The organism is Vreelandella neptunia (assembly GCF_034479615.1).
GTDB lineage: Bacteria > Pseudomonadota > Gammaproteobacteria > Pseudomonadales > Halomonadaceae > Vreelandella > Vreelandella neptunia.
Genome location: NZ_CP140255.1, coordinates 3,667,943 through 3,898,628 on the forward strand (window position 1 = coordinate 3,667,943; position 230,686 = coordinate 3,898,628).

The 230,686-nt window shown below is 55.7% G+C and carries 201 protein-coding genes, 3 rRNA genes and 1 pseudogene (2 of these 205 cut by a window edge); 77 read left to right on the top strand and 128 right to left on the bottom strand.

Going from position 1 to position 230,686, the window contains the following annotated elements; translation table 11 throughout:
* From hisB to SR894_RS17115, 5 genes are all read left to right on the top strand, one after another.
* Nucleotides 1-262, top strand: the 3' end of a protein-coding gene (gene hisB / locus SR894_RS17095) for an imidazoleglycerol-phosphate dehydratase HisB (RefSeq protein ID WP_009288591.1). 332 nt of this gene lie to the left of the window's left edge; only the last 262 of its 594 coding nucleotides appear in the window; the start codon falls outside the window, past its left edge; its stop codon occupies nt 260-262.
* Nucleotides 263-338: 76 nt separating this feature from the next.
* Nucleotides 339-980, top strand: coding sequence for an imidazole glycerol phosphate synthase subunit HisH (gene hisH / locus SR894_RS17100; protein WP_223288920.1), 642 nt, complete (start codon nt 339-341; stop codon nt 978-980).
* 11 nt (nt 981-991) lie between these two features.
* Nucleotides 992-1,738, top strand: a complete 747-nt coding sequence (gene hisA, locus SR894_RS17105) for a 1-(5-phosphoribosyl)-5-[(5-phosphoribosylamino)methylideneamino]imidazole-4-carboxamide isomerase (RefSeq protein ID WP_223288919.1) — start codon at nt 992-994, stop codon at nt 1,736-1,738.
* On the top strand, nt 1,735-2,508 hold the full coding sequence (hisF, locus tag SR894_RS17110) for an imidazole glycerol phosphate synthase subunit HisF (RefSeq protein WP_008957631.1): 774 nt from the start codon (nt 1,735-1,737) through the stop codon (nt 2,506-2,508). Before hisA ends, hisF begins: the two co-directional genes overlap by 4 nt.
* 27 nt (nt 2,509-2,535) lie before the next feature.
* Entirely contained in the window at nt 2,536-3,036 is a 501-nt protein-coding gene (locus SR894_RS17115; RefSeq protein WP_223288918.1) for a hypothetical protein, read from the top strand.
* A 326-nt stretch (nt 3,037-3,362) separates the two neighbouring features.
* Here SR894_RS17115 and SR894_RS17120 read toward each other — a convergent pair whose 3' ends face one another.
* The gene (locus SR894_RS17120) at nt 3,363-3,965 is read right to left on the bottom strand and encodes a YjaG family protein (protein ID WP_223288917.1); all 603 of its coding nucleotides are present in this window, start codon (nt 3,963-3,965) and stop codon (nt 3,363-3,365) included.
* A 123-nt stretch (nt 3,966-4,088) separates the two neighbouring features.
* On the opposite strand from SR894_RS17120, the gene SR894_RS17125 reads away from it, so the two are divergent.
* On the top strand, nt 4,089-4,778 hold the full coding sequence (locus tag SR894_RS17125) for a type 1 glutamine amidotransferase (protein WP_223288916.1): 690 nt from the start codon (nt 4,089-4,091) through the stop codon (nt 4,776-4,778).
* A gap of 27 nt (nt 4,779-4,805) precedes the next feature.
* On the opposite strand, the gene mnmH is transcribed toward SR894_RS17125, so the two are convergent.
* The 4 genes from mnmH to SR894_RS17145 form a co-directional block, all read right to left on the bottom strand.
* Complete coding sequence (mnmH, locus tag SR894_RS17130) at nt 4,806-5,906, bottom strand: tRNA 2-selenouridine(34) synthase MnmH (protein WP_223288915.1); 1,101 nt, start codon at nt 5,904-5,906, stop codon at nt 4,806-4,808.
* Nucleotides 5,903-6,940 (bottom strand): selenide, water dikinase SelD, encoded by a 1,038-nt coding sequence (gene selD, locus SR894_RS17135; RefSeq protein WP_223288914.1) that lies wholly within the window; start codon nt 6,938-6,940, stop codon nt 5,903-5,905. Before selD ends, mnmH begins: the two co-directional genes overlap by 4 nt.
* A gap of 57 nt (nt 6,941-6,997) precedes the next feature.
* Nucleotides 6,998-8,368 (bottom strand): DNA repair protein RadA, encoded by a 1,371-nt coding sequence (gene radA / locus SR894_RS17140; protein ID WP_053857190.1) that lies wholly within the window; start codon nt 8,366-8,368, stop codon nt 6,998-7,000.
* A gap of 167 nt (nt 8,369-8,535) precedes the next feature.
* Nucleotides 8,536-8,982, bottom strand: a complete 447-nt coding sequence (locus SR894_RS17145) for a copper resistance protein NlpE N-terminal domain-containing protein (protein ID WP_133732045.1) — start codon at nt 8,980-8,982, stop codon at nt 8,536-8,538.
* Between the two features lie 166 nt (nt 8,983-9,148).
* Here SR894_RS17145 and hisC point away from each other — a divergent pair, with 166 nt between their 5' ends.
* Nucleotides 9,149-10,210, top strand: coding sequence for a histidinol-phosphate transaminase (gene hisC, locus SR894_RS17150; RefSeq protein WP_223288913.1), 1,062 nt, complete (start codon nt 9,149-9,151; stop codon nt 10,208-10,210).
* 219 nt (nt 10,211-10,429) lie between these two features.
* On the opposite strand, the gene rrf is transcribed toward hisC, so the two are convergent.
* From rrf to rluD, 9 genes are all read right to left on the bottom strand, one after another.
* A 5S ribosomal RNA gene (gene rrf / locus SR894_RS17155) occupies nt 10,430-10,545 on the bottom strand.
* A gap of 151 nt (nt 10,546-10,696) precedes the next feature.
* Nucleotides 10,697-13,596, bottom strand: a 23S ribosomal RNA gene (locus tag SR894_RS17160).
* Nucleotides 13,597-13,841: 245 nt separating this feature from the next.
* Nucleotides 13,842-15,374: ribosomal RNA gene (locus SR894_RS17165) — 16S ribosomal RNA — on the bottom strand.
* Together the 16S, 23S and 5S rRNA genes form the textbook arrangement of a ribosomal RNA operon.
* Nucleotides 15,375-15,891: 517 nt before the next feature.
* The gene (pssA, locus tag SR894_RS17170) at nt 15,892-16,794 is read right to left on the bottom strand and encodes a CDP-diacylglycerol--serine O-phosphatidyltransferase (RefSeq protein ID WP_133733174.1); all 903 of its coding nucleotides are present in this window, start codon (nt 16,792-16,794) and stop codon (nt 15,892-15,894) included.
* Nucleotides 16,795-16,995: 201 nt separating this feature from the next.
* The gene (gene ilvN, locus SR894_RS17175; RefSeq protein ID WP_009287561.1) at nt 16,996-17,487 is read right to left on the bottom strand and encodes an acetolactate synthase small subunit; all 492 of its coding nucleotides are present in this window, start codon (nt 17,485-17,487) and stop codon (nt 16,996-16,998) included.
* On the bottom strand, nt 17,487-19,211 hold the full coding sequence (locus tag SR894_RS17180; protein ID WP_133733175.1) for an acetolactate synthase 3 large subunit: 1,725 nt from the start codon (nt 19,209-19,211) through the stop codon (nt 17,487-17,489). Before SR894_RS17180 ends, ilvN begins: the two co-directional genes overlap by 1 nt.
* A gap of 475 nt (nt 19,212-19,686) precedes the next feature.
* Complete coding sequence (clpB, locus tag SR894_RS17185; protein ID WP_133733176.1) at nt 19,687-22,284, bottom strand: ATP-dependent chaperone ClpB; 2,598 nt, start codon at nt 22,282-22,284, stop codon at nt 19,687-19,689.
* A gap of 166 nt (nt 22,285-22,450) precedes the next feature.
* Nucleotides 22,451-23,206 (bottom strand): peptidoglycan editing factor PgeF, encoded by a 756-nt coding sequence (gene pgeF, locus SR894_RS17190; protein ID WP_223288707.1) that lies wholly within the window; start codon nt 23,204-23,206, stop codon nt 22,451-22,453.
* Nucleotides 23,203-24,162: a 23S rRNA pseudouridine(1911/1915/1917) synthase RluD gene (gene rluD / locus SR894_RS17195; RefSeq protein ID WP_133733178.1), complete on the bottom strand. Its 960-nt coding sequence runs from the start codon at nt 24,160-24,162 to the stop codon at nt 23,203-23,205. Before rluD ends, pgeF begins: the two co-directional genes overlap by 4 nt.
* Nucleotides 24,163-24,378: 216 nt before the next feature.
* Here rluD and SR894_RS17200 point away from each other — a divergent pair, with 216 nt between their 5' ends.
* Both SR894_RS17200 and SR894_RS17205 read left to right on the top strand, forming a co-directional pair.
* Nucleotides 24,379-25,194, top strand: a complete 816-nt coding sequence (locus tag SR894_RS17200) for an outer membrane protein assembly factor BamD (RefSeq protein WP_223288706.1) — start codon at nt 24,379-24,381, stop codon at nt 25,192-25,194.
* A gap of 235 nt (nt 25,195-25,429) precedes the next feature.
* The gene (locus SR894_RS17205) at nt 25,430-27,133 is read left to right on the top strand and encodes a methyl-accepting chemotaxis protein (RefSeq protein WP_223288705.1); all 1,704 of its coding nucleotides are present in this window, start codon (nt 25,430-25,432) and stop codon (nt 27,131-27,133) included.
* A 141-nt stretch (nt 27,134-27,274) separates the two neighbouring features.
* Here SR894_RS17205 and SR894_RS17210 read toward each other — a convergent pair whose 3' ends face one another.
* Nucleotides 27,275-28,909 (bottom strand): NAD+ synthase, encoded by a 1,635-nt coding sequence (locus SR894_RS17210; RefSeq protein WP_223288704.1) that lies wholly within the window; start codon nt 28,907-28,909, stop codon nt 27,275-27,277.
* Between the two features lie 143 nt (nt 28,910-29,052).
* Between SR894_RS17210 and SR894_RS17215 the strand changes: the two genes are divergently transcribed.
* Nucleotides 29,053-29,325 carry a PP0621 family protein gene (locus SR894_RS17215; RefSeq protein ID WP_039859573.1) on the top strand — a complete coding sequence of 91 codons (273 nt, stop codon included), beginning with the start codon at nt 29,053-29,055 and terminating at the stop codon, nt 29,323-29,325.
* Between the two features lie 13 nt (nt 29,326-29,338).
* On the opposite strand, the gene thiO is transcribed toward SR894_RS17215, so the two are convergent.
* Nucleotides 29,339-30,442, bottom strand: coding sequence for a glycine oxidase ThiO (gene thiO, locus SR894_RS17220; protein WP_223288703.1), 1,104 nt, complete (start codon nt 30,440-30,442; stop codon nt 29,339-29,341).
* Between the two features lie 134 nt (nt 30,443-30,576).
* Between thiO and SR894_RS17225 the strand changes: the two genes are divergently transcribed.
* Complete coding sequence (locus tag SR894_RS17225; protein WP_223288702.1) at nt 30,577-31,104, top strand: GspH/FimT family pseudopilin; 528 nt, start codon at nt 30,577-30,579, stop codon at nt 31,102-31,104.
* 29 nt (nt 31,105-31,133) lie between these two features.
* On the opposite strand, the gene trxB is transcribed toward SR894_RS17225, so the two are convergent.
* A complete protein-coding gene (gene trxB, locus SR894_RS17230) occupies nt 31,134-32,087 on the bottom strand; it encodes a thioredoxin-disulfide reductase (RefSeq protein ID WP_223288701.1) in 954 nt (317 codons plus the stop codon).
* Between the two features lie 271 nt (nt 32,088-32,358).
* Here trxB and acnA point away from each other — a divergent pair, with 271 nt between their 5' ends.
* Complete coding sequence (gene acnA / locus SR894_RS17235) at nt 32,359-35,091, top strand: aconitate hydratase AcnA (RefSeq protein WP_223288700.1); 2,733 nt, start codon at nt 32,359-32,361, stop codon at nt 35,089-35,091.
* 64 nt (nt 35,092-35,155) lie between these two features.
* On the opposite strand, the gene SR894_RS17240 is transcribed toward acnA, so the two are convergent.
* The 17 genes from SR894_RS17240 to tssB all read right to left on the bottom strand — a co-directional run bounded on the left by SR894_RS17240 (nt 35,156) and on the right by tssB (nt 58,595).
* On the bottom strand, nt 35,156-36,835 hold the full coding sequence (locus SR894_RS17240) for an NAD-dependent malic enzyme (protein WP_246638225.1): 1,680 nt from the start codon (nt 36,833-36,835) through the stop codon (nt 35,156-35,158).
* Nucleotides 36,836-37,062: 227 nt separating this feature from the next.
* On the bottom strand, nt 37,063-38,274 hold the full coding sequence (locus SR894_RS17245) for a YeeE/YedE family protein (RefSeq protein ID WP_223288698.1): 1,212 nt from the start codon (nt 38,272-38,274) through the stop codon (nt 37,063-37,065).
* A gap of 195 nt (nt 38,275-38,469) precedes the next feature.
* Complete coding sequence (locus tag SR894_RS17250; protein WP_246638224.1) at nt 38,470-39,087, bottom strand: GNAT family N-acetyltransferase; 618 nt, start codon at nt 39,085-39,087, stop codon at nt 38,470-38,472.
* The gene (gene tssM, locus SR894_RS17255; protein WP_246638223.1) at nt 39,071-42,601 is read right to left on the bottom strand and encodes a type VI secretion system membrane subunit TssM; all 3,531 of its coding nucleotides are present in this window, start codon (nt 42,599-42,601) and stop codon (nt 39,071-39,073) included. Before tssM ends, SR894_RS17250 begins: the two co-directional genes overlap by 17 nt.
* Nucleotides 42,602-42,778: 177 nt before the next feature.
* On the bottom strand, nt 42,779-44,242 hold the full coding sequence (gene tssA / locus SR894_RS17260; protein WP_223288695.1) for a type VI secretion system protein TssA: 1,464 nt from the start codon (nt 44,240-44,242) through the stop codon (nt 42,779-42,781).
* Nucleotides 44,243-44,260: 18 nt separating this feature from the next.
* Nucleotides 44,261-44,854 carry a type VI secretion system-associated protein VasI gene (gene vasI / locus SR894_RS17265; RefSeq protein ID WP_246638222.1) on the bottom strand — a complete coding sequence of 198 codons (594 nt, stop codon included), beginning with the start codon at nt 44,852-44,854 and terminating at the stop codon, nt 44,261-44,263.
* A 62-nt stretch (nt 44,855-44,916) separates the two neighbouring features.
* Nucleotides 44,917-46,500, bottom strand: a complete 1,584-nt coding sequence (locus tag SR894_RS17270) for a sigma-54 interaction domain-containing protein (RefSeq protein ID WP_223288693.1) — start codon at nt 46,498-46,500, stop codon at nt 44,917-44,919.
* A 4-nt stretch (nt 46,501-46,504) separates the two neighbouring features.
* Nucleotides 46,505-49,126: a type VI secretion system ATPase TssH gene (gene tssH / locus SR894_RS17275; protein WP_223288692.1), complete on the bottom strand. Its 2,622-nt coding sequence runs from the start codon at nt 49,124-49,126 to the stop codon at nt 46,505-46,507.
* Between the two features lie 8 nt (nt 49,127-49,134).
* On the bottom strand, nt 49,135-49,980 hold the full coding sequence (gene icmH, locus SR894_RS17280) for a type IVB secretion system protein IcmH/DotU (RefSeq protein WP_246638221.1): 846 nt from the start codon (nt 49,978-49,980) through the stop codon (nt 49,135-49,137).
* A gap of 3 nt (nt 49,981-49,983) precedes the next feature.
* Entirely contained in the window at nt 49,984-51,318 is a 1,335-nt protein-coding gene (gene tssK, locus SR894_RS17285) for a type VI secretion system baseplate subunit TssK (RefSeq protein ID WP_133733196.1), read from the bottom strand.
* A complete protein-coding gene (gene tssJ / locus SR894_RS17290; protein ID WP_133733197.1) occupies nt 51,318-51,857 on the bottom strand; it encodes a type VI secretion system lipoprotein TssJ in 540 nt (179 codons plus the stop codon). The genes tssK and tssJ overlap by 1 nt, the downstream gene beginning before the upstream one ends.
* Nucleotides 51,854-53,335, bottom strand: a complete 1,482-nt coding sequence (gene tagH, locus SR894_RS17295) for a type VI secretion system-associated FHA domain protein TagH (RefSeq protein WP_133733198.1) — start codon at nt 53,333-53,335, stop codon at nt 51,854-51,856. Before tagH ends, tssJ begins: the two co-directional genes overlap by 4 nt.
* Nucleotides 53,336-53,338: 3 nt before the next feature.
* Nucleotides 53,339-54,358 (bottom strand): type VI secretion system baseplate subunit TssG, encoded by a 1,020-nt coding sequence (gene tssG, locus SR894_RS17300; protein WP_223288691.1) that lies wholly within the window; start codon nt 54,356-54,358, stop codon nt 53,339-53,341.
* Nucleotides 54,322-56,085, bottom strand: coding sequence for a type VI secretion system baseplate subunit TssF (tssF, locus tag SR894_RS17305; protein ID WP_223288690.1), 1,764 nt, complete (start codon nt 56,083-56,085; stop codon nt 54,322-54,324). Before tssF ends, tssG begins: the two co-directional genes overlap by 37 nt.
* An 18-nt stretch (nt 56,086-56,103) precedes the next feature.
* Nucleotides 56,104-56,535, bottom strand: a complete 432-nt coding sequence (gene tssE / locus SR894_RS17310) for a type VI secretion system baseplate subunit TssE (RefSeq protein ID WP_022521991.1) — start codon at nt 56,533-56,535, stop codon at nt 56,104-56,106.
* Between the two features lie 15 nt (nt 56,536-56,550).
* Nucleotides 56,551-58,032, bottom strand: coding sequence for a type VI secretion system contractile sheath large subunit (gene tssC, locus SR894_RS17315; RefSeq protein ID WP_133733201.1), 1,482 nt, complete (start codon nt 58,030-58,032; stop codon nt 56,551-56,553).
* A gap of 53 nt (nt 58,033-58,085) precedes the next feature.
* The gene (gene tssB / locus SR894_RS17320) at nt 58,086-58,595 is read right to left on the bottom strand and encodes a type VI secretion system contractile sheath small subunit (protein WP_223288689.1); all 510 of its coding nucleotides are present in this window, start codon (nt 58,593-58,595) and stop codon (nt 58,086-58,088) included.
* A 643-nt stretch (nt 58,596-59,238) separates the two neighbouring features.
* Here tssB and SR894_RS17325 point away from each other — a divergent pair.
* Nucleotides 59,239-59,757, top strand: a complete 519-nt coding sequence (locus SR894_RS17325; protein WP_133733203.1) for an Hcp family type VI secretion system effector — start codon at nt 59,239-59,241, stop codon at nt 59,755-59,757.
* 136 nt (nt 59,758-59,893) lie between these two features.
* Here the strand turns inward: SR894_RS17325 and SR894_RS17330 are convergent, their stop codons facing one another.
* The 13 genes from SR894_RS17330 to rpsT form a co-directional block, all read right to left on the bottom strand.
* Nucleotides 59,894-60,916 carry a tryptophan--tRNA ligase gene (locus tag SR894_RS17330; protein ID WP_133733204.1) on the bottom strand — a complete coding sequence of 341 codons (1,023 nt, stop codon included), beginning with the start codon at nt 60,914-60,916 and terminating at the stop codon, nt 59,894-59,896.
* Nucleotides 60,917-60,996: 80 nt separating this feature from the next.
* A complete protein-coding gene (locus SR894_RS17335) occupies nt 60,997-63,417 on the bottom strand; it encodes a pilus assembly PilX family protein (RefSeq protein WP_223288688.1) in 2,421 nt (806 codons plus the stop codon).
* Nucleotides 63,418-63,480: 63 nt separating this feature from the next.
* Entirely contained in the window at nt 63,481-63,957 is a 477-nt protein-coding gene (locus SR894_RS17340) for a PilW family protein (RefSeq protein ID WP_133733206.1), read from the bottom strand.
* Nucleotides 63,954-64,394 (bottom strand): type IV pilus modification protein PilV, encoded by a 441-nt coding sequence (gene pilV / locus SR894_RS17345; protein ID WP_133733207.1) that lies wholly within the window; start codon nt 64,392-64,394, stop codon nt 63,954-63,956. The genes SR894_RS17340 and pilV overlap by 4 nt, the downstream gene beginning before the upstream one ends.
* Nucleotides 64,391-64,963, bottom strand: coding sequence for a pilus assembly FimT family protein (locus tag SR894_RS17350; protein ID WP_244286599.1), 573 nt, complete (start codon nt 64,961-64,963; stop codon nt 64,391-64,393). Before SR894_RS17350 ends, pilV begins: the two co-directional genes overlap by 4 nt.
* 4 nt (nt 64,964-64,967) lie before the next feature.
* Nucleotides 64,968-65,378, bottom strand: a complete 411-nt coding sequence (locus SR894_RS17355; protein WP_244286600.1) for a type IV pilin protein — start codon at nt 65,376-65,378, stop codon at nt 64,968-64,970.
* A gap of 81 nt (nt 65,379-65,459) precedes the next feature.
* Nucleotides 65,460-66,437, bottom strand: coding sequence for a 4-hydroxy-3-methylbut-2-enyl diphosphate reductase (gene ispH, locus SR894_RS17360; protein WP_208862727.1), 978 nt, complete (start codon nt 66,435-66,437; stop codon nt 65,460-65,462).
* A gap of 38 nt (nt 66,438-66,475) precedes the next feature.
* Nucleotides 66,476-66,922 (bottom strand): FKBP-type peptidyl-prolyl cis-trans isomerase, encoded by a 447-nt coding sequence (gene fkpB, locus SR894_RS17365; protein WP_133733211.1) that lies wholly within the window; start codon nt 66,920-66,922, stop codon nt 66,476-66,478.
* 19 nt (nt 66,923-66,941) lie between these two features.
* On the bottom strand, nt 66,942-67,439 hold the full coding sequence (gene lspA / locus SR894_RS17370) for a signal peptidase II (RefSeq protein ID WP_223288710.1): 498 nt from the start codon (nt 67,437-67,439) through the stop codon (nt 66,942-66,944).
* Between the two features lie 55 nt (nt 67,440-67,494).
* On the bottom strand, nt 67,495-70,359 hold the full coding sequence (ileS, locus tag SR894_RS17375) for an isoleucine--tRNA ligase (RefSeq protein ID WP_133733212.1): 2,865 nt from the start codon (nt 70,357-70,359) through the stop codon (nt 67,495-67,497).
* Nucleotides 70,343-71,425, bottom strand: a complete 1,083-nt coding sequence (gene ribF / locus SR894_RS17380) for a bifunctional riboflavin kinase/FAD synthetase (protein ID WP_133733213.1) — start codon at nt 71,423-71,425, stop codon at nt 70,343-70,345. Before ribF ends, ileS begins: the two co-directional genes overlap by 17 nt.
* 66 nt (nt 71,426-71,491) lie before the next feature.
* The gene (gene murJ / locus SR894_RS17385) at nt 71,492-73,075 is read right to left on the bottom strand and encodes a murein biosynthesis integral membrane protein MurJ (RefSeq protein ID WP_166650426.1); all 1,584 of its coding nucleotides are present in this window, start codon (nt 73,073-73,075) and stop codon (nt 71,492-71,494) included.
* 110 nt (nt 73,076-73,185) lie between these two features.
* The gene (gene rpsT, locus SR894_RS17390) at nt 73,186-73,452 is read right to left on the bottom strand and encodes a 30S ribosomal protein S20 (RefSeq protein ID WP_008959243.1); all 267 of its coding nucleotides are present in this window, start codon (nt 73,450-73,452) and stop codon (nt 73,186-73,188) included.
* A 295-nt stretch (nt 73,453-73,747) separates the two neighbouring features.
* Between rpsT and SR894_RS17395 the strand changes: the two genes are divergently transcribed.
* Entirely contained in the window at nt 73,748-75,724 is a 1,977-nt protein-coding gene (locus SR894_RS17395; protein ID WP_223288687.1) for a sensor domain-containing diguanylate cyclase, read from the top strand.
* On the opposite strand, the gene cysQ is transcribed toward SR894_RS17395, so the two are convergent.
* The 9 genes from cysQ to SR894_RS17440 all read right to left on the bottom strand — a co-directional run bounded on the left by cysQ (nt 75,711) and on the right by SR894_RS17440 (nt 89,153).
* Nucleotides 75,711-76,514 carry a 3'(2'),5'-bisphosphate nucleotidase CysQ gene (gene cysQ, locus SR894_RS17400; RefSeq protein WP_223288686.1) on the bottom strand — a complete coding sequence of 268 codons (804 nt, stop codon included), beginning with the start codon at nt 76,512-76,514 and terminating at the stop codon, nt 75,711-75,713. The genes SR894_RS17395 and cysQ overlap by 14 nt on opposite strands.
* 29 nt (nt 76,515-76,543) lie before the next feature.
* Nucleotides 76,544-77,299, bottom strand: coding sequence for an amino acid ABC transporter ATP-binding protein (locus tag SR894_RS17405; RefSeq protein ID WP_223288685.1), 756 nt, complete (start codon nt 77,297-77,299; stop codon nt 76,544-76,546).
* Entirely contained in the window at nt 77,296-77,964 is a 669-nt protein-coding gene (locus SR894_RS17410) for an amino acid ABC transporter permease (RefSeq protein WP_022521971.1), read from the bottom strand. The genes SR894_RS17405 and SR894_RS17410 overlap by 4 nt, the downstream gene beginning before the upstream one ends.
* A gap of 68 nt (nt 77,965-78,032) precedes the next feature.
* Nucleotides 78,033-78,803: an amino acid ABC transporter substrate-binding protein gene (locus tag SR894_RS17415; protein ID WP_223288684.1), complete on the bottom strand. Its 771-nt coding sequence runs from the start codon at nt 78,801-78,803 to the stop codon at nt 78,033-78,035.
* A gap of 695 nt (nt 78,804-79,498) precedes the next feature.
* Complete coding sequence (locus SR894_RS17420; RefSeq protein WP_223288683.1) at nt 79,499-82,936, bottom strand: O-linked N-acetylglucosamine transferase, SPINDLY family protein; 3,438 nt, start codon at nt 82,934-82,936, stop codon at nt 79,499-79,501.
* A 184-nt stretch (nt 82,937-83,120) separates the two neighbouring features.
* Nucleotides 83,121-84,314, bottom strand: a complete 1,194-nt coding sequence (locus SR894_RS17425; RefSeq protein WP_223288682.1) for a FliC/FljB family flagellin — start codon at nt 84,312-84,314, stop codon at nt 83,121-83,123.
* Between the two features lie 419 nt (nt 84,315-84,733).
* Nucleotides 84,734-86,125 carry a flagellar filament capping protein FliD gene (fliD, locus tag SR894_RS17430; protein WP_223288681.1) on the bottom strand — a complete coding sequence of 464 codons (1,392 nt, stop codon included), beginning with the start codon at nt 86,123-86,125 and terminating at the stop codon, nt 84,734-84,736.
* A gap of 208 nt (nt 86,126-86,333) precedes the next feature.
* The gene (gene fliD / locus SR894_RS17435) at nt 86,334-87,695 is read right to left on the bottom strand and encodes a flagellar filament capping protein FliD (RefSeq protein WP_223288680.1); all 1,362 of its coding nucleotides are present in this window, start codon (nt 87,693-87,695) and stop codon (nt 86,334-86,336) included.
* A gap of 129 nt (nt 87,696-87,824) precedes the next feature.
* A complete protein-coding gene (locus SR894_RS17440) occupies nt 87,825-89,153 on the bottom strand; it encodes a UDP-glucose dehydrogenase family protein (RefSeq protein WP_155706051.1) in 1,329 nt (442 codons plus the stop codon).
* A 172-nt stretch (nt 89,154-89,325) separates the two neighbouring features.
* Between SR894_RS17440 and SR894_RS17445 the strand changes: the two genes are divergently transcribed.
* Entirely contained in the window at nt 89,326-89,667 is a 342-nt protein-coding gene (locus SR894_RS17445; protein ID WP_133733231.1) for a hypothetical protein, read from the top strand.
* Between the two features lie 638 nt (nt 89,668-90,305).
* Here the strand turns inward: SR894_RS17445 and SR894_RS17450 are convergent.
* From SR894_RS17450 to SR894_RS17460, 3 genes are read right to left on the bottom strand one after another with little or no spacing between them, the layout of a single operon-like run.
* The gene (locus tag SR894_RS17450) at nt 90,306-90,650 is read right to left on the bottom strand and encodes a HipA domain-containing protein (RefSeq protein WP_244286602.1); all 345 of its coding nucleotides are present in this window, start codon (nt 90,648-90,650) and stop codon (nt 90,306-90,308) included.
* Nucleotides 90,622-90,870 carry a HipA N-terminal domain-containing protein gene (locus SR894_RS17455; RefSeq protein ID WP_244286601.1) on the bottom strand — a complete coding sequence of 83 codons (249 nt, stop codon included), beginning with the start codon at nt 90,868-90,870 and terminating at the stop codon, nt 90,622-90,624. Before SR894_RS17455 ends, SR894_RS17450 begins: the two co-directional genes overlap by 29 nt.
* Nucleotides 90,867-91,163, bottom strand: a complete 297-nt coding sequence (locus tag SR894_RS17460) for a helix-turn-helix domain-containing protein (RefSeq protein WP_133733232.1) — start codon at nt 91,161-91,163, stop codon at nt 90,867-90,869. The genes SR894_RS17455 and SR894_RS17460 overlap by 4 nt, the downstream gene beginning before the upstream one ends.
* 206 nt (nt 91,164-91,369) lie before the next feature.
* On the opposite strand from SR894_RS17460, the gene SR894_RS17465 reads away from it, so the two are divergent.
* Nucleotides 91,370-92,392, top strand: a complete 1,023-nt coding sequence (locus tag SR894_RS17465; protein WP_133733233.1) for a serine hydrolase domain-containing protein — start codon at nt 91,370-91,372, stop codon at nt 92,390-92,392.
* An 11-nt stretch (nt 92,393-92,403) separates the two neighbouring features.
* On the opposite strand, the gene SR894_RS17470 is transcribed toward SR894_RS17465, so the two are convergent.
* The 16 genes from SR894_RS17470 to SR894_RS17545 all read right to left on the bottom strand — a co-directional run bounded on the left by SR894_RS17470 (nt 92,404) and on the right by SR894_RS17545 (nt 107,145).
* Nucleotides 92,404-92,964 (bottom strand): YqhA family protein, encoded by a 561-nt coding sequence (locus SR894_RS17470; protein WP_133733234.1) that lies wholly within the window; start codon nt 92,962-92,964, stop codon nt 92,404-92,406.
* Nucleotides 92,965-92,995: 31 nt separating this feature from the next.
* Nucleotides 92,996-93,589: an exopolysaccharide biosynthesis protein gene (locus SR894_RS17475; RefSeq protein ID WP_133733235.1), complete on the bottom strand. Its 594-nt coding sequence runs from the start codon at nt 93,587-93,589 to the stop codon at nt 92,996-92,998.
* Entirely contained in the window at nt 93,582-94,046 is a 465-nt protein-coding gene (locus SR894_RS17480) for a tellurite resistance TerB family protein (protein WP_133733236.1), read from the bottom strand. The genes SR894_RS17475 and SR894_RS17480 overlap by 8 nt, the downstream gene beginning before the upstream one ends.
* Before the next feature lie 36 nt (nt 94,047-94,082).
* Complete coding sequence (locus SR894_RS17485; RefSeq protein WP_133733237.1) at nt 94,083-95,096, bottom strand: nucleoid-associated protein; 1,014 nt, start codon at nt 95,094-95,096, stop codon at nt 94,083-94,085.
* 32 nt (nt 95,097-95,128) lie between these two features.
* Nucleotides 95,129-95,890: an ABC transporter permease gene (locus SR894_RS17490; protein WP_133733238.1), complete on the bottom strand. Its 762-nt coding sequence runs from the start codon at nt 95,888-95,890 to the stop codon at nt 95,129-95,131.
* Nucleotides 95,887-96,822, bottom strand: coding sequence for an ABC transporter ATP-binding protein (locus tag SR894_RS17495; RefSeq protein WP_133733239.1), 936 nt, complete (start codon nt 96,820-96,822; stop codon nt 95,887-95,889). The genes SR894_RS17490 and SR894_RS17495 overlap by 4 nt, the downstream gene beginning before the upstream one ends.
* Nucleotides 96,823-96,905: 83 nt before the next feature.
* Nucleotides 96,906-97,208: a peptidylprolyl isomerase gene (locus SR894_RS17500; protein ID WP_422822663.1), complete on the bottom strand. Its 303-nt coding sequence runs from the start codon at nt 97,206-97,208 to the stop codon at nt 96,906-96,908.
* 54 nt (nt 97,209-97,262) lie between these two features.
* Complete coding sequence (locus SR894_RS17505) at nt 97,263-98,363, bottom strand: serine hydrolase (protein WP_223288709.1); 1,101 nt, start codon at nt 98,361-98,363, stop codon at nt 97,263-97,265.
* Between the two features lie 56 nt (nt 98,364-98,419).
* Nucleotides 98,420-99,544, bottom strand: a complete 1,125-nt coding sequence (locus SR894_RS17510) for a heparan-alpha-glucosaminide N-acetyltransferase domain-containing protein (RefSeq protein WP_223288678.1) — start codon at nt 99,542-99,544, stop codon at nt 98,420-98,422.
* A 188-nt stretch (nt 99,545-99,732) separates the two neighbouring features.
* On the bottom strand, nt 99,733-100,026 hold the full coding sequence (locus SR894_RS17515; protein WP_166650429.1) for a hypothetical protein: 294 nt from the start codon (nt 100,024-100,026) through the stop codon (nt 99,733-99,735).
* Between the two features lie 331 nt (nt 100,027-100,357).
* Complete coding sequence (locus SR894_RS17520; RefSeq protein ID WP_223288677.1) at nt 100,358-101,128, bottom strand: SDR family NAD(P)-dependent oxidoreductase; 771 nt, start codon at nt 101,126-101,128, stop codon at nt 100,358-100,360.
* 43 nt (nt 101,129-101,171) lie between these two features.
* Nucleotides 101,172-102,335, bottom strand: a complete 1,164-nt coding sequence (locus tag SR894_RS17525) for a Gfo/Idh/MocA family protein (protein WP_223288676.1) — start codon at nt 102,333-102,335, stop codon at nt 101,172-101,174.
* A gap of 44 nt (nt 102,336-102,379) precedes the next feature.
* Nucleotides 102,380-103,432 (bottom strand): sugar phosphate isomerase/epimerase family protein, encoded by a 1,053-nt coding sequence (locus tag SR894_RS17530; RefSeq protein ID WP_223288675.1) that lies wholly within the window; start codon nt 103,430-103,432, stop codon nt 102,380-102,382.
* A gap of 102 nt (nt 103,433-103,534) precedes the next feature.
* On the bottom strand, nt 103,535-104,488 hold the full coding sequence (locus tag SR894_RS17535) for an ABC transporter substrate-binding protein (RefSeq protein ID WP_223288674.1): 954 nt from the start codon (nt 104,486-104,488) through the stop codon (nt 103,535-103,537).
* Nucleotides 104,489-104,615: 127 nt separating this feature from the next.
* Nucleotides 104,616-105,641: an ABC transporter permease gene (locus tag SR894_RS17540; protein ID WP_227405837.1), complete on the bottom strand. Its 1,026-nt coding sequence runs from the start codon at nt 105,639-105,641 to the stop codon at nt 104,616-104,618.
* On the bottom strand, nt 105,634-107,145 hold the full coding sequence (locus SR894_RS17545) for a sugar ABC transporter ATP-binding protein (RefSeq protein WP_223288673.1): 1,512 nt from the start codon (nt 107,143-107,145) through the stop codon (nt 105,634-105,636). Before SR894_RS17545 ends, SR894_RS17540 begins: the two co-directional genes overlap by 8 nt.
* 212 nt (nt 107,146-107,357) lie before the next feature.
* Here SR894_RS17545 and SR894_RS17550 point away from each other — a divergent pair.
* A pseudogene (locus SR894_RS17550) lies at nt 107,358-108,470 on the top strand (ROK family protein); the annotation flags it as partial.
* Between the two features lie 70 nt (nt 108,471-108,540).
* Nucleotides 108,541-108,612 carry a hypothetical protein gene (locus SR894_RS22985; protein ID WP_422822662.1) on the top strand — a complete coding sequence of 24 codons (72 nt, stop codon included), beginning with the start codon at nt 108,541-108,543 and terminating at the stop codon, nt 108,610-108,612.
* Between the two features lie 14 nt (nt 108,613-108,626).
* Here the strand turns inward: SR894_RS22985 and SR894_RS17555 are convergent, their stop codons facing one another.
* From SR894_RS17555 to SR894_RS17575, 5 genes are all read right to left on the bottom strand, one after another.
* Entirely contained in the window at nt 108,627-110,372 is a 1,746-nt protein-coding gene (locus SR894_RS17555) for an IlvD/Edd family dehydratase (protein ID WP_223288672.1), read from the bottom strand.
* Between the two features lie 63 nt (nt 110,373-110,435).
* A complete protein-coding gene (araH, locus tag SR894_RS17560; RefSeq protein WP_223288671.1) occupies nt 110,436-111,452 on the bottom strand; it encodes an L-arabinose ABC transporter permease AraH in 1,017 nt (338 codons plus the stop codon).
* 55 nt (nt 111,453-111,507) lie between these two features.
* Entirely contained in the window at nt 111,508-113,001 is a 1,494-nt protein-coding gene (gene araG, locus SR894_RS17565; RefSeq protein WP_133733730.1) for an L-arabinose ABC transporter ATP-binding protein AraG, read from the bottom strand.
* A gap of 46 nt (nt 113,002-113,047) precedes the next feature.
* Nucleotides 113,048-114,043 carry an arabinose ABC transporter substrate-binding protein gene (locus SR894_RS17570; RefSeq protein WP_133733731.1) on the bottom strand — a complete coding sequence of 332 codons (996 nt, stop codon included), beginning with the start codon at nt 114,041-114,043 and terminating at the stop codon, nt 113,048-113,050.
* 106 nt (nt 114,044-114,149) lie between these two features.
* Entirely contained in the window at nt 114,150-115,361 is a 1,212-nt protein-coding gene (locus SR894_RS17575) for an aldose epimerase family protein (RefSeq protein ID WP_223288670.1), read from the bottom strand.
* Nucleotides 115,362-115,531: 170 nt separating this feature from the next.
* Between SR894_RS17575 and SR894_RS17580 the strand changes: the two genes are divergently transcribed.
* The gene (locus SR894_RS17580) at nt 115,532-116,473 is read left to right on the top strand and encodes a LysR substrate-binding domain-containing protein (RefSeq protein ID WP_133733733.1); all 942 of its coding nucleotides are present in this window, start codon (nt 115,532-115,534) and stop codon (nt 116,471-116,473) included.
* Here SR894_RS17580 and SR894_RS17585 read toward each other — a convergent pair.
* Nucleotides 116,470-118,215: an IlvD/Edd family dehydratase gene (locus SR894_RS17585; RefSeq protein ID WP_223288669.1), complete on the bottom strand. Its 1,746-nt coding sequence runs from the start codon at nt 118,213-118,215 to the stop codon at nt 116,470-116,472. The genes SR894_RS17580 and SR894_RS17585 overlap by 4 nt on opposite strands.
* Before the next feature lie 237 nt (nt 118,216-118,452).
* Between SR894_RS17585 and SR894_RS17590 the strand changes: the two genes are divergently transcribed.
* The 5 genes from SR894_RS17590 (at nt 118,453) to SR894_RS17610 (ending at nt 124,088) form a co-directional block, all read left to right on the top strand.
* On the top strand, nt 118,453-119,472 hold the full coding sequence (locus SR894_RS17590) for a TRAP transporter substrate-binding protein (RefSeq protein WP_133733252.1): 1,020 nt from the start codon (nt 118,453-118,455) through the stop codon (nt 119,470-119,472).
* Nucleotides 119,473-119,555: 83 nt separating this feature from the next.
* Nucleotides 119,556-120,161: a TRAP transporter small permease subunit gene (locus tag SR894_RS17595; RefSeq protein ID WP_133733253.1), complete on the top strand. Its 606-nt coding sequence runs from the start codon at nt 119,556-119,558 to the stop codon at nt 120,159-120,161.
* On the top strand, nt 120,161-121,462 hold the full coding sequence (locus tag SR894_RS17600; protein ID WP_133733254.1) for a TRAP transporter large permease: 1,302 nt from the start codon (nt 120,161-120,163) through the stop codon (nt 121,460-121,462). The genes SR894_RS17595 and SR894_RS17600 overlap by 1 nt, the downstream gene beginning before the upstream one ends.
* A 33-nt stretch (nt 121,463-121,495) precedes the next feature.
* Nucleotides 121,496-122,482 (top strand): AraD1 family protein, encoded by a 987-nt coding sequence (gene araD1, locus SR894_RS17605; RefSeq protein WP_223288668.1) that lies wholly within the window; start codon nt 121,496-121,498, stop codon nt 122,480-122,482.
* A gap of 31 nt (nt 122,483-122,513) precedes the next feature.
* Nucleotides 122,514-124,088, top strand: a complete 1,575-nt coding sequence (locus SR894_RS17610; RefSeq protein ID WP_223288667.1) for an aldehyde dehydrogenase (NADP(+)) — start codon at nt 122,514-122,516, stop codon at nt 124,086-124,088.
* Nucleotides 124,089-124,094: 6 nt separating this feature from the next.
* On the opposite strand, the gene SR894_RS17615 is transcribed toward SR894_RS17610, so the two are convergent.
* Genes SR894_RS17615 through SR894_RS17630 form a run of 4 tightly spaced genes read right to left on the bottom strand, consistent with a single transcriptional unit; the run spans nt 124,095 to nt 128,622 of the window.
* The gene (locus SR894_RS17615; RefSeq protein ID WP_223288666.1) at nt 124,095-125,021 is read right to left on the bottom strand and encodes a Gfo/Idh/MocA family protein; all 927 of its coding nucleotides are present in this window, start codon (nt 125,019-125,021) and stop codon (nt 124,095-124,097) included.
* A 35-nt stretch (nt 125,022-125,056) separates the two neighbouring features.
* The gene (locus SR894_RS17620) at nt 125,057-125,827 is read right to left on the bottom strand and encodes a FadR/GntR family transcriptional regulator (RefSeq protein ID WP_223288665.1); all 771 of its coding nucleotides are present in this window, start codon (nt 125,825-125,827) and stop codon (nt 125,057-125,059) included.
* A 31-nt stretch (nt 125,828-125,858) separates the two neighbouring features.
* The gene (locus tag SR894_RS17625; protein ID WP_223288664.1) at nt 125,859-126,803 is read right to left on the bottom strand and encodes a DMT family transporter; all 945 of its coding nucleotides are present in this window, start codon (nt 126,801-126,803) and stop codon (nt 125,859-125,861) included.
* A 16-nt stretch (nt 126,804-126,819) separates the two neighbouring features.
* A complete protein-coding gene (locus SR894_RS17630) occupies nt 126,820-128,622 on the bottom strand; it encodes an IlvD/Edd family dehydratase (RefSeq protein ID WP_223288663.1) in 1,803 nt (600 codons plus the stop codon).
* 324 nt (nt 128,623-128,946) lie between these two features.
* Here SR894_RS17630 and SR894_RS17635 point away from each other — a divergent pair, with 324 nt between their 5' ends.
* The 5 genes from SR894_RS17635 (at nt 128,947) to SR894_RS17655 (ending at nt 134,756) form a co-directional block, all read left to right on the top strand.
* Nucleotides 128,947-130,023 carry a TRAP transporter substrate-binding protein gene (locus tag SR894_RS17635; RefSeq protein WP_223288662.1) on the top strand — a complete coding sequence of 359 codons (1,077 nt, stop codon included), beginning with the start codon at nt 128,947-128,949 and terminating at the stop codon, nt 130,021-130,023.
* A gap of 302 nt (nt 130,024-130,325) precedes the next feature.
* Nucleotides 130,326-131,075 (top strand): SDR family oxidoreductase, encoded by a 750-nt coding sequence (locus tag SR894_RS17640; protein WP_133733262.1) that lies wholly within the window; start codon nt 130,326-130,328, stop codon nt 131,073-131,075.
* 125 nt (nt 131,076-131,200) lie between these two features.
* Nucleotides 131,201-132,052, top strand: a complete 852-nt coding sequence (locus SR894_RS17645; RefSeq protein ID WP_223288661.1) for a fumarylacetoacetate hydrolase family protein — start codon at nt 131,201-131,203, stop codon at nt 132,050-132,052.
* Nucleotides 132,053-132,066: 14 nt separating this feature from the next.
* Nucleotides 132,067-133,122 carry a zinc-binding alcohol dehydrogenase family protein gene (locus tag SR894_RS17650; RefSeq protein ID WP_223288660.1) on the top strand — a complete coding sequence of 352 codons (1,056 nt, stop codon included), beginning with the start codon at nt 132,067-132,069 and terminating at the stop codon, nt 133,120-133,122.
* Nucleotides 133,119-134,756, top strand: coding sequence for a UxaA family hydrolase (locus SR894_RS17655; RefSeq protein ID WP_223288659.1), 1,638 nt, complete (start codon nt 133,119-133,121; stop codon nt 134,754-134,756). Before SR894_RS17650 ends, SR894_RS17655 begins: the two co-directional genes overlap by 4 nt.
* A 160-nt stretch (nt 134,757-134,916) precedes the next feature.
* Here the strand turns inward: SR894_RS17655 and nanR are convergent, their stop codons facing one another.
* The 8 genes from nanR to SR894_RS17695 form a co-directional block, all read right to left on the bottom strand.
* Nucleotides 134,917-135,642, bottom strand: coding sequence for a transcriptional regulator NanR (gene nanR / locus SR894_RS17660; RefSeq protein WP_133733265.1), 726 nt, complete (start codon nt 135,640-135,642; stop codon nt 134,917-134,919).
* A gap of 64 nt (nt 135,643-135,706) precedes the next feature.
* Nucleotides 135,707-136,783 carry an Ldh family oxidoreductase gene (locus SR894_RS17665; protein ID WP_223288658.1) on the bottom strand — a complete coding sequence of 359 codons (1,077 nt, stop codon included), beginning with the start codon at nt 136,781-136,783 and terminating at the stop codon, nt 135,707-135,709.
* A 62-nt stretch (nt 136,784-136,845) separates the two neighbouring features.
* Nucleotides 136,846-138,225, bottom strand: coding sequence for a TRAP transporter large permease (locus SR894_RS17670; RefSeq protein WP_223288657.1), 1,380 nt, complete (start codon nt 138,223-138,225; stop codon nt 136,846-136,848).
* 36 nt (nt 138,226-138,261) lie between these two features.
* Nucleotides 138,262-138,795, bottom strand: a complete 534-nt coding sequence (locus tag SR894_RS17675) for a TRAP transporter small permease (RefSeq protein WP_133733268.1) — start codon at nt 138,793-138,795, stop codon at nt 138,262-138,264.
* 109 nt (nt 138,796-138,904) lie between these two features.
* On the bottom strand, nt 138,905-139,906 hold the full coding sequence (locus SR894_RS17680; RefSeq protein WP_133733269.1) for a sialic acid TRAP transporter substrate-binding protein SiaP: 1,002 nt from the start codon (nt 139,904-139,906) through the stop codon (nt 138,905-138,907).
* A 208-nt stretch (nt 139,907-140,114) separates the two neighbouring features.
* The gene (locus tag SR894_RS17685) at nt 140,115-141,305 is read right to left on the bottom strand and encodes a four-carbon acid sugar kinase family protein (RefSeq protein WP_223288656.1); all 1,191 of its coding nucleotides are present in this window, start codon (nt 141,303-141,305) and stop codon (nt 140,115-140,117) included.
* A complete protein-coding gene (pdxA, locus tag SR894_RS17690; protein ID WP_223288655.1) occupies nt 141,302-142,303 on the bottom strand; it encodes a 4-hydroxythreonine-4-phosphate dehydrogenase PdxA in 1,002 nt (333 codons plus the stop codon). The genes SR894_RS17685 and pdxA overlap by 4 nt, the downstream gene beginning before the upstream one ends.
* Entirely contained in the window at nt 142,300-143,064 is a 765-nt protein-coding gene (locus SR894_RS17695) for an SDR family NAD(P)-dependent oxidoreductase (protein ID WP_223288654.1), read from the bottom strand. Before SR894_RS17695 ends, pdxA begins: the two co-directional genes overlap by 4 nt.
* 236 nt (nt 143,065-143,300) lie before the next feature.
* On the opposite strand from SR894_RS17695, the gene SR894_RS17700 reads away from it, so the two are divergent.
* From SR894_RS17700 to SR894_RS17710, 3 genes are read left to right on the top strand one after another with little or no spacing between them, the layout of a single operon-like run.
* Nucleotides 143,301-144,464 carry a fumarylacetoacetate hydrolase family protein gene (locus SR894_RS17700; RefSeq protein ID WP_133733273.1) on the top strand — a complete coding sequence of 388 codons (1,164 nt, stop codon included), beginning with the start codon at nt 143,301-143,303 and terminating at the stop codon, nt 144,462-144,464.
* A 46-nt stretch (nt 144,465-144,510) separates the two neighbouring features.
* Complete coding sequence (locus SR894_RS17705; RefSeq protein WP_133733274.1) at nt 144,511-145,812, top strand: L-fuconate dehydratase; 1,302 nt, start codon at nt 144,511-144,513, stop codon at nt 145,810-145,812.
* Nucleotides 145,812-147,233: an FAD-binding oxidoreductase gene (locus SR894_RS17710; protein WP_133733275.1), complete on the top strand. Its 1,422-nt coding sequence runs from the start codon at nt 145,812-145,814 to the stop codon at nt 147,231-147,233. Before SR894_RS17705 ends, SR894_RS17710 begins: the two co-directional genes overlap by 1 nt.
* Before the next feature lie 74 nt (nt 147,234-147,307).
* On the opposite strand, the gene SR894_RS17715 is transcribed toward SR894_RS17710, so the two are convergent.
* From SR894_RS17715 to SR894_RS17730, 4 genes are all read right to left on the bottom strand, one after another.
* Nucleotides 147,308-148,603: a TRAP transporter large permease gene (locus SR894_RS17715; RefSeq protein ID WP_223288653.1), complete on the bottom strand. Its 1,296-nt coding sequence runs from the start codon at nt 148,601-148,603 to the stop codon at nt 147,308-147,310.
* Nucleotides 148,600-149,142 carry a TRAP transporter small permease gene (locus SR894_RS17720; RefSeq protein WP_133733277.1) on the bottom strand — a complete coding sequence of 181 codons (543 nt, stop codon included), beginning with the start codon at nt 149,140-149,142 and terminating at the stop codon, nt 148,600-148,602. Before SR894_RS17720 ends, SR894_RS17715 begins: the two co-directional genes overlap by 4 nt.
* Before the next feature lie 125 nt (nt 149,143-149,267).
* A complete protein-coding gene (locus SR894_RS17725) occupies nt 149,268-150,248 on the bottom strand; it encodes a TRAP transporter substrate-binding protein (RefSeq protein WP_133733278.1) in 981 nt (326 codons plus the stop codon).
* Between the two features lie 309 nt (nt 150,249-150,557).
* A complete protein-coding gene (locus tag SR894_RS17730) occupies nt 150,558-151,457 on the bottom strand; it encodes a LysR family transcriptional regulator (protein WP_133733279.1) in 900 nt (299 codons plus the stop codon).
* Between the two features lie 149 nt (nt 151,458-151,606).
* Between SR894_RS17730 and SR894_RS17735 the strand changes: the two genes are divergently transcribed.
* Together SR894_RS17735 and SR894_RS17740 are read left to right on the top strand one after the other, a co-directional pair.
* On the top strand, nt 151,607-152,812 hold the full coding sequence (locus tag SR894_RS17735) for a CaiB/BaiF CoA transferase family protein (RefSeq protein ID WP_223288652.1): 1,206 nt from the start codon (nt 151,607-151,609) through the stop codon (nt 152,810-152,812).
* A gap of 10 nt (nt 152,813-152,822) precedes the next feature.
* A complete protein-coding gene (locus SR894_RS17740; protein WP_223288651.1) occupies nt 152,823-153,764 on the top strand; it encodes a hydroxymethylglutaryl-CoA lyase in 942 nt (313 codons plus the stop codon).
* On the opposite strand, the gene SR894_RS17745 is transcribed toward SR894_RS17740, so the two are convergent.
* The 6 genes from SR894_RS17745 to speB form a co-directional block, all read right to left on the bottom strand.
* Entirely contained in the window at nt 153,761-155,233 is a 1,473-nt protein-coding gene (locus tag SR894_RS17745) for an aldehyde dehydrogenase family protein (protein WP_133733282.1), read from the bottom strand. The two genes, SR894_RS17740 and SR894_RS17745, sit on opposite strands and share 4 nt — an antisense overlap.
* A gap of 13 nt (nt 155,234-155,246) precedes the next feature.
* Nucleotides 155,247-155,981, bottom strand: a complete 735-nt coding sequence (locus SR894_RS17750) for an MBL fold metallo-hydrolase (RefSeq protein ID WP_223288650.1) — start codon at nt 155,979-155,981, stop codon at nt 155,247-155,249.
* Complete coding sequence (locus SR894_RS17755; RefSeq protein ID WP_223288649.1) at nt 155,978-157,288, bottom strand: purine-cytosine permease family protein; 1,311 nt, start codon at nt 157,286-157,288, stop codon at nt 155,978-155,980. The genes SR894_RS17750 and SR894_RS17755 overlap by 4 nt, the downstream gene beginning before the upstream one ends.
* Complete coding sequence (locus SR894_RS17760; RefSeq protein ID WP_246638218.1) at nt 157,278-158,951, bottom strand: 5-guanidino-2-oxopentanoate decarboxylase; 1,674 nt, start codon at nt 158,949-158,951, stop codon at nt 157,278-157,280. The genes SR894_RS17755 and SR894_RS17760 overlap by 11 nt, the downstream gene beginning before the upstream one ends.
* A gap of 10 nt (nt 158,952-158,961) precedes the next feature.
* Nucleotides 158,962-160,344 carry a YjiH family protein gene (locus SR894_RS17765; protein ID WP_223288648.1) on the bottom strand — a complete coding sequence of 461 codons (1,383 nt, stop codon included), beginning with the start codon at nt 160,342-160,344 and terminating at the stop codon, nt 158,962-158,964.
* Nucleotides 160,345-160,460: 116 nt separating this feature from the next.
* On the bottom strand, nt 160,461-161,411 hold the full coding sequence (speB, locus tag SR894_RS17770; protein ID WP_133733287.1) for an agmatinase: 951 nt from the start codon (nt 161,409-161,411) through the stop codon (nt 160,461-160,463).
* A gap of 225 nt (nt 161,412-161,636) precedes the next feature.
* Between speB and SR894_RS17775 the strand changes: the two genes are divergently transcribed.
* The 8 genes from SR894_RS17775 (at nt 161,637) to SR894_RS17810 (ending at nt 170,532) form a co-directional block, all read left to right on the top strand.
* Nucleotides 161,637-163,055: a sigma-54 interaction domain-containing protein gene (locus SR894_RS17775; protein ID WP_223288647.1), complete on the top strand. Its 1,419-nt coding sequence runs from the start codon at nt 161,637-161,639 to the stop codon at nt 163,053-163,055.
* Between the two features lie 113 nt (nt 163,056-163,168).
* Nucleotides 163,169-164,299, top strand: a complete 1,131-nt coding sequence (locus tag SR894_RS17780) for an ABC transporter ATP-binding protein (protein ID WP_223288646.1) — start codon at nt 163,169-163,171, stop codon at nt 164,297-164,299.
* Nucleotides 164,300-164,328: 29 nt separating this feature from the next.
* Nucleotides 164,329-165,609 (top strand): ABC transporter substrate-binding protein, encoded by a 1,281-nt coding sequence (locus SR894_RS17785; protein WP_133733290.1) that lies wholly within the window; start codon nt 164,329-164,331, stop codon nt 165,607-165,609.
* A 63-nt stretch (nt 165,610-165,672) separates the two neighbouring features.
* On the top strand, nt 165,673-166,557 hold the full coding sequence (locus tag SR894_RS17790) for a carbohydrate ABC transporter permease (protein WP_223288645.1): 885 nt from the start codon (nt 165,673-165,675) through the stop codon (nt 166,555-166,557).
* Complete coding sequence (locus SR894_RS17795; protein WP_223288644.1) at nt 166,554-167,396, top strand: carbohydrate ABC transporter permease; 843 nt, start codon at nt 166,554-166,556, stop codon at nt 167,394-167,396. Before SR894_RS17790 ends, SR894_RS17795 begins: the two co-directional genes overlap by 4 nt.
* Nucleotides 167,397-167,460: 64 nt before the next feature.
* Nucleotides 167,461-169,287, top strand: coding sequence for a DNA helicase RecQ (gene recQ, locus SR894_RS17800; RefSeq protein WP_223288643.1), 1,827 nt, complete (start codon nt 167,461-167,463; stop codon nt 169,285-169,287).
* Nucleotides 169,288-169,453: 166 nt separating this feature from the next.
* Entirely contained in the window at nt 169,454-169,855 is a 402-nt protein-coding gene (locus SR894_RS17805; protein ID WP_133733294.1) for an MbcA/ParS/Xre antitoxin family protein, read from the top strand.
* Nucleotides 169,852-170,532 (top strand): RES family NAD+ phosphorylase, encoded by a 681-nt coding sequence (locus SR894_RS17810; RefSeq protein WP_223288642.1) that lies wholly within the window; start codon nt 169,852-169,854, stop codon nt 170,530-170,532. Before SR894_RS17805 ends, SR894_RS17810 begins: the two co-directional genes overlap by 4 nt.
* A 3-nt stretch (nt 170,533-170,535) precedes the next feature.
* Here the strand turns inward: SR894_RS17810 and mtnA are convergent, their stop codons facing one another.
* A complete protein-coding gene (gene mtnA / locus SR894_RS17815; protein WP_223288641.1) occupies nt 170,536-171,573 on the bottom strand; it encodes an S-methyl-5-thioribose-1-phosphate isomerase in 1,038 nt (345 codons plus the stop codon).
* Between the two features lie 111 nt (nt 171,574-171,684).
* Between mtnA and mtnB the strand changes: the two genes are divergently transcribed.
* From mtnB to SR894_RS17830, 3 genes are read left to right on the top strand one after another with little or no spacing between them, the layout of a single operon-like run.
* Nucleotides 171,685-172,272: a methylthioribulose 1-phosphate dehydratase gene (gene mtnB, locus SR894_RS17820; RefSeq protein ID WP_223288640.1), complete on the top strand. Its 588-nt coding sequence runs from the start codon at nt 171,685-171,687 to the stop codon at nt 172,270-172,272.
* A gap of 28 nt (nt 172,273-172,300) precedes the next feature.
* Nucleotides 172,301-172,987 (top strand): acireductone synthase, encoded by a 687-nt coding sequence (gene mtnC, locus SR894_RS17825; protein ID WP_223288639.1) that lies wholly within the window; start codon nt 172,301-172,303, stop codon nt 172,985-172,987.
* 11 nt (nt 172,988-172,998) lie between these two features.
* Nucleotides 172,999-173,547, top strand: coding sequence for a 1,2-dihydroxy-3-keto-5-methylthiopentene dioxygenase (locus tag SR894_RS17830; protein ID WP_223288638.1), 549 nt, complete (start codon nt 172,999-173,001; stop codon nt 173,545-173,547).
* A gap of 80 nt (nt 173,548-173,627) precedes the next feature.
* On the opposite strand, the gene mtnK is transcribed toward SR894_RS17830, so the two are convergent.
* The gene (mtnK, locus tag SR894_RS17835) at nt 173,628-174,890 is read right to left on the bottom strand and encodes an S-methyl-5-thioribose kinase (RefSeq protein WP_223288637.1); all 1,263 of its coding nucleotides are present in this window, start codon (nt 174,888-174,890) and stop codon (nt 173,628-173,630) included.
* Nucleotides 174,891-174,942: 52 nt separating this feature from the next.
* Complete coding sequence (locus SR894_RS17840; protein WP_223288636.1) at nt 174,943-176,190, bottom strand: GGDEF domain-containing protein; 1,248 nt, start codon at nt 176,188-176,190, stop codon at nt 174,943-174,945.
* 191 nt (nt 176,191-176,381) lie between these two features.
* Between SR894_RS17840 and SR894_RS17845 the strand changes: the two genes are divergently transcribed.
* Entirely contained in the window at nt 176,382-176,669 is a 288-nt protein-coding gene (locus SR894_RS17845; protein WP_322535443.1) for a YrhK family protein, read from the top strand.
* A 110-nt stretch (nt 176,670-176,779) separates the two neighbouring features.
* Here the strand turns inward: SR894_RS17845 and SR894_RS17850 are convergent, their stop codons facing one another.
* Complete coding sequence (locus SR894_RS17850) at nt 176,780-177,046, bottom strand: DksA/TraR family C4-type zinc finger protein (RefSeq protein WP_035580731.1); 267 nt, start codon at nt 177,044-177,046, stop codon at nt 176,780-176,782.
* Nucleotides 177,047-177,269: 223 nt separating this feature from the next.
* Complete coding sequence (locus SR894_RS17855; protein ID WP_035538847.1) at nt 177,270-178,022, bottom strand: DeoR/GlpR family DNA-binding transcription regulator; 753 nt, start codon at nt 178,020-178,022, stop codon at nt 177,270-177,272.
* 134 nt (nt 178,023-178,156) lie between these two features.
* Here SR894_RS17855 and SR894_RS17860 point away from each other — a divergent pair, with 134 nt between their 5' ends.
* Genes SR894_RS17860 through SR894_RS17880 form a run of 5 tightly spaced genes read left to right on the top strand, consistent with a single transcriptional unit; the run spans nt 178,157 to nt 183,480 of the window.
* Nucleotides 178,157-179,161: an ABC transporter substrate-binding protein gene (locus tag SR894_RS17860; protein WP_223288634.1), complete on the top strand. Its 1,005-nt coding sequence runs from the start codon at nt 178,157-178,159 to the stop codon at nt 179,159-179,161.
* Between the two features lie 2 nt (nt 179,162-179,163).
* Entirely contained in the window at nt 179,164-180,894 is a 1,731-nt protein-coding gene (locus tag SR894_RS17865) for an ABC transporter permease (RefSeq protein WP_223288633.1), read from the top strand.
* Nucleotides 180,882-181,958 carry an ABC transporter ATP-binding protein gene (locus SR894_RS17870; RefSeq protein ID WP_133733307.1) on the top strand — a complete coding sequence of 359 codons (1,077 nt, stop codon included), beginning with the start codon at nt 180,882-180,884 and terminating at the stop codon, nt 181,956-181,958. The genes SR894_RS17865 and SR894_RS17870 overlap by 13 nt, the downstream gene beginning before the upstream one ends.
* Nucleotides 181,955-183,046: an MBL fold metallo-hydrolase gene (locus tag SR894_RS17875; protein WP_223288632.1), complete on the top strand. Its 1,092-nt coding sequence runs from the start codon at nt 181,955-181,957 to the stop codon at nt 183,044-183,046. The genes SR894_RS17870 and SR894_RS17875 overlap by 4 nt, the downstream gene beginning before the upstream one ends.
* Nucleotides 183,034-183,480, top strand: a complete 447-nt coding sequence (locus tag SR894_RS17880; RefSeq protein WP_133733309.1) for a phosphatase domain-containing protein — start codon at nt 183,034-183,036, stop codon at nt 183,478-183,480. The genes SR894_RS17875 and SR894_RS17880 overlap by 13 nt, the downstream gene beginning before the upstream one ends.
* Here the strand turns inward: SR894_RS17880 and SR894_RS17885 are convergent.
* From SR894_RS17885 to SR894_RS17895, 3 genes are all read right to left on the bottom strand, one after another.
* Nucleotides 183,477-184,640, bottom strand: coding sequence for an MFS transporter (locus SR894_RS17885; RefSeq protein WP_223288631.1), 1,164 nt, complete (start codon nt 184,638-184,640; stop codon nt 183,477-183,479). The two genes, SR894_RS17880 and SR894_RS17885, sit on opposite strands and share 4 nt — an antisense overlap.
* Entirely contained in the window at nt 184,631-185,638 is a 1,008-nt protein-coding gene (locus SR894_RS17890) for a GlxA family transcriptional regulator (protein WP_223288630.1), read from the bottom strand. The genes SR894_RS17885 and SR894_RS17890 overlap by 10 nt, the downstream gene beginning before the upstream one ends.
* Nucleotides 185,639-185,758: 120 nt before the next feature.
* The gene (locus SR894_RS17895) at nt 185,759-186,442 is read right to left on the bottom strand and encodes a GntR family transcriptional regulator (protein WP_133733312.1); all 684 of its coding nucleotides are present in this window, start codon (nt 186,440-186,442) and stop codon (nt 185,759-185,761) included.
* A 156-nt stretch (nt 186,443-186,598) separates the two neighbouring features.
* Here SR894_RS17895 and dctP (SR894_RS17900) point away from each other — a divergent pair, with 156 nt between their 5' ends.
* The 19 genes from dctP (SR894_RS17900) (at nt 186,599) to SR894_RS17990 (ending at nt 207,277) form a co-directional block, all read left to right on the top strand.
* Entirely contained in the window at nt 186,599-187,594 is a 996-nt protein-coding gene (dctP, locus tag SR894_RS17900) for a TRAP transporter substrate-binding protein DctP (RefSeq protein WP_133733313.1), read from the top strand.
* A 100-nt stretch (nt 187,595-187,694) separates the two neighbouring features.
* Nucleotides 187,695-188,216, top strand: coding sequence for a TRAP transporter small permease subunit (locus SR894_RS17905; protein ID WP_133733314.1), 522 nt, complete (start codon nt 187,695-187,697; stop codon nt 188,214-188,216).
* A gap of 2 nt (nt 188,217-188,218) precedes the next feature.
* On the top strand, nt 188,219-189,553 hold the full coding sequence (locus SR894_RS17910) for a TRAP transporter large permease (RefSeq protein WP_133733315.1): 1,335 nt from the start codon (nt 188,219-188,221) through the stop codon (nt 189,551-189,553).
* An 11-nt stretch (nt 189,554-189,564) separates the two neighbouring features.
* Nucleotides 189,565-190,932 (top strand): malonyl-CoA decarboxylase, encoded by a 1,368-nt coding sequence (locus SR894_RS17915; RefSeq protein ID WP_223288629.1) that lies wholly within the window; start codon nt 189,565-189,567, stop codon nt 190,930-190,932.
* Nucleotides 190,929-192,467 (top strand): malonate--CoA ligase, encoded by a 1,539-nt coding sequence (locus SR894_RS17920; protein ID WP_133733317.1) that lies wholly within the window; start codon nt 190,929-190,931, stop codon nt 192,465-192,467. The genes SR894_RS17915 and SR894_RS17920 overlap by 4 nt, the downstream gene beginning before the upstream one ends.
* 133 nt (nt 192,468-192,600) lie before the next feature.
* The gene (locus SR894_RS17925) at nt 192,601-193,059 is read left to right on the top strand and encodes a DUF2170 family protein (protein WP_227405878.1); all 459 of its coding nucleotides are present in this window, start codon (nt 192,601-192,603) and stop codon (nt 193,057-193,059) included.
* 117 nt (nt 193,060-193,176) lie between these two features.
* Nucleotides 193,177-193,872: a PspA/IM30 family protein gene (locus tag SR894_RS17930; protein WP_133733319.1), complete on the top strand. Its 696-nt coding sequence runs from the start codon at nt 193,177-193,179 to the stop codon at nt 193,870-193,872.
* A 45-nt stretch (nt 193,873-193,917) separates the two neighbouring features.
* Complete coding sequence (locus SR894_RS17935) at nt 193,918-194,640, top strand: DUF2491 family protein (protein ID WP_223288628.1); 723 nt, start codon at nt 193,918-193,920, stop codon at nt 194,638-194,640.
* 323 nt (nt 194,641-194,963) lie between these two features.
* On the top strand, nt 194,964-195,377 hold the full coding sequence (locus SR894_RS17940) for a DUF350 domain-containing protein (RefSeq protein ID WP_007112741.1): 414 nt from the start codon (nt 194,964-194,966) through the stop codon (nt 195,375-195,377).
* Nucleotides 195,378-195,403: 26 nt separating this feature from the next.
* Nucleotides 195,404-196,012 carry a DUF1190 domain-containing protein gene (locus SR894_RS17945; RefSeq protein ID WP_133733321.1) on the top strand — a complete coding sequence of 203 codons (609 nt, stop codon included), beginning with the start codon at nt 195,404-195,406 and terminating at the stop codon, nt 196,010-196,012.
* Between the two features lie 19 nt (nt 196,013-196,031).
* On the top strand, nt 196,032-197,198 hold the full coding sequence (locus tag SR894_RS17950; protein ID WP_133733322.1) for a glutathionylspermidine synthase family protein: 1,167 nt from the start codon (nt 196,032-196,034) through the stop codon (nt 197,196-197,198).
* 166 nt (nt 197,199-197,364) lie between these two features.
* Nucleotides 197,365-199,419, top strand: a complete 2,055-nt coding sequence (locus SR894_RS17955; protein ID WP_223288627.1) for a methyl-accepting chemotaxis protein — start codon at nt 197,365-197,367, stop codon at nt 199,417-199,419.
* 12 nt (nt 199,420-199,431) lie between these two features.
* Entirely contained in the window at nt 199,432-200,499 is a 1,068-nt protein-coding gene (gene cheB / locus SR894_RS17960) for a chemotaxis-specific protein-glutamate methyltransferase CheB (protein ID WP_223288626.1), read from the top strand.
* A complete protein-coding gene (locus SR894_RS17965) occupies nt 200,496-201,977 on the top strand; it encodes a CheR family methyltransferase (RefSeq protein ID WP_223288625.1) in 1,482 nt (493 codons plus the stop codon). Before cheB ends, SR894_RS17965 begins: the two co-directional genes overlap by 4 nt.
* A 1-nt stretch (nt 201,978) precedes the next feature.
* Nucleotides 201,979-204,099 (top strand): hybrid sensor histidine kinase/response regulator, encoded by a 2,121-nt coding sequence (locus SR894_RS17970; RefSeq protein ID WP_223288624.1) that lies wholly within the window; start codon nt 201,979-201,981, stop codon nt 204,097-204,099.
* Nucleotides 204,100-204,153: 54 nt separating this feature from the next.
* Complete coding sequence (locus SR894_RS17975; RefSeq protein ID WP_133733327.1) at nt 204,154-204,516, top strand: response regulator; 363 nt, start codon at nt 204,154-204,156, stop codon at nt 204,514-204,516.
* 74 nt (nt 204,517-204,590) lie between these two features.
* Complete coding sequence (locus SR894_RS17980) at nt 204,591-206,273, top strand: diguanylate cyclase (RefSeq protein WP_133733328.1); 1,683 nt, start codon at nt 204,591-204,593, stop codon at nt 206,271-206,273.
* A complete protein-coding gene (locus SR894_RS17985) occupies nt 206,263-206,823 on the top strand; it encodes a chemotaxis protein CheW (protein WP_133733329.1) in 561 nt (186 codons plus the stop codon). The genes SR894_RS17980 and SR894_RS17985 overlap by 11 nt, the downstream gene beginning before the upstream one ends.
* Before the next feature lies 1 nt (nt 206,824).
* The gene (locus SR894_RS17990; protein WP_133733330.1) at nt 206,825-207,277 is read left to right on the top strand and encodes a hypothetical protein; all 453 of its coding nucleotides are present in this window, start codon (nt 206,825-206,827) and stop codon (nt 207,275-207,277) included.
* Here SR894_RS17990 and SR894_RS17995 read toward each other — a convergent pair.
* The 3 genes from SR894_RS17995 to SR894_RS18005 form a co-directional block, all read right to left on the bottom strand.
* Nucleotides 207,252-208,457 carry a molybdopterin molybdotransferase MoeA gene (locus SR894_RS17995; RefSeq protein WP_223288623.1) on the bottom strand — a complete coding sequence of 402 codons (1,206 nt, stop codon included), beginning with the start codon at nt 208,455-208,457 and terminating at the stop codon, nt 207,252-207,254. The two genes, SR894_RS17990 and SR894_RS17995, sit on opposite strands and share 26 nt — an antisense overlap.
* A 204-nt stretch (nt 208,458-208,661) precedes the next feature.
* The gene (locus SR894_RS18000; RefSeq protein WP_280070435.1) at nt 208,662-209,939 is read right to left on the bottom strand and encodes a hydroxymethylglutaryl-CoA reductase, degradative; all 1,278 of its coding nucleotides are present in this window, start codon (nt 209,937-209,939) and stop codon (nt 208,662-208,664) included.
* Between the two features lie 8 nt (nt 209,940-209,947).
* Nucleotides 209,948-210,319, bottom strand: coding sequence for a TRAP transporter large permease subunit (locus SR894_RS18005; protein ID WP_246638217.1), 372 nt, complete (start codon nt 210,317-210,319; stop codon nt 209,948-209,950).
* 65 nt (nt 210,320-210,384) lie between these two features.
* Here SR894_RS18005 and SR894_RS18010 point away from each other — a divergent pair.
* Nucleotides 210,385-211,565, top strand: a protein-coding gene (locus SR894_RS18010) for an IS3 family transposase (protein ID WP_322535447.1) whose coding sequence is annotated in 2 segments (ribosomal slippage) — nt 210,385-210,709 and nt 210,709-211,565 — 1,182 coding nt in all. Because the reading frame shifts where the segments join, the coding sequence is not laid out codon by codon here.
* 15 nt (nt 211,566-211,580) lie between these two features.
* Here SR894_RS18010 and SR894_RS18015 read toward each other — a convergent pair.
* The 3 genes from SR894_RS18015 to dctP (SR894_RS18025) all read right to left on the bottom strand — a co-directional run bounded on the left by SR894_RS18015 (nt 211,581) and on the right by dctP (SR894_RS18025) (nt 214,180).
* Complete coding sequence (locus SR894_RS18015; RefSeq protein WP_246638301.1) at nt 211,581-212,543, bottom strand: TRAP transporter large permease; 963 nt, start codon at nt 212,541-212,543, stop codon at nt 211,581-211,583.
* On the bottom strand, nt 212,540-213,052 hold the full coding sequence (locus SR894_RS18020; RefSeq protein WP_223289102.1) for a TRAP transporter small permease subunit: 513 nt from the start codon (nt 213,050-213,052) through the stop codon (nt 212,540-212,542). The genes SR894_RS18015 and SR894_RS18020 overlap by 4 nt, the downstream gene beginning before the upstream one ends.
* 72 nt (nt 213,053-213,124) lie before the next feature.
* Nucleotides 213,125-214,180, bottom strand: coding sequence for a TRAP transporter substrate-binding protein DctP (gene dctP, locus SR894_RS18025; RefSeq protein ID WP_273193677.1), 1,056 nt, complete (start codon nt 214,178-214,180; stop codon nt 213,125-213,127).
* A gap of 187 nt (nt 214,181-214,367) precedes the next feature.
* Between dctP (SR894_RS18025) and SR894_RS18030 the strand changes: the two genes are divergently transcribed.
* Nucleotides 214,368-215,750 (top strand): aminotransferase-like domain-containing protein, encoded by a 1,383-nt coding sequence (locus SR894_RS18030; protein ID WP_246638302.1) that lies wholly within the window; start codon nt 214,368-214,370, stop codon nt 215,748-215,750.
* A gap of 131 nt (nt 215,751-215,881) precedes the next feature.
* Here SR894_RS18030 and moaB read toward each other — a convergent pair whose 3' ends face one another.
* The 10 genes from moaB to SR894_RS18080 all read right to left on the bottom strand — a co-directional run bounded on the left by moaB (nt 215,882) and on the right by SR894_RS18080 (nt 225,413).
* Entirely contained in the window at nt 215,882-216,403 is a 522-nt protein-coding gene (gene moaB / locus SR894_RS18035; RefSeq protein WP_223289105.1) for a molybdenum cofactor biosynthesis protein B, read from the bottom strand.
* Nucleotides 216,404-216,408: 5 nt separating this feature from the next.
* On the bottom strand, nt 216,409-216,741 hold the full coding sequence (locus tag SR894_RS18040; protein ID WP_223289106.1) for a DUF1244 domain-containing protein: 333 nt from the start codon (nt 216,739-216,741) through the stop codon (nt 216,409-216,411).
* A gap of 103 nt (nt 216,742-216,844) precedes the next feature.
* Nucleotides 216,845-217,945, bottom strand: coding sequence for a formate dehydrogenase subunit gamma (locus SR894_RS18045; RefSeq protein WP_223289107.1), 1,101 nt, complete (start codon nt 217,943-217,945; stop codon nt 216,845-216,847).
* Nucleotides 217,946-217,956: 11 nt separating this feature from the next.
* Nucleotides 217,957-218,571: a formate dehydrogenase FDH3 subunit beta gene (gene fdh3B, locus SR894_RS18050; protein ID WP_035580821.1), complete on the bottom strand. Its 615-nt coding sequence runs from the start codon at nt 218,569-218,571 to the stop codon at nt 217,957-217,959.
* 64 nt (nt 218,572-218,635) lie between these two features.
* Nucleotides 218,636-221,488: a molybdopterin-dependent oxidoreductase gene (locus SR894_RS18055; protein WP_223289108.1), complete on the bottom strand. Its 2,853-nt coding sequence runs from the start codon at nt 221,486-221,488 to the stop codon at nt 218,636-218,638.
* Nucleotides 221,489-221,512: 24 nt separating this feature from the next.
* Entirely contained in the window at nt 221,513-221,713 is a 201-nt protein-coding gene (locus SR894_RS18060; RefSeq protein ID WP_022521831.1) for a twin-arginine translocation signal domain-containing protein, read from the bottom strand.
* A gap of 84 nt (nt 221,714-221,797) precedes the next feature.
* A complete protein-coding gene (locus SR894_RS18065) occupies nt 221,798-222,412 on the bottom strand; it encodes a TorD/DmsD family molecular chaperone (RefSeq protein WP_133731366.1) in 615 nt (204 codons plus the stop codon).
* A gap of 4 nt (nt 222,413-222,416) precedes the next feature.
* Complete coding sequence (locus SR894_RS18070; RefSeq protein WP_133731367.1) at nt 222,417-224,144, bottom strand: 4Fe-4S dicluster domain-containing protein; 1,728 nt, start codon at nt 224,142-224,144, stop codon at nt 222,417-222,419.
* 199 nt (nt 224,145-224,343) lie between these two features.
* Nucleotides 224,344-224,976, bottom strand: coding sequence for a DUF3306 domain-containing protein (locus tag SR894_RS18075; RefSeq protein ID WP_133731368.1), 633 nt, complete (start codon nt 224,974-224,976; stop codon nt 224,344-224,346).
* Nucleotides 224,973-225,413, bottom strand: coding sequence for a DUF3305 domain-containing protein (locus tag SR894_RS18080; protein ID WP_133731369.1), 441 nt, complete (start codon nt 225,411-225,413; stop codon nt 224,973-224,975). The genes SR894_RS18075 and SR894_RS18080 overlap by 4 nt, the downstream gene beginning before the upstream one ends.
* 212 nt (nt 225,414-225,625) lie before the next feature.
* Between SR894_RS18080 and SR894_RS18085 the strand changes: the two genes are divergently transcribed.
* Genes SR894_RS18085 through SR894_RS18105 form a run of 5 tightly spaced genes read left to right on the top strand, consistent with a single transcriptional unit; the run spans nt 225,626 to nt 230,467 of the window.
* Nucleotides 225,626-226,501, top strand: a complete 876-nt coding sequence (locus SR894_RS18085) for a formate dehydrogenase accessory sulfurtransferase FdhD (protein ID WP_133731370.1) — start codon at nt 225,626-225,628, stop codon at nt 226,499-226,501.
* Nucleotides 226,498-227,124, top strand: coding sequence for a molybdenum cofactor guanylyltransferase MobA (gene mobA / locus SR894_RS18090; RefSeq protein WP_133731371.1), 627 nt, complete (start codon nt 226,498-226,500; stop codon nt 227,122-227,124). Before SR894_RS18085 ends, mobA begins: the two co-directional genes overlap by 4 nt.
* Nucleotides 227,121-228,392 (top strand): molybdopterin molybdotransferase MoeA, encoded by a 1,272-nt coding sequence (moeA, locus tag SR894_RS18095; RefSeq protein ID WP_133731372.1) that lies wholly within the window; start codon nt 227,121-227,123, stop codon nt 228,390-228,392. Before mobA ends, moeA begins: the two co-directional genes overlap by 4 nt.
* On the top strand, nt 228,389-229,441 hold the full coding sequence (moaA, locus tag SR894_RS18100) for a GTP 3',8-cyclase MoaA (protein ID WP_244286522.1): 1,053 nt from the start codon (nt 228,389-228,391) through the stop codon (nt 229,439-229,441). The genes moeA and moaA overlap by 4 nt, the downstream gene beginning before the upstream one ends.
* 36 nt (nt 229,442-229,477) lie before the next feature.
* On the top strand, nt 229,478-230,467 hold the full coding sequence (locus SR894_RS18105; protein ID WP_290280914.1) for a CobW family GTP-binding protein: 990 nt from the start codon (nt 229,478-229,480) through the stop codon (nt 230,465-230,467).
* On the opposite strand, the gene SR894_RS18110 is transcribed toward SR894_RS18105, so the two are convergent.
* Nucleotides 230,464-230,686: the 3' end of a bifunctional diguanylate cyclase/phosphodiesterase gene (locus SR894_RS18110; protein WP_223289110.1), read on the bottom strand. It continues 2,486 nt past the right edge of the window; the window shows 223 of its 2,709 coding nt (coding positions 2,487-2,709); its start codon lies beyond the right edge, outside the window; its stop codon occupies nt 230,464-230,466. The two genes, SR894_RS18105 and SR894_RS18110, sit on opposite strands and share 4 nt — an antisense overlap.

A 230,686-nucleotide genomic window follows, 5' to 3' on the forward strand; every position in this document is an offset into this window, starting at 1 on the left:
TTCTGGTCGACCTGGCCTGTTTATGAATGTTGAATTCACCCGCGACACTATCGGTAGCCTGGACACTCAGTTGTTCTGGGAGTTTTTCCAGGGCTTTGTCAATCACGCCCGCGTGACGCTGCATATCGACAACATCAAAGGCTTTAATGCTCACCATCAGGCGGAAACGATCTTCAAGGCCTTTGGCAGAGCACTCCGCATGGCCGTGATGGAAGATCCGCGTATGGCAGGCCAAATGCCTTCCACCAAAGGGAGCTTGTAATGCTGCGCTACATGACGGGCTGTATGACCGGCTATGCCGCTCGCCTCTTTTTGTCTACCTCCACAAGGAGCGCTTCATGACCATTGCTGTAATCGACTATGGAATGGGCAATCTTCATTCTGTAGCCAAAGCGCTGGAGCATGTGACCCATGAGAATGTCGTCATTACCCGCGACCCGCGCCGTATACTCGGCGCAACGCGTTTAGTGCTGCCTGGCCAAGGGGCCATTCGCGACTGCGTTGGCGAACTCGAGCGCACCGAGTTACGCGGGTTGGTAGAGGATATCTTAACCCGCCAGGCTAAACCGCTGCTGGGTATCTGCGTGGGCCAGCAGATGCTACTGGAGCGCAGCGAAGAGAATGGCGGCGTAGAGTGCCTGGGTTTCTTTAAAGGCAGTGTAGATCGTTTTCCTGGCGATATGCGCGACGCCCACGAGCAGCGCTTGAAAGTACCGCACATGGGCTGGAACGTGGTAGAGCAGCACCATGAACACCCTCTCTGGGCAGGTATTGATAATCGCGAACACTTTTACTTCGTGCATAGCTACTACGTTAATGCCGATGAAGATGCACAAATATTTGGTACGACCCAATACGGCAAGGTAAGCGCCCACGTTGCCATTGGCCGTGACGCGACCTTCGCGGTGCAGTTTCACCCGGAAAAAAGCTCCCGTGCGGGCCTTCGCCTGCTTGAAAACTTTGTTACCTGGACGCCCTGAGAGGATTTTGTATGTTGGTAATTCCCGCTATTGATCTCAAAGACGGCCAGTGTGTCCGGTTGAAGCAGGGTCGCATGGAAGACGCAACTTCTTACGGCGATGATCCGGTGGCCATGGCGGCGCGCTGGGTAGAAGCTGGCGCCCGTCGCCTGCACCTGGTGGATTTGAACGGCGCCTTTGAAGGCAAACCGGTGAACGGTGACGCTGTCACCGCTATCGCCCGAGCCTACCCCAACCTGCCGATTCAAATCGGTGGCGGCATTCGCAGTGCGGAAACCATCGAGCACTACTTAAGCGCCGGTGTCTCGTACGTCATTATCGGCACCAAAGCAGTGAAAGAGCCCGCTTTTGTGGGCGAGATGTGCCGCGCTTTTCCCGGCCATGTGATCGTTGGACTTGATGCCAAAGATGGCTATGTCGCCACCGATGGCTGGGCCGAAGTCTCCACGGTAAAAGCCACTGAGCTGGCCAAGCGTTTCGCCAACGACGGTGTCTCTAGCATCGTCTATACCGACATTGCCCGCGACGGCATGATGCAAGGCGTCAACGTCGAAGCCACCGCTGCGCTTGCTCGCGAAGGCGGTTTGCCGGTGATTGCCTCCGGTGGTGTGACCAACCTGGACGACATCAAAGCACTCTGCAAGGTTGCTAACAGCGGTATCCTGGGCGCTATTACCGGTCGGGCAATTTACGAAGGTAGCTTGGATGTTGCCGAAGCTCAGCGGCTGAGCGACCAACTGACGGGGGGCGGTTCATGAGCCTTACCAAGCGCATTATCCCCTGCCTGGACGTAGACGCCGGGCGCGTAGTCAAAGGCGTTAATTTTGTCGGCATTCGCGATGCCGGTGATCCGGTGGAGATTGCCCAGCGCTATAACCAGCAGGGCGCCGATGAAATCACCTTTCTCGACATTACCGCTAGCCACGAAGACCGCGACACCACGGTAGAGATGGTCGAGCGCATTGCTGGCGAAGTGTTTATTCCGCTGACCGTCGGCGGCGGCATTCGCAGCTGTGACGACATTCGCACCATGCTGAACGCCGGAGCAGACAAGGTCTCGATCAATACCGCAGCGGTCACTAACCCAGAGTTTGTGCGCGAAGCCGCCGAGCGTTTTGGTAGCCAGTGCATTGTGGTGGCGATTGACGCTAAACGGGTTTCCAAAGAGGGTGAAACGCCCCGTTGGGAGATTTTCACCCACGGCGGCCGTCGCCCAACGGGCCTGGATGCCGTTGAGTGGGCGAAGAAGATGGTTGAGTTCGGGGCGGGCGAGCTACTGCTCACCAGCATGGATCGCGACGGCACCAAGATTGGCTTTGACCTGGGCGTAACCCACGCGATTTCCGAAGCGGTGAGCGTTCCAGTGATCGCCTCAGGCGGTGTGGGCAACCTGGATCACCTGGTGGATGGCGTCCTCAAAGGTGGTGCCGATGCGGTGCTGGCCGCCAGTATTTTCCATTTTGGCGAGTACACCATTCCTGAAGCTAAGCGCTATATGGCCGAACGCGGTATCGAAATGCGGCTTTAAATGCCCTTTATCGACCAGGAACTTCGAATGTTTCATTCACACCCATGGTGGGGATGGCTAGCAGGCATGCTATTCAGCATGCCTGCTACAGCGTTCTCTGATTGGCCTCCGTCGTTGGAGTGGGATCATACCCTGGTGCAAACCAGTCTTTATACCCGCCACTTCAGCCCCGAGCCGGAACACACTAACCAGCAAGACCTGGTTAGCATTGAACTGCATAATCCGAATCACTGGTTAGCGGGCGGGGCTTGGTTCAAAAACTCTTTTGATCAACCCTCTTGGTACTTCTATGCAGGGCGGGAGTTCCCTCTTTGGCAAACCGATCAGGGGATAAACGTGCGCGCCAAACTAACCGGTGGACTCTTGCGCGGCTACCAGGGTGAGTATCGCGACAAAATCCCGCTTAATCACTTGGAAATCGCCCCGGCAGCTCTGCCTAGTCTCGGCATACAATGGGGTCAGTTTGAATCAGACCTGATCATTTTCGGCGCTGCAGGCATGATGATAACCGCAGGAGTGCGCTTTTAGGGTTATTCGTCATCTAATGTGGATTTAATATTAATCGACCATTTTGAGTCTCATAATTCTGACTGTAACCACTAAGCCAACTATCTGTTGTGGGAGGGCGCTTCAGCGATGGTTCGACACTTCGACGAAGGGCGCCGTAGGCACTTCGGTATTATCGGATTGGAAGCATAAGCAATCGCGAGCTGAAGCTCCCTCCCACGGGTGCCATTATCAGTTTGACAGCCTAAACGGTCGCGAGCTTAAGCTACCTCCCACAGGTCAACTGGCAGACTGTCAGACTGTCAGAAATAATTCCATACCGAATGGCGAAGAGCCGCTTTTAGTCGCTACTCCTCAGCGTCGTCTAGCGATAAACCCAGATTGCTGATGCCACCATTGCGACCTAATTCACGCACCTCTTTCAGCGACGCCTTATCCAGCGGTTCGCTGACGGCTTCCAAGACGGCATCCTGAAAATCGTTTTCGTCGTCCATCAACGGATGGTCGCGAATAATCAGCGCTAGCTTCTGCGCGTCCACCTCGCCTTCAGTGAGTTCTATAAAGGCGCGTACGCCCGCTCGGGAGGTGCGACTCACATCCAGCACGGCCTCTGGGGAGTCGCCTTGCAGGGTGTCCAGCAGCGCTGAGACCGACACCACTGCATCCAGGGCGCGCCGGGCACCAAAGCTATCATCCTCTTCCGGCGGCTCACACTCGGCTAACTTTTCCGCTTGGCGGGCAAAGTCGATACTGGCATTAGGCACATTAAGCCGCTCCCAGACCAAACTCAGCACGGTACCTAGCGTATGGCTATCACCCTGGCCGGTGGTTTGCTCATAAAGCATATAGTTAGGCAGCAAACGCTCACACAACGCCGCCATAAAGGCTTGCTGGGCAGGTAGCGGGAGTTCTTGTAACCGTTGGTAAAAGCCCTGGGGTTTAGACACCATACTGATTTCCTGGATCGCTTGACGTGGGATATTGGTGAAAAGTAGCGGGTACGTTATCGTCTCTCTACGCTTGGGGCGGTTCCCCAGCGCTTTAATGATTGTACGGCCGGCGAGGAGATTACCATGCATATTCATCTGCTACAGCACGGCCCTGACCATGGCCCCGCCCGGTTAACCGATTGGCTAACCAGTATGGGTCATAGTTACACCGTTTTTCATCTCTACGCAGGCGAGCTAACCCCCCGCCCAAATGAGTCTGATGCACTGATTATACTGGATGGCCCAGAGGAGCTACTCAGCCAACCACCGGCGTGGTTTAAAGCCGAAGATAAACTCATCAACCGCTATCTGGATGGCCAAAAACCGCTGCTGGGTATTGGCGTAGGCGCCCATTGGATAGCCCAGGCGCTGGGCTCAGTGGTGGCACCTGGCACTTATACTGAAACAGGCTGGCATACGGTCACCCTAGCGCCGGAGAGCTCGCTGGATTTACCCGAAACATTCACCGCATTTATGTGGCATCGCTATGTCTTCAGTTTACCCGACGATGCGCTGCCCCTAGGCGGTAGCGAAGCAGCACCGCTGCAAGGGTTTGCCTGGGACAGAGGTCGTGTCATCGGCCTGCTGTGCCACCTGGAAGCCACCGCGGTTAGCGTAAAACAGCTGCTGGGCACCGCCGAGTGGCCCGGTGCGTCACCTTCCGCTACCCGCTATGTTCAGGATGCGAGCCAAATATTAGCAGACCCCAACCGCTTTATTCATCTCGCGCCGCAGCTCGACCGACTGATGACCCAGTGGCTTAAAGCAGCGTAACCGTAGCAAGAGCAAACTATAAAGCCGTCAGTGGCTCCACTGCCTGGCGGCCTCTAGGCAGCTGTCCCAATCGCCCACATGAATCTCTGGCGGCGCAGCGGCGCGCTGCTTCTCTAAGTGGTGCCGGTAAAGCGGGTCATAGTACTCGGTGAGCAGCGGCGCGAGCCAGGCTTCATGGGCTTGGGGATTGCCTTGGGTATGCTCTTTGAAAGCCAACGCCTGCAGCCGCTGCAAGCGCTGAAGCCGCGCGTTGCCCAAGCGCTTTCCTAGCCGGATAAGCGCATTACTTAACTGCGCCTGCATTAATTGCCAGCCTTGGTAGGCACCATGGCGAACGGTATAGGCCTGCTCCAGGTCGATAATATAGTCCTGCTGAATCTGAGCAAGGCGCCAATCCAGCGGCATTTCGATACGCACCCGCGGCGCTTGCTGCTGCGCCCGCCAGAAGCTCAAGGGAATATTGGCGTTGCCAATCTGACGGGACTCATCTTCGATGACCAGCCCTTCCGTCAGCCCGATTAACCTTTTGGCCAGTGCATGCTCGAAGTTGATTTGGGTAGCAGGCTCTTCGGGCCTGCGCCCAAAGGCAGAGCCTTTGTGGTGCGCATAGGCCTCTAGATCGACGCCGTTATCGAGCTGATTAATCAGCGCTGTTTTTGCACACCCGGTCAGCCCCGCGACCACCAACATCGGCTGGAGCGCTGCCGCATCAATACGCGCACAGAGCGCTTGGCGCATGGCTTTCCAGCCCCCCTCCAGCCGAGGCCTTGAGATACCGACTTCTGCCAGCCACTGCTGCGCAATTTGCGAGCGCAGTCCACCGCGAAAGCAGTAAATCAATGCATCTGGGTATTTGGCTAAGTACCTCTGCCACGCTGCGATCCGAGCCTGCTTGACCTCGCCACTGACTAAACGCTCGCCCAGCTCAATCGCCGCGGCTTGACCATGCTTCTTATAAGCAATGCCCACCTGATGACGCTCGTCATCGACCATCAAGGGCAGATTGACGGCACCGGGCAGCGCGCCCTGGGCAAACTCTACCGGGGCACGCACATCTATTAGTGGCCGCTCTTCTCTGAGTAAACTCAATACCGCCGGTGTGGTGGCTGGGTTTGTGGCCAATGTCACCCGACCACCTCAACGGAGACTTTACCCTGGCGCGCCTTCATGACGCCAAATGAGCGCAATGAAAGCCCGAACTCGCGGCCAATACGCTCAACGTCATCCTCCCAGGCAGGGTCAACGCTTAGCAGTAAACCACCGGAGGTTTGCGGATCACACAGCCACTGCCAGTGGGCATCATCCATGGCCGGCAGGCTCTCTCCCAGCGCATCACGATTGCGCAGTGTACCGCCAGGCACGGCGCCTTGGCGGCGGTAGGACTCTGCCTCAGCCAGACGAGGCAACTTACGGAAATCAATCTGGGCCATGACGTTACTGGCTTGGCACATTTCAGCAAGGTGGCCCGCCAATCCAAAACCAGTGACATCAGTCATGGCGTTCACCCCTTTTACATTGGCAAGCTTCACACCAATGTTATTGGGCTTGAGCATGGTTTCACGAGCAAGACCATGGTGGCCCATTTCCAACAAGCCACGTTTCTCTGCCGTGGTTAGCATACCCACACCTAACGGCTTGGTTAAAAACAGTAAATCACCGGCCTTGGCGGTGCTGTTTAGCTTGAGCTTATCCAGGTCGACTAAACCATTTACAGCGAGCCCGAAAATCGGCTCGGGCGCATCAATGGAATGACCTCCCGCCAGGGCAACGCCTAATTCGCGGCACACCGCCTGGGCGCCGGCCATTACGTCCCCCGCCACTTCAGCGCTGAGTTTATCCAGCGGCCAGCCGAGAATACCTAACGCCATCACCGGCGTGCCGCCCATGGCGTATACATCGCTGATGGCATTGGTCGCCGCGATACGCCCAAAATCGAAGGGGTCGTCGACAATGGGCATAAAGAAATCCGTGGTGGCAATCATGCCGCGGCCATCGCCCAGATCGTAGACGGCCGCGTCTTCGCGTCCTTGATTGCCGACGATAAGCCGCTTATGGCCCGCCGCTGGCCCCGCCTTGGCAAGAATGCCATCCAGCACGTCCGGGGCGATTTTGCAGCCACAGCCCGCGCCGTGGCTATATTGGGTCAAGCGAATCGAACTCATCGTGTCTCTCCTTGGCACTTGGGGGAATATCATCAGTTTAACCCAGTATCGTTCAGGCTACAGGGCATCCAGCGCATCGCTGAGCTTATCCACGGCAATCACCTCCATACCCTTAGGCGCCTGCTTGGGTGCGTTAGCGCGCGGCACAATGGCACGTAGAAAGCCATGCTTGGCTGCTTCAGCAATGCGTTCTTGGCCGCTGGGCACCGGACGTATCTCGCCCGATAGCCCCACCTCACCGAATACCACTAGCTCTTTGGGTAGCGCGCGATTTTGCAGGCTAGAAACCACCGCTAGCAGTACTGCCAGGTCGGCGCTGGTTTCGAGCACTTTGACACCGCCGACGACGTTCAAAAACACATCCTGGTCGCCGGTAAATAACCCACCGTGGCGATTAAGTACCGCCAGCAGCATGGCTAAACGGTTTTGATCCACGCCAACCGCTACCCGACGAGGGTTACCCAGCGCGGACTCATCCACCAGCGCCTGTACCTCGACCAGAATCGGCCGTGTGCCTTCCCACACCACCATGACTAAACTACCTGGCGCCTGCTCCTCCTGGCGAGAAAGAAAAATCGCACTGGGGTTTTTAACTTCTTTAAGGCCCTGTTCAAGCATAGCGAAGACGCCTAGCTCGTTGACGGCACCAAAGCGGTTTTTCTGCCCTCGCAGGGTACGAAAGCGTGAGTCGGCGCCGCCCTCCAATAGCAGCGAGGCATCAATCATATGCTCAAGCACTTTAGGGCCCGCCAGCGAACCGTCCTTAGTGACGTGCCCCACCAGCAGCAAAACCGTATTAGTCTTTTTGGCGAAGCGCGTTAGCGCCGCGGCTGACTCGCGCACCTGGGCAACGCCACCGGGTGCAGAACTGATATCTTCCAGATGCATGGTTTGGATGGAGTCAATCACCAGAATCTCTGGCTTCTCCCGCTCAGACACCGCCAAGATAGTTTCCACGCTGGTCTCGGCCAACATTTTCAAGCCATTGGTAGGCAACTGTAGGCGGTGCGCACGCATCGCTACCTGGGAGAGCGACTCCTCACCGGTTACATAGAGGATACGCCGCTGCTGGGCCAACTTGCAGGCCGTTTGCAGCAGCAGGGTCGATTTACCCGCGCCAGGATTGCCACCCAAAAGCACCGCCGAGCCGGGCACAAGCCCACCGCCCAGCACGCGATCAAACTCTGCGAAAGTGGAGCTCATGCGGGGTACTTCGCTAAGATCCACATTGCCCAGGTCGATCACTTCGCGTGACAGATCACCCGCGTAACCAGATCGACCGGGGGCTGCGCCGCCGCCAGGGCGAGCGCTCGCCAAGTGCACTTCACTAAGCGTGTTCCACTCTTGGCAACTGCTACATTGCCCCTGCCACTTACGGTATTCGGCGCCGCACTCGGTGCATACAAAGGCGCTTTTGGCTTTTGCCACTGCCATTACACTCCTACTGTTATTGTCACTAAGTGGCAACGTTCGCTGGGCTGCCGCTAGCATTCAATGTCGTTAAGCACTTTTGACCGTTACCTACTCTGTATTCATTAATGCCAGCAAACACAAAAGGCGGCCTGAGGCCGCCTTTTGTACTACTGGCTAACGCCTTATTGGCGCTTTAGCTGCAGCATTTCACCGTTTTCAAAGCGGCGACGCTCTGGATCAATCAACTCCAACGTGCTCTCATCAATACGCATGAAGTAGTAGATTTGACCATCGCCATCTGGCGTTAGTTCGTAAACAGTGGCGTCCGGATCGGAAGGCGTACCGGTTAGCACTTCCCAGTTACCCGCATAGTTTTCATCCGGCGGTGTTTGAGGATGGTTACGGTAAGAAGCGTTCAGAGTGAAGGTGCGCTCTTCAGCCGCGCCCATCTCTTCACCCACCATCGTGACGTCCAGATCAATACCATCACAGTTACGGCAAGGTAGTGAACCTTGATAATTTTGCTGTGCGGTAGCCGCCTCTTCTTGCTGTTGCTCCATGGGGCTGCTTGCACAGCCAGCCAACAGTGCCAACATGGCCGAACCGGCCAGCAAACTCTTAAGTTGCATAGAGTGTCTCCTTAATCTCGTGTTGGACATCACATTTGTTTATGCGCAGTTGTGACAGCATAACCGTTACAAGGTGCGACGCACACCCCTAGCGATGCGAATGCTTGCGCTTCGTTAACCTTCAAGCGACCATGGTGTACCTTGCTAGGATAATCAGGTTACCCACATGAGCCAATACTGGAGTCCGGCCGTTCGCGAACTTACGCCTTACGTGCCCGGCGAGCAGCCCCGCGAGCAGCTTGTTAAGCTCAATACCAATGAAAACCCATACCCTCCTGCGCCAGGCGTTGGTGAGGCGCTGCGCGACTATGCAACAGACCATCTGCGCTTATACCCTGACCCTACCTCTAAAGCGTTGCGCGAAGCTCTTGCAGAGACGTTTAAGGTATCAAGCAGCCAAGTGTTTGTAGGTAATGGTTCAGACGAGGTTCTCGCGTTTGCCTTTCAAGCTTTCTTTTGCCATCAAGCGCCGCTTGATGTGCCTGAAATAACCTATAGTTTTTACCCTGTTTACGCCAACCTCTATGGCGTAGAGCTGCGCAAACATCCACTCAATAAGCAGTGGGAAGTCGATATTGATGCTCTTACAAAGGGCGCTGAGCGTAGCGGCGTTATCTTTGCCAATCCTAATGCGCCAACTGGCCATGCACACTCGCTTTCGGCGATAGAGACGCTGCTAAAGCGCGTCACGGATCGTGTCGTGCTGGTGGATGAGGCGTATGTCGATTTCGGCGCTGAAAGTGCCGTTTCGCTGGTTAATCGCTATCCTAACCTGCTTGTCACCGGTACGTTTTCTAAATCACGCAGCTTGGCAGGCTTGCGCCTGGGCTATGCGGTGGGCTCAGAGGAGTTGATTGATGGCTTACTGCGGGTAAAAGACTCTTTTAACTCTTATCCAGTGGATAGCCTGGCAAGCTTAGTAGGCATCGCCGCACTCAAAGATGTCGAGCATTTTGAAGCCTGTCGCGAGCGTGTTATTACCACTCGCGAACGCACCCGCCAGCGCCTTGTAGGGTTGGGATTTGAAGTGCTGCCCTCTAAGGCTAACTTTGTGCTTGCCCAGCACCCTGACTACGAAGGCGCGCAGCTATTTGCTAGCCTACGTGAGCGAGGCATTCTGGTGCGCCATTTTAATACCTCAGACCTTAACAACTTCCTCCGTATCACCATCGGCACCGATGATGAGATGGATAGCCTGATTGAGGCGCTGGAGACGATCTGCGGTTAAGCGTTATTGCCTTCTGCAAGCACTCGCAAGCAGAAGGCTGCTCCCCATTCGCGCGCTAAAGCGCCCTCCCACAACCCACTCTTAACACTGTGGCTTTGATTCAGCAGCGCCTTTAGTGCGGTGGTATTGTAGGAGGGAGCTTCAGCTCGCGACAGTTTTAGTTTTACCCATAAAAAAATCCCCCAAGGCATCAGCCCTGGGGGATTTTTCATAATAAGTGCCTGACAATGACCTACTCTCGCATGGGGAGACCCCACACTACCATCGGCGCTAAGCGGTTTCACTTCTGAGTTCGGCAAGGGATCAGGTGGTTCACGCGTGCTATGGTCGTCAGGCGTAACTGTTAATGTACATCATGCTGACTGTTTTTAACTAAATTGTGAGCGTCTTATCGCCTGCCGCCCTGGCAGTCTGTTGCCTGGGCCACACGCTGCGTATCCGGCATTCATTCACGTCATCATCACGACCAGACCCCTTGGGTGTTATAGGGTCAAGCCTCACGGGCCATTAGTACACGTTAGCTCAACGCCTTGCAGCGCTTCCACACCGTGCCTATCAACCAGCTGGTCTCGCTGGGCCCTTCAGGAGGCTCTAGGCCTCAGGGATGTCTCATCTTGAAGGGGGCTTCCCGCTTAGATGCTTTCAGCGGTTATCCCGTCCGACCATAGCTACCCGGCAATGCCACTGGCGTGACAACCGGAACACCAGAGGGTCGTCCACTCCGGTCCTCTCGTACTAGGAGCAGCCCTTCTCAAACATCCAACGCCCACGGCAGATAGGGACCGAACTGTCTCACGACGTTCTAAACCCAGCTCGCGTACCACTTTAAATGGCGAACAGCCATACCCTTGGGACCGACTTCAGCCCCAGGATGTGATGAGCCGACATCGAGGTGCCAAACACCGCCGTCGATGTGAACTCTTGGGCGGTATCAGCCTGTTATCCCCGGAGTACCTTTTATCCGTTGAGCGATGGCCCTTCCATACAGAACCACCGGATCACTAGAACCTGCTTTCGCACCTGCTCGACGTGTCTGTCTCGCAGTCAAGCACCCTTATGCTCTTGCACTCAATGCACGATGTCCGACCGTGCTGAGGGTACCTTCGTGCTCCTCCGTTACTCTTTAGGAGGAGACCGCCCCAGTCAAACTACCCACCACACACTGTCCTCGATCCGGATAACGGACCTGAGTGAGAACGCCAATGATGCCAGGCTGGTATTTCAAGGTTGGCTCCGCCCGAACTGGCGTCCGAGTTTCAAAGCCTCCCAGCTATCCTACACAGGCAACATCAGCGTCCAGTGTGAAGCTATAGTAAAGGTTCACGGGGTCTTTCCGTCTAGCCGCGGGTACACCGCATCTTCACGGCGATTTCAATTTCACTGAGTCTCGGGTGGAGACAGCGTGGCCATCATTACGCCATTCGTGCAGGTCGGAACTTACCCGACAAGGAATTTCGCTACCTTAGGACCGTTATAGTTACGGCCGCCGTTTACCGGGGCTTCAATCAAGAGCTTCGCCTTGCGGCTAACACCATCATTTAACCTTCCGGCACCGGGCAGGCGTCACACCCTATACGTCCGCTTGCGCGTTAGCAGAGTGCTGTGTTTTTAATAAACAGTTGCAGCCACCTGGTATCTTCGACCGGTTCGGGCTTAGAGAGCAAGTCTCATCACCCTACGCCGGCGTGCCTTCTCCCGAAGTTACGGCACCATTTTGCCTAGTTCCTTCACCCGAGTTCTCTCAAGCGCCTTGGGATTCTCACCCTGACCACCTGTGTCGGTTTGGGGTACGGTCGCACATGATCTGAAGCTTAGAGGCTTTTCCTGGAAGCGTGGCATCAGTGACTTCCTGACCGTGGTCAGTTCATCTCGTGTCTCGGCCTTAAAGGATCCCGGATTTACCTAAGATCCAAGCCTACTCACTTTCACCAGGACAACCAACGCCTGGCTCACCTAGCCTTCTTCGTCCCCCCATCGCAACCATGTCCGGTACGGGAATATTGACCCGTTTCCCATCGACTACGCCTTTCGGCCTCGCCTTAGGGGCCGACTCACTCTGCTCCGATTAGCGTCGAACAGAAACCCTTGGTCTTCCGGCGAGGGAGTTTTTCACTCCCTTTATCGTTACTCATGTCAGCATTCGCACTCGTGATACCTCCAGCGAACTTCTCAATTCACCTTCATTGGCTTACACGACGCTCCTCTACCGCGAATCCATATCGAAATATGGACTCACCCGTAGCTTCGGTACCTGGTTTAGCCCCGTTACATCTTCCGCGCAGGCCGACTCGACTAGTGAGCTATTACGCTTTCTTTAAAGGATGGCTGCTTCTAAGCCAACCTCCTAGCTGTCTGAGCCTTCCCACATCGTTTCCCACTTAACCAGGATTTCGGGACCTTAGCTGACGGTCTGGGTTGTTTCCCTTTTCACGACGGACGTTAGCACCCGCCGTGTGTCTCCCACGCTCTACTCACCGGTATTCGGAGTTTGCCTCGGGTTGGTAAGTCGGGATGACCCCCTAGCCGAAACAGTGCTCTACCCCCGGCGGTAATACGTGAGGCGCTACCTAAATAGCTTTCGAGGAGAACCAGCTATCTCCGAGCTTGATTAGCCTTTCACTCCGATCCACAAGTCATCCAAATCTTTTTCAACAGATCCTGGTTCGGGCCTCCAGTTGATGTTACTCAACCTTCACCCTGCTCATGGATAGATCGCTCGGTTTCGGGTCTATATCCAGCGACTGTGTCGCCCAGTTAAGACTCGGTTTCCCTACGGCTCCCCTATACGGTTAACCTCGCCACTGAATATAAGTCGCTGACCCATTATACAAAAGGTACGCAGTCACAGAACAAGTCTGCTCCTACTGCTTGTACGCACACGGTTTCAGGATCTATTTCACTCCCCTCTCCGGGGTTCTTTTCGCCTTTCCCTCACGGTACTGGTTCACTATCGGTCAGTCAGGAGTATTTAGCCTTGGAGGATGGTCCCCCCGTCTTCAGTCAAGGTTTCTCGTGCCCCGACCTACTCGATTTCACATGATCAGATTTTCGACTACGGGGCTATCACCCGCTACGGCCAGACTTCCCAATCTGTTCGCCTAATCATTCACATGCTTAAGGGCTGGTCCCCGTTCGCTCGCCGCTACTAGGGGAATCTCGGTTGATTTCTTTTCCTCAGGGTACTTAGATGTTTCAGTTCCCCTGGTTCGCCTCTTACACCTATGTATTCAGTGTAAGATACTGACCTTATGGCCAGTGGGTTTCCCCATTCAGAAATGTCCGGGTCACAGGTTGTTGCCACCTCACCGAACCTTATCGCAGGCTACCACGTCTTTCATCGCCTCTGACTGCCTAGGCATCCACCGTGTGCGCTTAATTGCTTGACCCTATAACCCGAAGGAGTCTGGGGTTCGCAATAATCACGTTTCATTTTGCCGGATACGCTTGCGCGTATCACAATTTAAGACCACTTCTTACGAAGTGTTCTTGTCAGCATGATATACATTGTTAAAGAGCGACTGCTATAAGCAGTGATAAGGCAACGCTGGAGGCGTCTGGCTTATCACTGCTCATCAACAGCTATCTGATCAGGTAATTCATTGTGGACGCTTACCGACTGTGACGCATCGGTTAAGGAGGTGATCCAGCCGCAGGTTCCCCTACGGCTACCTTGTTACGACTTCACCCCAGTCATGAACCACACCGTGGTGATCGCCCTCTTGCGTTAGGCTAACCACTTCTGGTGCAGTCCACTCCCATGGTGTGACGGGCGGTGTGTACAAGGCCCGGGAACGTATTCACCGTGACATTCTGATTCACGATTACTAGCGATTCCGACTTCACGGAGTCGAGTTGCAGACTCCGATCCGGACTGAGACCGGCTTTAAGGGATTCGCTGACTCTCGCGAGCTCGCAGCCCTTTGTACCGGCCATTGTAGCACGTGTGTAGCCCTACCCGTAAGGGCCATGATGACTTGACGTCGTCCCCACCTTCCTCCGGTTTGTCACCGGCAGTCTCCTTAGAGTTCCCACCATTACGTGCTGGCAAATAAGGACAAGGGTTGCGCTCGTTACGGGACTTAACCCAACATTTCACAACACGAGCTGACGACAGCCATGCAGCACCTGTCTTACAGTTCCCGAAGGCACACCAGAATCTCTTCCGGCTTCTGTAGATGTCAAGGGTAGGTAAGGTTCTTCGCGTTGCATCGAATTAAACCACATGCTCCACCGCTTGTGCGGGCCCCCGTCAATTCATTTGAGTTTTAACCTTGCGGCCGTACTCCCCAGGCGGTCGACTTATCGCGTTAACTTCGCCACAAAGTGCTCTAGGCACCCAACGGCTGGTCGACATCGTTTACGGCGTGGACTACCAGGGTATCTAATCCTGTTTGCTACCCACGCTTTCGCACCTCAGTGTCAGTGTCAGTCCAGAAGGCCGCCTTCGCCACTGGTATTCCTCCCGATCTCTACGCATTTCACCGCTACACCGGGAATTCTACCTTCCTCTCCTGCACTCTAGCCTGACAGTTCCGGATGCCGTTCCCAGGTTGAGCCCGGGGCTTTCACAACCGGCTTATCAAGCCACCTACGCGCGCTTTACGCCCAGTAATTCCGATTAACGCTTGCACCCTCCGTATTACCGCGGCTGCTGGCACGGAGTTAGCCGGTGCTTCTTCTGCGAGTGATGTCTTTCCTACCGGGTATTAACCGACAGGCGTTCTTCCTCGCTGAAAGTGCTTTACAACCCGAGGGCCTTCTTCACACACGCGGCATGGCTGGATCAGGGTTGCCCCCATTGTCCAATATTCCCCACTGCTGCCTCCCGTAGGAGTTCGGGCCGTGTCTCAGTCCCGATGTGGCTGATCATCCTCTCAGACCAGCTACGGATCGTTGCCTTGGTGAGCCATTACCTCACCAACTAGCTAATCCGACATAGGCTCATCCAATAGCGGGAGCCAAAGCCCCCTTTCTCCCGTAGGACGTATGCGGTATTAGCCTGGGTTTCCCCAGGTTATCCCCCACTACCGGGCAGATTCCTATGCATTACTCACCCGTCCGCCGCTCGTCAGCATCTAGCAAGCTAGATCTGTTACCGCTCGACTTGCATGTGTTAGGCCTGCCGCCAGCGTTCAATCTGAGCCATGATCAAACTCTTCAGTTTAAGATCTATGCGGTTCTTACCTGCCACCCTAAAGCGACAGAAGCGAACCAAACTTGGCTCAAGGTTCAAACGAATTCATTCAAAACAGATTCCAAAGGACGAATCCTTTAAAACCTTATTGCTTGAGTCGCTTGCCTTGATATTGGGTGATTTGTCACCAACATCAGCAAGCGCCCACATGAATTACCTGATCAAATTGTTAAAGAGCTGTTTCGCTGCGGTGGCTAACTTACTGAGCCACTTGACTTACCGTTGAACCGGCTTGCCTCAGCGAGGAAGGCGTATTCTACGCATTTCCTGGTGTTTGTCAAGGGCGTTGTTTTCGATGCAAACCTGACCACATCCAAAACCGCTGGCTTTCGTAAAAGCACTAACTACCTGACAAACCGAAGCTTTTACACTTCATTCACCGCTGGTGATGCTTGGCGTCCCCGGCAGCGGATGCGTACTTTACGGATTCGCTGCCGGGTTGGCAAGGGCTGTTTTGAAATAACTTTCAAAAAAATGGAGAAAAGTACTAGCTGCTAGCTTTAGCCTTACGCATAACGGCTAATACAGGGCCTGACGCCACGTAGGTACCAAACAGCAATAGCAGCATCACCGAAGGCTCGACCGAGATCAACACAAACGCCAGCACTATGGCTAGCAGCACAACAAAAGGTACCGGCTTTTTAAAATCGAGATCTTTGAAGCTGTAGTAACGGATATTACTCACCATCAGCACACCCGCCGCAGCTACCACGACTAACATCAACAGCTTGAAACCAAAGGCATCCGCATCAAAGCTATGGAAGGTCCACACACTGGCCGCTACTAGCGCGGCTGCAGAAGGGCTTGGCAAACCGATAAACCACTTTTTATCGACGCTACCAATCTGCACATTAAAGCGCGCAAGTCGCAGTGCCGCGCAGGCAACGTAGAGAAAAGCCACTACCCATCCCGTCTTACCAATGTCTTGAAGAATCCAGGTAAAGGCAACTAAAGCGGGCGCCATGCCAAAGGAGATCATGTCAGCTAGGCTATCGTACTCAGCGCCGAATTCACTTTGCGTGTTAGTCATACGGGCAACACGGCCATCCAGGCCATCCAGCACCATGGCAATAAAGATCGCAACGGCAGCCGAGGTAAACTCACCATTAATGCCAGCAACCACTGCAAAGAAGCCGGCAAAAAGTGCCGAAGTGGTAAATAGGTTGGGCAGTAAATAGATACCTCGACGACGAATCTTTTTACCGTCCTCTACCGCCTCTTCTACCACTTCGGTTTCGCGCAAGAAGGCAGCCGCCAAATCTTCGTTGCCTACTTCTGACTGATGGGCACTATCTGGCTGCTCAGCTTTATCAGGCTGATCCGAGCCCGACGGGCCTGGCTTTGACTGATCGGAGCTTGAATGCTCTTGATCGCGAGCGTCCTGTGTCATAGGTTTCATCCATTAAAAGTGAAGTCACGGGAACAGTAGTCGCTTTCATTCTACACGGTGAGTGCCACTCAGCCAGCCAATTGCTGGATTGATGTTCTGCATCAGCGAGCTCTGACAGGCTAATAACTAAAAAGCGCCGCTCCGGGAAAGAAGCGACGCTTATGCTTAAGTGCTGACTGTAAAGGCTACGTACTTTCGTGTTTAGAGCGACAACACCTTATCGCCTCGTGCAATACCCGAGACCCCAGTGCGGGCGACCTCAAGAATGCCCACTGGTGCCATGGCCTGAAGGAAAGCATCGAGCTTGCCCGCATCGCCAGTGATCTGCACGGTATACAGGCTGGGCGTTACGTCGACGATCTGCGCGCGGAAGATATCCACCGTGCGCTTCACTTCATCGCGTGCCGCGCCTAGCGCTTTCACTTTTACCAGCATCAGTTCGCGCTCGATGTGGTTGCCTTCGGTGAGATCCACCAGCTTGACCACATCAATCAGCTTATTGAGATGCTTGGTGATCTGCTCGATCACCCGGTCATCGCCTATGGTGGTGACCGTTAAGCGCGACAGCGACGGGTCTTCAGTCGGCGCAACGTTTAGCGTTTCGATGTTGAAGTTACGCTGGGAGAACAACCCGACTACACGTGACAGCGCACCCGGTTCGTTTTCTAACAGAATCGAGATGATATGACGCATCAGGTACGCTCCGTTTTAGACAGCAGCATGTCGCGCATGGCACCTAACGGCACCTGCATCGGATAGACGTGCTCAAAAGGGTCGACCTTCACGTCAAGAAAGACCAGTTCGTGCTTATCAGCAAAGGCACGCTCCAGCGCAGGCTCCAACTCATCAAGCGTATTGACGGTAATAGCGGTAAACCCATACGCCTCAATCAGCATATGGAAGTCCGGCAACGACTCCATATAGGAGTGCGCGTGACGCGACTTATAGTTCAAGTCCTGCCACTGGCGCACCATACCCAACGACGCGTTGTTAAGGTTGACGATCTTAACGCCTACACCGTATTGCTTACAGGTAGAGAGCTCCTGCATCATCATTTGGAAGCTGCCTTCACCGGTGACGCACACTACGTCATCATCCGGGTAGTTCTGCTTGATACCCATGGCGGCGGGAAAGCCAAAGCCCATGGTGCCCAAACCACCTGAGGTGATCAGTCGGTTGGGTTTATCAAACTTGTAGTACTGCGCCGCGAACATCTGGTGCTGACCAACATCGGTAGTCACGTAGGCTTCGCCTCGGGTTACCCGACAAAGCGCTTCAATAACTTCCTGTGGCTTAAGCGCTTCACCCTCCTTGGAAGGCTCATAAAGCTTGCCTTCACGGTCGGCACGCCAGCCATCTATCTTCTCCCACCACTCAGTCAGTGCTTCAGGATGGGCAATTTTATGTCCCTGCACCAAACTGATCATCTCGTTGATAACGCTGGATGCCGGGCCCACGATCGGCACATCGGCACGCACCGTTTTTGAGATCGAACTTGGGTCAACGTCAACGTGGATGATTTTAGCGGTCGGGCAAAACTTCGACGTGCTGTTGGTCACGCGGTCATCAAAGCGCGCGCCAATGGCAATAATCAGGTCGGCGTGGTGCATGGCCATGTTTGACTCATAGGAGCCGTGCATGCCCAGCCAGCCCAAGCACTGCCGGTCACTTTGTGGATACGCACCAATGCCCATCAGCGTGGTGGTGATCGGGTAGCCCAGCTGCTTGACCAGATCAGTCAAGCCTTCGCTGGCTTTGCCCGTGACCACGCCGCCACCGGTATAGAACACCGGACGCTTGGCTTTGAGTATCATCTCAACGGCTTTTTTGATCTGCCCCGTGTGGCCACGCGTGACGGGGTTGTACGAGCGCATCTTGACCTTTTTCGGATAGATGTACTCATAACGCTCGGTGGGAGCCGTCATATCTTTCGGGATATCGACTACCACCGGGCCCGGACGGCCTGTGGCGGCTAAATAGAACGCCTTTTTGAGCACTTCCGGTATTTCAGACGGGTGGCGAATCGAGAAGCTGTGCTTCACGATGGGTCGCGTCACGCCAACGATATCGGTTTCCTGGAAGGCGTCTTCACCGATCAGGTGGCTCGCCACCTGGCCACACAGCACTACCATGGGGATAGAGTCCATGTAGGCGGTGGCGATGCCGGTGACGGCATTGGTGGCACCGGGGCCTGAGGTAACCAGTACGCAGCCGGGCTTGCCCGAGGCGCGGGCATAGCCATCGGCGGCGTGGGTAGCCGCTTGTTCGTGACGCACTAGAATGTGCTTCACTTTGTCCTGGCGGAAGAGTGCATCGTAAATATGCAGCGCTGCACCGCCGGGGTAACCATAAATGTATTCGATGCCCTCATCTTGCAAGAAGCGGGCGATCATATCTGCGCCGGAAAGCAGTTCCACTGTATTTCTCCCCTGGAGGTCTCGAGTGCGATCCGTACCCACATGGGCACGGTGTCGAGTGCGACGGTATGCCGCTGTCGGCCCTTGCCGACACCTGATGCCAAACCCTGGCAGGAGGCCCGGTTAGGGCCTGCACTCTTATCGGGAGCGTGTGAATTATGTCGACATAAATCACACGCTCCCTTTCACGGCAGTTCGCCGTGTCGGGGCGTTGGCCAGGTTGAGCGGTTAGCCCAAGCCCGGAAGTCCTTCGGCGGGTAGAGGCTTTCGCCTACCCTTCGCGCGGGAATAAGGGGTTGCCCGTTGAGTCCGCGCCCGCAAATCAGGAACCGACAAGATTCCATTAGCGCCCTCAGCCTGTCAACCTCCGATCAGTCCAAACGCAACAAAGGTCGCAAGAAGCCATTAAAAAAGCCCCGCTAGCTTTGCTAACGGAGCTTTTTACCTATTCAATTGCGCAAATTGGCGGCATCAATTACGAGCTAAACACCAACTTACCCTCTTCTGCATTGATATGGATGGTATCACCAGGGGCAAATTTGCCACCCAGCAGATCTTGCGCCAGCGGGTTCTCGATACGGCTCTGAATCGCCCGTTTGAGTGGCCGCGCCCCATAGACAGGGTCAAAGCCTACGACCGCCAATTGCGCCATCGCTTCTGGGCTAACCTCAAGTTTCAGGTCGTGTTCGGCGAGGCGCACTTTTAAGCGCTCAAGCTGGATACCGGCAATCGCCTGAATCTGCTCTTGGCCCAGGGCGTGGAACACCACCACTTCATCGATACGGTTGATCAGCTCAGGCCGGAAGTGGTTACCCACCACCTCCATGACCATATTTTTCATCGACTCATAGTCGCTGTCTTTATCAGCACTGACGTCACCGCCCATGCGCTGGATAATGTCAGAGCCCATATTCGAGGTCATCACGATCACGGTGTTGCGGAAATCCACCGTGCGCCCCTGGCCGTCGGTTAAGCGGCCATCTTCCAATACCTGCAGCAGGATGTTGAAGACATCCGGGTGGGCTTTCTCCACCTCATCAAGCAGAAGCACCGAGTAAGGCTTGCGGCGCACGGCCTCGGTCAGGTAACCACCCTCTTCGTAGCCTACGTAGCCCGGGGGCGCACCGATCAAGCGAGCCACGGAGTGCTTCTCCATAAACTCGGACATATCGATACGCACCATTGCCTCTTCGGTATCGAACAGGAAGTTGGCCAGTGACTTACACAGCTCGGTTTTACCCACCCCGGTGGGGCCGAGGAACAGAAACGAACCGTTGGGGCGATTGGGGTCAGAGAGCCCCGCCCGCGAACGACGTACGGCGTTCGCCACTGCCTCTACGGCCTCGTTTTGACCTATCACACGCTGATGCAGCGCCTCCTCCATGCGCAGGAGCTTATCGCGCTCGCCCTCGAGCATTTTAGAAACAGGAATACCCGTCCAGCGGGAGACGACTTCGGCGATCTCCTCTTCTGTGACGTTAGAGCGCAGCAGCTGATGGCTTGAGGTATCCGCTTCACCTTCGCCGCTTTCGGCAATCTTCTTCTCTAGCTCTGGAATTTTGCCGTACTGAATTTCCGACATCCGACCCAAGTCGCCCTGACGACGAGCCTGTTCAAGGTCAATGCGTGCCTGCTCAAGCTCAGCTTTAAACTGAGCAGCCCCTTGAATACTGGCTTTCTCGGCTTTCCATATCTCATCAAGGTCAGCGTATTCGCGCTCTAGCTCATGGATCTGGGTATTAAGTGCCTCCAAGCGTTTTTTGGTGGCCTCGTCGGTTTCTTTCTTAAGCGCTTCACGCTCCATTTTGAGCTGGATCAGGCGCCGATCAAGGCGATCCATCGCCTCTGGCTTGGAGTCAAGCTCCATACGAATCCGCGAGGCGGCCTCATCGATTAGATCGATAGCTTTGTCGGGCAGTTGGCGATCGGTGATGTAGCGGGTCGAGAGCTTGGCTGCGGCAATAATCGCCGAGTCGGTAATATCCACGCCGTGGTGCACTTCGTAGCGCTCTTTCAGGCCACGCAGGATCGCCACGGTGTCCTCTTCGGAAGGCTCATCAACCAGCACTTTCTGGAAGCGGCGCTCTAGTGCCGCATCTTTCTCAATGTACTTGCGGTACTCATCAAGGGTGGTCGCCCCCACGCAGTGCAGCTCGCCGCGGGCCAGGGCGGGTTTGAGCATATTGCCTGCATCCATGGCGCCTTCGGCTTTGCCTGCGCCGACCATGGTGTGCAGCTCGTCAATAAACAGGATCACCCGGCCTTCTTCCTGGGAAAGCTCCTTGAGTACCGCTTTCAAGCGCTCTTCAAACTCGCCACGGAATTTGGCACCCGCCAATAGCGAGCCCATATCCAGCGAAAGCACGCGCTTCTCTTTTAAGCCTTCCGGCACTTCGCCGTTAACGATGCGCTGGGCCAGTCCTTCGACAATGGCGGTTTTACCCACCCCCGGCTCGCCGATTAACACCGGGTTATTCTTGGTGCGCCGCTGCAGTACTTGAATGGTGCGGCGAATTTCGTCGTCGCGGCCGATCACCGGGTCGAGCTTGCCGTCCAGCGCGCGCTGGGTTAGATCCATGGTGTATTTATTGAGCGCTTCACGCTGATCTTCGGCGTTAGCATCGTCCACGGTAGCACCACCGCGAAGACTGTTAATGGCAGCCTCAAGGGATTTACGGTTAATCCCCGCATCTTTAAGCAGCTTGGTAATCGCTGAATTCATTTCCAGCGCAGCCAATAGAACGAGCTCACTGGCAATAAACTGATCGCCGCGCTTCTGCGCTTCGCGATCGGTTAAGTTAAAAAGCTTGATGAAATCCCGCGATGGCTGCACTTCGCCGTCGAACTGCCCCACCTTAGGTAGGTTATCCAACTGCTGCACCAGCCCATCGCGCAGACGCGAAGGATTGCCCTCGGCTTTTTCAATCAGGGCTTTAATACCGGTGTCTTTGGTGTCTAGCAGGGCCAACAGCAAGTGTGCTGGGTCTAGCTGATTATGACCGCGGCCAACGGCCAGCGACTGCGCTTCGGCAATCGCGCTTTGGAGCTTGGCGGTAAATTTATCAAAACGCATGGAATTCCTCCTGGGGTAGCCGTGCGTTTGGACGCACCGCGTGACCCGATAACGTGTCATTAGACGTGCTAAATAACTATTAGCTTGACAAGTTAAATGGCGTCAGTTCCAGGCTTTTCAAGAGGTGGCGGTGTGAACCGCTGGCTTATGGACGCTTTAATTCACATTAATTGATCCAGATCACACTTGCCATGCGCCCTGTCTTACCACCATCGCGGCGGTAGGAGTAGAAGCGCGACTCGCAGGCGGTGCAGAAGTGGCCGCCGCTAATGTGATTGACGCCCAGTGCCTCTAACCGAAAGCGCGCCAGCCGGTATAAGTCGGCCATGTAATGCCCAAGCCGGTAAGGGCTATGGTCAAAGGCATCAGCGGTATCCGGGTGAACGGCAACAAAAGCGCCGTAAACTTCCGGGCCAACCTCAAATTGAGCGTTGGAGATAGCCGGCCCTAACCACACCAGAATATCGTCTGGATCAGTGTTCATCGCGGCAATGGTTGCTTCCAGCACACCGCCCGCCAAACCGCGCCAACCGGCATGGGCAACCGCCACCTGGGTACCCGCTCGATTGCAGAACATCACCGGCAGGCAGTCTGCCGTCAGCACTACACAGGCGTACTCATTGGAGGGCGCAAGGGCGGCATCCGCGTCGGCAGCCTCGGACTGATAAAACTGCTGCACACGGGCGCCGTGGGTCTGGTTCAGCCACAGCAGAGGCCGCTCATCGCCAATTTCCTTTTGCAGCAAACGGCGGCACAACGCGACATGATCAGCATTATCGCCGACATGGGAAGCGGGGTTAAAGGCAGCGAAATCACCCTGGCTAGGCCCCGATTCACGGGTCGTCACAAAGGCACGCACATTGGTCGGCGCTGGCCAGTCGGGCACTAAAAGCGTTGGCCGTAAATTAATGGCATCGCTCATCGCATAGTCTCATTATCTTCGCGCAGGTAGTCCAACAACATTAACAAATCATCAGGGAGGTCTGCCTGAAAAGTTAATGTTTCGCCACTTACCGGGTGCTTGAAAATCAACTTACGCGCGTGAAGGGCCTGACGAGGAAACTCACGCAGGATCTCCTTCAGAGGCTCAGCGGCGCCAGGCGGTAACTTGGCACGACCGCCGTACATGGGGTCGCCAATTAACGGATAGCGGGCATGGGCCATATGCACGCGAATTTGGTGGGTGCGTCCCGTTTCCAGCTTACAGCGCACGTGGGTGTGGGCACGAAAGCGCTCAACCACGCGAAAATGAGTAATAGCAGGTTTACCCGAGGCCGTCACGGCCTGGCGTTTACGGTCTTTCGGGTGACGACCAATGGGCGCGTCAATGGTACTACCCGAGACAGGCTTACCAATCACCACGGCGTCGTACTGGCGTGACACGCTGCGCGCCTGTAGTTGTTCAACCAGGGCCGTCTGGGCGGGCAGCGTTTTCGCTACCATCATTAAACCAGTCGTATCTTTATCCAAACGGTGAACAATACCTGCCCGAGGCACTTCGGCAAGCGACGGCTGGTGATGCAGCAACGCATTTAATAGCGTGCCATCCGGGTTGCCTGCGGCAGGATGCACCACCATACCGGCAGCTTTGTTGATCACCATCACCGTATCGTCTTCGTAAACGATATCCAGCGCAATGTCCTGGGCTTCAAAGCGCGTATCGTCTTCGATGGTCGCCTGAAGCGCCAGCACTTCATGGCCATGCAGCTTGGCTTTCGGTTTGGCTTGAGCGCCATCCACCGTCAACTCACCAGCGTTAATCCACGCTTTTAAGCGTTCACGGGAGTAATCACTGAACAACTCAGCCGCCGCTTGGTCTAAACGCGCGCCGGCTAGCGTAGCGGGCACGCGCTGCGTGTCTTCAACTATTCGAGACATGAAAAACCTCTTTAAGACGCAAAAACCCCCAGCAAGGCGAAAAAATCAGCCCCGACATGGAAAAATAAGCTGTGACGACACCCGACGAAACGTCGCTAAACCTGCGTTTTGAGCCGAGGTGTTTTATAGTGGGCGGACTGCGACCTATTCTACCATTTCTACTTATGGCCATCGTCGCTTTTTGGTGATCGAGGCTTGTTTGCAACGAGGATGATGATGCGCGTTATTTCAGCTGCCAACCGCTTTGGTGCTCTAGCCCTAAGCCTTGCCCTTCTAGCGGGCTGTGCGAGTAACGATACAAGTGAAGAAGAGGACGATGAATTTGCTGGGGTTCAGGAGCGTGAGCTCTATGAACTGGCCCGCACAGCCCTAGACAGCAACCGCTACCCAATTGCGATAGAACGCTTGGAAGCTCTCGATACCCGCTACCCGTTTGGTGCCCATGCCGAGCAAGCCCAGCTTGAGCTGATCTATGCCTACTATGAAAACAGCGATTGGGAAGAAGCTCGCGCAGCAGCCAGCCGATTTATTCGCCTTCACCCCGACCACCCTCAAGTGGACTACGCCTATTACCTGCGTGGCCTCTCTGCTTGGCAAGCGGGCCGTTTTAGCTTAGAGCGGCTGCGCCTGATCGATATTTCCAAGCGCGACTTGGGTGCTTCCCGTGATGCTTACAATGACTTCCGCGAACTGATTCAGCGCTACCCCCAGAGTGAATACGCCGCCGATGCTCAGCAGCGCATTGTCTATCTGCGTGAGCTAATGGCTCGCCATGAGCTCCATGTCGCCGATTACTACCTGCGCCGCGGCGCATATCTAGCAGCGGTTGAACGCGGCCGCTGGGTAATCGAAAACTACCCAGAGTCGAACGCTACCCGGGATGCCTTGGCCACCATGGTGGAAGGCTATCAAGGCTTAGACATGGATGATCGCGCCAATGAAGTCCTCGCCGTACTGCGAGAAAACGCGCCTGATCACGAGCAGTTGCAGGGTAGTCGCTTTGTTCCTAAGCATCTAGGCCAAAATGATTAAACCATTGCGAGCTATCATTCGCTGAAAGCTATACAACATATACCTAGAAAACCACGCCACGGCGTGGTTTTTTTATTCAAAAATCAATAAGAGACTGATTCTAAAAGAGAAAACAAAAATCAACTAAAAATACTATACATGTAGTCACTATTTCCTATACAAAAACTATACAGAAATATATGATGAGCTCGTCTAGCATAATAAAGTGCCTTAACGGCACCTAAGGGAGCACTCAATGCCACTTCTTAACGCCCGTTCCAGCAACACCAAAATTAGTACGCGTTTAACGCTCGGTTTTGCTGCCCTGCTTGGGTTGCTGATTCTGTTAACCGCTGTCGGAATTTACCAGGTCAATCAAATTGACCGCGACTTATCGACAATCAACGACGTCAACGGAACCAAGCAACGCTTTGCAGTGGACTGGCGAGGCAGTGTACACGACCGCGCTATCGTGCTTCGTGACATTGTGATCACCGCCGGGAATGGCAACCTCAGCTCCTTAGAGAGTGAAATGGAACTTCTGCGTAGCGCTTACAGCACAGCCACGACAGGCATGGAGCAAGTGTCCAACGAATACGCTGGCACTGCTCAAGAGCAGACTATTATTAACAGTATCAATGACCAAGCCATACTGACACGGGAACTGACAGAGCAAGTAATAGCCGCCCGTCAAGCAGACGAGTATGCAGAGGCGCAAACGCTGCTACTTGAACAGGCAGGGCCCGCTTACACCGAGTGGCTTAACCGCATAAATCAATTTATCAATCTTCAGCAGCAGTTGAACGACGCTACTACAGCGACAGCCCGCGACACCGCCTCCGGCTTTCAAATGCAGATGCTGGGTCTAACACTCTTTGCGTTGCTGGTAGGCGGTTTGATCGCGGTGTTTCTATCCCGCCAACTGCTACGTGAATTGGGTGCCGAGCCCTACGAAGTCAAAGCCTTCGCAGAAGCCATTGGTCGCGGCGAATTAACCAGTCAGGGGCAGCTCAAGAAGGGTGATACCCGCAGTATTATGGCGTCGCAGGTTGCCATGGCACATCAGCTACAAACCATTGTGACCCAGGTACGCGCTTCTGCAGAAGCGGTAGCCAGCAACAGTGAGCAAATTGCTGAGGGTAATAACGACCTCTCTTCGCGTACTGAACAGCAGGCCAGCGCGCTCGCGGAGACGGCCTCGGCAATGGAAGAGCTCAACAGCACCGTAAAACTTAACGCTGAGAATTCCGAACAGGCAAGCCAGGAAGCCTCTAGTGCATCAAACACCGCCAAGCAAGGCGGCGAAGCGGTGAATCAGGTCGTTGCTACCATGAACGATCTCAATAAGAGCTCTCAGGAAATCGCCGGCATTATCTCTACTATTGATGCGATTGCTTTCCAAACCAATATTCTGGCGCTCAATGCCTCGGTAGAAGCCGCCCGTGCTGGTGAACATGGCCGAGGTTTCGCGGTAGTCGCCGAGGAAGTGCGTCGACTAGCACAGCGCAGCGCCGAGGCCGCGCGAGAGATTAACACCCTGATTTCCAGCAACCTTGAGCGGGTTAACCACGGCAACGAGCGCGCCGAAGAAGCCAGCAAATCGACCGAACAGATCGTCGCGGCTATCGAGCGTGTAACCAGCATCATGAAAGAGATCAGCCACGCCAGCGCTGAGCAGAGCACCGGCGTGCAAGAAGTGGGTAGAGCAGTGACCGAGATGGATCAGGTCACCCAACAGAACGCTGCGCTAGTCCATGAAAGCGCCACCGCAGCTAACAGCCTGCGTCAAAACGCTCACTCTCTGCTGCATACCATGGAAGTCTTCAAATTGCCGAACGCTCTCGCAAAAACACAGCCGTCGCATGCCGCACTGGCACCTGCACGTAGCCATTCTGCTAACACGCCCGCACTCCCCGCCGTTAAACGTCAGCAGGCAGCACCTGAGTGGGAAAGTTTCTAAATTAAAATACCCAGAGCCTGGGCTGCAGTGGTGGGCAATTAAACAAAAGGAAAACTCCCCTTCTCAGGGGAGTTTTTGTCATAGAGATCGCTCAAAGCCTGCTGAGGAAGCGTTTGCTAGCGGTGTTAAGGAGTACCCCACTTACTCGCCGGGCTGCCAGCCGTTGACGATCGGATAACGGCGGTCGCGACCAAAGCCCCGCGGCGTCACCCTCACACCAATGGGCGCCTGGCGGCGCTTATACTCACAGCGGTCAACCAGTTTCACTACTTTATAAACGTCTTCAGCGTCAAAGCCACCGGCGATGATCGCTTCAGCGCTCATGTCGCCTTCGATATAGCTTAATAGGATTGCATCGAGCACGTCGTAATCAGGCAGCGAGTCGCTATCCTGTTGATCCGGCGCCAGCTCCGCGCTGGGTGGGCGCTCAATGACCCGTTCGGGGATCGCGGGTGATTGCGTATTACGCCAGCGGGCCAAGCGATACACCCAGGTTTTATACACGTCTTTAATGGCATTAAAACCGCCCACCATATCGCCATACAGCGTGGCGTAGCCCACCGCCATTTCGCTCTTGTTACCGGTCGTCAGTACCATCAAGCCTTTTTTATTGGAGATCGCCATCAGCAGCACGCCGCGACAGCGGGACTGCAGGTTCTCTTCGGTGGTATCTCGCTCAGTTCCTGCGAAGCTCTCTGCCAGCGTGCCCATAAAGGCTTCTACCATGGGCTCGATCGGCATGATCTCGTAATGCACGCCGAGCATTTTGGCCTGCTCTGCAGCGTCCTGCTTGGAGATATCCGCAGTGTAGTGGTAAGGCATCATCACCGCCTGCACCCGCTGTGGGCCCAGGGCATCAACAGCAATGGCCAAAGAGAGCGCCGAGTCGATACCGCCGGAAAGCCCTAACACTACGCCTTCAAAACCGCTCTTGTTGACGTAATCGCGCAGCCCGGTGACTAACGCGCAATATAGGCTCTCTTCCGGTTCTACCTCGGGGTCAATCTCTCCGGCTTGGGGTTCCCAGACCCTCGCGCTGGTTTGTAAAAACTGAACTGGCATCAGGCCCGCCTGCCAATACGGCGCCAGCACCTGCAACTCACCGCTGGTGTTAACGCAGCAAGAGCCGCCATCAAACACCAGCTCATCCTGACCACCGATAGTGTTCACATACACAATCGGACGATTGACGTCTTGGGCGTGCTGCTCCAATAAGCTCAGTCGCTCAGTGGGTTTATCCTGGTGATAGGGCGAGGCGTTCAAGGTGATCAGCACTTCAGCCCCCGCTTCCTTGGCAGCTCTAACCGGCGCACCATCCCATAGATCCTCGCAGATCACGATGCCAAGCTTGGCGCCTTTATGCTCATACACCAGTGTTTCAGTGCCGGGCGTAAAATAGCGCTGCTCGTCAAACACTTGGTAGTTAGGCAACGCCTGCTTGGCGTATTCAGCTTCCCACTGACCGTTGTATAGCAGGCCCGCCAAGTTGTAACAGCGGCCTTCACGCACGCCGGGATAGCCAATGATCACCAGCACATCACTGGCGACCTTCGATGCCATTAGCGCGCGAGCTTCACGCAGGCGGGTTTCCATTGAGGGGCGCAGCAGCAGATCTTCCGGCGGATAGCCCGACAGAAAAAGCTCTGGAAAGACAACAATATCCGCCCCATGCTCAATCCGCGCTTCGCGCACTGCTTCAATCGCGCGTGCGGCATTGCCGGGAATATCCCCGACCAGAGGATCGAGTTGGGCCATTACCAGCGTTAAGTCTTGCATGGGCGTCAAAATCTCTTGAGAATCTTTAAAATAGGGTTACACCGACATAGTCGTATTGTCCCGCAAGGGCCGCCAACTGGCAAAGGCTGCGGGTCTATCCTAACGCCTTGTGCCTAGATTCCCACTTTGGGAGACACAAAAGGATGAACCTCTTGATCATTCGGCTGATTATCTTCGCCGTTATATTCTATGCCGGTTTAAAGCTATACGGCATTTACCGGCAACGTAAGCTTGAGCATGAAGCGCAGCATAAAAAAGTCAACCGCCACGAGGGTGGCAAAATGGTGCGCTGCCGCTGGTGTGAGGTACACGTTCCTGAAGACGAAGCACTGCGTGACCAGGAACAGTGGTTCTGCTCCAGCGCCCATCGCGACCGCTTCCTGCAGGAGCAGCAGGACAAGGACGGCACACCTTAAACTTGTACTGGTCTTAAGCTTGTATTAGCCGCCCTGGCGTAGGCTGGTAAGGCGCGGGGTCAATCAGTGGCGCGCGCCCCAGCAGCTGATCCACCAGTAAATGGGTCGAGGCAGGCGCCAACACCAAGCCGTTGCGATAGTGCCCGGCATTGACGAAAACATTTGGCCATTCAGACAGCGCGCCGATAAAGGGGAGGCCCGTTGGTGATCCAGGCCGCAGACCGGCCCACTGGTGCGCTACCGGGCACGTTGCCAAAGCGGGCAGGATAGCTTCAGCACTCTGCTTTAGCGACGCCAATGCCGCCGTATCGGTGCGCTTGTCAAAGCCCACCTCTTCCAGCGTAGAACCAACCAATAGCAGTCCATCTGCACGCGGAATAATATAGCGCCCATTTTTTAACACCACGCGCTGCACCAACCCTTTGGGTGCTTGGTAAGCAATCATTTGACCTTTAACGGGTCTTACCGGCAACTGCACATTCAACTGCGACAAAAGCTGTGCGGCCCAGGCACCGCCGCAAACAATAATGCGTTCAGCCGTTAACGGCCCTTGCGACGTCACCACGCCTTCCACTTGGCTACCGTGCAGGATAAAGCCACTGACCTCACACTGCTCTTTCAGCGTTACCTGGGGCATCGCGGCTAACCGCGCCTTCAACGCCTTGGCTAACCGCGGATTGCGCACGCTACCCAGTGTCGGCATCCACAGTGCGCTGTCGTTAGCCATTGCCACACCAGGCTCTTTTTCGTGAACAAAGTCTGCCCCTACCCGCTCTAGTGGCTTACCTAGCTGACGCGCCCATCCCAGCGCTTTGTCGTCATCATCCACATTTAGGTAGAGCAGCCCTTTTTGGCGATATTCGGGGTCAATACCGGTCTCTTCCAATAAGCGCAGAGCCAAAGAGGGGTAAACACCTTCCGACCAGCGGGAAAGTTGCGATACCGCAGTATCGTATCGCCAGGGATAGAGCGGCGAAACGATACCACCGCCCGCCCAGGATGCCTCTTTACCGCACTCACCACGATCGACCAGCGTGACCTGCTGCCCCGCATCGGCTAGCTGCAGCGCCGTCATCATACCGATCACGCCACCGCCAATAATTAAGAAATCTCTCACAACATTGTCCGTTTTGGCTTACATAAAAAAAGCGTAGCGTCGCCTAGGATGACCTATTAACGACGTTGTGTTCGCAGCTGGTAAAGGAGAGTGAGCATAGCGCGGGCGATAACAAGGTCAAGTAAGGAGAGACGATGAGCCGTTTTCACGTCAAGACGCACACCACACCTGAAAGCGGGTTTACGCTGTTTGAGCTACTGGTCACGCTGCTGCTGGTGGGTATTATCGCCGCCTGGGGGCTGCCCAATTTTCAAGCACTGGGGAAGCGTGCTGCACAGACCAGCGAGATTAATCGATTCCAGAGTGCGTTTTCGTTAGCGCGCAATACGGCGATTAGCCAACGCCGCCAGTTGACGCTTTGCCCCGCCTCTGCAAACCACAAGGCCTGCGCTAATGACTGGAGTGGAGAACTAATGATCGTGCGAGGCAATAAAACCGAGAGCATCACTGAAGACGATATTTTGCGTATTGTCCCCGCGCAACAAGGTACGCAAGTGTCTTACAACCGGGGCTGGTCGCGTATCCGTTACAGCCCGTTAGGCTATACCAGCGGTTACAACGGCAGTTTTGCTATTTGTTCAGGCAGCGGCGCCAAAGGTAAGAAACTGGTACTTAGCCAATTGGGCCGCTTGCGTGTTGATGGAGCGCCTATTGATTGCTAAGGCCTGTTGACGCTCCACGCGACTGAGGTTTACCCGGCAATACCGTCTAAATAGCGCTCGGCATCCAGCGCTGCCATGCAGCCACTGCCCGCCGAGGTAATCGCTTGGCGGTAAATGTGATCCATTACATCGCCGCAGGCAAACACACCCGGTACGCTGGTCGCGGTTGCATTTCCTTCAAGACCTGAATGCACTTTGATATAGCCGCCGTTCATGTCCAGCTGACCTGCAAAGATCCCCGTGTTGGGACTATGGCCAATGGCAATAAATAGCCCAGGCGCATGGATCTCTTTGCTTGAACCATCTTTAGTGGATTTAACCCGCACTCCCGTAACGCCGGAGTTATCGCCGATCACTTCTTCGACTTCCTGGAACCACTCAAGGGCGATTTTACCCGCCTCAGCTTTCTCGAACAGCTTATCTTGGAGAATTTTTTCCGCCCGCAGCGTGTCACGGCGGTGTACCAAAGTCACTTTGGAAGCGATGTTAGAGAGATAAAGAGCTTCTTCCACAGCGGTATTACCACCGCCCACCACAATGACTTCCTGGTTGCGGTAGAAAAAGCCATCGCAGGTAGCGCAGGCTGATACCCCTTGGCCCATGAACTGTTGTTCTGTGGGGAGGCCAAGGTAACGCGCACTGGCACCGGTAGCCACGATCAACGCATCGCAGGTATAAATGCCGCTATCACCTTTTAAGGTAAAGGGCTTCTCACCTAAGCTAACCTCATTGATGTGATCAAACAGCACCTCTGTATTGAAACGTTCGGCGTGCTGCTTCATACGCTCCATCAACTCCGGCCCTTGTACGCCTTCAGCGTCGCCGGGCCAGTTATCCACATCGGTTGTGGTGGTCAATTGGCCACCCGCCTGAATACCGGTAATCAGCAGCGGCTTCAGGTTGGCCCGTGCGGCATAGACAGCAGCCGTATAGCCCGCAGGGCCGGATCCAAGAATAATTAAACGCTCATGACGAGTTTCCATGACACCACCTTGTAAATATCTGACTGATAGCTTTGTCGCTAGCTGTGTTAATAGCTTTGAAAAAATTAGCCACAGAGTCTGCCTGAAATGGTGTCAAGTACAAGCTATTGCAAGGTTTCGTCTACGCTATTAGGCGAAGAAACCTTGAAAGCCCTAGTGTAAAGACCCATGTGTTATTACTAAATCAACGCCATACTGGGGGAAACCCATACTAAAGAAAGATCGTGACCGTCCCGCTGAGCTCAGCGCTCAGCAACCAGAGGAGAGAGATATGAGCAAGATACCCGATACGCTAAGCACCCTAGAGGTTGGCAGTAAAACGTATCACTACTACAGCCTGCCCCAAGCGGCCGATACCCTGGGCAACATTGACCGGCTACCCAAGACGCTCAAGATTCTACTCGAAAACCAGCTGCGCTTCGCCGATGACGAAAGCGTAGATCAAGAAGATATGCAGGCCCTGGTCGACTGGCAGGCCGAGGGCAAATCCAGCCGCGAAATCGGCTACCGCCCGGCACGGGTACTCATGCAGGACTTTACCGGCGTGCCCGGCGTGGTGGATTTAGCCTCCATGCGGGCCGCGGTTGAAAGCCTGGGCGAAGACCCGGCGAAAATTAATCCCCTTTCCCCCGTCGATCTTGTGATCGACCACTCGGTAATGGTCGATAAGTTCGGCAACCCGGCTGCATTTCAAGAGAATGTCGATATCGAAATGCAGCGCAACCGCGAGCGCTACGAGTTTCTGCGCTGGGGCCAGCAGGCGTTTGACAACTTTAGCGTTGTGCCCCCCGGTACCGGCATCTGCCACCAGGTCAACCTAGAGTACCTAGGCAGAACGGTATGGACTAAGGACGAAGACGGTAAGACCTTTGCCTACCCCGACACCCTCGTCGGCACCGACTCCCACACCACCATGATCAACGGCCTGGGCGTGCTTGGTTGGGGCGTGGGCGGCATTGAAGCCGAAGCAGCCATGCTCGGGCAGCCGGTGTCGATGCTGATCCCCGAAGTGATTGGCTTTAAATTAACCGGCAAGCTTCGCGAAGGTATCACCGCCACGGATCTAGTACTCACCGTTACCGAAATGCTGCGTAAAAAAGGGGTAGTGGGTAAATTTGTCGAGTTTTACGGCGACGGTTTGAAAGATCTGCCGCTAGCGGATCGCGCCACTATCGCCAATATGGCCCCTGAGTATGGTGCTACGTGTGGTTTCTTCCCGGTCGATGATGAAACGCTGAACTATATGCGCTTAACAGGGCGTGAAGATGAGCAAGTCGCGCTGGTGGAAGCCTACAGCAAAGCCCAAGGGCTATGGCGTGAACCCAGCGATGAGCCGATCTTTACCGACGCCCTGGAACTGGACATGACCGAGGTAGAGGCCAGCTTAGCGGGCCCCAAACGCCCTCAGGATCGCGTGGCGCTGAAAGACATGGCGGCGGCCTTTGATAAGTTCATGCAAGAAGACGTCAACGCGGATGCCAGCGCAAAGGGGAAACTCTCCTCTGAAGGGGGCCAAACCGCCGTGGGGGTGGCGCGCAGCTTCGAACATGACACCAGCCAGGCCGTTAAGCTTGATGACCATGATTTCAGCCTTGACCCAGGGGCGGTAGTGATTGCAGCGATTACCTCGTGCACTAACACCTCTAACCCCAGCGTAATGATGGCCGCCGGGCTGCTGGCGCGCAAAGCGCGTGAAAAGGGGTTAACCACCAAGCCCTGGGTGAAAACCTCCTTAGCACCGGGTTCCAAAGTGGTCACCGATTATCTGGAAGCCGCTGAATTAAACGATGACTTGGATGCACTGGGCTTCAACCTGGTCGGCTACGGTTGCACCACCTGTATCGGTAACTCCGGCCCGCTGCCCGATGAGATCGAAAAAGCGATCAACAGCGGCGACCTCGCCGTAGCCTCTGTGCTCTCCGGTAACCGTAACTTTGAAGGCCGCGTACACCCGTTGGTCAAAACCAACTGGCTGGCTTCACCACCCCTGGTGGTGGCTTACGCCCTGGCCGGCAATGTCCAGCTTGACCTTACCCAGGAGCCACTGGGCAACGACAGTAACGGCGACCCGGTCTACCTCAAAGATATCTGGCCCAGCCAGGCAGAGATTGCCAGCGCCGTTGAGCAGGTCAACACCGCCATGTTCCGTAAAGAGTACGGCGCAGTGTTTGAGGGTGACGACGTCTGGAAAGCCATCGACGTGTCAGAGAGTAAGGTCTATCAGTGGCCTGAATCCACCTACATTCAGCACCCGCCCTTCTTTGAAGGCATGGGCCGCGAACCGGATGCCATTGAAGATGTGCACAGCGCCCGTGTACTTGCCATGTTGGGTGATTCGGTGACCACCGACCATATCTCCCCTGCCGGTGCCATCAAGCCTGACAGCCCCGCCGGGCGATATCTGCAAGAACACGGCGTTAAGCCGGTGGACTTCAACTCCTACGGCTCTCGCCGGGGTAACCATGAAGTCATGATGCGTGGCACCTTCGCCAACGTGCGGATCAAGAATGAGATGCTCGATGGCGTGGTCGGCGGTGAAACACGCCACGTACCCAGCGGTGAGCAGATGGCTATTTACGATGCGGCCATGAAGTACAAAGAGGAAGGCAAACCGTTGGTAGTCATCGCCGGTAAAGAGTACGGCACCGGCTCTTCAAGGGATTGGGCGGCCAAAGGTACCCGTTTGCTGGGTGTCCGCGCGGTGATCGCCGAATCCTTCGAGCGTATTCACCGCTCTAACCTGATCGGCATGGGCGTTGTACCACTGCAGTTTGCCGAAGGCGAAAGCCGTAAAACGCTGGGATTAACCGGGGATGAGGAGATTTCGATTGCCGGCTTAAGCGACCTGACGCCAGGTGGCACGGTCAAAATCGTGATCAAAAATGCCGACGGGGAACGTAGCGTTGATGCCAAGTGCCGAATTGATACGGTAAACGAGCTGGCTTACTACCGTCACGGTGGTATCCTTCACTACGTGTTGCGCAAGATGATCGGCGCAGCCTAAAGGGTAAAACCTACCAATGCTTGCATGCCCCCACCTCGGTGGGGGCTTTTTTTTAGCCAAACACTTAAAACGCGCGGCGGCGATAGGTGCGGTAATCCGGAGTCCAGGACGCTTTTTCGATTAGCTCGCGCAGCGTTGTACCACTGGTTTTTAACGCCACCCCGTTCTGCTGTGCCTGAGCAGCGACTTCAAAGGCAATCGACTTGCTGATATCGCGAATACGCGACAGCGGCGGCAGCAAAGCACCCTTGCCCTCTTTAACCAGCGGCGCTTCACGGGCCAGCGCCCGTGAGGCACTCATCAGCATCTCGTCGGTGACTCGATTAGCACTGGCAGCAATCACGCCCAATCCAATGCCCGGGAAGATATAGGCATTGTTGCACTGGGCAATCGGATAAGTGCGACCGTTGTAAACCACCGGCGCAAAGGGGCTACCGGTCGCTACCAAGGCTTGGCCGTCGGTCCAGCGAATAACATCCTCTGGCACGGCCTCTGCCTGGGAAGTAGGATTAGACAGCGGCATGATGACCGGGTGTTCACAGCCCGCATGCATGGTGCGCACCACCTGCTCGGTAAAGATACCGCGCTGGCCGCAAACGCCGATCAATACCGTCGGTTTGATTTGCGCGATCGTCTCTTCCAGGCCTTGGCCATTCCACCCGGCGACTAGCGAAGGGTCGTGGGCTAACCGGCGCTGGAAGTCGCGCTGCCACTCTTGATCGCTGGTCATCAAGCCGTCGCGATCAACAATATAAATACGCGACCGTGCTTCGCTTTCAGTCAAACCTTCAGCTTCCATAGAAACAACCACCTGCTCGGCAATCCCACAGCCCGCCGAACCACCGCCTACAAACACAACACGCTGCTGGGCAATGGTCTCTTCCCGGGCCTGACAAGCGGCCATCAAGGTACCGACCACCACAGAGGCGGTGCCCTGCACATCGTCATTGAAGCAGCAAAGCTCGTTGCGGTAGCGCTCTAACAGCGGTACCGCATTGGCCTGGGCAAAGTCCTCAAACTGCAGTAGCACGTTCGGCCAGCGGCGCTTCACAGCAGCGATAAATTCCGCCATGAACGCATCGTACTCTTCCTGCCCTACCCGCTCATGCCGCCAGCCCATATACATGGGGTCGTCCAGCAGCGCTTTGTTGTTAGTGCCCACATCAATCATGATCGGCAGCGTGTAGGCGGGGCTAATGCCGCCACAGGCGGTATATAGTGCCAGTTTACCAATCGGGATACCCATGCCCCCGATCCCCTGGTCGCCAAGGCCAAGAATACGCTCACCGTCCGTCACTACGATCACTTTGACGTTATCTTTAGTGGCGCTGCGCAGGATATCATCCATATGTTCGCGGTCAGGGTAGCTAATAAACAGGCCGCGGTGGTTACGGTAAATATTGGAAAATTCCTGACACGCCTGCCCTACCGTGGGGGTATAAATAATCGGCAGCATCTCTTCAAGGTGCTGAGATACGAGACGGAAATAGAGCGTTTCGTTGTCATCTTGAATGGCGCGAAGATGTATATGCTTCTCAAGGCTGCTATGGCACTGCTGGTACTGGCGATAGGCACGCTCAAGCTGATCTTCAATGGTTTCCACCTTTTGCGGCAGCAAACCAATCAGGTTAAACGCCAAGCGCTCCTGCTGAGTAAACGCGCTGCCTTTGTTCAATAGCGGCATTTCGAGCAAAGAAGGACCGGCGTAAGGAAGGTATAGGGGGCGTCTACTCTGGGTAGTCATAAGCACTCTCTTTTTTATGTCAATCACTGCTGCAATGCAGCAACATCGGGCGTTTGCGGCGTTTGAGCGTAATGTAACATGCTCCTGCGACAAAGGTGGAAGAGAGCGACCATGTTGACATAAAAACGCCTCAATTTAGGGCGACTAAACCGAGGCGTAATGACACTATTAACTATTCCCTTACCGATGCCATTAGCTAAGTTATCAGCTATATCATCAACGACGCCTTAGCACGTTTTAGCGGTAGGTTTGCGGCCCTCTACGCCAGCAAAAAAGAACGGCCTCAGCTTAACGCCAAACATGTTGCCGGCAAACGCTGCTACCAACCATACCCAACCGTGGAGGCTGCCAGAGGCAATGCCGCTGAAGTAAGCACCAATATTGCAGCCAAACGCCAAACGCGCGCCATAACCCAGCAAGATGCCGCCAATAACTGCGGCCAAGATAGATTTCAGCGGAATCCTGAAGTTAGGCGCAAAGCGCCCCGCCAAGCTTGCAGCAGCCAGCGCGCCCAACATAATGCCGACGTTCATTACCGTGGTGATATCGCTCCATACGCTGGCTTCAAGAGCCGCGGCGTTACCTGGGGACTGCCAATAGCCCCACTGGCTGACATCGCCGCCCACCAGCTCAAAGCCTTTAGCCCCCCACAGCGCAAACGCAGAGGTAATTCCCCAAGGGCGGCCCGCCAATGCCAAGGTGGCAAAGTTGAGCAGCGCCAACGCCACCGCGCCCGCCACTAACGGCCAAGGCCCAGTCAACCAGCGCTCATAGCCATGCTTATCGACCATAGGCGCCTGCTCTAACTGACCATGGCGACGCTTCTCCATCACCCAGGTAAACGCCGCAATAGCAGCAAACAGCACCAGGCTAATGGCGATCCCGCCACTGACCCCGGCGACATTAACCAGCGATACCGGTTGAAAGGCCGGTAAGCTCTGCCACCAGGCAAAATGCGCGCTGCCAATCACCGAGCCGACAATAAAGAACACCAACGTGATCAGCATGCGTGCGTTACCACCGCCCGCAGTAAACAGCGTGCCGGAGGCACAGCCGCCGCCCAACTGCATGCCCACACCGAACAGGAACGCCCCCACAAGCACGGAGATACCAATAGGCGCCACAAAGCCCGACACTTCGTTGCCAAACAGGGAGCCCGCCCCCAAGGCAGGGAAAAACAGCACCACTGCAATGGCCAGCATCACCATTTGGGCACGCAGGCCGCGCCCGCGTCGCTCAGTAATGAATACCCGCCACGCTGAGGTAAAACCAAACGCAGCGTGATACAGCACCATGCCAAACAGCCCGCCGACGATCATCAGCAGGCCAATATTAGCGTCAAAGACAACCCCAATAAGCAACGCACCCAGCACAATCGCCGCTGTGGCTATCAGCGGTACGCGATAGCTCTGCGGCACAGCAGCAGTCGTTGTAGACATACACTCACCTTTTGCAATGCCAAAAGCGCCTGTTAACAAACAGGCGCTTTTGGTAGACGTGGACAATAGTTATAAGCCTAACGATAGCTGTAGAATGCGGGAAATTCTTTATTGAAAGGTGGTTATATCATTATGGCATAAATAATATTAAAACTGCTCCCAGACCGGTACCATCAGCCACTATGAGAATCCTTTTCACTGTCTCACATCCCACTGAGCGGGCGCTTCGTAGCTCGCTACCTCAAAAGCATCAACGTACATGCGCTGAAATCCCGCCGCTTCCAGGCTTTGAATCGCCGTGTGGCACGCCAGCGGTAGCCGCGTTTGTAGCGGCACACCGCTTAAGCTCAGCCGGGCAGCGGTCAGCAGGCGTGCACCATGGCCGCTGCCTTTCCATTCTTCGCTGATAAAGAAGAAGCGCAGCTGCCAGGCGGCTTCGTCATCGGGTCGGCACGCCAGCACCATCCCCAGCGGCGGGCCATCCCCATGGCGCAGGGCGAGTAAACGCCCCTGCCAGTGCTCAACGTGCTCTTGCTCGCGCTGCAACCACACCTGGCGATGCAGGGTAAATTCCAGCGCGCGACGCAGCGTATCCAGGTAGGCCTTGTCACGCAGTACCCAGGGCGAATGCCCTTTTGCATCGGCACGCTGGACGGCTTCGATAAAACTATCGATATCCCCTTCGCGGGCGTTTTCAAGTGCACGCGAAGATGCTTGGCCATTAACATTAGGGCCGCTATCCGCATGGCCACCTGGGTGGCCATGGGTCGCGCTAGGTGAGGGAGAGAGCCACTGCTTAAGTTTCGTCAGCATAGGGGCCTCGTTCTGCATAGAGTGCTGACGGTAGCTGGAAGCCTGCGGCGGGCGAACGGGTAAAGGGATTGGGGGCGCTATCGGTAAATAGGCGATAACGCATAGCGCCCCCGTCAACGTTGAAACGTAGCTCTAACTCACGCTCATTAACGCTGGTGATGTTGGCCTCTTCCAACAGCCGGAACCAGGCCCAGGCGCCATCGCGGGTCATACTCCGCGGCGAGCGGTTTACCTGGCTGGGCACCATGGTAATGCGGCTATCAGTGCCGCCACGCAGCGTATTAGGCCAAATCATCGATACCCGGCTGCTGGCACTATGGGTGTACTCGATGAGCTGGCCATCGGCGCTGATCACACTGCGCCGCTTGTCGGGGCTTAAGCTGATCGGCTCAAGAGAGAACTCGACGTCTAGCGCACCATCAGGGCCAAAGTAGGCACGGCGAATTTGTTCCGCCTGTGACACGGCGGCAAACACGTTTTCACGCAGTAGCGAATTGCCCTGGGTATCCACCAGTTGCTCAGGCGCACCTTCGATAAAGGGCTGCAAGTTATCCTGATAGAAGTTGTCGAGGATGCCTTCAGGGGCAAAGAAGGCTTCAAAGTCGCTTAGCGAAGCATCCCGGCTTGCACTGGGCACCAGCGGATAGCGCCCGGCTAAACGCTCTTGATAGGGCGCCACTACCTCATCTATCCAGATATTTTCCAGGTGACTGATAGCGCTTGCCATGATGAGCTGCCAGCTTTGATCCGCCAGGCTTTTCAGCATGCCCGCCACCGGCTCGGGAGAGCTGTCAGCGATACGTTGCAGGCGATAAATGGGATCATCGCCGCGCAGCGATAAGCGGTCACGCGCACCGATGAAAGCAGCACGCCCTGGGTCGCTGGCCTCTTCTATATCGAGCAGGTAATCGCGCAACTCCGTCACCGCCGATTTGATCTCCTCCAACGAGGAGGGGTCACCCTCTTGGGCGTTGGAGAGCTTGTTAATCGCGGTAAACTGCTGCTCGATATCGTGAGCAAGCTGATAGCGCGGTGAACGCTGGAGCGCTTCACGGGCTTCCTCGTCATCTTCAGGCAGTTCTGGATAGAGACGGGTATTATGCTCGACCGCTGCTAACAGACGGTCTAGCGGGCGCTCGGCGCTGACCAGCGCGTCGGCGACCACCGCCGCCTGGTGGATGTCCGGCAGGGGCACAAGCTGGGTGTTGCGCAGGGCATCACGCCAACTCACGCGATAGTCACTGACATAATAGTCACGCAAGGCGTCTTGCAACTGCTGACGGTCAGCGTTACTGAAGTTGATGTCTTCGCGCTGATCCAAGACCCACAGGTCAATAAGCGCTAGCTCGGTTGCCCTATCAAGCTGTTGCAGGAAGTGATTTTCGAAGCCACCCCGGGTAACCAGATACGGCAGCTGCACATACGAGGGCTCATCGTTACGCGCCATAAACACCGTGTTGAACATCGACCCCACCTGACGGCGCAAATCGAGAGGGTCTCCGCGACGGCTACTGTCAGCTTTCATGGTGGCGTAGACCCGCTCATCCATCGGCAGGCGTGATAGGTCGTCAATCGCGGCGACTAAGCTGCCGCGTAGTGGCGCCATGGCATATTCAGCGCGCCGATGACCAGCGGCGACCCGGCTTTCCAAATCGCTGTGCTGCAGGGCGTAATCTAAATGCACCAGTAAGCGATCCTGGATTTCACCACGCTGAGGAAAGTCGCCTTGCCAACGTTGAGCCATATAGTCGTGTACACGTTCGGGCTGGCGGCCGCTGGCGTCAGACATCATGCGCAAGATGCGCAGCAGCGCCAGCTTGGCGTTACTGCCCTCCTCTTCGCGATTCATATCATCCATGATGCCCACCATCAACGCCGGTAGGAATTGGTACTCCAACATGGCGAGGTAAGCATTCTCTAACTGGCCACCAATAATGTGGCCTTGATAAAGCCCCATATCAGCCAGGAACGGCGTGTGCGTTCGGTAGCCCTCGAAAGTTTGCATCGCATCGCGCAGGCGATCCAACGGCGCCAGCATTTCGTAGCCCGTTGGGTCGTCGCTCTGAAACTCTTCGGGGTGAGTGGCCAGGAAGGTTTCCGCCCGATGCTCGACGGTGGAAAGCGAGGCCGCGTTTTTCTGATAGAAATGACTCCACCCACCTATCATTACCGCACTCACTAACATGCACGCAACAAGACACGCCTGGCGAGTGCGCTGGCGGCGGCGGGCTACTTTGGCGTTATCACCGGCCAGCCCCGCTTCTGGATAAATGACTTTCTCAAACAGTTCTTCAGTGAAGTACAGGGCGCTGCGCGTCGCACGGTGCGCAGGCTGAACACTTTCGGACATGCCATAACGGCGGGCCGCTGCATCAACGAAAGGATCTTCAGGCACCCCCTGCTGATAAACCGAGGTGAAATACGTGCCGCGTACAATCGCCGCGGTGGAAAAGCGGTCGCTGGAGAGCGCCTCGTTGAGGAAACCGAGCAGCACATCGCGCAGCCCTGCTAGCTGGCGCACAAAGCGAAATACCGATTCCCGTTCTTCCCGGTCGCGGCACTCTGCCAGCATGGTGGGCATTGCGCGGTTAAGGCGCTCCAGCATATTGTCGTAAGCGGCGGCGAACTCTTCTTCCCACTTTCCCGGTGTATCGATGGATTTAGCCGAGAAGGTAAAGCCTAACGGCGCTCGCCGGGCAGCACGGGAGTAATGGCGGAAGAAATCGTCAAAACCGTGCAGCAAATCCATTTTACTGAAGGTGACGTAAACCGGTAACCGGCTGCCGTGGCGCTCCATCAACTCGCGTAGACGGCTGCGTAACAGCGTCGCGTACGCTTTACGAACGGCTACCTGGGCGTGGCTAAGACGGGCTAGATCCAACACAAGCACAACGCCGTCCAGCGGGCGGCGAGGTCGGTTACGCTCTAGCCACTCAGTAAAGTGATCCCATAGGCGGCTATTCAGTTCGACAGGCTCGCCCGTTTCCAGTGCGCCTTGAGTCAATAACTCGCCATCAGGGTCGATGAGTATCGCTTTATCGCCAATCCACCAGTCAAAACCAAAGCGGTTTTTCTTGCTGCTGATGCCAGAGGCTTTCATGACATTGGACAGCGCGAAATTTTGCCCCGAGCGATTGACCAAGCTGGTTTTGCCCGCGTTTTCGACCCCCATGACCAAATACCAGGGAAGACGATAGCGGCTGCTGTCCCCACCGCCAACGCTATCAATGATTTCGGATAGCACGCTGTTCAGCGAGGTTTCCTGCTGGTCGATACTTTCCTGGATGGGGTCCGACTGCAGCGACTCCCTATCCTGCGCGAGCTCATCGGCTTCGCGCAGTCGACGGGAAAGCCGAACGCCCCAAATCACCGCCACTAACGTTACCAGCGCCAAGGTGGCCAGTAACCGATTGACCCAGGGGCCTAATGGGTAGCTGTCTCGCACTTCCCAGCTAGGCCCTAACCACCAGATAGCCACTAACAGAAGCACGATGCCCACAGCCCACATGGCCATGGAAAACCGCCCCAGTCCTTTGACTCTGTTAGCCTGCGCCTTGGCGCGATTATGCGTGCTCTGTGCACGTGAAAAGCCGGGCACCCAGCGGCTCAGCCTTGATTTCAATGTTCCCCACATGAGCCTTTAATCCTCGTCCCTAGTGATAAAGTCGATCATCGTTGCCATACCCTGAGGTCATGTCCTAAGCGATGCCTGAAGCCGCGAAACCAGCGCTGGTTCCCACTGCTCTAAATCAAGTTCACTAACAGTTTGGTGCAGCGTGCTGTAGTGCTGCTGGGCGAGTGTTTCTAGCCCCGCCTCCTGCAGCAAATCAGCGCTGGCCAAGCGCCAGTACGTGCTCTCGCGCAAGGAGCGTGCCGACGCTAACCCCTGGTCAAGCACCTGCAAGGCAGGCCCTAACCCTTCACTCCCTATATATCCACGCGCTTCCTCTAACCCCGCGTGCCATGCTTCACCGCCACCGGCGCCGTCATTTGCGCCGCTGCCCGCGCCGCTATACAGCCACTGCTGCGTTTCCTTATCTAAAAAAGGCGAGCCATCGTTAAACGTTAACGACTCAATACCGGGGAGCCTTTCCACGAACCGCACCGACTCATCGCGAATAGCCTCAGCGCAGCGCGGCCGCCCTAGGCGCTTGGCCAGCTCGGCACTCAAGCGGTGTCCTTCTAGCCAGTAGGGGCTGACCGCAACGCTTTTCTCTATGCGCTGCCAAAGCGCTTCGTCACCGCCCCGGGAAAGCGCCTCTCGATAATCCGCTACCCGATCAGCAGCCACGGGGGCTAACTCGGTACGCCCCCCTTCCCGTGCAGCAGGTAACGCCTGGATGGCGCTCCAGATGGCATAGCGACGCAAGCGGTATGCCAGCGGCTCGCCCGGGTTTTGCTCGTTTAGAAAATCGGCCATTTTGAGCAGAGACTGGCGGTTGGCGCGCTCATTGCCCGCCTCCAGACGCAGTTCGGGGACTTTTGCCCCACCGGGCTGCTCAACCTTTTCAGCACCGTTGGAGGAAGAAGACGCGGCCGTCCGTGCATCGCTACCGGAAGCGTCGCCGCCTTGAGAAGCCGATGCAGCACGGTTTTGATTAGGCTGCTTTTCATCCAGCAGGCGCATCAGCTCGTCAAGTGAGTCAGCGGGTAACTGCTTGTCCGCGGCTAACGTTTGCAGTTTTTCCAACGATTGGCGGCAGGCCAGAAACTCATCCTCGGCATTGTGGAAGTCGAGGCCTGCGGCAAGCTTCAGCGTGCGTTGGGTAAATTGCTGGAACAGCCTGGGCCGCAACTTAGCCCCACGTGCGCCATTGAAGGGGTATGCCAACGCCCACCAGGCTTCAAGGCAGCCGGTCAGCAGCCTTAGGGAAAGCGCGAAACGCACGCCATTGCCTTCATGCTGCAGGCAGTGCAGCAAGTGTCCCAACACCTTTAGGTCTTTGCCTTTGTGGCTGAGCATAGTGATTGCTAATGCTTCTGCCGTATCCCAATCGACGTCTTGGTGCTGCAATGAACCGACTTTCATCATTTCAGCTTCAAGACGCAGGTAGTCGGCGCTGTCCTCCAGCACGACGCCGATCTCCTCGCCTTGCTCATTGGCGGGCAGAGGCGCTAGCAGGGGTTCAAGGTGGCTATCCGCCGTTATACGCATCACGAACTCCTCTACCCACTACCAGCGACAGGCGCTGCGAAGCGGTTGAATTTGCTGACGCAGTCCTGATACATCAAAACGCAGCCCGTCCAGTGCCGCTGCGTCGCTACTCAACACAAGCTCGTTGGCGCTCAATAATTGCCGCAGCGTTTCAATGGCGGGCAGGCCGCGCCCACCGCTTACCACGTGGCCGTCATCACGCACTCGCCACTGTTGAGAGACATCACGCCCATCCGCGACGACCCGCAACGACACGCGGGGGGTATCCAAGGCATTGGGCAGGTGCACCTGGAAACGGGTAATTAGCTTCTCGCAGGCCAGTACCAAAACAGGCCGTGGAGGCGTTGTGCCCCGTGCGGGCACCGTCATTAATACCTGGCTTCCCTCAGCGCTGACTATCAGGCCAAAGTCATCGGGATTGCGTTTCTCCTCTTGGCTGACCACTGCGTGCCAAAGTGGCGGCAGTTCAGCGCTATCACTCGGTGTGCTCTGCTCGTCCAGGAACAGATTGTCGTAGCATCCCAGGCGATCCAAACGCGAGCTTTCTTGGCCGCACTGATGCGCCTGTTCCAATACAGCTGCGCTATCCTCTGCTTGTAGTGCGCTGCTCATGCTTAATAGCCAAAGGCAAATCAATAGCCTGTGCTGCCATCGGCAACTTACGAATGTCACGTTCATTTAGCATCCAGTTCTAGCAATTGGCATTTATGGGAGAGCGTTCGCTTGGGTATTCCCAGGCTCTCTGCTGCAAGGGCACGATTCCCGCCGTAGTAAAGCAATCGCTGGCTAATCAGTTGCGCTTCATAATCGCGAACCGCTTGGCGCAGATCATGGATCTTACTCAGCGTGGCGCTGGTTTCTGGTGTCGCTGAATCAGCACCACTGGCGGTATCGCTGGGCAGGAGCAAGGCTTCAATATCACCACCGGCAGGGGTCATGGCGCAGGCATAATCGATCAAGTTTTTGAGCTCGCGCACGTTGCCGGGGTAATCACGCTCTTTTAGCTGCCGCAACGCGGCAGGTGTGATGCCCATCTCACTGCGTTCTTCCCGGGCACAGAAATCAGCAACAAAGTGCTCGGCCAGAAAGGCGATGTCTTCACGCCGTGCCGACAGTGAAGGCAGTGAAAGCGGGAATTGGCCTAAGCGATAGTAGAGGTCAGCGCGAAACCGCTGCTGTTTGATCTGCTCGCGTAGCGGCTGGTGGGTAGCCGCTATCAGACGCAGGTCTGCACAGCGTTCTTCATTCGACCCTAGGGGCCGATAACGGCCGCTCTCCAGTACCCTGAGCAGTTTGGCTTGCAGCGCTAGCGGCATATCGCCGATTTCATCCAGAAACAGCGTACCGCCATCGGCTTGGGCGATGAGCCCTTCCCTGGCCTGGTCAGCGCCTGAAAACGCCCCTTTAGAGTGGCCGAACAGCTCCGACTCCAGCAGCGACTCGGGAATCGCGGCACAGTTAATCGCCATAAACGGCGCCTTGGCGCGTGCCGAGAAACGGTGAATCGCTCTCGCCACGACGTCTTTGCCGGTGCCGGTTTCGCCCTGCAGTAGCACCGCTAAATTGGTTTCGGCCGCACGAATCACCTGCTGCCGAAGCTCTTGCATGGCAATGGAGTTACCCAGCAAATCACTCGCCAGCTTGGCCGCTAACCCCTGGCGCCGGGTGTTGTCGTTGAGCTTGGCTAACGAGTCACGCAATACTGCTGATTTCTGTCGCTCTCCCTGACTACTTGCCAGGCGCGACCACAACCGGCACAACAGGGCCTCAAAAGCGACAAAATCGCTACACTCCATAAGTTTCGTCAAGGTTGCCGCTTCTGTGACGAAGGCCAGCACGCCTAGCCACTCACGGGAACTGTCCTGGAGTCGTAACGGCCTCACGTGTAGCCGCAAATCACCGCTAAGGGAGGCTATTTGGGCTTGAAAACCGGGATGATCAAGCCGGGTACGCGCCTCCCCCACGCCCAGTGTCACCGGTTTACCGGTGCGGATGGCATGGGCGTAGGGGTGACTAAACTCATCACAGTTGAAGCGCGCCTCACTATTATCACGGCCCACCCAGCGACCGCTGCTGTCTAGATAGAGGCACTCTACCCACGCCAGACCCAGGCTATTACCCAGCAGTTGGCGGCTGCGTAAACGCAGCTCCCGTGGAGTGGTACTTTCAACCAGCGCAAGCGCCATGGGCATAGCCGCCAGCCCGGCTAAAGGCTGTGCATCGCTAGCGGAGCGCTGGTCAAGAGCCTTTACCTGCATGGCGCTATGCCACCTCCGCAGTAAAGACGCCGCTGTCGGCATCCGTGCCCAGCACTACCCGGCTGACGTTCTCGCGCCGCGCCATACGCTCAAGCAGGGCACGGGAAAGCGGCGGCAGCAGTTCACCATCGATCACCGACTCCAGCATCCGCGCGCCGTTTTCACTCCGCGTCGCACGTTTGCAAATTGCCTCGGCCAGGCTGTCATCCAGCACCACTTCGGCATGGCGATGGCGCTCACGGATGCGTGTTGCCAAGGTATCCAGCTTGGCCTTGACGATGTCGCGCAGGGTATCGCCGTTCAGCGGCAAGTAAGGCACTACTTCCATACGCGCTAATAGCGCCGGTTTGAAGAACTCAGCCAGCACCGGGTAGAGCGCGGCATCCAGCGCCGCGGGGTCATCGCCATAGCTAACGATGGCTTCGTAGCCCAGGTTAGAGGTCAGGAAAAACAGCACGTTTTTGCAATCGATCACGCGCCCTTCCCCGTCGGCCAGTTCGCCTTTATCAAACGCTTGGTAGAAGAGGTTAAGCACATCGGGATGGGCTTTTTCGACTTCGTCCAGCAGCACCACCGAGTAAGGGCGCTGGCGGATCGCTTCGGTGAGTAGCCCGCCTTCCCCAAACCCTACATACCCCGGCGGCGAACCAATCAGACGTGAAACCGTGTGCTTCTCTTGGTATTCCGACATATTGATCGTGGTAAGAAACTGACGACCGCCATACAGCTGGTCGGCGATTTGCACCACGGTTTCGGTTTTACCCACGCCGCTGGGGCCTACCAGCAGAAATGCGCCCAATGGCCGCCCCGGGCGGCGCAGATCCGCACGCGCGGTTAGCAAGTGGCGATGGATACGCTCAATGGCACTGCCCTGCCCCTGGATTAGCGCATCCAGATGGGTCGGCAGTTCGGTGAGCCGGGTTAGCTCGTCGCTGGTCATGCGCTCGACCGGCACACCGGTCCAATCGCCAATCACCTGAGCAATTTGCGCCTCTTCAACGCTAGGATTAACCAGTGCAAACGTCTCTTGCAGCTGGGCCAACTGCTGCTCCCGTTCGGCGAGTTCTTGATGAACGCCCTCGGGAAGTTGATCAACGGCATCGCCCTCCGTTGCCTCTAGCAGCTGGCGATGTAGCGCCACAATGGCATCGACGCATTCGCGCTGCGCTTGCCAGGCGGCTTCCAGGCTTGCCAACTCCTCTTCCAGCTTGGCTAAACGTTCGGTTAAGTCGTGGTGGCGCTCGCTATCGGGTTCACGCCCCAGCAGACGTTCACGCTCGACCTGGTCACGCTCACGTAGCGCGGCGATATGCTCACTCTGTAAGTGGCTTAGCTTACGGGGCGGGGTATCCAGGGCCTGCGCCAATCGGGTACAGGCGGTATCCAACACATCAATGGCCTTATCGGGCAGTTGCCGACCGGCCAGGTAACGGGCAGAAAGCGCAGCAGCAGCACGCAGGCCGCTGTCGCCGATCAGCACGCCATGGGCGCGCTCATACACATCCCGCAAACCGCGCAGGATGACCAGCGCTTGCTCAACGCTTGGCTCGGAAAGCGCAATGGGCTGGAAACGCCGCGAGAGTGCCGGGTCTTTTTCAAAGTACTTTTTGTACTCACGCCAGGTAGTAGCGGCGATAGTACGCAGTTCCCCACGGGCCAGGGCAGGCTTGAGCAAGTTGGCCGCGTCACCGCCGCCTTCCTGGTTACCAGCACCGATCAGCGTGTGCGCTTCATCTATAAATAACAGCGTAGGGCGCGGAGCATTTTTGACTTCGTCAATCACCGCTTTCAGGCGCTTCTCAAACTCGCCTTTCACCGCGGCACCGGCTTGCAGCGCACCTAGGTCAAGGGTCAGCAGCTCAACATCTGCCAGCGCAGCGGGTACCTGCCCAGCCACAATGCGTGCCGCTAAACCTTCTACCACTGCACTTTTACCCACCCCGGCATCGCCAATTACAATGGGGTTGTTTTTGCGCCGACGCCCCAGGATATCGAGCATTTGGTCGATTTCCGGGTCACGCCCAAGGACAGGGTCAAGCTCACCATTGCGCGCCTGTTCGGTCAGCGAGGTAGCAAAACGGGCAAGCGCACTGTCATCGCCAGCAGGCTGGGCAGTTTGGCGTTGTTTAGCGTCGGCACCGTCCCGAGGCGCTTCGGCTGAATCGGCCGTAAGACGCTCCAAGTGGCGGCGTAGGTTTTCGCGATTGATCTCTTCCAGCAGCGCCGTGCTCTTCGGCCCTAAGTAACGCGGGGCGTTGTGCAGTAGCGCCGTGAAAAGCACGCCGCTGCGAAGCGCTTGATGTCCGTACTCGGTGGCCGCTAGTAACCACGCGTCCTGCAGCAGCTCTACTAATAACGGCGAAAAGCTGGGTGTCGATACCTCAAGGTCACGCGGCGGACGGCTCTCCTCAGCCATTCTTGCGCGCAGCTCCTCGACATCAATATCAAGCGTTTCCAACAGTAAGCGCACATCACATAGCGGCTGGTCGACCAGCGCCAGCAGCAGGTGACCGGTGGTCACCTCCGGTGCTTGCTGCTCTGCGCACAGCACGGCGGCCTGCTCGAGGCCATGACGAGAAATTCCATTCAGTCGACTAATAAGCGCCGGTAGCTCTACCCTAAGCATGCTATCTCCTAACGATAAATCTGATCGAGTAAAGCTCTGACTTGCTCAGCCTGCTGATCCAGCGACCAAGAAAGCCCCAAATAAATACCCACCAACGTAACGCCGAACAGAGCAAAGATGGCCCACAGCGGTAACCCCTCATGCATTCCTTTGCCACGCCCTTTCACCACATGCCTAAGTGGCTGGGTCAGCATCTCGTCTGGCGGCTCATCAAGTGACGCCAGTTGATCGCCAAGCGCGCGTACAATTTGTTCGTACTCTTCACGACCGTGGGTTTTTACCCGGTAGCGCCCCTCAAACCCAAGGCACAGGCACAAATAGATAAAGGCCAGCATGTCGCGATAGCGATGAGGCTCTTGCTGCAGCCGCGCGAGGATAGAGAAGACTTTTTCGCCCCCCCAGGTTTCATTATGAAACCTCGCCAGCAGTGAGTGCTCGGCCCACACGCTCTGGCGACCCCAGGGCATGCCCATCACGGTTTCATCGATAAACGAGCAAAGCACATAGCGGAAGGCGAGCAGTGTCGGGCGGTCATACCCCTGCTCGGTTAGTTCAATTTCGATGGAGGCAATTTCGTCCACCACCTGGCGATATAAGCGCTCGATATCATCAGCGCCGTCCACCTGACGGACGCGCACCGCCATGCCCAGCAGGCTGCTCGAGGCATCGACCAGCGGGTTTAAGTTGTGCCCGCGCAGTCGAAACCAGTAGTCCTCGTCAGCATTCAGGTGCTGGGCATGGCTATGCACCAACTGCTCAACGCCGCTGTCTTTTATATGATCTTCATGGCGAACCGGCCCACCCATCGGGTAGTCGTTTTTGGCGTCATCTTGATGCGTGGCAATATCTTGCATGGCTTAACTCCTGATCGCCCAAAACTGCATCTCCAACCCGGGAAATTCGCCCGCCACGTGGAAGGCAAAACCGCTTGCGCCATCCAGCATTCCCCAGGCTTCGCTTTGTCGGCTGAGTTGGAAGTAGGTATAGCCCGCGTGATAAGGCAGTTCGCGGGGGGCCACTGGAAGTGGATCCAAAGGCACACCCGGTAATTGCAGGCTAATAAGGTCGCGAATACGCTCGACGCTGGCCACTTTGGTTTGCTGTAGAAACTGCTTACGCAGGCGCTCGTTAGGCATATCGGCGCGCACTGCCAAAATGAATTCGGCTGTTTCGAACAGGCTGGTATCCGAAAGCGGCGCCACCAGTAAGCCAAATTTCCGTGCCTGTATCTGAATGGCGATAGCGCGGGGTTCAAGCACGGTGGAGAGAGCTTGGCGCATCATCTGCATCAAGGGCCGGAATCCACGCTCGGGATGCTCATGGTCATAAGCAGGGCACTCAGGCGGCAAACGCGACTCATCGGTAAACGTCACCAACTCACTAGCGATTTCATACATGGTGTCGTAGAGCCGCTCCGGGTGAACTTGCCCCAAGCGTGACAGATGCTGAAACCGTGGCTGGGCGCGGTTCAGTAGTTGTAACAGCATGAAATCGGTCACGTCGGCAACGCCTGCCTGATTAGGCGTCGACAGCCGCTGAGCAATATTGCGCGCCCGCTCCCGCATCAAACCGGCCATCTCACCCACAAACCGCTGCAGGCTTGGCGCTGCTTGCACGTTCATTAAGGTGGGGATGAATTGCTCATCCAGTACCAAGCTACCGTCGGGGCGGCGCTCTAGAATGCGCGTAACGGCCAAGCAGGCATAACCACTGCGGTCTTCTTGCTCTAATAACAAGCGCGGTGAAACGCGCGCCACGTCCAGGTCGGCCATATCACCGTCGCGGGAGTGCAGGTCACGCACGCTGCGCGGCGAAAGGCGATAACGTGCGGGCAGTTCGTCATCGGGCCAGCGCACTTCCCCGACGCTATCCGTGGCTAGCGGCAAGCCTAAATACACCACCTGGTTAGTAATGCCCGCATCAACAACTTCCAGCGCAGAGGGCTCTAAATCATCCTCAGGCAATTGGAAGGCAACGCCATCAGGCATGACACCGCTCGCCCGGCTAATCGCAATCCGGCCAAAGCTTAAAAACTCTTTGTTCAACTCCAGGGTCAAAAATCCGTACAGATAGTGACTAACCCCTTTAAGCCGCGTATCAATCAACCCTTCGAGGCTGCGCTGCTGCTGTTGAAAGTGCTGCGGCTTGATAAATAGCCCTTCACTCCATACCACGCGATTGCGACTGGCCATCACTCTTCCTTCCTTAGTTCTACTTCACTGTTGCGCAGATGAACCAGCAAGTGATAATTCTCTGAACTGGCTTTCACTTTGACGACTTTCTTCCACTCCGCCTCGTTTGGCTCAGCGTAGAACGCAATCAAACCGATGTAGCGCGTGTCCTCTTCAATGGCGAAGGGTTCGTAGAATTTCCACTGGCCAGGTAGCAAGGTGAAGTCGTCATGGGCCAGATAGTTCGTGCCCAATGCCGCCTCCATATCCTCCCTTAACTGATCCATGTCAGCTGCCATTAGCATGGAGTCATCTTTAAGCTGCAAAATTTGAAAGCGCAGCGGCGTCCCCTCGCCATCGATGTTCGGGTTCACATCGGGCTCTGCGACCATGCTTAGATCTACCAGCGTGGGCTGATCTTCCGGATAGCCCACCGGTATCGAGGGGTCTAGCATGACTTCCCAGGCTTTACCGGCTGCTTCACGGGTCGAGGCACAGCCCGTGATTGACAGCAGCACTAAAAGCAACCCAACAAGCCCGAGGCTCTTGGCCTTGCTCATGCGTCCTCCCGCTGCTGGCGACGAACAGATTGGTCATACGCCTGCTCGAAGACTTCCCAGAACAGTTTTTGGAAACCTAGCTGGCGGCCTGAGTTAAGCTCGTGGTAGTAATGGCGGTACATTTCCCAGGCCCAGCCGTTTTCATCTTCAATGCGGGTTCCTGCCCCCCGATATGCATGGAAACGTTTGAGCAGCGCTTCAGGTGAAAAGGCGTCCAAAATAGCGGTTAGGGCGTACTCGATGGCTTCCTCAACTGCCGCTTGGTGATGGCCTTGATGACGAAGGCACTCCCCCACCGCTTCCGGCGCCGAAAGGTGAACCGGGCTACGCTGGGCCGAAAACATTGTCTCGACAGTGGCCTCGTAAGCCTGGCCAAGGCGCAGGGGGTTATCTTCGATAGGCTGTAAACGACGATCGCGGAGAGGGTATTTGCTATCGTTTTGGGTTTGCTGCAGTGCACGTAAGCCATTAATAGCAGCCCGTAACGTATGGCCCGCTTCTTCAAGAAACGCCTGCTGCTCTTCGCTATCACGGAAGGGAATGTCGATATCCAACCCTCTTAATAGCGGGTCGGCCCCCACATGGCCAAGGGAACGGCCACTAGGCTTTTGCCAGCGATCCTCTAACTGCTCGCCAACGGAACGTTCGAGGTCATCTATTGCCCGCTCATCCATGCTACTGCTCCTCTCTGTCTGGTTGCCTGCTGTATAGCCGTTTGGCGAATGACTGCTTGGTGAATAGCCGCTTGTTGAATAACCGCTTGGTGAATAGCTGTCCGGTGAATGGCTGCCTGGCTTGCGTTTGATCGCTGGCATGCGAACAGCGCCTTCGCGCCGCTCTTGCTGGTCACGCCCCACACTTCCTTCCACGCGCCGCTCGGAACCCAGCAATTCGGGCATCTCTTCAACGGATTCGGAAAGCTGAGCATTGGCAGAACGAGGGTCGAGAGCAGCCATTGGGTCTTCATGCCCCACTCCACGCACTACCCCGCCAAGTGCCTCCATGGGATCTTCTTTTTTGGCGGCTTCCGCACGTAGCGGCTGGTCTTCTTGAACCAACGGACGGCCATACGCATCTACAGCTTCCTGCTCTTCATTGACTAACGAAGCCAGAGGTTGAGCGCCGGGTTGAGTACTCTGCCGGTCACCTAAATGCACCTTTAGGCGGTACTCGCCGACTAGCACTTCATCGCCCTCGCTCAAAGCGACCTTGCGGTTTCGGCCAATCGGTAGAGTGGCGCGATTGATAAAGGTGTGCCCGCTGCTATCAATCAGGCAGAATTTGCCGTCAATTTTGCTCACTTGGGCATGCTGCGGGCGAATGCGGCCGGCGTGATCTTGCAATAACCAGTCATCATCGGTTGAGCAGCCCAGGGTGCCGCCGATTTCATGAAAGACATGACTGCTTGTTGAACGGCCTTCTAGGCGCTCACTATTGGCAATGACCAGCGTTACAGCGGAAATTGGGTTGGCGTTCATTGTTTAACCTGTCATCTGAATACGCACTCGGCGGCGTTTTGAGGCGCTGCCGGACTCGGGATTAACAAAGGTGGTCCAGCCGAGCTGGCAGGTGCCAGCATCGCCTAACTGCATCGGTTTTACGGCGCTGGGTAACAGCTCTAGCTCGAGGTCGTAGGCCAACGGCTCGCGTAGCACAAATTCAACCAAGGTGCGCAATGGAGCATGCTCCCTGCCATCGGGTAGGAAGTCGCGAAAACGCTCCAAGGTAAGGCCAAATAAACCCAGCACGAATTTGCCGTTAACATCAGCAACGCGCTCACCGGCCACTACATCGCTGCCTAAGGTCATTGCTGCCATACCGCTTCGGCTGCGTTGATCCATCGGAATCTGAACCCAGCGATGTACCCACTCTTCAATCTGCACATCATCAAGGTCAAAGCAGTGCCCGACGATGCTGCAGACGACCTCGGGTGAACGCGAACGGCCTGCCAGCAAACCGGCATAAGCCAGCATCTTGCTCCAGTTGATAGGCGTCTCAACGCGCAGGTCACTGTCCGCCAATCCCACCAAAGCAAAAATGGCCGCCGAAAATCCATCGCTAGCGCCATCCTGATAGCGGATGTAGTGGCGATATTTACGCCAACTGCGGTGCACTAACGCCAGTAAGCGGTTATTGAAAAAATCCAGGAAATCGCCTGCAACACCGTCGTGGTGGGCGGCCTCATGCGCTAATGTTTCAAGGTAATAGCTGGGCAACGGCGACTGAGAGCCCTGCAGGCCCAAGAAGCTAACTTCCAGCTCATAATGGCCCTCAGGCTGAAAAGCCAGTGAGAGCACATCACTGCTGGGAAAGCCTAGTGACGCGGAGGCGCTGTAGCGCACACGCTCAAAAGCGGGCGCGCCTCGCTGGCCACACTCAAGGTCATCGCCGTGATGACGATGCAGAAGCTCTACTAGTTGATAAAAATCGTAACGCCGCGCCTTTGCCATCAAAGGGGCAAGCGCTACATCAGAGGCTGTTGCCCCGACTGTAAGGTCCATTTGTAGCGCTCGTGATTTTGACGGTTAATAACATGCAGCTCATGAAACGAGTTGATACTGGCGTACAGAGAGAAGAACCGCGCCAGCACACTGCCAAATAAATACAGACTCCCTTCGTCGCCAAAGGCATCTTGATCTAGCGTCATTACCGAACGCAGACCACGAATGGGCAGTCCTTTTTTCAGCCGATCAATGGGTTGGGTTTCAATGCTAACAATGCCTGCCAGTCGCTTTTGAGCCACTCGCTCGGCCTGCCTATCGACTAAGGCACGGAAATCGTAAGCACGCAGCACAGAACACAGCGCATCACGCTCCAGTAGCGATAAGTAGTTAAGCGATAGATTAGAAATCAGTGTCCATAGCAAACTGCCGTCCAGCGTGGGGCGCAACACTGGCGTGGGGCGGGTGATATTGCGAAACATGGCATAAGAGGGGCTCTCTTCCGTTGAGTAGCAAATATCGCCTACTGTCAATCGCTCAGGCAGCTCACGGTTACTACACGTCAATCCGAGCGAGACGGTTTCGGACATACCTATGTAGCTGCGCTCATCGCCACGCACAAAGGAGATGTCGTGATCAAACCCGTCCCCACGCAAGCTGTCGCGCACGCGTAGCCGGTAATAGGAGGCATCGTTGCCACGGTCTCTCTTGACCTGGTGTTGAAAGCTTTCAAAAGGCACATATTCACGCGGCGTACCACGCCCCTTACCGTTCTCGCTCTCTAACCAGCCCTCGACCTTATCGACGCTAAAAATTTCATAGTGTCCGGGAGATCGACTATTGGGATGAATGCGGTATTCACTGCGCTCACCGCTAACATCGACAGGTTCTGCATCATGAGAGAACAGGTTGATCGCCGGCGAGCAATACAAAGCAAAATGCTCGTCTTTCACCCTCGCGTCGGTCGGTAAGGTACGCTCAAACTCTAGGCGCAAAATAATCTTGTCTGCGGAAATGGCAGGCAAGTGTTGGTTCAGAGCGGTTACATCAAAGAAGTGGAAAGCTTCAGGAAAACACAGATATTCCTGCAGTATCCGATACCCTTGATACACATTCCGCGGGTAGGGTAGGAGCGCATGGTGACGGTCAAATCCCACCGGCTGCAGCAACTGCTTGGGCAGGGGCAACCGCTTACCATCAATTTCCAGCTCCACACGGGCTAAGTAATGGCTCATCCACAGGTAAAGCGTGCGCGCTGTATAAGCGTCTCCCCCCAGGTGCAAACGCAATGTATCAATCCCCATCGCGCTGAGGGGCTGATCGCTATGTACATCAAGCGCCAACTCAACAATCGAGGCATCGCGTGTATGGCGTGCCTCAACCCCCGCATGCTCCAGCGGATAGAGCGTCACGTCATGACAAGTGCGGAACATGCAGGTAGTGCCGTCCACTGGCTTACTGGCTAATTCCGTACCCCGCTCCAGGAGCTGGTGGGTACTCAGCGCATGCCACGTAGGGGTAAATTGCACCACCGTCATGCTAGGCACCGGGCGCAAATAGTTCGGCCATAGCATGCTGATCAGCGAATGGGTAAGTTCAGGGAACTCATCCTCCACTTTTTCACGCATGCGGCCGGTTAGAAAGGCAAAGCCTTCTAGTAGACGTTCAACATCAGGATCGGTACTACGCTCAGACAAGAAGCGACTCAGGCCGGGGTTGCCCTCCGCAAATTCTCGCCCTTGGCGCTTCAGAAAATTGAGCTCGTCCCGGTAATAGCGATTTAGCATTCGGGCCTCGCAAGCCTATCAGTTAAGACACTGATAGCGCTTATTATTGAGCAATAAGTCGATCGTGGCGTGGGCGTTATCTCGCCCTAACGCTACGGTGGCATGTACTTGAAAATGCAGTTGTAAGGGGTCGCCATTATTGGGTAATGACTCAACTTCAACGTGCTGAACCCGCGGCTCAAAGCGTTCGATGCATTGCCGAATGGCGCGCTGGATATTCAGCTCTAAATCCAGCACTCCGATCGTTGCATCATTGAAGTCCAGCAACCCCAACTCAGGCTCACAGGCGCTATTGCCCGGATGACTGTTGAGCAACTCCACTAAGTGGCGTTTGATCGACTCAACAGTTTCCGCCAGCCTTTCATCCTCCCCATGCGCTAACGGCTGTTCAGGCATCGCAAGACGCTCAAACAGACGGCTACCTAGCAGGCTGCCATGGTTAATAGCCATGATGGAGAGGTTCCCTTATTCCTTGTCGAGACGTCCGACTAACGACAGCTCAAAGTTGGCACCCATGTACTTAAAGTGCGGGCGCACCGACATAGATACCTGGTACCAACCCGGATCGCCTTCGACATCCGACACCTGAATAGAGGCGGCACGCAGCGGGCGGCGGCTGCGTACATCGGAGGGCGGGTTCTCTTGGTCGGCCACGTATTGGCGAATCCAGGTATTCAGCTCACGTTCAAGGTCTTGACGCTCTTTCCACGACCCGATCTGCTCACGCTGGAGCACTTTAATGTAGTGAGCCAGACGGTTGATGATGAACATATACGGCAGTTGAGTACCCAGCTTATAGTTGGTCTCAGCGTCTTTGCCTTCGGGCGTGTTCGGAAATACCTTGGGCTTTTGTACGGAGTTTGCCGAGAAGAAAGCAGCGTTATCACTGCCCTTACGCATCGTTAACGAAATAAAGCCCTCTTCGGCCATCTCGAACTCGCGGCGATCCGTCACCAGCACCTCGGTGGGGATTTTAGCCTGCAGCTGGCCTAGCGCTTCGTAGGTATGGACAGGCAAGTTTTCAACCGCACCGCCGCTTTGGGGGCCAATAATGTTCGGGCACCAGCGGTATTTTGCAAAGCTGTCGGTCAAGCGCTCGGCCAGCAGGTACGCCGTATTACCCCAAAGATAATGGTCGTGATCTTCGCTGACGGTTTCACGATAGTTAAATGTCTTGATGGGGTTTTCGACCGGGTCGTAGGGCATCCGCAGCAAGAAACGAGGCGCCGTCAGACCTAAATAGCGCGCGTCTTCTGACTCGCGCAGACTACGCCAGCGCGCGTACTTGGGCCCTTCAAAGATGGCTTTAAAATCTTTGATATTGGGCAGCTCTTCAAAGCTATCGATGCCGAAGAAGGAAGGCGCCACCGCTGACAGGAACGGCGCATGGGCCATCGCCCCTACAGCAGCCGTGTGCTGCAACAGTTTCATATCCGGGGTCGAGGGGGTGAAATCATAATGCCCGATAATCCCTGCTACCGGCTCACCGCCAAACTGACCATACCCACCTGCGTAAACGTGTTGGTAGAGCCCGCTTTGGGTAATTTCCGGGGCAAACTCAAAGTCATCCAGCAGTTCTTCTTTGGTGGCGTGAAGCACATCAAGTTTAATATTTTCGCGGAAATCGGTGCGATCAACCAACAGCTTCAAGCCACGCCATGCAGACTCCAGCTGCTGAAAGCTATTGTCGTGAAGAATCTCATCAACTTGACGACTAATTTTCCGGTCAAGCTCAACGATCATGCTATCTACAACGGCTTTATTAACCTGCGGGGCAGCGTTCTCGCCGCTTAACAGTTCGGAAATAAAAGCGGCAACGCCTTGCTTGGCAACGTCGTAGCCTTCATCCGCTGGCGCCATACGCGTCTGCGCCATCACTTGATCAAGTAAAGAAACCTCTTCCTGGGTTTCCACCGTTTGGCTTTTCTTTTGCGCCGTATCACTCATAGAGATGCCTCGAATACAATCCGGTTACTGGACTAGCACGAAAATAGCGATGCTTATTCGTTACGATTAGGGTCAGAATCAAGCAGCTCTAGCTCCGCCAACAGTTGCTGACGCGTTTCGTCACTTTCGAGTAGTTTCTGCAAACGATCACGAAAAGCAGGTACGTTGCCCAGTGGCCCCTTCAAGGCCACCAACGCCTCCCTTAATTCGACTAGCTTACGCAGCTCAGGCACCTGTCGAGCGATACTGTCGGGCGCAAAATCATGGAGAGATTTGAATTCCAAATTGACGGCCAAATCGCTTGCTTCACCCTCTTCTTGCAACCGATTGGGAACCGCAGCCTGCAAACCAAGGTTCGCCTCGCGCATAACAGACTGGAAGTTGTTCTTATCAACAGAAACGGCTTCGCGCTCTTCAATGGAGGTCTCTTCCTCTCCACCTTTGAAGTCACCGACCACCAATAATTTTAACGGCAGTTCCGTCTCGGCCTGCTGATCACCTGTAGCGGGTACATATTTAATATTGATGCGCTCTTTCGGCGCGACCGTTCCTTGCTTAGCCATGGTTTTCGCCCGTAAAAATTAGAACATTTTCAATTCAAAGAAGAATGCTTATTAATCGCGGGAAGTTACCGGATTTACGCCGAAAGTACCAAATAGCCATAAGCAGGCATTGCGACAATCTGAGGAAAGAAGATTTTCAAGATGGCGTTTTTTAACACCATTTTCGCGGACTTTAGAAGCAAAACAAAACAGACTAATTAAAACTAGCCTTTGAGCGCCGCATTTGTAAGAGATCTCTTACAAAAACTGTCACTAATTTCTTACAAAACGACGAGCAAAATTCATACAAGAAAGGTGCTTAAATGGGCAGTACCGTCTTTTTTTTGCGGCAAAAATATTGCTCCGATGGCTCTATTTCTGCTTAAAATTCCAAGAAAGGCTTTAGCCATAAAGCAAGGTAACGGTAGATGCAACCCAGCGTTACTAAGCGCATATAGATGTAACAAGTAAGCAAGCAAGTTCTTGCCCTGCCAGGCAATATCTTGCCCAGCACAGGCAACTCTTTGCCCCACAGAAAGAAGCGCCCCACCGTAAAAACCATAAATTATTGATATATAAAAAATTTAATAAAATTGGCCCTGAAGCTGCTCTATTGTTTGAGTCCACGTGACATTTCTTTAATTTTTCAGTCAAGGAGCAGACCATGCCAACACCATGTTATATCAGCATCGAAGGCCAAACTCAGGGCAACATCACCGCCGGCGCTTTTACCCCTGACTCCGTAGGTAACATCTACGTTGAGGGTCATGAAGACCAGATGCTGGTGCAGGAATTCAAGCATGTCGTTACCGTACCCACTGACCCACAGTCTGGTCAGCCGTCCGGCCAACGTGCTCACAAGCCCTTTATCTTTACCGTTGCCTTGAACAAAGCAGTACCGCTGATGTACAACGCCCTAGCGTCTGGCGAAATGCTGCCTAATGTTGAGCTGAAATGGTACCGCACCTCTGTTGAAGGTAAGCAGGAGCATTTCTTCACCACCACGCTGACCGATGCCACTATCGTTGACATCAACCTGCGTATGCCTCACGCCCAGGACATCCAAAAATCTGAATTCACCCAGTTGATGGACGTGTCACTGGCTTACCGTAAGATTGATTGGGAACACACTGTTGCCGGCACCTCTGGTTCCGACGACTGGCGCGCCCCGATCGAAGGCTAAGCTGTTGTTCTTGGCCTAGCCCAGGTCTGAAAAAAGGCCTGAAACAAGCGAAGCCCCTTCCAACCGGAAGGGGCTTCGTCGTTTCTGCTTCTCGTGACAGGCATTTTGCTATGGGTATTGCAGCGAGACTTAGGGATTAAACAAACCGCCCCAAGCCAACGGCCGCACGTAAACGATCCATCGTTACAGCGGCTTCTTCACGGGCTCGCTCAGCGCCTTTCTGCAGTACCGCCTCAATATGGGCGGGGTCTTCCATCAGTGCGTTATAGCGTTCACGCGGCGCGCTCAAGTGGGCGTTCAAGTACTCAAACACTTGATCCTTAGCTGCACCCCAACCAATACCGTTTACGTACTGCTCACGCAGGCTAGCGGTCTCTTCAGACGTCGCAAAGGCGGAGTAGATTTGAAACAGCGTGCAGGTGTCTGGATCTTTCGGCTCACCGGGTTCCAGCGAGTTGGTTTTAATCTTACGTACCAGCTTTTGCAGCTTCTTCTCAGTCACAAACAACGGAATGGTATTGTCGTAGCTTTTGGACATCTTGCGCCCATCCAACCCATTCAGTAGCTGTATTTTGTCGTCTACCACAGCCTCAGGGAGGGTAAAGTGCTGACCTTTGTAGAGGTGGTTGAAACGCCCGGCGATATCGCGAGCCATCTCGATATGCTGAATCTGATCGCGCCCTACCGGCACCTTGTTGGCGTTAAACATTAAAATATCCGCGGCCATCAGCACAGGGTAACCAAAAAGGCCCATCGTAATGCCTTTATCAGGATCTTGGTTTTCCGCCTCTTCGTTCTCTGCAACCGCTGCTTTGTAGGCATGGGCGCGATTCATCAAGCCTTTGGCACAAACGCAGGAGAGCATCCAAGTCAGCTCTGGGATTTCTGAAATGTCCGACTGGCGGTAGAAAATCGCATTATCGGTATCCAGCCCCATTGCCAGCCAAGTAGCAGCAATTTCCAGCCGCGACGCCTGCACCCGCTTCGGGTCTGGACACTTAATCAGCGCATGATAGTCGGCCATGAAATAGAACGACTGAACGGTTGGATCCTGGCTTGCCTCAATGGCGGGCTTGATCGCCCCAACGTAGTTACCTAAATGTGGCGTACCGGTCGTAGTAATGCCGGTGAGAACCCGGGTTTTGGCGGTCTGGCTCATGGTTTTCATGACTCTTAGTTTACAGGCTCTTAAACAAGTACCGGTATGATAACGCGCGCTTGGTCGTGTGGCGAATGACATCATTGCCAGTCAATTAGCGACCATGTAAAGAGGCCATCGCTAGGAATTTCAGACAAATTGCAGCCCCCCCAACGCTCCTGCTCCTCTTCATCTAACAAGTTAAAAGCCGTACGCAATGCTTGCTCATCGAAGTTGAAGTCATTGCTTCCTCCACCACGGAATTCAATATTAGCGGGGGAGAACTCCATGCTACCCGCATCATAAGGAGCCACTAACAACGCACCATTCAAATCACGGCCACCACCGCCTTTTTGCGTGTAATTGCCTAATACAATTAGTAGCCCATCAAAAGCTGGATTTCCGCCTCCATCGTAGTTGCCGTTCACGACCAAAATACCTGCGCCGGAAAGATTATTGGTATCAACATCACCATTTATGAAAGTAATTTTTTCATTCCCGACACTGCCGAAAACCGCATTATTTTTACCCACGTCATTGAGAGTTATATCGGCTCTTCTTCTTAATAAATCGATAAAATCAGCAAATTTTTCAGCACTTTCGCCACGATCAAATACACCTTTTGGAATGCCCTCTCGGACATTTCCATCAGCAGTGTTAGCATTTGCAAATTTCTCTGCATCGCCAGTAGCAACAGTAATATCAGGCACTTCGCCTGCACCAATAAACTTTGCTCGCGAAGACGGTAAGCTCAAACGGCTCACAGGACTGACGACCGTTAAAGGAGAAATATCTGCAAAACTGCACCACTGTTCATTGCCGGCTTCACCAGCGATGGCTACATCTGCGTAAGCACGGTCATAATGTATCGAAGCGCCTCCACTCACATTTAGCGTGTTTGAAAAAACGCGCCCCATTAGCCGTGCCGATCCTGCAATACGCACTTCTCCAAAGGGCGCTAATAGTTCACCATACATATCACCCGCGGATGACATATCAATAGCACTTTCACTACCTTCGTGGAGCGATACAAATGAGAAAGCTGAAACTAGACGCCCCCCCACATCAACGACTGGCTCAAAATCGCTCATATCAAAAACATTAGACCCTTTTAAAGAAAACGTGCCTTTCGATATAACTTGGAGAGACGCCCCCTCACGTAAAGTAATCGCATCAGAACTTCCCCATAAAGCTATGTCTACGCCTGACTCTGCAACAATAACGGTTGGTCTTTCGACAACCATTCCATTACCACCTATATTTAGCTGAGCAACATGAAAAGCTTCAAATCCATTAATATTCTTTGACTCACCGAGTACAGCCGTACTTGTTGGCCCATCATAGTTGAAAGCGTTAACATCGGTCGGATTCGTATTAAAATGATATGCCTCATAAAGCTGCTCCACACCATAGTCTGGGCAGGGGTCATTTTCTTTGACAACGGTTAACTCATCACTTAAGAAATCAGCAAAATTAACCTCAGGGTCACGGCTACTTACTTGCCCTGAAATCCTATTATCTATTTCTGAATAAACCTCAGGGGATGTTGCATCTCCGCCAATGGCATAGGATGTGCCGGCCCTAGTACTACCATCGGCTTGCAGAGCGCTCACCTCTCCCCAATTGCCTAATACTTGAATTCGACTGTTTGCAGAAACATCACCATCAACTCGGGTTCCCACATGAAAGACAATATTATTTTCCGAATACAGGCTGCCTGTTATTAACGCATTGTTACCTCGAAGTGATATATCGCCTTTCACATACACATCACCATCGATGGGCATTGTGTTAGTTACTTCCATTCGACCTGCAGAATAAATATCACCGGTTACACCCGGTACAGCCCCCATATTAAATAGTAAATTGCTGTTCTCATGGACAGCTATGAGTGAAGCCTTCTCGCCACTATTATTTCCTACACCGTAGGCGCCTGCTTGAGAATCAAAACCATCAATTACCACACCGCTCCCCCCTGTCAGGTTGGCGCCATGGCAGGTAATCACACCATCTCTGAACAGTCCGGCACCGTTGGCCCCTTCAACATCATAACGATAGACAATAGAAGATTCACCGGAGGCGCTATTGCGCAAACCACGATCTAAAGAAGTAATTGTTATAGTTTGGGCCTGCTCGTTTACCTCAAAAATTATATCCAAATCACCGAGAAGTTTATCGACTTCAATTTTCCGCTCTTCTTCTTCCATATCTTTATAATTATCAGGAAGCAAACCATTAACAAACTCTCTAAGCGTACCATTTTGTATCAGCTCATTTACACTTGGCGGCTCCCCACTATCCAAAAGGCTTTTAAGAGCTCTTTCACGGGCATCCTTATTTCCATCACTTGCTAATGCGGCTAGTACATTATCCGATGTCATATACGCTTGTGTTGAGGCTCGGTAGTTTCCCGCCAAACGCTCATCAATCAACGCGCTCTGCATACTTGACATACCTAGCAGGAGTGCACCTGAAAGAAACACCATCACTATTACTAATGCAGCGCCTTGTTGTTCTTTCATCGTCAGCTCCCTATTTATAGCATTAAGACGATTATGCCGCCTGGCCTTGCTTTCAATAAAAAATCACTCATCGAAGGCGTTAAATAGTAAGGAGCGATGTACCACATGAAAAATAATCGCCCCTCCATTGTTTTCTAGTGGTAATGCCACTCGATAAAGCGGCGATCCATTCACCACTTGCTCACCTAAAACATGCTCATCCTCAGCGCATTGGTTTGCTAAATCATCGTCTGGTAGGTCTTTGAGAAAGCTGACTAACGGCTGACCGCCCTCGTTTTGATCTGCAACCGTGCAATTACAACGTTCCTGGTCTAGCTCACAGCGGAGAGTATAACGCCCTGATCCATTTTGGCGTATCTCGCTGGTAATTCGCTGAGCGATAAAGATCAAGTTTTCTTGCTTTCGACTTATTTTGTCGACGGTTTGAAAGGTTTGAAAAGTTGTTAAAAAAAGTTGCCCAGCCCCTAAGATAATAACCGTACCTATCGTCATCGCTACCATCAACTCTACTAACGTAAAGCCCTGTTGATGTTGTCTCATAGCGAATTCTCAATCCTGGGAAGAAGAAAAAAATAATCGAATTGATCGATAATGTCATCACCTAAGGCCACATTCACATTGATACGACAGCCATCACTTCCACCGCTAGTGCCGTCATTTTTAATACTGCTTTGAGATGAAGAAGATCCACGCAATGGGTTAGCGTTGCTGCTTTGAAACCAATAATCCTTCCACTCTGCTTGCACCACAGAGGCATCAATATCTTCACAAGTTTCGCCGGGATTTAGTGTAGCCAGCTGTGCCCAAAGCCGTTCCTGTGCATCCACAGCCGCCACGCTTGCCACCGAACGCTGGTAGCCTGCATTTGCGCTTTGCAGCGCTTTAAGCTGCATGGCGGCAACGCCGATCAGGCCAATCGAGAGAACCAACAGTGCGATTAGCGCTTCTATTAAGCTAAAGCCACGCTGAGAGCTCATGACTCACTCTCCTTCCTACGAATGCTGCCCGTTGCACGAATCACCAGCGTTACAGGAGTAATTGATGCACTTTCCCCACTGGTATTTAACGTCATCTCGCAGGGTGAGTCAGGGCAGTTGGCAATGTCGGCGTCGCCCAAACTTTGAAAGGTAAGCGAGAACGCCTGGGTCGGCGAGGCTATATTAGCGGACTGCCCTACTCTTAGTATCTCACCCTCACTGCCTCCACCGGTTTGTACCACCCAATAGCAGCCTCCCGAGTAACGGTAACGAATACTCGCTTCACTGTTTTCACCTAAATCTTCCTCGACTTCATTATTTCTACAGGATTCAGGGCGGCGGTTTGAATTGGGCACATCGGGTGGTGAAAAGATGACCGTCATATCGCTGCGTTGCTTTATCGCCTCGCTACGGGCAAAGCTCAAAACAGAGATCATTTCATTGACGTCGCTGGCTAGCTGCTGACGGGTAAGAAAGCCTGTAAAAGCGGGAACCGCCATAACAGCGATGATCGTTACTATAATCAGCGTGACCAACAACTCAATCAAGGTAAAGCCGCGTTGAAGCATAAGCCTACCAGCACTCATCAGGTGATTGCGTTCCTTGAGCATCCAGAGTCAATGGCTCGTCACAACCATCGTCTTGTCCACTCCTAGTCGTGGCCGTTAGCGTATAACCGCCATTTTGATCGCCGGTGGCTACCTCAATGGTATAGTGCTTCTCTGGCGAAGTAGTCGGCACATTATCGCAATTGGCGTAGGAGTATGCGCGTGTGTTGCAGCGCTCAAGCTCTGAAGCAGCTCGCATTAGACCCGCATGGGCGTCGGTTCGAACTGATTTTTGCACGTAGCGGGTATAGCTGGGGTAGGCAATAGAAGCGACGATACCGATGATCACCAGCACAATCATCAATTCAATGAGGGTGAAGCCGCGCTGACCATTCAATAAAGAACGGCCAGTGAAAAGATTAGAGACATAAGACACGCGGCTTCGCTCCCGTATTAGTTGGCTCATACTGTTTCAGTATGTCGCAAACCAATACGCTTTGCATTACGAAGCGTGCGATCAGCTGCTGGCGATGACCTTTTCACGCAGCTCTTTCGGCATAGAGAAGGTAATAGTCTCTTCGCGGCCCTGTAGCTCTTCAGGTAATGCGGCGCCCATGGTTTGCAGCTTGGCAACCACACCTTTCACCAATACTTCGGGAGCACTGGCACCAGCTGTTACTCCGACGCGCGCTACATTCTCAAGCCATTGAGGATCGATTTGATCAGCGTTATCGATCAAGTAGGCGGGCGTACCCATACGCTCAGAAAGCTCACGCAAGCGGTTAGAGTTAGAGCTATTGGGGCTGCCCACTACCAGCAATAGATCGCTCTGGGTCGCTAGCTCACGCACCGCATCTTGTCGGTTCTGCGTTGCGTAACAAATATCGTCATTGCGTGGCCCCTGAATCTCGGCAAACTTACCACGCAAGGCGTCAATTACCTTGGCGGTGTCATCCATCGACAGCGTCGTTTGGGTCACGAAGGCCAGCTTCGAGGGATCATTCACCTCCAGCTTAGCAACGTCTTTTTCATCCTCTACCAAATAGATACGCCCACCGTGGGAGGTGTCATAACGCCCCATGGTGCCTTCGACTTCCGGGTGGCCTTCATGGCCGATGAGAATGCACTCCTGGCCACGCTTGGCATAGCGCAAAACTTCCAGGTGCACTTTAGTGACCAGCGGACAGGTGGCATCGAAAACCTTCAACCCCCGCCGCTCAGCATCGGCTTGCACCGCGCGGGAGACGCCGTGGGCGGAGAAGATAACGATGACATCGTCTGGCACTTCATCCAGTTCTTCAACAAACACCGCTCCGCGGGCACGCAGCGTTTCAACCACAAAGCGGTTGTGCACGACCTCATGGCGTACGTAAATCGGCGGGCCAAACACATCCAGTGCGCGGTTGACGATATCGATGGCGCGATCCACACCGGCGCAAAAACCACGCGGATTGGCCAATTTAATCTGAATGGGCTGTGCTTGCGTCGATTGCATAGTATCGCCTTGATGCGTAAGCGGCATCGCTTAGTGAATTAATGCGTTGTCACCGGTTTAACGTCGAGTACTTCGACCTCAAACGTTAGGGTACGCCCTGCCAGAGGGTGATTGAAGTCCACCTCGATACGATCACCGTCAATGGTTTTGACCACACCTGGCAATTCCGTTCCCGCTTTATCGGCAAACGACATCACCATACCAATTTCCGGGGCTTCATCGCCAAAATCTGCCCGCTTCAGGGTCTGAATATTTTGCGGGTTGTGCTGGCCGAACGCATGCTCAGGGGTTATCTGAAAGGTAGCATCCTGACCTGCGGCCATGCCTTTGATAGGATGCTCAAAACCGGGGGGCAGGTTTCCGTCGCCAAACTCGAAGGTGGCCGGTGCTTTGTCTTTGGTGGAGTCCACCAAGGTGCCATCTTCCAGCTTTAAGGTGAAGTGCAGCGTCACTTCCATGCCGTCATCGATCAAATAGTCGCTCATTGCAGTTCTCAACGTTCGATTAATGGGAAGTCTTGGCCGCTTTTTTGCGCCGCCGCTCGCCCATAATGGATTCCCAGATTAAAGCGACCGCCCCCAGGGTAATCGCTATATCCGCCACGTTAAACGCCGGGTAGTACCACCCAGCGACGTGAAACGATAAAAAGTCGACCACATAGCCATGCACCAGGCGGTCATAAAGATTGCCTAGCGCCCCACCAATAATCAGCGGCAGAGCTATCGCCAATAGCTTTTCATCGTTTTTGATGCGCGAAAGCCACACCGTCAGCGCCACGCTTGCACCTATGGCAATCAATGCAAAGAACCAGCGCTGCCAGCCGGGATGCGTGGCTAAAAAGCTGAACGCCGCGCCAGTGTTGTGTAGCAGCGTCAGGTTAAAAAACGGCAGTACATCGACCGGCTGAGCGTAGCCCAACTGACTACTGGCCACGTATTTAGTGGCCAAATCTAACACGATCACTGCCACTGCTAGCCATAGCCAGCGCAGCGGCCGCTGCATCGTCGGCCGCGCGCTTGCATCAGACGTGTTTGTATCGCTCGGCGCGTTTTTATCGTTAGGCATAGTAGCGAATCTCACCGCTGCCTTCGGGGAGATTGCTGATACAGCGACCACATAGATCCGGATGATCAGCATGAGTACCGACATCTGGGCGGTGATGCCAGCAGCGCTCGCACTTGGTGTTATCGCTGGCTTTGACGGCGACTTTCAGGCCATCAAGTTCCGTCGCCTCAGCGTCACCTACCTCACTAGCATCAGAGAGAGGCTTGAGAGTGACTTCACTGGTCAAGATGACAAAGCGCAGCTCGTCGCCCAATTTAGCCAGAGTCGCCTGCAGGTCATCGCTGACATACAGCGTGACTTCAGCTGCCAAGCTGCCTTTAATGACTTTGGCATTTCGGGCATCTTCAAGACACTTGTTGACCGAGTGCTTGACTTCCAGCACTTGCTCCCAGAAAGCACGACCCAGTTCAGCGTTGTCGTTCAGGCTGCCAAGGTTAGTGTAGTAAGTCTCCAGCAGCACGCTGTCGCCGCGCTTACCGGGGATGTTTTCGTGAATCTCCTCAGCGGTAAAGGAGAGAATCGGCGCAATCCAACGACTCAGCGCTTCCACCACGTGATAGAGCGCGGTTTGTGCACTGCGACGCGCCAACGAATCGGTTTGCGTGGTGTACTGGCGATCCTTAATCACATCCAGGTAGAAGCCACCCAGCTCACGGGCGCAGAAACCATGCACCTGTTGGTAAACATCCAGGAAGCGGTACTCTTCGTAGGCTTTTTCGATCCGCGCCTGCAATTGGTGGGCACGATCCACCACCCACTGATCCAGCGCCAGCATATCGCCAAACGCTACCTGGTTTTGCTCAGGCTCAAACCCGTTAAGGTTCGAAAGCAGGAAGCGAGCAGTGTTGCGAATCCGACGGTACACATCGGAAGTACGCTTCAAAATCTCGTCCGAGACGGCCATTTCGCCAGAGTAGTCGGTTGAAGCGACCCATAGGCGCAGAATATCGCCGCCCAGCTTGTCCATCACTTCCTGGGGCGCGACTACGTTGCCCAGCGACTTGGACTGCTTGCGGCCCTGGGAGTCGACGGTAAAGCCGTGGGTCAGCAACTGACGATACGGCGGATGGCCGTCAATCGCCGAGCCGGTGAGCAGTGACGAGTGGAACCAACCGCGGTGCTGATCGGAACCTTCCAGGTATAGATCCGCCCGCGGGCCGTTTTCGTGGCCATGGGGGTGCGAACCGCGCAGTACGTGACGGTGAGTGGTGCCAGAGTCGAACCAAACATCAAGCGTGTCAGTGACTTTGTCGTAATCCGCCGCTTCCGCACCCAGCAGCTCTGCCGGATCGAGTTTGAACCAGGCATCGATGCCTTCCTGTTCAACGCGTTTGGCCGCCTCTTCCATCAACCCAACGGTGCGCGGATGCAGCTCACCGGTTTGCTTATGAAGAAAGAATGGAATCGGCACGCCCCAGTTGCGCTGGCGGGAGATACACCAATCAGGGCGGTTAGCAATCATGCTGTGCAGACGCGCTTGGCCCCAAGCAGGCGTAAACGCCGTCGCTTCAATGCCTTCAAGAGCACGTTCACGCAGGGTTTTGCCGTCTTTGCCTTTGATATCCATGCCCACAAACCACTGCGCCGTGGCACGGTAGATGACCGGCGTTTTGTGGCGCCAGCAGTGCATGTAGCTATGTTTGATCGGGATATGCGCCATCAGCGCACCCACTTCGCGCAGTTTTTCGACGATATGGGGGTTGGCTTTCCAAATCATCTGGCCGCCAAAGAACGGCAGGTCGTCAACGTAAACGCCATTGCCCTGCACCGGGTTGAGCATGTCGTCAAACTCCATGCCATGCTCACGACAGGTGATAAAGTCATCCATGCCATAAGAGGGGGCGGAGTGAACGATACCAGTGCTACCCACCTCAGACTCGACGTACTCTGCCAGATAGACGGGAGAGAGACGATCGTAGAACGGGTGACGGAAATTGATCAGATCAAGATTCTTGCCTTGAGTAGTAGCAATCACTTCGCCTTGCAGGCCAAAGCGCTCTAGGCAGCTCTCCACCAACTCTTCCGCCAGCAGCAGCAAACGCTCACCGGTATCGACCAGTGCATAGGTGAACTCAGGGTGAACGTTAAGCGCCTGGTTGGCCGGGATAGTCCACGGCGTGGTCGTCCAGATCACCACTGCCGCAGGCTTAACCAGTTCACTTAAACCAAAGGCAGCGGCGAGCTTGTCGGCATCTTCTACCGGGAAGGCGACGTCGATGGCGTCGGACTTCTTATCAGCGTACTCGACTTCGGCTTCCGCCAGCGCCGAGCCACAGTCAAAGCACCAGTTGACCGGCTTCAAGCCTTTAAACACATAGCCCGCGTCGACCATCTCGGCCAAGGCACGAATTTCGCCCGCTTCGTTGGCGAAATCCATGGTGCGGTACGGGTGATCCCAGTCGCCAATAATGCCCAAGCGCACAAAGTCGGCCAGCTGTGTTTCAACCTGGGCAGCGGCGTATTCACGGCAAAGCTCACGGGCGTGTTCCGGTGCCAGGTGCTTGCCATGAGTCGTTTCCACTTTGTGCTCAATGGGCAAACCGTGGCAATCCCAACCCGGCACGTAGGGGGCGTCGAAGCCAGCTAAATTCTTCGATTTAACGATAATATCTTTAAGGATTTTATTAACGGCGTGACCAATATGAATACTGCCGTTTGCGTAGGGAGGGCCATCGTGCAACACAAACAGCGGCGCACCCGCGCGCGCTTCTCGCAGGCGCTGGTAAATGTTCATATCCTGCCACTGGGAAACCCGCCCTGGCTCCTGCTTTGGGAGCATGCCGCGCATGGGGAAATCAGTTTCAGGCAAATTCAGCGTGTGCTTGTAATCCATAGTCCGGTCAGCCGTCGTTAGCATCAGCGGAATTTCCCGCCGAGGAAGAATCAGAAGAAGCGGTCTCACGCCCAAGCGGGGCCGAGGCCAGCGGAAGAGAATAGTATTGTTCACCATCGTCTTGCTCAGCATCGTGGTGCTGAGCACTGTCTTTCTCACCCATCGCCGCCGTTAAATAGTGGCGTGCGCGGTTCTGGTCACGTTCAATTTGCGCTTTCAGCGCTTCAAGGCCGTCAAATTTCACTTCGCCCCGCAGGCGTGCGCAGGGAAACACCGTCATACGTTGGCCGTAGAGATCCCCTTTAAAATCCAGCAGGTGCACCTCCAGCGTTGGCCGTTTCGAACCTACCGTAGGGCGGAAGCCAACGTTAGCCACCGCTGGGTAGCGCTCGCCGTTTTCAAGTTCAGCCACTACCGCATAGACCCCACGTAGCGTTAATGGCTGGGGCATCAGCGGCAAATTGGCAGTCGGCACACCAATGGTGCGTCCCAACTGCTGGTCGCGTACCACACGTCCATGTAACGAATAGGCTCGGCCCAGCAAACGCGCAGCGGCAGAAAAATTGCCGCTGGCAAGCAAGGTACGCACCCGCGAACTGGAAACCCGCTCGTCATCCACGGTAAAAGTACGCGTGTGCTCTACACCAAACCCCTGCTCACGCCCGACCTCCGCCAGCAGCGCGAAATCACCACGGCGATCGCAGCCAAAGCGAAAATCGTCGCCCACGACCAGGTGCTTAACGCCCAGGCCACCAATCAGCACCTGATCGATAAACTCACGCCCGGTAAGACTACGCAGCGCATCGTTAAACGGCAGAACCAGCACTTGCTCAGCGCCAAAATCGCGCAGTAGCCGCACTTTTTCGCGCAGCCGGGTTAAACGCGGCGGCGCTTGATCGCCGGCAAAAAACTCCCGCGGCTGGGGCTCGAATACCACCACTGTCAGCGGCACACTCCAGCGCGCCGCGTGCTCGCGGCACTGCTGAAGGATGGCTTGATGGCCGCGATGCACCCCATCGAAATTACCAATGGTGGCAACGCAACCACGATGAGCCGCTCTCAAGTTGTGCAGACCTCGAATGACGCGCATGGCACCTCAGCCGTTGGAGGACATAAAGCCTCTGATTATAACGAACCCACACCCCAGGATGCAGTGTTATGAGTGCATTTTAAAATGACGAACGCGCAAACCCAGTGCAGCCAGCCACGCGAAGTAGAGCGAGCCGCCCAGCACCACTAACCCGGTGACCCAGCTTATTCGCTGCCAAAGGCCAAACGCTAGCCATGCCTGCCAGTCGGGTGCGATAAAATAGAGTGCTGCACACATTAACCCGCTTCCACCCAATAGCTGCACTGAATAGCGTTTCCAACCTGGCTGAAAGACCAGCACTCCCTGCTTATGCAGTAAGTAACCCAGCAGGCCCGCGTTTAAGAAGGCAGAAAGTGCGGTGGCTAACGCCAACCCTGCGTGGGCCAGCGGCCAAATCAGCAACAGGTTAAGCACCATATTAGCGACCATGGCAATAATGCCTACCTTCACCGGGGTTTTGGTGTCTTGGCGAGCAAAAAATCCCGGTGCCAATACTTTGATCAGCATAAAGGCTACCAAGCCAAAGGCATAAGCACGCAGACTCATGGCCGCCATCTGGATGTCGTTGTCGGTCATTGCCCCGTAATGGAACAGCGTAATCAACAGTGGTTCGGCCAACACCGCCAGCGCCAGCGCCGCAGGCAAGCCTAACAGCAATACAATGCGGATAGCCCAATCAAGCATCGCCGCAAAGTGCTCCTTGGACTGGTCAGCATGGCGTTTAGAGAGTGCCGGTAAAATCACGGTACCAATGGCCACCCCAAACACACCCAGCGGCAGTTCCACCAAACGATCCGAGTAGTAGAGCCACGATACGCTACCCGCCGCCAGCAATGACGCCAAAACGGTATCCAACAGCAGGTTAATTTGCGATACCGATACCCCAAACAGCGCAGGCCCCATGAGTTTCAGTATGCGTCGCACGCCCTCGTGGGCAAAATTAGGCCAGGGCGTGGGCATCAATCCCAAGCGCAGTAAAAAGGGCACCTGAAAAACCAACTGTGCCGCCCCGGCGATCAACACGCCCCAGGCCAACGCCATGGCGGGCTCTTCCATTAGCGGCATTAAAAACAGCGCCGCCCCAATCAGCGAAAGGTTAAGCAGCACCGGGGTAAACGCGGGAACCGCAAAGCGGTTCCAGGTATTCAGTACGCTACCGGAAAATGCGGTGAGCGAAATCAACAGTAAATAGGGAAACGTTAAGCGCAGCATATCGGCGGTCAGTGCCAATTTTTCCGGATCACTGCCAAAGCCAGGGGCGAACACCCAAATCAGCCACGGCGCACAGAGCATCGCCACGGCGGTAATCAGCGCCAGTACCGCCGTTAAGCTACCAGCAGTAGCATTCAGCAGCGCGCGTATTTCCTCCCGACTTCGCTGGGTGGAGTACTCCGAAAGCACGGGTACAAAGGCTTGGTTAAACGCCCCTTCGGCAAACAGACGGCGCAGAAAGTTAGGAATCTTAAACGCCACGAAAAACGCATCGGCACCATTCCCCGCCCCTAACAAGGTAGCGATCACAACATCCCGCGCCAGCCCCATCACTCTCGACAGCATGGTCATGGCACTGACCACAAGCCCCGAACGCATTAGCCCACGGCGCACGATTGCGGTGCCTGAAGATGTATTGGGCGCTTTCTTCGCTGTCATAAGCTATCCGGAAAAACCACCTAGAAAAACCATTCAGAAAAAGCATCTGGAAAAATCATCCAGACACAAAAAAACCGGCCGCAGCCGGTTTTTTTATGGCGCCTGCCGGCTTACGCCGCCAGTGCCTTAATACGCTTGTTCAAACGACTCTTCAGGCGAGCTGCTTTCTTCTTAGACAGCACGTCTTTGTCTGCAATACGGTCAACGACCGGCTGCATTGCCTTGAACTCTTCCATTGCCTTGGCGTGGTCGCCGGTGCTGATCGCTTTCACTACACGCTTGATGTAGGTGCGGACCATGCTGCGCTGGCTGGATTTCAGGACGCGACGGTTCTCGGCCTGGCGGGCGCGCTTGCGAGCTTGCTTGCTGTTCGCCACAGGGTATCTCCTTGGAGAATAAAGGTTGCCGATAAAACGGCAACGAAATTAAATATGTGTTCGTCGGCTACGCTGTCATAGCACGACGTTTCCGCAACAACCAATTGTTTTGGCAGGCATGTTACCCTACCAAAGTGTGTAGCAGGCAGTTGAAATAAGCTGCCCGCTCACGGGACTTGTCTGAGAGGATGGCGTAGTCTATCACGCGCTTGGCGAGCTTGCTAGCTGCGCCTTTATAAGTACAACGTATAACTTTAAAAGCAGGCTGCCCGGCGCAGACTTGCTCATAGGAAACATGTCAGTGTCATTGCGGCGTCTATATATTCGCTTACTGCTAGCCATTTGCATACCGTTGATTCTCGTATCGGCAACGTTGCTGCCTGTGCTCCATGTCCATATGGAATCCCGACTAGATAGCCTTTATACCGAAGCCGATGCCTTGTTGAAAGTTGGGCAAGAGGCGCTAACACGCGATATTAATGAAAGCCTCAATTACGCGCTGGCGATTGCCGAAATGCCGGCATTAAGGCGGTACCTGACAGGGCAAGACGAGACATTAATAGTTGACCAGCACTATTCTCTAAGTGACTTATCGCAGCTTTCAACGTTTTTAAACACGCTGATCAATCACAACCCCCGCTATACCAAGCTGGTACTGATCGATAACCAAGGGCGCGAAGTACTCCGCGCCCCCACAAGCAATGAAACAGGGCCGCGAGTGACGGGCAACTATCATGCTTATACCGACTACTTCGGAGAAGCATCCTCACTGCTGCCACGCGACCTCTATATCTCACCACCGGGTCGCAACCTGCAATTTGAGCTATTGGGTAACGACGTGATCCCGGTGGTCAACGTTTCCACCCCCGTCTTTGATGCGATGGGTGTACGCCGTGGCGTGGTGCTTTTAAGCCTCAATTGGGGCTACCTCACAAACGCTCTACGCCAAGCCATGCTGCTTGACCCAAATGCGAATGCAATCCTGATCGACGCTCAAGGTCGTTGGCTGCTCGACGAAGGCATCCCCCCCCTCGACGACGCCAGCTTTGGTGGTGATTTTGCCTCCCTAGCCCCTCACTACTGGCAAGCTATCCAGCAACGCAATGCAGGTCATGCCAGCGTAGATAATCATCTATTACGTTTCCAGACCGAAGATATACGAACCCTACGCTACCGTAGTCTAGCGGGCACTATTTTCAGTGAAAACGACTATCACCCTTGGAAGTTAGGCGTGACACTTCCACAGCCCTCTTGGCGCTCGCTGATTGAAGAAGAGACCACCGTTCTCTGGTTTCTGCTGCTTACCTACAGTGTCGCCGTCGCTTTTGGAATATTCTGGGCTCTCAGCAGCCAGCGTCAGCGGCAGCTTCGTAAGGCGGCTCAGCGCCACGCCCATGAAGTCAGCGACCTATATGAAAATGCCCCTTGCGGTTACCACTCGCTCGATAGCACAGGACGGATCATAAAAATGAACCGCACCGAGCTCGCCTGGCTAGGTTACGCCGAAGAGGAAGTTATTGGTCATATCACATACCGAGAACTGATCACGCCAGAAACGCGCGACCGGTTTGATAAAGCCTTCGAAAATGTCAAAAACAATCATCCTGGTAGCGCCGAGTGCAGCCTATTAACGCGAGACGGAGAGCAGCGCCACGTTATGATTAAGGCCTCTGCTTTTTATCGCAATGGCCAATTTGTCCATTCACGCGCCACTGTGTTTGATCTTACAGAACGCAAAAAACTCGAAGAAAAATTACGCGCCCAAGCCATGTCCGATCCTCTAACGGGCGTATTCAACCGGCGCTATTTACAGGCCCAAGCGACGACAGAAATATCCCGGGCGCGGAGGCAACACCACCCAATCGCACTCATCGCTATTGATATTGACCACTTTAAACGTATTAACGATACGTATGGTCATGACGTTGGTGATGACGTCCTAAAAAGCTTCACAAGGGTAGTGAATGAACTGCTTCGCCAGGAAGATTTACTATGCCGAGTAGGCGGCGAAGAGTTTGCGATTTTGCTTCCCAACACCTCGCTTGCACAAGCGGAACAGGTAGCCGAACGCATACGGAGCAAAGCTGCTGCCACCCCCATTAACATCTCAGAAGAGCACTCAGAAAAAGTGCTTTGGCTGACCGTGTCACTTGGGATAACCGCTATTTTAACCACCGAAAAGGCGCTGAAACCTGCCCTTAAACGCGCAGACATAGGCCTATACCAGGCAAAAGAAAACGGCCGCAATCAAGTAGTCGTTAACACGGTGTAGCCGCCCGTCCCCACACGACAAAATCGGGGTTGAGCACTTGCGCGGAAGTGGCGTCTTCTAGCATGGCATAGCCTAGTGGCTGGTCGTCAAAAGTAACCACTCGCCCCCCGGCCTGCTCAACAACCGCTTGAGCAGCACCGGTATCCCACAGACTGGTTGGCCCAAACCGAGGGTATACATCGGCATTTCCTTCAGCGATAAAACATGCCTTCAACGAACTGCCCATGGGCTGAAGATGATACTTACCCAGTTCGCCAAGCCAAGACGACAAACGGGAATCCGCATGTGAACGGCTTCCCAAAACACGCCACGGCTGCCCTTTTAACGGAGGCGATGCCGCCCTAATCGGCTGCCACTGACCATCATCATCCGCTTTAAATGCGCCTAAACCTCTGGCGGCGAGATAAGCAAGCTTTAAGGCGGGCGCCACCACCACGCCGAGTACTGGCCTCCCCTCTTCAATCAAGGCAATGTTAACGGTGAACTCATCGTTACGCTTGATAAACTCTTTGGTGCCATCCAACGGGTCGACCAGCCAATAAAAACCCTCGGCGTTGGCACCCTTAAAGCTTTGGGTATCCTCTTCGGAAAGTATCGGCACATCAGGAGTAAGCGCCTGCAAACCGCGGGCAATAATCGCATGAGCCACTTTATCCGCCTCGGTGAGCGGACTATTATCAGCCTTTATCTCAACGGCGAAGTCACGGCGATATACCTGCATGATCGCCTCGCCCGCTTCCCAGGCTAACTGCTCAATGCTTTTTAGCAATGCCTTGTTAATCGTGGGCATAGTAACCTCAGGCAGTAAGGATTTAGGCTTTAAGGGACGGCCTGCCCGGTAGGCGCTAAAATTTTGCGCAAGAAGTGACGCGTTCGATCATCTTTCGGCGCAGTGAACAGCTCCTCTGGTGGGGCTTGCTCGACGATGCCGCCTTCGTCCATAAACACCACTCGGTCTGCCACATCCCGGGCGAACTGCATCTCGTGGGTGACCACGATCATCGTCTGGCGTTCTACTGCTAACTGCTTCATCAGGCTCAATACTTCCTCTACCCACTGAGGGTCAAGTGAAGAGGTGGGCTCGTCAAACAGAATTACATCAGCATTGGCCGCCATCGCCCGACCAATACCCACCCGCTGCTGCTGACCGCCGGAGAGCGAAGCCGGGTAAGCATCCGCTTTATCCGCCAAACCAATGCGCTCGAGAATCTCCCTGGCACGGGCGTGGGCCTTAGTTTTCGGCAACTTATCCACTACGATCATCCCCTCGCTGATATTCTCCAGCGCGGTTTTGTTAGCGAACAGGCCGTAGTTCTGAAATACAAAGGCGGTATGCCGGCGCAGTGCCAGGATATCAGCCCGGCTGGCATGCTGGGTATCAACACTCAGATCCCCCACCTGCAAACGGCCTGCATCAGGGCGCTCAAGAAAGTTAATGCAGCGCAGCAACGTCGACTTACCCGTCCCGGAAGGCCCAATGATCACAATGATCTCGCCCTGAGCAAGGCTCAAGTCGATATCTTTAAACACCGTATGGCCACTAAAACGCTTGGTAATGCCCTGCAGCGAAATCATCGTTGGTAGGCCTTATTCAGATAAATTTCTAACCGGCGCTGCCCCCAAGAGAGCACTTCCACAATCGCCCAGTAAATCAGCGCCACCAGCAGGAATGCTTCTAAATAGAGAAAGCTGCCCGCGGCCTCTTTTTGGGTAGCGCCCATTAACTCGGTCACCCCCAGCGTAAAGGCCAACGAGGTCGCTTTGATCATATCGATGAAATAGTTCATTAGCGTCGGCGTTGCCACACGAGTGGCCTGGGGCAAAATGATACGCCGCATTAACTGCGACTGAGTCATCCCGATGGAGAGCGCGGCTTCCGTCTGGCTGCGATCAATCCCGACAATCGCCGCACGAATAGACTCGGCCATGTAAGCAGAGAAGTGCAGCGTCAGGCCTAGCACGGCGGCGGTAACGCCGGTAATCGAGATTAACGCGCTGATCAACTGCGGCAAGCCATAGTAGAAAAGAAATAGCTGAACCAGCAGCGGCGTACCTCGGAAAAACGAGATAAACAGCAGCGAGAAACCGTTCAAGAACGGCACTTTTGATACGCGAACCACCGCCAGCAGGCACGCCAAAACCAGCGCAAAAAACATGGCAATCGTTGCCATTTGAAGGGTGAGCGGCAAGTAGCGCAGCAGAACCGGCAACAGCCCCCACATATATTCAAGATTAAGCATATCAAGATCGCTTATAAGCAAACGGCCGTGGCAATGCCACGGCCGCGTTATACGGATGATCCCAGCGGTTAGGGCTGAGTGATATCACTATTAAACCACTTTTCCGATATCTCGCGCAGCTCACCGTTTTCGCGAAGTTCAGCAAGGGCTGCGTCTACACGGTCGCGTTGCTCGCGGCCCGCCTCGTCGTCACGGAAGGGTAATGCGTTCTCAATGGTCGAGAAAGGCTGGCCCGCCAGCTCTAACGGCAGGCCTTTCTCTTTAATGACCTGCGTAGCACTCACGCGATCCATTACAAAGGCTTCTACCCGGCCTAGCGCCACATCCTGTTCGATATTGGACTCATAGGTGCGAATGTCGATTTCATCGGTGTTCGGCTGCTCACGCAATAACTGCTCGTAGTTCGAGCCCAGGTTGACGGCCACGCTTTTGCCGGACAAATCCTCAACACCATGAATAGTATCATTACCTGCCTTGACGACGACCTGAGCACCGTCATACACGTAAGGCGAAGTGAACACATACTTCGCTTCGCGCTCTGGGGTAATGGTGATCTGATTGGCAATGGTATCGATACGGCCAGATTCAAGCATCCCCGCCAGGCCCGAGAAACTCGCCGTGACGAACTCGATATCATCACCGGTGATTTCACCCACCGCGTTCATGACATCAACTTCAAAACCCTTAAGCTCATCCTGCTCAACGAAGGTAAAAGGGAAGTAACCGCCGGACATGCCCACACGGAGCGTGTCGGCTTGGGCAGCCACTGATAGCACACCACCTACCATGCTAAGTGAAAGAGCGGCAACGGTTCTTTTCCAGCGGCGTAAATTGGCCATTAGTACTTTCCTCTGTGAATACAAATAATCTGATGTAGATATGGGCGCGGGGTAAGTCGCTTATGCCTCAAACACCAGCAGAATGGCATCAAGATAGCAGCAAAAAAGAAATAATAAACCGTCTTCTTATATTTTTTAAGAATTAACACCAACCAGAGACGATATGTGGTACTTCACTTCAAGACGCCAGCGTTTCTTTCTCGAACTCCACTACCAGGTGTTGCTCGCGAGTGAGTTATACGGGCACCAAGTGACCTGATTGCTACTTGGCACTTGTACTGTATTAGGTAAAACCTTAAGGAGTGCGGAACCCTTATGTTGCCGGTAAGAAAACATCGCCGCTTGGCGGCATTGTCAAGAATATCCAGCAACTTGTTGTAATCGCCCGCCATATCTATCCCTTCCTGCTAAAAACGGGCAAGCATAGCTTGGCGTCTTTCGAATCAGCGCTTCAAGCTTATCAATCATCTGCTGGCACTCTGCTTTTCCACTCAAGCTCCACAAAGCAAGGCTCAACAGGCCCGCCCTTAGCCTCCTGCTTGACTAAGGGAATAGTCTATGAATACACGCAGAATGCTCGGTCAATTATCACTGACAAGATGCAGGCACTAAAGTGCCTGCATCTGGTTTAGCAATTCCGTTGAGTTGGCACAACTCGAACACACGAAACGCAGCGCTCTCCTTTAAGAAACAACCTATAGCGGGTTCTTCGAGAATTTAGTCCACAAAGCGTCTAATTCCGCCCTATCAATACCTTGCCTAACTTTAAATACGCCAGCAGTATCAACTTGCTCGACCACCTCTAAAAATTCAAGCACTACATGGTATGGTGGTCGATTCCAAAAGTCATGGATAAAAATCCGAGCCATTTCTTGGTTATGCATATGCTCTGTAATATGGATAATTGATGCAATCGTGCATGCGACTCTGAAGCGACCGTCCACAAGAATCAAATCAAATGGCTGTTTATGATAATGAATCGCCTGACTGTATTTAGAAAAATGATGCTGGAATTCATCTGAGACTGGCAACCCCCACTCCTTAGTTGGCCCGATATCGACAGATTCAACTTGACACTTATCACCCAGTTCATCTTTAAGTGCCCTTACCCATTTAGCATCACTTTCCACACCCTCTACTCTCAGGCCTTCTTTTACCGCCCAAACTGTAGATCCGCCTGAGCCAAATTCAAAATAGCTCTTTGCTTTCTTTAAGTACTTTTTAAACAGCTTGCGTTCTGCATTTGACATGAAAGGAGCATCAGGCAACGGAAATTCCAATGCTTCATTTTTTTCCGACACCTTAGTTTTTTTGTTCGACAATGACTCCGAAGCTGTTTCGGGTTTAACGTCAGTTAATCTTTGTAGAACCAAATACTCTTCTGCCTTTTCTTTATCAATTTCAACCAATAGCTTATATGTTAGATCCTTTATGCCATACACCGTGTGCAATAAAAAAGCTAGTTTGGAGCGTTGATTTTCATTTAGCTCAGCCATCCGCTCGTGAGTGGGGAGGAAAACCGCATCGGCACTTTGAAGTTCGGTAGCTTGACGAATTTCCGCTGGTACGCTGTTCGGCAGATGGCTTAAGTGCTGTTGGTTGTTGAAACGGTATAGACGGAAACCATGGCGTGACATCCAGTGCTGAATTTCAGCTAAGTTTGGCTGTCGTTTATGCGTCGGTTGAAAGGCAATACGCACTTGGATGACTAGCGTATCTTTAAGGGCTTTTTCACCATTCTCAAGGATTACGGTCGAATCACTTAAATCGTCCAGAATCAACCAATCCAGACTATCCAGGCCTTCGATGCTATCTAACACGATAGTATTGATTGGAAGCTTAGCAAGCACGCTTGCACCAGCAGGGTTAGCTCCGTACTGTTGTTCCACTGGCATCGGTTCCAGGGTACTGCTCAATGCTGGATCTAAGCACGAATAAAGCGTCGCCGAACTACCATCTCCTAAAACAGCATGGGTAAAAACCTGCACATCTTTGCTGCCCTCAAACCGCTCAGTATTTATTACTTGGCTTGCGGGGTCGAAGGCAACTATACCAAATGAATTTAACTTCCTAAGTGTATCAATACCTTTTTCAACAACTAGTTTTGAACCATTATCCAGCGCTATAATCTTACTGGGTAGTGACCAGTGAAAACCAGCCGTTTCGACTTCCAGGCTCTCTGCATAAACAACATCTACAGGCGCTTCTTCATCTTCAAATTTCGCCAGCCCTGTTTTATCGAACGTTAAAGCGGCTGGCTGCTTTCCTTCACAGTGCCGTTGCCAAATAGCGCGCATTGCATCAGTAAAATGTTTTGCAAAGCGGGAAGCATCGCATACCGGTGACTCTAATAAGACTTGACGAAGGTGCTGCCTAATAGTGGCAAGGCTATCTAAATCAGACGCTAGCTCTAAAACTCTTTCTCGATACTCCTCCCATGAGTTAACCACAAGTTCTGGCATACCTGCATTAATCAAATGAGTAGCACTGTGGCGTCCTGCAAAGGTTGGCCCTGGGAGGGAAACCACCGGCACTCCCATTAGAAATGACTCACATGTAGTTAAGCCACCAGAATAAGGCCAGGGGTCTAAGGAAATATCGATTTTATTATAGGCATCTAAAAGTTCGGAGTGTGGTGATGGCCCTTCTATTATCAGCCGATCATCCTCAATACCGTACAGAGCCATGGTGTCTTTAATTTTTTGGCAACGCTCCTCACTCTTATACTGCATGCTTTTGAGCATTAGCTTAGAATTGGGTAGTGCTAGCATTATCTTAGCCCATTGGTCTAGCAATGCACTGTTTAATTTTGAAGCATTATTAAAACAACCTAGCGTTATATAGCCATTTCTAAGTGCAGGTAATACGCCCACATTTGGCTCATATCCATTGGGTGGCACATAGCAAATATAGTCATCAGGTAGACGTATTAGTTTTTCCACATAGTCTTCATCAACACCTCCAGGTGTCTCGATGGAGTCGCTGATTAAATAATCAATGGCTGATAACCCTGTGGTATTAATCAAACCACCTACCCACTTCACCTGCACTGGAGCAGGCCGCATGCTTACCGCCAGCACCCTATTGCCAGCATTATGGCCAGCTAAATCAATTAGGATATCAACCTCATCATTCACAACCTGCTCAGCAACCTGCTGATCTTTTAACGGCTGTACACTCATCCACTGCTCAGCTACCGATTTAAGCCTTTCGGTAATACCATCGGAAGCATTGTTAGTGCTGTAAAAATAAAAAGCTATCTGGCTTTTTGAAACATGCTCTAAAGCTGATGTGATCATTCTCCCCACAGGATGTCCTCGAAAACCGTCTGAGATCAAACCAACCCTCAGAAGTTTTTGGGGGTCATTTAGCTTACTATGAGGCAGGACTGTAACGTCTGGTAAAAATTTACTTTCCCATTGCTTACATAAAGCTGTAATCTCTTCTCCTGTTTTATCAGGATGATAGTGATAAGTAGTTATAATATTAGAAAAAGGGCCCGGTGCCTGCGGATTTACACGATGGGCTTGCCCGTAACTTTCGAGTCCTTTATCAAGATCACCAATGGCATTATAAACATTACCTAAATTATTCCATGAAAGGTAGTTTTTGGGGGCTAATCTCGCGGCTTTTTCAAGCGCATCCCTAGCACGATTATATTCAAATGTCTGCAACAAAGTATTGCCCAAGGTATTGAGCATATCTACATCGTCAGGCATCAACTCACAGGCTGTTTCAGCGTGCTTTAGAGCCTCATTAAAACGTGCCTGGGTGTAATAAATATAACCAATATAATGCTGTGCTTTGGCATAATTTGGATTTAACTTGATGGCTTCATGTAAAAACACCAGCGCCTGCTCGGGATTACCCGCTTGATGTGTTATCCGGCCTTTTAGCGCTAACGTTTCAGCATCATCAGAAACCAAAGCACTAGCTCGTTCCAGTGCTATTAATGCCTCTTCAAACTGTCCGACCGCAGAAAGCTCCGCACCCAACTGTTTCCACGCAGCTAAATTGGTTGGTTTCTGTACCGTACGCTCTTTGGCTTTCTTTAATGCTTGCGTTGTTCCCCTCGCATCTAAGGTGCGTTGATGAGCATTGCTTGCTGAGCGATAAGGCTTTTTATTTGACATGATAGAGAACATCCTGAAGGCGGTTAAGCTATGCGAACAGCGTACATGATTAACTCGCCTCGCAAAGGTAGGAAAAGCGCTGAATATAGTTGCTAACTGATTTCGAGACAGTCTTTAAAACAAGACAGGCCCCCAGAAGGGAGCCTGTAGGTAATCCGAAAGTTCGGATGAGTATAGCGGAGGCTTAGCCCAGCAGAGACAGTACGTTCTGCGGCGTTTGGTTAGCCTGGGCCAGTACAGAGGTACCCGCCTGTTGCAGGATCTGAGCACGAGTCATGTTGGCCACTTCACTGGCGTAGTCAGCATCTTCGATACGTGAACGAGCAGCGGAGAGGTTAGTTTCGTTAGTTTGCAAGTTGGTTATCGCAGACTCGAAACGGTTTTGAATCGCACCCAAGCCAGAGCGAAGCTCGTCGACTTGCTTCAAAGCCTTATCAAGCTGCTCCATCGGGTTAGCTGTCGCTGAGTTCAGAAGGTCTTTTGCACCCAAGCTTGCACCGTCAACAGTATAAGCAGCAGTGGTGTTACCTGTAGTAACGGTGGCCTCAGAAGGATCAAGCGCTACTTGGAAAGTAACTGCGGTACCTGAAATAGCTTCGATACCCTGCAGACCCAAAGCTTTAACTTCTGATTCACTTGCAGCAGTAATACTGACATCCACATACCAGTTGCCGTTATCGTCTACTTGGGCTGTGCCCGCAGTAGCAACGGAACCAGTGGCGATACCCAAATTCGTGGCTAGTTCATTCTTGAAACCAGTTGCGGAAACAGTATTATTGGCTACACCCGTACCTTCACCGTATGCTGTTGTATAGTCAGTTGCAGTTGCAGCACCAAGATTCGCACCGGGGCCATTAACGTTAAAGCTAGCCAGACTCAGTGTGTCAGCAGTAATTTTTTCCAGTGCAACGTCGATTGATTCACCGTCGTTGGCACCTACCTGGATAGACAGGCTGCGATCTTGGGCCAGAACTTTAACGCCGTTGAAGTCAGTCTGTTCAGAGATGCGGTTGATCTCGGTCAAACGCTGATCAATTTCGTCCTGGATGGAAGCACGGTCGTCAGCAGAGTTGGTGTCGTTCTGAGACTGAACGGCCAGTTCACGAATACGCTGCAGGTTGTCGTTTACTTGGTTCAGGGCGCCTTCAGCGGTTTGCGCAACGGAGATACCGTCGTTGGCGTTACGCTGAGCCTGAGACAGACCAGTGATCTGTGAAGTCATACGGTTGGCGATGGCTTGACCAGCGGCGTCATCTTTAGCGCTGTTGATGCGCAGACCAGAGGACAAACGCTCCATGGCGGTAGACAGTGCGTTCTGTGATTTGCCAAGGTTGTTTTGGCCGATCATTGCTGTGATGTTGGTATTGATCACTGACATGGGATGATACTCCTTGCTTTGGACACTGGCCCTGAGGCCTGCTTTCGGCCACTGTTTGTGCCGTTATATTAATTAACGGCAGCGCGTGGGGTTTCTTTAGGGGAAGTGGTAAAAAAAGATGTAAACGTTGGTAACTGAATAGTGAAGAGTTTCATGCTTGGGCGGGGTGGCCGTGAGAGTATGAGATCGCTTCACTGGATTTGCGATGACACCGCGCTTTGGTCGCGAGCTAAAGCTACCTCCCACAATTGCACCAGTCCAGCTGGAAGCAAAAAGCGTCGCAATCTAAAGCTACCTCCCACGATTGCAACAGTCCGGCTGGAAGCAGAAATCTTCGTGAGCTAAAGCTGCTTCCCACAACGACAAAACAGCGCTTAGCGCTGTTTTGTCATGTTAAAACAATGCCTGCTGAGATGGCTCTACTTTTTGCGGCCTAACTGAGCGTCAAGTGCATCAAACTGCTGGGTAAGGTAAGAGCTGGTTTGGTTCATTTGCGCGATCATGCCATCCAACTGACCAAACTGTTTGCGATAGCGGTCGATGGTGCTCTCAATGGTCTTTTCCATACGTGCGTAGCGCTCATCTAAACTTTTTACGCGATTCTCCGCTCCCGTAATGGCCCCTTTGATAGTCCCGTTATCGCTCAACAGGTTAGTTAACGTCGTGGTTAGCTGCCCAGCCATGCCACTCGCTTCATCTTTGCCTGCAAAAAAATCGCTGAGCGCGTCAGGACTGTTGGCCGCTAGATCACTTAACTTGTCTTCATCAAGTTTTAGCGTACCGTCACGCTGCAAGGTAATACCTAGCTGGTTAAGGGTTGAAAGCTCACTGCCTGCAACACTGCCTATCATCACACTGCGCAACCGAGACTCTATGGTGCGCACCGTGCTGTCTCCTAGCAGCTTGCCGGCGGTCTGGGTTTTACTATCGTATTTTGTCAGGTTATTGATTGTGCCTTCTAAGCCGTTATAGGCTTTGACGAATGCACCTACCGCCTCGCGCACCCCCAGGGTGTTGCGTTCAACACTTACCGTACTGGTAGCCGTCCCGCCGTCTTCCAACGCTAAACTTGCAATGTTGAGTGTGACGCCTTGAATCGCATCTTCAATTTGGTTACTGGCACTGGTGATATCAATACCATTGACCTTCAACACAGCGTCTTTACCCATCTGCTGAGTAGCGGCGTCTTCACCAAAGGGGCCAGCTACAGCCAAACCACCAGCATCCACAAAACTAAAACTGTTAATGGAGGCCTCAGCGCCGCTTTCCTTTGAACTTAACGCCAATCGATAGCCCGTACCGTCATTGATGATAGAGGCACTGACTCCCGACTCTTTGTCCGCATTAATTGCATCACGAATATCGCTTAGACTGCTATCGGCTGTTAGGGCAATATCGACACTATCGCCATTGCCGAAGCTCAACTGAAATGCAGTTGCACCTTGTAAGTCGAGCGCAGCATCTTGATCGGTAACGCGGGTAGACGCAAGCGTGCCTGCGGTGGCCAACTGGCTAACTTGAACGCGGTAACTGCCGGGCAATGCATCGGCTGTGGCTGTTGCTTTTACGCCCTCTCCCTGCACATTGGCAGAAAGGCTCTGATAGAGTTCAGGGTCGTTGATTTTTCCTACGGCGTCTTTAAAAGCGTTCAGCGATGTTTGCAGCTGGCCATAGGCCGAAACCTTGGCTTGCTGTTGTGTTTTCTGCTGCGTAATGGGCGCAAGCTTGCCGCGCTCTGCTTTCTGCAGTTGATCCAATAGGCCAGTCAGGTCCAGACCCGAGCCAACGCCAAGGGAGGTTATCGTCGCCATATTGACTGTTCCTCAGTAAAAAAGGCTAAACCTGAAACATTCAGCGCATGGGCACGCTGGCAATTGTGGTATGTAATTTTATCGGCTGATTAGCGGGCAACTTTAGCGCTTTTTCTTTCGCTAAGTTAATTATTCTTCTTTTGCTAATAAAAACGCCTGCTTAGCGCAGGCGTTCATTGGGGACGAGGAGGGAAAGCAACAGAGCGGATTAGCCACGGCCTAGTTGGGCGTCTAATGCATCGAACTGTTGGGTAAGATAGCTGCTGGTCTGGTTCATTTGCGCAATCATGCCATCCAGTTGACCAAACTGGCTGCGGTAACGAGACATCGTCTGCTCAATTGATTGCTCCATACGGGTGTATTGCTCTACAAGCGACTTGTTGAGATTTTCCGCCCCGCTAATCGCTCCTTCCACGCGGCCATTAGAGCCAAGCAATTGTTCGACAGCTGTATTAATTTGCCCTGCCATACCCGCCTCATCCGAATCGCCTGCGAAGAAGGTTGCAAGCGCACCTTGGTTATTAGCAATGGCATCATCAAGCTTGTCTTGATCGACCTCAAGTTTGCTATACCCCAGCCCGCTATCGTACTTGTGCGAAATACCGATATCGCTAAGAATGGAGAGCTCACCCTCCACAGCCCCACCCAGCACATCACGCAAGCGAGACTCGACGGTACGGACGGTACCGTCTCCCAACAGCTCGCCTGCCTCGCCGGTTTCAAAATTGAAGCTGGTTAAATCGCCAATTTTATCTTTGAGACCGTTATAGGCCTCTACAAAATTGGTAACAGCCTCGCGAACAGCGCGGGTGTCTTGCTCAACGGAGACCGTGCTATCACCCTCTTCTTGAAGGTTTAGCGTCACGCCCTGGATAGCGCCTTCAACTTGATTAGTGGAGCTGGTGATATCAATACCGTTAACGGTAAGCGCTGAATCAGTACCGCTTTGCAGCGTATTAGCGGTATCTGAAGTGAACGGGGCAGCACCGTCAAAACTGAAATCGGCAATAGAGGCATCTGCCCCGGTTTCACTAGAGCTAAGTGCGAGGCGGAAATTGGTACCATCATTAATAATAGTCGCGTTCACGCCAGCGTCTTCAGTGGCGTTAATCGTATCGCGAATACCTTCCAGAGTGCTGCCTGACGCTATATCGATCTCTTGGGTGGAACCATCAGCGAAGTTCAGGGTTAATTTTTGGTCAGCAGCGGTGATGCCCTCATCTGCGGCGGCTACCCCTTCTGAAGCAAGCGTGCCGCGAGTGGCTAGAGTGTCGACGGTAACATTATAGCTACCTGGCTGTGCTTCCGCATCAGCAGCGGCGGTGATGGCTGAACCACCCACGTTAGTGGAAAGGCTTTCGTAAAGAGTGCTGTCATTAAGCGCATCAGCGGCAGTTTGAAACTGAGAGAGCGCGCTCTTCAACTGACCATAAGCGGAAATTTTGGTCTGCTGTGTTTCCTGCCGCTCAAGAATCGGCACAAGCTTCTGTTCCTCGGCCTCTTTCAACTGATCCAATAAACCGTTGAGATCCAAGCCTGAGCCAATACCAAGTGATGAAATGGAAGCCATACTTTACCGTCCTCTTTTATAACGTCATCACGCTACTGATTACACTGCTCGTGAAGTAATTTATCATCCTAGTAGTTAATAACTATCGACCATTTAACATTAAACTTAAACCTTTTTTTAGCTCGCTACCTAATCGTGGCTTTTCCGCCCCACCCCTATGTAACGCAGCCCCGCTTCTTCAACAGCACTTGGCGTGTACAAGTTACGCCCATCAATGACGACTTTTTCAGCCAGCTGGTCGGCTAGCCAATCAAAATCGACACTGCGAAACTCTTTCCACTCGGTGCAGATAACCAAAGCATCAGCTCCTTTCACTGCCTGAATCCGATCTCCTGCCAGCATTAGGTCATCCCGCTCGCCATAAATGCGGCGGCACTCTGTCATGGCTTCAGGGTCGAACGCCTGCACCTTAGCGCCCGCTTGCCAGAGTGCTTCCATTAACGTGCGGCTAGGGGCTTCGCGCATATCATCCGTGTTGGGTTTAAAGGCCAAGCCCCAAACAGCAATAGTCTTGCCACTTAGACTGCCTAGGTTGTCTTGCAGTTTTGTGAACAGGGTTTGCTTTTGACGCAAATTAACCGATTCGACGGCGCTGAGCAGTTCCGGCGTATAGCCTAGTTGACGCGCTGCCCGCTCTAATGCCTGGACATCTTTGGGGAAGCAAGAGCCACCATAACCGCAGCCAGGGTAGATAAAGTGGTAGCCAATACGTGGGTCGCTGCCAATCCCTCGGCGTACGTCTTCGACATCCACCTCGAGCCGTTCGGCAAGATTGGCGATCTCGTTCATAAAGCTGATTTTGGTGGCGAGCATGGCATTGGCAGCGTATTTGGTTAGCTCGGCAGCCCGCACGCTCATAAACATCAACTTTTCGTGGTTGCGGTTGTAGGGGGCGTAGCACTCTTGCATATGCGCTTTCACCCGCTCGCTTTCTGTACCGACGATAATCCGCGCGCCACGAGTAAAGTCATCTATCGCTGCCCCCTCCTTCATAAACTCAGGGTTCGAACACACATCGAACGCGAGCGATACACCGCGTTGTTCGAGCACATCGCTGATAGCAGCGTGGACTTTTTCTGCAGTGCCCACCGGCACGGTAGACTTATCAATCACCAGCTTATAGCTATCCATATGCTGGCCAATCGTGCGCGCCACTTCTAGTACATAGCGTAGGTCGGCACTGCCATCTTCGTCGGGCGGCGTTCCCACGGCAATAAACAGCAGTTCGCCATCGGCTACCGCCTGGGCAGCGTCAGCAGTAAAGCGTAAACGGCCAGCCGCCACGTTGTGGGCAACGATAGTGCTTAGCCCTGGCTCAAATATCGGCACCTCTCCGCCCTTAAGCTGATCAATTCGCTCAGCATTAACATCCATACAGGTGACTTGATGACCAACATCGGCTAAGCAGGCGCCTGCGACAAGGCCGACATAACCGGTTCCGAATACACTGATATGCATGACTTATTAACTCGCTAAAATATATGGTAGCGAGCGTAGCACATTGACCCACCGTTGATGAGTTCAATAGTGGGGGACTCCCTCTAAATTATAGACCTTGGTCTAACATCGACCTTGGTTTATAATGCGCTGCAACAAGCCCGATTTGGTGCTGACCGCTGGAGAACATGCAATGACTCCCGAGCTTACGAAAGAACACGCTGCCCCCTCGTCACATGGGCTGTCGACTACTGCGAACGTTCAACGAAGCCTTCGTCAGTGTTTATCGATTGCCGCTGAGCTGCTCTATGACAATGGCCATGTGCTTGAAACCATTACCTTGCCCCAACGCGGTTTAGCGCACCGTGAATTGCTCACACTTTGTGCCGCAGCGCCCACCTGGGCAACCTGTCAGAAGGTCATGGAAGCCAGTGAAGCGGCCACTTTCAATGAGTATGGTCGCTTTGTTTTGACCCGTCTTGGTCGTGAAATAATGTTTGATATGTTTGGCCAGGGGGCTGCTGATTGCGCTTAACATCTGCTGCTGCCACGCATTGCTGATCAGAAGAGCGTATAAGAGACTTATAAAGGCTATTCGTTATCTGATGTGGATTTAAGATTGGTTGGCTATTTTTTATCTCACAGTTCCGATCGCAACCACTAAGCCAGCTATCTGTTGTGGGAGGCTGCGTCAGCGGTGGTTCGACACTTCGATGAAGAGTGCCGCAGGCATCCCCTTGACTTCATCCTGCTAATAGCCCAAACATTCGCGAGCTGAAGCTCCCTCCCACGGGAGTTACACTCATGCTGGCAGAGTTAATTCCACACTGAGCGACGAAAAGCCCTTATAAAAAACCGCCCACAAGCAAGCGCTTCGGGCGGTTTTTGTTGCGCGGGCTTATTTGCTAAAGCCTAGCTCTATAGAGTCTATGTTCTATATCGCTTAGCGCAGGCCTAGCATCGACAGAATGAACAGCACAACCACGATCAGACCAATAATGTAGATAATATTACGCATAGGGCGCTCCTTGCTTATTGCGTTTTAGAGAAATCAAAGGCTTGCTTACCCATGAGCCAACACACCCATCCTAGCAGGCTTTTTCTGCTTTTGCGTAATGTGGCTGCATCTCCCTCTTAGAAAGTGGCTGTATTAGCGTGGCCGCATTGATAGCGTTATCCGAGACGCTGGCGTTTCTCGTCGAATGCTCGCTGAATCATTTTCTGCTGCTTTGCATCGATTTCTAATTCTCGGCAAAGGAATGACCATTCGGATAGAGCATCAAGGGTTTGCTCAATATAGAGATCCGGGGTTAAGTACCTGAAAGGGGCGCAAACCTGTTTGAGCTTTTTACGTGTAGCCAGGCCTGCCCCACTGAAAGATGTTGTATGCTCATCTGCATAGCCCCGGACAGGGGAATAAGTCAGGTCGTAAGCAGGAGCTAGTGTCCATCGACCTTGGTCATACAAAAAAGCGAAGTTCTTAGCGTGGTCATCGTGATAGCAGCATTCCCCAGCCATCAGGCAGCGAGTCAGCAAATGCTCCCGGTAGACCAGCAAAAAGAAGTGGATCCAGCGCCTTCTGTGGTTGGGTAGTAAAACCCATGTTCAGAGGCGACAAATTGAAGCCTTCCGCCACCCAATGAGGGTGGTAGGCAAAGTAGATGCCCTGTCGGCTAGCGACCAGCTCCCCCACAGGATTACCCGCTAACAGCACCTCTACGCTGTTGATACGCTTCATTTTCGCCCCCGGGTACGCCCCGTCTGCTTGATCTCTTCAAGTGAGACGGGGTGTTCCTGCTCGAATAGCTCGGCAATTTGGCGTGTGGCGCCCAGCGCTGTGGCAATGAGCACTAGACCATCGAGAGTTATTTGCCCACTGGATTCGAATCGTTTAATGGTGGACTCGGAAACACCTGCCATCTGCGCCAAGGTTTTACGGGAAAGGTTCTGCGCCAGTCGCGCTTCTCGTGCATTGGCACCGACCTGCTGGGACAGTTCGCCAGGAGCAAGTAGAGAGTGAGTCAGGGCCATAGAAAACCTCTAAATAATGGCTCATTTATAACCCACTATATACTGAAAATGACCATAAAAGTCCAAATATGAACCTTAAAACCTCAGAAACATGGCCCCAGACTCAGAAAGTACTACCTGATCTTACTTCTAGCGAGTATCGGTTGTGGAACCTCAGCCACTTCTACACCTCGAACCTTTGCCACTTACTTGCCTAAGGTGTTGCGATGCGCGCTACTGCTTTGCTTGTTTCGTTTGCTGTTACTTCGCTATTACCCGCCACCTATGCAGCCGCTAATGAGCCTTCTACAAACGCACTTCAGATACTAGACCAGCAAACCGGCCAGCTTGAACGCGTACACAGCGTGGTGGTGGCCTACGACGGTGAGATTATCCACGAACTTCACCAGGGTGGGCCGGGAGTGGCCTCACCTGCGAACATTAAATCGCTGTCGAAAACGGTGCTGGCTGCCATTACTGGGGCGGCGATTGAAGCAGGCATCATTGAATCAACTGATCAACCCATGGTGGAGCTGTTTGGCGAACATCTACCTAGCGGTATTGATCCACAAGTTGGGGACATTACCGTGGCCCACCTGCTCGCCCAGCAGGCGGGGCTTGAGCGCACTTCTGGCAGCAACTATGGCGCCTGGGTGGCCAGCGCCAACTGGGTGAACGATGCGATGACGCGCCCATTCGTCGATGAGCCGGGTGGGCAGATGCTCTACTCCACCGGCACCAGCCATCTACTTTCCGCTGCGCTCACCCACGCCAGCGGCGAAACGACCCATTCCCTTGCCCAGCGCCTATTGGGAGATCCGCTTAATATCACCATTCGCCCCTGGCTACGCGACCCGCAAGGGATCTATTTTGGCGGCAATGATATGCAGCTCTCACCACGGGCATTGATTGAGGTGGGCGAGCTGTATCGGAATGATGGCATTGTGGTTAATGGGGCAGGAGACGAGCAGCGCGTTCTGCCTGAAGGTTGGGTAGAAGAGTCGTGGCAGCCGCGCGGTACATCGCGCTGGACTGGCGACGGATACGGCTTTGGTTGGTTTATTACTCAGTTGGCAGGCGAAGATGTGTACTACGGGCGTGGCTACGGCGGTCAGGCGCTTTATGTTATTCCAGAACGGGAGATGACCGTAGTGATCACCTCAGACCCTAACCCACCCTCGCCGGGTGGGCAGTTCCAACAGCGGTTAAACAGACTGGTAGACGGTTTGTTAGCTGAAAATGACGAGTAGCACAGGCACGCTTACTCGCCTTTGTGGCCTAGGCTCATTAAATAGAGCGCGGCCGCCAGCGCCAATACTGAAAGGGCTAAATAGATAGCTTCCAGGGGCGTGGCAAAACGGATATCTACCACGGCGCGGAAAAACTCAATAATCACCGCCAGAATCACCACCCGGGCGATTTTATCTTTCAGTTGGTCTAATGAGGCGACATTAAAGGGATGGCGCAAATTACTCTCTTCAGCCTGATCAATGCGGGAGACAAACAGCCGGTAAACACCTAAGCCGAAAATCAGCAATACGATCGCAATCAGATAGATATCCACGGCAATGATGATATCCGGCACCAGGCTGTCGTGAATGTCCTGGGTGCCACCCAGTAGGTAGTATCCCATCACATCAGCGACTACCTTGAAAATGTCCACGGTACCGACGATAAACAGCATCAACGAACCCAATAAGCTGGGTACGACCGCCAACATCACCAAAAAGCGCGAATTCCACAGCGCCGTTTCAATGCGCCGCTCCCAGTGGTGCTGGCTCTCTGGGGGTTTAGGCGGCGGCGTTGAAACCGGATCAGACATGCCGATACTCCTTTTGTTATCTCAGGTTTTGTTATATCAGGCTCATCGTAATGAAGGCGCAGGTGGCGCCGAACAGCACGAACCCCAGCAGTAGCACGATACCATCACGGGCAACCAAGCCTAACCCTAACAGGGTAAGCGCAAGCCCCGCCCCGTTGGCCGAAAAGGGAATAAACTCCATCGGCGGCATGGCCAAGGCAATCAATAAACACACCACGGCTGTTACCCGAATACCGATATAGCCCGTCAGCCAAGGTAACCGTACCCGCAATAGCCCATCTATCCAGCGGGCAGGCTTTTTCATCAGCTGAATGCCTTTATCGAACTTTTGCTGGGAAATCGAACGCTTCAGCAGCCAGCCGGGCAACCAAAATGCTTCACTCCCCGCTAGCAGCTGTACGGAAACCAACAGTACCAGCGCAGCCATTAACGTCGGCATGCCGGGTATATCACCGATAATGGGGGTGAGCGTAATGATCCCAGCGACCAACAGCAGCGGCCCAAACGAGCGCCGTCCAACGGCGTGAACAACATCGTCAACGCTGACCCGCGAAGCATCCTGCTCCATATGCTCAATCGAGCTGATTAGATCCATTAAATTCGAGTCTTCGTTACGGTTATGCATCGGGTTTATTGCGCTCCTCTACCTGCAGTTTGGTACGGATAAAATCGCTATGGCTAACATGCAGTAAGTCTGCCAAACGACGAATACGGTGTTCTTCTAAAGGGTCAACGTTGCCGTCGGCCCAGGCCAGTTGCCACATCTGCGCGACCAGCTCACAGCGCTGATCGTAGTTATAGTGCTCTTTGATCAAGCTAACAAACTGGTAGTGATCGACGGCATCATCTACTTCGGCTTGCGCCAGCGCCATTAACTCGTCCACATCGCTTGCGCTTAGACGATAGCGCTCAGTTAGCATACTACGCAGCGCGGCAAGCTCTTCGTCGGTGTTTTCGTAGTCGGCGCGAACGATTTCACACAGCAGCGCGGCAGTGGCCAGCTCCAACGTGAGCGTTTGATTTTCGCGCTGCTCGGGTTGCGCCAGGGTGCGCTGGAAGAAATCACTAATGGCGTTCAGCATAGGGGGCTCCTAGGTAGCTACAGCGTCGTCCTTACCTCAATCCTTCTTGGTAAGCTGCTCTCTTAACTGCTTGGGCACTTGCTTGATAATCAAGCGATCCTGAGTGGCGTCGTATTCGATGCTAGAACCCAGCAGGTGCGAATCAAAACTAATAGAGACGCCACCCGCTCGGCCGGTAAAGCGGCGGAACTGACTCAAGGTGCGTTTATCAGGGGGTATCTCCGGCGAGAGCCCGTAATCGGCGTTGCGAATATGGTCGTAAAACGCTTTCGGCTGCTGTTCGTCCACCAATCCCGAAAGCTCTTCCAGCGTCATTGGCTCGCCGCGGCGCAGCTGTTCATTGGCGTAATCCACCAGCGTGTCGGTTTTTTCACGACTCACCTCGTCGTCGTAATCCTCTTTCTCAACGTAGTCGCTAAACGCTTTCAGCAGCGTGCGGGTTTCTGCCGGGGCATCGACGCCCTCTTCCATACCCAGCAATGCCACCAAGCCCTCGGCGAGTTTTTTACCGCCGCGATCTTTAAGGAACGAGACATACTGGGCACTGGGTGCCTCGCTCTGCCATTGGGTAAGGTTGATACGCGCCGCCAGGGTAAGCTGGCCGGTGTTGAGCTGGGCAGCAGGCACCGCGTGGTGACCCTCATTAATGCCAATCCCTTCGCGCTGGTGCACCAATGCCATCAGCAGCGTTTCAGTATCGCCCTGGCGCTGGTGGCTGAACACTAAGTAACCACTTACTGACAGCTGCTCCTGAAGCTGCTTGGCGAGCCTTTCGGCCAGCGCAACAGAAAGCTCAGCAAAGCTTTTATCACCCGCCAAATAGTCGCGCAGCCACATGGCCAGGGGCCCTGCCTGTTCGCCCTCTTCGGCAAAGCGCCCCCAGCCTTTGGGCTTGGTGTTGTAGGTGTCGTTAAGCGCACCCACCAGGCTCGCCATCACCGAATCGTCACTGGGCGCTGCCTGCTCTGATTGGGGCGCGGCGGTTAGGGTTAGGCGCTCACCGTCAAGCGTCGGATCGAGGCGGTGCACAATACTTTGCAGTAGTGGCATAAAGGTCTACTAGCTTCCAGGGTTTAAAAAAATCAGGGTTTAAGGCGGTAACCGGTACGGAAAATCCAGCCAATGGCGACCAGGCAAGCCGCGAGAAAGAGGGCAATCATGCCCACACTCGCGGCAAGGCTTACATCGCTGATACCGTAAAAACTCCAGCGAAAGCCGCTCACCAGGTACACCACGGGGTTAGCCAACGTGATGGTTTGCCAGAACGGCGGCAGCATATCGATGGAGTAGAAGCTGCCCCCTAAAAAGGTCAGCGGGGTAATCACTAGCAGCGGCACCAGCTGTAGCCGGTCAAAGCCATCGGCCCAGATGCCGATGATAAAACCCAGCAGGCTAAAGGTGACGGCGGTTAGCACCAGGAAGGTCAGCATCCAGAACGGGTGGGCTATTTCCAGCGGTACAAACAAGCCCGAGGTAGCCAAAATAATCAGCCCCAGCAGAATCGATTTCGAAGCCGCCGCTCCCACGTAGCCGATCACAATCTCTAAATGCGAGATAGGCGCCGACAGCAGCTCGTAAATACTGCCGGAAAACTTGGGGAAGAAAATGCCGAAAGAGGCGTTTGAGACGCTCTGGGTGAGCAACATCAGCATAATCAGACCCGGCACAATAAAGGCGCCGTAGCTAACCCCGTTGACCTCACTGATTCGCGAGCCAATCGCGGCACCAAAGACGACGAAGTAAAGCGACGTGGAGATGACCGGCGAGACAATACTTTGCAGTAGCGTGCGGCGCGTGCGCGCCATTTCCGCCATATAGATAGCGCGAACGGGATGCAGGTTCATGCTCGCTCCTTAACCAAATCAACAAAAATATCTTCAAGCGAGCTTTGCCGAGTATTCAGATCTTTAAAGGTGACGCCCTCTCGCTCAAGTGCGGTCAATAGCTCCGAAATCGCGTGACCGTCCTCTTCCTGGCTACCGTCGTAGGTATAGATCAGCTCATGCCCTTCAGCGGCCAGGCTTAGCTCAAAGCGCTGCAGGTTTGCAGGTATCTCTGTCAGCGGGCTGTGCAGGTTCAGGGTTAGCTGTTTGCTGCCCAGTTTGCTCATTAACGCCGCTTTTCCTTCCACCAGCACCAGCTCACCGCGATTGATAACGCCGATGCGGTCGGCCATCTCTTCGGCTTCTTCGATGTAGTGGGTGGTTAAAATAATCGTCACGCCGTTATCGCGTAGCTGGCGCACGACTTCCCACATATCCCGGCGCAGTTCAACGTCGACCCCTGCGGTGGGCTCATCCAGAAACAGTATGCGCGGCTCGTGGGAGAGCGCTTTGGCGATTAGCACACGGCGCTTCATGCCACCCGAGAGTGTCATCAAGCGGTTGTTGCGCTTATCCCAAAGCGCCAGCGACTTGAGCACTTTTTCGATATGCGCAGGATTGGGCGCTTTGCCAAACAGACCACGGCTGAAACTGACGGTGTTCCAGACGGTTTCAAACGCTTCGTTGGTCAACTCTTGGGGTACTAGCCCAATACGCTCACGGGCTTGACGGTAGTGGGTAATATTATCGAAACCGTCTACCAACACATGACCCGCGGTGGGATTAACCAATCCGCAAACCACACTAATCAGCGTGGTTTTACCCGCCCCATTGGGGCCAAGCAGAGCAAATATCTCGCCGCGCTGGATAGTTAAATCGATATGGGTCAACGCCTGAAAGCCACCCTCGTAGGTTTTGTTCAGGCCGTTAATCGTAATAATCGGGTCGTTCAAGGCGTACTCCTCACGTTGCGGTCGAATGACCGCAACGCTTGACGGCCTTTTAGGCGCAATTAAGAGCGTTTGGTTAGGAAAAGTTAAGTGCGTTCGGTAATTTCCAACAGATGGTAACCAAACTGGGTGTTCACCGGGCCGTGTACCTGACCTACTTCGTCGTTGAAGACAACCTTATCGAACTCGGGCACCATCTGGCCGGGGCCAAAACTACCGAGATCGCCACCTTGACGACTAGAGGGGCAACTGGAGTGCTCTTTAGCGACTTCGGCAAAGTCGCGGCCATTTTGAATTTCTTCTTTGAGTGCTAGGCACTGCTCTTCACTGCTGACCAAAATGTGGCGGGCGCTGGCGCGTGTCATAAATTTCTCCTGACTGAGTTTGATGTTCTTTCTGTAATTTTCTTTCTGGGGTGTCACTTTTAAAAGGGCAATAGTTTATCACGGCTTGCCGAGAGCACCGCTATAGCGCAACGCTTCACCTACGCGAGTCAAGGCTCGTTCGTGGGCACTCACCGCCGCAGGGCCGCGAGTACAACTGACAATCACCCACGGCCCTTGTGTTGTACTATCGGCATTATCACGCTCGGCAATCCCTGCATCGCAGCTACGCCGCTGCTGAGTACCGGTTTTATGGGCGAAGCTTATGCTGCTTCCAAGGCCCGCCTTAAGACGCTGTTTACCGGAACGGGTTCGCAGCATCAGCGCCAACAGTGTTTGCCGCTGCTCGTCATTTACATCTTCCATGGCACCTGCTTGTCGAGCAGGGTGCAGGCTGGCAAGCAGGTCGCCAAAGGCGCTTAGGGTGCCCACGTTTTCACCGGTGGCTTCGTAAGCATCAAACGCATGGTCGTAATCAGGCTGGGCGAAAGTATCAGTGCTAACGCCTAACACGCGCGCTAACGCCTGCCCGCGCTGGCTCACCGAGTGCTGTCGCAGGGCGATAAAATCCATTCCGCCAAGTTCTCGTGCGTCAGGGTGGAGTTCACCGTAAACGCCTTGGCGCACGCCGACCAGTTTAGAGATAGGGCCCATCTCATCGGGGTTACCGCCGCTTGCGGCGATCATCGCACGGGCGCGTGCGTTAACTGCCGCCAGCCCCACGCGGTCAATCAGCATATCGGTGGCGGTGTTATCGCTGACGGTAATCATCTGCTCCATCAAGTAACGAATGGAGATAGGCGTGCCGGGGTCGTGCCAATTAGTAGGCCCCGCGCCATCGACAAAGTCACTGCGCGCCAGCGTTAACCGATCATCCAGTGTTAGCGTGCCCGCCTGACGCTCTGCGAGTACCTGTGCCGCCACCGGTATTTTAATCAGCGAGGCTAAATACCAAGGGTCATGGGCACGCCATGAAAACGCTTCGCCACTGGCGAGGTTTTGTACATAAACGCCCAGTTGACCCTCAAAGACACCTTCAATGGCCTTCAAGCGAGCGGTTAAATCACCCTGCCAAGCGCTCTTTTTATCGACCTCATAGTACCAATTTGTATTATACCCATCTGCGTAAATCGGGAGCGCAACCAGCAGCGCTACTGCCATTAGTCCACGTTGTATCCAGTGTCGCAATTGGTCACTCCAGCAGTTATTGATTGCTTTTAACGATGGTTCGCCATCCAGCGGGTCACCCAAATCCACGCCGCGGCGCCAAGTATCAACAGGCCACCTACGCCCAGTGCCTGTGGATAGGTGTACATCCCCTCGCCTTCCCACAAAAAGCGCAGCACTAAGAAAACCATCACAATATGGAAAATAAACGCTTTAAGGGCATCTGAACCGACCATCGTCAGCGGCAAAAGTGCCTTCGCGGCTTTGGCGCCACCGGCTAACGCAAGGGCTAACAGCATCAGCGCACCGCCCACGCTAAACAGCATAAACCCAAGCCCTGGCGGGTGTTTGCCGACATTATTGGCCACCGCTAGCATCGCCGCAGGTACATCGCCGCTGACAAATGCCAATGCATAAAACCCCGCCACCATCAGCGCACCCAGGCTTAACAGAGTGAGCACTAAGCGGCGCCGTTTGGCGGAGTCGAAGTAGCAGCGGAGCAGCGCTTCGCCGATAAGCAGCCCGACGAGAATCATCGGCGCACGGCTAATTTGCCCCCAGGTGTAGTGGTCTTCATGATCGACCAGCAGCGCCTTCAGAATATCGTTGCCGCCAAACGTAAGGCTTTGCAGCCAAATAGTCAGCGCGATTAACGCGCCAATGGTGGCAAGTCGACCCCAGAGCGGCGCCCGCGCCCATAGTGGCAACATTAGCGGCACCCAAAGCAGCGCGATGGCGTAGAAGCCTAAGATTTCGACCCAAATCGCAAAACGGCCATAGAGGAGCGCATCGACGATTTCGTTGGGCGGGTAAAAGGGCAGCATTTCGATGACCAGCAGCGCCTTATACCAAAACCATACTTCTACGGCGCGTAGCCATAACTTTAACCGACGCTTAGGCCAGTCATCGCTTTGAGTGTAGGAAAGAAACGCCACCGCCAGCGCAATGCCAAAGACCAGAATAAACAGCGAAGAAGAAAATTTGGTCAGAAAATGGATCGGCACCATGCCCCAATCAGGCACGTTGCGAATACCCACTAATCCGCTGACCGCGTGGCTAATAATCATCAAGCCGATGGCGATACCACGGGCCAGGTCAATCGCCGCTATGCGGCCCTCGGCCTTGGGCAGTTGGGGCTTTTCTGCCCATTTGAGGGGCGACCAGTTCAGCGGCATTGGGACATCCTTGTGGGTAGCGTCGTCAAATTATTAAGCTCGCCGGTGCTTAACACCTTAGCGCGAAATTATATCGTGCGCTTTGGTTGATGCTGTTAACGGCCACACACAAAGATGCCCCGCAGTGGGCGGGGCATCCATCGACTCATCCTTGAGCCCGAGAAAAGTTATTCCTTAAAGATTGCAAATTACCAGCCGGAATCATCCTCCTCTTCATCGGTGGCGGGTACTTCTTGCTCCTCTTCCTCTTCTTCGTAAGTGAATTCTTGCTCTTCCTCTTCGTACTCAGTACCTACATCCGAACCTTTATCTTGCTCAGTGTCGTAACTGTTGTAGGTGCCTGGATCATCCTGCGTCGTTTCTTCCTGTGGGGTCGGTTCGTACTCGTCGCTGCTGTCGACTTGAGCAAACGCAAGCGGGCTGGCCAACAGGCCAAATGATACACCTAGGATGCCAAGTTTCTTGAGAGATTCCGTCTTCATCATGATACTGCTCCTATCAAACGTTGCTACTTAACATCGGTGCGAGCATCGCACTGAGTTTAATGGGTAAGAGCGTCAGGTCGTCCTACCTGTTCCACTCTTACCGACTGCATTGCAGTGCCCATGCCAGCCTGTGCCAATCGTTAACAAAAAGCATTGTTAAACAATTGCTTATATATCTCAAACACACAACAACCTTTTGATTTTATTAACAAAAACTAGCCATCTGCTGTTTAAAATAGGCACATGCCCCCCAATGAATCAGGCCATCATGGCAATAAAGGAAGGTTTTTAGAGCTGATGCCCTACCAACGATCATTACCTTTCGTGCCTACCCCCAGCCAGCATCAACCGCCAACTCCTGGCCGCTGATGGCTAGGCTTTCGTCGCTGGCTAGAAACAGTACTGCAGGGGCGATATGCTCAGGCTCAAGCCTTAATTTGAGGCACTGGCGGGTTTGAATGGCGGCTTCATCGTCGGGGCCAATCCACTTTTCAAGCTGCCGCTGGGTCATGACCGCCCCCGGCACCAGGGTATTTACGCGAATATTGTGCTCGCCCATATCGCGCGCCAGGCTACGGGTTAAGCCATGCACCGCCGCCTTGGCGGTGACGTAGGCGGGCAAGCCGCCCAGCGCCATCTGCACGCTGACCGAGCCGAAGTTAATAATCGAGCCGCCGCCTGCCTGAATCATCTGTTCAGCCGCCGCCTGGGCGGCAAAAAACATTGGCCGCAGGTTGAGCGACATGCGCTCATCCCAATAGGCAACATCGACATCCTGCCAGCGATGACGATCATCGCTGGCGGCATTGTTCACCAGGGTATGAATCAGCCCGACGTTTTGGCCGGTATCGGCGATAACTTTTTGCAGGCTCTCCACATCGCGAATATCACAGTGGTGGTAGAGCGGTGGTTCACAAGCCTTGACACTCAGCTCGGCGACCAACGATTCGCTTGCTTCGTCGTCAATATCGACAAATACCACCCGCGCGCCCTGGTGATGAAAGGCACGGGTAAGCGAAGCGCCAATGCCGCTCCCGCCGCCGGTAATAAAGACCACACGCTGCTCAAGGCACCCATAACGCGCTAAGTGCTGGTTCATAGCGGCTCTCTCTTAATGTTGTTGTTATCTCAGGCGGCCGTCTTCACATATCCACCCACTGCCCACCGGCGGCGGACGAGGCCAGCGCGCGGGTAATAAAGATCAAGCCATCGACACCGTCGGCTACCCCCGGTGTTTGCATCGCCAGCGCTTCGGCGGGTTCACCCCGTTGATGGGCGTGAATTTGCACGGCGAAATCGCGATAGAGCTGGGCAAAGGCTTCGAGATAGCCTTCCGGGTGCCCGGGTGGGATGCGCGCAGCCACCATGGCGGCTTCGCCCAGGCCAGGGCCGTTGCGGGTCAAGATCCGCGGGGGTTCTCCCTGCGGTGAATGCACTAGCTGGTTGGGCGTTTCCTGGCGCCACTCAAGGCCACCTTTACTGCCATAAACGCGTAGCTGCAGGCCGTTTTCGTTGCCCGGCGCGACCTGGCTCGACCACAGCATGCCCCGCGCGCCGCCCTTGAAGCGCAGCAGCATATGCACGTTGTCATCCAGCGCGCGTCCTTCCACAAAGGTGTGCATATCGGCAGCGAGGGATTCGAGCTCCAAACCGGTCACGTAGCGCGCCAGGTGGTAGGCGTGAGTGCCTATATCGCCCAAACAGCCCGCCGGGCCACTGCGCTTGGGGTCGGTGCGCCACTCGGCTTGCTTGACACCGCTCTCTTCCAGGCGGGTGGATAGCCAGTCTTGCGGGTACTCCACCTGCACGACGCGAAGATCACCCAGCTCACCACTGGCCACCATCTCTCGCGCCTGGCGAACCAGCGAGTAGCCGGAGTAGTTATGGGTCAAGCCGAAGAACAGCCCCGTCCGTTCCACCAGCTCGGAGAGGGTTTGCGCCTCTTCCAGGGTGATGGTCATCGGCTTATCGCAGATGACGTGAAAGCCCGCCTCAATAAAGGTGCGCGCCACGTCGAAGTGCACATGGTTGGGGGTCACAACGGCGACCACGTCGATACCATCCGAGCGGTTGCGCTCAGCTTCGGCCATGGTTTGGTAGTCGGGGTAGGCGCGGTCGGCGTCAACGTGGAGCTCCGCGGCGGCGGCCCGACTGCGCTCGGGGTCAGACGCAAAGGCCCCGGCGACCAGCTCGTAGTGGTCATCCAGCCTTGCGGCGATGCGGTGTACCCCGCCAATGAACGCCCCCTGGCCGCCGCCGACCATGCCAAGGCGGAGCCGACGCGGCGTGTCGTGTTGATTGCTCATGTCGTATAGCCCTTCCCTTTGGTTAAATTAATTGAGGCTCGTTATTAAAGACCGAGGATGCGGCGATTGGCGGCTTGGTCGGAGCCGCTGTCAGCGAAGTCATCAAAGGCCCGCTCGGTTACCTCAATAATGTGATCGCGGATAAAGGTCGCGCCTTCACGGGCGCCGACTTCCGGGTGCTTCAAGCAGCACTCCCACTCCAGCACCGCCCAGCCGTGATAGTCGTTGGCCGCCATCCACGAGAAGATCGACTTGAAGTCGATCTGGCCGTCACCCAGGGAGCGGAAGCGGCCCGCGCGCTCCGTCCAGGACTGATAGCCGGAGTAAACGCCCTGCTTGGGGCTGGGGTTAAACTCGGCGTCCTTAACGTGAAACATCTGAATGTGGTCGCGATAGACGTCCAGAAAGCCGCGGTAATCGAGCTGTTGCAGAATCAGGTGGCTGGGGTCGTAAAGAATGTGGCAGCGCGGATGATTGCCGACTCGCTCAAGGAACATCTCAAAAGTGATGCCGTCATGCAGGTCTTCGCCGGGATGAATCTCGTAGCAGAGGTTCACGCCCGCTTCGTCAAACGCATCCAGAATCGGCCGCCAGCGATTCGCCAGCTCGTCGAACGCTGCCTCGACCAACCCCGCTGGGCGCTGGGGCCAGGGGTAGATGAACGGCCATGCCAGCGACCCGGAGAATGTGCCGTGGTCGGTGAGGCCTAGGTTTTGCGATGCCTTGGCGGCCAGCTTGAGCTGATCAACCGCCCAGGCCTGGCGCGCCTTGGGATTACCGCGCACTTCGGGCACCGCGAAGCCGTCTAACATCTCGTCGTAAACGGGATGCACGGCGACCAACTGGCCCTGAAGATGGGTGGAGAGTTCGGTGAGCGTCAGGCCGTGCTCGGACAGGGTGCCTTTTACCTCATCGCAGTAGGTGCGGCTCTCGGCGGCGCGTTTGAGATCGATCATGCGTGCATCCCAACTGGGAATCTGCACGCCCTTATAACCCAGCCCCGCCGCCCAGGCAGCAATGCTGTCGAGGCTATTAAAAGGGGCGTCATCACCGGCGAACTGGGCGAGAAAGAGCGCTGGCCCTTTGATTGTTTTCATAGGACTCTCTCAATATCGTTTGGATAAAGTGCTTGGGTAGGCGCGGGAAGGAGAGGTGTGTTTTTACCCGCGCCTATTAATCACTACGCAATCAATACGCGATCAGAACGGCGAGTCGGGGAAGTAGTACTGCTCGGCGTTCTCCTCGGTGATCAGCGGCGAGCCCAGAATGTACTCGCCCAATACCGGGCCATTGGAGACAAAGTGCTGCACGGTGAGATCCATGGCCGTGGCGATCATGGCGGGCGGATAGAGCACGTCCACCGGCACCAGCTCGTCACCTTCCATGACCCGCTTGATGATGTCCTTCATGCCCGCGCCACCAACGATAAATAGCTCGTCTTCACGATCCGCCTGACGCACGGCTTCAATGACGCCGAGGGCAATATCGTCATCCTGGGCCCAGACGGCGTCGATGTTATCGAAGCGCGACAGGTAGTCCTGCATGACTTCAAAGCCATCGTCGCGATTCCAGTTGGCGTGCTGCATATCGAGAATATTGACGTCGGAACCTTCGATTGCTTCCTGGAAACCTTCCACCCGCTCATCGTCGATCACGGTGGGAATGCCGCGCAGCACAACAATGTCGCCTTCGCCATCCAGGCGCTCGCGGATGTACTCGCCGGACACGCGGCCTAACTCGTGGTTATTGCCCGCCACGTAGAGGTCTTCGATGCCCTCTTGATTGAGCCCGCGATCCACCACGGTCACAAACACGCCCGAATCCTTGACGCGCCGTACCGGATCGGTCAGCGGGCCGGATTCAAACGGCAGCACCACCAGCGCGTCGATGTTGCGCAGCGACACCAAGTCTTCGAGATCATTGGCCTGCTCACCCGCCGTGCCCGCTGTAGAGATAGTGATCTCAATATCGGGATAGAGCTCCTCAAGGCGTTTTTTGGCTTCTTCGGCATGGTAGTTAACGCCCCCCGTCCAACCATGGGTGGCGGCAGGAATGGATACGCCGATGGTATATTCCTGGGCAACGGCGGCGCCGGAAAGGCCTATTGCTGCGGCAGTGACGCAGGCCGCCACGGCTGTTTTGATGATTCGCATAGTGGTGCTCCTTTCATGTTTGTAATTGTTTTGCTGTTTTTACTGGCTGTTTTCACTTGCTGTGTTGCGAGCTGCTAAGGGTTGATGTTGCGGACGTTCTCCCAGTTTTTACATTTGCTGCAGTGCCTTAAGGCGCTGATTTTCTCCACGATGCACGCTGCAAGTAGACCGCCACAATGATGATGATCCCCTGCACCGTACCGTTGAGATAGTTGGAAATGGCGTCGGTCAAATTGAGAATATTGCCGATCATGGTGAGCATGATGGCCCCCACCACCGTGCCCCAGATGCGTCCATGCCCACCCTTGAGCATGGTGCCGCCGATGATCACCGCGGCAATTGCCTCCAGCTCCCAAAGCACCCCGGTAGCACCCGATGCCGAGCCCAGCCTGGGCACATAGATAATCGTCGCCAAGGCCACGCACACGCCCTGCAGCATGTAGGTCATGGTTTTGATGCGGTCAACGTGGATGGCGCTGTATTCGGCGACTTTTTCGTTGGAGCCGATGGCAAAGCAGTAGCGCCCGAAGCGGGTATAGTTGAGCAGGATATAGCCAATAATCGCGACTGCCAGAAACACCCAAACCGGAATGGTGATGCCCAGGAAGCTGCCGTAATACACTGGCCGGTAGATATCGCGCACTGCCCAGTCCAGGGTGAGGGTGCCGCCATCAGCAAGGTACGTCACCAGTGAGCGGTAAATCCCCATGGTGCCAAGGGTGACGATAAACGCCTCGATCTTGCCTTTGGTGGTCACCATGCCGTTGATAAAACCCGCGCACAGCCCCAGCAGCAGCGAGGCGCCCACGCCCAGTAGCACGGTGGTCAGCCCGGCGCCAAACTGCTCGACGAGGCTGTTCATCAGGATGATCATCACCCCGGCAATAAAGGCCGCCATCGCCCCTACCGAAAGATCCAACCCACCGGCGGTAATCACGAAGGTGGCGCCGATGGCGATAATGCCGATAAAAGCACTGCGGGTGAGCATGTTCGAGAGATTATCCAGCCCCAAAAACGCCGGATTGATCAACACGCCCAGTAGCGCCAGAGCCACCAGCGCCACAAAAGGCCCCCAGGTTTTCAGGTCTATGGCGAAGCCTTTCTGCTTGGTCATTTTGTTAGCTGCTTTGTCAGTTGTTTTGTTATTAGCCATAACGCTGCTCATCGATCCCGGCTCCCTTGATACCCGATGCGTACTGCATGATTTCGTGTTCGTTAATTTGCTCGCCTTCAAGCACCCCGGTGAGTACCCCGGCGCACATTACCGCTACCCGGTGGGAAAGGCCGATCAGCTCACCCATCTCTGAGGAGATCAATATCACCGAGCAGCCCGCCTCGGTTAATTCATGGATAAAGTGATAAACCTGGTGCTTGGTGCCCACGTCGATGCCCCGGGTCGGCTCGTTGATAATTACGATTTCAGGGTCAATGGACATCACTTTGGCGAGCAGCAGCTTCTGCTGGTTACCGCCGGAGAGTTCGGCAGCGGTGCGCGCCGCCGTACGCAGGCGGATATCAAAACGCTGGATAGCCTGTTGAAAGGCCTGCTCTTCACGGCGGCGGTCAATAAGCGGGTGACAGTGAGCGCGTAAATTGAGCAGCGTAACGTTGGAGCGCAAGTCCATATTGAGCACCAGGCCTTTTCCCTTGCGATCCTCGGTGAGATAGGCGATTCGCTGATGCACCGCATCGCGCAGGTGGCGCAGCACCACTGGCTGGCCGTTGCGCAGCACTTGACCGGCGCTTTTACCGCGTAGCCCCAGCATGGCTTCAAGCAGCGCGGTGCGGCCAGCGCCCACGATGCCGCCAAACCCCAACACTTCTCCTCGGCGCAGGGTAAAGCTGGCCTGTTTAACGGCACCGGGCACCACCATCTCCCTTGCTTCCAGCACCACCGGGGCATCGGAGGGGAGATGCGTACGCGGTGGGTACATTTCCGTGATTTCACGCCCCACCATCAGCCGCGCCAACTCCTCTTTGCTGCGCCCGGCCATGGAGCCGCTATCCACCAAATGGCCGTCGCGCAATACCGTCACGCGGTCGGCGATCTGCTCAATTTCAAGCAGCTTGTGGGAGATATACAGAATCGCCACGCCCCGCTTTCGCAAACGGTCAATCAATGCGAACAGCACCTTCACTTCATTTTCAGTCAGGGTCGCGGTGGGCTCATCCATAATCAGCACACGGACATCCCGGGTGATTGCCTTGGCAATTTCCACCATCTGCTGATCAGAGGTACTCAGGTCTTTCACGCGGGCGCGTGGGTCAACGTCGGTCTCAAGCTCCGCTAGCGCCTCCCGGCTTTGTTGCCGCATGGCTCGCCGATCCAGAAACATGCCGCGGCGCAGTTCGCGGCCCAGGAAGATGTTCTCCTCCACGCTGAGCTGTTCCGCTAGCGCCAGTTCCTGGTGGATCATTACCACGCCGTCGGCCTCCGCCTCACCGCTGGAGCGGTAGTGCCGTTGCCTGCCGTCTACCCATACCTCGCCGGAGGTGGGGCGAAGATAACCGGCCAGAATTTTTACCAGGGTCGATTTGCCAGCGCCGTTCTCACCCAGCAGGGCGTGCACTTCGCCCGCCTGCAAGTCGAGATCAACGTCGAATAACACTTGGTTTTCGCCAAACGAGCGGCAGAGTTTGCGCGCTGATAACAGCATGGGGCCACCTGATGAAGTCTGTTGTTATTGTGTTGGGGGCTTATCAACATCGATTGCTTTAGACTGACGCTTGATTTACTTTAGGTGCTAAAATAAATATCTGCATATGCAACTTAGGTCGTATTTTGGCATTTGCGCTCAACCCCCACGATGAGAGCGCTCAGCAAAGTGCAGCACTGCTTTTTTTCAACACGCACTATAACGGCGACCCTATGGCCCTACCGTCGACTGATACCAGCCGCCTCGATAACACTCTGGCGGTGATCCGTACTCTGCGTGACCAAGGATCGGTGGCACGCATCGACCTGGGCGCACTCAATGGCATTAGCTCTGCCACCGTCACCTCGATCAGCGCCGAACTACTCCAGCAGGGATTGATCTGTGAGCGGCCGCCCGAAACACCCCGCCCCACCGGGCGTGGCCGACCAAAAACCTTGATTGAACTCGACCCTAATGCCGCCTGCGTGGTGTGCATCAAGCTATCGATCAATGAGATCCAACTGGTGGTGGGCGATTTTTCGGGTCAGGTACGCCATAGCGAGCACCACACGGTGCCCACCCTGACGCTGAGCGCCGACGATCTGGAAGCGTTGCTGGAAGAGAAGATCAGCGCTGTTTGCGCGCAACAGCTAAAAGGGTTTCAACGCTTGGCGGGGATCTGTTTGGCCGTGCAGGGGGTGGTGTCATCGCAAAGCGGGTCGATTATCTGGTCCCCCGCTTTAAGCTTCCGGAACGCACCTATATCGGCTCGTTTAGCAGAACGTTTTCACTGCAGCGTACTGCTGGAAAACGATGCCAACTGCATCGCCAGCGTGCTAGCGGCACAGCCCGCCTATGCAGACTGCCCCAACTTGGTGGTTATTATGCTGGGCTATGGCATCGGCATGTCGGTGTTGATTAACGGCGTGCCTTATCTCGGCGCCACTGGCTCGGCGGCTGAGTTTGGGCATAGCAAATACCAGCCCGATGGCGCCCTATGCGCCTGCGGGCGACGGGGCTGCATTGAAGCTTATGCCAGCGATTACGCGCTCTATCGCGAAGCCGTTCGCCATTTGGCGCTGTTTAATAGCGACACCGCGTACCCTTCAGAACAGCAAATGCAGGCCCTCACGCAAATGGCACTGCAAGGCGACCCGTTGGCACAGGGTATTTATGCAAAAGCGGGCCGCGCGCTGGGGCATGGTATCGCCAACGTACTGGCGCTTTTCAATCCCGATCTAGTGCTGATTACCGGCTCTGGCGTGCGAGGCTTTGAAGCCATGCAAGCCGCCATGCATAGCGCCATTGACGAAGCGCTCGTTACAGAGCTGATTGGCACCACCCGCATCGAGAGCTGCGCCTGGGATCGCGACATGACCTGCATGGGCGGCATCGCACTGGCGCTACACGCCACCGATGCCCAGACGCTGCTGGATAGTCAAACCGCGAGGGAGGCTTAACCAGATTGGGAGTGTTGTAATACGTTAGCGACGGGAGAGCGGCTAATGCGAGTGACGCGGCACGACGGAACCCCGACAGCCGACCAGGAAGTCAAAGTCGCAGCCTTCATCCGCCTGGAGCACCCGCTCGATATACAGCTGGCGATAGCCGCCCTGGCTGGCGATCAGCGTCGAGGCGGCGGTGGGGTCGCTTTCGGCCAGGCGCGAGGCCAGCTCTTCATCGCTGATCTCCAGATGCAGGCCGCCGCTGGCGCAGTCGAGTTCGATCCAGTCGCCGTTGCGTACCGCCGCTAGCGGGCCACCGGCGGCGGCTTCGGGCGCTACGTGCAGCACTACGGTGCCGTAGGCGGTGCCGCTCATACGGGCATCCGAAATACGCACCATGTCGGTAATCCCCTGGGCGAGGATCTTAGGCGGCAGGCCCATGTTGCCTACCTCCGCCATGCCGTGATAACCGCGGGGACCGCAGTGTTTCATGACCAGGATGTCGTTGGCTTCCACGTCCAAATCCGGGTCGTTGATGCGTGCTTTGTAATCGTCGAAGTCTTCAAATACCACTGCGCGACCGCGATGCTGCATCAGCTCGGCGGTCGCCGCCGAGGGCTTGAGCACCGCACCGTTGGGGGCCAGATTGCCGCGCACCACGCATATACCACCGTCTGCGGTGAGGGGGTTGTCCAGCGGACGAATGACTTCATCGTTGTACAGTGGGGCGTCCTGAACGTTCTCCCAAAGTGTTTTGCCGTTGACGGTGAGTGCGTCCTTGAAGGGCAGCCGGTCGGCTTCACCCAGGCGCCTGAGTACCGCCGGTAGGCCTCCAGCGTAGTAGAACTCTTCCATCAAAAAGCGCCCGGAGGGCTGCAGGTCGACCACCGTGGGGGTGCCGCGCCCGACGCGGCTCCAGTCGTCCAGGGTGAGGTCGACGCCGATACGCCCAGCAATGGCCTTGAGGTGAATCACCGCGTTGGTGGAGCCGCCAATCGCCGCGTTGGTGCGAATGGCGTTATCGAAGGCTTCCTTGGTGAGGATCTTGGACAGCCGCAGGTCTTCGTTGACCATCTCGACAATGCGGTTACCCGATAAATGGGCCAGCACGTAGCGGCGGGAGTCCACCGCGGGAATCGCCGCATTGTGGGGCAGCGAGGTACCCAGCGATTCAGCCATACAGGCCATGGTGGAGGCGGTGCCCATGGTGTTGCAGGTACCGGCGGAGCGGGACATGCCTGCCTCGGCGGCCATAAAGTCGTGCAGCGAAATCTCACCCGCTTTGACCTGCTCGGAGAGCTTCCACACCACGGTGCCGGAGCCAATATCCTTGCCCTTGTGCTTGCCGTTGAGCATCGGCCCGCCAGTGACCACGATGGTGGGAATATCGCAGCTTGCCGCGCCCATCAGCAGCGCCGGGGTGGTTTTATCGCAGCCCACCAGCAGTACCACGCCATCCATGGGGTTGCCGCGAATGGCTTCTTCCACGTCCATGCTGGCCAGGTTGCGTGTGAACATGGCCGTGGGACGCAGGTTGGATTCGCCGTTGGAAAACACCGGAAACTCCACCGGATAGCCGCCCGCCTCCAGGATGCCCTGCTTCACGTGTTCCGCCAATTTGCGGAAGTGGGCGTTGCAGGGCGTCAGCTCCGACCAGGTGTTGCAGATACCGATAATCGGCTTGCCCTGGAACTCATGGTCGGGAATGCCCTGGTTTTTCATCCAACTGCGGTACATAAAACCGTTCTTATCGGCGGTGCCGAACCATTGGGCGGAGCGTAGGGGCGGCTTGCGATCAGACATGGGAATCTCTCCGGAAAAAATCGGTGAAAAAGTTCATGATAAAAAAGGCATCGATATGTGGCGTTAGGCCCGCTGACGACGAGTGTGTTTCCAGCGGTCAAACATCACGGCCAGCAGTAGAATTCCACCGCGTACTAGGTACTGGTAAAACGTCGGCACGTTGAGCAGGCCCATGGCATTCTGCACACAGCCCATGATCAGCACCCCGACCACAACGCCGGTGATGGTCGCCACACCGCCCGACAGCGCAACCCCGCCCAGTACACAGGCGGAAATTACTGCCAACTCCAGACCCATGGAGGTATTGGGGTCGCCCAGCCCCATGCGCGAAGCCAGCAGCACCCCTACGATGCCAGCCACCACACCCTGAAGACCGAAGACAATAATTTTGAGGCGGCGGACGTTGACCCCCGCCAGCGCAGCGGCCTCGGAGTTACCGCCAGTCGCCAGCACATTGCGCCCGAAGGCAGTCATATTGAGTATTACGCCAAAGATCACAAAGCAGGTCAGCATCGTCCATACCGGCAGGGTTAGACCGAGAAAGGAGGCGCTGCCCAGATCGAAGAAGCCCGGCACGGTAATCATCACGGCGTCACCACCAGAGGTGATGTAAGCCAACCCGCGCACAAACTCCATTGCCGCCAGCGTTGCGATCAGCGAGTTAATGCCGAACTTGGCAATGACCAAGCCGTTAAAGGCACCGACCGCGCCCCCAGCCACGATGCCCCCTATCACGCCAATAAACACGCTACCGGTGCTGGTGGTCACCGTTGCGGCGACCACCCCTGCAAAGGCCACCGTGGAGGCCACCGAAAGATCCACCTCACCCAGCGCCAATACCAACATCATGGTGGCGGCTAAACTGCCGATTAAGGTCACCGACAGCAGCAACCCGACCATATTGCGGCCGGTTAGGAAGTCAGGGATGAGCACCGCTAGCGCGATAAACAACAACAAAAAAATCGCGATCATGCCCGAGGTATCGAGCAGTGTACGTAGCGGCTTGATAAGCCCTTGGCGCCCCGCCGGGCGAGCGGGCGCTTTATGGCCATCGCTTTGGGTTACATCGTTCGTTGTCATGATTATCGTCCTGAGCGTGTTCTTTTAAGAGCGAGAGTGCTGAAAAAAAGCCGACTTAGGCGGGCAATGCCAGCCCCAACAGGCGTTCGGGGGTGGCCGATTCCCGCGGCACCACGTCCACCAGTTCCCCGTCGCGCATCACCGCGATGCGGTCACAGATGGAACTGACTTCCGCCAGGTCACTGGAAATCACCACGACGCTTTTTCCCTGTTCGGCCAGGTCGTAGAGCAGCGAGTAAATATCTCGCCGCGCGCCCACGTCGATGCCTCGGGTCGGCTCGTCCATCACGAACAGATCAATCTCTTCAGCCAGCCAACGGGCCAGAATCACCTTCTGCTGATTACCGCCCGAGAGCTTACCAATGGGCGTTCGCGGGCCCGGCGTTTTAACGCTGAGTTGCTGGATATACGACTCGGCATTACGCCGTTCACGGCCAGGGTGGCGGAACATTCCCCAGCGTTTAAAAAAGCGTCGACAGCTGATATTGAGGTTGTCGGCGACGCTTGCCACCGGGAAAATACCCTGGGATTTACGATCCTCCGGGCACATGGCAATCCCTGCACGAATGGCATCTTGAGGGCTTTTAAACCGTCGCACCTCACCATTGAATTGCACGCTACCCGCTTTGGGAGACTCGACCCCGCAGACCAGCCGCAGCAACTCGCTGCGTCCGGCGCCGACTAGACCAAACAACCCAAATACTTCACCGCGCTTAACGGAGAAACTTACCGGTGCCTTAAGGCCACGCCCCTGAATGCCCTCGACGTTCAATATCACGTCGCCATGCTCGCGAGGGCGATAGCCGTAAACATCGTTGATATCCCGGCCCACCATCTCACTCACTAGGAGGTCGTGATTCAGAGCCGACATATCCTCGTGGGTGCGAATATGCTGACCATCGCGGAAGATCGTCACCGCATCGCACATGTCAAACACCTCTTCCATACGGTGCGTCACGTAGAGCACCACCCTACCCTCGTCACGCAGCCGTTTGACGATGCGCTTTAGCTGGCGAGTCTCTTGAATGGAAAGGCTGCTGGTAGGTTCATCAAAGGCGATAATCTTGGCGTCGCGCAGCAGTGCACGACCAATCTCAATCATCTGCTGTTGGCCGATCGAGAGATCGCGCACCTTGGTCGAGGGGTGGATATTCCCCTCACCAAGGTCGGCCAGAATCGCCAGCGCTTTTTCGCGCAACTGGCGACGGTTAACAAAGCCCCGCCGCGTAGGCAGTTGGCCCAGCAGCAGGTTCTCGGCCACCGACATATTGGGCGAGAGCGTCAGCTCCTGGTAGATAATGGCAATCCCTTCCCGCAGCGCTTCACGGGCGTTACTGAACACGTGGCGCTGGCCGTTGATCCACAACGCCCCTTCCGCCACGCGGTTAACACCACTCAGCACCTTGAGCAGGGTTGATTTACCCGCGCCGTTCTCGCCCATTAGCGCATGCACTTGGCCGGTGTGAGCCGCGAAGCTCACACCATCCAGCGCCCGCACGCCAGGGAAGACGACGCTAATCGCGTCGAAACGTAGATAAGCATCAGACATGCTTCAATTACTCCCGCGGTCACTTATCGTTACAGACGCCGTTTTCTTATAGACCCAGGTCTTCGCGCACTTCCTGCCAGTTCTCACGCGTCATCAACACGCCTGAGGTTTCGGTATTGGCTGGCGGTTGTTTGTCCTCGCTAATCCAGCGATAGAGATCTTCAGCGGTCTGACGTCCGTGCATAGTAGAGCTGACAGCCACGGTACCGTGAAAGCCCGTGGGGTTATCGCGTGAGAACTCCGCAAAGGCAGCACCGGAGCCGTTAATACCTACGCCGATCACATCTTCTGGTGCCAGACCGTATTGCTCGGTAGCCCGGACGCCACCCAGCACACTTTCCTCGTTAAGGGCATAGATCACCCAATGCTCATAATCGCCACGCTGCGAGAGCACCGGGGATGCGGCCGAGAAGGCGCTGGCGGTATCGCTGTTCTGCTGTGGCGCATCAAAGATATTGCCTTCAGGGAAGCCAGCGTCAAGTAGCGCAGCGGTGGCACCATCAGTACGCTCAACGGCGGTGGGTAGCTCGTTATTGGTGATGCGTAGCGCGGCCACCTCTTCAGGATTCCAGCCGCGCGCTTCTATTTCGGCGGCAATCGCATCGCCTACCTGCTGACCAATCTTATAACCGGACATGCCCAGGTGCGGTACGCCTTCCATCGGTTCGCCGCTCGAGTTAACGAACTGATCATCTACGGTGACTACTTTCATATCGTACTGGTTAGCACGGTTCATGATGGCGGGCCCCAGACGCACGTCCGGCGGACAGATTACAAAGCCTTCAGCACCCTGGGCATAGAGGTTATCAATGGCGGTGAGCACTTCCTGGCCATCTTCGCCGCTTAGGCGTACCACGTCGAAACCAAGCTCTTCGCCGACTGCCGTCGCGGCCTGTTGTTCGTTAATAAACCATGCCTGCTCTGGTTTTTTAACGATAAAGCCAATCTTCACCTCGTCTTCCTGTGCCTGTACTGACCCCAGCGAGGCCAGCATGATGGCGCTGCCGAGAGCTAAACGAGTAAATGTTTTGGTTAGTTGCATGGTCTTACTCCTACTTTTATTGATTATTTTTGCGTCGCTGTGAATGAGCTGTTTTTAATTGTGGCGATTGTTGCTTGCTCAGGTTGCTAGTAACGAACGCTGCGCGTTACTCATCAAAAGATTCCTGGGCGGAAAAACGGTATACCGTACGAGAAAGGTAAGTATCATCGGGCTCTAGGATGGTGCTGGGAAACGCATCCTGATTGGGCGAATCAGGGTAGTGCTGGGTTTCCAGGGCAAAGCCAGAACGGTGGCCGTAGGCCTTACCCTGTTTACCGGTCAGGTCGCCGTTAAGAAAGTTGCCCGAGTAAAATTGGATCGCGGGTTCGGTGGTAGTGATTTCCACCATGCGTCCGCTCTGCGGCTCCCACACCTTGGCAGCCAATACCAGTTCATCCGATGCTGCGTTATCACGGGCCAGCACAAAGTTGTGGTCATAACCGCCGCCAAAAGCGAGCTGTTCGTTGTCCTGCTCAATCCGTTCGCCGATAGGCGTCGCCTGGGTAAAGTCGAACGGCGTGCCATCTACTGCGCGAATCTCGCCGGTAGGGATCAGCGTGTCGTTAACCGGGGTAAACGCAGGGGCGTTAATCATTAGCTGATGATCGAGAATGGTGTCACTACCTTCGCCCTTTAGATTGAAATAGCTATGCTGAGTAAGGTTAATCGGGGTGGCTTTATCGGTTACCGCCCGATAATCCACCATCAGCTCATCATTATCGGTCAGCGTATAGGTAACTTCGGTCTCCAGCCTGCCAGGATAACCTTCCTCGCCATCTTCGCTGGTATAGCGCAGCACAAGCCCCGTGCCTTCATCACTCTCGAACGGCTCGGCCTCCCATAGCACTTTATCGAATCCTTGATCACCGCCGTGGAGATGATTGTTGCCATCGTTAGTGGCTAACGAATAGGTTTCCCCGTTAAGAGCGAACCGACCACCCGCAATACGGTTGCCGTAACGCCCAATGATCGCCCCGAAGTAGGGGTTAGCCTGGCGGTACTCTTCTGAGAGATATGTCTCAAGAGAGTCGAAACCCAGCGCTATGTCATCAAACTCACCCGCTAAGTTGGGGGTTTTCAGCGACAGGATGATGCCGCCGTAGTTGGTCACCCTCAGTTCGATACCATTGGCGTTGGTAAATTGATAAACATCGACCTGGCGACCATCGGGCAATTGACCAAACACCGTTACCTCCATGCCACTCTCAGCGGCTGTTTCGGTTTGTGCCTGAGCTGCATTGAACATCAATACAGCCAACCCGACGCCTAACAGTACTTTTGATCCAACGCCAGCTTTCTGGACGTATATGAGAGACATAACTTTCTCCTGAAGAGCATCATTGTTGTTATGGGAGTGTCGTTATTAGAACGGCATCGATACCGTTGTTACAGCCCTTACAGTAGAGAACTCCGCCATAACCAACCAATATACAAACTCATCAACATTGATACACTTCTCAATATCAACAACAACTCAAGGCTTATCCTATGGGCGTTCTCGGCGATAACTGGTTTCTAGACGTGCGACTAAAGTTGCGGCATTTTCAACTTTTTTTGGCGCTGGAAGAGCAGCGCAACATGCATCGTGCAGCGAATCAGCTCAATATGAGCCAACCCGCCGCGTCAAAGCTATTGAGTGATCTGGAAGCCCACCTGGGAATTCGGCTTTTTGATCGCCACCCCCGCGGGCTAACGCCCAACTGGTACGGCGAAATTATGATTCGCCACGCGCACAGCATGCTTTCAGCGCTACGCCACACCGGTGAGGAACTGAATGCTCTCGGGGCGGGCAGTGCTGGCACGGTAGCCGTCGGCACGGTAATGGCCCCGGCGGTTACGCTGCTCACTAGCGCTATCGAGCGAGTGCACCGCGACCGGCCAGGGTTAAAAATCAGCGTTGATGTGGATGTAAGTAAAGTGCTGGTACCGCGCCTACTGGAGGGCGAGCTGGATTTCGCGATTACTCGTATACCCTCAGGCATCGATACCGAGCGCTTTATCTTCGAGGAAATTGGCGAGGAAGAACTCTGCTTTGTGTGCCGCCAAGGACATCCATTAGCCGATAAACAAACACTGAGCCTTGCTGATATGGCGGGCTTCCCTTGGTCACTGCAGCCCGCTGGCGCGTTGATGCGCCAGCGGGTAGATAGTCTATTTCTTCACCATAAGGTCGTGCCGCCCGGCCAGATCGTCGATACCGCGGATCTACTGTTATCGCTGGCGCTGGTGGATAAATCCGACACCATCACAGTAACTACCCGGGAAGCCGCCGACCTGCTGTGCCACCCGCAGCGCTTTCATCTATTGCCCTTCAGCGAGACGCTGAGCGTTCAGCCCTATGGGCTGGTGAGTTTGCGCCACCAACGCCTCTCACCTGGTGCCGCTGCGTTAATGAGTACCTTGCGAGAAGTGATTGCTCAGTCCAGTTAATGCGAATGACGCGGCACGTCGGACCCCCGGCAGCCGACCAGGAAGTCAAAGTCGCAGCCTTCATCCGCCTGGAGCACCCGCTCGATATACAGCTGGCGATAGCCGCCCTGGCTGGCGATCAGCGTCGAGGCGGCGGTGGGGTCGCTTTCGGCCAGACGCGAGGCCAGTTCTTCATCGCTGATCTCCAGATGCAGGCCGCCGCTGGAGCAGTCGAGTTCGATCCAGTCGCCGTTGCGTACCGCCGCTAGCGGGCCGCCGGCGGCGGCTTCGGGGGCTACGTGCAGCACTACGGTGCCGTAGGCGGTGCCGCTCATACGCGCATCGGAAATACGCACCATGTCGGTAATCCCCTGGGCGAGGATCTTGGGCGGCAGGCCCATGTTGCCTACCTCTGCCATGCCGTGATAACCGCGGGGGCCGCAGTGTTTCATGACCAGGATGTCGTTGGCTTCCACATCCAAATCCGGGTCGTTGATGCGTGCTTTGTAATCGTCGAAGTCTTCAAATACCACTGCGCGACCGCGATGCTGCATCAGCTCGGCGGTCGCCGCCGAGGGCTTGAGCACGGCGCCGTTGGGGGCCAGATTACCGCGCACTACACAGATGCCGCCGTCTGCGGTTAGGGGGTTGTCCAGCGGGCGAATGACTTCATCGTTGTACAGTGGGGCGTCCTGAACGTTCTCCCAAAGTGTTTTGCCGTTGACGGTGAGTGCGTCCTTGAAGGGCAGCCGGTCAGCTTCACCCAGGCGCCTGAGTACCGCCGGTAGGCCTCCAGCGTAGTAGAACTCTTCCATCAAAAAGCGCCCGGAGGGCTGCAGGTCGACCACCGTGGGGGTACCGCGCCCGACGCGGCTCCAGTCGTCCAGGGTCAGCTCGACGCCGATACGCCCAGCAATGGCCTTGAGGTGAATCACCGCGTTGGTGGAGCCGCCAATCGCCGCGTTGGTGCGAATGGCGTTATCGAAGGCTTCCTTGGTGAGGATCTTGGACAGCCGCAGGTCTTCGTTGACCATCTCGACAATGCGGTTACCCGATAAATGGGCCAGCACGTAGCGGCGGGAGTCCACCGCGGGAATCGCCGCATTGTGGGGCAGCGAGGTACCCAGCGATTCAGCCATACAGGCCATGGTGGAGGCGGTGCCCATGGTGTTGCAGGTACCGGCGGAGCGGGACATGCCTGCCTCGGCGGCCATAAAGTCGTGCAGCGAAATCTCACCCGCTTTGACCTGCTCGGAGAGCTTCCACACCACGGTACCGGAGCCAATATCCTTGCCCTTGTGCTTGCCGTTGAGCATCGGCCCGCCAGTGACCACGATGGTGGGGATATCGCAGCTTGCCGCGCCCATCAGCAGCGCCGGGGTGGTTTTATCGCAGCCCACCAGCAGTACCACGCCATCCATGGGGTTGCCGCGAATGGCTTCTTCCACGTCCATGCTGGCCAGGTTGCGGGTGAACATGGCCGTGGGACGCAGGTTGGATTCGCCGTTGGAAAACACCGGAAACTCCACCGGATAGCCGCCCGCCTCCAGGATGCCCTGCTTCACGTGTTCCGCCAATTTGCGGAAGTGGGCGTTGCAGGGCGTCAGCTCCGACCAGGTGTTGCAGATACCGATGATCGGCTTGCCCTGGAACTCATGGTCGGGAATCCCCTGGTTTTTCATCCAACTACGGTACATAAAACCGTTCTTATCGGCCGTACCAAACCATTCAGCACTGCGCAGCGGACGTTGACGTTGGCCCATGGGGTTAACTCCTTGTTTTAGTTTGGTGACGGCTGACGACCTAAGCGTTGCGTCGAGAGCAGTTGTTGAATGCGCAAGACACTAAACTACCTCGCCAATCTAGTCGACCATACAAAAGTATATGTTGAACAATTGCTCTTAATGTTCAACATTACCCTTCCACACGGGTTATTGGCCCGTTGCATCACACCCTTAACCACCACGCTCTTCACAACAACAAGCTTGAGGAATAGTGCCATGCTCAAATCGAAATACAGTTCAATACTCACCGGTTCCGTACTACTGCTAGGTCTCTCCGCGGCCCAGGCAGCTGAGTACGAATGGAAATTTCAAGCGTCAGAAACCTCGGGCGAACCCAGCTTTAAGATCAAGCAGGAGTGGGCTGAGAAAATCACGGCAATGACCGATGGTCGTGTCGAGATCGAGGTAATGCCGATTAATTCAGTGGTGGGCCCCACCGAAACGCTGACAGCCGTTAGTGCCGGCATCTTGCAAGGCCACATGACTGATCCCAGCTACTTCTCCGGCCAGGATCCCGCCTTCGGTATGCTCGGCAATCTTGTCGGCGCGTGGCAAAACCCCTATGACTTCCTTGAATACATGAAGTACGGCGGCGGTGAAGAGCTCTACAACGAACTGGTCGAGCCATACGGTGCGCATTTGATCAGTGCGGCGACCTTCCCATTGGAGTCTGTGCCTTCCACGGTCCCCATCGAATCCATCGCTGATTTTGAAGGGCTAAAAATCCGTGCTCCCCAAGGTATGGTCTACAACATCTTCGAGCGCATTGGCGCCACGCCTGTCAACCTGCCGGGCTCTGAGGTGTATACCGGTCTGGAAAAAGGCGTGATTGATGCCGCGGACTCCACTGTGCTCTCGAACAACGACGCTATGGGTCTGCACGCTTTCGCCCCCTACCCGCTCTATCCTGGCTTCCACTCCATGCCCATGATCGCTGTGTCGATCAACAAAGACATCTGGGATGGCTTGCCCGAGGAGCTACAGACGACCCTAAATACCGCTTTTGATGGCATGGCCTACGACCTGATCGCCCGGCTCAAGGAGCAGGATATTGAGACCCTGCAACGGCTTCAGGATGACCCAGATGTTCACCCCTTCAACTTGCCTGAAGAAGAGCGTCAGAAATTCCGCATCGCGGCTGAGCAGGAGTGGCAAGAGTGGGCGGGTGAAAATGAAATGACCCAGAAGGTTTATGATTCCGCGACCGCCTTTTTGCGCTCACGCAATCTGCTTTAACGCTCTGCTCTCAACGTTGCTTCATTAACCTAACCAACGCATCGCTCGGGAAGCATCCCGAGCGATGCGCGTAGAGTCGCGCCATGTCTCAAAAAACACCTGACAATCAATACCGTTCCCCACCCACCCATGATCTTCCTGAGATCCTCGAAACGGTGGAGGAGATCGCACCTGAACGTAATGCGTTAGACCGCCTGGTGGCACGGGGTGGCCGCGCCGTTTCCTGGTTGGTGCTGGTAGCGATGGGCATCAGCGTCATCGAGGTATTCATGCGTTACGGGTTCAATAACCCCACCTCCTGGGTTCACGAAACCGTGGTATTTCTGATCGCCGTTATCTTTGTACTGGGTGGCCCTGCGGCCATGGCGCGCAATAGCCATATTCGCGTCAAGGTGCTGTACGACAGCGCCGGCCCCCGCTTGAAATGCTGGATGGATCGTTTCAACGATCTGCTCACCCTGATTTTTTGCCTGACAATGAGTTACGCCGCTTTTCATATGTTTTGGGGAGCGTCACATAACCCGCTTGGCGAATGGTCGCTGGAGCGCTCCGGCACCTCCTGGAATCCACCTTTTCCGGCCATGGTCAAGGGCATGATTCTGTTTGCCCTGACGTTGATGGCACTGCAGGCCACACTGCATCTTTGGCAATCGATTAAGGCGAAACCCCGCTCCGAGGAGGCGCGCTGATGGATATTTCAACCGCTACGATCCTCATGGTCGGGGCGATTTTCGCGCTGCTGGTCACTGGTCTACCGCTGGCGTTTATCACTGGTTTGGTGGCCATGGCCTTCACCTTCGGCTGGTTCGGCGAGGCGGCACTGCCGCTGGTCACCAGCCGGGTCTATGGGTTTATCACCGAGTATTCGCTGGTGGCGGTGCCCATGTTCGTATTGATGGCATCACTGCTGGATCGCTCCGGCATCGCCAAAGACCTGTTCAACGCCATGCGCGTCTTCGCCGGTCGCCTGCCAGGTGGCGTGGCGGTGCAGACCATCGTCGTGGCGTTCTTCCTGGCCGCCCTTTCGGGCATCATCGGTGGTGAAATCGTGCTGCTGGGGATTCTGGCGCTGCCGCAAATGCTGCGCCTGGGCTATGACAAGCACCTATCCATCGGGGTGGTGTGTGCCGGTGGCGCCTTGGGCACCATGATGCCGCCCTCCATCGTGCTGATTATCTACGGCCTGATCGCCAGCGTATCGATTGCAGACCTGTTTGCTGCGGCCGTAACCCCAGCAGTCATTCTAATGGGCTCCTACATTGCCTATGTACTGGTGCGCTGCCTGAGGAATCCCGCGCTAGGCCCTCCGTTGGATAAAGACACTGAGGATAACCCTTTCGCCAGTAAGCTGGAGGCAGTGAAAGCCATTCTGCTGCCCGGCCTGATTGCCTTTTTAGTACTGGGCACTATCTACGGTGGTATCGCCTCGGTCACCGAAGCAGCCGCCATGGGTGTCTTCGGCGTACTGCTGGCGACCATTGTGCGCGGCGAGTTTTCTCCCGGCATGCTGCACCATAGTCTGGGTCAGACCATGAACACCTGCGGCATGATCATTTGGATCGGCATAGGTGCCGCCGCCCTGGTGGGCGTCTATAACTTGATGGGCGGCAATCGCTTTGTTTCGAGCCTGATTCTCGGGCTCGACGTCGCGCCGATTGTGATCATACTTGTGATGATGGCGATCATGCTGGTGCTCGGGCTGTTCCTCGACTGGATCGGGATCGCCATGTTGGCCTTGCCCATCTTTCTGCCTATCGTTATTCAGCTCGGTTTCGACCCGATCTGGTTCGGCATTCTCTTCGCCGTGAATATGCAGGTATCGTTCCTGTCGCCGCCCTTCGGGCCCGCCGCCTTCTACCTTAAAAGCGTGGCACCGCCGGATATCAGCCTGAAGGATATCTACCTGTCCGTACTGCCCTTTATGGCCATTCAGCTGTGCATACTCGCGGCGCTATTGATGTGGCCGCAACTGGCCATTTGGCCGCTCTGATAACGACAAAACTGGCTTCATGAGGAGACCACCATGCGACTGATTCAGTGTGACCACCAGGGCCAGGTTCGCGCCGCTCTGGTCGAGAGTGAAGAGCAGGTAAGACTGCTCGACTGTGATACCTACACCCTGGCCAACCGGGCCATTAGCGCCGGTAAGCCGCTTAGCGACATGCTGACGGAAGCGCTGACCGACACGCGCCTGGATTATCAAGCGCTGGTCGATGCCAAGCAGCTGTTGCCTCCATTAACGCATACTGACCCGGCCCACTGCCTGGTCACCGGCACCGGCCTTACCCACTTGGGCAGTGCCGACACGCGCTCGGCGATGCATGCTAAAGCCCAAGCTGCTGAAGAAGACATGACCGACTCCATGCGCATGTTCAAGCTCGGCGTGGAGGGCGGCAAACCCGACGCAGGCCAGCTTGGTGCCCAGCCTGAGTGGTTCTATAAGGGTGACGGCCAGTGCGTGGTGGCGCCTGAAGCCGATATCCCCTCACCTGCCTTTGCCGAGGATGCAGGCGAGGAGCCGGAGCTGGCCGGGCTCTACGTGATTGGCGATGATGGCCAACCCTGGCGAGTCGGCTACGCTCTAGGTAATGAGTTTTCTGACCACGTGACCGAGCGCTTCAACTACCTGTGGCTAGCCCATTCCAAGCTACGCGCCTGCAGCTTTGGTCCCGAGCTTTTGATCGGCGAACTGCCAGAAAATCTCGAAGGCACCAGCCGAATCCAGCGTAGTGGCGAAACACTGTGGGAAAAACCCTTTTTGACCGGTGAGGCCAATATGGCTCACAGTCTGGCCAATCTGGAGTATCACCATTTTAAATACCCGGGTTTCCGACGCCCCGGCGATGTGCATGTACACTTTTTCGGCACCGCGACGCTGAGCTTCGCCGACGGCATTAAGGTGCGCGAAGGCGATCGTTTTGAGATCAAAATCAATGAATTTGGCCGCGCACTGCGCAACCCGCTACGGTTGGAAACAGACGCTCGGGCCATCAGCGTAAAATCGCTTTAACACCCGCATTTTTACACCAGCAGGAGGTTGCATGACTCTGGAAGGCAAACTACTTATTGGCCAGCAGGCCATTAGCGGCCAACAGGCTGACATTCATGCGGTTAATCCCGCTACCGGCGAGACACTGTCTCCCGCCTATCCCGGCGGCAGCAAGACAGAGGTCGAACAGGCCTGCGCATTAGCCGAGACGGCTTTTGATAGCTATCGCGAGACCTCCCTAGAGGCACGAGCTAGCTTTCTTGAAACCATTGCCAGCGAGATCGAAGGGATCGGCGATGAGCTGATTGAGCGTGCTATGGCCGAAACCGGCCTGCCCCGCCCGCGCTTAGAGGGCGAACGTGGACGTACCTGTGGCCAGCTGCGGCTGTTCGCCTCGGTAGTGCGCGCCGGTGAGTGGCTGGATGTTCGTATCGACCCTGCCATGCCTGATCGTGAACCGCTGCCCCGCGCCGACCTGCGCCAGCGCCATATTGGCCTGGGCCCGGTGGCGGTGTTTGGCGCCAGCAACTTCCCGCTCGCCTTTAGTGTGGCCGGTGGCGATACTGCCTCCGCACTGGCGGCTGGCTGCCCGGTTGTGGTCAAGGGCCACTCTGCCCATCCCGGAACGTCTGAGCTGGTGGGTCGTGCCATTCAACGCGCCGTTGCCAAGTGCAACCTGCCTGAAGGCGTTTTCTCACTACTGTTTGGCTCAGGCCGCGACATCGGCCAGGCACTGGTCGCTGACCCGCGTATCCAGGCGGTGGGCTTCACCGGTTCACGCAATGGTGGCACGGCACTCATGGCCACTGCCCAGGCGCGGCCACAGCCAATCCCCGTTTACGCCGAGATGAGCTCGATCAATCCGGTCTTTCTGCTGCCGGAAGCGCTCAAGGCACGCGGTAAAGCGATTGCCGAAGGGTTCGTCGGCTCTCTCAACATGGGCGCCGGGCAGTTCTGCACCAACCCTGGGTTGGTGATTGCGATTCAGGGCCCGGAGCTGGATGCCTTCGTTGAAGCGGCCGGTGAAGCGGTCAAGGGCAGCGCTGCGCAAACCATGCTGACGCCAGGCATTCACGACGCTTACCAACAGGGTGTTGATCGGCTCGCCAACCACGCCAAGGTCACCGAGATCGCACGTGGTCAAGCGGGTGAAACAGCGAACCCTTGCCAAGCGGGACTGTTCGTTACCCAGGCCGAGGCATTCCTCAACGACCCCGCCCTTCAAGAAGAGGTGTTTGGTTCAACTTCGTTGGTGATCGCCTGTGCGGACGCCCAGGAAGTGGCGCGTGTGGCTGCTCAGTTGGAAGGCCAGCTCACCATTACGCTACAGATGGATGACGGTGACTTGGCGACAGCCAAGCAACTACTGCCGACGCTGGAGCGCAAGGCGGGCCGTATTCTAGCCAACGGCTGGCCGACGGGTGTAGAAGTGTGCCACGCCATGGTACATGGCGGCCCCTTCCCAGCAACCTCGGATTCACGCACGACCTCAGTAGGTAGCGCGGCCATTTTCCGCTTCCTGCGCCCGGTATGCTACCAAGCGCTGCCGGAAGGATTACTGCCCGAAGCGATCCGTGACGGTAACCCTTGTGGAGTATCACGCTTGGTCGATGGCAAGCGTGAATAACTGGCGTTACTCGATAAAGGCGTCGGTGGTTTCACGATGACCGTATAGAAACGCATCGGCGACCTGGCGCAGCGGGGCAACATCCACCTCGCTGCGCTTGTTTGCGATCAGCTCGGCAAAGCGCGCATATAAACCTTGATACTCGCGCTCCTCCTCTTCAATGATCAGTTCATCGTCGATGACCAATCGACAGCCACCCTGGGTGAGACTCAAGCGGCTGCCATCGCTATCGATATGCATATCCCAGGTCGGCGGGCCACTTTGTAGGAAGTCGAAATCGGCCTCGATCGCCGCCCCTTCTGGGTCGGTAAAGGATAACTTTGCCGCAATTGGGGTTTGCGCATTGCTCGGCACCAGCAGCCGCGCCTGTTGCAGAAAGAACGGTTGGGGCAGGATTTCAGTCGCAATTGACAGCGCATTGATACCGGGATCAAAAACTCCCATGCCACCGGGCTGCCAGATCCACGCCTGGCCTGGATGCCATACCCGCACATCCTCCTTCCACTCGATCTCTACCCGCTGTACCTGCCGTTCGGCAAGCCACTGCTGGGCTTGGGCCACGCCGGGGGCAAACCGCGAGTGCCAGGCTGCAAATAGGCTAACGCCCTGCTCTTTGGCACAGGCAATCAAGTCCTCCACTTCGCTTAACGTTGCCCCCGGTGGTTTCTCAAGCAGCACGTGCTTGCCTCGCATCAGCGCCGCCCGCGCCTGAGAATAGCGCAGATGTGTCGGCGTGCAGATTGAGACAGCGGTGATTTCAGGGCGGGCGTCTAGCATCGCTTCCAGGTCTTGATAGGCGGGTAGATCCGGCAGCGAGGCGTAGGGATCCGCCGAGGCGACAAGATGGCAGTTCGGGGTGGCGGCTATGGCCGGGAGGTGCTGGTCGCGGACGATTTTGCCCACGCCCACTAAGCCTAGGTTGAAGTCAGACATACGCTTGCCTTTGTTATTTACCATTGAAAATGGGGTCAGGAGGTGGTGTCGGGCAACTCAACGCTGCGCCCTAATGAACTGACGCTGTGCTCAAGCCCCAACGCGGCGGCGGTTCCCGCCAACACCGCTTGGGACGCTAAAAACGCCTCCCGAGGGCGGCGTAGCCGAATGCTCTCCATCAGTTGGCGGTGACGTTCCAGACTCTCTTCAGGATCCGGGGCGTTCTCGTTGGACATGGAGATCAGCATATAGATGGAGGGCCGCAGGATATGCGATAGCTGCGCCCAGACGATATTGTGGGTTGCCTTGAAAATCGCTTCGTGAAAGGCGACATCGCACTCGCTGTGCAGCCGCCGCTCCTCTTCGCAGGTGGCGTTGCGCAGATTTTGCCCCAGCCCTTCGAACGCCTCTTCGATAGCAACCAAATCCCGCGCCTTGGCGCGTTTGGCGGCGGTCATCGCCACATAGGGCTCAACGTCCAGGCGGAAGGCGAGGATTTCACGCTGAATGTCGGGGTTGGGCGCTGCGTAGCGGGTCAACCAGTCGGTCACCTGGGCGTCGAGAATATGCCACTCTGAATATTCACGCACCCTGGATCCGTGGCCGGAGATACGCTCGATAATACCGGCATCGACCAGTTGGCGCAGATCACTGCGCACCGCTGAGCGGTTAATGGCGAATCGCTCGCATAGATCCATTTCCCGAGGCACGAGATCACCGGGGTGGTAGCGCCCACCGAAGATCTCCTCGGCAAGATGTTCGGCGATACTGGGGCGAGCTGCTGTCTTGCTGGGAGATGACGTCACTTCGATAAGACCCTATTTCGATTCCTGTCAATCATAACGTACTTGACCGGTCTACTGTTACCGATGGCGAAGGTTCGAGTCCGGCGCGCATCCTTAGCTCTAAGCGCCGCTCATAGAGACCCTTGGCACCCAAAGTACCCAACACCAGCACGCCGCCTACCATGGCCATCGGCGCGGGCTGCTCCGCCAGGATCCACCAGGCCAAAAGCGTGCCCAGCACCACTTCCAGTAGTATCAGTAGGCCCACCTCAGCGGAGGGCAGGTAGAGTGGTCCGCGCTGCAGCAGCGTGACCCCGCAGGGCACAATAATCAGGCAGAGCAGGATCACCACAGCCAGCTCATTAACAGCGGGCAGTGCGGGTTCGCTCCCCGCCAGCCAAAACAGTCCAGCAGTGCTGCCAACAATCAGGCCGTTAAACACCAGCATTGGGCTCATATCCACGCCCGGACGCGTGCGGCAGAGGGTAAAGTTAATCGCCAGGGTTGTTGCCGCCATTAAGGCGAAAGCGTTGCCGATCCAGGAACCGGCCCCTGCATCATCGAGAGCGATCATGGCGACACCCGCCATACACAGCAATATCGCCAGCCAGGTGCGCCTGGGCAGGCGCTCCTTGAGGATGATCCAGGAGAGCACGGCCGCGATTAACGGCGAACTGGCAAGGATCATCAACACGTTGCCCGCCTTGGTGTACTGGTTGCCCAGCACAAAGCCACAGGTGGTCAGGCTGAACAGTAGCGCGACGGCGATGCCCGTCCAGCCGCAGCGCCGATAGGCCGCCAGGATGCCGCGCCCATAGCGCAGCAGGGCAATCAGCAAAAATCCCAGCCCAGACAGAAAGCCGCGCCACATCAAAATTTCTGCATCTGGCAGGTCGGCTACCTTAATCAGCAAGGCATCCGGCGCCATAATCAGCGCCCCACCACCGGTCAACAGCAGGCCCTGCTGGCGATGGGATAAGCTACTCCAACGACTCATCTAAGTGCTCGCCTCTTTAGTGATTGTCTCTGGGCGGATGCTGGCGAGCCACATCGCGATACTTGGTGGCGGGCTCCAAGGTCATACCGCGATCCAGCGGTTCGACCATACTGCGCTGGATCTCTTGCCAAGGCGTCTGGTGACCAGGGTAGCGGTACCCGCCCTGCTGGGTTAAACGCTCGCGGCGCGCTTCCAGCTCACTCGTTTCGATCAGCAGCTGCACCTCGCCGCGCTTGAGGTCAACCCGCAGCCGGTCGCCGCTTTCCAGCAGCGCCAAGCCGCCCCCCGTGGCCGCTTCTGGGGAGGCATTAAGAATCGACGGCGAGCCGGAAGTGCCCGACTGGCGGCCATCGCCCAGGCAAGGCAGCGACTCAATACCCTGTTTGATCAGCGCCTCCGGCGGCTGCATATTGACCACTTCGGCCCCACCGGGGTGCCCCACCGGGCCTGCGCCGCGCATGACCAGAATGGTGCGTGCATCAATGTTCAGCGCTGGGTCATCAATACGCGCGTGGTAATCCTCGGAGCCGTCGAAGACCACCACCTTGCCTTCAAAGGCTTCCGGGTCGTTGGGATCATTCAGGAAGCGCTCACGGAAGTCCCGGGAGATCACGCTGGTTTTCATCAGCGCCGAGTCGAATAGATTGCCCTTGAGATTGAGGAAGCCCGCATGATCCACCAAAGGGTCGTTATAGCGACAAATCACATCGGGGTCTTGGGTTTCGCGGCCCTGCAGATTATCGCCTATGGAGCGGCCATTGACCGTCAGCGCATCGCCGTGGAGCTTACCCGCCGACTGTAGCTCGTGAAGGATCGCGGGAACGCCACCGGCGCGATAGAACTCTTCGCACAGGAAGGCACCGGCAGGCATCACGTTGGCCAGCAGCGGGATTTCATGGCCCAGGCGCTGCCAGTCGTCGTTATTCAGTTCAATACCCGCATGGCGAGCAATGGCATTAATGTGCACCGGCGCGTTAGAAGAGCCGCCCAATGCCGAGCAGGCCACAATGGCGTTCTCAAACGCTTCGCGGGTCAGAATATCCAGCGGGCGCAGGTCTTCCCAGACCATATCGACAATCCGTGTACCGGTGTCGTAGGCCACCATCGCGCGCTCTTTATAGGGTGCGGGTATCACCGCCGAACCTGGCAGGCTCATGCCCAGCACTTCGGCCATGGAATTCATGGTGGAGGCGGTGCCCATGGTATTGCAGTGGCCAATCGAAGGCGCCGAATCGCTGGCACGGGAGAGAAACTCTGCGTAGTCGATATCGCCCGCTGCCAAGCGCTTGCGCAACTCCCAGATGATGGTGCCCGAGCCAACCCGCTCCGCACCGCGCCAGCCGTTGAGCATCGGCCCGCCGGACAGCACGATGGCGGGAATATTCACCGTTGCCGCCGCCATCAGCGCGGCAGGGGTGGTTTTATCGCAGCCGGTGGTTAATACCACGCCGTCCAGCGGGTAACCGTGCAGCACCTCCACGATGCCTAAATAAGCAAGATTACGATCCAGCGCCGCCGTGGGTCGCCGCACGTTCTCATGAATAGGATGCATGGGAAATTCAAACGGCACACCGCCCGCAGCGCGAATACCGTCTTTTACCCGCTTAACCAAGTCGATGTGGTGGCGGTTGCACGGGGTTAAATCAGAGCCGGATTGGCAGATACCAATAATTGGCTTACCGCTGGTCAGCTCATCCAGGGTAATGCCGTAATTAAGGTAGCGCTCAATACACAGCGCAGTGGTTCCCGGGTGGTCGGGGTTATCGAACCAGTAACGTGAACGTAACTGCTCAGGCGTTATTCGCTGAAAATTGGCCATGGTTCCGCTCCACGCCTAAAGTAAATATAAAAGTCAGTAGGCGCGTAGGCACTGAGACCGCCCCACCGACAATATCGATTAAGTAAGTTCCCTAAAGTGTAGGGGAGAGTTGGCATGACGGTACGCTTTCTTACCAGCAACGTCGATACATACAAAAGTATATGTTGAACATATAATGAAAACATTAGACATTCATCTAAGGGTTGCGGCGCTCACACCTCTTGAAGCAAGTGCCGCTTACACAACAACAATTAACCACGCTGCAGTTCGCTTGGAAGACACCCTTAGCGAAGCGGTCTGTAGCTCGCCAGGAGAATGACGACTATGCACCACCTTTGGAAACGTACTCTATTAATAACCGGCGCTACTCTGCTCAGCTCAGGTATCGCCTATGCGCAAACGCCTGATCTATCTGACCCGCCAGCGATTGATGGCGATATAGTGGGTGACCACGGCAGCGTCACCCTGCGTATGGGGCTAGGCTTAGCGGAAAGTTCGCCCCAGTACATCTCCAGCCAGTTCTTCGCGGATATTCTCAACCAGCGCAGCGAAGGCCGCATCAGCGTTAATATCTTCCCTAACAGCCAGCTTGGCGACGATGTGCAGATGATGGAAATGCTGCAGACCGGCACGCTGGATATGACTTATCCCTCCTCTTCACCTGCTACCGGCTACGTTGAGGAGCTGGCAGTTTTCGACCTCCCCTTCTTGCTACCTACCCGGGAAGCGGCTATTGAGGCCATGCGTAGCGATGCTGCTCAGGAAATGCTAGACGCCTTCGATGGTAGCGGCATCAAAGCCTTAGCATTTTCTGAGAATGGCTTTCGTCAGCTCTCCAACAGTGCTCGAGAAGTCTCCTCTCCAGAGGATGTGGCGGGACTAGACGTTCGCGGTCTATCTATTCGCACCATGGAAAACCCGGTGCACTTAGCTATTTGGGAAGCACTGGGCGCCAACCCGACCCCAATGGCATTTGGTGAGCTGTTCTCCGCCATGGAACAAGGCGTGGTCGATGGCCAGGAGAACCCTTGGAGCACCATTCTGACCTCCAATTTCTATGAAGTGCAGGACTACGGCTCCGAAACCCGCCATGTTTACACCCCCTTCATCAAGATGATCTCTCAGCGTACCTGGGATCGCCTCGACCCTGAGTATCAGGAGCTTGTTCAGGAAGCGGCGCTGCAGGCTGCCGATTATGAAATCCAGCTTTCCAGTGAGTACGACGACTGGGCACGGGATCAGCTTGAAGAGCGTGGTATGCAAATCACCCGCCTTGATGACGAGCAAATTGCCGCCTTCCAGGAAGCCGTAGAGCCGGTTTACGAAGAGTGGGCCCCGCGTATTGGTGAAGATCTAGTGGCTGAGTTTCAGCGCATTGCTGAGTCGTCAATGACGGACTGATCACTTCAATGCTGGAACCTCTCCCGTTATCAAGCATTTAAAATAAACTCATTCATGAGTATTTAAAGGGACGGCTTCGGCCGTCCCTTTTGCGTTTCATGATGACTTGCAGAATATTGGCAACTGCCATCATCTAGGCCATACTTAGACAAACATCATCCTAGCATCCTGTCATACCATATGACTTTCGTCATAAAGGTAATTACCGCCACTGACGCAGTGGCTAATGCAATAGACCATCAAGGGGCGCTAATAGGATCAACAGCAGTACCGGATCAACAACAACCACACCGGGAACCGCCATGCGACTTAAAGACAAGACGGCTCTAATTACCGCTGCAGGCCAAGGAATTGGCCGGGCTACGGCACTGCACTTTGCCGCAGAAGGCGCGCGGGTCATTGCCACAGACATCAACACCCAAAGCCTCGAAGAGCTGGCCGCGATACCTGGCATCAACACGCGCCAGCTCGATGTGCTGGATACCGCCGCCATTGACGCATTAGCCGCTGAGCTGGGCGCCGTCGACATCCTCTTCAACTGCGCTGGCTTTGTGGCCAACGGCTCGCTACTGGAAGGTAGCGACGACGACTGGGAGTTATCGCTATCACTCAATGTGATGGCGATGATGCGCATGACGCGCGCCTTGCTGCCGGCCATGCTCAACAACGGCGGCGGCAGTATCATCAATATGGCTTCGGTGGCCTCAAGCCTCAAAGGCGTGCCCAACCGCTGCGCATACGGCACTACCAAGGCGGCGGTAATTGGCCTGACTAAATCAGTGGCCGCCGACTACATCGGGCAGGGAATTCGCTGCAACGCCATCTGCCCCGGCACGGTGGACTCACCTTCGTTACGCCAGCGCATTGGCGAACAAGCCAAGCGACAGGGGCGCAAGGAGGGGGATGTCTACGCCGAGTTCATCGCCCGTCAGCCCCAGGGGCGACTGGGCAACCCTGAAGAAATTGCTGCCTTGGCCCTCTATTTAGCTGCCGATGAGTCTAGTTATACCACCGGTACCACCCAGATCATTGATGGTGGCTGGCTGATCTGACCGAGTGAGCGCCGATCTCCCCATCTCCAATGCGATGTCGGTTTGTAAGACAACTAACTCTTAGCAACTAATTCTTAGCAACTAGCGCTTAAAGCTAATTTTCTGAACCACAAAGGAACGGATCAATGAAATTTTTACGCTTCGGCCCCCGCGGCCATGAAAAGCCCGGCTTGTTGGACGACAATGGAGTGATTCGCGACCTGTCAGCGCATGTCACCGATCTGGCCGGAGAAGCTCTCGACCGCCACGCCCTCGAAGCGCTTGCTGCGCTTGATCCATCGAGTCTGCCCGAAGTGCCCGCCGATACGCGTATCGGCCCCTGCGTTGCTGGCGTGGGCAAGTTCATCTGCATTGGTCTTAACTACTCTGACCACGCCGCCGAAACCGGCGCTCAGGTTCCCCCGGAGCCGGTGATTTTCAATAAATGGACCAGCGCCATTTGCGGCCCCAATGACGAGGTGATTATCCCGCATGATTCCGAGAAAACCGACTGGGAAGTGGAGCTGGGTGTGGTGATCGGTAAGGCCGGGCGTTACATCGAAGAAGCCGATGCCATGCAGCACGTTGCCGGCTTCTGTGTAGTCAACGATGTCTCCGAGCGCGAGTTCCAGCTCGAACGCAGCGGCACCTGGGATAAAGGTAAGGGCTGCGACACCTTCGGCCCTCTGGGCCCGTGGCTTGTCACGCCCGACGAGGTTACAGACCCCCATCAGCTCGACATGTGGCTCGACGTGGATGGTAAGCGCTACCAGGATGGCAACACCCGCACCATGGTCTATCAGATCCCGTTTCTGATCAGCTACCTGAGCCGCTTTATGAGCCTACAGCCAGGTGATGTGATCTCCACTGGCACCCCGCCCGGTGTCGGCATGGGGCAACAGCCGCCGGTCTACCTCAAACCTGGCCAACGTATGCGCCTGGGTATCCAGGGGCTGGGTGAGCAGCAGCAGACCGTCGTAGCCGACCAGAAACGCTGAGCCAGGAGGCCAAGATGCGAACTGTCGTATGTGCCGAACCGGGTTACATGGCTCTTGAACATCGCGATCCCCCCCGCTGCGGCAAAGGGGAAGCGCTGCTGAGAATTCGTCGTATCGGTGTGTGCGGCACCGATATACACGCCTACGGCGGCAATCAGCCCTACTTCAGCTATCCACGCGTACTGGGTCATGAACTGGCCGGTGAAATCATCGAGGTGGGTAGCGAGGGTGACCCCAAGCTGATTGGGCAGCGCGCCTATGTGATTCCCTATCTGCACTGCGGTCAGTGCCGCGCCTGTCGCAAAGGACACAGCAATTGCTGCCAGCGGATACAAGTCATCGGAGTTCACCGGGATGGCGGCATGTGTGACACCCTGGCGGTTCCCCTCAACCATCTGGTGGTTTCCGAAACCCTAGAACTTGATCAACTGGCGCTGGTCGAGTGCATGGCTATCGGTGCCCATGCGGTGCGCCGTAGTGGGCTAGTCCAGGACGAACTGGCGATAGTGACGGGCGCTGGGCCCATCGGCATGGGAGTAGCCCAGTTTGCGCGTGAGTGCGGTGCGCGGGTGGTAGTGATTGACACCAACGCCGAGCGCTTGGCCTTCTGCCGCGATAAGCTCGGCATTGAAATGACCCTGAACCCCAGCGAAGACGACATCAATGCCGCTCTCAAGGCATTGAGCGATGATGAGTTCGCCGATGTGGCGTTCGATGCCACCGGCAGTCCCGCCGCCATGCAGGCCGGATTCGATCTATTGGGGCAAGCTGGGCGTTATGTACTGGTGAGCATCGTCAAGGCTGATATCAGCTTCCACGACCCTGACTTCCACCGCAAGGAGCTGACCCTAATAGCCAGCCGCAACGCTACGCGTGCCGATTTCGATCACGTGACCCACTTGATGGAAAGTGGTCGTCTGAAGGTCGATGCCATGATCACTCACCGAGCCGAACTGGCCGATGTGCCCGAGCAGATGCCCGCCTGGTGCACGCCAGCCACCGGCGTAGTTAAAGCGATGATCGAAATCAGTGACACGCCTCGACTATTCATACAGAGATCTTCCTCATGAGCCAAACCATCGTCAGTGACAGCGGCCAGCAAGACTCCCTGCGTGTACATGCCGCCGACAATGTACGTGTCGCCTTGAAGGATCTTCCTGCCGGCACCATCGTCGCCGACAACGACCAGCGCATCGCCCTCACCGAGGCGGTTCGTCACAAGCACAAGTTCACCCTCGCGGCCCTTGAGCACGGGGACAGCGTGATCATGTATGGGGTGACTGTGGGGCGTGCTACCCGCCCCATCGCCCAAGGTGCGGCCATTACCACCGAAAACGTAGAACACAGTACCGCCAGCTCAACGCCTCAGGCGAAACGCGGCAGTTGGCAGGCGCCGGATGTAGCGCATTTTCAGGGAGCCACCTTCGATGGTTACCACCGCCCGAACGGCCAGGTCGGCACCGCCAACGTATGGCTGGTGGTACCGCTGGTGTTCTGTGAAAACCGCAATATCGAGGTGCTGCGCCAGTGCGTCGCTGACGCCCTTGGCGAAGACCCCTACCGCGACTATAAGCAGCTGGCCCGCAAGCTTCTGCATGGCGATGCAGCTGCGCCATCACCGCCACCCCGTGAACGACTGTTTCCGAATGTCGATGGGGTTCGATTTCTGACTCATACCCTGGGCTGCGGTGGCACAGATGGCGACGCCCAAGCGCTCTGCCAATTGCTCGCTGGGTATATCTGCCACCCCAACGTGGCCGGTGCCACGGTCTTGAGCCTTGGCTGCCAGAAGGCGCAGATCGACATGATCAAGGCGGCCATCGAGACGCGCGATCCCGAAGGGCTGAAGCCAGTGCACTATCTCGAACAGCAGGCCAGTCAAAGTGAGCAAGCACTGATTCGCGAGTCACTAACCACTATCTTCGATGGGCTAGCCACTGCCAACCAAGTCCAGCGTGCCCCGGCGCCATTGTCGAAGCTCAGCATCGGGGTGGAATGCGGTGGTTCGGACGGTTTTTCAGGGCTTTCCGCCAATCCGCTGGTAGGTGCGGTGATAGATCGCTTAGTGGCGCTGGGCGGCAGCGGCATCTTAAGCGAGTTCCCGGAGCTATGTGGCGTGGAACACGAGCTTGTCGCCCGTTGCAGTGACGATGCAGTCGCCCAACGCTTCAGCGAGCTGATGGAAGCCTATCAGCGTCACGCGGCGCTGGTTGGCGCCGACTTCTCTATGAACCCGTCACCTGGCAATATCCGTGACGGCCTAATCACTGATGCTATGAAGTCCGCCGGTGCCGCTAAGAAAGGCGGTGACAGCCCGGTGGTCGACGTACTCGACTATACCGAACCACAAACACGCGCAGGGCTGAGTCTTCTGTGCACACCCGGCAACGACGTGGAATCAACCACTGCACTTGCCGGCTCCGGTGCCAATCTGATCATGTTCACTACAGGACTTGGCACACCGACTGGGAACCCAGTCACGCCGGTACTTAAAATCGCCAGCAACAGTGCGCTTGCCACGCGCATGAGCGACGTCATTGACTTCGATGCGGGCCCGATCATTCGTGGCGAGGTAGAGATCGGCGAGCTGGCCGACCGCTTGCTAGAAATGTGTATCGAAACAGCGTCAGGGCGCTATAGGCCGCGTGCGGTGGAACTTGCTCAGTACGATTTCATTCCCTGGAAACGCGGGGTGTCGCTATAGCATTACCCAAGACGTTCCAATCACAATGCTTTGAAAAGCCCTGCTCTGAAAAGCCACACACCGAAACGCTTCGCACCGAAAAACCATGCTTCCAAAATAGCGGCCCGCTTTTAAGCGGGCCAGGTTTTTATTGCATGCAAAGCTCGTGTGGCAGGCCGTATCAATCAGGCTTGGGTGCCAGGCGCTTTTTAAGCTGCATGTAAGTGCCGTAGTGGCGTTCTAAATGACGGCGCATCGCCGCCTCGGCGGCGTCTGGATCACGCGACTCAATGGCCTCGATAATCTCAGTATGCGCGGCGGTGGCGGCTTTATCTTCATCCTTCTGTTGCAGCACCTGGGCACGTCGGTCATCCAACCATTCCGATAGCGCCACGTGGATGGCATCGAAAATGGGGTTGCGACCAATGCTCGCCAACACGCCATGAAAGTCGTTATCGGAACGCTTGAAGCGTGCTTCATCGCCGATGGCATCGCGATTGTCTGCCAAGGCGTCCCGTAACCTGGCCAAATCCTCTTCGCTGGCATGGCTAGCGGCGTAGCGAGCCAACGAAATCTCGAACATGGCTCGCGCTTCTTGAAAGTACTGCTGGCCATCAGGCTTAGCAAGCAGCTGCCGGGTTACCCCGGAAAGTCTGGCCATCACCGCCTCGGCGGTAGGGCGAATAACCCTGGCACGGGTACCACTGTTTATCGCGATAAGCCCTAGCTGTTGCAGGTGGAACAGTGCTTCACGCACCGCGGGTCTGCCAACACCAAACTGCTCCATCAACTCCCTCTCTGAAGGCAGTTGATCATTTTCACTCAGCCGCCCCTCGAGAATCTCCGCCTCAAGCTGTTCAGCGACCTGTTCGGACAGCGTTTTGCGCTCGATCCGGTATCTGCTCATAGGCAGTCACCCCTGGTTAACCTGGAATTTCCCGCCATTTTACTGCATTTCAGGTCATTATCCTTCAATCCAGTCGAGAGAGCGGCGCTATGTGGTACTGATCGGCAATTTCGGCATAGGCTCTTTGATTGGCAGAATCGAGCGGAATGCCTTCGGCATCACGCTGGGCCTGGCATCGCCATTCACGATCCCCAGGTGCCATTACCAGGGCATTGGGTGCAGCGGGCTGCGCGCGCAGGTCGGCTAGATACTCGGCCATTGCGCGCGTAAAAGTGCCTGCATCCGCAAACGCATCCGGTTTCATGACCAGGAAGAAGTGCCCTACCCCGCGTGGCGTCGTCATGTCAGGCCCACCCATGGGCAGCAGCTTGAAGCCATGCTGCATGCCCGACAGCATCGAACTCAAAACTTCAACCATGCCCCCCAACCCCGCGCCCTTGAAGCCGAAACCGCTACCACCCAGCGGTAACAGTGCGGCCACGTCACCGGGAGTGCGGCTTACCTTCCCGGCAGCATCCGCCGCGACCTGATCAGGCAGTTCACGCCCAATCGCACCATACTGCTGCACGCGATTCCAGGGCACCGAGCTTGTCGCCATGTCAAGCAGGTATGGCGCCTCACCCTCTACAGGTGCCGCAAAGGCGATGGGATTAGTACCGTGAAAGGGCTTGGCGCCCTCATGCAACAGCACAAAAGGATCCGAATTACAGAACGCCATACCCAGATAACCTCGCTCAGCCGCCGCCAATGCATAGCAACCTGCCGCGCCGAAGTGCGAAGAGTTGCCCACCGCCACAGCGCCCATCCCCACCTTCTCTGCCATCGCCATGGCGTGTTCCATGGCGGTGTAACCCGCTAAGTGGCCAAGCCCGTTGTCAGCATCCAGAAAACCGGTCGCCGCCAGGCGCTGGTGGAACTGCATGTCGGGCGCGCCGTTGATCCGCCCGCCCTTGAGCGCCTGCAGATAGTGTGGCAGCAGTCGCAGGCCATGGCTGTCGGTTCCCATACGTGAGGCGGTAATCAACGCGCGAGTGACCGCGTTTGCTGATGCCTGATCGGCACCTGCCGCCTTCAGAACGGCTTGCATGAAGCGGGCAAGGTCTTCGCGAGCGACGCGAAAATTTGACGATGTATATTTCATTAATCAATAGCTCCTGGTGCCAGTCGGGCTATTAGTTGACCTTTGGCCAGCCCCGGTAATGCTTAACGATAAATCAGTGTCGGCAGCCATAGCGAGATGGCTGGAATGAAGGTAACCAATAGTAAAGCGATGACCAGCGGCACTAGGAACGGCAGCGTGCCACGCATGCACTTCTCAAAGGAAATTCCGGACACTCGCGACAGTACATACAGCACCATGCCAACCGGCGGCGTTAACAAGCCGATCATCAGGTTTAGCACCATGATCACGCCGAAGTGCACCGGATCGACACCCGCAGTCACGGCCACCGGCAACAATACCGGCACCAGGATGGTGATCGCCGCGATGGTTTCCATAAAGCAGCCCACCAGGATCAGCACCAGGTTGATGATGATCAGCGTGGCAATGGGGTTATCGGCGAATGGTCCGAGCAGGGTTACTACGTGTTGCGTGACTTGGTTACTGGTCAGTATCCAGGCAAATATCGAGGCGCCAGCAACGATCAGTAGGATGACCGCGGTGGTTTCAATGGTTTCCATGCTGACCTTAAGCAAACGTCGCCAAGTCAGGCTACGATAAACTACTCCCCCCAGCACCAAGGCGTAAACCACCGCAGCAATCGCCGCTTCGGTAGGCGTGAAGGCCCCCGACATTATGCCGCCGACGATGATGACCGGTGTTAAGAGTGACAGGAAGGCACGTTTGAACGTATGACCAAGCACCGGAAACGAGAACACCGCATCGCGGGTATAGCCGCGCCGCCGTGAAATGATCGTGATCATGGCCATTAACACCAGCCCCATCAACAGGCCCGGCACCAGGCCGGCGACGAACAGTTGGCCGACAGACACCGAGGCCATTACGCCGTAGATGACCATCGGCAGGCTCGGCGGAATAATCGGGCCGATGGTCGAAGATGCCGCGGTGATACCCACCGAGAATTCCTCGTCGTAACCGGCATCTTTCATGGCCTTGATTTCAATGGTGCCTAGCCCCCCAGCATCGGCGACTGCGGCTCCTGACATGCCGGAAAACACAATACTGGCGCCTACATTAACGTGCCCCAGACCGCCACGCATCCAGCCCATCAACGCCTTGGCAAAATCAAATATCCGCACGGTAATGCCGCCGTTGTTCATCAGGTTACCGGCGAGTATAAAGAACGGAATCGCCAACAGGGGAAAGCTGTCGACACCGTTGATCATGCGATGCATCACAACAACATCGGGTACTCTGCCGGTCAGCAGTACATACAGCAGGCACGAGCCAGCAAGACTAATGGCGATCGGCACTCCCATCACCAGCAGGGTAAAGAGTGCTGCAAACAGGAACAGTAGATAGTGCTGGGTGACGGCCAATGCGATACAGCCGAGTATCGCGACAGCCGCGACCAATGGCGGCACTATCGCACCGCCGCGCCTCACAGCCAGAATGTTAGGCATTGGGGTGATCTCCGAGAGTAGCGTGTTGCCGTGTTGTTATTGGGTATTGAGCAGTTCACTGGTGCCCGAGCGCCAGTGACGAATAGCCACCTGCACCCCTCTCACCAGCATTACGATAAAGCCCACCATCACCAGGTAGTAAAGCCAGCTTTTAGGGATATCCACCGAGGTCATCATGGCACTGGTACGGTCAGCCAGTTTGAAGGTGATCCAGGCCATGCTGGCGAAGAAGGCAATATTGATCAGGTCTACCAGCGTCGACATCAAGCGTCCCAGCCACCCAGGCATGTAGCGATAGAAAAATTCCACTGCGATATGCGACCCTTTTCGCACGGCCATGGTGCTGCCCATAAAGCCCACCATGACCAATAGATAGCGCGCCATCTCCTCCGTCCAGGCGATGGAATTACCCAGCACATAGCGGCTGAAAAACTGCATAAAGACATCCAGTGCCAGCAGCCAGAAGATCCCAAGCGTCAGGAAATCTTCCAGGGCATAGTCATGAATGTTAAAAGAATCATCGTCGAGACCTGCAAGGCTGGTCTCGTCAGTGGGGTCGGTTTGGCTCATGGAAGGCTCCCGCTTCGCCCCACCCAAGGCCTGGGTGAGGCGAGTCTTGGTCTACGAAAAAAACGATCCCGGAAACGTAAAAAGCCTGGAAAACTCAGGCCTCACGGTATTACAGGCCGATAGCCTGCAGGCGATCATAGGTTTCCTGATCCCAAGTAGCCGCTTCACCGTTATGGGCAGGAATCGTGGCTTCGCGGAAGGGTTCTATATCGACTTCGTTGACGGTCACACCCTGCTCTTCGAACCAAGCCACCAGCTCTTCCTCGGACGCCAGGATATCTTGAGTGATGCGTTCACCGGCTTCGGTGTAGACCTCACGGAAAATCTCGCGATCCTCTTCGGAGAGACGATTCCACAGCGGGCCACCGGCGATAGTGATTAGCGAATCAGTGATATGCCCGGTCAGATTGATATAGTCCTGCACTTCATGGAACGCCTTGGCGCGAATGGTCGGCAGTGGGTTTTCCTGAGCATCCACCACACCTTGCTGCAGCGCCAGATAAACCTCAGAGAAAGCAATCGGAGTGGGGTTGGCGCCCACCGCTTCGGGGAACATCATGTACATAGGCGCATTGGGCGTACGAATTTTCAGGTCTTTCATGTCCTCCGGCGTATTGATCGGTTTATTGGAGGTTACATGGCGGCGCCCGTAGTAGTTCATAGCCAGCGGTACGTTACCGGTTTCATCCTGGTAGCCCTGGGCAATTTCCTTGAACAGGTCGCTATCGGCATAGGCCTGCCAGTGATCAAAATCGCGGAACATATAGGGCGCGCCAGCGATACCCACCGGGCCATAGAAACGTCCGGCAAATTGGTTGCCGGTGTAGATCAGATCAACCGTGCCAAGCTGTAAACCTTCGTTGATGTCCGCCTCCTTACCCAGCGACGACGCCGCGTGGACACCGATCGAATAACGGCCATCAGTACGCTCCTCGATTTCATCTGCCGCCCACAGTGCCCACTCGTGGTAAGGCTCGGATGTCTCATAGACGTGAGCAAAGGTGAGTTCTTCTTGCGCATGCACAGCACCGGTCACTGAGAGACCACCGGCGATAAGCGTAGCGGTCAGCAGGCGGGCCATGTTAAGCGAGTGTTGGCGTTTGTGGCTCATCGTGTACTCCTCACAACCATTGGATTTGTTTTTGGGTAGTGTGATTTGCTGCTATTTATTGTGGTGTATTGGTTATTTTTTAAGCGGCGGCAGCCAGCGTAACCGATTGTAGTGCTGTATACGTGTCATACCACCAGTTTCAAACTTAGTTGGCTACCCGCAATCGCGCAACTATCCAGGTAACGATTTTCGTAGTGCCGATGATGATTCAAGCCGTCGCGACCTGATGGTGTAAGCGCACCAGCAACTGAGGATCGCCAAAGCCACCCGCTTTAGTCATCACTTGCTTTCGCCTATCGCCATCCATACTCCCTAGTGCCACCCCAGGTGACCACTCCGTCTCGACAGAGATATAGCTCACCCCCAATTGGGTCAACACGGCCATGGCGATATCCCCGCCGGTTAAAAATAGCAAACACGCATCATCTTCCCGCCAGGCAGATGTAATGTCGGCCACATTGGCCGCTATCGACTCGGCGACTTGGCTTGCCGTGCGTTCCTCACCCTCTCCAGGCACGACCGCACAAGCATTTAAAACGGGGCTGCTGTTACTGGGTTGGCAGGAAGTAGCAAAGGGATTGGTACACGCTTTAATCACGGCCAAACCGGGCACATGTCGGCGCAACTGTTGAAGCTGTTCGGCAGCACGTGGGCTTCTGGAACCGATGGCATAAAGCACTGCATTTACGTTACTCAACCTTCGAAACGGTGCATCGGGGCGCCCGAAAAATTGCTGGGCGATAGCCGTTGCCAGCCCCGCAGCCCCCGCCATCGCTCGGCGGCCACCAGCACTCAGCACGAGCTGATAGAGCACAGAAAGCTCCTCGTCACTTTCTGCATCGGCGATGCAGTCGCCATTAGGGAGTTGAACGTCACGCTCAGGTTGATAGCGCTGCAGCGGCAAACCACTGACGGCAAATGCCTGATCAATGGGGCCGACCAGGGGTGTTGAGAGAGCATCCTGTTGGTAGGTGGTATCGGCCAGTGGAATGCCGTCCACCCACACTTCGGCATGACGCACCGTTCGCCCCTGGGCCGGTACCGCGGGAGCCAGCAGCAGGGGCAAACCAAGCGCTTCCCGCAGTGCCGTGCACTCGGCGACGACCTGGCCACGCAAGGTTGAATCGACTTTCTTGAACCACTGCTGCGGCGCTACTCGCTTGAGTAAACGCACTGCTTCACTCACCCGAAGCGCTGCCTCATCGGATGGCAGATGGCGGGATTGAGTATTCACGGCAATGATCTCTGGCCACTGGCCTTGCCACGCCTCTAGCGTTGTCGCTAATGCCCCAAGGCTGATCACCACGCGGGCATCTGCGCCCCGCGCTGCGAACGGTGCGGCAGTGTCCAGCGCGCCTGATAGGTCGTCGGCAATAATCGCCAACCGGCAGCGACTCATTCCTTTGCGCCACTGGCTAATCGCCGGGCGTAGGCAATTGCTGACCCCATGTTGGTCGCGTCGGCCTTGCCCTGCCAGGCAATATCAAAGGCGGTGCCGTGATCCACAGAGGTACGCTGAAGCGGCAAGCCGAGACTGACATTCACCGTGGTATCAAAGGCGATTAGCTTGACGGGGATATGCCCCTGGTCGTGATACTGGGCAATCACCAGGTCGAACTCGCCTTTTGAAGCGCGGTAAAACACCGTGTCCGCCGAGATAGGCCCGCTTACATCGAAACCGCTCTGGCGTAAGCGCTCCACCGCCGGGGCGATACAGCGGCTATCTTCATCGCCAAAAATCCCCCCTTCACCACAGTGGGGGTTAAGCCCGGCGACGGCGATACGCGGGGCACGCATCCCCAGCGCAACCAAGTGCGCATGCCCCGCCTCAACGGTGGCAATAATGCGCTCGGGGGTGACCCGATCAATCGCATCGCGCAACGATACGTGGGTAGAAACATGCAGTGTCGAAAGTGTCTCTGATGCCAGCAGCATAAACGACGAGGATGCACCGGTCAGCGATGCCAGCATCCCCGTGTGGCCATCGTAATGGTGCCCGGCCGCATGCAGCGCCGCCTTGTTCAGTGGCGCGGTGACAATCACCTGCGCCCGCCCAGCCTGAACCAATTCCACGGCTTTGTGGACGCAGCGAAAAGCCATGTCACCCGCCCCGGCGCTGATTTGACCATCGGGAATCTCAACGCCTTCCGGCACCTCGACCACGCCGACCGCCACATGATCCTGACCACTTTCTGCCTGCTCCAATGGCACGAACTCCAGCGCGGCACCAACACTCACCGCTGCACGGCGATAAATAGCCGGGTCACCGATGACCATCGCGGTGGCGCGTTCGGTGGCGGACATAGCACTCAGTGCACGGCAGATGATCTCCGGACCGATGCCAGCAGGATCCCCCATGGTGATCGCAATTTCATAACAGCGTGGGGAGACATTCATGGCATTAACTGCCCGCCGTTGACCTCGATAATTTGGCCCGTGACGTAGCCACTGAGCGTATCGGTGGCCAGAAAAACGTACGCGCCCACGCACTCTTCCGCCGTGCCTAACCGCCCCATAGGAATTGACGCTCGTGCCGCGGCTAAATGGGCGTCGCTGGAGTGGCGCTCATGGAAATCGGTGGCAATCGTGCCGGGGGCAACGGCGTTGACGCGGATATTATCCCCTGCCAACTCCTTAGCCATATTACGCGTTATCGTACTTACAAAGCCTTTGGCAGAGGCGTACAACCCGGCACCTCCCCCACCGCCGTTGCGCGCGGCAATCGAGGTAGTTTGAATAATATTACCCCCGCCTGCGCGCCGGAAATGCGGTAGCGCCGCCCGGCTAGCCATAATCACTGAACGGGCATTGAGATCCATGACCCGGTCATACTGGTCATCGTCCATCTCATCCAAGCCAACACGGCCCATCATGTCCCCCGCGTTATTGATCAGCAGATCCAAACCGCCCAGACGCTCGGCGGCATCATCGACAAGTTGTTGGGTCTCGCTAGTGCGGCTGACGTCTGCTTTAAGGGCAAAAGCGTTTCCACCCGCATCGCAAATAGCGTTAACCACCTTTTCAGCGGGGGCTTCACTGCTGTGATAGTGCACTGCTACGTGCGCTCCTAACGCCCCCAGCTGTTTCGCAACCGCCGCACCAATGCCACGACTGGCACCGGTGATCAGCACGCGTTTCCCTTTCCACTCGTCTAACATGAAATTCTCCTTACCACTTTTTGTTTTATGGTGAGCGCGCTGCTAAGCGATACCGTCTTCAACCAGATAGATTTAACTATCGACCCGAAATGGAGCGGTGCGCTAAAGTAAGCCATGAACTGGCATACCTGTCATACAACACGACATCTATAACATGATAGCCGATGGTGTGTTTAGCGCCAGTCGTACCCCGTGCTAAAGATTTAAACTAATTCTAAGAACGAATGGAGAAGTACATGAATCCACTTTCATCGACGGACACACTTCCCGACGACCTGGATAACGCGCTGCTGGTTGGCCGGGTATGGCTGGACGGTAGCCATTCTGGCCCTGCGCTGGTGACTGTCAATAACGGCCAGGTGATCGACATCACCGCGTTTGGCCCGACCATGGCAGACCTGCTGGAACGTGATGACCTACAAGAGGTCGTGCGACGGGCGGAAGGTCCTAACCTGGGCAGTGTCGAGGCTCTGCTGGAAAACTCTCAGTTACCCCAACCACAAGCGCCCTACCTGCTCGCTCCCTGCGATGTTCAGGCCGTTAAAGCCTGTGGCGTCACCTTCGCCGTCAGCCTGTTAGAGCGAGTCATCGAGGAGCAAGCGGGCGGCGACCCGGCGCGGGCAGTGGAACTACGCGATGACTTGCAGGCACTGATCGGCAAAGATCTTTCTAAAATTAAGCCCGGCTCTGACGAGGCCATGTCGCTTAAAAAAGCGCTTCAGGCGCGCGGCGGCTGGTCACAATATATGGAAGTTGGCATCGGCCCGGATGCAGAGGTATTTACCAAGTCTCAGCCGCTCTCATCGGTAGGCTTTGGCACACCGGTGGGTTTGCACCCGTCTTCCAAGTGGAATAATCCCGAGCCGGAAATTGTCCTGGCAGTAGACAGCCGCGGCCAGGTGCGCGGTGCGACTCTGGGCAACGACGTTAACCTGCGCGATGTGGAAGGGCGCAGCGCCCTGCTGCTCGGCAAGGCAAAAGATAACAACGCCTCCTGCTCCATTGGCCCCTTCATTCGCCTGTTTGATGACCACTTCGATATCGATAGCGTGCGCAATTGCCAGGTCTCGCTGCGCATTGAGGGTGAGGATGACGATTTTCTACTCCAGGGCGAGAGCGATATGCGCGAGATCAGCCGCGATCCTCTTGACTTGGTAAGCCAAACCATCGGCGATCACCACCAATATCCGGACGGTTTTATGCTGTTCCTCGGCACCATGTTTTCGCCCATTCAGGATCGCGACGGCGAGGGTCAGGGCTTTACCCATCATCTGAATGATCGTGTCACCATCGCCACGCCTGCTCTGGGCGCCTTGGTCAACCGAGTAGGTAGAAGCGATCAGTTGCCGCCCTGGACTTACGGTATTCGCGAACTGATGCGCCACTTGGCGCGCCGCTGATTGTAACAATCAATACGCCACTCATATCACTACCTAGGAGCGCACCATGACAACCATCACTCGCGTCGAGATCCAGGATATCCGCTTCCCCACCTCGCGCTCGCTGGATGGCTCGGATGCCATGAATGCCGCGCCGGACTACTCCGCCGCCTACGTCATCCTGCACACCGATGATGACAGCCCCGAGGGGCACGGATTAACCTTTACCATTGGCCGCGGCAACGAGATTGTGGTCACTGCTTTACAGTCGTTGGCGCCGCTGATTGAAGGTCACTCGCTGGCCTCTATTACCGACAATATGGGCACCTTCTGGCGGGAAATCACCGGAGACAGCCAGCTACGCTGGATCGGCCCCGATAAAGGCGCGATTCACCTGGCCACCGCCGCCATCGTCAACGCCGTATGGGATATGTGGGCGAAAAAAGAAGGCAAACCGGTGTGGAAGCTGCTAGTGGATATGACGCCGGAACAGCTGGTTCGCTGCCTTGATTTCCGCTTCGTCACCGATGCGTTAACGCCGGAAGAAGCGATCTGTTTGCTGCGCCGTCAGGCCTCAGGCAAAGAAGCCCGCGAAGCCGAAATGCGCCGCGATGGCTACCCTGGCTACACTACGTCAGCGGGCTGGCTGGGCTATAGCGACGAGAAAGTCCGCCGCCTGGCGCGGGAAGCATTGGCCGAAGGCTGGACTCACTTCAAACAGAAGATTGGCGGCGATATCGAAGAAGACGCCCGCCGTGCGGCGCTGCTTCGCGATGAGATCGGTTGGGAAAACGTGCTGATGATGGACGCCAATCAGGTGTGGGAAGTCGATGAGACCGTCACCAAGATGCGTCGACTGGCCGAGTTTGATCCGCTGTGGATCGAAGAGCCCACCAGCCCTGACGACATTCTCGGCCACGCCGAAATCCGCCATCGGGTTGCGCCTATCGGCGTCGCCACTGGCGAACACTGCCACAACAAAGTGATGTTCAAGCAGTTCTTCCAGGCAGATGCCATCGACTATTGCCAGTTGGATGCGGCACGTTTGGGTGGGCTTAACGAAGTGATTTTAGTAACGCTGATGGCCGCCAAGTTCGGCGTGCCGATTTGCCCCCACGGTGGTGGCGTCGGGCTTTGCGAATATACCCAGCATATCTCACTGTTCGACTACATCGCAGTATCCGGTAGCCTTGAGGGCCGTGTACTTGAGTATGTGGATCACCTTCACGAGCACTTTATCGACCCGGTGGTCATCAACCGAGGCCGCTACCAGGTACCCGAGGCGCCGGGTTACAGTATCGCCATGCACTCAGAATCCCAAGCACAGCACCGCTTCCCCGAAGGCGCGGCCTGGCAGGAAGATAATTAATGACAGACACCACCTTCTTTCTAAATGAACTAACCAGCCTGCTCGGCGAGCGTGGCCTGCTGCGCGAGCCAGACGCCATGGCGCGCTATGTGAGCGACTGGGCGGGGGATACGCTGGGCACGCCGCTGGCGGTAGCGCGCCCGGCTAGCACAGAAGAAGTCGCCGAGGTGGTAAAGCGCTGCTACGCCCAAGGAATCGCGATGACGCCTCAAGGGGGCCATAGCGGCCTGGTGGCAGGCGCCTTGCCCGCCACCAACGGCCAGGAGCTGGTGATCAGTCTTGAGCGCTTAAACAGCGTGCGCGCCATCGATCCGATTAACTTCACCATTACCGTAGACGCGGGCTGTATTCTCGAGAACGTCAAGCTGGCGGCTTTTGACCATGACTGTGACTTTCCGCTCTCGCTGGGCGCCCAAGGCAGTTGTCAGATTGGTGGCAATATTGCCACCAATGCGGGCGGGCTTAACGTACTCCGCTACGGCATGATGCGCGAGCTGGTGCTGGGGCTTGAAGTGGTTCTGCCCGATGGCCGCGTATGGGAGAGCCTTAACGCGCTTCACAAGGATAATCGCGGTTACGACCTTCAGCAGCTGTTTCTGGGCAGCGAAGGCACTCTAGGCATCGTCACTGGTGCGGTGTTAAAGCTCTGCCCGCGCCCGACCCAGAACCGTACCGCTCTGCTGGGCCTGCCCTCCGTTCAAGCGGTGATCGACCTGTATGGCCTGGCGCGCCGCGACTGCTGTGATCTGCTAACCGCTTTCGAGCTGATTCCCCGCCGCTGTGTCGAGCTGGCCATGGAAGCAACCCCCGAGCTACGTGATCCGATGGACAGCGCTTACCCCTGGTACGTATTGATGGAAGTGGCCGCCACAGGGCCGGTGGATCTCGGTTCGATGCTGGAACAACTGCTGGAAAATGGCATGGAAAGCGAACTGGTATTGGATGGCGCCCTAGCATCCAGCGACACCCAGTCCGCTCAGCTATGGCAGTTCCGCGAAAGCATGTTAGAAGGCCAGCGGCGGCGCGGAGAGCACCTGCGCACCGATATTTCAGTACCTATCTCGGCGATACCAGACTTCGTCAGCCAAGCCAGCGACGTGGTCATGGCGGCGTCACCCGAGTGCGAAATTATTGCCTACGGGCATGTGGGCGACGGCAATCTGCACTTCAACATTCTACCGCCCATAACAATGGCGGATAGCGATAAGAAAGCCCACCTGCACGACCTGGAGGAGCGGCTGTTTGAAGTGCTCGATGATTTTCACGGTAGCATCAGCGCCGAGCACGGTATTGGCCGCACCAAGCAGGCACCCTACCTGGCGCGGCTATCGCCGATTGAGCGAGAGATGGTCAGCGGTGTTAAAGCGCTGTTTGACCCTAAGGGCCTGATGAATCCAGGCAGGATTTTGCCTGCCGAATAGGCGTATTAATAGCTATGCCCACCTGCCCCGAAGAAACAACCCTGCGGGGCTTTTGCTCCAGGTAAACACTTTGATCAATAGCCCATGATATCCGGCAGCCACGTGGCCAGCCCCGGCACGGCGATGAGCAGCAGAATGGTGGCAATAATTGGCAGTAAGAACGGTATGATCGCCGTAACAACCTGGCCGTAGCGAAGCCGCGTGATCCCAACCATTAAAAACAGCACCGTACCGAAGGGTGGGGTAATGACCCCTACCGATAGCGTAATGACCATCACGATACCGAAATGAACGGGATCTAACCCCGCACTCAGCGCTGCTGGCACCACAATCGGTGTAAAAATCAGGATGCTTTCGATCACCGACATAAAGCAGCCGATCAGCAGGAAGAACAGCGCAAAGCAGAGGAGTAGTGCAAACATGGGCATATCGATGCTGGCGACTTGGCCCGCCAACGCCTGAGGGATCCCCATGCGCACCAGTATCCAACCGTAGAAACTGGAGACGGCGATAATCAGTAGGATGACCGCACTGAACATCAGGGTACGCCGAAAGGCATTGAATAGATCTCGCCAATTCAGGTCTCGATAAACGAGGCCACCGAGAATCACTGCGTAAAGTGACGCAATCGCCCCCGCTTCAGTGGGTGTAAAAAAACCACCCCAGATACCGCCAACGATAATCGCCGGCATCATCAGCGGCAAGATGGCACGCTTACCAGTGCGGACGACTTCGCAGGCATCAAAGGGTGTCGGCTTAGGCATCACCACCTTGCCACTGGCAGACAACAGAATGGTCATCCCCATGAGTAACAGCGCCATCAATATGCCCGGCACCAGTCCCGCCATAAACAGCCCGCCAATACTTACATTGGCCAACCAGCCATACACCACCAACGCGATACTGGGGGGGAGAATTGGCCCAATAACGCTGGAGGCGGCAGTGATGCCCGTCGAGTAACCCAGCTCGTAGCCACGCTCTTTCATGGCCTTGATTTCGATGCTGCCAAGACCTGCGGCATCGGCAACGGCGGTGCCCGACATGGTGGCAAAAATGGAGCTGGCCACCACGTTGGCGTGGCCCAGGCCGCCCTTGGTAAAGCCCACCAGCGCAGTGGCAAAGTCAAAAATGCGCGTGGTGGTAGAGCCGATATTCATGATGTTGGCGGCCAGAATGAACAACGGAATCGCCAGCAGCGTAAAGTTATTGAGGGTTTGCACCATGCGCAGCGGAAGCAGCTCGACAGGTAACCCGCCGGTGCCGGTTACCACCAGGGCGATAAACGAGGTCACGCCAATGGCGACCACAACGGGCAAGCCAATGGCCATCAGTAGCAACAGGCCACCGACAAAGATCATAAGTTCGGTCATGGTTGAGAGGTCTCCTCTTCATGGGATACTTCCAACCACACCACTGGGCCACGCAAGCATTGCCAAAGAGCAATCAACGCCATGCCCACAAAGCTGAAAAAGATGCCGTAATAGAGGTAGCTAAAACTAATACTTAACGAGACGGTTTTATTGTTGGCACTCATGTCCGACATGATCCACGCGCCCCAGGCGGCAAGCGCGAAAAAGCCGCATGAGATTAGGGTGGTGAGACGGTATTGGATATTTTTACCTAAACCAGAAAGCTTATGGCTAAACAGATCCACCGCCAGGTGCTCGCTGCGTACCCAAGCAGACAGTGATCCAAAGCCAATCGCGTAGATGGCCAGCATAGACGCCATCTCCTCGGTCCAGGGCATACCGATTCCGAGCAGGTCACGGGCAATGACGGCCGCCACGATTAACAGCAGAATAGCCGCCATGAGCGCCACGCCCACCCCGTCACAAAGACGAGTAACGCTGCGCAGCGTATAGAAAGCAATTCGATCCAGGCCCTTGTTGGGCGCTACGGCGTCTTCCACAGGAGAACTCCTTACCCTGACGTCTTCTTGGTCATGTATGAAAATTTATTGGTCATGAAAGCTTACTTGACATGAAAAACAACGACGGCCCAATGGGCCGTCGTTGCGTCTGTCCGGTGCGTATATTACTCGCTGTCGTTACCCAGCGCATCTTCACGAACGCCGTCGGCCATTTCAGCCATGACACGATCGATGGCCGGTAACGCCGCTTCGCGGAAAGGCGTAACATCCGGCTCAATGACAGTCATGCCTTCCTCCTGAAGCGCATCCAGATAGAACTCATCAAGTTCACGCTCTTGCTCTGATCCGTATTGACGAGCTACGTCGATCGCCTCTTCGATCAGCGCTTGATCTTCCTCTTCTAGCCCCTCCCACCAGCGAGAACTAGCCACCCAGCTCCACGGAAACTGCACGTGGCTGGTCATGATCAGGTAGTCCTGCACTTCCCATAAACGACGGGTATAGGGTGAGGAAAGCGAGTTCTCATGACCATCTACCTGGCCGGTCTGCATGGCGAGATAAATCTCTGGAGCCGGTACGTTGACTACCTGCGCACCAATCTCTTCCCACACTTCCAGCCATACCGGCAGTGAAGGCAGGCGCAGGCGGAATCCCTCCAGATCCGCCGGGGAGTGGATCTCTTTATTGGCGGTCATGTGACGGGGCCCGCGGTGTTGCAGACCAAAATACTTCAGGCCGCCCTGGTTTTCTGCTTTTTCAACCAGCGCTTGGCCGGAAGGACTCTCCATATAGGCGTCGACTTCATCCCAGGTGGTAAAGACAAAGGGAACCGTAATGGCGTCATACTCAGGCGCATACTGTTGACGCCAGTTACCACCGGTCAGGGAGAGCTGGGTTTGGCCCAGGTTAAGCAGCTCCAACACGGCATTCTCACCGCCCAAAGAGCCCGCCAAAAAGGGACGCACTTCAAAGCGGCCTGGCGCCTGCTCTTCCAGATACTCAGCAAAGCGTTCCACCGCAGCGCTTTCCGAGCCGCCCTCACTCATGGTGTTGTTAACTTGAATTTCGATGGGATTCGCCAAGACGAACGGCGCCGTCGTTAGCATGCCTAGGGTAGCCAGCGTGGCAAGCAGTTGTTTCCGCATGGGATAGACTCTCTACGGTTGTCGTTATTGGATGTGGTTCTTGTAACTTTCAGGTAACGCTTACGTGATCTTGAAACATGCATCCCACGGGCTCAAATCGACGTTCAAGAAGGCTGACTTCGTAAAATACGATGGCTAGAAACGCTGCTATAACGGGCTTTTAAATCCGCCCCATCACGGCCGTACGACCAAAGATGAATACCGAGCTCCTTTAATCAACCGCTGTTTAGCTTGGTTTAGGCCATTGAAAGGGTAGCTATTGGTGCTTTGCTTTCTCAAACCACGAAGTCATAAGGAGAATTTCTTGAGCTATTGCTCATTCTCTTTCAGGGTAAGGTGATCCACCAAATGCCGGGCAGTCACGTGAAGCGAGGCGTAACGGCGCATGCCAATCACCAGTTCTCTCTGGGCCCAAGGGTCGCTCAGCGGGATGCTTTTCAGCTGCAGATCGCCTAAGTCACGGTAGATGGTTTGCTCAGGCAGTACGCCAACGCCCATACCATGGTGGATCATGCGGCAAATGGCATCGAAACTGCGCACTTGAATGCGCATGCGTAGCGCTTTACCTGCTAGGTTAGCTTGCTCATTCAACAGCGATTGCAGCGAGGCATCCTGCTGTAAGCCAATAAAATCGAAGGCCAGCGCTTCATTAAAAGCGATGCTCTCGCGCCCAGCCAAAGGATGATCGATAGGGGTCATCAACACGAGTCGATCTTGTCGATAGGAGAGCTGCTGAAGGTCGGGCGCCGCCACATGGCCGGCAAAGATACCGATATCGGTCAGGCCATCGCGAACGGCAGCGATAATTTCACTGCTGACCCGCTCCTGAAGATCAATTTTGATTTCAGGATAGAGGCGAGAAAAGGCGCTGAGATCCTGGGGAAGAAAGGCAATGATTGCCGAGGTATTGGAGTGGATACGCACATGGCCGCGCACGCCTTCCCCGTACTCGCTGAGTTCGGCCTGCAGGCGCTCAATGTTATCCATAATACGCCGGGCATGGTGAAGAAACGCTTGGCCTGCGGGCGTCAGCTCCACCCCTCGTGGCCGTCGATAGAGCAGCGTGGTGCCCACCAGCGCTTCCAGGTCACTTATTCGCTTACTCACCGCAGCTAGCGCTAAGTGTTCACGCTCCGCTGCCGCCGTCAAACGACCCTCATCCGCCACGGAGATAAACAGTTTAAGGGTGACAAAATCAAAGCGGCGCATCCCACGAACTCCTTGAAAGCAAGCTCCCTATGGTAGCCCACACCTTCGCCAGCCACGAACCCTTTGTTACCCATTGCCTAATTGTCCCCTCTAGTTAGCTCACGCATGCTGGCAACATAGTAAAAATCCAATGATAAGAGAGAGCCTTAATGAATGCTTCCGAAGCGCGCCAGCTTCCGCTACAGGGCTTAAAAGTACTTGAGCTTGGCCAACTGATTGCAGGGCCTTTCGCCACCAAACTGCTGGGCGAATTCGGTGCCGACGTGATTAAAATCGAGCCCCCCGGCACTGGCGACCCACTTCGCAAATGGCGAATGATTGAAGACGGCACCTCGCTCTGGTGGCATGTGCAAACCCGCAACAAGCGCTCGGTCGCGTTAGATTTACGCAGCGAAGAGGGCCAAGACCTGGTGCGCCAGCTCGCCGCCGAGGCCGATGTGGTGGTGGAAAACTTCCGCCCCGGCACGTTAGACAACTGGGGGCTAGGCTGGGAAGCGCTCTCTCAGCTCAACCCACGGCTGATCATGGTGCATATTTCCGGCTACGGGCAAACGGGGCCCTACCGCGACAAGCCTGGTTTTGGCGTGATTGGCGAAGCCATGGGCGGGCTGCGTTACCTCACCGGCCAGCCGGGAGAGCCTTCGGTGCGGGTGGGGGTGAGCATCGGCGACTCGCTTTCCGCGCTCTATGCCGTGATTGGCACACTACTGGCGCTTCAGGAGCGCAACCGCAGCGGTCTGGGCCAAGAGATTGATGTCGCGCTGTACGAGTCGGTATTTGCCATGATGGAGAGCCTGCTGCCAGAGTTCGATGCCAGCGGCCAGGTTCGCGAACCCAGCGGCAGCGCCCTGCCCGGCATTACCCCCTCAAACGCCTACCGCTGCCAGGGCGGCGATTACGTACTGATTGCCGGCAATGGCGACAGCATTTTCAAACGCTTAATGGGCGTGATTGGTCGTGATGATCTCGCCAACGACCCGGCACTGGCACACAACGATGGGCGCAGCCAGCAAGCCGATATGATTGATGCCGCCATTCAAGCCTGGACAGCAGAGCGACCACGGGATGCCATTCTGCAAGCCCTGGATGACGCCCGCGTGCCCGCAGGCTACCCCTACACGGCCGAAGATATTGCCTTTGATCCCCATTATTTGGCGCGGGAGATGATTCAAACCTTTACCCGCCCTAACGGTAAACCGTTAAAAGTGCCCGGCGTACTGCCCAAGCTAAGCGCTACCCCAGGGCGAATCGGCGACGGCGGCCCCACGCTTGGCCAGCATACCGACGACGTATTGGATGAGCTGGGCATTGACCACGAAACTCGCGCCAAGCTTCGCCAAGCGGGCATTATTTAAGGAACGCATCATGACCCAGCCAATCCCATGCCCCACCAAGATCGAGATCAACGAAGTTGCCCCTCGGGACGGCCTGCAGATTGAAGCGCGCTTTGTGCCGACGGAAGAGAAGATCCGCTGGATAGACGCACTCTCCACCACAGGCCTACGGCGAATCGAAGCAACTTCGTTCACTTCACCGAAAGCGATTCCCAACCTGCGCGATGCTGCTGAAGTGGTGACCGGCATCCAGCGTCGGGAAGGGGTCGATATCACCGTTCTAGTGCCCAACGTTAAGGGCACCGAGCGGGCGCTTGCCTGCCAAGTGGATGAGATCAATCTAGTGATGTCTGCCAGCAATAGCCATGGGCTGGCCAACCTGCGCATGACGCCGGAACAGTCCCTTGAACAGTTCGCGGCGATATTGGAAGTGACCCAGGGAAGCGGCGTGTTTATCAACGCCTCGCTATCGACGACCTTTGGTTGCCCATTTGAAGGCGAGGTACCCGAAGCGCGAGTATTAGAGCTTGTTGAAAAGCTCGTGGCTCTTGGCATTCAGGGCGTCACGCTCTGCGATACCACCGGTATGGCCAACCCTGCCCAGGTCAAACGCCTATGCAAAGCAGCACTGGAGCGCTGGCCGGAAACGCCGTTCACGCTGCACTTCCACAACACTCGCGGCATGGGCTTAGCCAACGCCCTAGCGGCGTGGGAAGCAGGTATTAGCCGATTTGATGCCTCACTAGGTGGGCTGGGCGGCTGCCCCTTCGCCCCCGGCGCTAGCGGTAATGTATGCACCGAAGACCTAGTGCATATGTTTGAAGCCATGGGCGTCGATACCGGCGTCGATCTGGATGCACTGCTTGAAGTAGCTGCCACCCTTCCCGACCTTATCGGCCATGACGTGCCGGGGCAGGTTGTAAAAGCCGGGAAATCGACCCGGCGTTATGACATGCCTGTTCGCGATGCTTAAGCCGGCCCAATCACATGCTTCACCTCCAGATAAGCACTTAGCCCCCAGGGGCCCAGTTCACGCCCAATACCGCTGCGCTTGAAGCCGCCCCAGGCGGTTTCAGGTAGTACTAGCTGCTCGCTGTTGTACCAGATGCTACCGGCTTTAAGCTGACGGCCAATGCGCTTTGCCCGCTCGGGATCGCCGCTAATCACCGTGGCTGCCAGACCAAAGACGCTGTCGTTGGCAAGCTGGATGGCTTCGGCTTCACTTGCCACGCTGCGGCCGCAGAGCACTGGGCCAAAAATTTCTTCCTGCCACAAGCGGCTCTCTAGCGGCACATCGCGGTAAAGCGTTGGGGCCAGGAAGTAGCCTTGAGCGGGCAACGTGCGGTGTTGGCCGTCGCGCACGACCGTCAACCCTTCGTGTTCGGCCAGATCCAGATAGCGCTGCACGGCGTCGCGCTGCTTGGCGCTGGTCAACGGCCCTAAATCCGTACCTTCGGCAAGCGGGTCGCCCAGCGTTAGCGCATCCATACGTTCAGCAAGCGCGGCATAAAGGGCTTCGGCCACATTTTCGTGCACCAGTAAACGCGAGGTCGCCGAACAGATTTGCCCGGCGTTGAAGTAGATACCGGCCATTACCCAGTCAGCGGCTTGTTCGGGGTCAGCGTCTTCCATCACCAGGATCGGCGATTTTCCGCCCAGTTCCAGAGAGACGCTGGCGGTACGGGCGCTTGCCGCTTGCATCACCGCTTCACCAACGCGGTTGCTGCCGGTAAAAGAAATTTTATCCACATCCGGATGGTTGGTCAGCGGTGCACCGATGCCCTCACCGTCGCCGTTTAGAAGGTTGAGCACCCCAGCAGGTAGGCCAATTTCCAGGGCTATTTCTGCCAGCACCCGCTCGGGGAGCGGAGTGACTTCGGACGGTTTAAGCACCGCGGCACAACCGGCCGCCAAGGCGGGCGCCAGCTTCCAGGCGCTGGTCACCAGCGGGAAATTCCACGGCGCAATCAGCCCCACGACGCCCACGGGGTCGTGATAAGTGCGCGCCTCAACGCCCTCCATTTCCACGCTGACCAACTCGCCCTGGCGGGCATCCAGTGCCTTGGCCTGCCCGGCGTAGTAGCGATAGCAGGCAATCGCGTCGTCTAGATCGATCTCCGCTTCTGCCAGCGGCTTACCGTTGTTGGTCGCCGAAAGCGTGATAATCGGGTCTCGGCGGGCTTCCAGCGCATCGGCAAACCTCTCAAGGTATTTTGCCCGTGCGCTGCCGCCCAGCGCCTGCCAGGCGGGCTGCGCCTGCTTTGCGGCTTTGACGGCAGCATCGACATCCGCGGCGTCACCTGCCGTAACCTGGGCAATCCGCACTTCGCGGTAAGGATTCATCACGTCGAGCAGGCGGGTGCCCGCCGAGGGCTCCCACTGGTTGTTGATGAATTGGTGGTCAACAACCGAAGGGTAATCAATCAGGGAGGTCATGGGCATTATCGTGGCTCCTTTATAGGTCGTGTTGGCGAAGCCAATCATCGATGAGCGTTGTGAGATGCTGGCCGCTAAAGCTGGGGAAATGGCCGCCGTGCACGGTGCGGACGGGCAGCCTGCGCAGCCGCCGCATGCTGGCAGCGTAGTCGGTAAGGTCGCTGTGCCAGAGGTCTTCAATGAGCGGGCCATCGTAAATCAGATCGCCCGAGATCAGCGTCTGGGTGGCCGCCTCCCACAGGGCAATGCCGCCGGGGGAGTGACCCGGGGTATGGATCACTTCCCATTGACGGTTCCCTAAGTCCAGTATTTCGCCATCCGCCAGCGGGCACACCTGCTGCGGTGCCGTGATGCGGTAGCGGCTGTGCGAATAAGGCTTGGCAGGCAGCGCTTCAAACATGTCATCGCTGAGAAACAGGTCAGCCAGGGTGCGCGTGTTATCGGGTGAGGCCAGGATGTCCGCCTCAGCGGCATGCACATGGCAACAGCCAAACTCGTGGGCGGCGCCGATATGGTCAAAGTGCGTGTGGCTGGCCACCGCCAGCAGGTCACGCTCGGCAAGCTGTGCCACGTGCTGACGTAGCGGCACTGCTCCCAGGCCAAAGTCCACGACCATGCCCCGCTTGCTGCCCTGGACATGCCAGATATTGCAGCGATAAAACGGCTTGATCCACGGCTCGTCGATCAGGGTGATACCGTCTGCCTTGCTGGCAGTACGGTACCACTGCTGGGCATTGATGCGCTCAAGGCTCATGCGGGCACCCGCTTGGCGAGGGCAACCTTGCTGACCACAAAATAGAGCGCGCCGGTGATCACGAAAACCGGCAGCGACGCGCCAAAATCAAGCGGTGCGACCCAGTTCCAGTAGTAAGCAAGTAGCGCGCCGACCGCGTAGCTGCCCAGCGCCAGCCAGTTGAAGGCGGGAAGGCTATGTTCAGCCTGGATCAGCTGTGCCGAGGTATAGCGCTGGCGCCCCAGCAGGTAGTAATCCACGATCATCAGCGAAAAGGCCGGAATAAAGACGCTGCCGATAATCAACAGAAAGGTCTGGAACTGGTCAAGAATGCCGGGGATGAGCGCACCGATGACCGACACCACGCCAATGATCAACGCCGGTTTCCAGAACGGCACCTTCGGGCGCACGCTCATGAACGAAAGCGTCGCGCTGTAGACGCACATCACGTTGGTGGTCAGCACTGAAAAGAAAATCACCAGGGCGGCGGGCAGTCCGAAACCGAAGCCGCTGAGCAGGGTCGTCGGGTCGTAGGTGGGCTCCATACCCACGCTGATCGACAGCGCTGATACCGTCGCACCTAAGCCCATCGCCACCAGCGTTGCCACCACGTAGCCGCCCCAGGTGCCCACAACGGCAGCTTTTAGCGAGCGGCAGTGGCGGTTGTAGTCCGCCGCCAATGGAATCCAGGAGAAAGCCGTCGCGACCACGATATCGAACACCACGCCGCCGCCCAACACGCCTTCGGGTTCCAGCTGGGTGATGCTCGGCAGATCGTAATGGCGATTGAGCGCGAACAGCACCACCGCCGAGAGCCCCAGCATCAGCAGTGCCGCTATCTTCTCGACTTTCTCGATTCCCAGGTGGCCACGCAGAGCAATCAGCACCACCAGGGATTCACAAATGACCGTGAAGAGCGCCACATTGGAGTAACCGGTCAGGCTTTCCACGGCGTAGTCCAGACTCATGCCGGCGAGCAGCGCCTGAATCCAGCTCCACGCTATCAGCGCCAATAGATTCACCCAGGCGGGGAAATTAGCGCCTTTTCTGCCGAAGGTGCCCCGCGCCAGCACCATGGTGGTCATGCCGGTTTGCTGGCCCATCACCCCGATCAATACCAGCGGGATGATGCCGATTGCCGAACCAATCAAGATCAGCAGCATGGCATGTTGGAAGGTCAGGTCAGGGACTAAAAACATGCCGGTCAGGATGGTGGTGACCACCACGTTGGCGCCGAGCCACAGCGCAAAGGTTCCCGGCAGCCCAAGGCTGTGTTCAACGTCGTCGGCTGACAGGGTGTCCTGGCCGAGCACATGATTATTCTTCATTGTTATCTCCTGGTAACATCAGGTTTTTCTGCCAGGCAGCGGCGTCAATTTCGATCAGTAACGGCCCGGTCGCTTCACGGTTGGCGAGCGCCTTGGAAAACTCAGTGGGGCTTTCTACCAGTACGCCGGGACAGCCAAAGCCTTCGGCCAGGGTGAGGAAGTTGGGTGCTTGAATATCCACGCCCAAACGCGCCACACCGTTGGCATCCATATAGCGACGAATCTCTTCGTAACCGGCGTTGTGCCAAAGCACAATCACCACCGGCAGACGCGCTTCTACCGCCGTTGCTATTTCCGAGAGCGTAAACATCACCCCGCCGTCGCCCACCAGTGCCACCACCGGCAGATCCGCCCGCGCCAGCTGTGCGCCCAACGCCGCCGGTAGCCCATAGCCCAAGGTGCCGTAGCCCGTTGAGGCATTGAAATAACGCCTTGGCGCGGGCTGGCTGACCAGATGGTTACCGGCATACACCGGCGCGGTGGAGTCGCCCACCAGAATGGCCTCAGGTAGGTGCTCGGCAAGCGTTGCATACAGCGGCACAAAGTCGCTGAAGGCCGGGTCGTTGGGTAGATTCAGCGCGCTCAATACGGCAGCGGTTCGCACCTTGCCGTCGCGCTGCAATGGCTCGGAGAAATGGCCCAGTAGAAGCTCAAGGCTACGCCCGGCATCGCCGACTAGCCCCAACGCTACGCGCTGGTTGCGCACCAGCTGCTCTGGGTCGAGGTCAATACGAATCAACGTGCCGTTGAGATGAAAGCCACCATCAAACACCACGTCATAGTCGGTCTCGCCAAGTTCAGTGCCCACCGCCAGAATCACATCGGCGTTGGCCGCCAGCTCGCGCACCGCGGGCAAAGCTGCATTGGCACCCAAATCCAGCGGGTGGTCACGGCCCAGCAGGCCTTTGGCGTTGATCGTGGTCGCCGTAGGCGCATCGAGCTTTTCTACCAATCCTCGTGCCGCCTCGGGTGATGCCGCGCAGCCACCGCCCAGCAGCACCAGAGGCTGCTTCGCCGCCTTCAGCAGGCGAGCAGCTTCGACAAGCCCTTCCGGATCAGGCGCGGCGCGGTAAAGCCTCGGCGCCTGCCAACTCACCGGCGCGTTCACCGGTGCATTAAACAGGTCGATGGGGATTTCGATGTGCACCGGGCCCGGCCGAGCGCCGTTGAACACGGTAAAGGCGCGGGCCAGCACCTCGGGTAGCGTATTGGCGTCCAACAGCGTATGGCTGAACCGCGCAACGCCGTTGATCATCTGCTGCTGGCTGGGCAGCTCGTGCAGCCGCCCTTGGCCCATCCCAAGCGTATCGCGACGATTCACGCTGGAGATCACCAGCATGGGGATCGAATCCGCCAGGGCCTGGCCCATGGCGGTCGCCATATTGGTCATCCCAGGCCCGGTGATAATCAGGCACACCCCCGGCTGTCCGCTGGCGCGGGCATAGCCATCGGCCATAAACCCCGCGCCCTGCTCATGGCGCGGGGTTATATGCTGCACATTGCTGCCTTCCAGACCGCGATAAAGCTCCACCGTATGCACACCCGGGATGCCGAACAGGGCGCGCACGCCGTAAGTCTCATGCAGCAGCCGGATCAGCAGTTCGGCACAGGTCATGGTCGCTTGATTGGTCGTTGCATCAGTATTCGTTGCATCAGCGTTCATTGCAGGCCCCTTAGAAGAAAAACGTGTGGGCCATAAAGGCAATGATCGGCAGCGTAATGGCGGTACGCAGCAGGAAGATGGCGACCAGTTCCCAGAGCTTGATGGGGATTTTCGACTTGAGCAGCAGCGCGCCGATTTCCGACATGTAGATCAATTGGGTGAGCGACAGGCAGGCAATCACAAAGCGGGTGAGTTCGCTTTCGATATTGGTCGCCAGCACCGCGGGCAGGAACATATCGGCAAAGCCCACCAGGGTGGCAGGCGCCGCCGCTTCTGCCTCGGGAATCCGCAGCAGCTCAAGCACCGGCACCATGGGGTAGGAAAGCCAGGTAAACAGCGGGGTAAATTCCGCCAGAATCAACGCCACCGTGCCAATGGCGAACACCAAGGGAAGTAAGCCGAGGAAAATATCCATCACGTTGAGGAGCGCCAAACGTGCCAGCTCTCGGGGCCCAGGAGCTCCGGCGGCGCGATTGGTGGCCTGAATCAAGCTGTAACGAAACAGACCCACTTTTTCAGTGCGCTCTTCGCTCAACTGGCAGCCCACCGGCTCGTAATAGTCATTGGACTTGCGCGACAGCGGCGGCAGGCGCGGCACGATGACCGCCGCGATCAATCCGGAGACCACCACCGTGAAGTAGAACTGCACAAACAGGTGGTTGATATCCACGAAGCTGGTGACGAGCAGCGCAAACGCAATCGACACCACGGAGAAGTTGGTGGCAATGACCGAGGCTTCGCGGCGGTTATAGAAGCCCTGCTCGTACTGCTGCGTGGTGATCAGCACGCCGACGGTGCCCGATCCCATCCAGGAGGCAGTGGCATCGATGGCGCTGCGCCCCGGCAGGTTAAAAATTACCCGAAACGGCTTACGTACCATACTGCCGATGAACTCCATAAAGCCAAACTCGACCAGAAACGGCAGCAGCAGCGCTGCAAAGAAAAAGAAGGTGAGCAGTACCGGCGCCAAGTCATTGAGCATCACGCCACCGGTAAAGGAAGCGGTCACGAACTCAGGCCCGAACTGAAAATAGGTCATCACAGCAAAAAGCGCGCCTAATACGCGCATCGCAAGCCACACCGGGCCAACATGAAACATTTCGTGCAGCATGCCCTTTTTGGCCCAGGATGGGTTAGCTAACTTGGCGTAAATCGTCGCTACCACCGATAGGCAGAGTACCACTACCGCAATAGCTGGCAGCGCCGAGCCCAGCAAGGCCTGCAAACTATCGGCCATGAGCCCCATGCCGATGTTAATGGTATCGCCCACCTGAAAAGGGACGAGAAACAGCAGCACCCCAATTAGCGAGGGAATGATAAATTTCAGTAAGTGCGCGCGGGGTATCGGTGCCGACGAGGTCGGCTGTTCCGATTTAACGTTGCTATACGACATAGGAGTCACCCATTGGAAGTGATTATTGGAGGTGGGCTGGCGGCGTAGAGTTAGTACTTTTTTATTTAGTCGCTATTTCTTTGATAGCTATCTATTTGTTAGCTATGTGGTCAGCATCACTCGCTGTGTTTAACGCCCGGCAGTACGCAGAGCATTTCATACAGCAGCGTGGCGCCCATCAGTGCGGTGTTGCCGCTGGGGTCGTAAGGCGGTGATACTTCCACCAGGTCGCAGCCGACAATATTGAGCCCAGCGGCACCGCGAACCAGCTCCAATCCTTGGCTAGAGGTCAGTCCCCCCATTTCCACCGTGCCGGTGCCGGGGGCAACAGAAGGATCCAGGCCGTCGATGTCGAAACTGATGTACACCGGGATATCGCCCATCTGCTCGCGCACTTCCTGCATCAACGGCGCTAGAGAGCGATACCAGCACTCTTCGGCGGGAACGACGCGAAAGCCCTGATCGCGGCACCAGTCAAAATCCTCAGCGGCATAGCCGGTACCGCGCAGGCCGATTTGCACTACCTTGCCATGGGCCAATAAACCCTCCTCCTGGGCACGACGAAACGGCGTGCCGTGGGCAATTGGCTCGCCGAACATGTGCTCATTGACATCGGCATGGGCATCGATATGAATCAGCCCCACCGGGCCGTGCTTTTTGGCCATGGCGCGGAGGATAGGCAGCGTGAGCGTATGTTCTCCGCCCAGGGTCAGCGGAATGCAGTCATGTTTCAGCACCTCATCGTAAAAGGCGGTGATGATGTCGACGCTTTTAGGCAGGTGGAAAGTATTGATGGGTACATCGCCGATATCGGCGACCTGCAGGCTTTCAAAGGGCGCGGCGCGGGTCGCCATATTGTAGGGGCGCAGCATGCGCGACTCGTCGCGAATCTGGCGCGGCCCAAGCCGCGTGCCAGGACGATTTGAAGTGCCAATATCCATAGGGATACCAATAAATGCCGCGTCTAATCCCTCGGCGGTTTCTTGAGTAGGCAAGCGCATCATGGTGGCAGGGCCTGCAAAGCGCGGCATGGTGTTGCCACCCAGGGGCTGATTAAACTCTGGCATACACATCTCCTTATATTTTTTGGCGGTGTGAGCACGGTGTAGGTATTGGCCTAGCTCTTTTCACTACTCCTCTAAAGACATTGCACAGACCATGCCAAGTCGTAGATGCCTATAAAGTGGTGGGATTAACGACCAAACGATGCAAAAATGAATCAACTAGAAGCTTTTTCAATTCATTTTTGAATCAATAATTCAAAAATGAATCATTCAGAGGAGGCGGCTGCGATGAGTGAAATAGACAGGCGCGTGCTGCGAACCATTGTGGAGACCGCAAACGACCACTTCTTTATTGTCAGTGGCGATGGGCAAATAGTGGACATCAGCCCAGGAGCCGAAGCGGTTTACGGAGTATCCAGAGAGGAGTTGCTCTCCAGCAGTGTGCAGCAACTGCAAGCGGCCGGGGTACTCAAACCCTCCATCACCATGGAAGTAATGCGCACCCGCCGGCCTGCGCAGCTTATGCAGGTCACCGGAACAGGCCGCCGGGTGATTGCCGAAGCCTACCCAGTGTTCGTCGACGGCAAGCTTGAGCGCATTATCAGCCGCTCGAGGGATTTAACCGACTTGCAGCTATTGCAGGACGAGTATGCGCTGCTGCAAAAACGCTTTAGCGAACACTTAAAGCGCAGTCAGGCAGCGCCAGACGCGGAAGAGCAGGCGCTGGATGACGCCCTGGACAATTTGCAGGTGCGCAGCAGCGTGATGCGTGAAATTGCGCTGCTGCTTAAACGGGTCGCCCCTTCGGATGCCAACGTGCTGATGCTGGGGGAATCAGGTGTGGGTAAAAGCGCCTTTGCCAAACAGCTACACCGCTGGAGCCAGCGCTGTGACGGCCCCTTTATTGACGTTAACTGCGCGGCGATTCCCGAGAATCTGTTTGAATCCGAGATGTTTGGCTACCAGCCCGGCGCTTTCAGCGGTGCCGCTCGCCAGGGCAAAGCCGGGCTGTTAGAGCAGGCCGAGGGCGGCACGCTGTTTTTGGATGAAATAGGCGAGCTGCCGCTGCTAATGCAAACCAAACTGCTCAAGGTGATCCAGGACGGTAGTTTGACCCGACTGGGTGACACCCGATCACGCAAGGTCAATTTCCGCTTGGTTGTGGCGACCAATCAGGATTTGGGCAAGCAAGTAGAGGCCGGACTTTTCCGTCTGGATCTTTACTACCGCCTCAATGTGATCCCCGTGACCCTGCCGCCGCTACGTGACCGGCGGGAGGATATCCCCGACCTGGTTGAAGCGTGTTTAAACCGGCTCAACCAGCGCTATGGGCGGCAAAAAATCCTTGATACCCGCGTTTGGTCGACCCTGATGGGCAGCGAATGGCCGGGGAATGTCCGTGAGCTGGAGAACTGGCTAGAAAGAGCCTGGCTTTCCAGCCCCACCGATCAAATCGAGGTGCCCGCCGCACTCCCTCACGCCGAGCAGCACCCGGCTAACTTGCCGAGCGCCTCGCCAGCAACGTCGGCAGTAGCACTCGAACCCCAGGAAACCCTCAAGCAATACCTAGCGCGGCTGGAGCGTGAAACCCTTGAAGAATTGTGCACCACACTCCCCAGCACCTACGCCATTGCCGAGCGTCTGGGAATCAGCCAATCCAGCGTGGTGCGCAGGCTGCAGCGTTATGGCATTAAAGTCGCCAGGTGATTTTCTGCTTGACACAACTGCTGTCATCAACCATCCATGTAAGTGTCATGAAACGGCAACACCTTCAACACAAGCTGAACCAATAACAACCAACAGCCGGTGATGTGTGTGCTATGTCAAACCAATCACGAATACGTTTAGAGGGCGTCACTAAACGCTGGGGCGCCTCTGCGGCTGTGGATGGTATTTCGTTTGATGTTACCCCAGGGCAGTTTGTCATTCTGCTCGGCCCTTCAGGCTGCGGAAAATCCACCACGCTACGCATGATTGCAGGCTTGGAAGAAGCCAGCGACGGCCAAATTCATATTGGCGAGCGCGACGTCACGCGGCTGCCGCCCGGCGACCGTGGGCTGAGCATGGTGTTCCAGTCCTACGCCCTGTTTCCGCATTTGAGTGTGGCTGACAATATCGTGTTTGGCCTGCGCAGCCGCAAAGTCCCCAAAGCCGAGCAGCGCCAGCGACTGGCCAAGGTCGCCGAACTGGTCGATTTAACCGATTACCTAAACCGCAAACCTGCCCAGCTTTCCGGCGGCCAACGCCAGCGGGTGGCTTTGGCGCGCTCGGTGATCTCCGAACACCCGATCTGCTTGATGGACGAGCCACTCTCCAACCTGGACGCCCGGCTGCGCAGCGATATGCGCCGGGAAATCAAAGCACTACAAAGCCGCCTGAACATGACGGTGATTTACGTCACCCACGACCAGGTGGAAGCCATGAGCATGGGTGATCGTGTGATTCTGATGCAGCATGGCAAAATCGTTCAGGACGGCACCCCAGACGAGCTCTACAACCGCCCCGCTAGCGCTTTTGCCGCCAGCTTTATTGGCAGCCCCGCCATGAATCTGCTGCCATTAGTGGCCGGTGAGAATGGCGCCGTTATCGAAGGTGAACCCAGTACCCCCGTAGCCCCCTTGGAGGCCGCTGGTTGTCACTTGGGCATCCGCCCGGAAGATGTTGAGCTGCGAATTGCACCCGGTTCCGGCGTGCCCGCTAACGTATTAAGTGAAGAGTACTTGGGAGCGGACACTATTGCGTATGTCGCGGTGGGTTCGCACACCCTACGCGTGCGGCTTAGCGGCAAGCAGACACTAACAGGCCAGCCATGCAGCCTCTATTGGACGTCAGAGAACACACACCTTTTCGATGCCGAAGGCCTGCGGCGTGATGACCTGACGCCGACCCGATTACCCAGCTCATCTCGAAGCATTCCTCGTCCACCGGCGGTGGGCTCTTTCCAACACTGACAGCAGTATTGACACTTGCGGAGTCTCCTATGCGTTTGCGTACCCCTTTTGCAATGACCGCCCTGGCAGCGGGCTTGTTAAGCGCCGCCCAGGTAAACGCGGATAGCGTTGATCTGACCATGTACTACCCGGTCGCGGTGGGCGGTGCACTCACCGACGTCGTTGATAACCTGGTGGAAGAGTTTGAAAGCGAATACCCCGATATCAATGTGGAAGCGATCTACGCCGGTAACTACGACGATACCCGCGTGCGCGCCATGTCGGCGATGGAAGCGGGCGAAACGCCTCAGCTGTCGGTCATGTTCTCCATCGACCTGTACGAGCTGATTGAGCAGAACGCCATCGTCGCCTTTGACGATCTGGTTGAAACCGATGAAGAGCGCGAATGGCTCGATGGCTTCTATCCTGGGCTGATGGAAAATGGCCAGCTGGATGGCAAAACCTACGGCATCCCCTTTCAGCGCTCCACCATCGTACTGTTCTGGAACAAAGACGCCTTTGAAGCCGCTGGCCTAGACCCCGAAACTCCCCCAGAGAACTGGGAAGAGATGGCCGAGATGGCGGCGACCGTGCGCGAAGCCACCAACGGCGAGCAGTGGGGCGTGATGGTGCCGTCGACTGGCTACCCCTACTGGATGTTCCAGGCCTTTGCCTTTCAGAACGGCCACCGGCTAATGAGCGAAGATGGCACCGAGGTCTACTTCGACGACCCCGCAGCGGTTGAAGCACTGGAGTACTGGGTGTCACTGGCCACCGAGCATAACGCCATGCCCGACGGCACCATCGAGTGGGGCACCCTGCGCCAGAACTTCCTGGAAGAGTCCACGGCGATGATGTGGCACACCACGGGCAACCTGACCGCGGTACGCAGCGAAGCCAATTTTGATTTTGGCGTCGCCATGCTGCCGATGAAAACCCAGCGCGGTAGCCCAACCGGCGGCGGCAACTTCTACATTTTTGAAGACGCCACTGAAGAAGAACAGCGCGCGGCCATGACCTTTATTCGCTGGATGACCGCTCCCGAACGCGCCGCTGCCTGGTCGATTGAAACCGGCTATATGGGGGTTAGCCCCGCCGCTTATGAGACCGACGCGCTACAAGGCTACGTGGAAGAGTTCCCACCCGCCGCGGTCGCCCGCGACCAGCTTGAACACGGCACGGCAGAGCTTTCTACCTACCAGGGTGGCCGCATTCGCCGCGCCTTGGATAACGCCGTACAGGCGGCACTCACCGGACAAATGACACCGCAAGAAGCGCTTAGTCAGGCGCAGCAAGAGGCCGACAGCGTGTTGCGCCGCTACGCCCGCTAATCGTTAGGCATTTCACTGTTTGCCGGGGCATGCCCCGGCTTTTCCAACGTGCGGTACGTCTCTATGTCATTCACCAACCACCGCAAAATGCAGCTCTACGGCGCGCTTCTGCTGCTGCCCGCTGCGCTACTGCTGACTACGTTTGCTTATTTACCAACCGTGACAACGGTCATTAACAGCCTGTTTTTACCCGGCTTTCGCGATGCACCCACTGAATTCGTAGGCCTTGAAAATTATCAGGTGTTGTTCGATGACCCGACGTTTTGGAAAGTAGCGCGTAACAACTTAATTTACGCCGTCGGTACGATTCCTACGTCCATCGCGCTTGCCTTGGGTATGGCGCTGTTCGTCAATGGCAAGCTTCGCGGGCGGGGCTTTGTGCGCATGGCCTACTTTACGCCGACGATTCTACCCATGATCGCCGCGGCCAATATCTGGATGTTTTTCTACGCGCCGCAGATTGGCCTGTTCAATAGCTTGCTCGGTGCACTGGGGTTTTCAGGGGTGAACTGGCTCGGCGATCCAAGCGTTGCGTTAAGCTCGGTGATCGTGATGTCGGTGTGGAAAGAAGCCGGTTTTTTTATGATCTTCTACCTGGCGGCGCTGCAGAGTATGCCACCAGAGTTAAAAGAGGCAGCTGACTTAGAAGGCACTAGACGCTGGAGCTTCTTTTGGCGGGTCACCTTTCCGTTGCTGATGCCCACCACACTATTCGTGCTCATCAATGCGCTGATTAACTCGGTGCGGGTCGTGGATCACCTATTTATCTTGACCAAGGGCGGGCCCAACAACGCCACCAACCTGCTGCTCTACTACGTCTACGAGAATGCGTTCTCATTCTTTGACCGCACCACGGCGGCGACCATTACGGTAGTGATTCTGGTGGTACTGGCGGTAGTGGCCACGCTTAAGTTCACGATTTTAGATCGCAGGACGCACTATCAATGAATACAACCACTACCTATGCGCCCCGCTCCCGTTTCTTCTCAATTCCAGCGCTGGAAACCGTGGCCGCGTGGCTACTGGCGATTATTTGGATTTTTCCGCTGCTGTATGCCTTTTGGGCCGCCTTCCACCCCAGCGAATTTATGGTGAACTTTGAGCTCTTCGCCCCGCTAACGCTGGAGAACTTCACTAACGCCTGGTCTCAAGCGCCCTTTGCCCGCTACTATCTGAACACCTTTGCGCTGGTGACAGGGGTGGTGATCGGACAATTTATCGTGTGTACCCTGGCAGCGTTTGCCTTTGCGCGCTTTCCGATTCCCGGCAAAAACGTTCTGTTTATGCTGGTGCTGATTCAGCTCTTTGTGTTCCCCGAAGTGCTGATTGTCGAGAACTACCGCATCGCCAGTGAGCTGGGGCTGATCAACACCATCACCGGGATTGGCTTACCTTATGTGGCTAGCGCCCTGGGTATCTTTCTGCTCCGCCAAACCTTTAAAACCATCCCTCGTGAGCTGGAAGACGCCGCCCGCATCGAAGGCTGCAACTGGCTGGAAATTTTGTGGAAGGTGTACGTACCGCTCGCCAAGCCCACCTATTTGGCTTATGGCCTAGTCTCGATCAGCCACCACTGGAACAACTTTATCTGGCCGCTAGTGGTCACCAACTCGGTAGAGAGCCGCCCGCTAACGGTGGGGTTAGGCGTTTTCTCTGCGCCAGAAACTGGGGTTAACTGGGCCACCGTTAGCGCCGCCACGCTGTTAAGTATCGCCCCACTGCTCATTGCCTTTTTGCTTTTCCAGCGCCAGTTTGTGCAGTCGTTTTTGAGGGCCGGGATTCGCTAGGCTGACGCCCCTCACATTTTTCGTGCACAATTCTCTCTTAAGTATGAGACACGGGAGAGCATTGATGCACGGCGACACCCACCCGGAAGCCCTAAAGGTGCTGCAGGAGGTATTTGGCTACGACAGCTTTCGCGGCCCGCAGCAGGCCATCATTGGGCATGTGATCGCCGGTGGCGATGCGCTGGTGCTGATGCCCACCGGCGGCGGCAAGTCGCTGTGCTATCAGATCCCTGCACTGCTGCGCGAAGGCACTGCCATTGTGGTCTCGCCGCTGATCGCGCTGATGCAGGATCAGGTCGCGGCGCTTGAGCAGAACGGGGTCAGGGCGGCTTACCTGAACTCCAGCCTCGATTATCAAGAGGCGGTCGAGGTTGAGAACCGCCTGCGTGCGGGAGAACTGGATCTTTTGTATGTCGCGCCCGAGCGGCTGGCCACGCCCCGTATGCAGATGCTGCTGGAGCAGACCCGGATTGCGCTGTTCGCTATTGATGAAGCCCACTGCGTCTCCCAGTGGGGCCACGATTTTCGCCCCGAGTATCGCCAGCTTTCCCAGCTTCACCAGCGCTTTCCCCAGGTACCGCGCATAGCCCTGACCGCCACCGCCGATGTGCCCACCCGGGGCGATATCATGGAGCATCTGCAGCTCCAGGAGGCAGCGCTTTACAACAGCGGCTTTGACCGGCCCAACATTCGCTACCATATCGCTGAGAATCAGGGTAACGCCAAGGAACAGCTGCTGCGCTTTATTCGCGAGCACCACGACGGCGAGGCGGGTATCGTCTACTGCCTTTCCCGGCGCAAAGTGGAGGAGACCGCCGCCTGGCTGGAGCGCCAGGGGCTGACGGCACTGCCCTACCACGCGGGGCTTCCCCCGGAGCAGCGCCAGCACCACCAGACCCGCTTTCTACGTGAAGATGGCGTGGTCGTCGTGGCCACCATCGCCTTTGGCATGGGCATCGACAAGCCGGACGTGCGTTTTGTGGCCCACCTTAACCTGCCCAAGAGCATCGAAGCCTACTACCAGGAGACCGGCCGCGCCGGGCGTGACGGCCTGCCCGCCGATGCCTGGATGGCCTATGGACTTCAGGATGTGATCACGCTGCGCCAGATGCAGCAGGACTCCAGCGCCGCCGACCATCAAAAGCGCATCGAACAGCAGAAGCTCGACGCCATGCTGGGGCTGTGTGAAATCATCAGCTGCCGTCGCCAGGCGCTGTTGCACTATTTTGGCGATCACCTGGACGCCCCCTGCGGCAACTGCGATAACTGCCTCACCCCACCCGAGACCTGGGAGGCCACCGTGGCGGCGCAAAAGGCGCTCTCCTGTGTCTACCGCACCGAGCAGCGTTTCGGCGTGACCTATCTCGTGGACGTGCTGCTAGGCAAAAGCAACGAGCGCATCACCCGCTTTGGTCACGACCGCCTCAGCACCTTCGGCATTGGTAAAGACCTCGCGGCCAGCGAATGGAAAGCGCTCTTTCGCCAGCTGATTGCCAGCGGCTTTTTAAGCGTGGATATGGAGGGGCACGGCGGCATTAAGCTCACTGCCAATGCCAAGCCGGTGCTACGCGGCGAGCAGCCCCTAACCCTGCGCAAACCAAGCAAAGCCAAAGCAACTCGACGGGGAAGCAAAAGCGCTTCTGCGCCCCAGGGCCACGGCCCGCTATGGGAAGCCCTGCGCCAGCACCGCCGGGAACTGGCTGAAGCCCAGGGCGTACCTGCCTATGTGATTTTCCACGACGCCACCCTGGCCGAGATGGTCGAGCAGAACCCCCAGAGCTTAGCGGCTCTGGGCGCGATCTCCGGCATCGGCGCGCGCAAATTGGCGGATTACGGCGAGGGCTTTCTGGACGTCATTCTGGCGCATCAGGACAGCGAGCAAAACAGCTAAACCAGCGTGCCCACAGGCGGTATCGCCATTTAGTTCGGCGTCCTGCTTTTCCAGCACTAGCTCGTGCAGTCTTTGTTAAGGGTGGGAATTAGATAAGCTCAAATGGTCGATATTTTCAAAACTCGCTCACTTGGCGTAATGTATAGATAAGTGAGGAGGAAAATATATGGCTATTCAGCACAAAACAGCCGACAAGCGCCGCGAAATGGGGGCCGCTGCGATGCGTACCTACCCCAATATTTCACACGCATGGGGGTTGAAAGAGAGCGAAGCCGCTCTGCTGCTAGGGGTGCCTGATTCCACCTATCGGCGTTGGAAGCAGGCACCAGAGAATGCCCGACTAGATGCTAATCATCTAGAGCGGATGTCGTTGATTCTCGGCATCTACAAAGCACTGCATATACTGTTGCCCAATAAAGAGGCGGCTAACAGCTGGTTGCAGCGAGCCAACCGTAACCCTCTTTTTGCTGGCCACACACCAATGGAGCGTCTGTTGAATGGACAAGTCTCCGACCTCTACGTTGTTCGCCAACATTTAGATGCCGCGCGTGGTGGGGGTCATGCATGACATTCCCGCTGAGCAACGTTACGTGGCGACCCAGCTACCGGGTTATTCCCTCGCGATTTCCTCCCATTGATTTATTCGAAGGCGTCAACAGCAACGCTGATGACCGGGACTTACTCAATGAGCTGGAGGGTGAAACCTCCGCAAGGCTGCGTGAGGAAGCGGGAGCTATTCACTTGGTTCGTGATGATGACCGTCGCTACGGCCCCGGCTGGACGCCCGTCATGGCGGCCTTCTGCCATTTCCCCGCGACCGGTTCGCGTTTTAGCGATGGCACCTTTGGCGCCTACTACTGCGCACTCACCGAAGCCACCGCCATTGCCGAAACCGTTTACCACGCAGAGCGCTTTATGGGGGAGTCAAACGAACCGCCCATGATGCTTCAGCAGCGTGTTTATCTGTCAGATTTAACGGGCCAACTAATTGATTTACGCCGACAGGATGCGGCCCAAACGCTTCTTAGACCGGATAGCTGGGCAGCCGGACAAACCTTGGGTAGAAAAGCCTGGGAGGAACAAACCGACGGCATCGTTTACCCCAGCGCTCGAGACCCGGAAGGCGAATGTGCCGCGGTGCTTCGTCCCCCCGTGCTCTCCGCCACACGGCAAGGCCGCCATCTTGGCTATGACTGGGATGGTCAGCATATCCACCATGTCTATGAGCTAACGCTATTGGGCTAGCGATTAACTTTCGCTCCTATTTTCGCCGCGCCCCAGGCAGTGTTCACCGCGAGCTATCGCGGCGGCATCAAATACGCCGGTATCCAACACCCAAGCCGTCACGAGCTTGGCGGGAGTGACGTCAAAGGCCGGGTTCCATACCGGTGCATTATCGGGTGCCCAGGTAACCTCACCAAAGGCGCCAGCGACGCCGCGGATCTCGGCGGGGTCGCGCTGTTCAATCGGAATCTCGGCACCAGTGGCACAGGCGGGGTCAACCGTGGTGTAGGGGGCCACCACATAGAACGGCACCTGGTGGTAGTGAGCGACCACCGCCAGCATGTAAGTACCCACTTTGTTGGCGAAGTCGCCGTTGGCGCAGATACGGTCGGCCCCCACCATCACTTTGTCGACTTTCTCTGCGGCCATTAGGCTTGCAGCCATGCTGTCGGTAATTAGCTGGTAGGGAATGCCCAGGTCGGCCATTTCCCAGGCGGTTAAACGGCCGCCTTGCAACAGCGGGCGGGTTTCATCTACAAACACATGCAGCTCTATACCGCGCTGTTTGGCCACTGCCAACGCACCAATGGCCGTACCCACCCCTGCGGTGGCCAGTGCGCCAGTATTGCAGTGGGTGAGCACGCGGTCGCCCGAGTGTAATAAGTCAGCGCCCCGCTCGGCCATGCGTTGACATAGCGCGCGGTCTTCTGCAAACAGTTCAGCGGCACGTTTGGCCAGGGCGTTGACGCCTTGCTCAAAGCAGGCTTCCATGGCATCCAGGCAGTACATTAAGTTAACTGCCGTGGGACGCGTGGCGCGTAAGCGATCGCTCACCAACTGCCAATCACTTTGTGGGTGGCGAGCGGCGTATTGGGCCAGCACGAAAGCGGCGCTCAAACCAATCAGCGGCGCACCGCGAATCGCTAAGCTTTTTACCGCTACCTGCCACTCTTCTGGCGAGTCACAACGCACCCACTGCTCCGCCTGAGGCAGTTGGGTTTGATCCAAATACTCAAGGTGGTCGGCATAGATCCGCAAACTGCGTGATTGAAGATGAGGCATTGATGGGCTCCTTGAGCACTTGAACTTGACTAGCAGAACAACAGCACGGCTTATCAGGCGCGAAGCTTATCATATAGAATGGCTGCCACTAGAAGAGGCGACGCAGATCCTATGATGACGCTACAAACTGAACTGCTGGACGCCATTTCATGGGCGGCGCAGCAAGGCTGGACACCCGCCACTGGCGGTAACTTTTCCGCCCGTACCGAGGCGGGCTATCTTGTCACCGCTTCTGGCCGGGATAAAACCCGCATTCAGGCCGATGACCTGTTGCTCTGCAACCTGGATGGCAAGGTGCTATCCGGCGATGGGAAACCTAGCGCGGAAAGCGATCTGCATGCCGCCCTCTATCGTTTGGACAGCACCATTAACTGCGTGTTGCACACCCACACGATAGCCAGCACGGTGCTCTCGCGTCGCTTCCCAGAGGGTATTGAGCTAAGCGGCTTTGAAATGCAAAAAGCCTTAGCGGGTAACGTGACCCACGAGGCTAGCATCCGCTTGCCGGTGGTACCCAACTCCCAGGATATGCAAGAACTGGCCGAGCACGTACGCAGCGGCTGGCCGATGCCCTGGGGCTTTTTGGTCGCGGGGCATGGCATATATGCCGTGGGCGATAGCATTGCCAGCTGTCGCCGCCACCTGGAAGCGATTGAGTTTTTACTTGCCTGTATCCTTGAAGAGAGTCGCTGGTCTTAAATGAGCAGTCTTAAATGAGTAGCCTTAAATGAGTAATTCAACTGTTCGCGCCATTGTGACCGATATTGAAGGCACCACCACGGACATTAACTTTGTCCATAAGGTGCTGTTTCCCTACGCCCACTCCAAACTGCCAGACTTTCTTCGCGCGAATGCAGACATACCTGCGGTTGCCGAGCAGATCGACGCCGTGCGCAGTGAAATGGGTGCCCCTGATGCCACGCTGGAAGCAGTCATTGCGCAGTTACTACATTGGATCGAGACTGACCAAAAAATAACTTCGCTGAAAGCACTGCAAGGTATGGTATGGGCGGATGGCTACCAACGCGGCGACTTCAAAGGCCATCTCTATAGCGATGTAGCCCCTGCCCTGCGTCAGTGGAAGGACTTGGGCAAGGCGCTGTACGTCTATTCATCTGGTTCTGTTCAGGCGCAGAAGCTGCTGTTTGGCTATAGCGATGCGGGCGACCTAACCCCCCTATTTAGCGGCTACTTTGATACCCATATTGGCCATAAGCGTGAGGCTACTGCCTATCAGCGTATTGTCGCCGAGCTTGACCTGCCACCGGCAGCGGTGCTGTTCTTGTCGGACGTGATCGAAGAATTGGACGCCGCCAAACAGGCAGGCATGCAAACCCTGCAGTTGGTGCGCGAAGGCACCCAGCCTGGCAACACCCATGCTTGCGTTACTCGCTTTGATGAAATTGCGCTTTAGGAGAACCGACGATGTCGCAACTGAAAGTATTTGCTGATCAGAACCCTAACAATGCCCTGATCGACACCACCGACGGCGAGCAGATTACCACTGAGCTAAACAAAGTGGGCGTGCTGTTCGAGCGCTGGGCAGCGCCGGGCGAAATTGCCGACGACGCCACCCAGGAAGATATTTTGGCGCTTTATCAAGACGACATCGACCGCGTCAAAGCCATGGGCGGCTATCAAACTGTCGATGTGTTGCATATGGTGCCAACGCACCCAGACAAAGACGCCATGCGCCAAAAGTTCTTGAACGAACATCGCCACCATGAAGATGAAGTACGTTTCTTCGTCAAAGGACAAGGGCTATTTTGTCTGCACATTGATGACAAGGTGTATCAGGTACTGTGTACCCGCAATGACCTGATCAGCGTACCCGCCAACACACCCCACTGGTTCGATATGGGCCCAGCGCCAGAATTCACCGCGCTACGCTTCTTCGATAATGTGGAAGGCTGGGTACCCCACTGGACTGAAAGCGATATCGCCGGGAATTTTGATCGCCTGGATCAGTTGTAAGCTGCCGGTAACCATCATCTATAATGGATGCAGCTTTAGCTCGCGAACCGCTAAAGCTGCTATTGGATAATCAGCCCTTGCTACAACACTTCTTGCTGGTTATATGCCCTGGCTAAATCCGCCAGCGCGGTAAGGTCACTATAGGCTTCCGGCTCCATAATCAGCGTTTGACCCATCAGCACATTGCGCGCTTCAAGCTTGGCGCGCAGCGCGGTGTCTTCTATCTCTTCAAAGTCCGCGTTGTGGGCCAGTGATAAAACACGGCGGTGCATTTCGATGCCGCAGTAGGCCAGCGCATCCAGGCGGATCTCTTCAAGCAGCGCATCACAAGCGTCATCGGCGCTATTGCCCTGCTCTTCAAACAGCGACTTGGGAAAAAGAATGCCCGTCCGCTCGGTTTGCCAAAGGTGACGGAACTCGGCATTAAAGTGGTTAAAGCACGCCTCAATCACTTCAAGAATCCACGCCTGATACTCATCAAGCTCGCTCTCTTGACGGTGGGCGGGCTGGCTGAAATAGGCCATTAGGAAGTTGGCTACCGCCATGCCCAGGTCAAAGGCCATCGGCCCGTACTGGGAGAACTCGGGGTCAATGACCCGCACGTCAGTATCCGTGGCCATGATTGATCCGGAGTGCAGGTCACCATGAAGCATGGTTTCGCTGTTAGCGGTAAACTTCATCAACAGCCGCTGCACTTTGGCTTTTAACCGCGCATTACGGCGCAGTTCGTCCACCACCGGCGAAAGCTCCGGCGTGTGGTGATTCATTTCAGCGCCGTAATAGGGGTCGGTAAATACCAGCGATTCGGTGATGGCAGGAATTGCCACATTGCCGGAAAACAGCCCTAAATCCGCCTTTTTCTCAGGGCTGCTCAGCGAAAGCTCCGAGCCACGAAACGCCGTGCGGGCGCAGAATTGGCCAATGGTTTCGCCAAGCTGGTCAACGCGCTCACCGTCGATCAGCTTACGGCGCAAGATTCTGTGCGGGTGGAGATACTCCATCACTATCAGCGCCTGGGGCTTGTCGAAGTAATAGACTTCAGGGGCAATCCCCGGCGCACGCTTGGCCTGGCGCACCAAGGCGTAGTACTCAAAATGGGCGCGATAAATAGGTAGCGGCCAGCTCTCTCCGACCATACGTACATAGGGAAGCGCCTGCTTAACCACTACACTGCCCACATCACCGGAGACAATAAATACTAGGTTGAGGTTGCCATCACCCACCTCGCGAATGTCCCAGCTAGCGGGTTCTCCGCCCACTCGACTAGCCACCGCCTCAATACCACCCAATCGCTCGGATAGGGTGTCGACATTGAGCGCGCGGTAATGTTGATCAATCTCCAAAGGTCATTCCTCACAGAACGTTTAAATGTATTATTGGCCGCAGTGCCCGCAGCTACCGTGCTGATATACCTAAGCTACCAACAGCGTCATCAGAGGAGGGTGAATCAACCAAACTAGCCTCTCTGATACGGTTGCGGCCCTGCCGTTTAGCTTCATAAAGCGCTTCATCCGCTTTTAACAACAAGTCGGCGGGTGTAAGGCCTACTGCGGGGCGTAGCAACGCAATACCAATACTGATGGTAACAACGCTATGTGCCGAGCTACCGTGATTAGGAATCCCTAAGGCCTCCACGCTGCATCTTATTCGCTCTGCCGCGGGTATTGCCGTTTCAGGTGTTGCATTGGTCATCAGCACTAAAAACTCTTCACCGCCAAAGCGTACGACTAAATCGGAGTCACGGCTATTGGCCTGCATGGCCTTTGCCACTTGCTGCAAACAGACATCACCTTGGGGGTGTCCATAGTAATCGTTGTAAGCTTTGAAATGGTCGATATCAATAACCATCAGCCCTAAACAGAGACCTTTATCGGCGGCCTCCTGCCAGCGCACGGGGAAGACCGCATCGAACTGGCGTCGATTGGCAAGGTTCGTTAAGGAATCGGTGACCGACATCTGGGTCAACTTTTGATTGTCTTGGAAGTAATAGCCCGCCCGGAGCTTTTCTTTCAACACATGCAGGTAAGAGGTTCGCTCGCTTCGCTCGAAGCGATAGTTAGCCATTAAGGTGAACAGCGCCTGAGCGATGATAGTAAAGATAGCTAGCCGCTTCACTTCTGGCGGCATTGGTTCGTAGTGCAAAACAAAACCTAATATTATAAATATACTAATGGCGGATGACACACAGGCATAGCTAAACCGCAATGAGTAAACGATATTCCCTACCAGCAGGATAAGACCGAAAGAGAAAACGTCCAAATACGAGTAGGCAACACTGGAACTCACAAATATTAAGCAGGAGACAACCGTAGCAACGATTACAGTGCTTGCCATTAAGGTCTCACGAAGGGGCGGGGGCACGCCTCGGTAGACCCACCATAGAATGGGCAAGCCAATAGGCAGCATCACCCCAATGCGTAATATCAGGGCTGTGGTAAAAGAGTCGGGACGAAAGCTGTAGTCATTGATCAAAAACACGCAGTAGATGACCGCTGATATCAAACCTGCAACGACCAAGCTACGGCTTCGTTTGCGCTGGGTATCAGCTTCAAAACGCGCCTCCAATTCATCGCTAAAGCGTAACCGCCAAGCCCTCCTTTCCAACTCGTCTTCCACCGCTGTCAGCAACGTGTCATTGAACATTACTCGCCCTCAATGCTTCATCCGATTACCTACGGCTTTCATGCATCATTAATAAACACCAGAAGCCAACCGTTACCTTTGAGTACAAAGATAGTGTGCCACAATAGCGTTTAGTTAAAATGAATATTGATACAAACGTTAAACGAAACTCATCCCAATTTTCATTAATTGAGCATTCATCCAGGAGGCTAATGATGCAGCGTCAGCAGGATCCAATGACCAACGACTGGACTTTCATCATTGGGCATCGAGAGCTCGTTGTGCACCAGCGCTATGAAGTGCTTAGCATGATCAATGACTTTATGCTGGGTATTTGGTTTACGATCGGCAGTGTCTGCTTTTTTTACCAGGGTGCGGTTCAAACTGTCGGCGTGTGGCTGTTTGTGATAGGTAGCATCCAACTGCTGATTCGTCCAGCGATTCGTCTTCACCGCTATGTCTATTTTAAGCAGTTGCCGGACACCGACCAGGACGCTTAGACGTACGCGGCTTAGTATTGGCGGCTTCAGCTAATGTTTAAAGTAGGCATTACTTTTTCAGTAATGCCTGTATTAATGAGGCGCATTAAATCCGTGAAATACAAGCCCGTTCATCTTAGCTGGCTATCTTTACTGCCACGACGGTTATAGCCACTAAAGGCCGACTGTTTTTTATCTAACTCACCCTGACACACCACGCACAGCCGAACGCCCGGAATCGCCTTACGGCGCGGTTCCGGAATGGGGTCGCCACACTCCTCACAAGTCTCAAGACTTTCTCCCCGAGGTAGTTGGCTACGGGCACGCTGCACCGCATCTTCCAGTGTGCTTTCCATCTGCTCTTGTTCGGCACCATCTTTTGCCCATCCACCTGCCATGGTGTCCTCCCTCCTTTTTTTCAAAAACGACTGTACAAAATTTGTCTTTAAGCATAGCAGTAAGCTGGGCGACTCACCGTTAGGGAACCTCTAATTAACGTGATGGGCGCAGGCGAGACAAGGCAAAAATCAACGAAAAAGCGGAGTTTACGGGTTGTAAATGAGCATTTTGAGGCGATTTTTAACGCCGTATGGGCAAGCGCAGTAGTTAATCAGAGGTTTCTTAGCCTAAAAACCGAACGCCTTGAGCAGCCAATGGGCTGCGAAGCTTGTCTGGCAGCGGCACATCGGTCACTACGGCATCATAATCACCCAGCTGACCCGCGGCGCAGCGTAGTGGCAGGTCGAACTTGGTTTTATCCAGCACTAACACGCGATAACCGGCATGGGCCAACAGCGCCTCACGGGCCATCACTTCGTCGTCGTTATAGTCATAAAGCTGGCCATGGCTATCCATTCCCCCCACCGAGACAATCCCCACATCGGCACGGTAGCGTTGAAAAAAGCGCCAGGCATCGCCGCCAATCACATCCTGATCGCGCCGACGCACTCGCCCACCGGCCACCACTAGCTCGCACTTCAACTGGCACAGCTTAATCAGCGCATGCAGGTTATTGGTCATGATATGCAGACCTTGCTTATCACTCAGCGCATCGGCCAACTGCTCAACCGTGGTGCCCGTGCCTAAGAACAGTGCTTGATGATCCTGTACCAAGCTCGCTGCCCGCGCCGCGATCTGCCGTTTACCCGCCACGTTCACAATCTGACGCTGGTCGTAGCCGATATTTTCCTGCTCGGGAAACGGCAGCACCTCCCCTTGGCGACGCAACACCAGGCCCTTATCAGCCAGGTGGCGAATATCTCCACGCAGAGTTTGCACAGAAACCCCAAACTCGCCTGCCAGGCTGTCTACCGATTGGCGCCCTTGTGAGTGGATTCGCTGCAACAGCTGTTGTCGACGTTCGAACTGGCGCATAGCCCCTCTCAGCACAACGAAAGCAAAAAGTGCGGCAAACGAAAGCCATAAAATGTTGAACGAAAGCATAGTGTCACTTTGTTGTAAGCAGATGACAGTAGCTTAGGTGGGGTTAACTCACTGGAGGTTTACCCATGTTGAAGCGCCCCCTGTTATCTATTCCGACATCTGCCCTTACTGCTGCTGTTGCGGTAGCCAGCTTTTCCCTTTCGGCTCAGGTAGCGGCGAACGAAACGCTAACGCTCTACACCAGCCAGCCCAATAGCGACGCCCAACAGACCGTTGACGCCTTTGAAGCGGCCTATCCCGACATTGAAGTGGAGTGGGTACGCGACGGTACGACGCGCTTGATGACACGGCTGCGCTCGGAGCTTTCAGCCGGGGTGAGCAACCCTGACGTACTGCTGATTGCCGACAGCATGACCATGGAATCACTCAAGCAAGAAGGCCATTTACAGCCTTACCTAAGCGATGAGCGCCAGGCCTATGACGCCGACCTGTATGACCCAGAAGGCTACTACTACGGCACCAAGCTGATCACCACCGGAATTGTCTATAACACCGGCGCCGAGCATCAGCCGCAAAGTTGGCAAGACCTACTGGGGCCTGACTACGAAGGGTTGGTCACCATGCCTAGTCCGCTTTACTCCGGCGCTGCGCTGATCCATATGGCGGCGATCACTGCCAACCCTGACCTTGGCATGGCGTATTACGAAGCGCTTCATGAAAACCGCACCGAAGCCCAGGGTGGGAACGGCGGCGTATTTAACGCCGTGGCCGCGGGCACCAAGCCCTACGGCATCGTGGTGGATTTCCTGCCAATTCGTGAAGCCGCCAAAGGCTCGCCGGTCGAATTCGTGTTCCCGGAAGAGGGCGTGAGCGCGGTGACCGAGCCGGTCGCTATTATGCAGGGTGCAGAGAATGTCGATGCCGCGCAAAAGTTTGTTGATTTCGTGCTCTCCCAGCAGGGCCAGGAACTGGTCAGCCAGCAGGGCTACCTGCCTGCCCACAACGACGTGACCCCACCTGAAGGCTTCCCCGAGCGCGATAGCATTACCCTGATGCCGGTTGATACCGAGCAAGCATTGGCGCAGGAAGAAGAACTTAAACAGCGTTTTAGCGACCTCTTCGGCGGGTAATCATGACGCCCGCTCTCATCTTTGACAACAAGACCGGCAGCGGCAACAAGTACGGCAGCCAGCACCGCTGGCTGCTTTCAAGCCTGCTGATCGCCATTGTACTGCTGAGCCTGGCGCCCAGCCTGCGCCTGCTGATCGAGGCGTTGAGCGACCTTACCCAAGGCCGCCAGTCACCGCTGTGGCAGGTGCTCAACAGTGCCAGCACTTGGCGAGCACTGTGGCAGAGCCTGTATACCTCGGGGCTCGGCATGCTGATCGCCCTGATCCTGGGTAGCCTGTTCGCCTTTGCCATCACGCTCACCAATGTGCGCGGCAAAGCGTGGCTGGTGTTCTGCTTTATGCTGCCGATGATGATTCCGCCCCAGGTTACCGCCTTGAGCTGGCTGCAGCTCTTTGGCCCGGCCAGCCCGCTACTGAAAAGTATGGGCATAGCGCCGCCGCTAGGCAGCCCACAACCGCTCTATTCCGCTGAAGGCATCGCTTTACTGCTGGGCATCCAGAGCGCGCCACTGGTGTTTCTGGCCCTGCGCACCAGCCTGCTCTCGCTGCCCCGGGAACTGATAGAAGCCGCCCGCATTAGCGGTGCCAAACAAACCCAGGTGTGGGGTCACATTATTCTCCCCGTGACCCGTAGCGGCTTGATCGCCGGGGGCGCGATGGCGTTTATCTCGAGTCTTGGCAACTTCGGCATCCCCGCCATGCTGGGTATTCCCGCAGGCTATTACGTGCTGCCCACGCTGATCTACCAGCGTATGGCCAACTTCGGTACCGGCGTGTTGGCAGAAATGGCCGCCCTATCACTGCTGATTGGGTTGCTGGCGCTGGCCGGGGTGGCGCTGCAGCAGCAGCTTATGAACCGCAGCCGCTTTGGGCTGGGCGGCCATAGTGGACGCTCCCACGATTTTACCCTGGGAAGTTGGCGCTCTCTGGTGACCGCCACGCTCGTCGGGATATTACTGATTATTCTGGTCGCGCCGCTGCTTGCGCTCATTATCAGTTCGCTGGTGCCGGCCATGGGCGTGCCGTTAAACGCCGAGACCGCCACCCTGAACGCTTACGCTGAAGTGATGGGTCGCCAAGGCGCCACATGGCGAGCGGTGAACAACAGTCTGTGGCTAGCGGGCAGCGCGGCGGTGGTACTGATGCTGCTGAGTCTGCCACTGGCTTACCGGCTACAGCGCCTGCCGGAACGTTGGCGGGGTGTGGTACTCAGTGCCATCGAGATTCCCTATGCGCTGCCTGGCGTGGTGTTGGCGATTGCCTGCATCCTGCTCTTTGTCCGCCCGCTGCCGATTATCAATGTGGCGCTCTACGGCACCCTGGGGCTGATTTTTATCGCTTATCTAGCACGCTTTCTGGTGGTCTGCGTCAAGCCTGTCGCCACCAGCCTGGCGCAGTTGGATCCTTCCCTTGAAGAGGCAGCACAGCTCGCGGGGGCAGGCCCCTGGCGACGCCTGGGCAGCATTATTTTACCCCTGGTCGCGCCCGCGCTGTTCGCAGGCGGCCTGCTGGTGTTTCTGCTGGCGGTCAACGAACTGACCGTGTCAGCCCTGCTATGGAGCGCCGGTAACGAAACCCTCGGCGTGCTGATTTTCAACCTCGACGAAGGCGGCGAAAGCGTGCTGGCCTCTGCGGTGTCAGTGCTGGTGGTGATCATGGTCGCCTCGCTGATGCTGACACTCAGTTTACTGGCGCCGCGTTTACCTAAAGGAGTCATTCCATGGCAGAGTTAGGCATGGCAGTGCCATCTAGTGCAGGGCTATCGATCGATCGTGTTACCAAGCGCTTTGGCGAACAGACGGCCGTTGATGCGCTGTCGCTGACGATCAATCCAGGCGAGTTTGTCGCTCTGCTCGGCCCCAGTGGTTGTGGCAAAACCACCATGCTACGCATGTTGGCGGGGTTTGAAACCGTCAACGACGGCACGATCCAATTAGCCAATCGTACCCTGGCCAGCGCCGATATCCATGTGCCGCCTGAGCAGCGCAATATGGCCATGGTATTTCAGTCCTATGCGCTTTGGCCGCATATGAGCGTGGCGGACAACGTCGGCTACCCGGTCAAACTGCGCGGCCTGCGCGGGGCGGCGTATCACCAAAAGGTGCAGCAGGCCCTGGCCCTGGTGGAGCTCGATGCTTATGCCGACCGCATGCCCCAGGCCCTCAGTGGCGGCCAGCGCCAGCGCGTCGCCCTGGCGCGCTGTTTAGTGAGCGACCCCTCTGTGGTGCTGCTGGATGAGCCGCTGGCCAATCTTGACCGTCACCTGCGCGCCACCATGGAGCACAGCTTCCGCGATTTTCATCAGCGAACGGGCGCAACGCTGGTCTATGTCACCCACGACCAAACCGAAGCCATGGCGCTGGCAGACAAAATCGCCGTGATGAAAGCGGGCAAGCTGGTTCAATGGGGCGCCCCTGAAACCCTTTACAGACAGCCGAGAACTGCCTGGGTAGCAGGCTTTATCGGCCAGGGCAGCCAGTTAAAGGTCGCCGCCGGTCACCCTGGGAAGCGCCTTGAGGGCGCGGCCCTGATGCGCGGACTGAACGCCATCACGTCCGAACGAACCCAAAGCGTGCTGGTGCGCCCGGAGCATATTCAGATTAGCACTCAAGCGCCAGTTGCTCATCAGCTTGCCGCACAGGTAGAGAGCGTTATTTTTCGTGGCGAACGCTATGAACTTAGCCTACGCCTGCCCAGCGGCGAAACGCTGCTGGCCTACCACCACATCGCGCCTGACCTGGGTAGCCAGGTTGCCGTCGACCTTCAGCAGGGCTGGTGCCTGGAGCCCGAACAATGAGTGTCAATATCGAGATTCTCAGTGGTTTAGGCGCCAAAGGCCCGGCCGCGATACTGGTAGAAGCCCAGGGAAAACGCCTACTGCTAGATGCAGGCGGTGCACTCCACCCGGATGACACCATTACCTGGGCGAACAACCTGGATGTGGATGCCGTACTGATCAGCCATGACCATATCGACCATATCGGCGGCGTGGCCGAGCTAGCGGAGAACGTGCCACTTTATTGCACACCGCTGGTAGCCAAGGCCTTGCCGCACAACCGCCCCTGGCACCCACTGCCCGAACGCGGCACGCTAGAGGTGGAAGGCATCATTGTTACCACCGGCCAAGCGGGACACTCGCTAGGCGGTGTGTGGCTGCATTTAGCGGTGGAAGGCGGTGTTTACTATAGCGGCGACGCCTGTTTTGAGTCGCAACTGTTTCCTTTTGATACTCCACCGAAAGCGGCTATTGCGCTACTGGATGCCTCCTACGGCAGCTACGACCAACCCCAAGCACATTGTGTACAGGCCATTAGTGAGCATCTTTATCAACCGCTGGCATTTCCGGTGCCGGAAACCGGCCGCGCTCTGGAGATGGCACTCTGGCTGGCGAAAGAGGCTGACCGGCGGCAGTTAACGCTCGCCATCGACCCGGTGATTCGCGACAACCTGGCCGCGCTCTTGGCACTGCCTGCAACACTGCGTCGGCCTGGGCTCGACCACTCGATTCGCTCACTTTTAGCGCGGCAAAACGCTTACTCGCCAACCCTTATGTTGATGTGCGATCGCAGCGATACTCCGCAACAGTGGCCCAATCACCACCTGCTCCACACCGGTTATCTAACCCCTGATCGCCGCGCCGAGCTAGCGGCAGGCCAAATCAGCTGGCAGCGCTGGAATGTTCACCTACGCGCGTCGCACCTGGTGGCGCTTGCCGATCAGTTGGGCGCCACTCAAGTGGTACCGCTATTTACCCAGCTTGCCAATAACGAATTGAATGCCTGGCATGGACTACTAGGCGAGCGCCTCTGCACTGCCCAGCGTTTATCTGCTCATTCACGTCTAGTCACCCTTTCCAGTTTAGGGAGTTTTGCATGTCCGCAGTAATTGTTGATGTTGACGGCACCTTAGCCGAGTTTCACCCCCATCAGGTCAGTGACTGGGTGCTGGGCAGCCAAAAACAGTGGGAGCCCTTCTTTGCCCATATGGCCGAAGCGCCGGTGATCGAAGCGGTGGCCAAGCTGGTTAAAATCCTGAAGGCCCAAGGCCAGCAGATCGTTATCTGCAGCGGTCGCCCGGATAGCCACCGTGAGCATACCCAGCGCTGGCTAGAGCGCCACACCATCCCCTTTGATGCCATGTACCTGCGTCCTAAGGGCGATGACCATGTGGATGATGAAGCGGTAAAAGAGGCGTTACTGGAGCGCATGCGCAGCGACGGCTTTGCGCCTTGGCTGGTGCTGGATGATCGTGATGCCGTGGTCGCCCAGTGGCGCGCGCTCGGGCTTACTTGCCTGCAGTGCGCGCCGGGGGATTTTTAAGCGTTTGCCAGCCGGGTTCGGTGCTGCCACACCAGCACCGCCAAGGGCACCAGCGCGATGGGGATCAACACCAGGTTAAGCGTCGCCCAACCTAAGCCGCTGACCAAGGGCCCAGCGAGCAACGCAGTGATCGCGGCGGTGCCAAAGACTAAAAACTCGTTGGCGGCCTGGGTGCGCGCTTTATCTACCGGGCGGTAGCTCTCGGTGAGCAGCCCGGTGGCGGGCAAAAAGGTGAAGTTCCAGCCCAGGCCCAGCAAAATCAGCGCCACGTTGAAACCGGCCAAACCGATACCCAACTGAGCGACCAAGGCACTGGCCACCAGCAGCAGGCAGCCTGCCAAAATGACCTGCTTAGCGCCGAAGCGGGTGGCCAAATGGCCAGTAAAGAACGAGGGTAAAAACATCGCCACCACGTGCCACTGAATGGTCATTGAAACGTGGTTAAAGTGGTGCCCCGCCCCCGCCATGGCGAGCGGTGTGGCGGTCATGGCCAGATTCATTACGCCGTACCCGACCATTGCCGCGCTCACCGCCACAATAAATCCAGGCTGGCGGAGTATCTTACCCAGCGGCAGTGCGGTGCCTTCACCGTGGGTACGGGATGCAGGCGGCAGTTGCGTCAGCATCAGCACCACCAGCGCCAGTGCGTAGAGCGCTGCCAAGCCCACAAAGCTGCCCAGAAACGGCACCTCACCCAGCTCACGGCTCACTCTGGCCAGCCACGGCCCGGCAAACGCAGCCAGCACACCACCCCCCATCACCAAACCAATCGCCCGATCACGCATCGGCGTAGGGGCAGCTTCTACCGCGGCAAAGCGATAGAGTTGACCAAAGCCAATGCCGATACCAATCAGCCAGGTTGCCAGCAAGAACAGCCCAAAGCGCTCGCCGATTAGCGCCTGTACGGCGAGCAGTGCGCCCACCAGTCCCACCAGGTTGCCCAGCATAAAGCCGCGCTTCCGGCCCAGCCTGGCCATAATTAACGAGGCGGGAATGGTCGCACACATCAGCCCCAGCCACTGGGTGGCGACAGGCGCGGTAGACCAGGACGCACTTGGCGCCAAAGACGCCCCAATCAGCGGAGAAACGGCAATCAGTAAGACATTACCGGTAACCAGTAGCGCCTGGCAGAGCGACAATAGGGTGACGGTTAAAGGCATGAAACTTTCTCCTGAATAGAATCATCTGTTTGGGAAGACGCAAAGCGCTGTCGATATACCGAGGGTGATACGCCGTAGTAACGCTGAAACTGGCGGCGCAGCTGCTCCGCGCCGCCCAGCCGCCAGCGCTGTGCCAGGCGCTCAAGGGATACGTTTTCGCGCCCGTTGAGCAGCGCCAAGCGCGCTTGTTCAAGGCGTAGCTGGGTCAGGTAAGCGCCGGGGGTGGTATTTAAGTAGCGCCTAAATAGCCGGGTTAAATGGCGCGGGGAGACCGCCATCAGGTCGGCCATGCTCTCAAGCCCGTGATCTACGCTGGGATCGGCGTGGAGTTGATCCAGCAAGCGGCGCAGTGGCCCCGCCTCTTGTTGGTGTCGCAGTATCTCGCTGAACTGCGACTGCCCACCTGGGCGCTGCAAAAACACCACTAGCTCACGGGCCACTCGCCCGGCTAGATCAGCACCGTGATCTGCCTCTAGCAGCGAAAGCGCCAAATCAATCCCCGCCGTTACACCGGCGCTGGTGTAGCGGCCGTTGCTTTCGATATAGAGCGCATCCGGCTCGACGCTTAGTGCGGGGTATTCATCTGCCAATTGAGGTGCATGGCGCCAGTGGGTGGTGACGCGGCAGCCATCCAGCAACCCTGCAGCGGCTAACAAAAATGCCCCGGAGCAGATCGAACCTAGCCGCCTCACCTCCGGGGCGACCTCACAAAGCACCTGCTTCACTGCGGCTATTTCACGCTGCTGCAACACGCCACTGCCGCCCGCCACCAACAGTGTATCCAGAGGCAGTAAATGCGTAAGTTGGTGGTAGGAGTGCGTAGCGTGCACAGCTAAGCCGCCGTTGGTGGCAACCGGGCCGACGGCGTCGGCGACCAAGGTCAACTGGTAGAGCGGCTGGGGGCTTAGCGCATTGGCGCTGGCAAACACCTGCCAGGGGCCGCTGACGTCCAGCAGTTGGCAGTCGGGGTAGGCAAATAGAGCAATATGGCGAGTCACAGTCTCTCTCCGCTAACGGGGATTCGAAGCATTAGAGAGAGTGTCAGCGCTGCGCCCTATGTCGGCAAGGACGATTACCCCACCGATTCGGACATACTTATAAAAACCGATACATTCGGATCAGCCCGTTCTCTCTAACGGTGACTCCATCCTGCGTACACTGGAAACAAAATCGCTAAATCGCTCGCCCTGAATTAATACATGGTCGCTCAGTGCTTGCTGAGCGACCACAGAGTCACCCCGCTCAATAGCCTCGACGATGGTTTGGTGCTCGCTGAGGGAAGTATTGACCCGCTGGCGCACCTGCAGTTGTAGGCGCCGGTAGGGCTTTAGGCGCTGCTTTAGCTGACGCGCTTCGCTGGCCAAAAAGGCGTTGTGGCTAGCGGTGTAGATACAGTCGTGAAAGCCTTCGTTTTCGTAGTAATACTCGTCGCTGTCACCGGCCAGGGCCGCTGCTTCACAGCGCTGATGTGCTTCGCGTAACGCGGCCAACTCCAGCTCAGTAATCCGGCGTGCCGCCAAGCGGCCGCACATGCCCTCCAACTCCGCCATCACCTCAAACATCTCAATCAGTTGATCAATCCCCACTTTCGCCACGAAGGTGCCCTTCTTAGGGGAAACGGTGACCAAGCCGCTGGCGACCAACTGTTGAAAGGCTTCGCGCACTGGCGTTCGCGAAACCTGAAACTCGCGCCCCAAGGCCTCTGGATCAAGGCGCTCTCCCGGTAAACGGCGGCCATTGATGATGTCATCCTCAAGAGAATCTCTTAATTTCTGAGCGTTGGATCGCTTGGTGCCCGTCATGTTTTACCTCCTTGGATCGCAACTCACCTTTACCGTTTTAATGCTGCCATAGAGTTGACATTAGCATACGCAACGCCTATTGATATATATATCAGCTCGACTGATAGATACATATAGTCAATCCAAACACACAACAACAACTGTTGGAGACGCCAAATGCAACGCTATTTGATCTCAACTGCTGCCGCCCTCGGTCTCGCCATTGCCGCTTCCCACGCCTCTGCCGATACCGTGCTACGCGCATCGCATCAATTCCCCGGGGGTCAGGGAGATGTTCGCGACGAAATGGTGCAAATGATGGCCCGCGAAGTAGCCGATGCCGGTGTAGGGCTGACCATAGAAGTTTATCCGGGCCAATCGCTGTTCAAAGCGCGTGAACAGTGGGGCGCTATCGCTCGTGGTCGCCTCGATATCACCTCTCTCCCGCTGGACTACGCTAGTGGTCGGCATCCGGAATTTTCGGCTACGCTGATGCCGGGCTTAGTGCGTAATCAGGCCCATGCTCAACGCCTGAATGACTCTGAATATATGGACATGATTAAAGAGGTCATTCGCGAAGGCGGCGCTCGAGTACTTGCAGACGCCTGGTTATCCGGTGGCTTTGCATCTAGTGAACAGTGCGTTACCTCCCCGGATACCGTCGAGGGCCAAAATTTCCGCGCTGCCGGACCTGCGTTTGAACAAATGCTTGAGGCCGCTGGTGCCTCTATTGCCTCCATGCCCTCTTCCGAGGTGTATACCGCCATGCAAACCGGCGTATTGGACGCCGCCAACACCTCGTCGATGTCGTTTATCTCCTATCGGCTTTACGAGCAGGTCGAGTGCCTGACAGAGCCAGGCGACTTCGCGCTCTGGTATATGTACGAGCCGATTCTGATCTCCGAACAAGTGTGGCAGGGGCTTAACGAAGAGCAGCAAGCAGCACTGATGGAAGCCGGTGAAGCCGCCGAAGCGTTCTTCGCTGAAGAAGCAGCCGCTATTGACCAGGAGATGGTCGACCTTTACGAAGAGAACGGCGTCGAGGTGGTCAAAATGAGCGAGGCCGACTACAACGCTTGGCTCGATATCGCCAAGGAAACCTCCTACAAAAACTTTGCCGACAATGTTCCCAATGGCCAAGCCATTATCGATGCAGCGCTGGCCGTCGAGTAAGCAACCCATTAATGCCTAACGGCTCGGCTGCCCTTCGGGGTGGCCGTTTTCAACTGATGCTTGCTTAGCTTGGTGAAATAACCAGCTTGACGAGGGAAATATGGCACCTGCAACGACACACAATGCTCTGGCGCGAGGGGGCATTATCGGCGGCTACATTCGCGTCATGGATAAGCTTTCGCGGCTTTCCGCCTATTTAGCCTGCGCCATGTTTATCGCTGGCGTATTAGTGATTTGCCAGATGGTATTTATTCGCTACTTACTCGGAATGAGCACCAGTTGGCAGACCGAATTTACCATCTTCTCAGTAACCGCTGCGATGTTGATGGGGAGCCCTTATGTGCTGATGACCGGCGGGCATGTGGCTATCACCATTGTTCCCGATGCGCTGGGCGGTATGACCCGCACCATCATGCGCTTGATCGCTTCCTTGTTTGGATTAGGTTTCTGCGCCGCCCTGGCGTATGCCAGCTGGGTCTATGTTTTTGAAGCACTTCACGGTGAGTGGACGACGGGTTCTGTCTGGAATCCACCACTGTGGCCAGCCCTGCTGCCTATGGCCGTCGGCGTCACTGTGCTGTCACTGCAGTATGTGGCTGAAATTTTGCGTGGGGAGAACTAAGCATGGATCCCATTACCTTAGGCATTATTGTCGCCATCGCACTGATTGCGCTGATGGCCATTGGCACCCCTATCGCTTTTGCCCTGGGCGGTGTATCGCTGCTGGCACTGATTTATGACCGTGGTCTTTCCGAGCTCACCTATTTCGGTGAAACCTTTTTTGACCGCATCGCCGAGTTTGGTTTTGTCGCCATTCCGATGTTTATTCTGATGGGCGCTGCGGTAGCCTCCTCCCCCACCGGGCGCGATCTGTATCGCTCGCTGGATCTATGGATGGGCAAACTGCCCGGCGGCTTGGCGGTTTCCAATATCGGCGCCTGCTCAATCTTTGCTGCGCTCTCGGGATCGTCACCGGCCACCTGTGCGGCGATTGGTAAAATGGGCATTCCCGAAATGCGCATGCGCGGCTACCCGGATGGCGTAGCGGCGGGCTGTATTGCCGCGGGCGGCACCCTGGGTATCCTGATTCCGCCGTCGGTCACCATGATCATCTACGGCATCTCCACCGAAACCTCTATTGGTCGACTGTTTATTGCCGGGGTAGTGCCAGGCTTTATGCTTGCGGGCCTGTTCATGATCTGGACGATGATCGCCTGCAAGATGGCCGGTGGCTATAACAACCCGATGGCGGAGTCCGTCGAACGGCTAAAGCAGAACGTTAAGCAGAATGTTGATACCAACCTGAAAGCGCTCGTGCGTGTTCTACCTTTCCTGGGCGTGGTCGCGGGTATCCTGTTTGCCTTGTATGGCGGGGTGGCAACACCTTCGGAAGCGGCGGGCGTGGGTGCCTTCCTATGTTTGGCGCTAGCTATCCTGATCTACCGCATGTGGCAGTTGGGCCCAATCAAATTGATTATGCGCGACTCACTGCGCGAAAGCGTGATGATCATGCTGGTGATCGCCACCGCCGAAGTGTTTGCCTACGCACTCTCTTCCATGTTTATCACCCAAACAGTAGCCGCCGCTATTGCCGATCTTGAAGTTAACCGCTGGGCGCTGATGGGGGTGATTAACCTCTTTCTGCTGGTGGCCGGTTTCTTCCTGCCCCCCGTGGCCGTGATCGTGATGACCGCGCCCATTCTGTTACCCATCATCCTGGCAGCTAATTTCGACCCCTACTGGTTTGCGGTGATTTTGACCATCAACCTGGAGATCGGCCTGATCACACCGCCGGTGGGTCTCAACCTGTTCATTATTAAAGGCATCGCGCCGGATATTTCGCTGCGCGACATTCTGATGGGGAGCTTGCCCTACGCGCTGTGCATGGTGCTGGGTATCTTGCTGCTGTGTCTCTTCCCAGGCATCGCGCTTTGGCTACCTAACTTGATCATGGGTTAAGGAGTTCGACCATGAACATGCTGTTTTTGCAGGAGCTGTTCAACAACATCACCCAGCGTGATGCCCTGTTGCGGCGCCGCCATCCCGAGACCTTAACGCCCGACCATGGGCAGTTGGTTCATGCCTGCCAGAAACTGTTGGAAAGCGATGGCGAAGCCTCTAGCATCGCGCTGGCGAGCCGCGCTTTGGCGATTTACCAGCGCCTTTCGGCAGCTGAAAAAAGCAGCTTCTTTGCCCGCCTAACGGCTGACTTTGCGGCCGAGCCCGGCCCCATTGACGCGGCCTATCTGGCATATCAAGAGGTGCGCGACAACCAATCACTACAGCGCCTGTTTGAGGCCTGCGAGCCACGGCGCCAAGAGCTTTTCCGACGGTTAAACCTGGCCAGCGACGGCACCTATGAGCTGGTTAAAATGCGTGAAGACCTGCTGGGGCTACTACGCGAACAGCCGGAATTAGCGCCCATCGACGACGATTTCGCCCATCTGTTCGGTTCCTGGTTTAACCGCGGCTTTTTGATGCTCAAGCGCATTGACTGGAACACGCCCGCTTCAATTCTAGAGAAGATCATCCGCTACGAAGCGGTGCATGAAATTCAGGACTGGGACGATCTGCGCCGGCGCCTAGATGCCCGTGACCGTCGCTGTTTCGCCTTTTTCCACCCGGCGATTGGCGACGAACCGCTGATCTTTGTGGAAGTGGCCCTGCATAAGGGTCTGCCAAGCCGTATTCAGCCCATCCTTTCTGGCGAAAGCAGCTATAGCAAAAAAGGTATCGACGACCCCGAAGATGCCGATACAGCAGCGTTCTTTGGTATCAGCAACTGCCAGACCGGGCTGCGCGGTATCTCCTTCGGTAACTTTTTGATCAAACAGGTGGTGCAAGAGCTCTCCCAGGAGCTGCCGCAGCTTAAATACTTCGTCACCCTTTCTCCGGTGCCTGGCTTCGCTCAGTGGCTTCAGGAGCAGCGAGAGGATGAGCAGCTTCCCGCGTCGCTGCGTAAATCACTCAAAGGGCTTGAAACACAGGGATGGCATCAGGACAAAGCCCGCGAAGAGGAGCTCAAAGCCATTATTCGCCCGCTGGCTGCCCGTTACCTGGTCGAAGAGAAGAACCGCCACGGCCTGCCGCTCAACCCGGTGGCCCGCTTTCACCTCGGCAATGGCGCCGAACTTCACCGCATTAACTGGTTGGGCGATATCTCCGAGAAGGGCTTTAAACAAGCCGCCGGACTGATGGTTAACTACCTGTATGTGCTGGACGATATCGAGCGCAATCACGAAAACTATACCGCCAAGGCGGCCGTTGCTTGCTCAAATGAGGTGCGTGACCTCGCCAAACGCGCCCGCAAACTGGCCAAGGGAGAGACCACCAAATGAGCCACAATCTATTTGAAACCTTTGCTGCCAAAATGCGCGAACGCGCAGAGGCCGATTTTATTACCACCCGCGACGGCCGCCGCTATCGCTATGCCGATGCGCTGACCATCAGTGCGCAGCTTGCTGGCGCACTAACCGAGTTAGGCGTTAAGCAAGGCGATCGCGTTGCCGTCCAGGTCGATAAAAGCCCTGAAGCGATACTGCTCTATTTGGCCTGTCTGCGCATCGGCGGTGTCTATCTACCGCTTAATACGGGCTATACCGGCGATGAGATTCGCTACTTTTTAAACGATGCAGAGCCTGCGCTGTTCGTTTGTCGTCCCAAGATAGAAGAGCAAGCGCGGTCGCTTGCTGCTGAAACCGGCTGTCCGGCGGTGGTCACCCTGGGCAACGCCGCCGATGGCAGCCTGATGGAAACCGCCCAAGCGGCAACGCCGCGTGAGGATATTGTGGCACTTGGCGAGCGCGACCTGGCTGCTATTCTCTATACATCGGGCACCACCGGGCGCTCCAAAGGCGCCATGCTAACGCACAAAAACCTCGCCTCTAACGCAGAGACACTGGCCAAAGCGTGGCATTTCAGCGCTGATGATCGGCTGATCCATGCACTGCCGATTTTCCACACCCACGGCTTATTCGTCGCCTGCAACGTCACCTTGATGGCGGGTGCCAGCATGCTCTTCCTGCCTAAGTTCGATGCCGATGTGATCTTCGAAGAGCTGCCCCATGGCAGCGTGATGATGGGCGTACCCACTTTTTATACCCGATTGGTGCAGGACGAGCGCCTGACCCCAGAAGCTACCGCCCATATGCGGCTGTTCGTTTCCGGCTCCGCCCCGCTCACCGCTGAAACCCATGAGGCATTTGAAGCCAAAACGGGCCATGCGATTCTTGAGCGCTACGGTATGACCGAAACCAATATGAACCTCTCCAACCCCTATGACGGCGCCCGCCGAGCAGGCACCGTAGGCATGCCGCTACCCGGGGTGGAGATGCGCATTACCAACCGAGAAACCGGCGATGAAGTGCCTTTTGGCGAGATTGGCATGCTGCAGATTCGCGGCCCGAATGTCTTTATCGGCTACTGGCGAATGCCCGAAAAAACCCGTGAAGAGCTATTAGACGATGGCTTCTTCATTACCGGCGATCTCGCCATGGTCGATGATCAGGGTTATGTGCATATTGTTGGTCGCGACAAGGATCTGGTAATTTCCGGCGGCTACAACGTCTACCCCAAAGAGGTGGAGCAGGTGATCGACGAGCTTGACCAGGTCGCAGAATCCGCAGTGATCGGTCTACCGCACCCTGACTTTGGCGAAGGCGTTACCGCAGTGGTCGTTCGCCAGCAGGGCGCTGATCTTGGAGAAAACCAGCTTGAAGAGGAGAAAGTCATCGCCCATTTAGATGGTCGCCTGGCTAAGTATAAGCAGCCCAAGCGGGTCTTCTTTGTCGATGAATTGCCGCGCAATACCATGGGCAAAGTACAGAAAAATGAACTGCGCAAGCGGTTCAACGACACTTACCGAACCTCCTAACTATCCGTCTTGAAAGCACAATTCTCCCAATATTTTGCCCCGCAGCATGCGGGGCATTTTTTTGCGAAAAGGAACCATTTGCTCTACGAAATGTTAAGGTAAGGTCACTTAACAAACGATGGAGCAGATTGCCTTGACTACGCCTACCGTTACCAACGGCATCACCGCCACCGAGCTATATAAATTAGTCCACCAGCCAGCGAACAACAACGACGGAGATGCGTCCCTTGAGTGGCCTGAGGGTACTATCAGTCTGGATGAAACGAATCAGACCCTGATCTGGGAGCTTAACGACTACGGCAACTTGCCGATTACCCTTTCGCGCAGCGAAAATGAGTGGGTCGCCATGGCGCCTATTGTGGCCGTAGATAGCGTCAACAATACCGCTGAACTCAACGAAGTGCTGCTGCGCCAGGGCATTGCGTTACCGCTGGCTTCCGTGGGTATCGTCGAAATCGACGGTCACGACTTTTATGTGGCTTACGGACAACTGTTTGGCGACTCAAAGCTTGAATCGATTTGTGCCGAGCTACACGCCACGGCCAGCGCGGCCATGGACGTCGCCGAACTGATTCAAACGCACTTCGCCTAGGCCTAACAGGGTTTATCGAAGACAGAGTTAATCGGTCATAGCCACTGATAGCGGCACCAACATTTATATCGACACAGTGGCGCTTTATTTAAAGATATTCTTAAAAGAGACACTTATATGTTAAGCAAAATCATGACAGCCCTGCGTGGCAAAGCGAATGAAACCGGCCAAGCCGTGGTGGATTCCCAGGCACTGCGTATTTTAGATCAGGAAATCCGCGACTCGGAAAATCACTTGAGCCAATCTAAAACCGAACTCACCCGACTGATGGGCCAGCGCCAGCTGAACAGCAATAAAGCTGACACGCTGGAAAGCAAAATCGCCGAGCTGGAAAAAAGCGCTGAGGCTGCGCTGGATAAAGGCGAAGAGCAGCTCGCCGTTGAAGTGGCAGAACGTATGGTGGCGCTTCAGGATGACCTGGAAGCGGAGCGCGCCATTATTAGCGAGTACGACGCCAGCATTGAAAAACTGCGTGGCGCAATTCGCGGTACCGACAACCAGCTTCGCCAGCTCAAGCAACAGGTGAGCGTCGTTAAGGCGACTGAGTCAGCACAAAAAGCCCAATCTGCCGTCGCGGCTCGCCACTCTGGCCAGAATAGCGCCATGAGCAGCGCCATGGAATCACTCGAGCGCATTAAAGAGCGCCAGCAGCTTAATTCAGCGCAAATGCAAGCCGCTGACGACATGGCGGCAGAAGAAAGCGGTAGCTCGCTTGAAGCACGCCTGAAAGCAGCCGGCGTGGGTGGCCAGAATCGCAAAGCAGACGACGTGTTAGCGCGCCTAAAAGCGAAGAAAAACGCCGCACAGGAATAAGCGTTAAGAGCAAGTCAGCGTTTAAATTTATTAGGGAGCCAGGCCATGTTTAACACCCTCAAGGCACTTTTTCGCGCCACCACGGAAAAGCCGCCCGAGCCTAACACAGGCCGACCGGTAGCCGCGGGCCTACCTATGGGTATCAGCCAGGAAGACCTTGAGGGCTTACGCCTGGATGGGCGCGTCAATATTAAGCTGATCGGCCTGCGTGCCCACCCCGATGCGCTGTTTCGCTGGAACGACGATGCCTACCATCATATTGCTGCCGTGGGACACGTCGATCTTGGTCAAGGAGCGCACTTGGTGCGCTTCTATCTGGATAACGACACCTGGCTGCAGGCCAACATTGAGAATGGTCAGGTGCTTGAATATAAGCTGTTCGACTTTTACCGTGTTGCCCATCTTTCAGACACTGAGTTTGATGACGCCATCAACGGAAAAGATAAACAGCCCGATAGCATCGGCGCCCAAACCATCGCGCTCACCTCAACCACTGAGGAGGCGCGCAGTTGCACCTATCAGCGAGTGTGGGGGAATGGTGGCAGCCTGTGGTCGCCGCCGGTGGTTTTCGAAGAGCAGGTAATGACCACCGAGAGCGTGTCGGCGCGCCATGTGACCCACCATGCCATGCTCTATGAGCGCCCCATCGAAGGCGCTGATCGCATGGAGTACGTGCTGCTGAGTGCTGAAAACGATGGCGAAGGCAGCTTTATGGTAGTGCACAACGTGGGGGTAGATGTGGCCTCTGTCGATATCGACGCGATGTAGTCTCCCGATTTTTTTACGACACGCTCTTATCGGTTCCTCGTTACTCAGTTATGGAATTAACTCTGCCAAATCTGGTAATTGCACCCGTGGGAGGTAGCTTTAGCTCGCGACCGTTTAGGCTGCCAGAATGATAAAACCTGGGTACCTTCGCCAACTGAAGTTGCCTCCCACAACAGGTAGCTAGTTGAGTGGCTTCATCTGGGATCCCGAGGCGCAAAATAGCTAATTAATATTAAATCCGCATAAGATAATGAAGAACGCTCTTTTAAGACATACTCTTTTAAGGCATCGCTTTTTTCAGCACTAAAAAGGAAACTGCCACCATGGTGAATTATCTCTACGGCCTGCCGTCATTTATTGCCTATCTAGTTACGGCGATTGTACTGCTCGCCGCCTTTATGTACTGCTACAGCCGTATTACCCCGCACCACGAGTGGACGCTGATTCGCGAAGGCAATGCGGCCGCGGCCTCTGCCTACGGCGGCTCCATTTTAGGTTTTACCATTCCGCTGTATAGCGCGATGGCCCATTCGATCAACTTTATCGATTTTGTGCTCTGGGGCATCGTGGCCTTTATTGTTCAGTTGGCCACCTTCTTCGCGGTTAAGCTGTTTCTGCGTAAACAGGGCGAAAGCCTGTCTCAACACATCACCGAAGGTCACCAGGCCTACGGCATTTTGATGGCCAGCGTGGCTGTGGCAGTCGGCTTGCTCAACGCCGCTTCGATGACTTGGTAACGACGACGTGGTAAAGGAGAGCCTGCATGTCTAAACACGATAGTACCCCTCATCTGCCGCGCCGCAAGCGCAGTGGGCGCTTGTCACTGGCGATGATGGGCGCCAGCGCCTTTGGTCTTACCGCCTGTGGCCAACCGCCCCAGGAAGAGCAAATCACCGATATAGAGTTCGATCAGCCGCGCAGCTTTCAAAGCGTAGAGGATTGCGTTGCGGAGAATGTCTATACTCGCAGCGCCTGTGAAGACGCCTACGAAGCCTCGTTAAAAGAGGTGCCGCGTTTCAGCACCCTTGAAGAGTGCGAGGCCGAACATGGCGAAGGTGCCTGTACTGCACCGACTGAAGAGCAGTCCCAAGCAGCGACTGGCAGCACTGGGGGCAGTTGGTTTATGCCCGCCATGATGGGCTATATGGTCGGCAGCATGATGTCCAACACCAACCGTGGACGCTCCTTCGAGCGGGTATATCAGGAGCCGGTGTACCGTAATCGCCAAAATCAGGGCAATTGGAACACCGCGACCAATCAGGCGACTCAGCGCGTCACCCAGCGTAACGATGCAATGCGCAATTCGGTGGCGACGTCTCAGCGCAGAGGCTTTGGCTCGCGCTCTTCTGCACGGGGTGGCTGGGGCTCTTAAGCCGCCAGCAAAGGTCTCTATGCTGCGAATCGATATCCCTGAACGAAGCAATTGGAAAGCCCTGGCCCACGAGCTGGGCTTTCATTTTCATACCATCGACGGGGAGCCCTACTGGAAAGAGGACGCCTACTACCAGTTCACGATGGAGCAGGTAGAGCGCGACATTGAAGCGCCTACCGAGGAAGTGCATGAGATGTGCATGGAACTGGTGGATAAGGTCTGCCACTCCAATGCACTCATGCAGCGTCTGGCTTTACCTGAACACATGTGGGACAGCATCCACAACTCCTGGAAGTCAGGTCAGCCGCACCTCTACGGGCGAATGGATTTTGCCTATTCAGGCGATGGCCCGGCGAAGCTGCTGGAACTCAACTACGACACCCCTACCTCGCTCTACGAAGCGGGCTTTTTTCAGTGGGTGTGGCTTGAGCAAGCTATCCAGCAAGGCATCCTGCCCCGCCATGCGGATCAGTACAACTCGATTCAAGAGCGCCTGATCAATGCCATGGCGCACCTTGGCGACCGCATTGAAGCGCGCACGCTCTACTTCTCCTGTATCAAAGATAACGCCGAAGAGCGCGCCACCGTGCATTATTTACAAGACGTGGCGGTGCAGGCAGGCCTCAATGCGCCCTTTATCTTCACCGAAGATATTGGTCTACGCCCAGGCGCGGAGCACTTTGTTGACCTTGATGACAAGCCTATCCACGCCCTGTTCAAACTCTACCCCTGGGAAGAGATGGCCGACGATGCGTTTGGCGAATATATCCCGCAGCTAAACACCCACTGGTTTGAGCCGCCCTGGAAAGCGATTCTCTCCAACAAGGGAATTCTGCCCCTGCTATGGGAGCATTTTGAGGGCCACCCCAATCTACTGCCGGCGTTTTTCGAGGATGCCAACAGCCCGCCGCTGCCCGCAGGCTGGGTGCGTAAGCCGTTCTTTTCACGGGAAGGCAGCAATGTGGAACTTATCACCCCCACCGGTCAGCGCGAGGCCGTGGACGGCCCCTACACCGACAGCCCATGGATTCGTCAGGCCTACCACCCGATGCCACGCTTTGGTAATAACCACGCCTTAATTGGCAGTTGGGTAGTGGGCGACCGCGCCTGCGGCATGGGCATTCGCGAAGACGTTGGCCGCATTACAAAAGACTCCTCCTGCTTTGTGCCCCACGCGATCGTGTAAGCGCAAGTACCAAAACACGCTTACCTAAGCTAGACAACCTTCATAAAAAAAGCTGAAATCGTTGCCACTACCCTAAGTAGAGTGGTAAGTATCACTCTACTTCTCACCCTGAGCGCTATTGAGCAGCGTCGTTAGGGCCACCGTTTACTTTGGAGCAACGGCGAACATGATGGCGCGCTGGAAATCCCTACCTCTACGGCTTCGGCTATTTCTCTCCTTTGGGATCGTCTTAGCACTGGCGATGCTCCTGGCGCTCTATCTTCAAGCACGCTCCCACAGCCAGGCGCGGCTGAACAACCTGCTCAACCAAGAGCTGCCGGCACAGGTCGAAGGGCTAGCCGCGCATATAAACCTTAACCTTAGCCAGGATCTCGCCATTTCCGAAAGCCTGGCCAATAGCTACTTTATTGAGCAGTGGGTTCGCGACGGGCTGCCTGAAGAGCGACAAAACGATATTAACCGTTACCTTGCTCGCCTAATGGAGCAGTTAGATACCGAGCTGCTGTTTATCGCCGCTCAATACCAGGGGCGTGGCTACTATTTCCAACTGCGCAACGGTGAGTTTCTGCAGCGTGTTATCCAGCCGCCGGGTAGCGAAGATGATTGGTACTACAGTTTTACTGAAAGCGATAACACTTACGAGCTGAATTTAGATAGTGACACCTTTTCTCCCGACGATGCCTTCGTATACGTCAATTACCGCAGCGCGGTAAATGCCGCCAACGGTCGACCGCTGGTCGTGGCTGGAGCGGGACTTGATCTCTCTCAGGTGGCCAGCTTGATTGATGACTTTCGCTTAGGTGGCACAGGTCACGCCTCGCTGCTCAGCGCTGAAGGTGAACTACTCGTTCGTAGCGGTGAATATAGTGGTGAAAGCATTCGCAGTGATGAAACGGCGCCCATTGGCGAGACAGCAGCGGAATCCTTACCAGAGCAAGCGTCGCAGCGATTGCTGCGTGATGAACAACTTCAGCTACAAGAAATTGAGCGCGACGGCCAGACTCTTTTGATTAGCACGCGTTGGCTACCCGAACTGCAGCGCTATTTGATGGTGGAAGTCGATAAAGAGGCCTACCTGGCGTCCACCCGCCAGCGCTTTCTTGAGTCCAGCGGTATAGGCTTGCTCATTTTGCTTGTCGGATTACTCATTCTCTACCCGCTGACCGGTAGCCTCATACGTCCGCTGATTGATTTCCAGCGCCAGCTGAAAGACATCACCCACAGCCTGGATCTTTCGCGGCGGGTCAGCACCGATGACAAAGCAGAGCTTGGCGATTTGGCCAATCAAACCAACGAGCTTCTTGAGCGTCTTTCCCGGGCGATTGCGGCAGTGGCCAAGAACGCTCAGGCGCTAACGCAAGTTGCCGACCGCCTGGCGAAAACGGCTGGCCTTTCCGGTGTGCACGGGAGCGATATCGATCATGAAGCCAGTCAAACCATGGCCGCAGCGGTCGAGGAGATGGCCTCTTCAGTCGCGGAAATCACCTCCACCATGGAAGAGCTCTCTACCTCGTCAACCCAAATCGCCGATCATTCCCAGTCGGTGGTCGACGTTGCAAATCAGACGCTGGAGCGTAGCCGTAAAGGCAGTTCGGCCATGCAGCTGCTACAGTCAAAAATGCAGGATATCCGTAGCGACAGCGAGCAGAGCCTGACCGAGATCATGACGCTGGGGGCGAAGTCTAAACAGATCAACAAGGTTATGGAGCTGATCAACACCCTGGCCGCCCAGACCAAGCTGATCGCTTTTAATGCCGCCTTGGAAGCTTCAAGCGCGGGGGAGTCGGGCCGACGCTTTTCGGTTGTCGCCAGCGAGATACGCCGCTTGGCTGACAGCGTAACCGACTCCACCCAAGAAATTGAAGCGCATACCGATGATATTCAGACGGCCATTAATCGCTTAGTGGTGGCCTCTGAAAAAGGTGCCTCCTCCATCGAGCAGGGCGTAGAAGCGAGCATGAGCACCGCCCAGGATCTAGAGGCACTGCTCAAAGCGGCGAGTCAAACCAGCAGCGCGGCCCAGCAGATATCGCTGTCTACTCAACAGCAAAAAACCGCCAGCAGCCAGGTGGTGATGGCGCTGCGCGATATCGATACGGCCAGTTCACGCAACGCACACTCAGTGCGCAGTATTACCGATATCAGCCAGGACATGATCCATATGTCGGCTGAGCTTAACGCGCTGGTGCAGGAGTTCACCCTAACAAATAAAGATCGCTGATAAGGATACCGGATGAGTGTAATTCGGGTAGTCATTGCCGACGACAGCCAGGTAGCCCGCGACGTGCTACGCGATATCCTCAGCCGAGACGGTGATATTGAGATCGTGGGTGAAGCCACTAATGGCCGCGAAGCGGTGGAACTGGCCAAGCGCCTGGCACCGCAGCTCATCACCATGGATCTCAATATGCCGGTGATGGACGGCTTGTCCGCTATCGAAGAGATCATGTACAGCAAAGGGGTGCCCATCCTGGTGGTCAGCGACCGCTCCGATGCGCAAACGGCCTATCAAGCGCTAGAAGTGGGCGCGCTGGAAGTAATGCCCAAACCCACCTTGGAAGGAGCCGACGCCGAGCGCCTGTTGGAGCGTGTACGTCTGTTAGCCGGTGTCGCGGTGATCACTCGCCTACGGCGACGCGTCACTACGCCTCCCCCCCTCATCACTCTGCCTAGCTTTCCCGTCGCTCCACGGGGAGTGCCGCGGGATTTTCAACACGTGGTGGCGATCGCGTGCTCCACCGGGGGCCCGCAAGCCTTAGTGCGTCTGTTGCGCACGCTACCTGCTGGTTTTCCAGCACCTATTGTGATCGCCCAGCACATCAGTCATGGCTTTATCGATGGCATGGCACAATGGCTGGGATCGCTGTGTGCCATGCCGGTCAGCGTGGGCCAAGAGGGTGAGCAGCTACGCCCTGGACATATTTATTTGTCACCTTCCGAGCGTAACTTATGTGTGACCCCCCGCCACCGTTTTCAGCTTCAATCCAGCCCCGAGACATTTCTCTATCACCCCAGCTGCGACGTACTGCTGCAGAGTGTCGCGGAGGTCTACGGCAGTGATGCAATCGGCATTATTTTGACCGGCATGGGCCGCGATGGAGTGAATGGCATCCGAGCTATTTATCAGGCTGGGGGTAGTACTTTTGCGCAAGATGAAGCCAGCTCGGTTATTTACGGCATGAATCAGGAAGCCGTTAAAGCGGGCGTCATACAACATGAATTACCGCTTGATAGCCTTCCAGACCGGCTGCTGCGCGATGTGCGTGGCTACTTAGATAGCCGACCGGAGCCTCTGGCATGAGCGCGTTTGCCCCCTTTAAAGCCCTGGTGCATCAGCGCTGCGGTTTGCACCTGGAAGGCTTAGCCGAGGCCCGCCTATTCCGAGCGGTGGCCAGCTTACAAAACTCCACCGGGCTAACCGACAACACTCAACTCCTCAAGAAGTTAACCAGCGACCCAGCGCTATTCGATCAGTTTGTTAGTCACTTAACGGTGAATGAAACCTATTTTTGCCGCGAACCAGACGCCCTGAACTGGTTGGTCAGCACCTACTTACCTGAACGTTTAGCAACTGAGGAGCCGCCGCTCTCTATCTTTAGCGCAGGCTGCTCATCCGGCGAAGAGCCGTATAGCGTGGCGATGATGCTGTTTGAGCGCTTTGGTGAGCGGGCCAAAACACTGTTTACCCTCACCGGCGGAGACCTGGATCACCAAATCCTCGCCAAGGCACGCCAGGCGGTTTATAGCGGCATGGCATTTCGTGCCCTCTCGCCCGCCTTTAAAGAGCGTTACTTTAGCCCCTACCAGGGCCGCTACAAGCTTCACGAATCATTGCGCCAATGGGTAACCTTTCGCCCGTTTAACCTGTTAAACGCCAATGAAGACAGCCCCGGTGGCCCTTTTGATGTGATTCTGTTTCGCAATGTCTCCATCTACTTTGATCAGCAGACGCGGCGTCATATTCATCAGCAGCTTAGCCAATTGCTGGCCCCGAACGGTATTTTACTCTGTGGCGTCACCGAAACCTTCGGTAACGATCTCGGCGTGTTTGAACTAACCGAAGCCCGAGGCGTGTTTTACTTTCGCCATGCAGAGCAGCCCGGGGCAGTGCCAACGGCGTCCCTGCAGCCCCCTTTGCTCTCGGTAGACAACAGGGCTGGTGACAACATTGATAACGGTGAAAGCGCCACTATCGCGCTAACCAGCAGCGCTGGTTTAGCACCCGCTACGCCGACTGAGCAAGCAGCGAAAAATACAGAATTAGAAGACACAGGGTTAGAAAACTCAGGTTTAGAAAACAAAGAGTTAGAAAAAACAGCAACGAACAGCATTACCCACCAACTGCACACCGCCCATCAGTTGCTCAACCAAAATGCGTTTGACGACGCCGCGACGCTGCTTGAGGAACTGCTTAAGCAACAGCCGTGGTCTATCGACGCGCTGGTGCTGTCAGGGTTAGTCGCCCGTTGGCAGCATCAGCCTCAGCAAGCCTACGACTATTTCAAAAGAGCCATTTACGTTGCCCCGGATTGCTGGCCTGCACACTTCTATCTAGCCGAACTTTATCGTCAGGGCGAACTGACCGACGAGCCATTACAGCGCAAGCAGCGCTATGCTGCAGTAGTTCGTTTGCTGACCACCGCGCCCACCTCTGATGGAGGGCTAGAGACAATCACCCCGCCGCTACCGCCAGGCGATGCGCGCTTTCTTGCCGAACGTTATCTAAATACGGTGGACATCACACTGGCAACCGCAAGTACTACGCAGGGAGTGGGTTAATATGGCGCTGGATATTCGCCGCTTTATACAGCGCTTTGTGGAAGAAGCGGCCGACCACCTGCCCCGCCTGCGCGAAGGGATCAGCGCGCTGGAACAAGGCCACGCTGATCGTGAACAGGTCAACGAGCTGTTCCGCGCTGCGCATACACTGAAAGGCTCGTCGCGAATGCTAAAACTGGTGCCGATTACAGCACTGGCCCATAGCACTGAAGAGCTGCTCAGCGCCCTGCGCGACGGCACGCTAACCGCAACGCCGCCGGTTATCAGCCTACTCAGCCAGGCAGTTGACGGGCTGGCTGACCTGGTCGGTCGGCTAGCCGAAGGGGCGACGGGTGACGACCTACCTGCGGCTGATGAGGCGCTATGTAGCGCTCTGGAAGCGACTGCCCTCGGACAGGCCCCACCTACTCCCGCTGTGGTTACGCCGTCCTCTGAGCCTGCGCTATCGTCCTCCTCAACGCCTCCTTCCTCCGCTGCACTAGTGACTGAGAGCGAACTGCGCCTTAGTGACACCGTACGGGTTCGCTTGGATCGACTGGACGATGTTATTCGTTTGATGGGGGAAGTACTTTCAGGCCACCACCATTTACATGGGCTGGTTGATCAAGCCCGTGAGCTAAGCGCTACGCTTCCTGCCGAACAGCAAGGGCCTTTCCATGCCTTTCATCGTGAGCTGAAAGACAGCGTTTTAGGCCATGATTCGCTAATGAGCGACCTACACGACCGTGCGCTGCAAATGCGCATGCTGCCGCTAAGCGTGGTGTTTGACCCGCTCGCGCATATGTCCCGGGATCTGGCCCAGTCACTGGGCAAAAAGGTCGACTGCCGGGTGCGAGGCAGTGAAATCGAACTCGACCGTCAGATGATCGATCGCCTATCTGATCCGCTTATTCACCTGCTGCGTAACGCCTTGGATCACGGCTTGGAGCCACCTGCCGAACGCCAGGCAGCGGGCAAATCTCCCCGTGGGCAATTGATTATTGAAGCGTGGCAGGACGCTGACTGGGTGGTGGTTGAGATGCGTGATGATGGCGCTGGGATTGCGCTGGAGGCGGTGCGTCAGAAAGCACTCGCCAAGCAGCTGGTCAGCGAAGAGCAGTTGAATGCGCTGAGCGAACAGGAGACGCTGGAGCTTATTTTTCTGCCGGGCTTCTCTACCAAAAGCATGATTACCGATTTTTCTGGGCGCGGCGTAGGTATGGATGTAGTCAAACGCACCGTGGTGGACGAGCTCAACGGAGACCTGCAGCTTGCCAGCGAACGCGGCAGCGGCACGCGCTTTACCCTGCGCCTACCGCTCTCGCTGGCGATGATGCGGGTACTGCTGGTCAGCGTTGGGGGCGTCAACCTAGGGGTAACCGCGCCTTACGTATCAGAGTTGGTAGAGTGCTCATCACACTCATTCATTGATGCCGCCGGACAGCGCACTCTGATTTTACGCAACGAATTTGTGCCGGTGGTATCACTAGCCCAACTGCTTGAGCTACCCGCGACGACTGCCGCCGCTGATAACACCCTACTGCTGGTCGTCCACCAGCGGCACCAGAAACTCGCCCTGATTATCGACTCACTGATTGATGAGCGCGATATGGTGATCAAGCCTCTACCGGCGCATCTACGCTATTTACCATTAGTCTCGGGCATGGTTTCCATGGGACGCAATGCGCTGGTCAGCCTACTGCATGTACCTGCTTTGCTGGAAGCCTCCCGGCATGGTGCCCAACGCCCTAACGAAGAGCGCGCGACCGCCGCTCTCGCGAAACGCATTCTGGTGGTCGACGACTCACTAAATACCCGTGAAATAGAAAAAGATGTGCTCGAAGCGTGGGGTTATCACGTCACGCTGGCCGAAAATGGTCGCGATGGTTTAGCCAAAGCATTGGCAGAACCGTTTGATGCCATACTTACCGATGTTGAAATGCCGGTAATGGATGGTTTTGCGCTGACTGCCCGACTGCGCGAAAATGAGGTTTATCGTTATCGGCCGATTATTATCATCACCTCGCGAGAAAAAGAGGCCGATCGCCGACGCGGTATTGAGGTCGGTGCCGACGCCTACATCGTCAAGGGCAGTTTTGATCAAAACAATTTAGTAGAGACGCTCCAGGCCCTGCTGGGCTAACGACGAGCGTTACTGACACAACCGTGAATGACACAACAACCATGAGGTCATGGAATGCATATCCTGGTCGTAGACGACGATCCGCTTGCTGGGGAAATGACGGCGGCACTGCTTGAGTCTCAGGGCCATGAGCCTCTGCTGGCCAATGATGCGATGGAAGCCGTCGAGCAGTTAGACACTCACAGCGATATCCAACTGATCGTTAGCGATATGCATATGCCCCTGGTCAGCGGGTTAGCCCTATTAGCGATGCTGCGCGAACAGGGTAATCACCTGCCGTTTATTTTACTCACCGGGGACACGCCGGATGCAGCGCTTCAACAAACACCGGGCCTGAACGCCTGTTTGCGTAAAGATGCCGAGCTGGCTTGGAACCTGGAAGTCGCCGTGAGGCAGGCTCTAGCACTCCACGGCTAAGCCACGCTCGATGCGATGGAATGGATTAAAGATGGAATGGATCGCCGCTTTCGATCACTTACGTAGGTAGTTTGATGTCTAAGCCCGCCCCCTCGCTGCACGATAAGCTACATCAGCTGCGTGAGCGTTTTATTGAGCAGCTTCCCTCACGCTTAGCGCAAACCGCCGAGCTGTGGCAGCAGAGTCGCACGACGAGCGAAGAGCAGGCGCGGCTCGCGCCAGAGCTGCACCGCTTCTTTCATAGCTTAAAAGGAACCGGGAGATCCCTGGGATTTGAGCGACTTGCTCTGCTGGCGGATCAGGCGGAGGAGGCACTCACTACCTCTCCCGCCCGCGACGATATCGATACGTTTATCAGCCAGCTGCTACTCCAGCTAGGCCGCGAGCAGCAGCACCTGCGTTCCCACCACGGTCAACAGCAAGCGCTGGCGGCCGTAAACAGCTTCGAGCTCACCAGTCAGGTTGAACCACCCCTGCGCAATAAGCGCCAGCGGTTAATCTATCTGTGCGACGACGAGCCCGAGCAGGTCGACCAATTGATTCATCACCTACGCTGCTTCGGTCATAAAGTCGTTCAGTTTATCGATACTGAAACATTCTTTAACGCCGTACTCACGCGTCGCCCTGATGCGGTCATCATGGATGTGCAGTTCCCTCAGGGCCAGACGGCTGGGACTGAAACCCTGACCAGCTTGAACAAACTAACCGGCCAGCCACTTCCCGCCATCGTTTTGTCGGCCCACAGCGACTTTAATTCACGCCTGAGTGCCGTTCGTGCAGGCTGCGGAGGTTACTTTACCAAGCCGGTAAAACCACTGGATCTTATGTTGGCAGTGGATGAGCTAACTGCTCCGGCGGTGGAAGAGCCGTTGAAAGTGCTCGTAGTGGATGATGAGCCCGAAGCAGCTGCTTACCACGCCTTACTGCTTGAAGAGGACGGCATGAGTGTTCATCAAGTGCATCATCCCGCCGATGCGCTTAATGCGATGGAGCGCTTTAGCCCTGATTTACTGCTGGTCGATGTCTATATGCCGGTGTGTTCGGGTGAAGAGCTGGCGACGATTATTCGTCAGCAGCCGGAATATCTGGGCCTACCGATTATCTACCTCTCTAGCGAAACCGACAGCCAAAAGCAGATTTCCGCCATGTCAGCGGGTGTTGAAGCCTTTCTTACCAAACCTGTGCAGCCCGATGAACTCGTTTCAGCCGTGCGTCTGCGTGCCGAACGCCTGCGCTTGCTACGCTCATTAATGACCCGAGACAGCATGACCGGGCTGTATAATCACAGTACCACCACCGAGCTCATCACTAAAGCCCTCGCCCAAGCTCACCGCGAAGATAGCCAGCACGCCATGGCGATGATCGATATCGATCACTTTAAACATGTTAACGATACCCACGGCCACTTGGCGGGCGATCAAGTGATTATCACCTTGGCGAGGCTATTGAAGAGCCGCCTGCGGCTATCTGATATTATTGGTCGCTACGGCGGTGAAGAGTTTGTTGTGCTGCTGAAAGGCATTTGTGCAGAGAAAGCCGCCACATTAATCGACAGCCTGCGCGAGGATTTTGCGCTGGTTGATTTTCACGCCGGCGACGTTCGCTTTCGCTGTACTTTCAGTGCAGGCATCAGCCGCTTCCCCGCGCAGCCCTCTACCGAGTCGCTGCGTTTAAGCGCCGACCAAGCGCTCTATCGCGCTAAACACCAAGGGCGCAATCAGATAGTGATCTCAACGGAGCTAGCCGATGAGCGCTGAATATTCCCGTGACGGCGAAGCAGATGAACGACCGATCGCTACACAGACCTTGGAGGAGGCATTAGCGCTAAACGGCGATACTGAAACTGTGGTGGATGTTGATGAACCCACCCAACAGCTAGTGCTCTTTCGACTCAATAACCAGCAGTTTGCGCTACCCGGCAGCGCGGTGAGTGAAATTTTATCCAGCGACCAGCCCGTCTATTACGTGCCAGGGCTGCCCACCTCTACCGAAGGCGTGCTGCACCTGCGAGGCAAAATTGAATCCGTCATTAGCCTGCACCAGCTGCTCGGTTTACCTACACCGGAAGGCACATCTAAGGGGATGATTTTGTTAGTCCGCACAGCGGGGATTACTAGCGGTGTGCGTATTGAGCAGCTCGACGACGTGTGCGAGGTCGCCCAAAGTATGCTGCAGGCTCCCCCCGAAACACTTCCCGGCACGCTGCGCCCTTATGTTAGTGCACTGTGGCAGATAGATGAGCGCCAAGCGCTTGCACTGCTTGACCCAGAGGCACTGTTCGACGCCTACCAGCAGGGACTGGGTTAAAGTGCCCTTGCATCACGGCCATCATGAGCAGGCCCAGGTTGCCTTGGTGCTGTTTTGCGTAGGGCCTTACCGTGCGGCCCTGGAGGCATGCCATGTGCTCGCGATGACCGATCATCCCACGACACTGCGCACTGCCAATGCTCAAACGTTGCTCTTCGAAGGTGGCGACCATGACTCTCCGCCTAGCCGCTGGCTCACCCTGCGCGACACTCAAACAACTAGTGACCACCAACACATTTGGCAACTGGGCGTAAGCGGCGACATTACCTTGCAGCAACTCCCTGCCAACACGCTCTACCCGCTGCCTAAACTGCTGCTTTCACGCCGATTTTCAACGGCGCTATGCGGCTTAACCTTCGACCAGCAGCAGCTAGTACTGCTACTGGATGCCCGCCAGCTTAATCCTTCGCTTTCTCAGGATCCTGCGATTATCCAGCCAACCACAAACAGCTAATGGCATCGCCCTCGGCTATGTCGCTATTGGCGGGAATGACTGCAAAGGCGTCGGCGTTGATACACGACGAAAGCACGCCAGAATTCTGATCAGCAAAGGCCGTCGCCATTACGCCGCTGGGCGCGAATTCGAGCGTCACGCGCATATAGTGCTCACGTGGCCCCGTTGAGGTAGCAAACCCAGCTTTCGCGGTCACCTTCGGCAACGTTTTTAACGCCGGACAGCCCAGCATTGCGCCCAGTAAAGGGCGTAAAAACAGCCAGGCGCCGACAAATCCCGATACTGGATTGCCCGGCAGGCCAACAAACCGCGCCAGGCTGCCGTCATTGCGCGGCAAGCGGCCCAACGCTAGCGGCTTACCAGGGCGAATCGCCAGCTTCCACATATCGAGCTGGCCAATCGCTTCCAGCGCAGCTTTGACGTGATCCTCTTCGCCGACGCTGACGCCGCCGGTGGTCACCACCAAGTCTGCGTCAGCAGCAGCGGCCGTTAACAGTGCCACGGTGCGGGCGTAGTCATCCGGTACGCTAACGGTACTCACCACCTCGGCGCCAAAGTTTTCTAACAGGCGCCTAAGCATCGGTCGGTTTGAGTTGTAGAGCTGCCCCGGCTTGAGCGGAGTGCCCGGATCAATAATCTCATCTCCGGTCGAAAGCAGCGCCACACGGGGGCGACGGCGGACGCTGACCTGGGTAATCCCCTGACCTGCCAAGTGGCCAAGAGCCGCTGCTTCGAGCCGCTCACCAGCATCTAACAGGATGCTACCCTGGCGCACGTCACGCCCTTGGCGGCGGACATTATCACCTGCGGGAACGCCCTCAGGCATCAGCGCACGATCACCGTCAACTTGTACGCGCTCCTGCATCACCACGCAGTCAGCCCCAGGAGGAATCTCACCGCCGGTAAAAATACGCGCGCAGCTACCGGGTGCAAGCGCTTCAGCCTGCGTACCTGCAGCAATACGTTGACTCACGGGCAACCACTGCCCCGCATCGGCAGCGTGCAGGGCGTAGCCATCCATCGCGCTATTATCGAAGGGTGGCACATCCAGCTCCGCGGTGACAGCCTCGGCCAACACACGTCCACCGGCAGCTTCCAGCGGGATACTCTCTGCAGCGAGCGCGCTGACGTCTGCTAGCAGCGCCTCAAGCGCGGCTGATATCGGCTGTAAATCAGCCATGCTGACCTCGGCCTGGGATGACCAGGTTGGTAAGCATGAACCGGGTATTATGAAGTGATGGCATAGTCGTCTCTAAAACAGAAAAATTGGGGTCGTTAACCTTAAAGAGTAGATTAGCGTTGTAGATAGAATGCCACGATCAACGCTCAGAAACAGCCCGTAGTGGTACATCTAGCTAGACGACTATATAAGCTGGCTAAAGCGTTACTGTCGCACCTCGTTGAGAATTTCTTCTGCTACATCGACCCTTACCTTACCAAGCTTCACCAACGCATCGGCTACTTTCTCAATCTCGGCACCAACCGCACCTGCCATGACTGCAATATTTTTCGCATGGAGTGCCATATGACCCTTTTGGATGCCAGTCGTCGCTAGTGCTTTGAGTGCAGCGAAGTTCTGAGCCAAACCGACTGCAGCAATAGTGCAGGCAAGCCGTTCGGCAGTCGTTATGTTCATTATATCCAGCGCAATACGCGCTGTAGGGTGAGAGCGCGTGGCTCCACCAATCAAGCCTACCGCCAAAGGCATTTCAATAGTGCCGGTCAGGTTTCCGTCAGCATCGGTTTCCCATCGTGTTAATGAGCTGTACTGCCCTGTACGGGCAGCATAAGCATGGGCTCCCGCCTCTACAGCCCGGCAATCATTTCCAGTTGCCAGTACCACAGCACTTACCCCATTCATGATGCCCTTGTTATGCGTGGCTGCGCGATAAGGGTCAATATCGGCGAAGTCATAGGCGGCCAATATGCCATCACGAACCTCTGCACCGCCAATTTCGTCCAAAGCCCAAGTAGCCCGTGCTCTCGCTAATCGACGATCAGCCAAGTTGGACAAAATACGCAGATAGGTCTTCCCTCCCGTCCATTTTGCAATATGGGGGGCTACGGCTTCCGCCATGGAGTTCACTGCGTTAGCGCCCATCGCATCACGAGTATCGACAATCAGATGGGTGACCACCATTGGCCCAGTGCGTCCTTTCAGAACACGCACCTCCATATCACGGAACCCGCCGCCGTGTTTAAGCAAGACCGGATCTGTTTCATCACATATCAACTGAACGTCCGACTTATGCTCTAGAATCTGCAAACGAGCGAATTCAGGATTCGGAACACCCAGCAACTGAACCTGGGCAATCATGTGAGAATTCGACATGCCTGTCTTAAAACCACCGGTCGAGCGGCACTGACGGGCTGCGTTACAGACAGCAGCTACCACCGAAGACTCCTCTGTCGCCATGGGCACTAGGACATCATGCCCATCTACCAGCATATTGGTCGCCACACCCAAAGGAATGTTCATGGTGCCAATGACATTCTCGATCATGGAGTCGGCTGTGGCTGAATCCAGGTTGCCGGTGTTGCCCAGATGTCTGACAACATCTTCGCTCAACCCAGTGACTTCCACTACCTTTTGTAGCCGCTCTTCAGGTGACATTTTGTGCAACCCTGGAATACGAGAAGTCGTTGTAGTCATTGTTTTTATCTCCTTTTTTAAGAGCGTACTGTCTGTGAAAGTTGTTCAGGCAGCCAAGTAACGATTTCGGGAAAAAGCATAAATAAAATTAATGCAATGAGCTGCAAAACCAAGAAGGGTACGATGGCCCGGTATACAGTTCCCATACCAATATCGGGTGGCAGCACCCCCTTTATGTAGAAAAGCGTGTAGCCAAAAGGAGGGGTGATATAACCCATCTGAGCAGTAATAAGGAAAAGCACTCCGAACCAGACCGGATCAAATTGAAAGGCGTTTATAATAGGTAAGAAGACAGGCACACATAAAAGGATGATGCCAATTTCATCAAGGAATAGCCCAAGGAATACTAAAATCAGCATCATGGAAAGCAGTACTAACCAGCGATTCATTTCAAGGTTGGACTTCCCCCAGTTCAGTGGACACGCATCGATAACTCCGCAGGAGGAGAAATACGATGCCGGAGATGATCACGGGGAAGAAAACTCAGCAGTACAGCACTGAGTTCAAGGTCAAAGCGGTGGAGTGGAGTCACCAGGCCCACCGGAGTGTGAAAAGCGTCGCCGAAGCGCTGGATATTCACCCTTTCATGCTGTCACGCTGGCGTAAGGAATACCGAGAGGGAAAGTTCGCCATGAAACGGGTAAAGAAAGCGCCAGCAGACGCCAAGAAGAAGATCCAGGAACAGGATGAGGTTGCCCGCCTGAAACGCCGGATATCGGAGCTTCAGGAGGAAAACGACATTCTAAAAAAGTTTCAACGTTTTCAGGCCGAGGAACGACGGAAGCGTTCCGGTTCATCTGGAAACACCGACGAGACTACAGTGTAAAAGCGCTGTGCAGACATCTGAAGGTGTCGCGGTCTGGATACTATGCCTGGGCCAACCGGGAGCCCAGCAAGAGAGCCACTGACAAGGCAGACTTGTTGTTGAAGATCAGGAAGATCTACGACAACAGTAAAGGCCGTTATGGTAGTCCTCGCGTTTACCAGACGCTGCGCCGAGAAGGCCTGGTGGTCGGAGAGAATCGGGTCGCGAAAATTATGCGGGAGTGGGGCATGAAGGCCCGCTCTGATCGTGTGTACCGCCGATTGAAGAAGCTCAGGAATGATCTGAAAACCCTGCCAAATTATCGACTTGAGGCAGCGAGGCCGACTACGGAAAACCAGCAGTGGAGCAGTGACGTCACGTATATCAAGCTTGGCAAGAAGTACGTGTTCCTGGCGGTAGTGTTGGACCTGTACTCACGCCGCATCATCAGTTGGCGCTTGGGGGCGAGTCTGAGCGCAAACTTTGCCAGAGCAACGTTGCGGGAGGCCTTCACAAGCCGTAAGCCGGATTCTGGCCTGTTGTTCCATACGGATCGCGGCATCGAATACCGAGCTCATAAGACACAAGCGCTGCTGAAGCAGTACCAAGTAAAACACAGCATGAACCGACCTGGTCAGTGTACCGACAATGCCGAGGTTGAATCGTTCTTCAAGACCCTCAAGGGCGAATTGCTGCACGCCACCAGCTTCGTGACGATGCGCCAATTACGGAAACATATAAAAGCCTATATTGAGGGCTTTTATAATACCCAACGGCTGCACAGTGGCCTTGGTTACCGGACTCCGCTAGAGTTCGAAGGAATCAACTGATGGGGCGTGTCCATTTTATTGGGGGAAGTCCAGGTCTTGAATGAATTGTAGAAGCGAGTCCGCCCCGCCAGTGCCGGTGAAGATGGATACAAATATCTTCGCCCCAATCGTGATCCACATAATCATAGTGGTCACCCGTAAGGTATCCATAGATGCAGCAGATAAGTTTTTAAATGTCAGCTGTCTCTGAAAGGCCGCTGAAATCAACGCTCCAACAACACCCACTGCTGCTGCCTCGGTGGGTGTGGCAATACCGGCATAGATACTACCCAGCACGGATAAAACAATCAGTACTGGTAGTATCAGAGCTTTAAGAGAACTCAACATCTCCCCTAGGCTTGTCTGTTCTCCAGACTGTCGAGGAGCTAGGTTTGGCTGAATAATTGCTCTCAGGATAATATAAAGAATATACAGCCCTGCCAGTATTACTCCTGGAACAATACCGGCAGCAAACATTTTGCCAACTGATATCTGGGCAGTAGAAGCATATACAATCGTAATAATTGAGGGAGGGATCAGAATGCCTAATGTACCGCCTGCACAGATTGTGCCCAGTGCTAATCGCTGGTCATAACCGCGCTGCAGCATAGATGGCAATGCGAGGATGCCCATTGCCGCAACAGCCGCCCCAACAATGCCAGTCATCGCCGCCATCACCGTACAGATCGCTACGGTACCGACTGCCAATCCTCCCGGCAAACGTCGGAACCAAAGTTCCATTGCACGATATAACGCTTCAATAATACCTGAACGCTGAAGCACGCTTGCCATCAGCACATAGAGTGGGATAGCCAGCAGGATGTCTGATGTCATTGCATCAAAGGTTTGGAGAACGGTCAGCACTAGTGCATCAGCTCCCCACAGTATGACTGTGAATAAAATTGCCAAAAATGCCAGTACAAACGCTAAAGGCATCCCGCTGAGCAACAATACCAACAGTGAGACAAACATCATTGAAAGGACAAGAGTAGAACTCATGCTTTCACCTCTTGACCTTGAATACGCTTAACTGCCCAAATAATTTCAGCCAGCGCTTGCATGAGAAGCAATAAAAAAGCGATCGGAATAAGCGCTTTCACCGGCCAGACGGGGGGATTCCAAGAGGTAAATGAAGTTTCACCACTTGCGTAGGCATTCAGCGCTATAGGTAGGCTCTGATCTATAAAAATCACCGTTACTACAACAATCAACGCATATGTTAGACAGTCTACTAAGCCTGCCAATTTAAACGGCAGTTTACGGTAAAGTATGTCAACGTTGACGTGCCCAGCAGTATGTAGAATATAAGGACCAGCCAGTAAGAAGTAAGGGCCAAATAATAGTGTTGCAAGCTCCATAGCCCAGGTAGTGGGTGCATTGAAAAAATAGCGCGACACTACTTCATAGCTGATGACGGTCACCATAATGAAGACAAAAGCCGATACAATCGTGGCCACCCAACGGTTAAGAGCCGTTATTAGGCGGCAGTAGCCAAGCAGAACAGCCATAATTGAACCTCGATGGGAAGGCAATCCGGCCTATTACCGGATTGCCATCGCGCAAAACCGTAGAGTAGGAACTCAGTCAATCAAGCCAAGTTCTTGCATGAATTCGATTTGGCTATTGAGAATTTCGTTAGCCAATTCGTCATCTCCAGCCGCTCTCCTCCATGCATTCATCGCGGTCGGGCGCCCTTCTGCAATGAGATCGGGGCTCAAATGGGTGATCTGTACGCCTTGCGCTTCGAACTCTTCGAGAGCAACAGTATCCTGGGCAAGGATGTGCTGCCGTAAAGAAGACGAAATCTCACGGGCAGCCACTTCCAAGGCCGCTTTGTAAGAGTCAGGTAAACTATCGTAAGCCGCTTGGTTCGCTACATAACTGGTAGCTGTCGTGGGTTGGTGAAAGCCAGGTACAGCTATATATCCGGCCACTTCTCCCAAGCCTGCTTCAAAATTAGCGGTCAGGTCGCCGCGATCGGCAAGGTCAATGACCCCTTTCTCAAGTGCTTGATACACCTCTGCCGTAGGCAACCCTGTCGTAGACACACCAAATTCGCTCATCACCGTGCTGGCCAAGCCAACGAAACGCCCTTTTTTGCCATCCAGATCATCCAGAGATTCGATAGGAAATTTAGAATGGATGGGTTCTTGCCCATAAACCGTAGGTGCAATGTAGTAGAGCCCAGCTGACGCGTAGGCCTGACGAGCCAGCTCAATTCCCCCTTTCTCATAGAACCAAGCTTCGTACTGGTCAGACTCAGGAAAACCAAACGGTACTGTGCTGGTGAAAGCGAAAGCAGGTATAGAACCTGCTTCATAGCCGTCAAATGTCTTCATCATCTGGAAGGCACCTGCACGTACAGCTTCAAATGCTTGGGCTGATGGCGCTAATTGACCACCGGCGAACAATCGAATTTCAAATTTACCATCAGTTAATTCGGATACCCGCTCTACAAATTTTTCTTCGTATTCATAGGGCGTTGTCCCCGCATCCCAAAGCGCCTGCATTCGCCAGTTTACGCTGGGCAGCTCCTCGGCAATAGCTACAGAAGGAGCCACACAGGCCGTCATAGCGGACACAGCTGCGATGGTTTTAAAAAAGAACCAGCTTTTATTTATGGTTGTTAAGTTCACGATGCTCTCCATGGTGAATGGCAGTGCTATTAGCGCTAACTAGAGACTGCTGCATCACCGATTATTGTTAGAAATAAAGCACACTCTTATCTTAAGTTAGGGTGATAGAGAAGACTGGACAAGGTACAATATTCAAAATTGACCCATGTACTGCACCCTTTCCTTAGTGGGTACAATTGAGCCTTTTATGAAGCAAAAACCACCTCGAGCACAACAAGTCGCCAATACAGTTATTGAGCGCATTGAGCAGGGACAGCTAACGGCGGGGACAAGGTTGCCCTCCATTCGCAATGCGACCCTGAGCTTTGGGGTTTCAAAAAATACTATAATTGATGCTTACGACCGCTTAGTCGCGACCGGATATATCAGCCCTCGGCGCGGTTCAGGCTTTTATGTGGAAGCAACCAGACCAGCTCACCCAGCTATCAAGCCTGAACATTTTACTGAAGCGGTCGACTTGGTTTCTCTATTAAGAGAACAATTGAATCAGCATTATGAAGTCAGAGCCGGAGATGGACGCCTGCCGGCAAGTTGGATGGAGAGCTCGGACATACGCCGCTATTTCAAACGCAGCAATCAGGATAATGACGCCAGAGATGAGTTCGAATACGGCAACCCTCAGGGATTGATCGGCCTGCGAGAAGATATCGCCAGAACGTTAAACGATCGTGCAATTAGTGTTCATCCAAATCAAATATTGATGACGTTCGGTGCCAACCATGCACTCGACCTGATTGTTAGGCATTTTGTAGAACCCGGTGAAGTGGTGCTAGTTGAAAGCCCTGGTTATTACCCAATGTTTGGTAAATTACGCCTACAGCGTGCCAAAACCATCGGCATCACTAGAGGGCCTCAAGGACTGGATCTCGATATGCTGGAACAGAGTATCCGGGAATACCGGCCAAGGCTTTTGTTTGTTCAGCCTATGGCTCATAACCCTACCGGCACATCCATGTCTCTCCAGAATATGCATGCCTTATTACGTATCGCCGAACAGCATGATCTAACCATCATTGAAGACGACCCTTTTGGTGATATTCTCCCCCGATCAACGCCTCACCTTGCTTCGCTCGATGGCCTTAACCGAGTCATATACGTTGGCACTTTTTCCAAAACGCTATCTGCCAGTATGCGTTGTGGCTACATTGCAGCTAATCAGACGCTGGTTCGGTCACTGATTGATATTAAAATGCTCACGGTGGTTACCAGTTCAAGCATTATTGAAAGGATGATCCATGAAATGATCATTCATGGTCGCTATCGTCGCCAAATGACTCGTTTACGCGAGAGAGTGCCCAAGGCTAGCGCAGCAGCGATCTCCTCGTTGAAAAATATTGGTTTCAACCAAATTCAGCCACCCACCGGAAGTTACTACATTTGGTGCCCTTTACCAAAAAGCGTAGACGGCCTTGAGCTAGCAAAAAAAGCGTCTGCACAGGGGATTTTCCTAGCACCTGGAAATTTGTTTACTTTAGGCAATGACGAGTCAGGATCTGCTCTTCGGATCAATATTGCTCTTGCGAATCACCCTTTATTACTCAACTTTCTAAAGGAAGAAGCACTGAGCTAGCCGGTTAAAACCAATGCATCTATTGCATTGACACTAACTTTCAAAAGCGCGGCGACAGCGCAACCTCCATACACGTCGCCACGCACACTTGTTGCTACATCAAGCGGCAGCCTGGAAAATATGCCACTCATTCAACCATGCTGACCTCGGCCTGGGATGACCAGGTTGGCGAAGTTGCAGGGCTTGTGGCGGCTATCTAACTGCTCAGCCAGTATGCCATCCCAGCCGGTGCGGCAAGCGCCGGTTGAGCCGGGCAGGCAGAACACGACCGTGGCATTGGCTAGGCCACCGAGGCAGCGGCTTTGAATAGTGGAGCTGCCGATTTCCTCACCGCTTAGCTGACGAAAGCGTTCGCCAAAGCCTTCGATGCGCTTATCCAGCAGCACCGAGATGGCTTCAGGGGTAGAGTCACGCCCAGTGAAGCCAGTGCCTCCGGTGGTGATGACTACCTGCACATCCGCCTCGGAGATCCAGTTCGCGACCACCGCGCGAATACGATAGACATCGTCAGGCACGATGCGCTTTTCAGCGAGAGTGTGACCGGCGTTGGTTAGCCGCTCGACCAGGGCTTGACCGCTACGATCCGTCTCTTCCGTGCGGGTATCCGAGACCGTGAGTACGGCTATGTTGAGGGGCACCATTGGCTCACTCATCGACATCACCCTTGTTTGGCTGCTTTCTTTTTGGCGTGGTGTGCTTCCCAGGCCGCCATTTGCTCAGGCGTAGCGGGCGGCTGATAAAGCTCCTTCCACTCGCTGTAAGGCATACCGTAAACGTACTCACGTGCCTCTTCGTAGTTGAGGTTTTCATCCCGCGCTTCAGCGGCACTCACCAGCCATTTAGATAAACAGTTACGGCAAAAGTCCGCCAGGATCATCAGATCGATATTCTGGACATCTTTGTTATCGTCCAGATGCTGTAGCAAGCGGCGAAACGCGGCGGCTTCAAGCTCGGTGCGCGTGGTTGGGTCTAACTCATCAAACGCTGACATAACCGTTCCTCTCATACATGGCTTGGGTTATTTAATAATTTAAGGTGAAGCATAACAAAAGACACCGCCGAAAGGCGGTGTCTTAGCGACCATTAAATGCTTATTAACTGGTTCGCGTTGCCGACGGCTCATTGCTGCCGCCAGATGACTTGCGGGCCGCCACCTCTTGTTCCGATAGCGTTTGGTCTTTGACCTCTTCGTACCAAAGATTATGGTGCTCTTTGGCCCAGGTCTCATCCACATAGCCCGTGGTCATACCTTCTAGCGCGCCTTCGGTACCCAACGTGCCGATATAGATATGTCCGAGGGAAACCGCCGTAAGCCCCAATGCGCCAACTGCGTGGATAATATTGGCCCACTGCATGGTGTCACGGCCCTGGTCGAAGTTGGGGAAGTCGAGCACGAAGCCACTGGCAACCACTAAGATTCCCACCGTCGCTAACAGCCAGTACCAGGCTTTTTCACCACCGTTGGCAAAACCAGCATCCACATGCTTTTTGCCAATCATACCGCCGCCTTTCTTGAACCATACCCAGTCGTGCTTTTTAGGAATATTGTCTTTGATCAAGCTGACCAGCAGGATCACCAGCAGAATGCCAAAGATCGGCCCCAGGTAGTTATGCAGCACTTTTGTCGCCGCAATCATCCAGGCCCAAATCCCATCGCCAAACAGTGGACGGAACACGAATTTACCGAACAGCAGCGTCATCCCGGTCAGCGCCAGAATGATAAACAGCGTTGCTACCGTCCAGTGCAGCGCGCGTTTCATCAGCGTCCAACGCAAGAGCAGGCGGCCCGTGCGCGGCGCCTCAAGCTCTTTACGCCCGACAATGAAGTAGAACAGCGCGATCAGCGCCGCCATGCCAAATACCGCGATCAAACCAAACGGCGATACCCAGCGGTTACGAATCTCCCGCCAGGTTTCACCGCTTGAATTGATCAGGCTGTAGTTACTGTCAGCGCGTGAATCACGGTAATTTGGCCCGGTTTCTCCACTACGTACCTGGCGCCACTGGTCGGCGGTAATGCCGGGGGCTGCAGTGGTCATCTCGCGATCAGGATCCGCTTGGGCAACGGCCACTTGCGTGAAACCGAGGCTTAGCACCAGAGCAAGCGCCACCAACATAAAGCGCCAAATACCCAGGGCGAGCCCTTTACCTGAGCGCGGCACCCCACCGGGTGCCTGTGCAGTCAACAGGTTCATGACACGCCTCCTTACCCTTTATGGGCAGCATCATAGGCTAGGTTGTCGGCACTGGCCTGAGGGTTATTAGACCAGGCGCCATCTTTGTGCCCGCGATGAACCACGCGCTGACGGAAGATATCGGCCACATCTTGCGCATCACCGGCAAGCAGCGCTTTGGTGGAGCACATCTCAGCACACAGCGGCAGCTTACCTTCGGCAATGCGGTTGGAGCCGTACTTCTCGTACTCCTCTTCTTTGCTTTCGGCAGGGCCACCCGCGCAGAAGGTGCATTTGTCCATCTTGCCGCGCTCACCAAAGGCATCCTGCTGGGGAAACTGCGGGGCGCCAAACGGGCAGGCGTAGAGGCAATAGCCACAGCCGATGCAGAGGTCTTTGTCGTGCAGCACGATGCCGTCATCGGTTTTGTAGAAGCAGTCGGTGGGGCACACCGCCATGCAAGGGGCGTCATCGCAATGCATGCAGGCCACTGAGATAGACATTTCACTGGCTTCACCGTCATTGAGCGTGACCACGCGGCGGCGCTGAATGCCCCACTCGACATCGTTGGCATTTTTACAGGCGGTGACGCAGCCGTTGCACTCAATGCAGCGTTCGGCGTCACACATAAATTTCATTTGAGCCATGGTGTTCTCCTCATGACGGTGCGGGATGGCTCCCGCACCGTCGTGCTGTCAGGTCGGTCGGGGCTTAAGCGCGCTCAATGCGGCAAATGGTGCACTTGGTCTCTTGCATAAGTGTCACCGGGTCGTAGCCATAGGTGGTGGCGGTATTGGCCGCTTCACCGATGATGTATGGATCAGACCCATCCGGGTAACGGTCGCGCAGGCTTTCGCCCTGGAACATGCCGCCAAAATGGAACGGCATAAACGCCACGTTACGATCAACGCGCGGCGTGACCAGCGCTTTAACTTTCACACGGCCTCCTTCAGCCCCTTCAACCCAGACATCGTCGCCATCTTTGATGTTGAGGTCGTTAGCGTCCGCCGGGTTGATCTCGACAAACATCTCCTGCTGAAGCTCGGCAAGCCACGACATAGAGCGCGTCTCTTCCCCGCCCCCTTCGTACTCAACCAGTCGCCCAGAGGTAAGAATCATCGGATACTCACCGGTGTTGTCGCGATCCTGAATGGTTTTGTACATGGTCGGCAGGCGCATGATGGAGTCGAAATCGTCCCAAGTAGGGAAGCGTTCAACCAAATCGCGCCGCGTGGTGTAGAGCGGCTCACGGTGCTTCGGCACCTGGTCCGGGAAAGTCCAGACCACGGCGCGTGCCTTGGCGTTGCCGTAGGGCGCACAGCCATGCTCAATGGTGACACGCTGGATACCGCCCGAGAGATCGGTTTTCCAGTTTTTGCCTTCCGCCGCCTGCTTCTCTTCGGCAGTCAGGTCGTCCCACCAGCCTAGGTCTTTGAGCAGTTGGTCGTTGAACTCTGGATAGCCGTCGTCGATATCGCCGCCCACCGGCGCTGAACCTTCCGCCAGAAGGTTGACGCCATCCCGCTCGATACCAAAACGAGCGCGGAAGCCCATGCCGCCTTCCATCACTGGCACGCTGGTGTCGTAAAGATTGGGCGAGCCCGGGTGATTAAACTCAGGCGTTCCCCAGCAGGGCCACGGCAAGCCGTAGTAGTCACCATCCGCCGGGCCACCCTCTGCGCGCAGGTTCTCGAAGCTGAACGTGTGCCAGTTTTTCTGGTGCTCTTTGAGGCGTTCGGGGCTTTGCCCGGTGTAGCCGACCGTCCACATACCGCTGTTGATTTCGCGCAGAATGTCGTCGATCAGCGGCTCGTCACCGTTCATCTGGTAGTTCTTGACCAGCTCATTACCGAAGCCCAGCTTACGAGCGAACAGGTACATGATTTCGTGGTCGGGCTTGGACTCAAACAGCGGCTCAATCACGCGGTCACGCCACTGAATCGAACGGTTAGTCGCGGTAACACTGCCTGTGGTTTCGAACTGGGTGGCCGCTGGCAGCAGATACACGCCGTCGCTGCGGTCGTGCATCACTGAAGCAACGGTGGGATAAGGGTCAACGATGACCATCATCTCAAGCTTCTGCATCGCTTTTTGCATTTCGACGCCGCGGGTCTGGGAGTTAACCGCATGGCCCCAGTAGAACATCGCTTTCAGCGCGGTACGCTGGGAGATGTTCTCGTCCTCTTCGAGCACGCCATCGACCCAGCGCGACACGGTAATACCGGCGGTGTACATGGGCTTGCCGTCGGCGTATTCGGTATCGTCATAGCGGCCTTTTAGCCACTCATAGTCGAGATCCCACACCTGCGCCCAGTGCTGCCAGGCACCCTCTGCCAAGCCGTAGTATCCCGGCAAGGAATCGCAGCCAAGGCCAAGGTCAGTTGCGCCCTGGACGTTATCATGGCCGCGCAGGATGTTTGCGCCGCCGCCCGCCACACCAATATTCCCCAGCGCCAGCTCAAGAATGCAGTAAGCGCGGGTATTGTTGTTGCCGGTGGTGTGCTGGGTGCCGCCCATACACCAGACCACACAGCCAGGCCGGTTGTCGGAGAGGCGTTTAGCGACATCGTACATCTCGGCTTCTGGAACGCCGGTGACTTCTTCTACAACGCTGGGCGGGAAGTTGGCGACTTCAGCGCGTACTTCATCCATACCGTAAACGCGCTGATTGATGTACTCGTTGTCTTCCCAGCCATTTTCAAAAATGTGCCACAACAAGCCCCAAATATAGGCGACGTCCGAACCGGGACGTAGACGCACGTATTTGTTGGCCTTGGCCGCAGTACGGGTAAAGCGCGGGTCGGCGACGATGATGTCGCAATTGTTACGCTCTTTGGCGATCAGGATATGCTGCATCGCTACCGGGTGCGCTTCACTGGGGTTGGAGCCAATGAACAGAATCGCCTTGCTGTTATGCATATCGTTGAGCGAGTTGGTCATCGCTCCATAACCCCAGGTATTCGCTACGCCCGCCACGGTGGTGGAGTGACAAATACGCGCCTGGTGGTCAGTATTGTTGGTGCCCCATAGCGAGGCAAGCTTGCGCATTAAATACGCCTGCTCGTTGTTGAACTTCGCCGAGCCCAGCCAGTAAACGCTGTCCGGGCCGTGCTCTTCGCGCAGCTCAAGCAGTTTGTCGCCAATCTCGTTAATGGCGTCATCCCAGCTCATACGTTCCCACTCACCCGCGACTAACTTCATCGGGTACTTGAGGCGCCGCGTGGAGTGGCCGTGCTGACGCAGCGAAGCGCCTTTCGCGCAGTGCGCACCACGGTTGATGGGGTGGTCAAAAGCGGGTTCTTGCTTGGTCCAAATGCCCTCTTGAACTTCGGCATACACGCCACAACCCACTGAACAGTGGGAGCAGATAGTGCGTTTGGTCTCGACCGGCGAATCCAGCACGGGGGTTTTGTCGGCTGCTTCTGAGCGCTGCATCATGGGCGCACCCATAAAGCCAACGGCGGCCATTCCACCAGTGGCTGCACCGCTGCGTTTGAGGAACTGGCGACGGGAAATACCCAGCCCTGAGGCCTTGGGGGTGTCTGTTTTGCGAGTTAAGCGCATGGCAAATCTCCTGGCATTCCGCCGTCAGTCACGCAGCGAGGCGTAATAAGCACGGACGTGATCGGTCTCACGGTAGTTAACCGTTGGTTTTTCGTTTTTCACCGGGGCAGTGTCAGCCTGTGCCAGAGTGACATGACCGACTGCCGCCGCGGCGCCAGCAGCGGCGGTTCCCAACCCAACGGTTTTCATAAACCGGCGGCGCTCAGCGTTGTGTGACGGTTGCATGGGTTTCTCCTCTTGCATGCTTTTTTGTGCGGGTCTTTTTATGCTGTTTTTTGCTTTTTTGCTGTTTCTTTTATGAAGCCTGCGTTAAGGCTCAAGAATACGCACTGGCGTATGGCCCGCATCAACCCTCAAGCGAGCCTGTTCACTCTCCATAAAAGCGCTACCCAACTGCCCCAGCGCTGCATAGAAAGCGGTGTCTACCTGCCCAAGGTCGGCAAAACAGCTGGCCGCCCAGGGGGCTAAATGTTGGCTAAAGAAATAGCCCTGCTCTGAACTTTCAACGTCAATCAGCATCGCCATGACTTCACACAGGGCCGCCAGGTGATCCTCAGGATCCCGAGTATGCTCACTGCGTTCAAAGCCGAGCACTTTTAGGTCTTGGCGCAGCGCCACCAGCGCCGCTTCCATCAATTCGCCGTTGCGGTACCAGGAGGCATAGGGCACAACCTCGCCTTGAATCACACCTACCAAGTGGCGAAAGTGAGCTCGCTGCAGTCCCTCAGTATTCGCACCGTTGGCGGCTACTGCCAACGACTGCCAGCACTCCGCCAAGCGGCTGCCATCTTGCTCGATGGCTAGCTCAGCCAACCAACTGAGTAACTCAGTATCCGGCGGTTGGCGGAGTAGCGTGGCTAACAACCGGTAGATATCGGCGCGTAGCGCATCTGCTTCTTTGAGCGTGGGCAGTGCATCCGTCATCGGCTTATACCTTCAGTTGCGCGTCTGGATCGCGAATCATGGTTTTCCAGACATCTTTTACCCGGCAGTCTTCGCACATTTCCAGGCGGATCATCGCCTCGCCGGCGAAGTAGGGGTGGTTCGCCAGCTTCTTTTTAATAGTAGCGACCGTGCTGACAGTGGCAAATGGCTTACCGCAGTTGATGCACTCAAAGGCCGCTTCTTCGTGGCAGATCTGGCGCGTTTCGCGGGCATTGGATGCCAGGAAGCCAGGCATCAGGGTAATCGCATTTTCCGGGCAAGCCTGCTCACACAAGCCGCACTGCACACAGTCCGCTTCAAGGAAGCTCAGCGCGGGCGTGTTGCCGCCTGACTTTAATGCCGGGGTCGGGCAGTTGCTGACACAGGCGTGGCAGAGCGTGCAGGCGTCGCTATCGACTTGAATGGCGCCGTAGGCAGCGCCTGCCGGTACGGCAACCCGCTCGCCGCTAGGGTTACCCAATTCAGCCAACCGCGCTAGCACACGGTTCAAGCGCGCACGCTTTTCTGGCTCAGGCAAGCTTAGCGGCGACTCTGTCAACGGGGTGAGTGCCGGTAGCGCATCCCGGGCCGCATCATCGGCTATCTCGATCAGCTTTACGCGAGCGCGATCATGACCTAAGGCGTCTAACAGGGCATGCGCCTGAGCAACTTGATCGGTCAAAAAGGCACTCAAGCGGGCAGGCATATTGGGGTGCAGTTGGATACGCACTTCGGCGGCCCCTGAGGCCAGGGCAGTTAACCACTGGTCGTGACCCGCGGCTCCCAGCTCCTCAAGCGGTGCATCTATGATATGACCTGCGGGCACTACGCCCGCCGCGCGTTCAGCGTCTTGGGAATCATGGGTAATAAAACGCAGCACCGGCGCTTGACCACCCGCTTCTCGGTAGGCGCCCAACCAAGCGGAGAGCGTATCCTGTTGGCGGCGCGTTTCCGGTAGGCGAAATTCGATAGCGCCGGTGGGGCAAGCGCTAGTGCAACTGCCCACGCCTTGGCAGAGGAAAGGATCAATCTCGATGTGAGATTCAATCCGCCCCTGGATGCTGGAGATAGCATCCGCCGGGCACACATCCAAACAGCGGGTACAGCCAATATTGCCGCTGGTGGAGTGGGCACATAAGTCGCTATTGACCTGAAAATATCGCGGCTTGTCGAATTCGCCCACCAGCCCCACAAAGTCATCGAGGATATCGCTGCGCTGCTCGACGTTCTGCCACTGCATTACCACATAGCCAGGCGGTGATAATTCCACTGGTAGGCAAGGAGTAGCATTTAAGTCCAGGATTAAATCAAACGCCTCTCGCTCGATCAGCGCCTGGGCAAGATCAAGCGGTTCATCGCCATCAAGCAGCGTTTTAAACATGCCTAGATGACCGCTAATACGCAGCTTTTCGGCCTGGGCACGGGTTAGCGCCTGAGTGGTGAGGATCTCGGTGGCAGCGAGCAAGTCACTATCATTAACCCCGTCGTCAACGCCTGCGGCGTTGGGCGCGGTAAAAACCAGCGTCAATGAAGCCAAACCACGCCCTTGCAGAATGCGCGCGGCTTGTCGGGTATCCCGCTCACAGCCGAGCAGCAGCGCATGACCACGGCTGTGATAGGTCACATTGGCAGGCGTTAGGTTAGCGGGCCAGGAGATACGCTGGCGTACCGTCTCCCGAGCCTCGGCATTGCGCTGGTCGTCTAGCGACGCCAGTTGGATTCGTTGGTTCATGCGCTCTCACGGTCAGGGAATAATTCTTATTATATTTTTGAGTCATATTGATTAACTATTGTGGCATAACAATGCGTTAAAGCTAAGTTCAGCCTATGGCGAAATCCACAATTTGCCAACCTGATTACCGTCAACGCTACCAACGCTGGCGACCGCTCACATACCCAACACGTTGACTTTTATAAATTTAGCGTCGATCTCATGTTTTCGTCTTAGAGTCAGATAAATAATCAGACTGGTCGTCTAGCGGCGCTTTTTTTACAATTGTTTCCCTTTCAGCGCCAGGCATTGAGGTCTCTTCCTCAAGCGCGACCGGATTCTCTTCTGTTTGCTCGTTCTCTGCTAACCCTTTTGGGGACTCGGGCTCGTCTAGTGACTTATCAACCGTCTCTTCCACTTTATGCGTCCAGCGGCGCAGTTTGCTGGCGAGCTCGGAGTCCATGGGCTTTAACAGCTGATTGTAGTCGGCATCGTAGTCATCCAGGCCATCGCGAACGTTATAGTTACCGGTGGTCCACAGGCGTTTCAAAGCACGCCGTCGCAGGGCTCCGCTTACTCCTGGCACCATAAAGGCGCTGAAGTCGCTGCCCGCTTCCAGCGTTTCAGGGTCGGGCAAGGTGTGGTCTAAGCTGCCGGGCTTAGGTGCTGGTTCTGAAGACGATTGTTCTGAAGGTGACGGCTGTGGTGATGCCGGCTCTGGCGTTTCCTGAGCGGCATCAGGTGAAAGATCCGATTTAGCCGCCAGTTCATCATCAGACTTTGCAACCGGCGGCGCATCTTGCTCCTGGGGAACGTTGCGTTTTAGTCGCGACCAGCGCTCTAGGCGGCTCATTGTGGCTGCTCCTTGGAGGGGGTCTCTTTGGCGCGCCCCGCACCTTTGCGTTTTTTCTTGCGCATTTCCATCGGCGCTTCGCCGTGACGCGCGAGATAGCTCTCAATCCAGACCTCAATGGCCATAGGCATCGGCGCTTCAAGCACCTGCTGCTCGCCGTCCATCCAGCCGGCCGCCACGTCCTGGCTCGCGGTAATCGCATCAGGCTTGGGTGTTTGCCCAGTAAAACCCGCCCGCACAAATAGTCGTGGAGTAGCAGACGTCAGGTTGAAACGGTAGGCAGCACGCTCGGTCATCGACAGCTGCAGGTTAAGCACATTGGGCCCCTGATCACTCAGGGTAAGCTCTGCAATACGCCACTGGGTTAGCGTAAAGCTTTTCACCTGCTTAGGCTCGGCGACCAGGGTGATACTCAGTGAACGTAAATTATCAGACATCGCGTAAAACCCCTTAGCGAAGTATCTAAGCAAAGTACTTGAGTACAGAACTTAAGCACAGTACTTAAGCGAAGCACCTAGACTTTGAACGGATAGCAGTTGAACAGGTAGACAAGTAAGCCTCTCCAGCGCCATCATCGTCAACTCTGACCTTTTTACTCAGGTATTTTATCAGGGTCAGATGCTTTCATATTCAGCAGCGAGGATTGCGGATGCACGCCCTTCAGTTAAGCCGAGCCCGCTTACCGGCCACCACCGAGATCAGCATCGTGGATGAGTATGGCGATTCGCGCCAGCAGGCGATTGCCGCTGAAAGAGCGTTGACCGTCTACCTCAACAAGCGTGAAATTGTCACTTTGATGACCTTGGGTGACGACCCGGAGGCTCTGGTGGTCGGCTATTTGCGTAATCAGGGGCTGCTGAACGCCGCGGCTGACTTAGAAGCCGTACAAGTCGATTGGGAGGTAGAAGCGGCGGTCGTGATTACCCGCCACCTGCCCGAGGATTTAGAAGCACGTTTAAGCACTCGTACGGTCACCACCGGCTGCGGCCAGGGCACGGTATTTGGTAAACTGCTCGACCAAACCGCTCTCACGGCGCTGCCCGATACTCAATTGGCACAATCCACGCTTTATCAGTTGCTGCAAAACCTTAACGCCTATAACGAGACCTACCGCAGCGCTGGCGCAGTTCATGGCTGCGCACTGTGCCAGCAAACCGACGTGCTCGACTTTGTTGAAGACGTAGGACGGCATAACGCGGTGGATACCCTGGCCGGGCGTCAATGGCTACAACAGGCCGACAGCGCCAATGCGGACATTTTTTACACCACCGGACGGCTAACGTCGGAGATGGTATTGAAGGTAGCGCAAATGGGTATTAGCGTGCTGGTCTCTCGCTCAGGTGTCACCCAGAAAGGCGTCGAACTGGCCGAACGCTTTGGCGTGATGCTAATCGCCCGCGCCAAAGGGCGCCATTTCCAAGCAATCAACACCCAAAACCGTTTAGCCCTGGACGCTATTCCACCGCGCCCATCCCATGCCCGTTCATCGCAAGAATATCGCTCATCAAAAAAGGCAAGCTCATGATCCCCACTCACGACCTCACTGGCATGGTTCTCGCGGGCGGCGAAGGGCGCCGAATGGGCGGCCGTGACAAAGGGCTGGAGCCTTTTGCGGGCCTGCCACTCGTCGGCCATGTGGTGAAGCGCCTTGAAGGTCGGGTGGCCGAGCTACTGATTAACGCCAACCGCAATGCTGACGCCTACCGCTTTTTCGCCGATCGCGTTATAGCGGATGTTGTAATGGACGATGCCGAAGGCGGCTTTAAAGGCCCGCTGATGGGGATCTATAGCGGCCTACGGGCGGCAAAAACGCCCTGGTTACTGGTCGCTCCCTGCGACTCCCCCGCCCTGCCTGACGACTTAGTGGCGCGCATGGTGCAAGGCGTTGGTCAGCATGATATCGCCGTGGCTTTTGACGGCGAACGGCTTCACCCGGTAGTTGCGCTGCTGCGCACTTCGCTGGCCGATGATTTGGCCGCCACCCTGGCCGTGGGCGAGCGTAAGATCGACCGTTGGTACGCCCGCCACAACTGGTGCAAGGTTGATATGTCGGACTGCCCTGATGCCTTTGCTAACCTTAATACCGAGGAAGAGAAGCTACACCTGGAAAAAGTACTAATGGGTTCTTCGAGCAAGGAGGTGAAATGACCCTCTCCTGCTTTGATCTTGGCGAGCAGATGCTCAGCGTGGACGAAGCGCGCCAAGCGCTCGCCACCTTGATTGAACGCCCGCTGGGCAGCGAACAGATCCCGCTGGCGCAGGCTCACGGCCGCCGCTTGGCCACAGCCATTCAGGCCCCCATTAACGTGCCGCAAAATACCAACGCGGCCATGGACGGCGTAGCGCTAGCCCTGCCCAGAGAAGGGGTTGGGGCCAAACAAACTCTCTGGCCGCTGGCCGGTGAGGTGCTGGCCGGGCAGTATCGCAGTGAACTGGTACCTGCCGGTCACTGCGTGCGTATCACCACCGGCGCCCCGCTGCCGCCGGGCACCGATACCGTGGTGATGAGTGAACAGCTGCGCGAACCGTTAGATGAGCGCCCGAACCATGTGATCATCGAGTCGCCAGAACTCCTCAAACACGGCCAACATGTTCGCCAGGCCGGAGAGGATATTGCCATGGGTGACACAGCCCTTCATGCAGGTGCACGGCTCGATGCGGCGGCCCTTGGGCTTTTAGCGTCGTTAGGTTACGCAGACGTTGTAGTGTGCCAGCGTCCAAGGGTGGCGATTTTTTCCACTGGCAATGAAGTCGCTGCACCCGGGGAGCCGCTGCCCAAAGCAGGTATTTACGACGCCAACCGCTTCACCCTGATGGGTTTGCTTGCCGAACACGGCGCCGACGTCATTGACCTGGGCATTTTGCCGGATGATTTAAACGCCATTAAAACGGCTCTGGAAGACGCTGCGGCGCAAAGCGACTTGGTGATCACCAGCGGCGGCGTTTCCGTTGGCCAAGCTGACTTTACCCGTGAGGCTCTGGAACAGCTAGGCCGCCTAGCCTTCTGGCGGGTAGCGCTGCGACCTGGCCGCCCGATGGCTTGCGGCTGGCTGGGTGAAAAGCGCACGCCGTTTATTGGCTTGCCCGGCAATCCGGTGGCGGTCATGGTAACCTTTCTACAGTTTGTGTCGCCGCTGCTGGATCGGCTTTGTGGGCAGCCAACATCAACGCCCCGTCGCCTTACTGCTATAGCCGATGACGCCTTAAAAAGTCGCTTGAAGCGCACTGATTTTATCCGTGGCATTTACCATACTGATAGCGAAGGACGGTTACTCGTGCGTAGTACCGGCGCCCAGGGTTCGGGCATTTTAACCTCGATGGTGGCTGCTAATTGTTTGATTGAACTTGCCGACGACCAGGCAGGCGCCCAGCCAGGCGAGGTAGTCAGCATACAACCACTAACGGGATGGCTATGACCGAGCAACGACCCGCACAACCTCAAGCTAATCAGCAGCGATCTGTCCAGCCAGACGCTGACCAGCAACTGATCGACGACTTTGGTCGGCGCATTAGCTACGTGCGCATCTCGGTCACCGATCGTTGTGATTTTCGCTGCGTATACTGCATGAGCGAGGAGATGACATTCCTACCCCGCGCCCAGGTGCTGACGCTGGAAGAGATCGCCATGGTGGCGCGCGCCTTCACCGAACTCGGCGTGGAAAAAATCCGCCTGACTGGCGGCGAACCGCTGGTACGCCGCGGCATTGAGCAATTAGTCGACGAGATCGGCGCCATGCCAGGTCTTAACGACTTCACCATGACCACCAATGGTGCCAGCCTACGCAAGCACGCCAAGCAGCTTTACGCCAGCGGCCTGCGGCGGCTGAACATTAGCCTGGATTCACTGGATGCAGAGCGCTTCAAGCAGCTCACCCGCACCGGCGATTTGACCAAAGTCATCGACGGCATTCACGCTGCCCAGGAAGCGGGCTTTAAACGCATTAAGCTCAACGCGGTAATCTTAAAAGGTCGCAACGACGACGAAGTGATCGATCTGGTCACCTTTGCACGCCAGGAAAACCTCGATATTAGCTTTATCGAAGAGATGCCGCTGGGCGATGTCTCCGACCACTCACGGGCGGAAACCTTCTACTCCAGCGATGACGTTCAAGAATTGATCGAAACGCGCTATCCGCTGATCCCCACGACCGAAACCACACCCGGCCCATCGCGCTACTTCAAAATGGCCGATAGCGACAGCCGGGTTGGATTTATTTCCCCCCATAGCCACAACTTTTGCGATACCTGTAACCGGGTGCGTGTAACCGTGGAAGGCCGTTTGCTGCTTTGCCTAGGCAACGAACACTCGGTGGATCTGCGCGCTGTGCTGCGCCACCACCCCGGCAACATGCAGGCACTGAAAGAGGCGATTATCAACGCCCTGCCGCTTAAGCCGGAACGACATCACTTCACCACCGATGGCGATGTGCAGGTGGTACGCTTTATGAATATGACGGGGGGCTAAGCGTTGGCAGGGGTGGCAAAAACAGCAAACGCAAAAGTGCCGGTACATATTATTACCGGCTTTCTCGGCAGCGGCAAAACCACGCTTATCCACAGCCTCATCGAGCAGAAGCCTGTGGATGAAAAGTGGGCCATCCTGGTCAATGAGTTTGGCCAGATCGGCATCGACCAGGCGATGTTTGACGCCCGTGACGATGTGGTAGTGAAAGGCCTTCCCGGCGGCTGCCTGTGTTGCCAGCTCGCCTTTGTACTGCAAGCGGCACTGGTGAATTTACTCGCACGCAGCAAGCCCGACCGGGTAATCATCGAGCCCTCAGGCCTTGGCCACCCAGCTGGTCTGTTGGATCTACTACGTGGGGAAGCCTTTCTTGAGGCGGTCGAAGTACGCGATATTATTGCTACTCTTGACCCACGCCGATTAGATGACGCCCGCGCTCGACAGCACGACACCTTCCGCGACCAGCTCGATATGGCCGATGCGGTGGCACTCACTATGCTCGACCAGAGCACACCCGAGCAGCTCGGCGCCGCTCATGCGTTTGTGGCGCAGCGCTGGCCGCCGCGCAAATGGGTGCAGGAAGCTCCCCAAGGTGAACTACCCATAGGGCTGCTGACCCAAAGCGGAAACGCAGAAGCAAACGATATGAACGTGCCCGCAAACCATCAGCAGCTGTCCGCAACACCCAGCTTAGCCGGGTCTTTTTTTGATTTTCCGCCCCCGCCCGGCAAGCCCCAACGTGAAATCGGCACCTCGCTGGGCTACACCAGCACGGGATTACGTTGGCACCCAAGCGAGCGCTTCGATCTGGATAACTTGGCCGCCTGTTTGGGAGAGCTACCCAGCGAGGCGCGCATTAAAGGCGTGTTTCATACCGATAGCGGCTGGAAACGCTTTAACCGCGCCGATGGTACGCTCAGCGTTGAAAGCAGCGCGTGGCGGCAAGACTCCCGGCTGGAGGTTATCCTTCCTGATACGAGCCCCGCTCTCGATATCGAAGGCCGACTCCGCTTACTGACGCTGGGTTAAGCGCCCGTAATCAATCTCTCGATGGCTTCTGCTGTGACCGGTCGCCCAAACAGATAACCTTGGTAAGCGTGACAGTCGTGCGCCAGTAACCACGCCTGCTGCGCTTTGGTCTCTACCCCTTCCGCAATGACCTCTAGATTAAGGCTCTCTGCCAGGGCAATGGTACTCTCGACAATCGCCGCGTTGGCTTGGCTTTCGAGCACCTGCTGCACAAATGAT

Bases quoted from the DNA above. Each gene is read 5' to 3' on its own strand.
- hisH (WP_223288920.1), top strand. From the start codon at position 339: ATGACCATTGCTGTAATCGACTATGGAATGGGCAATCTTCATTCTGTA.
- hisA (WP_223288919.1), top strand. From the start codon at position 992: ATGTTGGTAATTCCCGCTATTGATCTCAAAGACGGCCAGTGTGTCCGG.
- hisF (WP_008957631.1), top strand. From the start codon at position 1,735: ATGAGCCTTACCAAGCGCATTATCCCCTGCCTGGACGTAGACGCCGGG.
- SR894_RS17115 (WP_223288918.1), top strand. From the start codon at position 2,536: ATGTTTCATTCACACCCATGGTGGGGATGGCTAGCAGGCATGCTATTC.
- SR894_RS17120 (WP_223288917.1), bottom strand. From the start codon at position 3,965: ATGGTGTCTAAACCCCAGGGCTTTTACCAACGGTTACAAGAACTCCCG.
- SR894_RS17125 (WP_223288916.1), top strand. From the start codon at position 4,089: ATGCATATTCATCTGCTACAGCACGGCCCTGACCATGGCCCCGCCCGG.
- selD (WP_223288914.1), bottom strand. From the start codon at position 6,940: ATGAGTTCGATTCGCTTGACCCAATATAGCCACGGCGCGGGCTGTGGC.
- SR894_RS17145 (WP_133732045.1), bottom strand. From the start codon at position 8,982: ATGCAACTTAAGAGTTTGCTGGCCGGTTCGGCCATGTTGGCACTGTTG.
- hisC (WP_223288913.1), top strand. From the start codon at position 9,149: ATGAGCCAATACTGGAGTCCGGCCGTTCGCGAACTTACGCCTTACGTG.
- pssA (WP_133733174.1), bottom strand. From the start codon at position 16,794: ATGACACAGGACGCTCGCGATCAAGAGCATTCAAGCTCCGATCAGTCA.
- ilvN (WP_009287561.1), bottom strand. From the start codon at position 17,487: ATGCGTCATATCATCTCGATTCTGTTAGAAAACGAACCGGGTGCGCTG.
- clpB (WP_133733176.1), bottom strand. From the start codon at position 22,284: ATGCGTTTTGATAAATTTACCGCCAAGCTCCAAAGCGCGATTGCCGAA.
- pgeF (WP_223288707.1), bottom strand. From the start codon at position 23,206: ATGAGCGATGCCATTAATTTACGGCCAACGCTTTTAGTGCCCGACTGG.
- rluD (WP_133733178.1), bottom strand. From the start codon at position 24,162: ATGTCTCGAATAGTTGAAGACACGCAGCGCGTGCCCGCTACGCTAGCC.
- SR894_RS17200 (WP_223288706.1), top strand. From the start codon at position 24,379: ATGCGCGTTATTTCAGCTGCCAACCGCTTTGGTGCTCTAGCCCTAAGC.
- SR894_RS17205 (WP_223288705.1), top strand. From the start codon at position 25,430: ATGCCACTTCTTAACGCCCGTTCCAGCAACACCAAAATTAGTACGCGT.
- SR894_RS17210 (WP_223288704.1), bottom strand. From the start codon at position 28,909: ATGCAAGACTTAACGCTGGTAATGGCCCAACTCGATCCTCTGGTCGGG.
- SR894_RS17215 (WP_039859573.1), top strand. From the start codon at position 29,053: ATGAACCTCTTGATCATTCGGCTGATTATCTTCGCCGTTATATTCTAT.
- SR894_RS17225 (WP_223288702.1), top strand. From the start codon at position 30,577: ATGAGCCGTTTTCACGTCAAGACGCACACCACACCTGAAAGCGGGTTT.
- trxB (WP_223288701.1), bottom strand. From the start codon at position 32,087: ATGGAAACTCGTCATGAGCGTTTAATTATTCTTGGATCCGGCCCTGCG.
- acnA (WP_223288700.1), top strand. From the start codon at position 32,359: ATGAGCAAGATACCCGATACGCTAAGCACCCTAGAGGTTGGCAGTAAA.
- SR894_RS17240 (WP_246638225.1), bottom strand. From the start codon at position 36,835: ATGACTACCCAGAGTAGACGCCCCCTATACCTTCCTTACGCCGGTCCT.
- SR894_RS17245 (WP_223288698.1), bottom strand. From the start codon at position 38,274: ATGTCTACAACGACTGCTGCTGTGCCGCAGAGCTATCGCGTACCGCTG.
- SR894_RS17250 (WP_246638224.1), bottom strand. From the start codon at position 39,087: ATGCTGACGAAACTTAAGCAGTGGCTCTCTCCCTCACCTAGCGCGACC.
- tssM (WP_246638223.1), bottom strand. From the start codon at position 42,601: ATGGCCATGTGGGCTGTGGGCATCGTGCTTCTGTTAGTGGCTATCTGG.
- tssA (WP_223288695.1), bottom strand. From the start codon at position 44,242: ATGCGTATAACGGCGGATAGCCACCTTGAACCCCTGCTAGCGCCTCTG.
- vasI (WP_246638222.1), bottom strand. From the start codon at position 44,854: ATGAGCAGCGCACTACAAGCAGAGGATAGCGCAGCTGTATTGGAACAG.
- SR894_RS17270 (WP_223288693.1), bottom strand. From the start codon at position 46,500: ATGCAGGTAAAGGCTCTTGACCAGCGCTCCGCTAGCGATGCACAGCCT.
- tssH (WP_223288692.1), bottom strand. From the start codon at position 49,126: ATGCTTAGGGTAGAGCTACCGGCGCTTATTAGTCGACTGAATGGAATT.
- icmH (WP_246638221.1), bottom strand. From the start codon at position 49,980: ATGCAAGATATTGCCACGCATCAAGATGACGCCAAAAACGACTACCCG.
- tssK (WP_133733196.1), bottom strand. From the start codon at position 51,318: ATGGCCAGTCGCAATCGCGTGGTATGGAGTGAAGGGCTATTTATCAAG.
- tssJ (WP_133733197.1), bottom strand. From the start codon at position 51,857: ATGAGCAAGGCCAAGAGCCTCGGGCTTGTTGGGTTGCTTTTAGTGCTG.
- tagH (WP_133733198.1), bottom strand. From the start codon at position 53,335: ATGAACGCCAACCCAATTTCCGCTGTAACGCTGGTCATTGCCAATAGT.
- tssG (WP_223288691.1), bottom strand. From the start codon at position 54,358: ATGGACCTTACAGTCGGGGCAACAGCCTCTGATGTAGCGCTTGCCCCT.
- tssF (WP_223288690.1), bottom strand. From the start codon at position 56,085: ATGCTAAATCGCTATTACCGGGACGAGCTCAATTTTCTGAAGCGCCAA.
- tssE (WP_022521991.1), bottom strand. From the start codon at position 56,535: ATGGCTATTAACCATGGCAGCCTGCTAGGTAGCCGTCTGTTTGAGCGT.
- tssC (WP_133733201.1), bottom strand. From the start codon at position 58,032: ATGAGTGATACGGCGCAAAAGAAAAGCCAAACGGTGGAAACCCAGGAA.
- tssB (WP_223288689.1), bottom strand. From the start codon at position 58,595: ATGGCTAAGCAAGGAACGGTCGCGCCGAAAGAGCGCATCAATATTAAA.
- SR894_RS17325 (WP_133733203.1), top strand. From the start codon at position 59,239: ATGCCAACACCATGTTATATCAGCATCGAAGGCCAAACTCAGGGCAAC.
- SR894_RS17330 (WP_133733204.1), bottom strand. From the start codon at position 60,916: ATGAGCCAGACCGCCAAAACCCGGGTTCTCACCGGCATTACTACGACC.
- SR894_RS17335 (WP_223288688.1), bottom strand. From the start codon at position 63,417: ATGAAAGAACAACAAGGCGCTGCATTAGTAATAGTGATGGTGTTTCTT.
- SR894_RS17340 (WP_133733206.1), bottom strand. From the start codon at position 63,957: ATGAGACAACATCAACAGGGCTTTACGTTAGTAGAGTTGATGGTAGCG.
- pilV (WP_133733207.1), bottom strand. From the start codon at position 64,394: ATGAGCTCTCAGCGTGGCTTTAGCTTAATAGAAGCGCTAATCGCACTG.
- SR894_RS17350 (WP_244286599.1), bottom strand. From the start codon at position 64,963: ATGCTTCAACGCGGCTTTACCTTGATTGAGTTGTTGGTCACGCTGATT.
- ispH (WP_208862727.1), bottom strand. From the start codon at position 66,437: ATGCAATCGACGCAAGCACAGCCCATTCAGATTAAATTGGCCAATCCG.
- fkpB (WP_133733211.1), bottom strand. From the start codon at position 66,922: ATGAGCGACTATTTGATCGATGACGGCATGGAAGTGACGCTGCACTTC.
- lspA (WP_223288710.1), bottom strand. From the start codon at position 67,439: ATGCAGCGGCCGCTGCGCTGGCTATGGCTAGCAGTGGCAGTGATCGTG.
- ileS (WP_133733212.1), bottom strand. From the start codon at position 70,359: ATGCTAACGACGGCTGACCGGACTATGGATTACAAGCACACGCTGAAT.
- ribF (WP_133733213.1), bottom strand. From the start codon at position 71,425: ATGCGCGTCATTCGAGGTCTGCACAACTTGAGAGCGGCTCATCGTGGT.
- murJ (WP_166650426.1), bottom strand. From the start codon at position 73,075: ATGACAGCGAAGAAAGCGCCCAATACATCTTCAGGCACCGCAATCGTG.
- SR894_RS17395 (WP_223288687.1), top strand. From the start codon at position 73,748: ATGTCAGTGTCATTGCGGCGTCTATATATTCGCTTACTGCTAGCCATT.
- cysQ (WP_223288686.1), bottom strand. From the start codon at position 76,514: ATGCCCACGATTAACAAGGCATTGCTAAAAAGCATTGAGCAGTTAGCC.
- SR894_RS17405 (WP_223288685.1), bottom strand. From the start codon at position 77,299: ATGATTTCGCTGCAGGGCATTACCAAGCGTTTTAGTGGCCATACGGTG.
- SR894_RS17410 (WP_022521971.1), bottom strand. From the start codon at position 77,964: ATGCTTAATCTTGAATATATGTGGGGGCTGTTGCCGGTTCTGCTGCGC.
- SR894_RS17415 (WP_223288684.1), bottom strand. From the start codon at position 78,803: ATGGCCAATTTACGCCGCTGGAAAAGAACCGTTGCCGCTCTTTCACTT.
- SR894_RS17420 (WP_223288683.1), bottom strand. From the start codon at position 82,936: ATGTCAAATAAAAAGCCTTATCGCTCAGCAAGCAATGCTCATCAACGC.
- SR894_RS17425 (WP_223288682.1), bottom strand. From the start codon at position 84,314: ATGTCAGTGATCAATACCAACATCACAGCAATGATCGGCCAAAACAAC.
- fliD (WP_223288681.1), bottom strand. From the start codon at position 86,125: ATGGCGACGATAACCTCCCTTGGCGTTGGCTCGGGTCTGGACCTGACT.
- fliD (WP_223288680.1), bottom strand. From the start codon at position 87,695: ATGGCTTCCATTTCATCACTTGGTATTGGCTCAGGCTTGGATCTCAAC.
- SR894_RS17440 (WP_155706051.1), bottom strand. From the start codon at position 89,153: ATGCATATCAGTGTATTCGGAACCGGTTATGTCGGCCTTGTCGCAGGC.
- SR894_RS17445 (WP_133733231.1), top strand. From the start codon at position 89,326: ATGACTCCCGAGCTTACGAAAGAACACGCTGCCCCCTCGTCACATGGG.
- SR894_RS17450 (WP_244286602.1), bottom strand. From the start codon at position 90,650: ATGGCTGGGGAATGCTGCTATCACGATGACCACGCTAAGAACTTCGCT.
- SR894_RS17455 (WP_244286601.1), bottom strand. From the start codon at position 90,870: ATGAAGCGTATCAACAGCGTAGAGGTGCTGTTAGCGGGTAATCCTGTG.
- SR894_RS17460 (WP_133733232.1), bottom strand. From the start codon at position 91,163: ATGGCCCTGACTCACTCTCTACTTGCTCCTGGCGAACTGTCCCAGCAG.
- SR894_RS17465 (WP_133733233.1), top strand. From the start codon at position 91,370: ATGCGCGCTACTGCTTTGCTTGTTTCGTTTGCTGTTACTTCGCTATTA.
- SR894_RS17470 (WP_133733234.1), bottom strand. From the start codon at position 92,964: ATGTCTGATCCGGTTTCAACGCCGCCGCCTAAACCCCCAGAGAGCCAG.
- SR894_RS17475 (WP_133733235.1), bottom strand. From the start codon at position 93,589: ATGCATAACCGTAACGAAGACTCGAATTTAATGGATCTAATCAGCTCG.
- SR894_RS17480 (WP_133733236.1), bottom strand. From the start codon at position 94,046: ATGCTGAACGCCATTAGTGATTTCTTCCAGCGCACCCTGGCGCAACCC.
- SR894_RS17485 (WP_133733237.1), bottom strand. From the start codon at position 95,096: ATGCCACTACTGCAAAGTATTGTGCACCGCCTCGATCCGACGCTTGAC.
- SR894_RS17490 (WP_133733238.1), bottom strand. From the start codon at position 95,890: ATGAACCTGCATCCCGTTCGCGCTATCTATATGGCGGAAATGGCGCGC.
- SR894_RS17505 (WP_223288709.1), bottom strand. From the start codon at position 98,363: ATGGCAGTAGCGCTGCTGGTTGCGCTCCCGATTTACGCAGATGGGTAT.
- SR894_RS17510 (WP_223288678.1), bottom strand. From the start codon at position 99,544: ATGCCGCTGAACTGGTCGCCCCTCAAATGGGCAGAAAAGCCCCAACTG.
- SR894_RS17515 (WP_166650429.1), bottom strand. From the start codon at position 100,026: ATGAAGACGGAATCTCTCAAGAAACTTGGCATCCTAGGTGTATCATTT.
- SR894_RS17520 (WP_223288677.1), bottom strand. From the start codon at position 101,128: ATGAACCAGCACTTAGCGCGTTATGGGTGCCTTGAGCAGCGTGTGGTC.
- SR894_RS17525 (WP_223288676.1), bottom strand. From the start codon at position 102,335: ATGAGCAATCAACACGACACGCCGCGTCGGCTCCGCCTTGGCATGGTC.
- SR894_RS17530 (WP_223288675.1), bottom strand. From the start codon at position 103,432: ATGAAAACAATCAAAGGGCCAGCGCTCTTTCTCGCCCAGTTCGCCGGT.
- SR894_RS17535 (WP_223288674.1), bottom strand. From the start codon at position 104,488: ATGCGAATCATCAAAACAGCCGTGGCGGCCTGCGTCACTGCCGCAGCA.
- SR894_RS17540 (WP_227405837.1), bottom strand. From the start codon at position 105,641: ATGGCTAATAACAAAACAACTGACAAAGCAGCTAACAAAATGACCAAG.
- SR894_RS17545 (WP_223288673.1), bottom strand. From the start codon at position 107,145: ATGCTGTTATCAGCGCGCAAACTCTGCCGCTCGTTTGGCGAAAACCAA.
- SR894_RS17555 (WP_223288672.1), bottom strand. From the start codon at position 110,372: ATGTCTGATCGCAAGCCGCCCCTACGCTCCGCCCAATGGTTCGGCACC.
- araH (WP_223288671.1), bottom strand. From the start codon at position 111,452: ATGACAACGAACGATGTAACCCAAAGCGATGGCCATAAAGCGCCCGCT.
- araG (WP_133733730.1), bottom strand. From the start codon at position 113,001: ATGTCTGATGCTTATCTACGTTTCGACGCGATTAGCGTCGTCTTCCCT.
- SR894_RS17570 (WP_133733731.1), bottom strand. From the start codon at position 114,043: ATGCAACTAACCAAAACATTTACTCGTTTAGCTCTCGGCAGCGCCATC.
- SR894_RS17575 (WP_223288670.1), bottom strand. From the start codon at position 115,361: ATGTCTCTCATATACGTCCAGAAAGCTGGCGTTGGATCAAAAGTACTG.
- SR894_RS17580 (WP_133733733.1), top strand. From the start codon at position 115,532: ATGGGCGTTCTCGGCGATAACTGGTTTCTAGACGTGCGACTAAAGTTG.
- SR894_RS17585 (WP_223288669.1), bottom strand. From the start codon at position 118,215: ATGGGCCAACGTCAACGTCCGCTGCGCAGTGCTGAATGGTTTGGTACG.
- SR894_RS17590 (WP_133733252.1), top strand. From the start codon at position 118,453: ATGCTCAAATCGAAATACAGTTCAATACTCACCGGTTCCGTACTACTG.
- SR894_RS17595 (WP_133733253.1), top strand. From the start codon at position 119,556: ATGTCTCAAAAAACACCTGACAATCAATACCGTTCCCCACCCACCCAT.
- SR894_RS17600 (WP_133733254.1), top strand. From the start codon at position 120,161: ATGGATATTTCAACCGCTACGATCCTCATGGTCGGGGCGATTTTCGCG.
- araD1 (WP_223288668.1), top strand. From the start codon at position 121,496: ATGCGACTGATTCAGTGTGACCACCAGGGCCAGGTTCGCGCCGCTCTG.
- SR894_RS17610 (WP_223288667.1), top strand. From the start codon at position 122,514: ATGACTCTGGAAGGCAAACTACTTATTGGCCAGCAGGCCATTAGCGGC.
- SR894_RS17615 (WP_223288666.1), bottom strand. From the start codon at position 125,021: ATGTCTGACTTCAACCTAGGCTTAGTGGGCGTGGGCAAAATCGTCCGC.
- SR894_RS17625 (WP_223288664.1), bottom strand. From the start codon at position 126,803: ATGAGTCGTTGGAGTAGCTTATCCCATCGCCAGCAGGGCCTGCTGTTG.
- SR894_RS17630 (WP_223288663.1), bottom strand. From the start codon at position 128,622: ATGGCCAATTTTCAGCGAATAACGCCTGAGCAGTTACGTTCACGTTAC.
- SR894_RS17635 (WP_223288662.1), top strand. From the start codon at position 128,947: ATGCACCACCTTTGGAAACGTACTCTATTAATAACCGGCGCTACTCTG.
- SR894_RS17640 (WP_133733262.1), top strand. From the start codon at position 130,326: ATGCGACTTAAAGACAAGACGGCTCTAATTACCGCTGCAGGCCAAGGA.
- SR894_RS17645 (WP_223288661.1), top strand. From the start codon at position 131,201: ATGAAATTTTTACGCTTCGGCCCCCGCGGCCATGAAAAGCCCGGCTTG.
- SR894_RS17650 (WP_223288660.1), top strand. From the start codon at position 132,067: ATGCGAACTGTCGTATGTGCCGAACCGGGTTACATGGCTCTTGAACAT.
- SR894_RS17655 (WP_223288659.1), top strand. From the start codon at position 133,119: ATGAGCCAAACCATCGTCAGTGACAGCGGCCAGCAAGACTCCCTGCGT.
- nanR (WP_133733265.1), bottom strand. From the start codon at position 135,642: ATGAGCAGATACCGGATCGAGCGCAAAACGCTGTCCGAACAGGTCGCT.
- SR894_RS17665 (WP_223288658.1), bottom strand. From the start codon at position 136,783: ATGAAATATACATCGTCAAATTTTCGCGTCGCTCGCGAAGACCTTGCC.
- SR894_RS17670 (WP_223288657.1), bottom strand. From the start codon at position 138,225: ATGCCTAACATTCTGGCTGTGAGGCGCGGCGGTGCGATAGTGCCGCCA.
- SR894_RS17675 (WP_133733268.1), bottom strand. From the start codon at position 138,795: ATGAGCCAAACCGACCCCACTGACGAGACCAGCCTTGCAGGTCTCGAC.
- SR894_RS17680 (WP_133733269.1), bottom strand. From the start codon at position 139,906: ATGAGCCACAAACGCCAACACTCGCTTAACATGGCCCGCCTGCTGACC.
- SR894_RS17685 (WP_223288656.1), bottom strand. From the start codon at position 141,305: ATGAGTCGCTGCCGGTTGGCGATTATTGCCGACGACCTATCAGGCGCG.
- pdxA (WP_223288655.1), bottom strand. From the start codon at position 142,303: ATGAATGTCTCCCCACGCTGTTATGAAATTGCGATCACCATGGGGGAT.
- SR894_RS17695 (WP_223288654.1), bottom strand. From the start codon at position 143,064: ATGTTAGACGAGTGGAAAGGGAAACGCGTGCTGATCACCGGTGCCAGT.
- SR894_RS17700 (WP_133733273.1), top strand. From the start codon at position 143,301: ATGAATCCACTTTCATCGACGGACACACTTCCCGACGACCTGGATAAC.
- SR894_RS17705 (WP_133733274.1), top strand. From the start codon at position 144,511: ATGACAACCATCACTCGCGTCGAGATCCAGGATATCCGCTTCCCCACC.
- SR894_RS17710 (WP_133733275.1), top strand. From the start codon at position 145,812: ATGACAGACACCACCTTCTTTCTAAATGAACTAACCAGCCTGCTCGGC.
- SR894_RS17715 (WP_223288653.1), bottom strand. From the start codon at position 148,603: ATGACCGAACTTATGATCTTTGTCGGTGGCCTGTTGCTACTGATGGCC.
- SR894_RS17725 (WP_133733278.1), bottom strand. From the start codon at position 150,248: ATGCGGAAACAACTGCTTGCCACGCTGGCTACCCTAGGCATGCTAACG.
- SR894_RS17730 (WP_133733279.1), bottom strand. From the start codon at position 151,457: ATGCGCCGCTTTGATTTTGTCACCCTTAAACTGTTTATCTCCGTGGCG.
- SR894_RS17735 (WP_223288652.1), top strand. From the start codon at position 151,607: ATGAATGCTTCCGAAGCGCGCCAGCTTCCGCTACAGGGCTTAAAAGTA.
- SR894_RS17740 (WP_223288651.1), top strand. From the start codon at position 152,823: ATGACCCAGCCAATCCCATGCCCCACCAAGATCGAGATCAACGAAGTT.
- SR894_RS17745 (WP_133733282.1), bottom strand. From the start codon at position 155,233: ATGCCCATGACCTCCCTGATTGATTACCCTTCGGTTGTTGACCACCAA.
- SR894_RS17750 (WP_223288650.1), bottom strand. From the start codon at position 155,981: ATGAGCCTTGAGCGCATCAATGCCCAGCAGTGGTACCGTACTGCCAGC.
- SR894_RS17755 (WP_223288649.1), bottom strand. From the start codon at position 157,288: ATGAAGAATAATCATGTGCTCGGCCAGGACACCCTGTCAGCCGACGAC.
- SR894_RS17760 (WP_246638218.1), bottom strand. From the start codon at position 158,951: ATGAACGCTGATGCAACGAATACTGATGCAACGACCAATCAAGCGACC.
- SR894_RS17765 (WP_223288648.1), bottom strand. From the start codon at position 160,344: ATGTCGTATAGCAACGTTAAATCGGAACAGCCGACCTCGTCGGCACCG.
- speB (WP_133733287.1), bottom strand. From the start codon at position 161,411: ATGCCAGAGTTTAATCAGCCCCTGGGTGGCAACACCATGCCGCGCTTT.
- SR894_RS17775 (WP_223288647.1), top strand. From the start codon at position 161,637: ATGAGTGAAATAGACAGGCGCGTGCTGCGAACCATTGTGGAGACCGCA.
- SR894_RS17780 (WP_223288646.1), top strand. From the start codon at position 163,169: ATGTCAAACCAATCACGAATACGTTTAGAGGGCGTCACTAAACGCTGG.
- SR894_RS17785 (WP_133733290.1), top strand. From the start codon at position 164,329: ATGCGTTTGCGTACCCCTTTTGCAATGACCGCCCTGGCAGCGGGCTTG.
- SR894_RS17790 (WP_223288645.1), top strand. From the start codon at position 165,673: ATGTCATTCACCAACCACCGCAAAATGCAGCTCTACGGCGCGCTTCTG.
- SR894_RS17795 (WP_223288644.1), top strand. From the start codon at position 166,554: ATGAATACAACCACTACCTATGCGCCCCGCTCCCGTTTCTTCTCAATT.
- recQ (WP_223288643.1), top strand. From the start codon at position 167,461: ATGCACGGCGACACCCACCCGGAAGCCCTAAAGGTGCTGCAGGAGGTA.
- SR894_RS17805 (WP_133733294.1), top strand. From the start codon at position 169,454: ATGGCTATTCAGCACAAAACAGCCGACAAGCGCCGCGAAATGGGGGCC.
- SR894_RS17810 (WP_223288642.1), top strand. From the start codon at position 169,852: ATGACATTCCCGCTGAGCAACGTTACGTGGCGACCCAGCTACCGGGTT.
- mtnA (WP_223288641.1), bottom strand. From the start codon at position 171,573: ATGCCTCATCTTCAATCACGCAGTTTGCGGATCTATGCCGACCACCTT.
- mtnB (WP_223288640.1), top strand. From the start codon at position 171,685: ATGATGACGCTACAAACTGAACTGCTGGACGCCATTTCATGGGCGGCG.
- mtnC (WP_223288639.1), top strand. From the start codon at position 172,301: ATGAGTAATTCAACTGTTCGCGCCATTGTGACCGATATTGAAGGCACC.
- SR894_RS17830 (WP_223288638.1), top strand. From the start codon at position 172,999: ATGTCGCAACTGAAAGTATTTGCTGATCAGAACCCTAACAATGCCCTG.
- SR894_RS17840 (WP_223288636.1), bottom strand. From the start codon at position 176,190: ATGTTCAATGACACGTTGCTGACAGCGGTGGAAGACGAGTTGGAAAGG.
- SR894_RS17845 (WP_322535443.1), top strand. From the start codon at position 176,382: ATGATGCAGCGTCAGCAGGATCCAATGACCAACGACTGGACTTTCATC.
- SR894_RS17850 (WP_035580731.1), bottom strand. From the start codon at position 177,046: ATGGCAGGTGGATGGGCAAAAGATGGTGCCGAACAAGAGCAGATGGAA.
- SR894_RS17855 (WP_035538847.1), bottom strand. From the start codon at position 178,022: ATGCGCCAGTTCGAACGTCGACAACAGCTGTTGCAGCGAATCCACTCA.
- SR894_RS17860 (WP_223288634.1), top strand. From the start codon at position 178,157: ATGTTGAAGCGCCCCCTGTTATCTATTCCGACATCTGCCCTTACTGCT.
- SR894_RS17865 (WP_223288633.1), top strand. From the start codon at position 179,164: ATGACGCCCGCTCTCATCTTTGACAACAAGACCGGCAGCGGCAACAAG.
- SR894_RS17870 (WP_133733307.1), top strand. From the start codon at position 180,882: ATGGCAGAGTTAGGCATGGCAGTGCCATCTAGTGCAGGGCTATCGATC.
- SR894_RS17875 (WP_223288632.1), top strand. From the start codon at position 181,955: ATGAGTGTCAATATCGAGATTCTCAGTGGTTTAGGCGCCAAAGGCCCG.
- SR894_RS17880 (WP_133733309.1), top strand. From the start codon at position 183,034: ATGTCCGCAGTAATTGTTGATGTTGACGGCACCTTAGCCGAGTTTCAC.
- SR894_RS17885 (WP_223288631.1), bottom strand. From the start codon at position 184,640: ATGCCTTTAACCGTCACCCTATTGTCGCTCTGCCAGGCGCTACTGGTT.
- SR894_RS17895 (WP_133733312.1), bottom strand. From the start codon at position 186,442: ATGACGGGCACCAAGCGATCCAACGCTCAGAAATTAAGAGATTCTCTT.
- dctP (WP_133733313.1), top strand. From the start codon at position 186,599: ATGCAACGCTATTTGATCTCAACTGCTGCCGCCCTCGGTCTCGCCATT.
- SR894_RS17905 (WP_133733314.1), top strand. From the start codon at position 187,695: ATGGCACCTGCAACGACACACAATGCTCTGGCGCGAGGGGGCATTATC.
- SR894_RS17910 (WP_133733315.1), top strand. From the start codon at position 188,219: ATGGATCCCATTACCTTAGGCATTATTGTCGCCATCGCACTGATTGCG.
- SR894_RS17915 (WP_223288629.1), top strand. From the start codon at position 189,565: ATGAACATGCTGTTTTTGCAGGAGCTGTTCAACAACATCACCCAGCGT.
- SR894_RS17920 (WP_133733317.1), top strand. From the start codon at position 190,929: ATGAGCCACAATCTATTTGAAACCTTTGCTGCCAAAATGCGCGAACGC.
- SR894_RS17930 (WP_133733319.1), top strand. From the start codon at position 193,177: ATGTTAAGCAAAATCATGACAGCCCTGCGTGGCAAAGCGAATGAAACC.
- SR894_RS17935 (WP_223288628.1), top strand. From the start codon at position 193,918: ATGTTTAACACCCTCAAGGCACTTTTTCGCGCCACCACGGAAAAGCCG.
- SR894_RS17940 (WP_007112741.1), top strand. From the start codon at position 194,964: ATGGTGAATTATCTCTACGGCCTGCCGTCATTTATTGCCTATCTAGTT.
- SR894_RS17945 (WP_133733321.1), top strand. From the start codon at position 195,404: ATGTCTAAACACGATAGTACCCCTCATCTGCCGCGCCGCAAGCGCAGT.
- SR894_RS17950 (WP_133733322.1), top strand. From the start codon at position 196,032: ATGCTGCGAATCGATATCCCTGAACGAAGCAATTGGAAAGCCCTGGCC.
- SR894_RS17955 (WP_223288627.1), top strand. From the start codon at position 197,365: ATGATGGCGCGCTGGAAATCCCTACCTCTACGGCTTCGGCTATTTCTC.
- cheB (WP_223288626.1), top strand. From the start codon at position 199,432: ATGAGTGTAATTCGGGTAGTCATTGCCGACGACAGCCAGGTAGCCCGC.
- SR894_RS17965 (WP_223288625.1), top strand. From the start codon at position 200,496: ATGAGCGCGTTTGCCCCCTTTAAAGCCCTGGTGCATCAGCGCTGCGGT.
- SR894_RS17970 (WP_223288624.1), top strand. From the start codon at position 201,979: ATGGCGCTGGATATTCGCCGCTTTATACAGCGCTTTGTGGAAGAAGCG.
- SR894_RS17975 (WP_133733327.1), top strand. From the start codon at position 204,154: ATGCATATCCTGGTCGTAGACGACGATCCGCTTGCTGGGGAAATGACG.
- SR894_RS17980 (WP_133733328.1), top strand. From the start codon at position 204,591: ATGTCTAAGCCCGCCCCCTCGCTGCACGATAAGCTACATCAGCTGCGT.
- SR894_RS17985 (WP_133733329.1), top strand. From the start codon at position 206,263: ATGAGCGCTGAATATTCCCGTGACGGCGAAGCAGATGAACGACCGATC.
- SR894_RS17995 (WP_223288623.1), bottom strand. From the start codon at position 208,457: ATGGCTGATTTACAGCCGATATCAGCCGCGCTTGAGGCGCTGCTAGCA.
- SR894_RS18005 (WP_246638217.1), bottom strand. From the start codon at position 210,319: ATGAATCGCTGGTTAGTACTGCTTTCCATGATGCTGATTTTAGTATTC.
- SR894_RS18015 (WP_246638301.1), bottom strand. From the start codon at position 212,543: ATGAGTTCTACTCTTGTCCTTTCAATGATGTTTGTCTCACTGTTGGTA.
- SR894_RS18020 (WP_223289102.1), bottom strand. From the start codon at position 213,052: ATGGCTGTTCTGCTTGGCTACTGCCGCCTAATAACGGCTCTTAACCGT.
- SR894_RS18030 (WP_246638302.1), top strand. From the start codon at position 214,368: ATGAAGCAAAAACCACCTCGAGCACAACAAGTCGCCAATACAGTTATT.
- moaB (WP_223289105.1), bottom strand. From the start codon at position 216,403: ATGAGTGAGCCAATGGTGCCCCTCAACATAGCCGTACTCACGGTCTCG.
- SR894_RS18040 (WP_223289106.1), bottom strand. From the start codon at position 216,741: ATGTCAGCGTTTGATGAGTTAGACCCAACCACGCGCACCGAGCTTGAA.
- SR894_RS18045 (WP_223289107.1), bottom strand. From the start codon at position 217,945: ATGAACCTGTTGACTGCACAGGCACCCGGTGGGGTGCCGCGCTCAGGT.
- fdh3B (WP_035580821.1), bottom strand. From the start codon at position 218,571: ATGGCTCAAATGAAATTTATGTGTGACGCCGAACGCTGCATTGAGTGC.
- SR894_RS18055 (WP_223289108.1), bottom strand. From the start codon at position 221,488: ATGCGCTTAACTCGCAAAACAGACACCCCCAAGGCCTCAGGGCTGGGT.
- SR894_RS18060 (WP_022521831.1), bottom strand. From the start codon at position 221,713: ATGCAACCGTCACACAACGCTGAGCGCCGCCGGTTTATGAAAACCGTT.
- SR894_RS18065 (WP_133731366.1), bottom strand. From the start codon at position 222,412: ATGACGGATGCACTGCCCACGCTCAAAGAAGCAGATGCGCTACGCGCC.
- SR894_RS18070 (WP_133731367.1), bottom strand. From the start codon at position 224,144: ATGAACCAACGAATCCAACTGGCGTCGCTAGACGACCAGCGCAATGCC.
- SR894_RS18075 (WP_133731368.1), bottom strand. From the start codon at position 224,976: ATGAGCCGCCTAGAGCGCTGGTCGCGACTAAAACGCAACGTTCCCCAG.
- SR894_RS18080 (WP_133731369.1), bottom strand. From the start codon at position 225,413: ATGTCTGATAATTTACGTTCACTGAGTATCACCCTGGTCGCCGAGCCT.
- SR894_RS18085 (WP_133731370.1), top strand. From the start codon at position 225,626: ATGCACGCCCTTCAGTTAAGCCGAGCCCGCTTACCGGCCACCACCGAG.
- mobA (WP_133731371.1), top strand. From the start codon at position 226,498: ATGATCCCCACTCACGACCTCACTGGCATGGTTCTCGCGGGCGGCGAA.
- moeA (WP_133731372.1), top strand. From the start codon at position 227,121: ATGACCCTCTCCTGCTTTGATCTTGGCGAGCAGATGCTCAGCGTGGAC.
- moaA (WP_244286522.1), top strand. From the start codon at position 228,389: ATGACCGAGCAACGACCCGCACAACCTCAAGCTAATCAGCAGCGATCT.